We start from the raw sequence: 230,686 nt of genomic DNA, 5'->3' as shown, positions 1-230,686 counted from the left end.
GTACCCAGGTTATTTTTCCAGATTAAACCGCCGTCACTATCTAGTTCATCAGAAACACTCCACTGATAAAGGTTAGACATACCCTCGATAAAAAAGTTACCTTGTTCATCAACATTTGCCGGACCATAATAATGGGCTGTACCTGCTAAATCTTGGGCTATATCCATATTCACGTTAGCGCAGTCCAGTGATGTACTGTTAAGGGTATTGGCAACATTGATCACACCAGCTCCTTGCTGGAAGACACTATAAGCCAATTCTCCCGAGCTATTCATTGCCATCTGAGCATTCTCCACTAAACGGCATTTAACATCATCCGGTGTTAACAATGGATCTTGGTTTAGCATTAATGCAACCACACCGGAAACAACAGCGGCAGCTTGAGATGTTCCAGACATTTCAAAATAGCGACCACCATCATGGAACTCAGGATGTTCGGTTACAATTTGTGAATCTAATGCCATTAGTCCAGATAAATGTCCGCCAGGCGCCAAAATTTCTGGTTTTACAAAACTTTCAACCGTTGGCCCAGCCGAACTAAAGGTAGCCAACCTATCATCTTCAAAATAAGACTTTGAATAGCTATCTGTCATAGCACCAACAGTAATAATGTAAGGGACATTACCAGGCACACCTATCGACATAGGATCTGGCCCCTTGTTACCCGCAGAAGCAACGACTACAATACCTGCCTGCCAAGCTTTCATTACCGCTTGATTCAACGGATCATCCCAATAATAAGAGCGAACAGGTCCACTAAATGACATATTCAGTACTCTAAGGTTAATTTGATCTTTTACCTGAATAGCCCAGTCAATGCCTCGAATTACATCAGCATAAGTTGCCTTGCCTTCGCCATCAAATGCTTTAATTCCCACTAACGAAGCATTCGGCGCAACACCATAAATTTTACCGTAAGCATCATAGTCACTGTTTACCGCAATACTAGCAACATGAGTACCATGACCACTTTCTTCACCACCATAGTTGCTAAGGCTATTATTGATAGCGTCGTATGTACCCCAAAATTTGTCACGTCCGTATAGATCACTCGATAAACCTGATAACTGCTCTAATCCAGTATCAAGAAAACCGATAGTAATATTGTCACCAAAATTAGCAGCTGCATGAGCACCATCAGCGCTAATATAATCGACTACATCTGAAGTAGGCTGCCATTTACGACGCCCCCAGCCTTTACCGGATAAAGACACTTTATGGTTGCGCGTCACTTTTACATCTTGCTGGCGATTAAGCTGCGCTAATTCTTCGGCGTTCAGCTCAACAGCTAAGGCATTAATAACAGGTAAAATATGAGATGGCTTGATATTTTGTTGTGCAAAATTTTCTCTTAATACTGATAAATTTTCCGCACTAACAATATACGACTGTCTTTGTTCTTCGCTATCTGGAGTTTGATTAGATTGCTGAACACCAACAGAGATCCCTATTATCGCAAATAGCGACAATGAAATGGTGATTTTCTTCAACGGACTGAACAACATAAAGCTCCCCTTTGCTCTTTACATTTATACAACTTATTAAAAACATTAGGGCTATACTTAAAACACACCAGAATTTTGGTATTTAAAGTGGTATATTCTTGTTAATAAATAGTTACATTTTACAACGTTCGATAGCTAAACATATCGATGATAACCGTTAGCTGTCAACTATTTTTAGCGATAATGCCACACCACTTGTACTTTAACTAAACCCTAAAATTAAAATATTTAGCGTCTTAATCGGCCAAATATTCCGGTGATATTATTGATAATTAAGCACAATTATTTTAATCACCTAACTTGTATCTAAAATCGCTGCTCTTTATTGACTTAGTTTTTTTAACTAGCCCAAAATGAGTCACAATACTCATGCTATTGAGAAACATTAAGCGAATTGTTGTTATTGTTACGCTTATCCGATCTACTTTTGCAGCAATTAAATATTGCAATAACAGCTAATTTAAATTGACTTTTTCTTCAATGATAAAGCTCAACCTATTCATGAAAACAACAGGCTAAATTACTCCTACCCTTGATGGTACTTGTTTGTTTTTTATTCCCTAGCAATATCACGACATTTTTTCATACAAAAACGACAACAATTAGAAATCAATATAAATAACAAAAAGTTAAAATTTTCACGTCGTCGGAAAATAACTAAAAAGCGACATCTAGATAATCGCAAGTCACAGTAAAAACAAATGATAAAACTAAGCTAACACCGAAGTTCAAAAATAAACATCAAGACGCTCACTTAGTGATAATAAACATGACTTTTCACCTCTATCTAGTGAATGATGATGAGCATTATTCATCCGCAATCCCGTAGGTTAATACTTAAAAGCGAAAACAGCACAAAACGATAGAAATAGCGATTAAGTTATTGATAACCATTGAATGATGAAAATTTGCCATAAAAAAAAGCCCATCCTTTAAAAAAGATTAGGCTTTGTGAGTATAGCTTTGAAACCGTTACATATTCGGGTAATTAGGCCCGCCAGCTCCTTCTGGTGTCACCCAGGTAATATTTTGACTAGGATCTTTAATGTCACAGGTTTTACAGTGAATACAGTTTTGTGAGTTAATAACAAACTTCTGCCCTTCTTCACTTTCTTCTACTTCATAGACTCCAGCAGGACAATAACGCTGTGCAGGTTCAGCATATTTAGGCATATTCACCGTTAACGGGATAGTGCTATCAGCAAGTTTTAAATGACAAGGTTGCTCTTCTTCATGATTAGTATTTGATAAAAACACAGACGATAACTTATCAAAACTTAACTTATTATCTGGTTTAGGATAATTAATGACTAGGCATTCAGAAGCAAGCTTTAACTGTTCATGATCTAAAGAATCATCCTTAAAGTTAACCGGTAACTTACCGCCAAAGAAGTTTTGATCTAAGGTATTAAATACACCACCCCAGAAAGTACCAAACTTATGCATTGCCGGGCCAAAATTACGAGTATTATATAACTCGTCATATAACCACGAGTTTTGATAGTTTTCACTATAGCTAGAAAGATCGTTACCGCCTTCATCACCTGATGCAAGTGCAGAAAAAATACTTTCTGCTGCTAACATGCCAGATTTCATCGCGGTATGATTACCTTTGATCTTGGCAAAGTTAATCGTACCAGCATCACACCCCACTAAAACACCGCCTGGCATCGTCATCTTAGGTAGTGAATTAAAACCACCTTTTGCCATCGCTCGGGCACCGTAAGAAACTCGCTTACCGCCTGCTAAATACTGTGCAATTTTAGGATGATGTTTGTAACGTTGGAATTCATCAAACGGACTTAAATGTGGATTACTGTAATTTAAATCAATAATTAAGCCGACAAAGACCTGATTGTTTTCAGCATGGTATAAATAACCACCACCATTGGTGTTTTTATCGAGCGGCCAGCCAGCGGTATGAACCACTAAGCCTTCTTGATGCTTATCAGGGTCAATATCCCAGATCTCTTTAAAACCTATACCATAATGCTGCGGCGAACTGTCTTTATCCAGTGCAAATTTAGCAATAAGTTCTTTACCTAAGTGACCGCGGCAACCTTCAGCAAATACCGTATATTTAGCTTTTAGCTCCATTCCTGGTACATAAGAATCTTTCGGATTACCTTCGGTATCTAATCCCATATCACCGGTTAAAATCCCTGCAACACTACCATCTTCATTATAAAGAACTTCTTGGGCTGGAAAGCCTGGGAAAATTTCAACGCCTAATTGTTCTGCCTGTTCGGCTAACCAACGGCACATATTCCCCATGCTAGTAATGTAATTACCTTCGTTATGCATGGTTTTTGGCACGCTGAAATTTGGTAATTTAATCGCGCTCTCAGCACCATTAAATAAATAAATATCATCATTTTTTACGGCTGTTTTTAACGGTGCGCCTTTTTCCTGCCAGTCCGGAAACAACTCATTCAATGCTCTAGGCTCAAAAACCGCGCCAGATAATATATGAGCACCAACCTCAGAGCCTTTTTCAACAACGCAAACCATCAGCTCTTGTTCTTTTTCTTGTGCCAGTTGCATTAAACGGCATGCCGTAGATAATCCAGCGGGACCAGCCCCAACGATCACTACGTCAAATTCCATCGATTCGCGTTCCATAATTTCCCCCAAAATTGTTTCACTATTGAATTTCAAACGCACGTTTGATTTTCAAACACCTGTTTGATAATATCATACCTCTAGAATTTTCGTCAGTAAATACTATGCTGTAAAAGACCATTTACTGATCTAAAACATATTCGCTCATTTCCAGACAAACTTTACGTTGACGTATACGTTATCTAGCAGTAGTCTTTGAGCCAATAATGACGTCTGACCTTGGACTAAGGGTAGACTTAAAATTACAACAAGCATAATTAGAGGCAACGATGAAAGTATTAGTACCCATCAAACGTGTCATCGACTATAACGTCAAAGTTCGCGTTAAAGCTGACAACAGCAATGTTGACTTAGCGAACGTAAAAATGGCTATCAACCCATTTTGTGAAATTGCAGTAGAAGAAGCAGTCAGATTAAAAGAAGCGGGTACCGCAACAGAAGTTATCGCTGTATCTATCGGTGATAAAGCGTGTCAGGAGCAACTACGTACTGCATTAGCATTAGGTGCAGACCGTGCCATTCAAATCGATACGGATCAAAACTTAGATTCTCTGCACGTAGCAAAATTATTACAAAAAGTCGTAGAAGAAGAGCAGCCGCAGTTAGTTATTTTAGGTAAGCAATCAATTGATAGCGATAATAACCAAACCGGTCAAATGCTGGCTGCGCTAACTGGCATGCCACAAGGCACATTTGCTTCAGAAGTTAAAGTAGATGGCGATAAAGTTAACGTTACTCGTGAAGTCGACGGCGGTTTACAAACATTAGCGTTAAGTTTACCTGCAATTGTCACTACCGACTTACGTCTAAATGAACCACGCTATGCCTCATTACCTAATATCATGAAAGCTAAACGCAAACCATTAGATGTTAAAGCAGCAGCTGATTTTGGTATTGATTTATCACCTCGTTCAACGTTAATCAAGGTCACACCTCCTGCTGAGCGTCAAGCTGGCATTGTAGTAGAAACTGTAGATGAGTTAGTTGAAAAATTGAAAAATGAAGCGAAGGTGATCTCATGAGCATTTTAGTATTTGCCGAACACGACAATAACGAATTAAAAGCGGATACCCTAAAAACAGTTGCTGCAGCACAAGCGATTGGTGGTGATATTGATCTATTAGTTGCAGGCGAAAACTGCAGTGCTGTTGTAGAACAAGCAGCAAAGGTTAACGGCATCAACAAAGTATTAGTAGCAGACAATACAGCTTATCAACACCAGTTAGCCGAAAATATCAGTTTATTAGTGACAGAACTGGCGAGCGATTATGACCACATCATCGCGACTGCATTAACTACTGGTAAAAACTTTATGCCACGTGTTGCGGCATTATTAGATGTTGCGCAAATCTCAGATATTATTGCGGTTGAATCTGCTGATACTTTTGTTCGTCCTATTTATGCCGGTAACGCCATTGCTACGGTTCAAAGTTTAGACAGCAAAAAAGTGATCACTGTGCGTGCCACAGCATTTGATGCAGTAGCAACAGATGGTAATGCTGAAATTGTTAACTTGGATAAAGCAACAGATGCTGGTACATCTAGCCATGTCAGTGATGAATTAACCGTATCTGAACGCCCAGATCTTGGCGCTGCTAGCGTAGTAATATCAGGTGGCCGCGGTATGCAAAACGGTGAAAACTTCAAACTATTAGAAGGTATCGCTGATAAGCTAGGTGCTGCTATCGGTGCATCACGTGCCGCAGTAGATGCTGGTTTTGTACCAAATGATATGCAAGTAGGACAAACAGGTAAAATTGTTGCTCCTGACTTATATATTGCTGTCGGTATTTCCGGTGCTATCCAACATTTAGCCGGCATGAAAGACTCTAAGATCATCGTTGCAATTAATAAAGATGCTGAAGCTCCGATTTTCCAAGTTGCAGATTACGGTATCGTCGCAGACTTATTTGATGTCTTACCTGAGTTTGAAGCAAAACTTTAACGACAAATAAGACCAAGCGATAAAAAACCAGCCTTAAGGCTGGTTTTTTTTATTATATTATTTATTATAGCTCGGTTATCCATTGATATTGAGTGTCATTATGTCTTGGCAAAATCAACTGTCCAACCTAGTCTACTCCACTGATAAAGGTCGAATTAAAGAAGAAAAAGCTGCTAGCATTACGCCAAGTGACGGCGTTGCTAAAGTACGCCGAGAAACTAAAGGCAGAAAAGGCAAAGGGGTTATAGTGATCAGTGGTTTAGGACTAGATGCAAAAGCATTAAAAAATTTAGCCAGTAAACTGAAAAAAAGCTGTGGTACCGGCGGTAGCGTCGTAGATGAGACCATAGAAATACAAGGCGATAAGCGAGATGTTATTAAAAGTATTCTGGAAAAAGAAGGCTTTAAAGTAAAGTTTATCGGCGGTTAACAAATAATAAGAGAACTTGAATGAGCACTATCCAACCCTGTGATTTATCCATTTTACTGATCGAGCCTTCTGATACCCAAAGTAAGATCATCATCAATCAACTAAAAAGCCATGAAATAACTCAAGTCAAACTTGCTAAGAACCTTGAACAAGCCGAAGAAATTATCGCTCGTCAGCATTATGATCTTATCGCCAGTGCCATGTATTACCAAGACGGCACCGCACTAGATTTATTAAAGAAAATCAAAAACTCTGATCGTAATCAAGAGTCTGCATTTATGTTAGTTTCCAGTGAATATAAGCGAGAGAGTCTGGAAGAATTTAAACAATCCGGTGTGGTTGCTATTTTACCCAAACCTTTCACGACTGAGCACTTACACGCAGCCATTAATAATACGATCGATTTATTATCAGCAGATGAAATGGAGCTGGAGTATTTTGATGTCCATGAAATTCGCGTATTGTTAGTTGATGACAGTAGGCTAGCAAGGAATCATATCCGCCGAGTACTAAACAACCTCGGATTGCTGAAAGTGACAGAAGCAGAAGACGGCCAGCAAGCGATTAATATTTTAAATGAGCAAATGTTCGATTTAATCGTCACTGATTTTAATATGCCGGAATTAGACGGCAGAGAATTGACGAAATATGTTCGCCAACAAAGTCAGCAATCACATTTGCCCATTTTAATGGTCACCAGTGAAAGCAACGATACTCACTTAGCTAATATTGAGCAAGATGGCGTTAATGCCTTATGTGATAAGCCATTTGAACCTCAATACGTTAAGAAAATTCTCTATAAATTGCTTGAGCATTAAATTAAACCCAATATTAACTAACGGCGTATGATGTTATCACTTAATACCATACGCCCTGAGTTTCATTGCAATTTTGTTATGCGACACCTTTAGTCGCTCAGCTAACTTTCTGGTGGTTGGGTAATAGGGATATAACTGCTCAAGTAAACGACGCTCAAAGTTTGCCTGAGCACTGGCCCAATCTTCAATCTCCTGCTCATTCATCGTCGTTAATAAACCGGGATCATTACTATCAAATAATACGGTTTGCACCTGAGCCGCAGAAATTTTACTGCCTTCATTTAACGCTATTAAGCGAAAAATAACATTTTCTAACTGACGAATATTACCAGGCCAGTGAAAAGTAGTTAGTATCGTCATCGCCTCATGGCTAACGGACGGTGGTGTCAGTTTAAACTGTCTGGCCGCATTAAGAACAAAATGCTCGACCAGCAAAGTGATATCCTCGGCTCTATCTTTTAATGCGGGTAGCTCCAATCTTAAAACATTTAGCCGATAATAAAGATCTTCACGAAATTTTTGTTGTTCAATCAATTCGTTAAAGTGCTGATGACTGGCACTGATAATTTTGACATCTGCGGTAAACTCTTTTGTACCACCAACTTTACGATATTTAAAATCTTGCAAAAAGCGCAACAGTTTAGCCTGTAAATACGGCGACATTTCGGCTATTTCATCGAGAAATACACTGCCCCCCTGCGCCAATTCAAATAAACCAGGTTTACCACCTTTGCTTGCTCCGGTAAATGCGCCACTCTCGTAGCCAAATAATTCACTCTCGAGCAAGTGTTCAGGTAACGCCGCACAGTTAATAGTTAAGAATGGGGCTTCCTTACGTTCGCTTAACTGATGTAAAGCTCGCGCGATTAATTCTTTACCTGTACCGGTATCACCACAAATCAATACCGGTAAGTCTAACTCAGCAAAACGTTGCACTTGTGACAATACCAGCTTAATTTTTTTTGAGTGTCCAATAATTGATTGCAAAGCATCATGTGGAGAAGATTGCATCAAACTCAACTGACGACCGACTTTATGCATTGAACGTAAACTAACCACAGCTCCTGAAATTTTCTGCTCAGAAACCACCGGATTAATATCCGCAATAAATGGTTGATGAATAAAGTTAACCGACAAGCTAATTTCATTTAGCTGAAGCAATTGCGATAAGGGTACATCAATATAATGAGTAATCGGCTGATCCACTAATGATTGTTTGTCATTTTGTAGCAAACTATCAGCAGCAGAATTACTTGCGAGAATGATCCCTTGCTCATCTATATCTAAAATAGGATCTGGAATACGGTTTAATAACGTATGGAGATGATTTTCCCGCTGTTCAGCTGGCATCTGTACAATTTCTTCACAACCTAAAAAACCATCGATATGGCGGAGTGACTGCTCAACTTCAGCTAAAGATACATGAACTCTTTCTATATGGACAAAAGTAAAATGAGCCTCAACTTCAATACTTTTTAAGTTCCAAGACTTAGAAGCAAAGATTGCCAAAATTTCCTGACTGATACCGATACGATCAGTAGATTCTACCTTTATTTTCATGCCTGCCCTTTTGTACCAAAAAAGTTACATCGTAATAATTACATTACATCACATTTTTACTATAATTTACAATAAGTTAATTTACATTTATTTGCTTTATATTTTACTTAAAAAAATCATGTAATATTTTTATGACAACCACTAACAAATAAAACGCCAAAAAATCACATAAACAATTGAAATTAAAGGAATAAATATAATTGGAGTAAATATTGCTATAGAAGAACAATAACGATGATAATAACTATATTGAATAAAGAGAGAACAGAATGGCAGAGAGTAAGTTTATTGAAACCCAGGCGATTCATTCAGGTCGGATCAATGATGAGCAGTTTGGCTCATTAGCCACTCCATTATATCAAACATCCACTTTTATTTTTGATAGTGCTGAGCAAGGCGCACAGCGCTTTGCAGGAGAAGCAGAGGGCTTCATCTATACCCGCCTTGGCAACCCTACTACTCGTCAACTTGAAATGCGTGTCGCCGCAATGGAAGGTATGGAAGATGGTGCTGCAACCGCAACTGGCATGGCAGCAGTTTCCGGTGCATTACTCGCCAACTTAGCGGCTGGCGATCATGTTATTTCATCCAAAGCCATTTATGGTTGCTCATTTGCTCTTATTAGCCATATGCTGACTAAATTTGGCATTGAAGTGAGCTTTGTTGATATGTCAGAGCCTGAAAATATTACTAAAGCAATTAAAGAAAATACCAAAGTAGTATTTTTAGAAAGTCCTATCAACCCAAATTTAGAAGTGCTGGATCTAGAAAAAATCTTAGCCATCACTCAGCAACACCAGCTTATTTCAATTGTCGATAATACCTTTATGACACCAGTATTGCAGCAACCAGCCAAAATGGGGGCAGACATTATCATTCACAGTGCCACTAAATATTTAAACGGCCATGGTGATGTCGTTGCCGGTATTATTTGCGGCAGTAAAGAGATGATTGAGCATATTAAACTTACCGCACTTAAGGACATCGGCGGCACGATGAGTCCACATGATGCTTGGTTGATTTTACGCGGATTAAAAACATTGCATTTGCGGGTTGAACGTCACTGCCAAAATGCTCAACTTGTTGCAGAATTTTTAGAGTCACACCCGAAAGTGGCTAAAGTTTACTATCCTGGCCTGAAATCTCATAGCGGTTATCAATATATTGGTAAACAAATGAAAGCTGCTGGAGGGGTTATTGCGTTTGAATTACATACCGACTTACAAGGCGGTGCAGACTTTATCAACCGAATGAAGCTATTTTCAATTGCCGTCAGTTTAGGTGATGCAGAGTCCTTAATTCAGCATCCCGCTTCGATGACGCATTCACCTTATAGTGATGAAGAACGCCGAGCTGCCGGGATCAGTGACAGTCTGATCCGTATTTCAGCGGGCCTTGAAAATGTTAGCGACTTAATCGCTGATCTAAAACAGTCGTTAGATGCGATTGAAGATAGTGCCCAACAAGTCGCTTAATTTTACCTAAGCTTGTAAATTATAACTGCGCTAAAACTGTTTTTAGCGCAGGCATTAATTTTTCCTTTAATACTGCTAACTCCGCGTCACTATAAGGCTGCATTGGATATTCTCCCCAAATGGGCTTAGGCCAAGCCTTATCATTACTAAAACGAACAATATGATGAATATGCAATTGCGGACAAACATTGCCTAATGCCGCAACATTCATTTTATCACCATTAAACAGCTGCATTAATACTTCACTAAGCATACTAGATTCATTTAACAACTGTTGCTGCTCTGACCAATCTAGCTGGTAGGTATCCTTAATACCTTCTACCTTAGGCACTAAGACAAACCAAGGATACTGGTTATCATTCATTAGCAATAATTTAGATAACGGAAAGTCCAGTAGCTCAATACAATCCCGTTGTAGTAATTGATGTAACGTAAATGACGTACTCATTATCGTCCCTTCTTCGGTTTATTTTTTCGACCACGGCCACGTGCTTGTTTTTTAGCTTCACGCTCCGCTATTTTTTTCGCTTCTAACTCAGCAAAATAGACTTGTTCCTGCTCAATCATACTTGGCGTTTCAAACGTCAAACCACCAAGTGTTTTATCCCGGATCTCATTAATTAAAATGGCAGAAGCCTTATGAAAATCAACCTGCCCACCGCTTTTTACACAACTTCTGCGGCGACCAATGTCTTCGATTAGTTCTACTTCTCGCTCCGGCATATCAACTAAATCATAGCGCTGTTGCAAACGCATTGGATAATGTTCTAAGAGATATTCAGCGGCAAAACAGGCGATATCATCATGGTCATAAGCAGTATCCTTTACCGCGCTGGTAATAGCCAAGCGGTAGCCGCTATTTTCATTAACAATCTTAGGCCACAACATCCCCGGCGTGTCATATAAATATAAGCCATCTTCTAAACGGATCCTTTGCTGACCTTTGGTTACCGCAGGCTCATTACCTACTTTAGCTTTTGCCTTACCGACTAAGGTATTTAATAGCGTCGACTTACCAACATTGGGTATTCCCATGATCACAGCATTAATTTGTTTACCTGTTTCATCTTTATTAGGAACTAACTGTCGAATAAGGGCCGGAATAGTTTTAGCAATACTTGGATTTTCTGTAGTGAGCGCAATCGCTTTAACATTTTGCTGAGCTTGTAAATAATCTAACCAAACCTTAGTTTGTTCTGCATCAGCCAAGTCACTTTTATTAAGAATTTTAATTAACGGTTTATCTCCTCTGATCTCAGTGATCATCGGGTTTTCGCTACTAAAAGGCAGACGAGCATCGCATACTTCAATCACCACATCGATTTGCGGGAGAATTTCTTTTATTTCTTTTTGGGCTTTATGCATATGCCCAGGAAACCAGTTAATTGCCATAAAAAACACACGATTTTGTTATATCGTTAAATTTTATCAAGTTATGACGCTTTCGCCTATCAAATATCAATTTCTTTACGAAAGTGGGTCATAAACACTCGATCTATCTAGAAAAACAAGTTAAAAGTTGATTTTGTTCGTTTTTTGACCATTACTTATATTAGATCATGTAAATAACTAAACTTAACAATAATTTATATTATTATAACGATGAGAAGACGAAAGCAGCCACATATAGTTGAAAAAGATGCAGGTGTTGATATGACGCCTATGCTTGATATCGTCTTCATCTTATTAATATTTTTTATCGTCACCACTTCTTTTGTTAAAGAGAGCGGCTTTCTGGTAAAAAAATCAGAATCAAGTAAAGCCAGTAAAGCTAAATCCGATAACATCATGATCCATATCGATGAAAATAATATTATTTACTTTAATACCAAACCCGTTGATATCGAACGGCTACCAGCAAGAGTTGAATATTTTCTCGCAAATCACCCAGCCAAAAACATTATTTTCAGACCACATGAAAATACCAACTATCAAAAAGTGGTTGAAGTATTAGATGAACTCAAACAATTTGATAAGCTTAAAATCACTATGGGGTTATATAAACCTTAACGACCATGAATCTAATGCGATTGAACTTCCACACCAAGCTAAAACAGAGGTCTACGCCAATGAAACATTTGCTAGTCATCGCTGGGTTGTTAATTACTAGCCCGTCTGTTTTAGCCGATCCGCAAAATTTTCTAATCACCAGACATAAAGACTCTTCAGCGTTAAAACCTTGCGTTGATAAAATCACCAAAGCTTACCAATTGTTAAGCATTAATTTTACACTGAAAGAATATCCTGGAAGAAGAAGCCTCTATATGGCGAACTCAGGTAAAGCTGACGCTGAATTATGCCGGATCAGTCTTATTGAACGACGATACAAAAACTTACTTAGAGTTGAGCCAGCAATACATCACCTCGCTTTTCATGCTATCACCCAAAAAGGAAATAAGCACTTAGAAAAGATAGCTGACTTAAAAGGCTTACGAGTAGGCAGCATCAGGGGCATGATGGCTGCCGAATTAGTCTTTGAATATCAAAATGTTCGTTATGAAAATAAGGTAGAGCAGAGCGTAAGACTACTCGAAAATGATCTTGTAGATGTATTAGTGCTTGCCATGCCAGATATTAACCAGTTAGTGATCGATGGTCGGCTCAGTAATAAATTTATCCACCCAACCCCACTTTATCAATTTGATCTTTACCATTACATTCATGCACGACATAAAGACAAACTTGCACTATTTAATCAAACATTCCAAAAGCTAACAGATAAAAATGACTACCTTACCGATGACTAGTTAAGAATGTTAATAAATTTTAAAGAACTTTTACGCACATGAGTGCTTAAACGCCAGAAAGTAAAAAGCCCGACACTTTCGTATCGGGCTTTTGACGTACAGGATGTACTAATGTCGAGCTGCCATGGATGGCAAGGAACGACCTAAATAGAAGTCTAGCGATGACCTACTCTCACATGGGAACTCCCACACTACCATCGGCGCAGTTGCGTTTCACTTCTGAGTTCGGCATGGGATCAGGTGGTGCCACAACGCTATTGTCGCTAGACATAAACTGGCGTTAATCAAGCTCACGCTCAATTAACCAATCTTGGAAAGCTGTTTCAATCTTCTTATTCAATTCTGAGTACGTGATGCTTTGTGTCAGTCTTCATACAATCAAACCACTTGGGTGTTGTATGGTTAAGCCTCACGGGCAATTAGTATCAGTTAGCTCAAGGCCTCACAACCCTTACACACCTGACCTATCAACGTTGTAGTCTCCAACGACCCTTTAGGGAGCTTAAAGCTCCAGTGAGAACTCATCTCAAAGCCTGCTTCCCGCTTAGATGCTTTCAGCGGTTATCAGTTCCGAACGTAGCTACCGGGCAATGCCATTGGCATGACAACCCGAACACCAGTGGTTCGTCCACTCCGGTCCTCTCGTACTAGGAGCAGCCCTCTTCAATTCTCAAACGCCCACGGCAGATAGGGACCGAACTGTCTCACGACGTTCTAAACCCAGCTCGCGTACCACTTTAAATGGCGAACAGCCATACCCTTGGGACCGACTTCAGCCCCAGGATGTGATGAGCCGACATCGAGGTGCCAAACACCGCCGTCGATATGAACTCTTGGGCGGTATCAGCCTGTTATCCCCGGAGTACCTTTTATCCGTTGAGCGATGGCCCTTCCATACAGAACCACCGGATCACTATGACCTGCTTTCGCACCTGCTCGACGTGTCTGTCTCGCAGTTAAGCTGGCTTATGCCATTGCACTAACCGTACGATGTCCGACCGTACTTAGCCAACCTTCGTGCTCCTCCGTTACTCTTTGGGAGGAGACCGCCCCAGTCAAACTACCCACCAGACAGTGTCCCCAAGCCCGATAAGGGCCCTAGGTTAGAACATCACGCATACAAGGGTGGTATTTCAAGGTTGGCTCCACCACATCTAGCGACGCGGTTTCAAAGCCTCCCACCTATCCTACACATGTAGGAGCAATGTTCACTGTCAAGCTATAGTAAAGGTTCACGGGGTCTTTCCGTCTAGCCGCGGGTATACGGCATCTTAACCGCAATTTCAATTTCACTGAGTCTCGGGTGGAGACAGTGTGGCCATGATTACGCCATTCGTGCAGGTCGGAACTTACCCGACAAGGAATTTCGCTACCTTAGGACCGTTATAGTTACGGCCGCCGTTTACCGGGGCTTCGATCATGAGCTTCGCAGAGCTAACCCAATCAATTAACCTTCCGGCACCGGGCAGGCGTCACACCGTATACGTCATCTTTCGATTTTGCACAGTGCTGTGTTTTTAATAAACAGTTCCAGCCACCTGGTTACTTCGACTGTCACCAGCTTAGGGAGCAAGTCCCATCACCAGCAACAGCGTACCTTCTCCCGAAGTTACGGTACTATTTTGCCTAGTTCCTTCACCCGAGTTCTCTCAAGCGCCTTAGTATTCTCTACCTAACCACCTGTGTCGGTTTGGGGTACGGTTCCTATATATCTGATGCTTAGAAGCTTTTCCTGGAAGTATGGCATCAACAGCTTCAACTCCGTAGAGTCTCGTCTCGTGTCTCAGTCTTAAGAACCCGGATTTGCCTAAGTTCTCAACCTACACACTTTCACATGGACTACCAACGCCATGCCTGCCTAGCCTGCTCCGTCCCTCCTTCGCAATATATAGAAGTACAGAAATATTAATCTGTTTCCCATCGACTACGCGTTTCCGCCTCGCCTTAGGGGCCGACTTACCCTGCCCTGATTAACATGGGACAGGAAACCTTGGTCTTTCGGCGGGGGAGTTTTTCACTCCCCTTATCGTTACTCATGTCAGCATTCGCACTTCTGATACCTCCAGCAAGCTTTACAACTCACCTTCAACGGCTTACAGAACGCTCCCCTACCACTTAATCCTAAGATTAAATCCGCAGCTTCGGTGCATAGTTTAGCCCCGTTACATCTTCCGCGCAGACCGACTCGACTAGTGAGCTATTACGCTTTCTTTAAAGGGTGGCTGCTTCTAAGCCAACCTCCTAGCTGTCTGGGCCTTTCCACATCGTTTCCCACTTAACTATGACTTTGGGACCTTAGCTGGCGGTCTGGGTTGTTTCCCTCTTCACAACGGACGTTAGCACCCGTAGTGTGTCTCCCGCATAGTACTCATTGGTATTCGGAGTTTGCAAAGGGTTGGTAAGTCGGGATGACCCCCTAGCCTTAACAGTGCTCTACCCCCAATGGTATTCGTGCGAGGCTCTACCTAAATAGATTTCGGGGAGAACCAGCTATCTCCCGGCTTGATTAGCCTTTCACTCCGACCCACAGGTCATCACCGCATTTTTCAACATACGTGTGTTCGGTCCTCCAGTTGATGTTACTCAACCTTCAACCTGCCCATGGGTAGATCGCCGGGTTTCGGGTCTATACCCTGCAACTAAACGCGCAGTTAACACTCGCTTTCGCTACGGCTCCCCTAATCGGTTAACCTTGCTACAGAATATAAGTCGCTGACCCATTATACAAAAGGTACGCAGTCACCCGAAGGCTTCCACTGCTTGTACGTATGCGGTTTCAGGTTCTATTTCACTCCCCTCACAGGGGTTCTTTTCGCCTTTCCCTCACGGTACTGGTTCACTATCGGTCAGTTAGGAGTATTTAGCCTTGGAGGATGGTCCCCCCATGTTCAGACAAAGTTTCACGTGCTCCGTCCTACTCGTTTTCACGTTGTGTTTGCTTTCGTGTACGGGGCTATCACCCTGTATCGCCAGCCTTTCCAGACTGTTCCACTAACGCCCACACGCTTAAGGGCTAATTCCCGTTCGCTCGCCGCTACTAAGGAAATCTCGGTTGATTTCTTTTCCTCGGGGTACTTAGATGTTTCAGTTCTCCCGGTTCGCCTTCTTTGGCTATGTATTCACCAAAGAATAGTTGCTTATGCAACTGGGTTTCCCCATTCGGAAATCTGTGCCTATAACGCCTTTTATCGGCTTAACACAGCTTATCGCAGATTAACACGTCCTTCATCGCCTCTAACTGCCAAGGCATCCACCACATACGCTTAGTCACTTAACCATACAACCCCAAATAGTTTGGTACGCCAGGGTGACTAAACCCCAACAATTGTAAAGCCTGACATTTTCACGTACTCAATAGAGTATCTTGAATAAGAATTTGATAGTTTTTCAACTATCGGTTGATAATCTTCTCTTCTCAACATAGGTCGAGGAGAAAGGATTATCGGTGATAAATATTGGCGCGACACCAACATTTATCGGGATATATATCAGCTTTCCAGATTGTTAAAGAAGTAGTAATTAGCGCGCATTCGGCTAAAAACTTGGTTTAAAAAACCAAACTTAAATCATCATCAAATGATACGTTAAGTTTGGCCTTTCGTTCCTTGAAGAAGTGGTAGGTCTGGGCAGACTTGAACTGCCGACCTCACCCTTATCAGGGGTGCGCTCTAACCAGCTGAGCTACAGACCTTTAATCGTCAAAGTTCACCTTTACCTATGCTAGGTCTGGGCAGACTTGAAAAAAACAGGCCGACCTCACCGCTAATAACACGTGGCGGGGTGCGCTCTTTATTCGAGCTACAATACTAATGGTAAAAATAAGTGGTGGAGCTAAGCAGGATCGAACTGCTGACCTCCTGCGTGCAAGGCAGGCGCTCTCCCAGCTGAGCTATAGCCCCTCTTTTTACTTAATTAGTAAAGGGTTACTTCTTCTACTTTCGTTATCATACAATGTGTGTGAACACTCAACACAAGTTAATTCGTTCAAGATAAGGAGGTGATCCAACCCCAGGTTCCCCTAGGGTTACCTTGTTACGACTTCACCCCAGTCATGAAACACAAAGTGGTAATCGCCCTCCCGAAGGTTAGACTAACTACTTCTTTTGCATCCCACTCCCATGGTGTGACGGGCGGTGTGTACAAGGCCCGGGAACGTATTCACCGCAACATTCTGATTTGCGATTACTAGCGATTCCGACTTCATGGAGTCGAGTTGCAGACTCCAATCCGGACTACGACGTACTTTAAGTGATTCGCTCCACCTCGCGGTCTTGCAGCACTCTGTATACGCCATTGTAGCACGTGTGTAGCCCATCCCGTAAGGGCCATGATGACTTGACGTCGTCCCCACCTTCCTCCGGTTTATCACCGGCAGTCTCCTTAAAGTTCCCGCCATTACGCGCTGGCAAATAAGGATAGGGGTTGCGCTCGTTGCGGGACTTAACCCAACATTTCACAACACGAGCTGACGACAGCCATGCAGCACCTGTCTCAGCGTTCCCGAAGGCACTAATCTATCTCTAGAAAATTCGCTGGATGTCAAGGGATGGTAAGGTTCTTCGCGTTGCATCGAATTAAACCACATGCTCCACCGCTTGTGCGGGCCCCCGTCAATTCATTTGAGTTTTAACCTTGCGGCCGTACTCCCCAGGCGGTCAACTTAGCGCGTTAGCTACGCTACCCACGTTTCAAGAACACAGACAGCTAGTTGACATCGTTTACGGCGTGGACTACCAGGGTATCTAATCCTGTTTGCTCCCCACGCTTTCGTGCCTCAGCGTCAGTATTTGTCCAGGTGGCCGCCTTCGCCACTGATGTTCCTTCCAATCTCTACGCATTTCACCGCTACACTGGAAATTCCACCACCCTCTACAATACTCTAGTTAGCCAGTTTCAAATGCAGTTCCGAGGTTGAGCCCCGGGATTTCACATCTGACTTAACTAACCGCCTACGCACGCTTTACGCCCAGTAATTCCGATTAACGCTCGCACCCTCCGTATTACCGCGGCTGCTGGCACGGAGTTAGCCGGTGCTTCTTCTGTCGCTAACGTCACAGTGCAAAGGTATTAACCTTACACCTTTCCTCACGACTGAAAGTGCTTTACAACCCGAAGGCCTTCTTCACACACGCGGCATGGCTGCATCAGGGTTTCCCCCATTGTGCAATATTCCCCACTGCTGCCTCCCGTAGGAGTCTGGGCCGTGTCTCAGTCCCAGTGTGGCTGATCATCCTCTCAAACCAGCTAGAGATCGTCGCCATGGTAGGCCATTACCCCACCATCTAGCTAATCTCACTTGGGCTAATCTAAAGGCAAGAGGCCCGAAGGTCCCCCTCTTTGGTCCGTAGACATTATGCGGTATTAGCAGTCGTTTCCAACTGTTGTCCCCCACCTTAAGGCATATTCCCAAGCATTACTCACCCGTCCGCCGCTCGACGCCGAAGTACAAGTACTTCTCGTTTCCGCTCGACTTGCATGTGTTAAGCCTGCCGCCAGCGTTCAATCTGAGCCATGATCAAACTCTTCAATTAAAAAATCGTTTGTGAGAGACAAGCTCTCGACTCAATGAATTCTGTACAAATAAAACTTACTTACTACCCGAAGGTAATAATTGTTTTGTATGAACATCTTCACTGAGATTATTGTTGCTACCTAAGTAGCTGTCGAATCAATCTCATGTGAGTGCTCACACAAATTGCATGATAACTAATTGTTAAAGAACGTTATCTTTTCTATATAAAGAAGAGATAACTGAAGTTAAATCGCATTCGTTTAACTCCGACACTTCGATTTGGCTAGAAGCCTTGCCCGAAGCGAGATGCGCATTCTACGCAACTCAGTTTTGATGTCAACAAGTTTTTGAAAATTTCTTTAGCTTTTTCGCCGCAGCACTTTTTCTTAACTTATCTGACCCGTTTACCTATCAAATTCGATAACTAAACTTATCAAAACACTCCTCTGGGCTGTCCCTGAGAAGTGGATGCGCATTTTAGGGATTTTTGCGACCACGTCAACAGTTAATTTCACTTTTTTTGAAATAATCGTTTAAACGTTCAAATAACAAACAAATCAATCAATAAATGCTCTAGCATCCGCTAATTCACTTACTCTATGTGCTTTAATCTGCTGGTGATCATCATATTTACTGGCGACTAGAATACGATTATGAATGCCTGCAGCCTGAGCCGCCTGCATATCTGAAATTTTATCGCCAATAAAGATACTTTGCTTTAAATCGATTTTATGTTCATTACTTGCTTTAAGTATCATCCCAGGTTCAGGCTTACGGCATTGGCACGCTTGTAAATATTCACCTTTACCTTTGGTTGGATGATGTGGACAGAAATAAACATCCGTTATTACACAGTTTTTGGCACGAAACTGCTTTTTCATCCAATGTGTTAATGCTAAAAAGTCTTGCTCGCTATACCTACCACGGCCAATCCCTGATTGATTGGTAATAACAATCAATAGATAACCTTTTGCTATCGCGTCAGCACAAAGCTCGAAGATGCCATCAACAAACTCGAATGTTTCTTGCTGATAGACATAACCATGATCAATATTAATAATACCGTCACGATCTAAAAATAATGCTTTATTCATAATTTACTTAAAATCACCGTTTTAGCTAGCATAAATGAAAAAAGCGAGTAAACCTCGCTTTTTCCAACTTTCATGTTGTAATTACATGCAAAGGCCGCCATCAATTTCCACCACTCGGCCAGTGAAGAATTCATTTTCCATAATATATTTAACAGTATGGGCAATTTCATCTGCTTCGCCCAAACGTCCTACCGGTTTCATTTTTTCCAAACGGTCACGCATTTCTGGTTTCATCGCATCAGTCATCGCGGTACGAATTACGCCAGGTGCGATAGCGCCAACACGAATACCGTGTCGACCAAGTTCACGGGCCCAAGTTACTGTCATTGCCACAACGCCAGCTTTAGATGCAGCATAGTTGGTTTGTCCCATATTACCGCCACGGGCAATTGACGACATATTAATAATGACACCTTTTTTACCTGATTCAATCATATGCACCGCCGCTTCACGACCACATAAGAACACGCCGGTTAGATTAACGTCGATCACCGATTGGAACTGTTCAAGTGACATTTTTTTACTCACTTGACCATCTTTTGCTTTAACAAACATGCCATCGCGTAGAATACCGGCATTATTGATTAATCCATCGATGCCGTTAAAGTCTTGACTGATTTTTGCAAACGTCGCTTCAACCTCAGCTTCATTCGTAACATTGGCTAAATAATAATTCGCAGATGATCCTGCTTGCTCAATTAAGGCAACCGTTTCTTTTAATGATTCTTCATTTAAGTCAATTAAGGCAAGCTTTGCCCCTTCTTTGGCCAAGTTAACCGCCATCGCGCGACCAAGTCCTTGACCACCACCAGTAATGACGATTGCTTTATCTGTTAAGTTCATGCGTTATCCTATTTCATTTTTGATATCGACTCTGGGGCCGATTAATTGTTATCTATTTTAGCTAAAAAACCACGCTATTTGTGATTTTTCCACTTCACTGATTTTTTTATATTGCCAATCTGGCTTGTTATCTTTATCCACTAGCAGTGCTCGCACCCCTTCAACAAACTCACTGTGCTGACAAAAGCGTAATGACAACTTTAATTCCTGTGAGAAACAATCCACTAATGATAACTCCCGGCAACGTTTAAGCTGCTCAAAAATCACAAAAGCACTAAGCGGGCTGCCAGCCGTTAATTTCTTTCTTGCCTGTAACAGCCATTTATCTTGCGATGGGTATTCATTAATCACGTGATAACAAGACGCAAGATTGTCACTACCACTTAGCTGTTCAAACAAAGTTGAATGCTGAGTAATATTCCCTTGCCCCTTGTACGGGTAGATATTTTGTAATTCAATAAAAAACTCAGATAATAACTGATGATTATCTTGCTCATGTTCTTGCCAAGATAAGGCAGTTAATTGCGTAGCTAATAACTCAAACCCTTCTTTATCAATAGCATAATCGATCAGCTTAATATCAAGCCCATCTTGCGCATTAATAAAAACACCTGTTAGTGCTAAAAACTTTGCTATCCCTTGAGGCATTTGATTAAAAAACCAACTTGCACCAACATCCGGATAAAGGCCTATCGAAATTTCGGGCATCGCAAGTAAACTATTATCACAAGCGACTCTATGACTTGCGCCAGCCATTAAGCCAACGCCGCCGCCTAGCGTATACCCTTTTAATAAGCTAATAATTGGTTTAGTTGCTTGGTGGATCAATAAGTCTAATTGATATTCTGCGCTAAAAAAGCGTTTAGCTAGGCTGTTATCCACCTGAGACTCAGTCAGTAAAGCTAGCGTATCGTTATTTCTGATCCCTTGTATATCATGATAAATACTAACGACATCACCACCAGCACAAAATGCTTTGTCGCCAGCGCCATGTATAACAATAGCGACCACTTCAGGACGAACCAACCAGTCAGATAACTGTTCAAGCAACAACTCTATCATCTCAAGAGTTAACGCATTTAACGTCTTAGCTGAGTTAAGACAGGCAAACGCCAATATTTTATTATTAGCGGTTACCTGCTCAGTAAAGAGTACAGCTGCATTATTTACTGCGGTGGCAGAAGCTATTGATTGGTCCGACATTACTCACTATCCAGACTGACATCAATTGCCACTACCGTTCTGCCAGTAATATTACCTTCAATATAAGCATCAAAAGCGTTCGGCAAATCATCAAAAGCAATTGTGGTTGGTGCAATGAGTGCTAACTGAGTTGGTTTTAAATCATCGGCTAAACGTTGCCAACCTCGTTCACGCACCGATAACGGCATTTCAACCGAATTAATCCCCAATACGCTAACACCGCGCAAAATAAACGGCATTACCGTAGTATCTAACGAGATCCCTCCGGCTAAGCCAACAGAAGCAATATTGCCCCAAACCTTAGTGGTACGAGTGAGCCAAGCTAAAGTTTCACCACCGACATTATCCACTGCGCCGCCCCACTGAGCATTTTCTAGTGGCTTATTACCCATCTCAATTTCATGGCGATTTATAAGTCGGCTCGCGCCCAGCGATTTTAGATACTGCTCTTGTTCATTCTTACCAGTAAAAGCAATGACCTCATAACCAAGCTTACTGAGCATATTAATAGCAAAACTACCTACACCACCAGTTGCGCCGGTGACGACAATTGGACCACGTTCAGGAATTTGACCATTATCTTCCATGCGCTGAACAGCTAACGCCGCGGTATAACCCGCCGTACCTATGGCCATAGCATCATGTAAGCTAATCCCCTTAGGTAAATGCACCACTGAATCGCCTTTAACTCGGGCAAACTCACTGTAGCCGCCGTCATAAAGTTCAGATAGCTGAGCGCCGCATACTAATACTTTTTCACCCGCATTAAATCGTGAATCGGATGAGCTGACAACAACACCAGAGAGATCGATACCGCCAACGAGGGGATAAGTTCTTAAAATACGTCCTTTGCCAGTGGCTGCTAAAGCATCTTTGTAATTAATATCAGAATAAGCAACTTTGATAACTACTTCACCATCGGTCAGATCATTTAGCGTTATTTGCTCAAAGCCACTGGTGATACGCTTTTTATCACCCTCTTTAATTTGATGGATACGAAACGCTTTAAATGGCTCAGTTAATTCGATTAGCTTACTCATATTGATTCTCTTCAATTTTACCAAAAGTCAGCTCAGCGTAATGATTAAAACTTTAGCTGGCCAGGCGACTTTAGTCGCAGAAGCAAGTGCTGCTATCAGGCATAAATAGCAGCACAACATTTTACTTTACATGTTGCGGCGATATTGTCCGCCAACTTCAAATAAGGCATTAACAATCTGACCAAGCGAACTGACCTTACAAGCATTCATCATGTGCTCAAAAACATTTTCATGTCTAAGAGCCGCAGCTTGTAATGCTTTAATTTGTTCACTCGCTTGGCTGGCATTTGCCTGATGCAAATTCGCTAACATCTCAATTTGATAATTCTTCTCTTCTTCAGTAGCACGAATAACTTCTGCCGGGATCACTGTTGGTGAACCTTTTGAACTAAGGAAAGTATTGACACCAATGATTGGGTATTCCCCGGTATGCTTTAAGTTCTCGTAGTACAGGCTTTCTTCCTGAATCTTGCTACGCTGATACATGGTTTCCATCGCACCTAATACGCCACCACGTTCCGTAATACGATCAAACTCAGTTAACACCGCTTCTTCAACCAGCTCAGTTAATTCTTCAATAATAAATGAACCTTGGATTGGATTTTCATTTTTCGCTAAGCCTAATTCACGGTTAATAATCAACTGAATTGCCATGGCACGACGCACACTGTCTTCGGTTGGTGTTGTGATCGCTTCATCATACGCATTGGTATGCAATGAGTTACAGTTATCATAAATCGCATATAGTGCCTGCAAGGTGGTACGAATATCATTAAAATCAATTTCCTGGGCATGTAATGAACGGCCAGAAGTTTGGATATGATATTTCAGCATTTGCGCTCGGGCATTGGCACCATATTTATTCTTCATCGCTTTTGACCAAATACGACGAGCAACACGACCAATAACCGCATATTCAGGATCGATACCATTTGAGAAGAAGAACGATAAGTTAGGACCAAACTCGTTAATGTCCATGCCGCGACTTAAATAATATTCAACGAAAGTAAAGCCGTTTGCCAAGGTTAATGCTAACTGGGTGATTGGATTAGCCCCAGCTTCAGCAATGTGGTAACCAGAAATAGAGACAGAATAGAAGTTACGTACACCTTTATCGATAAAGTATTCTTGTACATCCCCCATTAGTCTAAGCGCAAATTCGGTCGAGAAAATACAAGTATTTTGCGCCTGATCTTCTTTTAAAATATCCGCTTGTACTGTACCGCGTACTAAAGTTAAAGTTTTTGCTTTTATCTCTTGATAGACATCCGCCGGAAGTACTTGATCACCAGTAACACCTAGCAACATCAAACCTAAGCCATCATTACCTTCAGGCAATTCACCTTGATAGGTAGGACGTTCGCAGCCCTTATCCTGATAAATTTTAGTAATTTTCGCCTGAACTTCTTTTTCTAAGCTGTTCTCTGTAATGTAACGCTCACATTGTTGATCAATAGCGGCATTTAAGAAAAAGCCGAGTAAAATTGGTGCCGGGCCATTAATGGTCATAGACACTGACGTTGCAGGGTGTGCTAAATCAAAACCTGAATACAATTTTTTCGCATCATCTAAACAACAGATAGAAACACCAGCGTTACCAATTTTACCGTAAATATCTGGGCGCAAGTGTGGATCGTTACCGTATAAGGTTACTGAATCAAACGCGGTTGATAAACGCTTGGCTGGCATGCCTTTAGAGACATAATGAAAACGACGGTTAGTACGCTCTGGGCCACCTTCGCCAGCAAACATTCGCGTTGGATCTTCCCCTTCACGCTTAAATGGGAACAAACCAGCAGTGTATGGAAATTCTCCCGGAACATTTTCTTGCAATGACCACCTTAAAATATCGCCCCAGCCTTGGTATTTAGGTAAACACACTTTAGGAATATCGAGCTGTGATAGCGACTTAGTATGCGTTTCAATCGATAATTCTTTATTACGTACCTGAAATTTAAATAGCGGATTCTTATATTTTTCTACTTTTTCCGCCCATTGTTCGATGATCAGTTTGTTTTTTGGATCTAAATCAAGCGCGGTTTGTTCAAACAAGGCTTGTAAATTTTCAGCGAGTTGCTTACCTGAATCTTCACCACTTTCTAATGCAGTATCTATCGCTTGCTGAATACCATAAAGCTTTTGTGCAACTTTAGCCTGTTGCTCGACCCATTCATCATAGCCTCGGTTATTTTCGGCGATTTCAGATAAATAACGAGTACGCTTACCAGGAATAACACTGGCTTTATCTTCCTGAGTACCTTCGATAGAAAGTATTTCGGCAACGGTTTGCTGGGTTTTATTATTAAGCTCAGTGATCACGGCATTATATAATTCAGTCATGCCTTTATCATTAAACTGCGAAGCAATCGTACCAAAAACCGGTACTTGCTCATCACCCGCTTCAAACATGCCACGGTTACGTTTGTATTGTTTTTTCACATCACGTAACGCATCTTGTGCACCACGCTTATCAAATTTATTAACCGCAATAATATCGGCGAAGTCGAGCATATCGATTTTTTCTAATTGCGTTGCTGCGCCGTATTCCGGCGTCATCACATAAAGTGAGACATCTGAATGCTCTTCAATTTCAGTATCAGACTGACCAATGCCCGATGTTTCCAAAATAATCAAATCAAAATCAGTCGCTTTTAAGATATCTAACGTGTCATTAACATAAACCGACAATGCCAGGTTTGACTGACGAGTCGCTAACGAGCGCATATAAACGCGATCGTTATTAACCGCATTCATCCGAATTCTGTCGCCAAGTAACGCACCACCTGTTTTACGCTTAGACGGATCAACAGAAACAATGGCTATTTTACTGTTTTGGGTTGCCATTAAGAAGCGACGAATGAGTTCATCCACTAACGAAGACTTACCCGCTCCACCTGTACCAGTAATACCTAGAACTGGCGTTTTACTGGTTGAGGCAATTTTACGAATCTTATCTAATGCCGCTTTATTTTCTTCTGGTGCATTCTCTGCCGCAGACACTAACCTCGCTATCGCTTGTTTGTCATTTTTCTTTAAGTTGGCAACATCGTCTTTTTTAACATTGGTACCCGTTTTAAAATCACAACGTTCAAGCATGTCATCGATCATGCCTTGTAAGCCTAATTCACGACCATCATCCGGCGAGTAAATGCGGGTAATGCCATAGTCATGCAACATTTCAATTTCAGACGGCAAAATAACACCACCACCACCACCAACAATACGAATATGTTCACAACCACGCTCTTTTAATAAGTCATACATATACTTAAAATATTCGTTGTGTCCGCCTTGATAAGAAGTCATGGCAATGGCATTGGCATCTTCTTGGATTGCGGTATTAACCACTTCTTCAACACTGCGGTCATGGCCCAAATGAATCACTTCAGCACCGCTCGATTGTAAGATGCGACGCATAATATTAATTGCTGCATCATGCCCATCAAACAATGACGCTGCGGTAACAATGCGAATTTTATTTTTTAACTGATATCTTTGTGCACTCATTTGTGACTCTCTTTCAATTGTCGGGTATCAAACCTGCTAACAACTATTGACTATAGCAACCAAGTTTTCGAATTTTTGTTTACTGACAACGCAAATAAACAGCGGTTAGCACAGTTATTAGTGGTAAATTGTCATTATTAACTTAATTAGAACATATAGGAACATGAGATAAAATTGATTTTCTTGGCTCATTGATGGACTATATTGTGATTATTAACCTATATTCGATAAATTAACTGATGAGTGAAAACAACAAGTTAACCGACAAGCAGGATATTCGCTTAATAATCCCGTTATTTTTGTTACGTAAACTCAAAGAACATACACTAACGTCAGGGCTTTATCCAATATCATTAGGTAAATACTCCCAGAGCGGCAACTACCAAATCAGCCAACAACCTGATGAGCAATATAGCTTGATTTACTGCCAGTTTGGCCAAGGCAATTTGCACTATAAAAACAAAGTCAGAACGATTAATCGTGGTGATCTTGTGCTTATTCCCCCTCATCAGATGTTTTCTTATCAAGGAAAAAGCAAGCATGGCGTATACTGGATAAACTTTACCGGAAAATTAGCCGATGATTTTGCTGAACGTTTATTAATGAAAATGGACGATGGCCTAGCACATGTCGGGATACAGAGTAATATTATTGCTGATTTCGATTACCTACTAAATTTAGGTAGCCGAGGATATACCGCCACCAATGTCATCCACGCGGTACATTTACTGCAACAAGCACTGAGTTTTTTAGCGCTGCAACTAAGAACTTCTGCATTTAACAAGGCGACTAACTTTGACCTGGAAGCGATCGAAAATTTAATGCGCAATAATTTACACCAAGAACTTAATCTTGATGTTCTGGCCCATTATAGCCAATTATCAAAATTTCATTTTGCAAAAAAATTTAAAGAACTGACCGACACTTCACCCATTCAGCATTTTATTAACTTAAAAATTCAACAAGCGTGCTTTCAACTGGATAACAGTGAACAAACCATCAAAAGTATTGCCGAAACTCTAGGTTATAATGACCCCTACTATTTTTCCCGGCTATTTAAAAAAATCGTTGGCATGTCACCCAAACAATATCGCGACTCAAGGCACCACCAGTAAGAGCTATTAACTCGGTATGTAAAAATTGAGCTACAACATAACTTAATGGCCTGTTATCTGCTGGGATTAATATTCACTACAGTGCTAGTAGATAGTTGATTAATTTGATATTAATAGAAAAGTTAAAAAGTACGGACAATCAACAGTTGGCTTTGTTCGTACCTGACAAATTTTAGCCAACTTATTAAAATGCCCTGAATGGGCACGTACTTGTAATTTTGGAGATTATATGGAAAGTATTGTTTTTACAGGAGGTACTTCAGGGTTTGGAGTAAATTGGCTCTATAGGTTGGATAGTGAAAAAAACGCAATATTCTATGTCCTCGGTCGTGACCAAGCCAAATTTTCTAATTTAGTTAGCTTTAGACCTTTTAAAAATACAGTTCATTTTATTCAGTGTGAATTGGACTCTTTCGCCTCAATACAAAAGGCGGTTGAAGAAATCAAAACAAAGACAAATCGTGTCGATTGTCTTATCAACAATGCTGGGGTGTGGTCAAATGACGATAAGCCAACATCTCAAGATGATATTGAGCTAACGTTGGCGGTGAACCAATTGGCACCTTTTATCCTGACAGGGAAACTGCTTCCCTTACTTAAGAATTCAAGTTGCGCAAATATAATCAATACCGCATCATTTCGACACAAAGATGCGAGAGTGGATTTAGACGATATTCAATTAATGGCTAACTTTAATGCAGAGCAAGCATATTGCAACAGTAAACTGTATTCAATTTTGTTCACTAAACAACTTGCCAGTTTGCTTAATAATACACAGGTGTCTGTCAATTGCTTTGACCCAGGAATTGTTGATACACCTATGTTGTCTCAAGCTTTTCCGAGTTCGCTTAACTTTATTTTCCCGATGTTTAGGCGTTTAGTCGCAAGAACACCGGATAAAGGTGCTGAAACAGGTATCTTTCTGTCAACTAAAACTCATACTACTGGCGGTTACTTTAAAGACTGCAAACTGAAAAAACCAAGTAAACAAGCTATGAGTTCTTCATTATCAGATTGGTTATGGACGGAAAGCGAAAAACTCACTGGCTTTAAGTACGCATGTGTTTAGCAATCAAGCACATAACAATTCAATAAAACCAAGCGTAAAGTATTAAAGGTTTTTTCAATACCTGCAACAACTGACTAAAGGTAAAGGTTGGTACTAATCTCGGTAAAAAAATGACTAACAAGTAGCTGCGATTAATTGCTGTTTTTTGATATTAGTTGCCTATGGGCTTTCTGACAGCAGCTTGTCATAAAGCTGTCAGGTTAATGTCAGTAGAGTGACTTAATATTGTCAGAACCGTCTCTGGTAATTATAACTATTATGGCCGTTCACTTTAAACGATAGAGTAAGGTCAAATCATGAGTAATGATGTGAAACTAAATAAAAATAAAATCCAAAAACTACGGGCGATTAAATGTTGGAGCCAAGATGAATTAGCATCTGCTAGTGGCTTAAGTGTCAGAACTATTCAACGTGTAGAAAAAAATGGCACGGCATCGCTGGAAACAACTAAAGCACTCGCGGCTGTTTTTGATCTAACTCCCAATGAATTACAAACGTCGAATAAAATTGAAAATATTACATTTAGCTTTATGTGCAAATATGCATGGCTTGTTGCTTTTGCTTTATCAAGTATTTTCTTTGGTTTATGGATCATTGATATTCTTGTACCAACATTAAAAGGTGCTGATTTTAATCAACAATATGAAATACATGGTAACTTTAGGTATCTTGATTTTGGTGGTATAAGTTTCTTTGTTGGTTTTTTATTCTTAAGCTTTAATGTTTCTTTAGAGTATTTTAGCCGAAAAAGCTTAGTTAAACACTCAGCTAGTATCAACAACTAACAAGAGACTAAGCCGTTAATAGCTTACGTTAACCAAGCATTACTTGCCTTTTAATCAAGCTGTTGCTAATTCATTGCGTTAACGCGTTTATCTCTAAAACGCGTTAACGCAAACACTCCTTGTTCATCCCACGCCTCCTAACTAGCACCAACAATGAGCAGCTTCTCTAGTGCAAAGCACAAATATTTACCACTAGAAAGTCCCTAAAAATGCCCATTGTAATAAACACTTGGTTTGACTGTTTTCTTCAAAATGTCGCATTTATTCAAGACCTAAGCATTTATTATTTATAAACTTCTTCAGACTTTTAGCAATCAGGAGACACTGTCTTGAAATTTAAATACACAATACTCTATGTTGATAATGTTAGTGAGACCCTTAGTTTTTATGAGCAAGCATTTGCACTGGAAAGGAAAATGTTGCATGAGAGCGGAGACTATGGGGAATTATTAACAGGCAGCACTACATTATCGTTTTCTTCCGTCGATCTATTAAAACAATTAGGAAAAACCCCTAGCAAACCAAATTTTCATACACCAACGTTTGAAATAGCGTTTGAAACAGATGATGTAAAAACCGCACTTTCTAAAGCGCTTAAAGCTGGAGCGCTACTTGTACAAGATGCAGAAGATATGCCTTGGGGACAGACAATTGCCTATGTTACCGACAATAATGGCTTTTTGGTTGAGATTTGTACGCCAGTGAGTAATCAGCCATAACCTGAGTCATGTAGCAGCCTGATAACATCAGGTGCATTTAATAATTGTACTGGTGTTAACCTAAACCAACGCTGGAATTCTCTATTCATATGCGATTGATCTGAAAAACCGTAGTTTTCAGCGACCTCTGCCAAACTATGTTCACGGCTTAAGCTTCTTGCCGCTTTTCTAACCCTGGCTAATTGTAACCAATAGCCAGGAGTTCTTTGCGTTTTGTTTAATAGCAGTCGTTGTAGTGTTCTGACACTAACTCCTAATTGCACTGAAACCTGTTGTACCGTCCCTTGTTCACTGGCTAACGCCCCTAAGGCTTCTTGGACCGCAGACTCAAACCTTATAAAGTCACCGATAATGCCTTTGACTTCATTAGCTTCAAGTTGTTTTGTTTCAATGTGAGCGAGAAGCTCACATTCTCTAATTCCGACACCTGGGCTTAGACGAAATCCTACAAACGAGCATTTATCTTCTACCTGAACTAACTCCGATCGATCAAATAGTGGAGATACAAACCAATCTGGCTTTTCATTTCCTAGCGTTTTTACGATTAAATCACGACATCCATCAGGAATAACAACAGCAGCTCCCCCAACGTCAATATTAGCATGCCATGTAACAACCAAATTATTGTTCATATCTTATTTCACATAACTTATTTTACGTGCTCTTTACTCTAAGTATTTGATTTAATCAGTTATAAGCAAAATAACATTCGCCAGCAATTTATCTCTTCACTCACCAACAAGCATTAATACTGGTTAATCAATCGGAAAAAGCTTTTGCTGCTCAGCGATAAAATTCAATGTTTTAACGATTTTCTTATCTAATAGCGGTTGTAATAATTGTGCAGTTTGTTCAATTAACACCAGCTCTTTATCAGTAAGCGCTATATTGGCACTAATATCGAGGTTATTGCTATCAAAGACGACAAAAACATCGTCAGATAACTCCGTTAACTCCTGCAGCTCCGTTACATCAGCTCTAGCTAATGTTAACGTCTGTTGAGTTTCAAGTGATAAGCGAATGCGCAGAATGCAATCTTCATCACCATACCAGCCAGCGGTCATAGTGCGAAAATTAAATAGCGCTTCTAATTTATTACTGAGGCCAGTAAGTGTTTGCTGTGCTGCTAGCAACTCAGAAGTGACCTCAATTGATAATGGAAGTTCGGTTGGGATCATAAAATTGTCTAATCTACTGTTAATAAACAAAACATACGGCAATCAGTGATTTGCGCAAGCATTATTTTTTGCTCAGTTCAATCAGAATAAAGTTCTGTCCGCTTACCTGCAGATTTTTGCTATCGTCAGATAACCAATGAAACAAATAGCCTCGCGCTAACGTAAACGACTGCTCTTGCACTGTAATATTAAGCTTATCTGTTACTGGATAAAGTAGTAAGCGCTCGTCAGTTTCTATGGTAATTGTTTGCTGCTCAGTAACTGTTGTCACCTGACTGACGACTTTTGCTGAATCGGTGATCACATTGAGATCAATGATTTCACCATTAATCAACTCACCAAAAGTTTGGTTGCCACCATCAAACTCTGCAATATCAAGTACGTGAGTTAACTTATCCTTACCGATAGCACGCTCACTACCCGGACTTTTGTGCTGTAAATTAATACCATTTCCGGCAATTAAAATTAATTGCCGGAAATAACCGGAAAAATCTGAAAACACACCATCTTGAGTCACTTTCGCCATGCTGATGCGCCAGTCAAAATTCGTTAAGCTGGCACCTTGATTAATAGCCAACTCAGTCGTTTCCCCTAAGCCATTCTTCCACGGTGTCGTGATAAACTTATCTGGTGATTTTATCGCGTACATAATGTTTACCCTTGTTTAAAAAATAAAAACCGCTGACAAAGCAGCGGTTTAATAACAATGAATCATACCAAGTGATTTGAATAATTACATCATTTCAAGGGCAATCGCAGTCGCTTCACCACCACCAATACATAAAGAAGCAATACCTTTTGATAAACCTTTGTTTTTCAAGGCATGGATTAATGTCACCATAATACGAGCACCACTAGCACCTAACGGATGACCTAAAGCACACGCGCCACCGTTAACATTCACTTTATCAGCATCTAATTCTAGTGCTTTCATACCAAGCATAGTCACCATGGCAAACGCTTCGTTGATCTCAAACAAATCAACATCTGCAGTCGTCCAATTAGCTTTATCCAGTACTTTTTTCATCGCACCTACGGGCGCAACAGTAAATTCCGCAGGTTTTTGTGCATGCGTTGCATGGGCAACCACTTTACAAAGCGGCGTTAAACCACGATTTTGCGCTTGTGATAATTTCATCATCACAAGTGCCGCAGCACCATCAGAAATTGAACTTGAGTTTGCCGCAGTAATCGTACCGTCTTTTTTAAATGCCGGACGCAATGAAGGAATTTTATCTGGGCGAGCATTACCGGGTTGTTCATCAATATCGACAACAACATCACCGCGGCGTGATTTTACCGTCACTGGTGCCACTTCATTAGTAAAAGCACCTGACTCAATTGCCGCATTCGCACGTGAAAGTGAACGAATTGCGTATTCATCCATCTGTTCGCGAGTAAAGCCTGTCTCATCAGCAGTGCCTTGGGCAAAACATCCCATGGCTACACCGTCGTAGGCATTTTCCAAGCCATCGGTCATCATATGGTCTAATACTTGTCCTGCCCCCATTTTAATACCAGATCGGCCACTTGGTAATAAATGTGGCGCATTGGTCATGCTTTCCATACCACCAGCAACAGCAACATCAATAGAACCCGCTACTAATGCATCATGTGCTTGCATAGCTGCTTTCATACCAGAACCGCAGACTTTATTAATGGTGGTACAAACAGTTGACAAATCCAGCTCAGCTTCTAATGCCGCCTGACGAGCAGGCGCTTGTTTTAAACCTGCAGGTAACACACAGCCCATGATCACTTCATCAACCTGATCATTGGCCAGTTTTGCTTCATCTAATGCCGCTCTAATCGCGGTCGCTCCCAAACTTGGTGCAGTTACCGCAGACAAAGCGCCCATAAAACCGCCCATAGGCGTTCTTTTTGCAGATACAATGACAATAGGATCATGAGTAGACATAAGATTCTCCAACGTAGATAACGTTTATTTTATAAATAATATATGCAGATTACCCTATATTGACGTTTACGCCAACGTTAAGTTAATCAATCATTCGTACTCGCATGTGCAGAGTGTACTAGAAAATTGCCAGTAATTGTCACTCTCGGGCATAGAGCAAGTTAGGTTAAAACAGATGATTCGTTAACCAGCGGCGCCATTTTTTGCAGTTTACGTTGCAAAGTTCTTCGATGCATCGCCAACTGCCTGGCTGTTGCCGAAATGTTGCCGTTATTATATTTAAGTACTTGCTGAATATGTTGCCATTCAACCTGCTCCGCCGATAATGGTTTTTCTTCCAGCGGCTCAAAATCCTGCTGCGCTACCTTAGTATTATTTAAAGCAGCTAATAAGGTTTGGCTGTCCACTGGCTTACTTAAATAGTCATCAGCCCCTAATTTGATTGCATCTACTGCACTGGCAATGCTGGCATAACCCGTTAGCAAAATTATCCGTGCATCCGGTAATAACTGACGCATCGGTTTGATCAGACTCAAACCACTGTCATCGTGTAACTTCATATCAAGTAAAATATAATCGGGCAGATAACGACGACAGGCTATTAACGCTTCATTGGCATGTTCGACATGCCAGCAACTAAATTGATGTTTTTCTAGGCGCCGTTTTAAGACATTGGCAAATGCACTATCATCTTCAACAATCAACAATTTCATTTATCATTCCCGTTATCTGCAACTACCGGCAAAGTCACTGTCACTAACGCTCCACCACTTTGATGATTAGTTAAACGCAATTTTCCGCCCAAACGTTCCAATGTCGCGTAACTTAAAAATACCGCCATGCCAAGGCCTTGTTGACTATCCACCGGTTTAACGCCTAGTTCGGCCAATTTAGATAAAGTAAAACCTGCACCAAAATCGTGTATCGATAACTGCCAATAACCATCCACTAATTGCCAACTTAACTCAATTTGACGGCTTAAATTGTTACGAGTCGCGCGGATAGCGTTATTGATCAAGTTGATAATCGCCGGTAATAAAGAGGCGTCCGCCTGTAAATAGGTAACGTTCTGAACGTTACTATCCTCTGACGATTCTATCAGCTGACCAATAATTTCGATATCAGGATAATTTAACGCAATATGGGCTTGAATTTGCTGTAAGAGCTCGGCACAGCTTATTTTCGACAATGTCTGCTCTTTAATATCAAAGGAAAGTTTCCTAAAGCTAGCAATGCTTTCCCGACATCGGCTTAATTGCTGCTGCATATCAATTAATAACGAATGGCCCGGCTGCTCTTCCATCAATTCATCAGCTAATAACTGAACGGTTGCTACTGGGGTTGCCAATTGGTGAGTAACCTGCGCCGAAGCGACACCAAGTGCCATCACCTGCTCTTGTTTTAATAACTCTTCCTTATATTTAGCAAGTGCTCTTTCCCTTTGACTGATGCCTCGGGCCATTTTACCCACCACCAATGCAACCACTAACGTAGAGAATAAAAAGTTAATCCACATACCGATAAAATGCCCTTGCATATTACCGTGCATCACACTCATAGGTAACTGCCACAATAACAAGCTATAACTAGTTATAGCGCCAAGTGCGACCACTAACAATTGGGTATTGCTTAACGTCACCGCGGCAATCGCTATCGGAATAAGCAATAACGAAACAAAGGCATTAGTTGCGCCACCACTAAAATATAAAAGTAACGACAGAAAAATGATATCAGCGATGCTTTGAATAAAAATCGAAAGATTATCGGTATTAACTCGAGAGCGGTAATAATACCAACAGATCAGAGTAAATAGTAATTCTGTCACGATCACCGCCACTAACGGTGTCCATGGTAGTTGGTATTGCAACACTAAATTAACAAATAAAATCAGTGACACTTGTATAATAATAGCGGCCAAACGCAAGACAAAAATCAGTTGTAACTGATTTAAACTCTTGATTAAATGCGACATAGTTTTATAACTTTCCTATACTGAATAGCCACTAATCTACCTGATTTAATAACAAAAAGTGTTGTTAGATATCAAAAAAATTGACAATAACATGGGCATCAATACTGAGAGATTCCCTAGTTCATAGAGATAAATTTAACAAAACATTAAAATTTACCGCTAAAAGTTTACGTTTACGTAAACTTCATGCTATCTTTAGAAAATAATTGCAAAGCATGAGAATTTTATGAGTACATCAACAGCAAAAACATACTCTATCGGTGAATTAGCCAAAGAATTCGACATTACCACCAGGAGCATTCGTTTTTACGAAGATCAGCAGCTCATACATCCGACCCGTAAAGGTCAGACACGAATTTATAACCAAAGAGACAAAGTTAGACTAAAGTTAATTCTACGAGGTAAACGCCTCGGCTTTTCTCTGGCAGAAACTGGCCGATTATTTGAACTTTATGATGCAGATAAGTCAAGTGCAACCCAGTTAAATACGATAATGGATTTAATCGCACAAAAGAAAACGGATTTAAATCAGCAATTAGAAGACATTCAAGCCGTGTTAATCGAGTTAACGGGGCTGGAAGCAAATTGTAAAGAAGCGCTAGCAGAAATAGAAAAATAACAACTAGCATTAACTATTTAGACAAATGATTAATAAAGGATCAGCTATGATTTCTACATTCACATCACTCAATTTTAACCTTGGCGAAACCGTTGACATGATCCGCGATCAAGTAAACGCATTTGCTCGTGACGAAATCGCACCTCGCGCCGAACAAATTGATAAAGATAATGAATTCCCAATGGATTTATGGCGCAAGTTTGGCGACATGGGTTTACTTGGTATGACAGTAGACGAGCAATATGGCGGTTCAGGTTTAGGTTACCTTGAACATATGGTGGCAATGCAGGAAATTTCACGTGCCTCAGCATCAGTCGGCTTAAGCTACGGTGCTATGTCTAACCTTTGTTTAAATCAATTAAACAAAAATGGTAGCCACGAGCAAAAACAAAAGTATCTACCTAAATTATGTACCGGTGAACATATCGGTGCCCTTGCAATGAGTGAACCAAATGCAGGCTCAGATGTTGTAAGCATGAAGCTACGTGCCGAGAAAAAAGGTGATAAGTACATTTTAAACGGTAATAAAATGTGGATCACTAACGGTCCTGACGCGCATGTTTATGTGATTTACGCAAAAACTGATGTTAATGCTGGCTCAAAAGGTATCACTGCGTTTATCGTTGAGCGTGACTTCCCTGGTTTTTCTCGTCATCAAAAATTAGACAAGCTTGGCATGCGTGGCTCAAACACCTGTGAGCTGGTATTTGAAGACTGCGAAGTACCGGCTGAAAATATATTAGGTGAAGAAGGCAAAGGTGTCCGCGTTTTAATGTCAGGTCTTGATTATGAACGTTTAGTATTAACCGGTGGCCCATTAGGCATTATGGATGCCTGTATGGACCTAGTCGTCCCTTATATCCACGACCGTAAACAATTCGGTCAATCAATCGGTGAGTTTCAATTAGTGCAAGGCAAAATCGCCGATATGTACACCCAAATGAACGCTGCAAAATCTTATGCTTATATGTGTGCTCAGGCCGCAGATCGCGGTGAAACCACTCGTAAAGACGCCGCAGGTGTTATTTTATATGCCGCTGAGTTAGCGACAAAAATGTCATTAGATGCTATCCAGTTATTAGGTGGTAATGGCTATATTAATGAGTTCCCAGCTGGTCGTTTATTGCGTGATGCTAAATTATATGAAATCGGCGCTGGTACCTCAGAAATCCGTCGAATGCTCATCGGTCGCGAATTGTTTAACGAGTCATAAGCAAATAGCGATAAATTTCCAATATAGCGGTTAATAATGCCATTCATTAACCGCTGATTTAACCGTTTAACTAGTAAGGCGAAACAACGTGGCTAAGATAATTTCTAAAATCAATCCTCGTAGCCCAGAGTTCACTGAAAATGCCGCAGCAATGCAGCTTCAGGTGGACGATTTAAAAGCGAAACTTGAACAAATCAAATTAGGCGGCGGCGAGAAAAGCCGTGACCGTCACCTGTCTCGAGGCAAACTACTACCACGGGATCGCGTCAATGCATTACTTGATCCCGGCGCACCTTTTTTAGAGTTTTCACAATTAGCAGCGTTTGATGTCTATCCCGACGATGTCCCAGCAGCAGGTATTATTACAGGTATCGGACGCGTTGGTGGTCAGGAGTGTGTTATTGTCGCCAATGATGCAACCGTAAAAGGCGGTACTTACTATCCGTTAACCGTTAAAAAACATTTACGTGCTCAGTCCATAGCTCAGGAAAATAACTTACCTTGTATTTATCTGGTGGATTCAGGTGGAGCAAATTTACCTAACCAAGACGATGTCTTTCCCGATAAAGAGCATTTCGGCCGTATCTTCTTTAATCAAGCCAATATGTCGGCACAGGCAATTCCGCAGATAGCTGTGGTCATGGGGTCTTGTACCGCAGGTGGTGCTTATGTGCCTGCAATGGCGGATGAATCAATTATCGTTAAAGAACAAGGCACTATTTTCCTTGCTGGCCCACCATTAGTAAAAGCCGCCACAGGTGAAGTGGTTAGCGCGGAAGATTTAGGCGGCGCAGATGTTCATTGTCGCACCTCAGGTGTTGCCGATCATTACGCGCAAAATGATCATCACGCGCTAGAGCTAGCAAAAACTATCGTTGCGAACTTAAATAGGGTTAAGCCAGTCGCAATGAACATCAAGCCTGTGCAAGAGCCTGCTTATGAAACCAGTGAAATTTACGGCATTATTCCTAAAGATTCTCGCCAGCCATTTGATATCCGAGAAGTAATTGCTCGTATCGTTGATGGCAGTGAATTCGACGAATTTAAAGCTTTATACGGCACGACGTTAGTATGTGGTTTCGCCCGTATCTATGGTTACCCAGTCGGTATCGTTGCTAATAACGGTATTTTGTTTGGTGAATCAGCACAAAAAGGCGCGCACTTTATTGAGCTTTGTGCACAACGCAAAATTCCATTAGTGTTTTTACAAAACATTACCGGCTTTATGGTTGGTCAGCAGTATGAAGCTGGCGGTATTGCCAAACATGGTGCCAAAATGGTCACCGCAGTAGCAACGGCACAGGTGCCTAAATTTACCATTTTAATCGGTGGCAGTTTTGGTGCGGGTAACTATGGTATGTGTGGCCGAGCCTACGATCCAAGATTCTTATTTATGTGGCCTAATGCTCGAATTTCTGTCATGGGTGGCGAACAAGCCGCTGGTGTATTAGCACAAGTTAAACGCGACCAAAAAGAAAAGCAGGGTGAAAACTGGAGCGCCGAAGCTGAAGCCGAATTTAAACAACCGATTATCGATACCTATGAGCATCAGGGCCATCCGTATTACGCCTCTGCCCGTTTATGGGATGACGGTGTCATCGATCCCGCCGATACTCGCCAGGTGCTCGGTTTAGCAATTTCAGCATCACTTAACAAGCCAATTGAAGAGACCAAATTTGGCCTCTTTAGAATGTAGGAATGGATATGACTGATAATACTACAACAGCAAAAGTTTTATGTGATATCGATCGATATGGCGTTGCAACCGTTACCCTGAATAACCCAGATAAACATAACGCCTTTGATGACGGTGTTATTGCTGAATTAAGCAAGATCTTTATGGATCTTGCCGATCGTCAAGATGTTAGCATCATGGTGCTAGCGTCTACCGGCAAAAGCTTTTCGGCTGGTGCTGACCTTGGTTGGATGAAGCGCATGGCAAGTTATAGCTATGAAGAAAATCTCAGTGATGCTAATGCGCTGGCCTGTATGCTAAAAGCACTGAACTTTATGCCGCAAACGACCATAGCGAAGGTACAAGGTGCCGCATTTGGCGGTGCCGTCGGACTTGCCAGTTGCTGTGATATTGTTATCGCTAGCAATAAAGCCAGCTTTTGCTTAAGTGAAGTGAAACTCGGATTGATCCCTGCCACTATCAGCCCTTATGTCATTAACGCTATAGGTCAAAAAGCGTGTCGTCGCTATTTTCAAACTGCCGAACGTTTCTTTTCCGATAAAGCACAACGCTTAGGACTTGTCGATGAAGTAGTTAATCCAGAAGAATTAGACGAAAGTGTCGATGCCATGGTACGCACACTATTAGCTAATAGCCCTGAGGCCGTTAAACAGGCAAAACAACTTGCTTTAGATGTTGCTTATCAAGATATCGACAATGAACTCATTAACATTACCAGTGAACGTATTGCCTCTATTCGCGTATCAGAACAAGGGCAGGAAGGCTTAAGCGCGTTTTTTGAAAAACGTACACCGAGCTGGCAGCAAAAGCCGTAATTTAAGGATCTGAAAAACTATGACTCACGCACAAAAAATGTTTAGCAAAATTCTGATCGCTAACCGCGGAGAAATTGCCTGTCGAGTAATTAACACCGCGCGTAAAATGGGAATTTTAACCGTTGCTGTTTACTCAGATGCCGATGCTAACTCTTTGCACGTTAATATGGCTGATGAAGCCATTTATTTAGGACCGTCGCCGTCACGGGAAAGCTATTTATTAGGTGAAAACGTCATTGCCGCTGCGAAAAAAACCGGTGCACAGGCAATTCATCCTGGCTATGGTTTTCTTTCAGAAAACGCAGAATTTTGCCGCTTATGTGAACAAGAAAATATTACCTTTATCGGACCACCAGTAGCGGCAATAGAAGCGATGGGCTCAAAATCTGCCGCTAAATCGATTATGGAACAAGCACAAGTGCCATTAGTACCAGGCTATCATGGTGATGACCAAACAGAAGCGGTGATCAAAAAAGCTGCCGATGATATGGGCTACCCGGTACTATTAAAAGCAACCGCCGGTGGCGGTGGTAAAGGTATGCGCCAAGTCTGGAGTGAAGCAGAATTTAGTGAAGGCTTTGCGGCGGCGAAACGGGAAGCAAAATCGTCATTTGGTGACGACACCATGTTAGTGGAAAAGTACCTCACTCAACCACGTCATGTCGAAATTCAAGTATTTTGTGATAATCACGGTAATGCCGTTTATCTTTTTGAGCGTGACTGTTCGGTGCAACGTCGTCATCAAAAAGTCATTGAAGAAGCGCCTGCCTTTAATATGAGTGCAGCGCTTCGCGCACAAATGGGTGAATCAGCTATAAAATCAGCCAAAGCCATCGGCTATCAAGGTGCTGGTACCGTTGAATTTTTACTCGATGTTGACGGTTCATTCTACTTTATGGAAATGAATACCCGTTTACAGGTTGAACACCCGGTAACAGAAATGATCTCAGGACAAGATTTAGTCGAGTGGCAATTACGAGTTGCCGCTGGTGAACGTCTGCCTAAAACTCAGGACGAATTAGCCATTAACGGTCATGCGTTTGAAGCGCGTATTTATGCCGAAGATGCAAACAATGACTTTTTACCCGCAACCGGCACCTTATCATTTTTACAACCACCAGAAGAAAGCGAGCATGTTCGTGTTGATACTGGGGTACGTCAAGGGGATGAAGTCAGCGTTTATTATGATCCAATGATCGCGAAACTGATTGTCTGGGATGAAAATCGTGAAAAAGCACTACAACGATTAACTAAAGCGCTCACGGAATACAAGATCAACGGTGTGACAACTAACATCGACTTTCTCTATAATCTAGCGACAACTCCAGCATTTATCAATCAGGATATAGATACAGGCTTCATTGAAAAGCATCATAGCGATATCTTTCATAGCAACGAGCAAACCTTAGCAGATGAATTACCCATGGCTGCACTTTATCTGGTATTGTCATTGGCAGAAAAAGCGCAAATTGCCGCTGCGAACACTACCGATCCTTACTCCCCATGGAATACCACAAATGCCTGGCGCTTAAACGAAGCTCACCTTCACCAGTTGTTCTTGTCACATAATGAGATTGAGTATCCAGTAAACGTTGAGCAAAAACGTCAAGGCACAGGTAGCTATTACCTGATCACTGTCAATCATCCACAATTTGCTGAACGGACATTAGACTGTCAGGGCCGCATAGAGGGTGATAAATTACACGTCAGTATTGATGGTCACCGCAGTCAAGCTACCATTACCCGAGATGGTGATAACATCAGCTTATACCGTCAAAACGGCGTCTTTAATTTTACTTATATCCAGCCAGATTGTGGTATCCATGACGACCATGAACAACAAGGTGGTCTCACGGCACCAATGAATGGCACTATGGTGTCAGTATTAATTAACGCCGGCGATAAAGTAGTCAAAGATCAACCGCTGATGATCTTAGAAGCAATGAAGATGGAACATACCATTAAAGCGCCAAGCGATGGCGTCGTTGAAACCCTTTATTATAAAGCAGGCGATATGGTTGATGGTGGCTGTGAATTATTAGCATTTAACACCGAAGACTAACGAGGTACGTATGAGCACTTTTCCTTCACAGGTAAAAATTGTTGAAGTTGGTCCAAGAGACGGCCTACAAAATGAAAAACAGTTAATTAGCGCTGATGATAAAATCGCATTAATTGATCAGCTTACTGACGCAGGACTCTCATATATTGAAAGTGGCAGCTTTGTCTCGCCAAAATGGGTGCCGCAAATGGCAACGTCAACAGCAGTATTAACGGGTATCGCAAGAAAGTCTGGTGTCACTTATGCTGCACTAACACCGAACATCAAAGGCTACGATGCCGCTATTGCTGCAAACGCCGATGAAGTAGCAATATTTGCTGCGGCATCGGAAGGCTTTAGCCAAAAAAATATCAATTGTTCGATAGATGAAAGCATAGAGCGCTTTGCCCCGATCATAGCTGCGGCTAAGCAAGCTAATATCAAAGTCAGAGGTTATGTCTCCTGTGTTGTCGGCTGTCCCTATGACGGAGAGATTGCCCCTGAGCAAGTTGCCAAAGTGGCAGAAAAACTTCATAACATGGGATGTTATGAAATCTCCCTCGGAGACACTATCGGTGTTGGCACAGCAGCAAGCGTACAAAAGATGTTACAGGCAGTGATGGCAAAGGTTCCTAGGGAGCATTTGGCAGTTCACTTCCACGATACCTATGGCCAAGCGTTAACCAACATTTACACTGCGTTACAAAATGGTATTAGCGTTGTTGACAGTGCAGTTGCCGGATTAGGCGGCTGCCCGTATGCTAAGGGCGCTTCCGGTAATGTCGCTACAGAAGATGTCGTGTATTTATTACATGGTCTTGGCATAACTACCGGTATAGATTTTAACAAGTTATTGAAAGCCGGTTGGTTTATCAGTGACATACTAGGCAAAGCGCCTATTTCAAAAGTTTCGAATGCGTATCGGGCGCAACACAAACCTTATATCGAGGAGTAAATAATGGCCGGATTTGACAAAGTAGTGTCAAGCTACGAAGAAGCCATGGCAGGTCTAGAAGATAACATGACCATCATTTCAGGTGGTTTTGGTTTATGTGGTATTCCAGAAAACTTGATTGCAGAAATCAAGCGCAAAGGCACTAAAGGATTAACAGTCGTGTCAAATAACTGTGGCGTTGACGACTTTGGTTTAGGTGTCTTATTACCAGATCGTCAAATTAAAAAGATTGTCGCATCATATGTCGGTGAAAATGCCGAGTTTGAACGTCAGATGATGAGTGGCGAACTAGAAGTAGAATTAACGCCGCAAGGTACATTAGCCGAAAAAATGCGTGCTGGTGGCGCTGGTATTCCAGCATTTTATACCGCCACAGGTTACGGCACTCCGGTAGCTGAAGGCAAAGAAGAACGTGAATTTAACGGTCGTCATTATATTCTAGAACCGGCAATCACTGGTGATTTTGCTATTGTCAAAGCGTGGAAAGCAGACCGTTACGGCAACTTGGTATATCGCAAAACAGCGCGTAATTTTAACCCTATGGCAGCAACTGCCGGTAAAATCACTGTGGTTGAAGTGGAAGAAATCGTTGAGCCGGGTCAACTAGATCCAGATCAGATCCATACCCCAGGTATTTACGTCGATCGACTGATTAAAGGGTCGTTTGAAAAACGCATCGAACAACGCACCGTGCGTGCCAAGTAAGGAGTAGCAAATGGCTTTATCAAGAGAACAACTTGCACAACGTGTTGCCCAAGAATTACAAGATGGTTACTACGTTAACTTAGGCATAGGTATTCCAACTTTAGTAGCTAACTACGTTCCAAAAGGAATGGAAGTAATGTTGCAATCGGAAAATGGTCTATTAGGCATGGGGGAGTTTCCAACCGAAGAAACTATTGATGCCGACCTGATCAATGCCGGTAAACAAACGGTAACCATGGCCACTGGTGCGTCAATCTTTGATTCTGCAGAATCATTCGCCATGATCCGTGGCGGCCATGTTGATTTAACCGTGCTTGGCGCATTTGAAGTCGATGTTCATGGTAATATTGCGTCATATATGATCCCAGGCAAGCTGATCAAAGGCATGGGTGGCGCTATGGATTTAGTTGCCGGTGCTGATAATATTATCGTAACAATGACCCATGCATCAAAACATGGTGAATCCAAACTATTAGCCGATTGTACACTCCCTCTTACAGGTAAAGGCTGTATCAAAAAAGTACTAACTGACTTAGCTTTTATCGAAATCAAAGACGGTAAGTTTCATCTACTTGAACGTGCTCCAGGCGTATCGGTTGAAGAAATTGTTAAACTGACCGCTGGTGAACTCGTTATTCCAGAGCATGTACCAGAAATGACATTTTAACCTTATAGTGTTAACCAAGCACAAGGGAGCATCAGCTCCCTTTTTTGTACAAAAAACTAAAATTTAACAGTCACTGATATAGCTACTCGTGATAACTAAGTGAGTAGTTCACGACTAATCATTTGTTTTATATAAAAATAATTTCACGCTATTTAATGACAAATATTGCGGAAAATGCCCCTCCTCTTGCAATTTTATACGAATTTAGTAATACTGAAGGTGACAAAGAAAGGGCAAGGCACGCGAAAACGTGCTACGCAAAACCACCGGTCTAAGGTCTTTATTGCAATATAATGGCTATGACAGCGGAGTTACCGAGTTATTAGGTACGTCCTGTGGTTTTTTCTTTTAATTAACTATTACGCATTTATAAGGTTATTAAAATGAAAAAATTATTACTAGTTTCTACGATTACTGCTTTAACATTGACGTCTGTTGTATCTGTTCCAAAAGCTCAGGCAGCCAACATAGCACAAAGTTTGTGTGAGTACGTTGCCGCTGATGATAAGAAACGCATGCGGAGATTTTTAAAAGCGAATAGACTGAAAATTCGTAGTGTTTTTGATGGTATTCAATGTAATGGTAAAAACTTGTTAGTATTTGCTGCCGATCGTGGCTCTGTAGATACAGGTTCTTTGATGATTTCAAAATTGCCAAAGAAAACTGTCTCAGACAACTTGGCACTAATGCAAAATGGATCGCAACCATTAATCGACGCTGCTAACGCTCGCGTCAGCAGTTAAATTATTTTTTAGTAGGCGTTATTTGTTTTACAAGTGAACTGTTTTACTAGCTAATAATTCTATGTCAATTTAAAAAGCCAGCATTTGCTGGCTTTTTCTTTTATGTCAAATAGTTACAAATCATTGTTTATTTTCATAAACAATTTACAATTAAAATGATAACAATAGAATTTCATAATAAATGTCACATAAAAGAAGCTATAAAAACAGTAAAAATGCCTTAGTGCTAACTGGTGGCGGTGCTCGAGCAGCGTATCAAGTTGGTGTGCTTTCAGCTATTTCAAAGTTTGCTCCAAGAAACCACCCTTTGCCCTTCCCCATCTTGTGCGGGACATCTGCCGGTGCCATTAACACTACGGCTTTAGCTTGCTACGCTTCCTGCTTTCAACTGGGGGTAAAAAAATTAGAATGGGTATGGAAAAACCTCACTACCAGTCGTATTTACCATAGCGATCCGTATCGAGTTTTTTCTCATATCTTTAAAGGGATTTTCGCCAGTTTTCAGGCCGATTATGCCAGTAAAACGCCACGCAGTTTACTCAATAACGCACCACTTCGTTTACTACTAAACGAAGTTATTGATTACCGGCGCATTGACAACAATATCAGAAAGGATTTTTTAACGGCGATATCTATCACTACTTCCAGTTACAGCAGTGGTGATTCCATCAGCTTTTTTCAATCAGAATCCTCTATCATTCCCTGGTTTAGAGCAAAACGTCGTGGTATTCCTAGCATGATCAACAGTGATCATTTACTAGCTTCAGCGTCAATTCCACTAGTGTTTCCATCGATAAAAATTCATAACGAACATTATGGTGATGGCTCTATTCATCAATTATCGCCGCTAAGCCCGGCCATTCACTTAGGTGGAGAAAAGTTATTTATTATCGGGGTCGAGCAGCCGAAAGAGCCCTTACACGCAAGAGAAAATAATCCGCATCCGCCAACGACAGCCACTATAGCCGGCCATTTACTCGACGGTATTTTTTCAGATACCTTGCAAAGTGACTTAGAACGTATGAACCGAGTCAACAATACCTTATCGCTTATTAATCAGGAAAACAAAAGGACACATGAGGGATTAAAGAATATCAACTCGTTTGTTATCAACCCCAGTCACGATTTTAATGCCATAGCCTTTGAGTACTATCATCAGCTGCCATTGGCGATTCGATTACTGCTAAGAACGATGGGGATAGCAAACGATCCTGAATCTAGTATCATCAGCTACCTGCTGTTTGATAAACAATACTGTCAGCACCTCATTAAACTCGGCTATCAGGATGCATTAGCACAAGAGCAAAGAATAAGAGAATATCTCGAATTATAAATTTATCGACCTTCTTGCAAGTAGCGTTCTACCCGTTCTACACGGCGTGGTTTACCGCGAATAACTAACGTATCCTGCGCTTGGAGCACAGTATCTAATGGCGGTTCTTCTGTTTCGCTATTATCACGTTTTAAACTCACAACCGTGACACGCCGTGCTGTTAAATTTAATGCTGCAATACTGTGGCCAACCGCAAAAGAGTCATCCGTTAATAACACCGCATTAGCAAACTCTATCCGTTCTATAGCTTCTGGGCTCATGTCAGTATGCTCCCCCTGAAAAAAACCATGTAAATGACTATAATGACTTTTCCGCTCTTTCTGCACCCGCTTAACAATTTTTGAAAAAGGGATCCCGGAAAGAGATAACACTTGAGACACTAACATTAAGCTCCCTTCAAGGCTTTCAGGTACCACTTGATTAGCACCGGCTAGCTGTAAACGTTCCAGATTATCATCGTTGCGCGTTCTCACTAAAATAGGAACATCAGGCGCTAAAGAGCGCACTTTTTGGATCACTTCAATCGACTGCTTATCTTCACCAAAAGCGATCACCACTAACTTAGCTTTAGATAACTTTGCCGCTTCCAATAACTCGGTTTTGCGAGAAGAGCCAAATAATACATTTTCTCCCGCTTCCCGCGCTTTGGTGGTTCTTAATGGATCGATATCTATCGCGACAAAATCGATTGACTCTTGTTTTAAAAAACGGCTGACTGTTTGACCAATACGGCCAAAACCACAAATAATAACATGATCATTAAGTTCATTTTGGCTCGGCAACTGCGACAGCTCATCAGTATTTTGTTGCTCTTCCTTACTAAGCCAAACTCCCCATTGACGGGCGTGCTCTACCATAAATGGTGTAATTGCCATACTAATAACACCTGCACCTAATAACAAAGAAGCAATATCAAGTGGTAAAACATTCACTTGGCTTGCCAAGGCAATTAAGACAAAACCAAACTCCCCCATTTGCGCCAACATGATTGCCGATGCCCAAGCATCTTTAGTTTGCTCTCCGGCACGTACCACCAGAAACTTGAGCACTAAGATTTTAATCAGCATAAAGCTAACTAATAATGCCAATACCAGCAATGGAGAAGAAAGTAGTAACGCAAGATTTAATTTCATGCCGACAGTGACAAAAAATAAGCCCAGTAAAATATCACGATAAGGGCGAATATCTGCTTCTAGCTGGTGTTTATACTGACTTTCCCCTAACATCATTCCAGCTAAAAACGCCCCTAATGCCATAGACAAGCCAAACCATTGGGTTAACGCCGCCGCCACTAATGTGACTAACAAGGTAGTTAAAACAAACAGTTCATCCGTTCGAACCTGAGCAACTAAATTAAATATCCTAGGTAGTACCCACTTCCCCACTGACAATAAAATGCCGACAACAAAGACACCTTTTACCAAAGCCAATAACAACTCCAGTACCATGGACGTATCACTTTGCTCCGCGAACATCGGAATAATGATCAAAAGTGGCACCACAGCAACGTCTTGAAACAGTAAAACCGCGACCGAAATTTGTCCCGACTTTCGCTTCATCGCCCCGCTTTCACTCAGCTGCCTGATAACAATTGCGGTAGAAGATAGCGCTAGAATCCCTCCTATTACGATGGCACTGGCAAAACTTTGTCCTAAAAATAACGCTATGCTCATAAAGATCAACATAGAGATCCCGACCTGCAAACTACCAACCGCAACCACTAAGTGACGCATTGCCATGAGTTTTGGTAATGAAAACTCCAACCCCAGAGTAAACAGTAAAAAAACAATGCCAAGCTCAGCAAAATGCTCATAGTCAACACTTTCATGGGTTAACGCTAAGCCATGTTCGCCAACCAACATCCCAGCGACTAAATAAGCTAAAATCGCCGGTAAATGCAGCTTTCTAAATAACCAAACAATCAATACGGCACTGGTAAGAATAGCGAGAATTTCTACGTAATCTGTCACAAAAAACCTAATAAAATTAATGAGTAAAATGGTTGCTATGATTTTAGTATATATTGCCTGCAGGTAATTTAGGAAAAAAGTTTTAACTGATCCCTATTTGACTATTGATTAGCTGACTATTTTAGTCAAAACAAACCGGCAAACACTTGCCGACAATTTTATGACATATGACATTACAATGCCGCCTCTAGCCGTTATTGTTACTGAGTTCCCCTCTATCCCATTGTAATCATAGCGATATTTTTTATAGGTACATTTTTTGCTTTGTAAATGCTGTAGTATTTTAAAAGGTGCCGCTATGCAAACATTAAATTTAGTTGAAAACACCTCTGTCGATTTCAATGCGTTTAGAGTATTTGATACTCAGGATCATCAGGATAATTATCGAAAACTTGCGTTATCCGAGCAATTACAAACCAGTCTTGAACTTAATGTACTACTTAACATCTTTGCTCTGGAAGCAGCTAAATACGTCGACTTTTCTGGCCTGTATTTTAAACAAGCTGAGATCAGCGCTGCCGCTCGAGGTAGCAAAGCGGGCAAAAAAGAGCGTCGTTACGAGCTTAAAATTAATAATCATTATGTCGGCACCTTAACTTATGCGTTAAATGCGCCGATCAGCATTAGTAATAACAAAGTTATTAAACAGCTGCATCAGGTACTGCTACACCCGTTAAATAACGCGATTAAATATCAAAAAGCAATGCAACTTGCGCTACAAGACGGTTTAACCGGATTAGGTAACCGCCGCTATTTCGACCAGCAACTTAAACGCGCCATGCACCATGCCAATCGTCAACATTCTAAAGTCGGTATGATAGTCTGCGATTTAAATAAATTTAAAACCATTAATGATACCTATGGCCACAAAATAGGTGACGACATCTTGCTTCACTTTGCCGATGCGTTACGCGCTAGTGTCCGTGATTCTGACAGCTTATTTCGCTTTGGTGGTGACGAATTTGTCGTATTGGTTGAGGATGCCAATGAAAATTCATTGTTAGTTATCGAAGAGCGTATTCATCAAGCGATTAACGCCTGTTGCTTGCTCTCTAAGTATCAGGTCAGTTGCTCATTAGGCGCCAGTTTAATGAATCGGGCTGATAGCGAACAAAGCTTTTTTGAACGTACTGATCAGTTACTGTATCAAAATAAAATCAGTGAAAACCGCACGCTAAACATTGTCTAATACCAATTGAAATGAATGTTTAATTCAGATGGGATAACCATTAAGATTTGAGCGTAACTGTTTAAGCGCAGCTTTACGCTCATTTGGTGTAGAACCGACCAATAGGCGACAAAACCTCACCGCTTGAGAAAACTTTTCTTGGCCGAGTATATCAGTGACCTGCAGAAAAAACGCTTTATCTAAATCAAAGGTTTTAGCGTAATGAATCACCGCATCGTTGATCGAAGGAAACTCAATACCGTCAAATTGAAATGGCTCACTTTCCTTGCACTTAAGATCTTCAATGTTAATTCCACCAAGGATCAAAGCCCAACCGCAAAAATTTACCCTCGCCTTAGCAATTTCAAACATCATCCAGGCACTGCGCTGAAACCCAGCAAAATTACCGCCTGCAAATTCACTATTTGCCAACTCTTGCTCAGTCCAATTAATACCGATAGCCAGATCTTTTTGATATCGTTGAAACAATAAACGTTTTACTTGCTCTCGCACCTGCCAGATCGATGTTACTTTACAGCGAGCTGCCAAATGATAACACTCAGCACAAGTATTTAACGATAATGGTGGATGAGGACAATCTAAAACAATATTACCCGGCTGAGGAAAATCCAAATGACTCGCTGCTGGCTCACCACAAAACCAGCAGCAATAACGAAATTGAAAAGGTGTTTCTATCGCTTGATACGACATTTAGGTTGTTTAGCTCTAGACTATTTTTATGTATAGGTTATTTGCGTTTCGCTTTTTTTCCCTTAGCATTGCTCTTAAGGCCTTTTTTCGCCTTTCCTTTGGCAAGTTTTAATGCTGACTTTTCTTTTTGCTTATGCTCAATCGCGATATTTTTATCACGGTTTGCCTGGTAGCGGTTTTTTTGCTCTGGCGTATCTAAACCTTGCTGACGGTGCTCCACTAACCGGCTATCAAACTCATAGCCCGGCATGACAATGCGATCAAATTTTCGTCCGATCAGTTGTTCAATATTACCAAGAAACTTTTCATCTTTCGGGCTGACCAATGAAATTGCCGTGCCGCTTTTACCCGCTCGTCCAGTTCGACCTATGCGGTGGACATAATCTTCCGCTAAAAACGGTAAATGAAAATTCACTACATAAGGTAAATCATCGATATCTAATCCACGTGCAGCAACATCAGTGGCGACTAATACCCGAACTTCACCATTAACAAATTGTGCTAACGCTTTATTTCTTGCACCCTGTGATTTATCACCATGACATAGTGCCGCCTTAATACCATCAAGCTTCAGCTCTTTTGCCAGCTGATTTGCGCTTTCCTTCGTACCAGCAAACACTAATACTTGTTGCCAGTTATTGACACCAATAAGCTCAGAGAGTAACTCTCGTTTACGCTGCTCGCTCACCCAATAAACTGACTGCTTCACTTTACCGGAAGTCGTATTTTGTTTCGCCACTTCTATGGTTTGAGGAGTATTAAGAATCTGTTTAGCTAACGTTTTCACTTTATTAGAAAAAGTCGCCGAAAACATCAGGGTTTGATGTTTATGCTTAATTGCCGCTAGTACCCGCTCAACATCAGTTAAAAATCCCATGTCGAGCATCCTATCCGCTTCATCTAACACTAAGAATTTCACTTGTGATAGATCCACATGACGCAACACTACATGCTCCAACAAGCGCCCTGGTGTTGCCACCAAAATATCCACGCCTTGTTTTAGCATTTTGGTTTGTGCTGGCATATTAACACCGCCGTAAATCACGCCTGACGTTAACGGTAAAAACTGGCTATAAGCCTGAATGTTTTCGCTAACCTGCAACGCTAGCTCTCTGGTAGGAGTTAAGATCAGTGCCTGTACCTGCCCAACTGAGCCTTTTTCAGCTAGCTGATCCAGTATTGGCAAAGTAAAGGCGGCAGTTTTTCCTGTGCCGGTTTGCGCACTGGCCAACACATCGTCACCTCGGCGAATAACTGGAATCGCCCGTTGCTGAATCGGTGTCAGATTTTTATATCCACACGCTTTTACTGCTTTTAATAAATCGGCTGATAATCCTATCGAGTCAACACTCACAACAACACCTAATACCCTGAAATAACTGAATGGCGCGGATTATAACAGCCTAAATCGATTATGCCTAAATGACTGTGAGTAATTTATTTAAAATGTCATTATTTAACATTAGCCAGTCGTTTTACTAGCATATTTATCTTTGCTCATCACTTTCATTTAACAACAAGGCATTAAACTCACGCGCACTAGCCAATTCAATCAATAAACGCTCTCTTTCCTGTTGGGCAACTTGCTGCCAAGGTATATCTTCAATGGCCCCCACTAACGCATAGAGAAAATTTAAACTGGGCGTTTTTCCATGGTATTTCTCCAATGTGATAAACACATGAATCGCACCTAATGCAGACAATTGCTGACGCGTGAAAATCCCTACCTCATTTAAACGCTTTTCAGAACTAAGTCCTAAGCCCTTTAACTGACTGAGCTCCCCCATATGCCTTACCATATCCCTTTAGTTAAATGAAACTGAGTTTGCTGCTGTTCGCTGGGCTGATAACAAGGCAGCTGCTTTGCCTTTTTCTGCTGATGATAATCTTTGCTGATACTGACCACTACGTTCGTTAATAAAAACAAAGCAGTGACATTAACCACTGTCATTAAGCCAATCGACATATCTGCCAATGCGATCACTTCTGGTAAACTAGCAACCGAGCCAAACACTAGCATCGCCAAAAAACCAAGTCGTAAAAACCAATGCCCCAACATATTATCTAAGTTTAAGTATTTTAGATTGTTATCCGCATAGGCAAAGTTTGCGACAATTGAGGTAAAAGCAAACAATAAAATGGCAAAGGTAATAAAATCCTGGCCCCAGTCTCCCACTTGATACGCCAGCGCCTGCTGCGTTAGCTGAATCCCCTGAAAGTCGCCATGGTGTCCGTCAAACAATAAGATTAAAAATGCCGTACACGAACAAATCACTATCGTATCAAAAAATACCGCCAGCATTTGCACATAGCCTTGTGATACTGGATGAGGTGGATAAGGTACCGCAGCAGCAGCCGCGTTAGGTGCACTGCCCATGCCAGCTTCATTGGAATAAAGCCCCCGCTTTACCCCTTGAATGATAGCGGCACCAACTAAGCCACTGCCCGCCTCTTTTAAACCAAAGGCTGAAGCAAAAATATCACTGATAACGGCAGGCAACAGCTCAATATTCATCGCCAGTACCACCAAACAAATAATCACATACGCCAATCCCATAAAGGGTACGGTTATTTCGGCAAAACGGGCGATATTTTTTAAACCACCAAGAATGATAACCGCAGTAAGCAACGTAATAATAATGCCTGTTACCAGAGGCTCAATTCCATATGAGCCATAAAACGCATCAGTGATAGAATTAGCCTGTACCGAACTAAAAACAAAGCCATAGCCAAAAAATAAACAGAGTGAAAAGGTAATTGCCAGTTTTTTACTTTTCAACCCTTTACTCATGTAATAGGCTGGTCCACCTCGATAATTGCCATTGGCATCTTTTTCTTTATAAAGTTGCCCGAGTGCGCTTTCTGCAAATGCTGTTGCCATTCCCACTAAAGCGATCAACCACATCCAAAACACCGCTCCGGCACCACCTAATGAAATAGCAACCGCCACCCCCATTAAGTTGCCTGTACCTACTCGTGCAGCCAAGGTGGTACATAACGCCTGAAACGATGAAATACCATGAGAATTCGTTTTACGGCTAGATTTGAGCACCGAAAACATATGGAAAAACTGGCGAAACTGCAGTCCTTTCAACCTAATGGTGAACCAGATGCCACAACCGGTGAGCAAATAAATTAAAATACTGCCCCATAAATAGCTATTGATGGTGCCTACCCAAAGTTCTATCACTTCAGCTTCCTGTTATGGATTATCCGTCAAGCATAACAAACTCTTAGTCAGAAAAAAGACTAAAGAACAATCAATTAACATTGATTAAATGATTATGCCGTATAGTCAGCGGTAAATGCGCAGGCTGTAAATAGCTGCGATACCAGTAACGATTCATCTTCTTAACCGTACCTTTAGCTGATTCAGCTTCAACACTATTGCCAACGTTAAGCGTTTGCTGACGAGCCAATTGCTGAATTAGCCATAATTTAAATTCGCTGGAATATTGCTGCTCAATGTCAGTCAATAAGCGCCGGTAACCGTCAAAAAAATCAATTTTAAGATTGGCCGCCAATGCTCGCATTTTCTCTGGGTAATGCTGAAATAAAAACAAGTGAGCCAGATAACTCCAACGATAAACACTATCACTGCCATCGGGATAAGTGGTTGCAAATATCTTAGCGAGATCAGGCCACTTTGCCGCTGGCGTATCAGCTAATAATTTAAACGCTCTCGGGTTATGTGCTTCATTAGCGATAAACTCTGCCAATCCTTCAGTCCACCACACAATATGACTGGGAAAGTGACCAAAGCCGCCATATTTGTTAAAACGCCCGTCAAGATAATGAACGTACTCGTGATTTAAATTCCAAACACTAAATTCCGGCTTTTGCCAAAACGCCTGAAAGGAATAAAACGTCGCCTGATTGTCACTGTCGCTAGGTGTGCCTTCAATATACATGCCGCCATTGTTGGTATTGATATTAAAAGTGAGCTGACCATAACGATTATAATCACTGTAATTATCAAAAATCACCACGCGTAATGAGTCATTAAAGTCGTTGGCAACCGCTTGCTGACCAGTATTCAGGCTTTGATGAAAAAAATCTTGCTGTTTAAGCAATAGCTGGCAAGCTTGCATCAGTTGCGACTGAGATAAGCTAGTGGCCCGAATAAACAAATTATCTGAGCATGTATGATTTATTGGTAATACTTGCTCGACAGCAGGAATATCACAACGTTCGACAAAAGTTTGCTGACAATCATCTAACGTACGATAGGAATTTGCTAAATAAATACCGGAAAAATTTCGCTTGGCAGCCACGGGTTGTACATCAATGTTCTCAAATAAAAAATCTTGTACGGTTTTATCAAGCGCTTGTTGCTGCGGCTCTTCCAGCAGCTGATGAAAATACGCTAAAACCCATAGACTATGATGTAACTGCCAGTTATTGTCCGTTAATTGCTTAAAGTGCGCGGTTGTTAACTCCAATAAGGTCATCTGCTCTTTACTGGCCAGTTCAAACTTGGCTAACAATGCCACTTTGAGCTCGTCATTGGCTCTCGCTTCATAAGCAATGAAACCTAAGGTTCGATAAAGCTCTAACTGACTATATTGCACCTGTTCACTTAATACTGATCTAGTGTCAGTCACATTAAGCTGCTCCAATATATTCACCACGACTTGCAGCTGCTGCGGCAATTGTTCAATTAACGGTTTTTGATAATAAAAGCGATACAAAGTAACGAGAAAATGTTCACGCAGTCGAGCCCCAGTATCCGTTTGCTGGTAAAAAACTGGCATTCTCGCTAAGCGCGCTAATAGCTTATCTAATGCTAACCAGGTTTGACTATCGACAGCTTTTCGCTCCGCATAGTAACTAAACCCCCGTATATAGATAAACAAATGATCCAATTCAGCATTCAGCTGGTCAACACTTTCTCTGTCATTAAGCGTTATCAGTGTCGATAGTCGATTAACCGCCGCTTGAAAAAGTTCAGGGCTATGGTTAAAACACTTATCCCAACCTAATTGACTATCCGCTAATATCGAATGAATGGAAGCTGATTGCTCAGCTGCTACGCAGACATCCTTTGCTTGCGACTGAGTTGCTGACAACAACTTATCCTCTACGACTGGCTTATAAACTGAACAAGATACCAAAAACAAGCCGATAAACATCCAGCAGCAAGCACGACTAATTACAGGTATATTCGTTAAATTCTTATTATTAAACATACAAAATTTATTTAGCTAATAGGAAAGCCAATAATATATTGTATACAAACACAACTCAAACCCAATCTGTTAAAAAATATTTCGCTTAAAAAAACATAATAGTCGTCTAAAAGGTCTGATAGCATTCCCATCTAGCTACCAATAAAAAAGCCAGTAAACTTAGTTACTGGCTTCTCACTAATTATTTAATAGTAGTGAGTTATAAGGCTTTATAGATATGCTCAACCGAGTCTTTGGCATCACCAAATAGCATCTGCGTATTATCTTTGAAAAACAACGGATTCTGCACCCCAGCATAACCGGTATTCATTGAGCGTTTAAAAACAATAACATTTTTCGCATGCCACACTTCCAGTACTGGCATGCCTGCAATCGGACTATTAGGATCTTCAGCCGCCGCCGGGTTAACGGTATCATTTGCCCCGATAACTAACACCACATCGGTATCAGCAAAATCATCGTTGATCTCATCCATCCCCAATACTATGTCATAAGGCACCTTAGCTTCGGCTAATAGTACATTCATATGTCCTGGTAAACGGCCAGCAACCGGATGAATCGCAAAACGGACACTAATGCCTTTATCAATTAACGCCTGAGTCATTTCATATACCGGATATTGCGCCTGCGCCACCGCCATACCATAACCTGGAGCTATAATAACCGACTTAGCATTGCTTAGCATATCAGCGACAGTTTCTGCATTAACTTCAGTATGCTCACCATAATCCTTGCTATTATCCACTACGACTTCGGTACCAAAACCACCGGCAATCACGCTGATAAATGAACGATTCATCGCCTTACACATGATATAAGATAAGATCGCCCCTGATGATCCCACTAGTGCGCCTGTAACGATTAACAAATCATTATTTAGCATAAAACCTGCTGCTGCTGCTGCCCAACCGGAATAAGAATTAAGCATAGAGACGACCACAGGCATATCGGCACCGCCAATTGAGGCCACCAAATGCCAGCCAAATACCAACGAAATAAACGTCATCAAATAAAGCGCAAAATCACCGCCACCCTGCAAGACAAAGCTCACCATTAAAATAAAACTGATAACACCCGCAGCTAAATTCATTTTATGACGATGGGGTAACATTAATGCCGCACTGTTAATTACCCCACGTAATTTTCCAAACGCGACCACAGAGCCAGTGAAAGTCACAGCGCCGATAAAGACGCCGAGAAACACTTCCACCAGATGAATATTAACCGCCATTTGCTGCTCAGCAGTAATGGTCAATATTGGCGTATGACCCATTTCAAAATAGCTGTTATACCCCACTAATACCGCAGCTAAACCAACAAAACTATGCAAAATGGCGACTAATTCCGGCATTTGCGTCATTTCGACTTTCTTTGCCAAACGCAAACCGATCAGCGAACCTATCACCATAGCCACCAGGATCACCAGCACGTTAGAGACGCGAGGATCTGCGATAGTCGCGACCAGCGCAATCGTCATGCCGACAATGCCGTACCAGTTACCGGTTTCTGCCGTTTCTTGCTTACTCAGGCCAGATAAACTGAAAATAAACAATAATGCTGAAAGAATATAAGCGGCACTAATTAAACTCGATGAAAATTCCATAATTGTACCCCTTATTTTCTGAACATTTTTAACATACGTTTAGTGACATAAAAGCCACCCACTATGTTAATGGTCGCAATTAACACCGCAATCCCCGCCAAGAATTGCACCAGAACATTATCTTGCCCGACCTGTAATAAAGCACCAACAATAATAATTCCGGAAATGGCATTGGTAACGCTCATCAGCGGCGTATGCAACGAATGACTTACGTTCCATACCACGTGGTACCCAATAACACAGGATAAAACAAATACGGTAAAATGAGATAAGAAATCCGCTGGTGCAACGCTGGCAATCCAGGAAAAAAGCAATGCCCCTGCAGCCATTAAAAAATGTTTTTTCGTTTCTTTATTGACCGGTTCAATCACTTCCGGCTGTTGTTCTTTAACAACCGGGGCTTTTGGCGCAACAGGAGCAGCACTGACTTTAATCGCTGGTGGCGGAAAAGTGATTTCGCCTTGATACACCACTGTCATATTACGAATGACCTGATCATCAAAGTCGATAGTCAATGTGCCGTCTTTTTCCTTGCACAATAACTTCATCAGGTTAACTAAATTATTAGCGTACAAACTGGATGACTGATTAGGCAGGCGCGAGACTAAATCGGTATAACCAAGGATTTTGACACCATTAACATCCACTGCTTTACCTGCTACGGTTAATTCACAATTACCGCCACCAGCAGCAGCTAAGTCAACGATAACGCTACCTGTTTTCATTGAGTTAACCATTTCTTCAGTAATCAATTTGGGCGCTGGCTTGCCTGGGATCATTGCGGTGGTGATAATAATATCGACCTCTTTTGCCTGTTCAGCAAATAGTGCCATTTCAGCATCAATAAAGGCTTTACTCATCTCCTTGGCATAACCATCACCTGAGCCAGTGTCCTCGTCTTCAAAATCAAGCGCAAGAAATTCAGCCCCCATACTCTCGATTTGCTCTTTGACTTCCGGACGGGTATCGAAGGCACGGACAATAGCCCCTAAACTTCCCGCGGTGCCAATAGCTGCAAGTCCGGCAACACCAGCGCCGATAATCATCACTTTTGCTGGTGGTAAATTACCAGCAGCAGTGATCTGTCCGGTGAGAAAACGGCCAAACGCATTGGTCGCTTCTATGACCGCACGATAACCAGCAATATTGGCCATCGAGCTTAAGGCATCCAGTGACTGCGAACGGGTCATGCGTGGCACCATTTCCATCGCTAAGGTATTAACCGATTTACTTTTTAGCAGCTCTAGCAATTCTGAAGATTGCGCAGGAGCAATAAAACTAATTAAGGTACTGTTATCATTGAGTTGAGAAGCCTCATCAAGGCTTGGGGGATTCACTTTAAAGACAATGTCACTTTGCCAGCATTTCTTCTTAGTGGCTATTTCTGCGCCAGCATCGAGATATTCCTGATCGTTAAAGCTCGATTTTATGCCAGCACCTTTTTGTACTTGTACACTAAAGCCTAGCTCAATTAATGCTTTTATTGCTGAGGGTGAACTGGCAACACGGTTTTCTCCCCGTAACGACTCCTTCGGTATTCCTATGATCATAAGTCACCTTAATTACTGTTTAATTTTTATTATACGTACAATGTTTTACCATTTATCGCATAATATTCAAACAGAAAGTCGTGTAATTAATATGATTTAATTAACAATATTGACTATAAGCTAAATAAATAAGCTTTAGCGTCAACAATAACGTTGGATACTAAAGCGTGATAAAAGCTTAGAATAGGAGCAAAGATAAATTAGAAAGGGTAACGTCTGGTTTGCGCAACTAATCAATATCGTTTAACGGCCAAGTAACAATATAATCTTCAAAAAAATCAATATCCACTTCATTATCTTTGACGATTTTTCCGCGCACCGACATACCGGCTTTGTGCATTGCGGATTTTTTCCCTTTATGTAATAACGGGTGCCAGGACGGTAAACCACGGCCTTCTTTTAACCGACGATATGTGCAACTTGGTGGCATAAAAAAAACGTCATCGAGATTATCCTGAGTCAGCTGCACACAATCTGGCACTAGCTTAGTCCGCTTTGCGTATTGAGTACATTGGCATGTTTTATCATTGAGTAAATAACAAGCAATATTACTATAGTTCATTTGCTCATCTTCCCCGATATGATCAGTCGGCATTAACTCCGTCTCATCCGTCGTATTTTCATCATCGATAAATTTATGCAAACAACACTTTGCACAGCCATCGCACAAAGACTCCCATTCACTGCGGGTCATTTGTTCTAGAGTTTTAGTTTGCCAAAAAGCTTGAGTCATCTTGCTTATTACTTAATAGGTGGAAATTTAATACGGTCAGACAAATGGCCAACCGAACTGACAAAATAATAGGATAAGTTCCAGTGCATCAACGCCTTATAGTTTTCATAGGCAAGATATACGCGTCCTTTTTCATCATCCGGAAATACTAATGCTGCTTTAATATCGACCTTAGGTAAATCGGTACCATCAGCACGTCTAACCCCTAACGCCTGCCATTGTGCTAGGGTTTTTTCTCGTTCTCCCCAAGCTTTTAACCAGCTTTTACGCCCACCGGTACGCTTAGGAATGGCTAAACTAAAATCAAATTCAGCGGGTAATTTCACCTGACGTCCCCAAGTTATTTCATCATCCCAGCCTTCTTGTTGTAAATAATTTGCCATCGAGGCAAAGACATCTGCCTGATTGTTCCAGATATCTTTTTTACCATCACCGTCACCATCCACCGCATAGGCTAAAAATGAGGTTGGCATAAACTGATTCTGTCCCATGGCTCCTGCCCAAGAACCTTTCATATTATCAATATCGATATGTCCCTGCTGTAAGATGTCAAATGCCGCCCATAACTGCTTTTTGAAAAACGCTTCCCGACGGCCTTCATATGCAAGTGTGGTTAACGCTGAAACAACGTTATAGTTACCCATGATTTTACCAAAGTTAGTTTCCAGCCCCCATAACGCGACGATAAACCTTGGTTGAACATTGTATTGTTCGGCAATTTTTCTCAGCAGTGGAAAATGTTGTTTATAAAGATCACGGGCACGGTCAACTTTCCACTTAGGAACCCGTTTGGGTAAATACGTATCTAAGGTTTCCACCACTTCAGGCTGATTTCGATCTGCCTTAACGGCACGTTGATGAAAAGTGACACGGGTAAAGTTTTGCTCAACAAATTCTGCTGGATAGCCTTTTTCAAGCGCTTCCTGACGTAATGCACTAACATAGCGTTCAAACCCTTGCTCGGACAGTTCTTTTTTCTGTGCACTATAAGCTTGACCAATAACTAGACTACCTACAAAAGCTGTTATTAAACCAAATAATTGTCGCTTATTCATAACGAAGCTTAATCCTCCCTATTAATCCATCTGTTGTTTCATTTGCTCTTTGTGAGCTTTTAACAAATCTTCCGTCGGTGGTGGCAATTGCAGATAAAACCCCTGTTCGTGCAAATTTTCTTTTACTTTATTAATGTCTGCCAATGCTAATTTATCTTTATTCGCTAAATTAACGATAGTCACCAGTTGCGGTGTACCAAACATCGCCATTAACGCTTCAGGCACCTGAGAGAATTCATCACGTTTATTGATAAACAAATAGGTTTGAGCTTTTTTTGAACTTCTATATACAGCGCACAGCATGACGGAGACCTAAAATTTTCTTTACCTTCGATCAGCAGAAATCACATTCTCTGCTGACGCTAAAAGGTTAACTAAATAGATGAATAGGCAATATAGCATGCCAGCTAAGCTAAATGTAACTAGAGCGAAGCAAAATTACTGCGAGCATGCGTTAATAATTCGTTACCGAACAATGACGCACGCCAGTTAGATAAAACATCAATAGTGTCTGCTGACTTGCCACCATTATTAAGCTGATAATGCCAAGAGAGAAACTGATTGATTTGTTTTTTTGACGCTAAGTTTTCCGGTTGTTGCTGATGTTTCTCCGCCTGCTTAGCGACAAAGTTTTTGATCTTTTTATAAGTTTGTTTATAACCAGGATATTCATCAAGCCGTTTAATTTCATCAGGGTAACTGGCTGCATCGACTTTTTCTGCCTGCTTTAACACCGCCAGCATTGCTTTGCCTTTATGACGAACATCCTGCAATTCAACGCCTTCAATCGCGGCCATCGCCGTAGTATTTTTAGGGGATTTTTGCGCTAAAGCAATCAAAGTATGATCTTTTGCAATAAAACCTATCGGCAAGTCTCGTTTTTGCGCCTGCTGGTAACGCCACTGCGCAAGAAATTTCAGATTATTTAACTGCTTCGCGTTTAAACGCCAACTCATTTTTACACTACGATAAAGCTCACTGCTGTCAATCGCGGTAAACTTTTTATCTACCATCAATTCAGTTTCTTGTTGCGCCGCTTGATACCAAGGAGTTTGCGCAAGTTCTTGTTCAAGCTTTGGAAACAATTTATATAAGTAACTAACATCTGCTCGTGCGTAGACTAACTGACTATCGGATAACGGTCGTTTGGTCCAGTCAGTACGTGAGTCTGATTTATCTAACGTCACCGCTAAATAATGTTCAACCATAGCTGCATAACCAATGGATAACCCATGCCCCAAAAATGACATCATCACTTGGGTATCAATTAAATTGACCGGACGGCAGTTTGCCTGAGTTAAAAACACTTCCAGATCTTCAGAGCAGGCATGTAATACTTTTTTAATCGCGGCATTAGTAAGCAGTTGCCAAAAAGGCGATAAATCCTTAATAGCAATAGGATCAATTAACCCAACCACCCGACCATCACACACTTGTAACAGCCCTAATCTAGGGTAAAAAGTGCGAGTACGGACAAACTCGGTATCAACTGCTAATACTTTTGCCTGCGCTAATTGTTGGCATAGAGCCACTAACCCAGCATCATCTTGTATATAGTGATTTTCCAACGGAACCTCTTTTAACCGTTAGTGACTGTTAAGATCGTCGTCTTCGGGTTGCTTGCTGATGACGATGTTGATGTTTTTTCACACTGCGACGAATGCGACGACTCTTGGCATTATCCATTGCTTTTTCATCCACTTTCACTTTGCTTTTAGTTTCTGGTGCTAACTTCACTAATTTACGATAATAGTTTACTTCTTTTAGTGATAACTCAACCCAACCCCCCAGCGGCAGCTGACGTTTAAGCTCAATATCACCGTAACGTACACGGATCAGTCGACTGACTTGCGCTTCCTGACTTTCCCATAATCGTCTGACTTCACGATTACGTCCTTCGGACAACACGACATGAAACCAATGGTTACGCCCTTCACCACCACGATAAGTAATTTTTTGAAAGCGCGCAAGGCCGTCTTCTAATTTAACCCCAGCACGTAATCTTTGCAGCATGGCTTCATCGACTTCACCAAATACCCGTACGGCATATTCCCGTTCGACTTTTTGTGAAGGATGCATTAAGCGATTAGCCAGTTCACCATCTGTGGTAAACAACAACATGCCCGAGGTATTAATATCCAAACGACCAACGGCAATCCAGCGACCGGTCTCTAATTTAGGTAGACGATCAAATACTGTTGGCCGCCCTTCCGGATCTTTACGGGTACACATTTCCCCTTCCGGTTTGTTGTACATCAGTACCCGGCACAAATCTTCTTCTTTGTTGGTCAAAATAACTGGATGACCATCAATACGAATTTGCTCCGTACCTTCAACACGGTCACCTAAATACGCCACTCTGCCATCAACACTGACTCGACCAGCACTGATGACAGTTTCCATTTCTCGGCGTGACCCTTTTCCTGCTCGGGCTAATACTTTCTGTAGTTTTTCAGACATCGGTCTTTACTCTCTTACGTCAGTAACATCACGGTAACCTAGTTGTTAACGCTTAGTTTCTGTCTCATTTGATTGAGTATCATTATGTGGCGCTATTATATCCTGCATTGCATCAGTAACGATAGCAGATTCTGACATTGGCATTAATTCCGGTAATTGTGCCAGCGATGTCAGAGAAAAATAATCTAAAAACGCATTAGTAGTGGCATACATCGCCGGTCGCCCTGGTACTTCTTTATGACCGACCACTTTAATCCATTCTCGTTCCACCAAGGTTTTAATAATATGGCTACTAACACTAACGCCTCGGATATCTTCAATCTCTCCCCGAGTGATCGGTTGCTTATATGCCACTAATGCCAAAGTTTCTAATATCGCACGAGAATATTTCACCGTTCGTTCCTGTTGAAACTCTCCGATACTTTTAGCTAGTGTACTTTTGACTTGAAAACGAAAGCCAGAAGCCACTTCAACCAACTCTATTCCTCGCGCCTGATATACCTTAGTCAATTGTTCGATCGCCTGGCGAATATCGGCGTTTGATACTGAAAAATCGACGAACAGTTTTTCTTTTAATTGTTTAACCGATAACGGCTTTGACGCCGAGAAAATAGCTGCTTCAATGAGCTGAATGAATTGTTGTTCACTCAGCTCACCTGATATGTCATGCAAAAGTTCAGTCGATGACATGAAGTGCTTCCTTCAATCTGACTCTGATCTGAGCGGGAGAATCGTCTTGTTCATTTATTATATGACTGCATTCAATGATATTTTCTTTGATCAGTTCTAATAACGCCAAAAACGTTACCACCACACCATGACGGCCTTCAGCAGGTTTAAATAATTCAACAAAATTAACAAAGCAGCCACTGGCCAATGATGACAACTGATCTATGATGTTACTCATCCGCTCACGGGTTGATAACGACTCCTTCTCGATATGGTGATGCTGATAAGCTTTCGAGCGCTTTAATACCTGTTGCAGTGCCTGCACTAAATCGGTAAGTTCAACATCCGCATAATTTAATTGGTTAACATAACCTAGTGGCAAGCCAACTTGTACGCTAATGAGATCCCGTTCCATTCGCGGCAGTTCGTCTAAATCGACCGCAGCCTGCTTGATCACTTCATATTCCTGTAAACGCCTGACCAATTCTGCCCGCGGATCATCTTCTTCCTCAACCACGTTTTGTTTCGGCAATAATAATCGAGATTTAATTTCCGCTAATATCGCCGCCATCACTAAATAATCCGCCGCCAGTTCCATATTCAGATCTTTCATTAGCTCAACATAATGCATGTACTGGGTGGTAATAGGTGCTATCGGTAGATCAAGAATGTCGAATTTTTGTTTTTTAATCAGATAGAGCAATAAATCCAGTGGTCCTTCAAAGGACTCAAGAATCACTTCAAGGGCATCAGGGGGAATAAATAAATCTTGCGGTTTTTCAACTACTGCCTCACCACGAACAAACGCCAGCGGTAACTGCTTCATTTCACCAAGTTGCTTTGTCTCAATTATCGCGCGCTTAGCCATGGTTTACTCAAACGGGGTTGCATCTCCTTCACCGACACGAATAATCTGCGCGTCTCCTTCAGAAAAGTCAATAACCGTAGTTGGATGTTCGCCTAGGTGGCCTCCATCGATGATCAAATCAACCTGATGCTCCAGTTGATCACGAATTAATTCCGGGTCGTATTCCGCCATGTCTTTTCCCGGCATAATCAAGGTGGTTGACATAATCGGTTCTGCTAATGTCTCAAGTAGGGCCTGAGCAATGACATTATTCGGCACACGGATCCCTATGGTGCGCTTTTTCGGATTCATTAACCGTTTCGGCACTTCCTTACTGGCTTTAAAAATAAAGGTATATGGTCCCGGAGTATTATTTTTTAACAAACGAAAGGCACTGTTATCGACTCGGGTATATTCAGAGAGTTCAGATAAATCCTTACAAACTAAAGTAAAATTATGATTTTTATCGATATCACGAATACGGCAAATACGTTCTAGCGCTTTTTTATCACCGATATGACAACCTAAGGCATAGCCAGAATCCGTCGGATAAACAATGACACCACCGCTGTGGATGATTTCTGACGCCTGCTTCATTAATCGTCCTTGCGGATTATCTGGATGGACATAAAAATACTGACTCATAATCTCGTTTCCTTTTCTCTAAGGGTTAGGCTGCCATTGTTGCCAAACGGGCGTCGCCTGCTCAGGCATCACTAAATTTCGTCCTAAATCACTCCATCGACTGGGATAATGAAAATCTGAACCCATTGATGCTAACAAATCATACTCTAAACAAAAGCTTAGCATTAATTGTCGTTGTTCGTTATTCATTTGGGGTAATACGATCTCTAAGCCATCACCACCAGCTGCCTTAAACTGCAGTACAAGACGTCGTAACCATTTGGTGGTCATGTCATAACGTACCGGATGTGCCATCACCGCACTGCCTCCGGCCTGATGAATCACATCCACCGCATGCTCTACCGTGCACCAGTCAGGTTTTACATAAGCACGTTTACCTTTACCGATATATTTATCAAAAGCAGATTGTAAATTGCTAACATGCCCTTGTTGTAACAATACTTTGGCAAAGTGTGCTCGGGTAATAGAACCTTGGCCCGCCAGTTGTTTTGCCTGTTGATAAACTTCGGTAAATCCCACTTTAGTCAGCTTTTCACCGATCGCAGTCGCACGATTTTCCCGCGCCAGTTGTTGTTGCTCGATCAACTGACGTAAGGCCGGATGAGTTTCGTCAATATTTAAACCGACAATATGGATTTCAAACCCTTGCCAGCTGGTAGAAATCTCAATACCATCGATTAAGGTGATAGGAAGATTTTTTTCTAAAATATAACTTCTGGCAATAGATAGCGCTGAGGTAGTGTCATGATCAGTGATCGCCAAAACATCAATTTGAAAGTTCACCGCCCGCTCTATCAGCTCTTGCGGCGACAAGCCGCCATCAGAGCAATTGGTATGACTATGAAAATCAACCCGACTATTTTCTTTTACAGTAAAATTTCCGGTTGACATCGCAGGCATAATAAGGTCTTCTATATGGAATTGTTCAGCACACTCATTTTACTTAGGTAACAAACGAAATGATACAAGTAAAACAAACTATTTCATTAATTTGGTGGTGGCATAACTCAACATAGTGGGTTGTGATAGTTTGCTGTACAAGTAAAGAAATTCCGAGAAACCCGCATAGTCTGACTAAGCGGGTTTTTTCGTTTTAACGATTAAATTTTAACAATAGCACTACTTTTTGAGCTAATTAATTTTGAGAACAATATGCTAACAACAAAGGTAAAAAGTTGGTTTATATGGTGGCTTCAGCCTATTTACGCCGGTTGACCCGATAACTATTACACAAATTTAGGAACACACAATGATCATCGTATTAAAACCACAAGCGACTGAACAAGACGCTAACGAAATATTAGATAAAATCTCCAGCCTTGGCTTAAAGCCACTCTATATGCCAGGCATTGAACGTACCGTGTTAGGCGCACTTGGCGACGAACGCGTACTGCGCCAGCTTCATTTAGACAGCTACCCTATGGTAGATGAAATAAAACCGATACTAAGCCCCTATAAACTGGTTAGCAGAGAACTACAGGCTCACGACTCCATCATTTCCATCGGCGGCGTAAAAGTTGGTGGTGGGAGCTTCACCGTGATTGCCGGCCCTTGTTCAGTAGAAAGTGAACCGCAACTATTCGGTGTCAGCGAAATGATCAAGGCACAAGGTGTTCCTTTGTTAAGAGGTGGCGCATTTAAACCCCGTACCAGCCCCTATAGTTTCCAAGGATTAGGGATTGAAGGTTTGGCCTTACTTAAAGCGGCGCGTGAAAAATTTAACTTACCTGTGGTTTCAGAGATCATTGATCCAAATGATGCTGAATTAATGCATGATTATATCGACTGTTATCAAATTGGCGCTCGCAATATGCAAAATTTCCGATTATTGGAAGCAGTCGGTAAACAAACAGATAAAGCGGTACTATTAAAGCGCGGTATGAGTGCGACTATCGAAGAGCTGTTATTAGCAGCAGAATATATAATCAACGCTGGTAACCCTAACGTCATCTTATGTGAGCGCGGCATTCGTACCTTTGAAACCGCGACGCGTAATACCCTAGATTTGAATGCAGTTGCCTATTTAAAAGAAAAGTCCCACTTACCGGTTTTTGTTGACCCGTCGCATGGCACGGGAGTTAAATCATTAATTAACCCGCTATCGAGAGCCGCAGTTGCCGTAGGCGCCGACGGCATCATAGTCGAAAGCCATTTAAATCCAAAAGAGGCATTATCTGACGGACATCAAGCATTAACCGCTGAAGATTTTGCTACCTTAATGGCTGATATTAAACCTTTTATCAGCGCCGCAGGTAAATCACTATGAGTCATCATTTTAATCACGCAGATAATACCAGCGTTGGTAGCGTTAGCACGCTGTCGAGTAAAGCGCGTTATCAGGCAGACCCGTTAACTCTGTTTAAAAAACTCTGTGGCAACCGACGCAATAATTTATTACTTGAGTCTGCCGAGATAGATAAAAAGCATCAATTAAAAAGTTTATTATTGATCGATGCCGCCGTTAAAATCGTTTGCCATGGCAATAAGGTAACGTTTACCCCATTAACCGTTAATGGTCAGGCGGCAATAAACTTTGCGGCACAGCAGCTAGCAGAGCATGCCAGCATTTCATTAACCGATCAAACACTAACGGCGACGTTTGCCGATAACACCGAAAGTTTAGATGAAAAATCACGCTTGCTGGCGACAAACCCGTTTCAAGCACTTCGGCTGTTTAAGCTGTTACGCAATGAAAATCACCATCCGTTTGCAGTGTTTTTAGCCGGTGCGTTTGCCTTTGATATGATCACCATGGCGGAGCAATTACCTGAAGTCGCTAACGGTGAAAATACTTGCCCGGATTTTGTCTATTACCTGGCGGAAACCTTAGTGGTGATCGATCATGAAAAACGTGTCAGTGAAGTGATTGCTAATGTGTTTTCCGGCCCAAACCAACAAAAATGTCACTTTGAAATTGCCCGGCGGCTATCAGCGATTAAAGCGCTGGTTGAAACGGATATCGCGCCACCACAAGTGAGAGAATTAGCAGATGCTGCTCAGATCAGCGTACAAACAGATGTCAGCGATACATCATTTTGTCATACCGTTGAACAGTTAAAAGAACATATTAAAGCTGGTGATATCTTTCAGGTTGTGCCGTCTCGTACCTTCTCTCTGCCATGTAAAGATACCTTTAATGCTTACCTTGCGCTCAGAGAAAGCAACCCTAGTCCGTACATGTTTTACTTACAGGATCAGGATTTTTGCATCTTTGGCGCATCACCTGAATCGGCAATCAAATATCAGCAAGCCAGTCGTCAGGTCGAAATTTACCCAATCGCTGGCACCCGGCCACGAGGACTCGACTGTAACGGTAACTTATCACTGGACTTAGATTGCCGAATTGAACTGGAACTGCGCCAGGATAAAAAAGAACTGGCAGAGCATATCATGCTAGTAGATCTAGCCCGCAACGATGTTGCCCGCGTCAGTCAGCCAGGAACACGCCATGTCGCCGACTTATTAAAAGTTGATCGCTATTCTCATGTAATGCATCTGGTTTCCCGCGTATGTGGCACCTTAGCAGAAGATCTCGATGCCCTGCATGCCTATCAGGCTTGTATGAATATGGGCACCTTATCTGGCGCGCCGAAAGTAAAAGCGACAGAACTAATTCGCCGCGTTGAAGGAAAACGACGTGGTAGTTACGGCGGCGCAGTCGGCTACCTAACAGGTGAAGGTGATATGGATACCTGCATCGTTATTCGTAGTGCCTTTGTCAAGAACGGCACCGCCTATATTCAAGCAGGTGCTGGCGTTGTTTATGACTCAGATCCACAAGCCGAAGCTGATGAAACCCGGCAAAAAGCTCAGGCAGTGATCAGTGCCATTATCAACGCAGCTAAGCTGGAAACCATCTCATCACAAGCAGCAAAGGAGCAGTAGGCATGAACTCAAGCAGACAGAAAACTAAAATTTTTATGCTCGATAATCTCGACTCCTTTACCTATAACCTAGTGGATGAATTTCAATGCTTAGGCTTTGCACCGACTATTTACCGTAATACCTTAAGTGCAGATTTTATTATCGAGCAAATTGAGCAATGTGATGAACCCGTATTAATCGTACTTTCTCCGGGACCTGGCACGCCAAGCCAGGCAGGTTGTTTAATGGAGTTTATCGGCAAAACTGCCGGAAAATACCCGATATTAGGGATATGCTTAGGTCATCAGGCGTTAGTAGAACACTATGGTGGCGAAGTAAATCGTGCGCCGGAAATTGTTCACGGTAAAGCATCAAATGTTGAGCACCATGCGAACCGCGCGTTTGCTAACATTCAGCAACCACTGCCAGTGGCCCGCTATCATTCATTAGTCGCGACAAAGATACCGGATTGTTTAACCTTAACCGCACAACTGACTACAGATAGCGGCCAAATATTACCTATGGCAATTGAGCACCAGGCAGATAAGGTTATCGGCTTTCAATTTCACCCAGAATCAATACTAACCACTTACGGCGCTACTTTGCTGGCACAAAGTATTGCTTGCTTAACCCAAGAAAGTGCTCAGTTTGCAAGTTCACCAAAAGGAAATAGTGATGAATAATATTTTACAAAACTTAGTAGATGGTCAATCTCTCACTCAAGCACAAGCGCAGTCATTTTTTGCCGATGTTATGCAAGGTAAAATAGCGCCCGAGTTATTAGCTTCGGTACTGACAGCACTAAAAATAAAAGGTGAAACAGCAGAAGAAATCGCCGGCGCGGCAACGGCGGTTCGTCAATACGCCACCACTTTCCCCCAACAAACAACAGGCGTAACTGATTGTGTCGGCACAGGTGGCGATGGCGCTAATACTATTAATATTTCAACCACTGCCGCTATTTTAGCCGCTGCTTGTGGCATCAAAATGGCAAAACACGGTAACCGCAGTGTTTCGAGCATGTCAGGTTCGGCTGATTTACTTGAAGCCTTTGGCGTTAACCTCAATATGTCAGCACAAACCGCTAGTGACTGTTTGGCACAAACAAATTTATGCTTTTTATACGCGCCCGCTTATCATCCTGGATTTAAATACGCCGGGCCAGTAAGAAAAGCCATGGGTATTAGAACCTTATTTAATATCCTCGGGCCATTAGTTAACCCGGCAGCACCAGAGGTGATGTTACTTGGCGTTTATATCCCAACACTTATTCCGGTAATGGCAAAAAGTTTAGTGCTCACAGGGGTTAAACGTGGCTGGGTCGTTCATGGTAGTGGTTTGGATGAAATTGCCTTACACGGTGAAACGCAGGTAATCGAAATTAACCACGGTGAATTGACGCAAAAAGTGATCTCACCGGAAGACTTTGGCCTAAAACGTTACACCTTAGCAGACATCAAAGGTGGCACACCACAAGAAAACGCCGAAATAATCCACAGTATTTTAACCGGCAATGGCGCGCCAGCCCATAACAATGCTGTGATCATTAACTGTGCCGCACTACTCTATCTGCATAATAAGGCTGATAATTTAAAGACAGCTGCGCAAATAGCCACTGAAGTATTAGCCTCAGGTCAGGCCTTAACGACTTTGCAGCAGATGGTGAAAATATCCAATAATTCAGTAACGGCAGGAGCTAACTAATATGGCCGCTGTGCAAAGAGAAAACTTAAAAGAACAAAACGTGTTAACTAAAATTGTCGCCGACAAGCGACTGGAAGTTGCAGCATTAAAAGAAAAAATGCCGTTAGCCAGTTTTATTGATCAGCTAATACCATCAACTAAAGACATGTATGCTGCATTAGATCGCAAGCAAGGGCAGCCACACGCAGGTTTTATTCTCGAATGTAAAAAAGCCTCCCCTTCTAAAGGCTTGATTCGCGAAGATTTTGATCCCAAAGCAATTTGTCAGATCTATGATAAATATGCCGCTGCGATCTCAGTATTAACGGATGAAAAATATTTTCAGGGCAATTTCGACTACCTGAAAACGGTTACTGATACCGTTACTTGCCCGGTACTCAATAAAGATTTTTTTATCGATAGCTATCAGGTCTACCTCGCCCGTTATTATGGTGCAGATGCTATCTTATTAATGTTAAGCGTACTTGATGACCCAGCATATCAAGCATTAGCACAAGTTGCCGAGCAGTATAACTTAGCGGTCCTAACCGAAGTATCAAATGAAGAAGAAGCTGAACGAGCAGTTAAACTTGGCGCTAAGCTTATTGGTATTAACAATCGAAACTTACGGGATTTAAGCACAGATATCAGCCGGACTTTTGATTTAGCGCCAACAATCCCTGATGATCGCATTATCATTTCAGAGTCAGGTATCTATACCAATCAACAAATCCGCGAACTGGCACCTGCGGTAGATGGCTTTTTAGTCGGCAGTTCGATCATGGCACAAACAGATATCGATCTAGCCTGTCGCGCATTGATTTATGGCAATAATAAGGTCTGTGGCTTAACCGCACCAGAATACGCGCAAGCCGCGATTGACGCTGGCGCACAATTTGGCGGGCTGATATTTGCGGAAAAATCCCCCCGTTTTGTCAATAAAGCGCAGGCGCTCTCTATATTAAAACAAGCGCCATCACTTCATTATGTCGGTGTCTTTGTTAATCATTCGCCGCAAGAAATTGTCGAACTTGCGCAACAATTAGGACTTTATGCAGTGCAGCTACATGGCAATGAAACACCAGCATATATCGATGCCCTAACGCTGCAGCTACCTGATGGTTGCCAGCTATGGCAAGCCGTTGCAGTGGAAGATCATCTTCCCACCTTAACAGCCAATAGCGAGCATTATGTGCTCGATGGCAAGCATGCAGGTAGTGGTCAGGCCTTTAATTGGCATGCACTGGCGGCGAGTGAACAAGATTTATCATCCTGCTTTTTAGCCGGCGGCTTAGGCGCGGAAAATATCGACAGTGCGCTTAATCAACTAACCAATCATGATTTATTCGGTTTAGATTTAAACTCGGGCGTTGAACAGCGCCCTGGGGTCAAAAGCCCGGATAAACTCACGCAAGTATTTAACAAAATTCGGAATTATTAACATGACGACAGAAAATAACACTAGCTTACCCGCCTATTTCGGCGAATTCGGCGGCATGTATGTCGGTGAATTACTGGTACCTGCGCTTGAACAACTAGAGCAGGCCTATATTGACTCTCAGCAAGATCAGAGCTTTCTATCCGAGTTTAATAACTTATTAACTCATTATGCCGGCCGTCCGACACCACTGACCTTAACCCGGAATCTAACCAATAATCCGTTGGCAAAAATTTACTTAAAACGGGAAGATCTATTACATGGTGGTGCCCATAAAACCAATCAGGTACTAGGTCAGGCCTTACTGGCAAAACGTATGGGAAAAAGCGAAATTATTGCTGAAACTGGTGCCGGTCAACACGGTGTTGCTACCGCTATTGCCTGTTCTCTCCTTGGCTTAAAATGCCGGGTTTACATGGGAGCAGTGGATTGTGCTCGCCAGCAACCAAATGTTTTTCGGATGAAACTAATGGGCGCTGAAGTTATTCCGGTCAGTGCCGGTGCCGGCACCTTAAAAGATGCCGTCAATGAGGCGCTACGCGACTGGTCAGCCAATTATGACAATGCTCATTATTTATTAGGTACCGCCGCTGGCCCTCATCCATTCCCAACGATTGTCCGTGATTTTCAAAAAATGATCGGCGAAGAAGCGAAACAGCAGTTACTGGAACAAGAGGGGCGATTACCGGATTATGTTATTGCCTGTGTCGGTGGCGGCTCGAATGCCATTGGTATGTTTAATGATTTTATCCAAGAAGAAAACGTTAAACTGATCGGCGTCGAAGCTGGCGGTAAAGGCATAGAGACTCATCAACATGGTGCAACACTCGCTGCTGGGACTAAAGGCATGCTCCACGGTAACTACACCTATATTATGCAAGACAGTTATGGGCAAATTCAGGAGTCTTACTCGGTCTCTGCCGGATTAGACTATCCTGCGGTTGGCCCACAGCACGCCTATTTAAAGGAAACCGGGCGGGCGCAATACCTACCAATTAATGACGATGAAGCATTAGAAGCTTTTCAGACATTAGCGCGCTGCGAAGGTATTATTCCGGCATTGGAATCCTCACATGCGCTGGCACAAGCACTAAAAATGGCAAAAGACGTGAGTGAAGAAACCATCTTTCTAGTCAACTTATCCGGGCGTGGTGATAAAGATCTCGCTCATGTTCACACTGTATTACACCCAGAACAAACTACTGATAATGAGGGGCAAGATTAATGACATCTATTACCAATCCAGGTCAGCGCTATCAAGCTTGCTTTGCCCGCTTAGCTGAAAACAATCAGGGCGCGTTTATTCCGTTTGTAACCATTGGCGATCCAAATGCAGCGCTTTCTTTTAAGATAATTAAAACCTTAATTGATAACGGCGCTGATGCCTTAGAGCTCGGCATTCCATTTTCTGACCCAAGTGCCGACGGAGTGACAATACAAAATGCCGGTAAACGTGCGCTTGCCTCTGGTACTAACACCGACACCTGTATTGAGATCTTAGCACAAGTACGAGCATACGCACCGGATATTCCGATTGGCTTGCTCCTATACGGTAACTTGGTATTTGCCCGCGGTATTACAAAGTTTTATCAAGATATCAGTGATGCCGGGGTAGATTCTGTACTGATTGCAGACTTGCCAATCCGGGAAAGTGAACGTTTCAGGCAAGCGGCAAAAGATGCGAATATCGCACCTATTTTTATTGCCCCCCCTAATGCTAGCACAGACACTCTGACCAAAATTTCGCAATATAGTCAGGGTTATACTTATGTGTTAAGCCGTGCAGGCGTCACCGGCGCTGATGATCCGGCTAAGGAAAATGCTGGAGCAGGCTTATCGACCGAGCATTTAATCGCACAGCTTAACTCGCATAATGCGGCTCCGGCGGTCATAGGGTTTGGAATTTCAGCACCGAGTCAGGTTAAAGCGGCATTAGCTAGCGGCGCGCAGGGCGCAATCAGTGGTTCTGCAGTGGTTAACATCATTGAACAAAACCTGAACAATGAAGCAGAAATGTTCAGTCAGCTTGGTAAATTTGTGAGCCAAATGAAAGCGGCTACTAAGCTTAATTAACAGCTATACTAATAGCAATAAAGAAATGGGGCACAACAAATGCCCCTTTTTTATTTCTCATAACTTCACTACGTTGCCGATGACTGACTAACCTCATCTCGGGTATCTAATACCGCTTTAGCAAATTTAGGATGAATAACAAAATAAACACTTAACGCACACAGTATCATGCCGAAAAAACTTGTTAGCGATAGCTGTTCGTTAAACAATAACCAGGCTTCAATCGTGGTTGCTGGCGGCACTAAATAAAAATAAGCGCTAACCTTAGCAGTATCCCCCTGCTTGACCATATACATCAGCAGCAAGATCGCAGCGACAGACAGCACTAAGACTAGCCAGATAAGACTAAAAATAAATTCACCACTCCACTGAACTTGCCGGCCACCATCGAATAACGCCATAGGGGCAAACACCAGTAAACTTGCAATATACTGCCAGCAAACTGAAGGTAACATTGCCTGTTGCTGACAAAAGCGTTTTTGATATAAGGTCCCTAAGGTAATGCCAAATAACGCAATAAAAGCGAAAGCGAGTGCCCAAAACGAGGCATCTGCTAACTGTAGACCACTGGCTACCACTAACACTAAGCCAACTAAACCGATAAATAAGGCTAGCCATTGAATACGCGCAAGCTGAGTATTAAATACCACTATCGCCAAAACACTGGTCAATAAAGGCTGTAATCCGACAATAATCGCCGCTAAACCAGCTGGTACACCATAAGCTATAGCACTATATACTCCACCCAAATAAGCACCATGGATTAATAACCCAGTGACCATGGCATGGAAAATCTGAGACTTGTTTAATCTGGATTGTTTTAATATCAGCAATAAAATGGCAAAAATCGCGATATTGGCTAAGGTTCTTAATATTAAAAAATCACCCGCAGATGCGTAAGGTAAACCCAGCTTGGTACCGATAAAACCGGTACTCCATAGCAGCACAAAGATAAATGGGATAGATTGTTTCAGCATAGCCACTCACTCATTAAGATAATTTACTTAGCCTAAAGTAATTATCTGCCAACAAATAGCTACAAAATCGCTATCGGTGATACTATACAGTTTGACTAATCAAGGGATAACTAACGCTTACGCTTACACTTCCTCTCGCGCTCTGGTCTTATTACGATATTCAACCGAGGCCATTTCGATTAACCGGCTTTTTGTTCGTTCAAATTCAAACAACAAAGTGCCATTATTATAAAGCTTATTCTGAGGCACATCTGCGGTGATCACCAGCTCTATATGTGAGTCGTAACATTCATCAATTAGGGCAATAAATCGTCGGGCCGCATCATCCATAGGTGCTAGCATCACTTCTCGCTCCCCTGTTTCGCCAGCAGAGATATTGATATTTGAGCCATTATCCTCAGTACCTCTCGCTTTGATCCTTTCATAAGCCTGACCACTCATTGCCGGTACATTGAATAATAAAATAGTATGAAATTTTTTTGCTAACTCAACATAATCAAAATGACTGCGTGGGCCCTGACATAGCTCGGAAAAATCAAAACAAATAACACGCCTTGCCGCATCATTTATTTGTGTAATGCAATTGAGCTCCCGTCCTAAAATAGTCATTTTAGTCTCACAAGCTGCGGTTGAAGATTGTGCTGGTGAATGATGTAAGCTAGGGAGATCACTCTCCAAACCAAAACACTTAAGCAAGCTAAAATGCAACGCTGCTCTCTGGTCATTCTCGTTAGGTAGTTCAAAGTAATTTTGCTCAAACGTTAATGAGCGCTTGCGATGATCTTGCTTACCATCTAAATGCAAAACATCAGTATGTTGCTCAATGGCGGCTATTGCCGGTAAAAACCGCGCTCGTTGCAGGCCATTACGATAGAGTTGATCGGGCGCGCAGTTACTGGTGCTAACCACAACTACGCCGCGCTCAAACAGGTATTGCAACAAGTTTCCTAATAGCATGGCGTCGCCAATATCAGCAACGAAAAATTCGTCAAAGCATAAAACCTGATACTGTTGACTAAACTGTTTCGCCAGATATTTTAACGGTTCAACACGGCCAGCGCACGCTTTTAATTGAGCGTGAACGTCCTGCATAAAATGATGAAAATGTTGGCGCTTGCACATTGTGTTAGGCAGGCTAGCAACGAAAACATCCATTAAAAATGTTTTACCACGTCCTACTTTCCCCCACAAATAAATGCCTTTTATCGGTGTTTTTTTGTGACTAAACCATGACTGTTTAGTCACTAGCTTTAGGTATAACTGCTCAAGTAATTCAACCGCTTGCTGTTGTGAGTTATCAAAGCTGATTTGATTGGCAGCAACCAGAGCTTGATATTGATTAACCGGAGAGTTTTCAGGCATAGATGTTACTGGTAGTGAGTGTTTTTATATTCTATCGCCAGTGAAAAATGAAAGAAATTAATTTGTCGTAAAAACATGGATAAAATCACGGTAGCTCATTTACTGACCAGCCACACCCCATTGGCAGTTATCCACTCATTTTTACTCCGATGCGGTCTCTTTAGTTAGAATATCGCCATAGTTATATAAGGACAATAATACCAAACTACACGACTAAAGGTTGCACCTCTAGTCATAACATAAACAACACCAATTGAATTAAATATTGCATAAGTCATTTTAAGGCATAAAAAAACGCGCTAAATGGCGCGTTTTTTCACAAATTGACTTAACCTGTTAGCTCTTAGCTAGCCTGAAATTTTCGCCCAAGTATCGCGTAAACCAACGGTACGGTTAAACACTAAATGGTCAGCAGTAGCTTCTTTGTTATCTAAACAAAAATAGCCCTGACGTTCAAATTGGTAAGCAAGCTCAGGCTTAGCCTGTGCTAAGGCAGGTTCTACTTTCGCGTTTTCAATCACCACTAAAGATTCAGGATTAATCACACTATGAAAGTCTTCTGCTGCTGCCGGGTTAGGCACGGTAAACAATCTGTCGTACAAACGCACGGTGGCATCTAAACTTTGCTCGGCACTGACCCAATGGATAACGCCTTTAGGCTTAGTGCCATCTTCTGGATTTTTGCCTAAGGTTTTATCATCGTACTGACAATAAACTGTAGTTATATTACCGTCAGCGTCTTTATCACAACCTGTTGCAGTTACTACATAAGCACCACGTAAACGTACCGCTTTGCCAAGCACTAAACGCTTATATTTTTTATTCGCTTCTTCTCTAAAATCTTCCACTTCAATATATAATTCTTTAGCAAATGGCACGATACGTGTACCTTGACTTTCATCACTGGGATGGTTTTTTACTGTCAATTGCTCAACCTGATCTTGCGGATAATTTTCAATCACGAGCTTAATTGGGTTAAGTACCGCCATCGCACGTGGTGCGTTGTCGTTTAAGTCTTCGCGAATACAAGCTTCTAAGACACTCATTTCTACGGTGTTATCCATCTTAGTAACACCAATGCGCTTAGCAAATTCACGCAGTGAACCTGGCGTATAACCGCGACGACGAAATGCTGCAATCGTTGGCATCCGCGGGTCGTCCCAGCCATCAACCAGCTTTTCGGTTACCAATGAGTTTAACTTACGTTTACTCATTACCGTATATTCCAGATTTAAGCGAGAAAACTCATATTGACGTGGGCGCGATTCAATCGAAATATTATCGATCACCCAATCATATAAACGGCGGTTATCCTGAAACTCCAACGTACATAATGAGTGAGTAATATTTTCAATGGCATCAGAAATACAGTGAGTAAAATCATACATTGGATAAATGCACCATTTATCACCGGTTTGATGATGATGAGCAAACTTAATGCGATAAATCACCGGATCGCGCATACACATAAAGCTCGACGCCATATCGATTTTTGCTCTTAACGCGCACTCACCTTCTTTAAACTCGCCATTTTTCATTTTTTCAAATAACGCTAAATTTTCTGCTGGTGAGGTATCACGATACGGGCTGTTTTTACCTGGCTGCTTTAACGTGCCGCGGTATTCTCGGGTTTGCTCTGCGTTTAAGAAACAAACATAAGCTAAACCTTTCTCAATTAATTCAACCGCATAACCATACAAACGGTCGAAATAATCCGATGAATAATGAATATCACCTGACCATTGGAAACCTAACCAGTGCACATCTTCTTTAATGGAATTGACGTAATCAATATCTTCCTTTTCAGGGTTAGTATCATCAAAGCGTAAATTACATAAGCCATTATAATCTTTAGCAATACCGAAATTTAAGCAAATCGATTTGGCATGGCCTATATGCAAGTAACCATTAGGCTCAGGTGGAAAACGCGTCTGCACACTGGTGTGTGTCCCACTTGCCAGATCAGCATCAATTATTTGGCGAATAAAATTAGTAGGACGGTTTTCAACTTCCGACATCCACAGAACCTCTATAAAATATATAAAATCTAAATGTAATTGCGCGGCATTATATCAAGTGTTTTTCAACGAGAATAGCTGCTAAAGCGCTTTTTATCGTGCTAAACAACAGAAATACTAGCTTTGTAACAAACCTAAGCGCTCAAACACTTCTTTATTAGGAAAACCGTCGGCAATTAATTGTTGCTCGATTTGAAATGCTCGAATCGCTTTACGGCTGTTTGGCCCCCAGATACCATCGGGTTCGCCGCTGTCAAAACCTAATGCATTCAATTTAGCTTGCAACCTCTCCAGTTGTACTCGGCTATAAGCAAGCGGTTTAGCACTAGCGAGTTTGCGAACACCTTGGCCGCCAACCAGTTTATCCGCCAAAATTCCGACCGAGAGCGCATAGTTTTTCGACAAGTTCCAATTCATAATGACATCAAAATTTTGATAAACCAAAAACGCATGCCCCTGATGGCCATTCGGCAGCACTAATTCCGCCTGAGTATCGTATTGAGGTAAAGCTTGACCATTTAATTTGGTAACTCCCATCTTAGCAAATGTCGCTAATGGGTAACGCTGATCAAATTCAATCGCGCTAAAGTCAAAATCTTCGGGTAACAACACTTCTCTACCCCAACGCTCATTGCTATGCCAGCCAATTTGATTCAGGTAGTTCGCAGCGCTGGTTAAGGCATCTTGCTCACTTTGCCAGACGTCAACTTTACCGTCCTGATCACCATCTAAAGCATATTTTCTTAACGCCGATGGCATAAATTGCATATGTCCCATAGCTCCAGCCCATGAACCTTTAAGCTGAGCGGTACTAACCACACCTTGGTCAATCAAGTGAAATAGATCGAATAATTCATCGGTAAAATATTCACTTCTACGCTGATCACAAGCAAGAGTTGCTAAGGCATTTAATACTGACATCTTCCCCTTATGGCGGCCAAACACGGTTTCTAATCCCCAAAATGACACGAGATATTGTGGCGGTATGCCATATTTTTCCTGCAACTGACTGAATAATTTTTTATGAGACTTCAGCAGTTCGCGACCTTTATTGACATGATAATGACTAACCCGTTTATTAACATATTGCGCAAAACTTTCAGCAAACTCCGGCTGTTTTTTATCTAGGGTTAAGACTCGCTTAATGGGTGTTAACTGCTCAGTGAGCGCTACAATGTTATCAGAAAAGCCCTGAGTAACCGCCTGCTCTTTAATCCTATGCTGACATTGCTGAAAATCCTGACTATCACTTGTCGCATAAGCACGGGGAGAATTACTTAATATCGAAACGGCCACACCACAAACAAGAGCTACTGCGCATTTATTCATCTAATCACTATCCTTATACCATCACCGAAATTATTCACTGCTTTCATCATATAACGAGGCGTGAAGATAACAAGTGATAATAGTTAAACAGCGGGATTAATCTGAGTGATTGCACAAGATTTACTCGACAGCAAAATACAGACGCTAAACTAAAGGTAATAAGCGGTCATACATCGCCTTAACTTGCAGATCACCAAAACTATATAACGCCATCGATTGATAAAATTCCTGAAAAACCGCTGTAAAGGTTAAATGCTGTTGACGGCGCATAATGGCTAATAATTCACGCTCAGGTAAACCTAAGCCATTAGCATCAGGCAAACGGGCGAGCTGAGCATCAACGGCAGGCTTAACAAATAAAAAATCGCTGCTAAGCTGAGCAGCGGTCGATTCCAGCTGTTGCCAGTTTTGCTGTTGATAGGCGAACCAAAGCCCGGCAAATAACTTCAGCTGCTCTTTGGTCAGCTGCTGTTTATTGTCAAAAGCAACGATTAACTGCCGCGTCGACATATGCGCAAAACTGTATTCATTGCCCTTGTTTGGTCGCACTAAATAAACAATTAATTGCGGGTTATCGATCAGTAACGAGCAGACATACCAGAAATTAACCTGACAAAATAAATCTTGTTCAAACCAGCAAACCACCTGCCGATCAGGTGCTAGTGCCAAAATCTTTTTAAATTCCGGCACTGTAGATTGCAAATATTGCTCTTTAGAACATTCAGGGTACTGTTCAATAAAAGCCGCTCTGTTTGTCATCAGCTGATCGAACGTGTCACCTTTCACATCACCATCGACCAAACATTCTCTGGCAACGATAATTTCTCCTGATAAAGACGGAGGAAAGCACTCTCGTAAAGCATCACCATTAAGAATATGAACAGTATTATCGGGAGTTATATGTGGCTGCTGAGACAATAAAAATTAAACGGATAAATTGATGTTATCAAACCATAACAAATCAACCAGCATAAATAAAAGTGAAATCTAGCGCTGGTTTACTTGTTACCCTTATCTGAGGCTATTTCAATTCAAGCGCGAACATCGACATTTTGGCCACGCTGAGGATCATTAGATTGCTGTGTTTGCTCTGCCTGTTGCTGACGAAGCTGTTCTTGACGAATGCGTTCTTGCTCAGCCTGCTGACGCTGCTGCTCAACATTTTTTGCCTGTTCTTTTAATACCTCTGCAACATTAGGTTGCCCATTACCACTGATTGAAGAAACCATACTAAGCTCCTTTAGCTCATGCTGGTAAAGCATTATTTGCCATAACCTTAGTATAAGACAAACTGTTTAATTTTTATACTGAGGCATAACTAAAGAATTTCTTCACTATCACGATAAAATTGATAATTATTACGGCCATTTTGCTTCGCTCGATACATCGCGCTATCCGCTTTGTTCAGCAATTCATCGAGCTCATTGCCATGCTCGGGATAAATAGTAATACCTATGCTGGCGGAAAGTATTGCCTGGTGTTGTTTTAGTTGAAATGGCTCAGCAATGCTGTGTTGAATTTTACTAGCAATACGAGCTACCGCATCAAGGTCATCATTTTCAGTTAAGATAATGGCAAACTCATCACCACCTAGCCGGGTAACCGTATCAGATTTTCTCACCGACTGTGATAAACGTTCCGCCACCTGTTGCAATAACAAATCACCAATTGCGTGACCTAGGTTATCATTAATTCCTTTAAAACCATCGAGATCAATAAAGAACAGGGCTATTTTTTGTCCATTTCGATTCGCCTGTTCCAGCATTTGGTTGAAACGGTCGAGAAACAAATTACGATTAGCCAAGCCGGTTAAGGCATCAAAATTTGCTTGATAATATATTTTGTCTGCGTTTTTCTTACGCTGAGTAATATCACTGAGCAAAGAAACATAAGCTTCCAGCTCACCACGCTCATCTCTGATTGCAGTGATCGATAACCATTCATAATAAATTTCACCGTCTTTACGGCGATTACATATTTCTCCCTGCCAGCTATCTTTAGCATCAAGGGTTTGTTGCATCTGTTGATAAAATGCATCGTCGTGATGACCGGAGCTTAAAATCGAGGGTTTCTTGCCTAACACTTCCTGCTGAGAAAAGCCGGTAATTTGCGTGAAGGCATCATTAACCGCCACAATAATATTGTCTGCATCTGAAATCATCACCCCTTCTGTTGCGGTTTGAAATACCGTTGACGCCAACCTAAGCTGCTTTTCATCTTCCTTTAGTTCAGTAATATTTTCCTTAATTGCGACATAATTCACGATACTGCCCTGCACATTTTTTATTGGATAAAGATGCACTCGCTCCCAAAATTTTTCACCATTTTTACTTTTAGTATAAAGTTCTCCTATCCACGTTTTTCCTCGGGCAACACTAGCAACCACTTGATGGTAAACCCTAGCATCCAGCGAATCATCGGTTAATAAGCTCGGTTGACTACCAATTAGCTCCTCTTTTGAATAACCGCAATCACGAATAAATTTTTGGTTAACATAATCGATATGACCGGATAAATCCGTCGTTGCTATCGCCACCGGACTTTGTTCAACAATCTGTGATAACTGATGACTCTTCTCTTCGATAAGGTTTTTACGCTTTAACAGGTAAAATAAGATCCCGGAAGTTACTAACATTAACGCCATGCCTATCGCTAATAACATATTGATCAAGGAAGTTTTATTCTTCGTTTTAGCCGTTTGTAAATCAACAGCCTGCTCTAGACTGGCTTGATAATGCCACAGCTCTTGCGACAGTTGTCGCTGCAATGAAATATCCTGAATAACCGAATAAAGCAACGACTTGCCCGCTAACTGAATCGGGATGGAGTAAACCTTAACCGTTTTAATATCACCACTGGCTATTTGATGGCGAAAAATAAAATAGCGCCGATTCTCCCGTTCGGCATTTTCACGCTCTACAGCCACCTGCTCTGGCGTTAACATATTGATGTCTTGGATAGTCAATGTGGTTAGCTTATTTACCGGATATCCATAAAAAGCACTTGCCGCCTCATTGGCGTAAACAATATGACCACTGTCTGGCGCTATCATCAGCATAATAGCGCTATGACGCTGAAAGACAGAGAGAAAATCACTGCTATGATTCGAAGAAAAAGAAACGAAACTGGGTAGAAGCAATACTAAAAACAAATATTTTCGAGCATTAACGACAAAGCCTTTTTTAGAGAAAAACAACCCGCTTTTCCACGCTAATGACAATATCGCCATAACCATTATTACCTTATCGACCCCAAGCCCTTATCCATCGAGTATAGCATTGACATCCTAGATGCTAGCGAAACTCGCAATTAATAATGATAACTGTAGTACCATCACCATTACATTATTTTAATGTAAATCAATAATTTATTATAGGTGCGAAATAAAGTCAGCTTGAGTTTTTTTAATACCAGCGAATCAATTCTTTTTGATCTGTCGAGCATCTAAACCACAACGGCTCAATAATATACGAAAATAACACTATTAGGCCTTACTTCATTTTTAATAACCAAATATTACTATTTGATTGTTCTATCACTGCATGTTGTAGGGATTTTTCATCATAAGATACCGAAAACAGTACCTGAGCACGCTCGCCATAGCTCATCACAGTTTGATTGGTCTCTCGCTTGATATCAAACGCCATAATATGCCGTTCATTCATATAATAAATAGTACCAGCTCTTAGTTGCCATTTTTTCCAGGAGGTTCGTGGAAAATCACCAATAATGAGCTGCTCTTCTTTAGTGGCTAGGTTTAAGCGATACAGGCCTACAGCATTAAATTTTGTTAAGTATAGGTAACCATCATTTGGATCACCTTGTGCACTATAGCCTCCACTTGTTGTCAACTGGCTAACCTGACCATTGTTTATATCTAACTGCCAAATTTGCCAATCACCACTATAGTCAGAACTAAAAATGAGCTGTTCTTGATTGGCAAAATAGACGAAATGCACATTATGATTCTCAGATAATAATTGCCGCCACAGCCTAGTTTGTTCATTAAACATGTGCAGTTCATTGTTAATACTGGCGATAAGGTAATTATCGTCTGGCGACCAGTGAAAATTGGCTAAACTTTTAACTTTTTCCTGAAATTGTGTTTTAAAGGCATTCGCGTTTTCAGGTTTGACCATGACCTGAGCTTCACCATTATCTGTTGACAAATAAGCAACTTTATTTGAACGATTAGCTAACTGTGGGTGATAGTTAACAAAATTGGTAGCAGTGATCGCCCGTTTACTATTGAGAGCATCTGAGTTGTTAATACTAAATTGATAAAGGTTGGCAACAGTTGCGCCCCTATCAAATACTATTGTACCACTACTAGCATGAGCAGAAACAGAGCCGATATCACTCAATGCCTTAATTGTACTCAGCTTTTTACTTTGAATATCATAGCGATGCACTCCTTGACTATCTGCAACAATAAGTTGGCTATTAGTAAGCCAGGAAATACTGGCGTTAGTGTTAAACGCCTGCTGGTGATATTCAACCCCTTTGCTCGCCAGATCCAAAACCTTAAGCGCTGCACTGCTGTTTTCCTGATATTCAAGTACTGCTAACTTATCCTGTGAAGGCGATAGTGCTAACCTGTAGTCGCCACGAATATTTCCACCACTATAAGCAAAGGTCAATTGTTGTAACCGACCAGTGGCTAGTTGATAGGCATGGATAGAAAACGGTGCATTTAACTGCGTCCGATAATTAAAATATATGGTATTGGAATGATTGTTATAGGCCAGCATGGTCACTGCCCGTTCAGCACAGGCTATTATCGGACTAATGATCTGCTTTTTAATATCTATGCTAACAATTTCACATTGGCGCTGATGTAGGTTATTAAATCGAGTAGCAATAATTTGGTTTTCTGCGCCAAAAATCGCAAAAACATAATAATAACTATCATATGTAAGCTGCTGCTGTGTACCATTAGCAAATTGCAACCAAATCATCGCATTGTCGTTTGGTTTTTCTCGATGAATAAAGAGTAAATCCTTACCGTTTGGTGAGAGTTGCGCTTTATTGGCTATGCCTTTTAGCGAGATTAAAGGCTGTTCCACTATATTTGCACGAACAGGAACGTGTTCCTTCTGTGAAGAAAATGGCTGTGTCACGGTAACAATAGCAAGGATAATCATTGCCAAAACTAACACTAAACTCACAATGAGTTTTCTATTAACGGAGAAATTAAATAATTTACCCGCTTTTATGGCCGCAATTGAGGGTGAATAAGTATTTAAATTTTCCTGAGTCTCATTAGTGTTTATACCTTTTTCATCACTTATTTGTTCTTGAGTGGTCGGTGTAATAGTAAATTGATAACCAACTTTGCTAATGGTTGTGATAATTTCCGGTTGAGCAGGATATTGCTCTATGACTTTCCTTAATTCACTAACGGCTCGATTTATGGCGGCGTAGCTAACAATTCTTTGTTGCCAAACTTGCTCAATCAACTGTTCTCTGGAAATAGCTGTATTAGGATTGCGACAAAAATACAATAATAATTCAAATACTCTTGGCTCTAATTCTATTTTTTGGCCATTTTTTGTCAGCATAAATAAAGAGCTGTCAACAACGAACTCTCTAAAAACAAATCTCATTACCGGTTCTATCCCCTTAATATTTATGGCATTACCAAATCATTACTATTTCATTACCTGACGGTTATTGCCTTAATGGAACAAGATTAACACTATGTTCGACAGATTTGGAAATAAAGGGGCTGCCCAATGAAAAAAATGGTAAATAATACAATGAAAACAAACCGTCAATTAACACGCTTAACTACTGCGCCATCCTTGTTGTTATCTTTAGCACTAACCGCTTGTGGTGGTGGCAGTGGCGGAGGTGGAAATGAGTCAACTCCAGTTCCTACTGTTGAAGATCCAGTTGCCTGTGCTGGGCTATCATTAGAAGGTGGCTATGAATGCTTAACAGTCAGTAATAGAGACAGTCTTTTATATCAACCTGCAGGACAAAATGCCCAAGGGGTTGCATTACTTTTGCATGGCGCACCAGGAACACCGAATAAAGTTTCGTCAATTTTTAATGCGAAAATGTTAGCCGACACATATAACCTCGTTGCGGTAAGTCCGAAGGGAAATAATACTATGTGGGGCTGGTCTAGTAATAATAGTAGCCAGAATGTTGCCAATTCAGATACCGACTATTTAACTGAACTCATCACAAAAGTAAAAGCAGATTATAATGTTAGCGCTGACAAACTTTTTATCTTTGGTTATTCTGCCGGTGGTTTTATGGCTTATAAGCTTGCCTGCGTTATGCCAGAGCAGATCACCGCTATTGTTTCGCTTGCCGGGCAATACCGAGGAGACTTGGCCAACTGCTCTACCTCAACCCCAGTAAACCTTCACCACTTTCATAGTCCAACAGATAGTGATGTGCCTTTTGACGGGCGAGGTACCGGCCATATAATATCTGTTGATGAAACCATCGATCATTGGCGAAAAAAAAATGGGTGCGCGCAGAGTACAGATACTACAGAGCAGGCCGGTGTAACTAGTACCAGCGAAAAAACCATTACGGAACGTTACAAAAGTTGTGCAAAAAGTTTAGCGCTGTCAAAAATGACCAATGTTGCTCACGAGTCTAATTATCAGGCTAAAGCGTTATTGAGCATCTATAGCTACTTGCTTGACTAAATTAACAATTAACGCTTGGTAAAACAGGGGTAATAACAAATTGTCGTTATTACCCTTGAATGCTGTTTAAAACACGAAAAATAACAAGCGACAAAGCGTGGGCAATGCCCATATTAAACTTATTGCTTTTATTGTGTGATTGATTAAAAGTTTTCGATATACAGCAGAAAAGTCACCATTGTTAGCTCGAACTTTTTTTATACCAACGAATCAATTCTTTTTGATCTGCCGGAGCATCTAAGCCACTGTTAATTAAGTCTCTTGCCTGTTCAGCCAGCAACTGTTCCGCTTTATTCTCTACCTTTTCTAGCATGGTATAAAACAACGTTAACTCATCTTGTGTTAATACTTTTTCCAATTGCTTAGAGCGTTCATCTAGCGCAGCAATAAGACGTTGATATAATTCTTTTCCTCGGTCATTTAACACTAGGTTTTTGACATTTTTCTTATATAGATCTGTTTGAGACTCAATTAAATCCAATGCTAATAGTTTTTTAACCGCCCGGCTAACGGTATAAGAATCCAGTCGTGATTGATAAGCAATATCAGCAGATTTAATTGGCATATAAGAACCAATGTTGATCAGTACCCGCATTTCTCTCGGATCAAGATCTGACAAGTTGCGAATTTTCCAATCACGATTAAGTGCTAATAGATTACTGACCACAGCAATACGAAATGGTAAATGACTGGAAAGATCGAGTGGTTTATCTATTTCTTCCGTCAATTGAAAGGCTTGACTACGTACTGACTTATTAATGGTATTACGCCTATGTAAGCAATTGTTGCCGAAACTTTATCATTTTCTGAAAATAAATAAAGAGCTAACCGTTTACCAATGCCAACAATATATTGCATATGCAATATAAATATTTTATGGTAATACCAAATGAGCCGTTCATTCTTTGGAGAAATATATGCCGTTAGTCAAACCTCTTGCCTGTGATGAAAATCCAGAAGTTACTGAATTAGCAAAGTTTTTTAATGAAACCTTAGGTTTTTGTCCTAATAGTGTTTTAACGATGCAGCGCCGCCCTGCCATCGCAACTGCCTTTATTAACCTAAATAAAGCGGTCATGGCCAATGAGGGACGAGTGACCTCAGAACAAAAGCGTTTGATTGGTTACTTAACCAGTGCTAATACGGGTTGCCGATATTGTGAAGCCCATACCATTTTAGCTGCTGAGCGCTATGGAGGTTCTGAAGCTCGCTTAGCTAACATATGGTCATTTAGAGACAGTGATTTATATACAGAAGCAGAAAAAGCAGCATTTGAATTTGCCCTGGCGGCGTCGAGTGTTCCTAATGCGGTTGACAGTGAAATAGCAGATGCACTCCATCAACACTGGGATGAAGGTGAAATAGTTGAAATTCTTGGAGTTATCGCACTCTTTGGTTATTTAAATCGCTGGAATGACTCAATGGGCACAACCATGGAAGACGGTGCCGTCAATGCCGGCGAACGTCTGCTCAACAATTCAAGCTGGAGTCGTGGTAAGCATATTTAATCTAATAAATGCGCCCTTACCGTCAAATAAGGGCGCACTGACATCGTTTTTATATGCTTGTCAATTAATAGCCACAACTCACTTTTAAATATTTCTTTTATATTTCAATAAATAACTATAAAAAATATTTTCATAATAGCCTGGTACTGGTTTTCGCTGTAAATTTATAGCTACAATGCTAATTACGCTAATTGCCGGTAGATAATTCCTTTTTCCCTAGCCAGCTTTTAAGTTACTGCCTTCTAATTTGTCTACTAACCCTCTGGGCACAACAATAAAAGGCATAACAAGTGATTAATAGTAAAACTCTCGGAAGTATTCTAATTATTGCCGGCACCACAATAGGAGCAGGTATGCTGGCACTTCCTATCGCTTCTGCAGGCTTAGGTTTTAGTGCCGCAATTGTTATTTTGTTTTTAACTTGGTCATTAATGACTTATACCGCCTTGCTCATGTTGGAAGTACACCAGCATGCAGATGAAAATGCCACTTTAAACACGCTAGCCAAATCACTGCTTGGTCGTAAAGGACAAGTCATTGCTAATTGTTCGATGATATTTTTGTTTTATGCCTTATGTGCCGCATACATTTCAGGCGGCGGCTCACAACTGCAAACCAATGTTGATCGCTGGTTTTCATTCGCACTGTCTCCCCAAGTAAGCGTCGTGATCTTCGCGCTATTATTTGGCTCTATTATTACCTTAGGTACTGGTACGGTTGATAAGGTCAATCGATTACTGTTTACGATAAAAGTGATGGTGCTTGCCACCATGTTTTTTATGCTAACACCCCATGTTCAGGGCCAGCATTTATTAGAAATGCCGATAGAAAAAGGCTTAATATTGTCAGCAATCCCTGTGGTTTTTACTTCATTTGGTTTTCATGGCTCTATCCCATCAGTAGTTAAATACGTCGGTATAGACGTTAAATTGTTACGTAAAATAATGGTTATCGGCGCAGCATTTCCGCTGATCATTTATCTATTATGGCAAGTGATCAGCCAGGGATTAATGACTCAAGAACATTTACTAGCCAGTGATGGGTTAACCGGTTTTATCGCCAGCATCAGTGCGCTATTACATGACTCAACGGTTAGTTATGCAATCACTATTTTTGCAGATTTAGCGCTGGCCACTTCGTTTTTAGGTGTGAGTTTAGGCTTATTTGATTTTTTTACCGATGCGCTCAATAAAGGGAATAATAAAAAAGATCGTTTAATTACCGCTGTAGTCACATTTTTACCTCCACTTGGCTTTGCCTTATTTTATCCACAAGGATTTATTATTGCCTTAGGTTATGCGGCAATAGCGCTGGTAATACTGGCCGTATTTTTACCCGTTGCTATGGTATGGAGACAACGCAAACAACAAGACCTAAGCGCGGACTCTTATCAGGTTAAAGGCGGCACTTTCGGTTTAGCGGGCGCCACTATCGCAGGAGTTATCGTGATTGGTGCACAATGTGCGCAAATGGTAGGCCTACTCCCTAGCGTTGGCTAATTAAGATATGCTTGAACCAGCTCGTTAATCTTTTTTAGCCATTAACGAGCTAACTATCAGCACTTAATAAAGATACAAGCTAACTCTAACTAAGGCACTGACTCGCCATTTCTCGCTTCAAATAACCGATACCAGTCTTCACGCGAATAATTTAGCAATAATGCCGCTTTAGCATCCGCGATCCGCGTTGGATTGGTTGAACCGACAATCGGCATAATGCCAACCGGATGGCACATTAACCAAGCGAGAATTACCTGCCAAGGCTGGCATTGATATTTTTCCGCTTGTTGGTTCAACTCATTTTCAATACGCTGTTCATCAGCAACGCTAAAAGTATTGCCCCAGGCAGAATAAGCAACGCCGCCTAACGGACACCAGGCAATAGGCATAATACCATGTTGCTGGCATTGATCTAACACGCCATTATTAAACACATCAACATTATGAATATTGATCTCTACCTGATTTGCCACTAGCGGCATAGGTAATACCGAACGTAATAATTCGACCTGAGAATGGCTAAAATTACTGACGCCAAACGCTTTGACCTTACCACTAGCCTTGAGTTTGGCAAAAGTTTCCGCGACCTCATGCGCGTCCATTAAAAAATCAGGACGATGCAATAAAAACATATCTAATTGCTCAATACCAAGTCGGGTAAGCGAAGCTTCAACACTGTCAAGAATATAGCGCTGGCTAAAGTCATAACGGGTCGGCGCATAATCTGTTGGACTCACCCTTGGCCGGATACCAGCTTTTGAGGTAATGATCATTTTTTCACGTAATTCAGGGGATTCTTTTAATAATTCCCCAAACAGTGACTCACATGCTCCGCCACCGTAGATATCTGCATGATCAAAATGGTTATAACCTTCGTCAATTGCCGTCCTGATCGCCAATTTGCCTTTTTGTCGATCGTCGCTGCTATTATCACCCGTAATACGCATACAGCCATAAATTAACCGTGAACTATCTAACGCAAAATGAGGATTTGAAGTATACTTCATAAGAATTCCATGAAACAAAGTTTGCTTTAAATATAACAAGCCTTTGACAAATAAGCATAATCGTTATTTATAATGGTTTGAACTAACGATAGAAGTGAAATAAAATGCAAGTTAGCTTTATTGCTGCTTTACCTTCAATCCGGCCGCCCTTTTTATTGTTGGCACCTATTTGTGTGTGCTACGGTGCCAGTATTGCCGTTTATAATAATCAGCCGATTAACCTTTCCCATTTGCTACTAATTATTATTGGCGCAGTGTCAGCATTAATTTCAGTGAATTGCCTGAATGAATATCAAGATAACGCCAGCGGTTTAGATGCCAATACCAAGCGTACGCCTTTTAGTGGCGGTAGCGGTTTATTACAGCAACAACCCGAACTTGCATCAATGGTTAATCAAATTGCTATCATCAGTTTAACCGCTAGCTTTATCATCGGCTGTTACTTTGCAATTACCATTGGCCTAACTATTGTGCCAATTGGTTTGATCGGCTCACTGATCATTTTCACGTACACCCGCTATTTAAATAAGTCTCCGTGGCTTTGTTTATTTGCCCCCGGACTCGGCATTGGCGTACTTATCGCTGGTGGCAGCTATTTTGTTTTAACTGGTGAACTCATCCATCCTTATTTAACGCTGCTGCTGCTGATCCCTTTTTTGCAAATCAACAACTTATTACTCCTTAATCAATACCCGGATATAAATGCGGATCAACAAGCAGGACGAAATCACTTTCCTATTGCTTATGGCATAAAAAAAAGTAACTTGCTATATGGCACCTCAGCTTTGTTAAGCGTTGTAGTATTGATACTCACGACCCGCTATTTACCCTTACCTAAACTGATACTACTGGCTCTTGTGCCAATGGCGTTCTCTTTTATCTCTCTTTATGGCATGTGCAAATATCAGCAAAAAATAGCAGGGCAAATCAAGTACCTGACATTTAACGTGCTCAGCGCTAACCTGACACCTATCGTTATTGCGATTATTTTATTTAACCATTCGACTCTATAAAACTTAAGATCAGCCTGTTATATTAGCCAGCATTATTATTTGCTAAATCAATTAGGTACTTGCGTGCAGCACTTTATTTGGAATGTTGACCCAGTTTTAATTTCCCTTGGTCCTCTCACTATTCATTGGTACGGAGCATTATTTGCCAGCTCTATCTTTGCTGGCCTGTACTATATGAAATGGATTTTTGCTCAAGAAAAACAAAACGTTGAGCTGTTAGATAACTTGTTAGTTTATGTCGTCGTCGGCATTATTGTCGGTGCCCGTCTCGCCCACTGTTTTTTTTACGATCCCCAATACTACTTAGCCAACCCTTTGAAAATCATCGCGATATGGGAAGGAGGCCTTGCTAGCCACGGCGGCGGTTTAGGCGCTATTATCGCTGGCTACCTGTTTAGCCGAAAATATGCAGTTAATGTTATCTGGCTGTTAGATCGCCTGGCAATTGCCACAGCATTGTTTGGTATCTTTGTTCGCAGTGCCAACTTTGTTAACGCCGAAATATTAGGTAAAGCCACCGATGTGCCCTGGGGCGTTATTTTTGCCCGTGTTGATAATGTCGTCCGTCACCCAGCACAACTTTATGAAGCTATCGCCTATTGCCTGATATTTATCAGTTTAACCATTATTTATCGCACTACTAAAGCGAAACAATATCAGGGAATGTTATTGGGATTATTCTTGATCATGACCTTCACCGCCCGTTTTATTATTGAATTTTTCAAACAACAACAAGCGGCATATCAAATAGAAGCAGCGCTCAACACCGGGCAAATGCTCAGTATTCCATTTTTCTTAGTTGGGGTAGCACTAATCGTTCGCGCATTTAAACGAACTAACCAACAATAAAAAATAAACGGCAGCAGTGACTATCACGGCTGCCATTTTCCAGCGTAACAATTAACTTGTAACTTAAACAAAAAGCTACTTCATTAGGCAATGATTACATAAGGTAAACACAACGAATGGCAAAAAAATATTATGTCGTATGGAAAGGGGCTCAAACTGGCGTATTTGATAACTGGCCACAAGTTCAACAGTTAACTGCTGGCCGCGCCGACGCGCAATATATGGGCTTTACCAGCAAAACAGAAGCAGAAGCAGCATTTGCTGAGAGCTATACAAAAGCACTAATGAAACGTTCTTTAGCTAAAGATAATGCTCAACCAAGCGGTAAAACAGTCTCGAAAGCAAGCTCATCAGCGAAAACAATAAATAATGATGCAGATATCAATATTTACTGTGATGGTGCCTGTTCACCAAATCCAGGAAAATCAGGTACAGGTATTGCCATCTATCAGGGTAAGCAATTAACTGCGCTTTGGTATGGTCTTTATCAGCCCGATGGCACCAATAATACCGCTGAGCTTAACGGTATGTTGGAAGCATTTAAATTGGCGCAACAATACGTCAATAAAGGTCAAAGCGTACAAATCCTTTCTGATTCCAAATATTCCATCGACAGTATCACTAAATGGGCAGCAGGCTGGCAGAGAAAAGGTTGGAAAAAAGCCGATGGTCAGGCGATTAAAAACCCTGAATTAGTCAAAGCCTGCTACCAGCATTATTTAGCCCTTAAAGCCAAAATCACCATCACTCATGTAAAAGGGCACGCAGATATTGAAGGTAATGAACTGGCAGATCGCATGGCGGTATATGCAAGAATGCAGCAAGAAACTCAATTTATTCAATATGAAGATAGCTTAACTATCAGTACAATTCTGGCGATGCCTTCAGGCTAATTGGCAATATTACACTTAACCATTATTCGACTAACCTAGTGTTAATATAAGGAGCGAAACGAGATGATCAGAGCGATGACCCGGGCAGACTTTGAAAATTTCTGGCCTAGTTTTCAGGCAGTTATCAAAGCACAGGAAACCTATGCTTTTGATCCAGATATGGATATTGAGCAGGCATATCAGATTTGGTGTCTCACGCCATTAAAAAGCTTTGCCTATATCGACAACGGGCAAGTACTTGGTTGCTACTACCTTAAAGCAAATGCTATGGGGCCTAGTGATCATATTTGTAACTGTGGTTATATGGTCTCAGAAGCGGCACGAGGAAAAGGCATTGCTCGGACACTCTGTCAGCATTCACAACAAATAGCCATAGAGCTCAGCTTTGAAGCTATGCAATTTAACTCGGTTATTTCCAGTAATGAAGTGGCAATCAAGCTGTGGCAAAAGCTAGGGTTTCAGATCATAGGCACCATACCTTTGGCCTATCGCCATCCTAAACTAGGTTATATTGACAGCTATATCATGCATAAACAATTAGTGGTTAACACTTAAGCTTGTTAACCACAGTTGTTTTAACGATTATTAACGGGCATTAACAGGAAGTCATTGACACTCTGATACAATTGGTGACGGTTTTGCTCTAAATGCAGCACATGAGTGCCGTTATTTATCACCACGTAGCGTTTATTTTCCGTATTAGTTAACGCGTTAAACAATTGATACGCCTGTTCATTTGAGGGATATTGATCATGTTCACCACGAATGATCAGCACCTTAGCTCGAATACTTTTTGGGTTATAAAAAGAAACCCCTTGAAAAAAATCCGCCACATCGGCATTCGGGCCCGCAGGGTATCTCACTTTCAACTCATCGCTAGCCAACGGATCGGAAGCAAGCCATTGAACTCCCCAAGTTTTAAACATTTCCTGAGCCAATAAAGGCTGATCTGCCTCCGGAGATAATGACGCTAAAGATTGAATCCTTAGCTCTGGCGTTAGTTCGCTGTAAGCTGGCACTGTATTGTTTGCGGCGCTTTTTGTAGCTTGTGCCGTGGTAATGCCGGCATACAAAACTAAATGCTCTACCTTTTCAGGATAACGCTCAGCAAAATGTGCTGCCACAGCCCCGCCCCATGAATGTCCTAAGACATCTATTTTAGCGACTTTATCCTGAGTTAAAATAAACTCTGCCGCTAAATTAACATCCTGTAAAACATCGACACCTCGTCCCAATGGCTCGGCATTTTGCTCTCCCTGGATCATCTCAGAATAACGATCAGAATCACCATAACCTAAAAAATCTAAACTATATACCTGATAGCCAAGCGAGGTTAGCTGATCAACCCATGACTTCCCTGAGATAGTAAAACCAAACGACAACTGCGATGGAAATGACGAACCGTGCAGTAGCAAGATGGTACCCCGTTTCGTTTTGGCTAAAGGGCTGGCACTGTGTAGTGCTAATTGCAAACCGTCAATGCGGCTGTTAATTTTAAACACCTGATGCTTAACGTTATCAACCTCATGATAACGAGTACTTTTTACAGCAGCTTGATTTACTGCCAATAACTTAGCCGATAACAATACGCCTAAGAACAGGATAAAACCTAGGGTTAATTTCATAAAATTTCTCTCAATAGCCTTTCAATAAAAAGTCAGTGTAGCTCTGAGAAATAAAGATGCTTCGACCCGTATCGAACTATGAATAAAAACAGGTAAAAATACTGCCCACTTCTCATGCTAACGATTTACTGCGAGTTAAATAATCGTCAAGCTATTCTTGCGATTAGATCTTCAAATAAGCAAAAGGTATATAAGCAATGGAGCAATCAAATAATGTCGCGCAGTATTTATCCTCGACAAAAACAACAAGCATTAAGCTATTCCACTTTCTAAGCTAGGTAGTTTAATTTGCTACCTATGCCCCTGCTAATATGCAAACCTTTGGTGTTAGCTTGCGCTCTGTGATAACTTTGCGCGATAGCGAAAAGTTAAGCGGCTCATTCGCTATCACGTTTTAGAAATTATCAACAAACAAGAGAACAACTTTATGAGTGACAGTTGGGATGACTATGCCGACGGCTGGGACAGCAATGACTCAGTAATTAGCTATGCAGAAAAAGCCTATGATGCGTTAACTAACACTTTAGATATTAAGGATTGCCGCATTTTAGACTTTGGCTGTGGTACAGGGCTACTGACAGAAAAAATGGCATCGCAGGCAAAATCGATCGTGGCACTGGATCCAGCCAAAAAAATGATCGCTGTGTTAGATAATAAACAGCTTAATAATGTAATTACTATTGCCGATCTGCTCAGTCCGAAACTGATTGAGACTCAACCAGTATTAAACGACAAGTTCGATATTATCGTCGCGTCATCCGCCCTGGCCTTTGTTCCAGATCACCTTGAAACAATCTCACAGCTAAAGCAGCTGTTAAAACCTGGTGGTTACCTGCTTCAGTGGGACTGGTTAAAAGAAAATGATACTGCTGGTAGTGGTTTTTCAGCACAAGAAATCCAACAAGCCTATAGCCATGCAGGATTTATTTCATGCACGACGTCAGTTCCATTTGAACTGCATGATCAAGGAAATACCATGCCGGTTGTCATGGCGCTAGGGCAAAACAGTCACAGCTAGATTTGCGCTCAGTCGCCACTAGTTATCGGGATAAACTTTTAGCAAAGGCACGTGCTTTTGCTAAATCTTCCGGCGTATCAACCCCTTCAACCGGCAAGCGATTTTGTGCAACTCCAACATGAATTTTCTCTCCCTGCCATAACACCCGGAGCTGTTCTAATGACTCGACCTGTTCCAGTTCACTAGCCGGCCAGTTAACATAATCTTTAATAAAGCCAGCACGATATGCATAAATGCCGATATGGCGCAGATAGTAATCGCCAATCTCCTGAGTGCCATTAACCGAAGAATTATTGTGCGCTAAAAAACGGGCACGATCATAAGGAATAGCCGCACGGGAAAAGTACAAGGCATAGCCATCTTTGTCACAGATCACTTTTACCGCATTAGGGTTGAACACTTCTTCAGCCTCAGTAATAGCCACGGCTAACGTCGCCATCCGCGCTTGTTGCTGATTGGTACGCTGTTGATTCGCTAAGTTCTTCGCCACCTGACTGATATTTTCAGGCGGAATAAATGGCTCATCGCCTTGAACATTGACAATGATCTGATCATCATCAAATTGATAATGATTCATCACTTCAGCAAGACGTTCAGTGCCAGAGTGATGATCCGCGCGGGTTTTACACACTTCACCACCAAAGTCACTCACTACCTGAGCGACCTGCTCATCATCTGTAGCAACTATCACTTTTTCCGCACCACTTTGCTGCGCTTTTTCCACCACCCATTGGATCATTGGCTTACCGTCAATATCTGCTAGTACCTTGCCCGGTAAACGAGATGACTGAAAACGAGCTGGGATCACTACGACAAAAGACATAATATCTATCCTACTTAACCGCGTTCATCTTCGCTAATATGACGTGCTTCACTTTCTAATAGCACCGGAATATCATCATGAATTGCGTACGCTAATCGGTCAAAATTACAAACTAATTCACTACGCTCTTTGTTATAGTGCAATTTACCTTTACATACCGGACAAGCCAGTATTTCCATCAATTTAATATCAAAAGCCATTATTTTCTCTCTTTTATTTATGCTATTAAACGCACAATATCCGTTAAGATCGTGCGTTTATCACTCGCACTAAAACTGGCATCTACCGGTAAGTACCACCAATTCTTCTGAGCAAATTCAGTACATTTCACTGCATCTTTTTCTGTCATCAACAATATTTCATTCTGCTGAGCCAGCGCTGTTAACATGGATTTATTATAAGCTTGATGATCAATAAATCCTTGCGATTTATCAAGGATAAAGCCCAGTTCGACTAAATAATTAAAAAAGCGCGCCGGATCGCCAATACCCGCCATTGCATTTACCTGAGGAAATTGCTGAATAAAATCGGCTAATACTAACTGCTCACCAGTTTTCACATTAATCAGGCGTTCCGCTGTTAATAACATATGATGTTGAGCAGTTTTGTTCGGATAAGACAATGGCTGCTCGCCATTAATGATAATGCGGTTAACGCTATTAAGTCTGTTACAGCTTTCTCTTAGCGGCCCAGCCGGTAATAACAAACCATTACCAAACTGGCGTTTGCCGTCAACCACCAACAATTCATAATCACGCTGTAAACGATAATGTTGCATGCCGTCATCACTCATGATCAGCTGACAGCCCAGTTCAATTAATTGCTTTGCTGCCGCAACCCGATCACTGGCCACTACCACAGGTACTTTAGTGCGCTGATAAATAAGTACCGGTTCATCACCTGCTTGTTCAGCACTCGTTTTTGAGTCAAGTAAATAAGGATAATAAGGTGCCTGGCCACCATAACCGCGGCTGATGACACCGACTTTAATCCCCTGCTTGGTTAGCTGTTCTACCAGAAACAACACCAGTGGTGTTTTACCATTGCCGCCAACACCAATATTACCGACAATGACTACCGGACAACTCAGCTTAACCGAGGCTTTTATCCCTAATAAAAATAATGCTTTTCGTAACGAAGATAACAACCAGAACAACAAGGATAACGGCAATAATAATGGCACCAGCAAATATTTCGCTGGATGCCGATAAAACCACACGCGCTCAATCAATCGCATAACAATACTTAACTGCCAAACTGAAAACGATGTAATTGGGCATAGGCACCATCTTGAGCCAATAATTGCTGATGCGCCCCTTGTTCAATAATATGCCCTTGCTCCATAACGATGATTTTATCGGCATTTTCAATAGTGGATAATCGATGGGCGATGACAATGGAGGTACGATTTTTTTGCAGTTCGTTAAGCGCTTCTTGAATGTGACGTTCTGATTCGGTATCTAACGCACTGGTGGCTTCATCCAAAATTAAAAATGGTGCATCACATAACAAGGCTCTGGCAATCGCCACCCGCTGACGCTGACCTCCAGAAAGTAAGGCTCCGTTATCACCTATATTAGTATCTAAACCCTGCGGTAGCTGCTCGGCAAACTCCATGACATGAGCTTTGGTTGCCGCATCGATGATCTCACGCCTAGAAGCGTTTGGTTTACCGTAAGCAATATTATTCGCCAAACTGTCATTAAACAGCACCACATGTTGCGACACATAGGCAAACTGCTTACGAAGATCTTTTAACTTATATTCTGTTATATCTTGTCCATCCACTAATACTTGCCCGGATGTTGCATCGTAAAACCGCAGTAATAATGAACTGGCCGTTGATTTACCACTACCTGAACGCCCGACCAAAGCAATAGTCTCTCCAACGCTTGCGGTAAAATTTAGATGGCTTAACGATGGTTTTTCATCTCCTGGATAGACAAAGCTGACATCTTCAAAGGTTATTTCACCATTCGCTTTAGTAATCGCAATATTACCGCTATCCCGCTCCGCCGGCTCATCCAATAACGCAAAAATACTGATCGATGCCGCCATACCTTTTTGAAATTCACTGTTAACATTCGTCAGTAACTTTAACGGCCTAAGCAACATGGTCATATAAGTTACTACGCCCATAAATACACCAGCAGTCAGGTTATCCACTACGTTATCAAGCGTTGCAATATATAAAACAAAAGCTAAAGCAAAAGAGGCGATTATTTGAATAAGCGGCACACTGGCAGATTTAGTCGCCACCATTTTCATTCGCTGCTGACGATTATGTTTGTTGATTATTTCAAAGCGCTGATTTTCCCTGTCCTGACCATCAAAAGTCAGCACCACTTTATGACCATTAAAGGTCTGTTCAGCGGCTTTAGTAACCTCTCCCATGGCATTTTGGATATTCTTACTGACTTTGCGAAAACGGCGCGAGACGACAGTGACAATTACCGCAATTACCGGCGTGATCACTAAAAAAATCGCCGAAAGTTGCCAGCTTTGCCAAAACATCAGCACCAACAACCCGATAACAAACCCACCCTGTTGCACCATAGTTAACAGTGACTTACTGGTTGCCTGCAACACTTGTTCAGTATCAAAGGTTAGCTTGGAAATCAACGTACCGGTGGAGGTTTTATCATGATAAGCCACTGGCATCGCCATCACATGTTCAAAAATACTCTGACGCAAATCAGCAACAACATTATTACCAACCCAAGCCAAGCAATAATTACTTAAAAAATGAAAAATACCGCGGATAATAAAACAGACAACAACAAATAACGGCGCCCACTTCATAAAGTCAGGATTTTTTCCAGATAACCCTTCATCAATTAGTGCCGGTAACTTAGATAAAAAGTAAACATCAATAGTTGCATAGCCCAGCATGCAGATAATGGCAAAAATACCCGCTTTTTTATAGACCTTGGCATAACCCATTAAACGGGTAAAGTTTTGCCAGGTCGTTGCTTCTGTTTGAGAATGATGTTCCGGTATCTCTGAAGATTTTGTAGAGGCTAATTCGCTCGACATCCAGCGCCCATAAATTATAAAAATGAATTAGTTAGCTATTTTAGCCTGTATTAGCGATGCAACCAAGCCATGATTTCCTTTTCTCTGTATCTTTTAATTAGCAAACCAAAATGGCCATAATTGCTGTCGATAAGGCAAAACCTTAAACTCTTGTTCATTAATCACCACTTTAACCATGCCATGCTCAGCCGTATTAAAAGTAGTGACCCCTTGTTGCTGATAGCGTTTAACGACCTCATCTGTCGGCATTTGCCAGCGATTTAAGAATCCAGCACTAAATACGGCAAACTTAGGCGCTACGGTACGAATAAAATCTGCTGATGACGAACTTTTTGAGCCATGATGCGGCACAATCAACATATCGCTGTTCAATACCCCTGAGTACGAATAATCAACTATGAGCTGACGCTCTGCCTGTAATGAGATATCACCGGTTAACAACACACTAAAGTGACCATCAGAAATTTTAATCACACAAGAATCATCATTATTGGCAACCCTGTTTTGCTTCGGCGATAACATTTCAATTGTTAAAAATTGCCAGCGAAATTTTGTTCCCTGAATACAAGATTCTGCTTGAGGATACTGATTATAGATCAGTTGATTAATCGTAAATTCACCTTGTAAATGTGTCAGGCCACCACTGTGGTCATTATCATCGTGGCTAATAATCACCAGATCTAATACTTGATAACCTTGTGATGTTAAATAGGGAGATAATACGGCTTCAGCCATAGAAAACCCGGATGGAAAACTGGCGCCACTGTCATAGACTAATGCTTGCTCGCTCGCTTCAACCACCACAGCTAAACCTTGACCGACATCCATCACATTCACTTGCCACTGCTTTTCATCATTTATCGGCAAACTTAACGCCATTAACAGCAACACCACCATTGCCTGGGCGCCGATGAAATAAACTTTAGACCAGGCAGTGGTTAAATACAGCATAGTGCCAAGTACCAATAATGCCGCCGCCAAATAAACTAAGTTCGAAACATCAATACTGGCGTACGGCAAACGACTTAACCAACTAAGCCAATGCCAGATAACTTCAATGCTGGTTACTGCTAAATCAAGTAATATTGACGATAGTTCAGTGCTAACCGGTAAAGCTAATACCGCCATTAAGCTCATTGGAATACTAGTTACACTCATCCAAGGAACCGCAAGCAAATTCGCTGGTAAGGCTGCAAGTGACAATTGATTATTTGCAAACAGGGTGAGCGGTAACATGAAAACAATTAGTCCCAGCTGTAATGCCAGTAAACGAGTAATCCAAGTACGCAGCTTTTGCCAGCAGTTTTGTTCCGTATAAATAACTGACTTAAAATAGCACTCAAACCGCCAAATCAATAAGAAGATAATACTAACGGCATAAAACGACAACCAGAAGCTGGCACTGATCAAACTCATTGGATAACACCAACTAATGACAAACAAGGTAAGCGCAAGCCAGCGTGTTAACGTCAGTTTAAGCCCCACACATTTTGCCAGCGACAATAGCACTAACATCAACAATGCCCGAACCGTCGGTAACGTAAAACCAGCCAGATAAGCGTAAAACGCCGTCAGCATTAAGGTTAAAACTAGCACTAGGTAAGTGTTATTCAGCTGAGTAAAATAAAGAGCTTGTCGCTTAGCAAGAAGCTTTGTTAACGGAAAAACTCGCACTAAACCACTGAAGACAAAATACCCAAAAGCCGCTACTAACCCCAGATGTAAACCAGAAATAGCGATTAAATGTTGCGTCGCAGTATGCGTTAATACCTGCCACTGCTGTTTTGTCAGTTGGCTACGCTCACCAAAAGTTAATGCGTAAACAACACCTGAGAGTGAATGTTTGGCAAGTAATGGCGTTAACTGATCGTAAGACCTTTGCCGCAAACTAGGAGTATCAGCCAGTAATTGATTGATTTGACGATCAAGCACATAACCAGTAGCGTGAATACCGTGGCGGCGTAACCAGGTTTGATAACTAAAACCTCCTGAATTTGCCATGCCATGTGGCGGCTTAATGCGCACCGTTAGTCGCCACTGTTGTCCTTGTTTTAACTTTTTTTGCGCTCTTGGCTGCAACTTGACAGACGTTGCTTGCTGCTCGGGCTTAGCATTTACTTTCGTACCAGTGAAACGCTGCTGCCATGCCAGCCGAATTTTCATTGGCTGTGCTAAGGTTTCATTATTAAGCTGAGTAATAATGAAATTAAAACGCTGCACCCCGTTGTTATACTGGGGAATGTTATCAACCTCCCCTTCGACGATTACCCTAGTAGAAGATGAAGAATTTAACCTTTGTTGCTGCTGTTCAAGTACTGACTGATAACTCGCTGCCGACCATAGCATCCAGGCACTACCTAACAAAACACCAGTCAACAGGCGCGTTGCTTTAAAAAAATAAATCAACAAAGCCAGTGCAATTGTCACAACAAAGTAAAATAAGCTTGGCACTATAGGTAAAAATAGTGACAATAGTGCACCAGTGAAAAATGACATTAACCACCAATCCATAGTGATTGTTTTCCTTAATTAGAACTTTATGCCAAAAAAGACCATTAAAAAATTCATGCCCGATCACCATACGATCAAATCACATAAGCATTTGCAGATCTTTGGTGAGCTTTTACATAACGGTAATTTATGGCATTTAAATCGCCGTTCGGTCGCGAAAGCCTTTGCCGTTGGTTTATTTTTTGCGTTTGTTCCGGTTCCGTTTCAAATGATTTTATCTGCGGGTATGGCAATTATAGTACATGCGAACCTGCCGCTGTCGATTGCCCTAGTATGGATCACAAACCCGTTAACCATGCCAGCTATTTTTTATTTTTGCTATTTAGTCGGGACCTGGTTACTAGGAGCACCTGAGCAAAAATTTGTCTTTGAAGCCAGCTGGCAATGGGTGGTTAACAGCCTGTCGACAATTGGACCATCGTTTTTATTAGGTTGCGGTGTGTTAGCGACCTTATTTTCAATACTGGGGTACTTTGGTATTCAGGCGTTATGGCGTTATTCTGTATCGAAAGAATGGCAAAAGCGGTCAAAGCGCTAATAAATCTGCTCTGATAATAATGTAAATTCGAAGTCTAGGCGAAGTATGATCATCAAACTTGATAATTCAAATAAAGAAATAGCAAAACAGATTTTTAATGTTTTTCAACGTTCATATAAAATTGAAGCACAACTAATAGGTACTGTAAATTTCCCCCCGCTATCAAGAAGTGTAAGAGATATAGAGCTTTCAAGCACACAGTTTTATGGTTTTATTGAGGGTGAAAGCATCGCTGCAATTTTAGAGGTTGAGCTCAAAGAACAACAGCTTGACATTAATAGCTTAACCGTTGATCCACATTATTTTAGAAAAGGTATTGCAAGTAAATTAATAAGCTTTGCTTTAGAAAAAATTAAGTATTCTGTGGCTGTTGTAGAAACTGCTGTGGTAAATTTACCCGCAATAAATTTATACAAGAAGCATGGCTTTGTTGAATTTAAAAGGTGGACACCATCTCATGGTATTGAAAAGCTTGCGATGTCAGTAGAGAGAGCTCTCTAACCAGAAAATAAACATGGCGTTAGATGTCAGACTGATTGATTCGACACTTTATTGCTCTTCGACAACAACTGCGCGACTCTGAACGGCTAATAAAATACCTCAGCTTTAACCATGCGCCTTGAAAAAGCTCAACGCCCGCTCTCTGGCACTTTTATGTTCAACAATCGCCGGCCAATAATGATGAGCTTTATCCGCCAGGTATTGATGTGGAAAATGAATATGTTTCTCAGGCACGTGTTCCAGCTCAGGTAAATAACGGCGAATAAACTCCCCTTGTGGATCAAAACGTTCACTTTGACGAATGGGATTAAAAATACGAAAATAAGGCTGGGCGTCACACCCAGTGCTCGCCGCCCATTGCCAGCCACCATTATTGGCCGCAAGATCACCATCAATCAAATGTGACATAAAAAACTGCTCGCCCCAACGCCAGTCAATTAATAAATGCTTAGTTAAAAAGCTTGCCACCACCATACGCAGGCGATTATGCATCCATCCGGTCTTGAGCAATTGCCGCATAGCAGCGTCTATCAATGGGTAACCGGTTTTACCATCACACCAAGCCTGAAACAATAGCTTATCATTATGCCATTTAAGCCCATCATAACGCCGATTAAAATTTTGCTGCATCGCCAGCTGCGGGTAATGAAACAATAAGTGCCGATAAAATTCTCGCCAAATCAATTCATTTAACCAGGAAAATACCGGGCTGTCGCTCGCAACCAATAAATCAGGATAACGCTGTAATAACAACTGCAATACGTATCTCGAACTTAACGCACCAATTGCCAGATAAGGTGACAAGCCAGATGTCCCCTTTATTGCGGGTAAGTCTCTTTGCTGATGATAGTGTGCTAATTTATTTTGAAAAAAATCGGCTAATACCTGCTGCTCGATAACATTCACTAACGGCCAGGCATTCGATACTCGATTGGCTTGCTCATCAGCTATTTCAGTATCCTCAGCTTGTCGCTGCTCCTGAGCATAATATTCAAAGCCGTTTTCACGAACATAGCTGAGCCAGGCTTTTTTAAATGGCGTAAATACTTTAAACATCTGGCCGGACTGATTAAGCAATTTGCCCTTTGGCACAATAACGTCAGACTCAAAAAATTTAAACTTAAGTCCTTGCGACAATAGTGCCTGATCGCGCTGTAGCTCATTCAGTTCAAATTCGCGGTTAGTCACTATGCACTTAATATCATGCTGACAATAATACTGACTTATATAGTCTATTTGTTGTTGGTAGCTATCAACATCTATCACCAGTAACTCAACGCCAAAATTTGCGAGTTGGCTGCGCAATAATGCTAGATGGCGACGTAAAAAGTCTATCTTGATTGCGGCCCAGTCATAACCTCGCCACACCTTTGGCATGGTAAAATAAATTGCTTTATCTTGTGGCTGAGCATGTTGTAAAAAGTAATGAAACGCTGCATTATCATGAATTCTAATATCATGATCACGAAACCATAACAGCACAGTTATCTTCCTTTAACTTCAATCATCAAATTAATAGCCATAACGTAACTTAAGTGCCTGGGGGTAAGGATTTAAATACACCTGCCGGGCAAGGTACTCTTTCGGATGTTTTAATAAGTAATGGTTGATTAAAGTGATCGGCACCATCAGCGGTAATAAGCCCTGACGATACCCCTTAATTTGTTCGGTTAATTCTTTGCGTTCTATTTTCGTTAAATGCTTAGAAAAATAACCTTGAATATGAGACAAGGTATTAGCGTGTTTTTTCCGTGTCGCTTTGGTTTTTAATGCCGTCATTAACCCCGTAATATATTGCGAAGCCATCTCTGCAACGGGTAGATCGGCACGAGCTAGTAATTGCCCTAAGCCTTTATAGGCAATTAAACTATGGCTCATCACAGTATACTTATAGCGACTATGAAAGGCCATCAGCTTATGTTTGGTTATTCCTTCAGCGACTAAGCTTTGCCAGTTGTGATAAGCAAACACCCGGGCAACAAAGTTTTCCCGTAACACCGCATCATTTAGGCGACCATTTTCTTCACAAGGTAACAAAGGTTGAGCACGCATGATTTGCTCAGCAAAAACACCGATACCATCAGCAGGTAAAGCATTCCCCTCAGGAGAATAAACTTTCACCCGTTCCATGCCACAGCTGGGGCTTTTCGCACAGAAAATATAACCACTAAACTGCGTAGCAAGTGTCGCGACTTTTTCACCATAACTGCGTAGTGCTTCTGTGACCTCATTAGTGCCATCAGGGCAAGAAACCTTGATAACATTATCCGCTTTAATTTGCCGAATAGTTGGGCGCGGGACTGGCAAGCCAACAGCAACTTCTGGGCAAAAGGTTTTAAAAGTCACATGCTGGCCTAAGTCATTAACGCAAAAATTAGAGGTTTTACTGCTGCCGTCAAAACGTACTTTTTCACCTAACAAGCAGGCACTGATGCCGATAACAATATCTTCTTTAATCGTATTCATCTTGCTCCTAGATATTTTTAGTCTGAGTTTATTAGCCCAACAATAAGCACTAACTTCACTTAATTATTATCAATGACAAATTTATCACCCTTACATCAGTTTTACTACGCTCTATTTTGCGTCATGTATTGTTATCCCCATGAAAAAATAGCAATCAATTAACAGTGTTAGAATGAACACTTTCGTTAATATTTTGTTACAAATATATTGTATACGATATATTTATGTAGTAATTTTGTTTCGTACAAATTTAAACCAATACCAATAATTTTAACTTTTTGTACGACATATTTACTAAAAACTAGAAGGTTAACATAATGATAAATAAAATATTAATGACGAGTAGCTTGCTATTGCTAAGTACCTCGATTGCGGCAGTGGAACGAGCACCGCAACAAGCTCCCATAGCTAAACAGCACATTCATGGCCTTGACCAAGCTATTGATGAACGAGCGCCAACCGCTCAAAGTCAATACCGCGCTAATGAAACTCACCATTTCAAAAAGAAACAGCCCCAATTAGCAAAGAGTAAATTTACACAATTGAATAATGTGGCAAGCAGTGCCGCTAGTTCATCATGTGATCTAAGCCTTTTTGCTACTAGCAACAGTAACACTCTGATCACTCAGCTAAAAAATCAAGGCTCAAGCTGCGTTAATGATTTATTTACTGCTAGCTCAAACATTCAACAAGCAGCGTTCACTTCAGATAATATGCTTGCAGTTGCTAACCATGTGAAAGGGTTGTCACAAAACTATAGTGGCGGCGGCGATGTTGATATTGAAGCGTTATTTTTATATTTACGTGCTGGTTTTTACGCTGAGTTTTATAATGACAACGTTAGTTTAGCGTCATGGGTTACTCCAGCCGTCAGAGATGCATTAGATGCCTTTGTTAATAATGAAAATTTTTATCAAAATAATGACGCTCACGGTAAAACGTTATCCGAAGTTATCATTACCATGGACAGCTCAGAGCAACAAGATGTTTACTTGCCGGTGGTAAAAGAGTGGTTATCACGTTGGGATCAAAGCTATGCCGATAAATGGAATATGCGCGGTGCGGTTAATGGCATTTTTACCATTTTATTTCGTGGCCAATATAACGATAACTTTAAATCTCTGATCGCTAACGATAATGAATTAGTGTCACTATTACATAGTTTCGTGATGCAACAATGGATGATAGATAGTGAAGCTGAGTTTTTAATCGCCAATGCTGCAAAAGAACTGGGTCGATTGAAAATGTATGACGGTGAGATCCAATCAACCGTTACTAGTGCCCTCACCCAAGTATTTAACTCAGACTACCAACTTTATGGTTTTGGTGACGCCGTATGGTTAGGCGCAGCAGAAACCGCGACTTATTACGGAGACTGTAGCAGTTTCGGCATCTGTGGTTATATCGATCAACTTGAAGCTCAGGCACTTTCACAAGTACATGTTTGTAGCCCGACCATTAAAATTCGCTCACAAAATTTAACAACTGTTCAGCAAACTTCAGCTTGTCAAACCATGGCAGCGGAAGAAAGCTATTTTCATAGTAAATTAGCCACTGAAAATACACCTATTCCGGGTGATAATAATATTCAACTTCAGGTTAATATTTTTAACAGCTCCAATGACTACGGCAAATATGCCGGTCATATTTTTGGTATCAATACCAACAATGGCGGCATGTATTTGGAAGGCGATCCATCGAGTGAAACTAATATCCCTAATTTTGTCGCCTATGAAGCAAGCTATGCCGAACCGGATCACTATATTTGGAATTTAGAACACGAATATGTCCATTATTTAGATGGCCGCTTCGACCTATTTGGTGATTTTTCCACACCAACTGAAGATGTCGTTTGGTGGTCAGAAGGCGTCGCTGAATATGTCTCAAAACAAGATAACAATCAAGCCGCCATTGATACCATTTTTGACGGTTCTACTTACTCCCTAGCTGAAGTATTTGCCACTAACTATGATGGTTTTGATCAAGACAGGATCTATCGCTGGGGTTACTTAGCCGTACGCTTTATGTTTGAAAATCACTTCACTGACGTTAAAGCTATGATAGCAGATACCCGTGCCGGCAATTGGAGTGCTTATAAAAATAAAATTGATACCTGGGCAGCTAATTATGGCGTTGAATTTACCACTTGGAGCCAAAACTTAAGCAACGAACCGACAGACAACATTGCCCCACAAGCGAATGCTAACGGCAGTTACCAGGGCCAAATTGATCAGCTAATTGCATTTTCAAGTGACGGCTCAACAGACACTGATGGCACTATTGAAAGCTATTTATGGGATTTTGGTGATGGCACTACCAGTACCTTAGCTAACCCTAGCCACAGTTACACACAAGCAGGTGAATACAATGTCTCTTTAAAAGTGACGGATAATCAAGGCGCACACCATAGCGATTTAACGACCGTCACTATCACAGCTACCAGCAGCAATACCTTAATCAACAAAACATGGTTAAACATTGCAGGCGACGAAGGCTCAGAAAACATCTACGCTATCAATGTCCCCGCTGGAGCAACAGGGTTACGCTTTGACACCTCAGGCGGTACAGGCGATGCTGACATGTATGTTAAATTTGGCAGCGAACCAAGCACAAATGATTACGATTGCCGTCCATGGCAAACCGGTAATACCGAAGTGTGCCTGATCGACAACGTACAAGGCGGAACATACTACGTCATGATCAGAGGCTATAACAGCTATCAAACCTACCTAATGGCAAGCTTTGACGCACCAGAAATTCCTGCGGTAGAAGATGCCTGTGCTCAGCAAGCGGCTATTTCCAGTGGGCAGTTAGTTGCAGATCAAGCGGTTTGTTTAGCTGAGAATTCGACCATTTGGCTCAGTGTCGCTGACGTGAACGGACATGACAACATAGCGATAGTCACCGCTCATGGCGACAATAACTTAGATATTGAATTTAGCAATTCTGGCTGGCCTAATGGCACAAATAATGACGGCCAATCAGCCAACCCTGGCAACAATGAGTGTATTTATTTGAGTGATTTAAGCCAATACTGGGGCTATATCAAAGTATCAGGCGATGCCAGTGGCGCTTCATTAGTGGTACGATTTGATGTTGATGGTTGTCAATAAGCACTAAGTATTAGCAACGCTATCTTTAAGCGTATTGATGAGCATACATTAAATATCAACAAAATTTTTCTCATAACGCTCAATACGCCCTAATAAAAAGCCATATTCAATCATTGAATATGGCTTTTTCATTACTAATATTTCACTATTCAGGTTATTTATATTTGACCTAAAACCTGCGCTGGTTCTACTTTTGTTGCCTGCCACGCCGGATAGATAGTCGCAACTAAGGTTAATACCAATGCCGTCATTATCGTGATAATAACGTCGACCTGTTTAACATAGGAAGGTAAGAAATCGATAAAATAGATATCACCTGATAAAAATTTAACTCCGAGCAAATGCTCAAGTGCCTGAGAAAATTCCGTTAAATTATTCGCTAAATAAACCCCTAGGCCACCACCAACGACACTGCCCAACACGCCATTAACAATCCCCTGCAACATAAAGGTGCTCATGATCAGTGACGATGAAGCGCCCATGGTTTTTAATATCGCAATATCGCCGCGTTTCTCATTAACCGCCATGATCAAGGTCGACACAATATTAAAACTCGCTACCGCTATCACTAACACTAACACGATAAACATCACCATACGCACCAGTTGAATATCGTTATATAAATGCCCCTGAGTACGAGTCCAGTTATACAGGTATAAATAATAATCTCTTAAAATATAACCCGCTTCATTGGTTATTTTCTGAATATTAAAAACATCATGCACTCGCAAACGTATGCCCTGTACTTGATCATCGTCATAACCAAATATTTCCTGACCTTTTGCTAATGAAATATAAGCCTGACTATTATCAATTTCTCCGCCAAAATTAAAAATACCACTGACAGTAAAATTGTATTTTGCTAAGGCACTGAGATTACGATTAATGTTAACTTGCTGACCTTGGCCCTGAGCTATTTTAGGGATCAACATTTGTACCGTATCACCAAGTGTCACCCCAAGCTTTTTAGCAACTCCGGCGCCAAGCACAACATGATTAGCTTGATAGAGTGAAAGCCAGGTTCCTTGGGTAAGATAGCTGGCAATACTAGACACTGATTGCTCTAACACCGGATCTACCGCCCTGACTTCAACCCCTTTTAATTGATCGCGTTTTTGCATCATCCCCTGCAATTTGATCACCGGGGCAGCAGCAACCACATCAGGATGTTGCTGCACTTTCTGGACATTCGACTGCCACTGATTGACGGGTCCACGACCTGAGATCAATTCACTGTGCGGCACAACCGACAATAAATGCTGAGCTAATGCCCGCTCAAAGCCATTCATTGCAGAAAGTACCATAATCAAAATCATCACACCTAAGGCAATCCCTATAGTTGATGATGCAGAAATAAAGGAAGCAAAACCCTTACCCTGTCGATTGCCGATATAACGGGTGGCTAAAAATACACTCACAGGTCTAAACATTAGTTGCTGTCGCCAAAGGTTTTAACTGGCCATGATCTAAACGTAACTGACGATCCATTTTCGCCGCTAATGTTAAATCATGGGTGACAATAACAAAGCTGGTATGGACCGTTTGATTAAGCTCAGTTAATAACTGATAAATTTGCTCTGCGGTATCAAAATCAAGATTACCTGTTGGTTCATCCGCAAGAACCAGCGAAGGTTTAGTCACTAGTGCTCGGGCTATTGCGACACGCTGACGCTCACCACCGGAAAGCTCTGACGGGCGATGCTTAATGCGATGAGCTAAACCAACCTGCTCCAGCATTTGCCTTGCCGCCAATTGCGCAGCTTTAGGTTTATCACCACGAATAAGTAATGGCATCGCAACATTTTCCAGCGCAGAAAACTCCATCATTAAATGATGAAACTGATAAACAAAGCCGATATGTTGATTACGAAATTCTGCTTTTTGATTATCAGATAGCTGATGAATATCCACACCATTGATCAGCACTTGCCCTTGTGTCGGTTTATCTAAACCGCCAGCCAAATGCAGAAAAGTACTTTTACCACAGCCAGAGCTACCGACGATAGCCAATAGTTCACCTTTGTTAACCGTCAGATTTAAATTATCTAATACCGGTGTTTCCAGCTTGCCCTGAAAATAAGATTTTTTTAGCTGCTTACACTGCAAACCACTATTCATTACGTAACACCTCAGCAGGTAAAGTTTTTGACGCACGATACGCCGGGTATAAGGTAGCGAGAAAACTCATTAAAATCGCAGACAAGGCAATCGTCATCACTTGTTGCCACTGTAAATCAACCGGCAAGTCTTGTACGCCATAGCCAGCGCCAAGTAAATTAATCCCTAAATTCGTCAGTAGCGGATTTAAATTCAGTGTTAAAGCAATCCCTGCAATGGCGCCGAATAACACTCCCCAAACACCATTGATCAATCCCTGACAGATAAATATTTTAACAATGCCGCCGCGGGTCATACCAAAGGTCTGCAATATCGCAATTTCCCCTTGCTTATCGATCACCACCATCACTAATGCTGAGACAATATTAAATGCGGCGACAGCAACAATTAAACTTAACATCAACCACATCATATTTTTTTCCATTTTCACCGCGGAAAACAATTTACCCTGGCTATGTTCCCACGGGGTAAAATTGAGCGTTCTTAGTGAGTCAGGTAGCTTAGAGATCACTTGTTGAGCAGCAAAAGCATCATCTAAATATAAGCGTAACTGACTAATGCCCTGACCTTTTCGCCTCAGTAACTTGGCGGCATCGCGACGATGAATGTAAGCAACACTGCTATCAACTTGAGAACCGACATTAAATAGCCCGACCAGGGTAAACATTCGCTGCATCGGGATGCGCCCCATTGGGGTATATAAACTACTGTTTGGTAACACTAAACGCACTTTATCGCCAATGTTCACATCCAGTTTTTGCGCCAGCGCTTGACCGATGATCACCGAATACGGTGACGCAAGCTGAGCAAAGTCGCCAGCCACCATGCTAGTGGTAGCAATGTTACTCGTTTCCAGCTCGGGTACTATCCCCTGTAGCAGCACTCCTTGCAGGCTGGCATTGGATAAAATAAGCCCCTCACTTTCAATAAACGGGGTAACATCGGTGACATGAGGCAAAGGCAACAGTTGTTGTTTAATCGCTTGCCAGTCATCTAGCACCTGATGATTACTATCCACAATAACGTGCGGCACTATACCTAAAATTCGCTTTTTTAATTCCCCTTCAAAGCCATTCATTACCGAAACAACAGTAATTAACGCAGCAACTCCCAATAAGATGCCACTAATAGAGAAAAAGGTAATAAATGAGACAAAACCTGAACGATTTCTGCTTCGGCTATAACGCAGACCTATAAAAAAACTAACCGGATGGAACATTAATCCCTTACATTCAATAGCAGGTGGATAAAATAGATGGCAAGAGCATACCACCCTTTAGCTTAAAGACAAATATCTCAACAGATGAAATCTATTGAACGCAATTGTTAACAGACTGTAAACTATTACAATTAAGCACAGTGTTACAAGATTCTGCCATAAGATTCATCCAAATAATGTAAGCAGATATGAATAAAAGTGGAATTTTAACTCGCTAGTCCTTAGTATCTCTCAGGTAACAAATTTTATTTATTATACTCTAGAGCAAAACCATGAAAAAAATTATAACAAGTGCGCTATGTTCATCTCTGCTATTCGTAGCAGGATGTAACGAAACAGCAACAACAGCAGAAACCACAAAAACTCAAGCACCAGAAACTAAAAAAACCATGCTGGCATCAGGCATTGAACAAGCCAATATCGATCAATCCATTCGTCCACAAGATAATTTTTATCAATATGTTAATGGCGGTTGGCTTAAAGCAAATGAGATTCCAGCTGATAAAACCTCTATCGGTTCCTTCATGGACTTACGCGATGCCGCTGATGAAAACGTCAAACTAATCATTGAAGAGTTGGCCGCAACCCCAGATTTAGTGAAAGGTAGCGATGAACAAAAAGTCGCGGATCTGTTTCGTTCATTTATGAACAAAGAAGCAAGAGATACTGCTGGCATTAAGCCAATTGAGTCACTATTAGCTCACATCAGTCAATTAAAAGATAAATCAGCAGTTGCCGACTTTTTAGGTCAGTATCAATCCAAAGGGGTTAACAGCCCATTGAATTTTTATATCGGTGTCGATGCCAAAGACTCAAGCAACTATGCCACTCATATCTGGCAAGGCGGCTTAGGTTTACCTGATCGCGACTATTATTTCAATGAAGCAGAACGTTTTGCTAACTTACGTGACGGCTATGTTAAGCACATTGCCAAAATGTTTGCCTTAGCAGGTCTGGAAAATGGCGAAGCGGCAGCGAAAACCATTATGGATTTTGAAACGAAACTAGCAGGCTTTCATTGGACCCGCGTTGAATCGCGCGACAGCAATAAACGCTATAACAAATTTGCCGTTAGTGAGTTAAATTCATTAACTGATGGTTTTGACTGGTCAGCCTATTTAGCCGCTCAGGGGGTTGATAAGCAAAAAGATATCATTATTAACCAACCAAGTTTTGTTAAAGGTTTTGGTAAAACTATCGCAGAAACATCATTGGCCGACATTAAAACGTATTTAACCTTCCATGCGTTAAGCAGCTTTGCGCCATATTTAAGCAGTGACATCGATCAAGAAAATTTTGATTTCTTCTCAAAACAGTTACGTGGTCGTAATGAGCAGCGTCCACTATGGAAGCGCGGCGTTTCTGTCGTTAACGGCAACCTAGGTGAAGTGATCGGTAAAATTTACGTATCAAAACACTTTAAACCTGAAGCAAAAGCCCGGATGAGCGAGTTAGTTGAAAACTTACGTAGCGCTTATAGCAAGAGTATTAACGACTTAGAATGGATGTCCGACGACACCAAAAAAGCGGCACAAGTCAAACTAGCAGCCTTTACTCCAAAAATTGGTTACCCGGATAAATGGCAAGATTACTCTAAGTTAGAAATTGATGCGGGTGATCTGGTGGGTAACATTATGCGCGCGCAAACGGCTGCACATCACAAAGAAGTTGCTAAGCTTGGTGGCCCTATCCAGAAATGGGAATGGGGTATGACGCCACAAACGGTAAACGCGTATTACAACCCGACAGTCAACGAGATTGTTTTCCCAGCGGCAATTTTACAACCACCTTTCTTTAATATGGCGGCTGACGATGCCGTTAACTATGGAGGCATTGGTGCAGTAATAGGTCACGAGATGGGTCACGGTTTTGATGATCAAGGCAGTAAATACGACGCCGAAGGTAACTTGAAAAACTGGTGGACTGACGCTGACTTAGCGGCGTTTAAAGAACGTACCGATGCTTTAGTTGCTCAGTATGACGCCTATCAGGTCTTTGACGATCTCAACGTTAACGGTAAATTAACCTTAGGGGAAAATATCGGTGATTTGTCTGGTTTAAGCATTGCTTATAAAGCGTATAAAGCCTCTTTAGACGGTAAAGAAGCACCAGTAATCGACGGCTTAACTGGCGATCAGCGTTTCTTTATGGGCTGGGCACAAGTATGGCGCTTTAAAAGCGTAGAAAAATCATTACGTAACCGAATTGCCACCGACCCTCATTCACCAGGTAACTTCAGAGCGATAGGCATTTTATCAAATGTGCCTGAGTTCTATAAGGCATTCGAAGTGAAAGAAGGCGATGCCATGTATATCGCACCAGAAAAACGCGTTAAGATTTGGTAACTAGCTTTTAAATATAAAGCCAAAAAAGCCTGCTATAATGCAGGCTTTTATTTTGACAACCTTTGCTCACTCTTTATCAAATCACTGTCATGGGAAAGTAGCTTTAAACACTCGTTATTACAACGAGCTTCTTCACAGTACTCAAACGAAGCATAGGCCTACTTCGGCAAAATGTCTGGATGAAAAATTCAATTGCAGCAGCGCGCGATTCCTGCATGGATGCAGGTTAGTAGAATAACGCAGGAGCAGTTAACGAGAGTCCAGAGAGGGTTCGCGTTAACCCTTTCTGGGTGTCGTCGCCACCGCGACAATATAATTTTGAAAGAACACCTAATTGTTAAGGATTTTTCATATTTAGTAATGCTTAACTAACTGGTATTGATAAAAACAACAGGCTTGTACTATCAACACCAACTATTTATAGTTTCTCGCATACAACCAAGAACTTAAGGTTAAAATCACATAAAGTCCTGTAATAAAAACCAACTGCTCCGGCTGATGAACCCATTCATAATACAAGATCAAAATGACACCAATCAGTAATCCTGCCATAGAGATCAGCGAAATTATCATCGAAGACTGAGTCTGTTGACGAATTTTAAAATTAGCAAAAGCCATAAGTAATGACACAATTAAAAAAGTGACACTGCCAAACTCCAGGATCACAGTTAAGTTACCAACTAATATCAGTATAAAAGCTAGTAAAGACATACTGATAATAGCCACCATCGGAATACGCCGACTACGTTTCGCCAGCGCTTGAGGAAAATAGCCATCATGGGCAATCACGGCCATTTGTCGTGACGCGCCAAAAATAGTGCCGCTAATAGCACTACTGGTGGCTAATAATGCCCCCAATATCACTAGATCCGTGCCCCACTGTCCGATAACATCGCCTGCTCCCGCCGCTAAAGCATATTCCTTATTATCAATCAGCTCACTAAAGGGGATCGCAACAATAGCACCAAAGGCAATCACCACATAGATCAGTACGGCAACCACTAACGCGGTATAAATAGCTCGAGGAATATTTTTTTCCGGCTGGTCCATTTCTTTCACCGCGTTAATAACCAATTGAAAACCTTCATAAGCAACAAAAGTTAGTGACGCAACGATCAATACTGCCAAGAGATTAAACTCAGATTGACTTTTCATTAACACGGGTAAGCTAGTTTGGCTGTGGTTGATCAAAACATAAGAAATAAAAGCTAAAATCAATAATTTGGAATAGACCATAAAATCTTCAATTTTCCCCATGCCCTTAACGCTCCAAAGGTTCACCAAGGTAAAAAATATGATCACCGCACCAGCCACCAGCTTTCTTACTAACTCATTATCAGCAACAGAAAAACCGCTAAGCGCATAAGAAGAAAAGGTATAGGCATACAAAGCCAAGGTACTGATATAACCAAAAATAACCCACCAGCCGATGAGTGATGCGGCAAAAGGCGAATTAGGAAAGGTGCGTTTATAAAATGAATAGGTCGCTCCTTCATCCTGATAATAGCTACCCAGTTTAACGTAAGCATAGGCGGCAAAAAATGCTAGTAAACCGCCAATAACGATAGCTAACAAGGTATAAACCCCAATAAGCGAAACCGAAATGCCGAGCACGGTAAATATACCACCACCAACCATGCCCCCTAGCGCTATGGCAACAAGTTCGATGACACCGAGTGTTTTTCCTCTTTTTCTATGACAAGAGTGGCCGTTATTGGTCAGCAAATTATTATTCATTTTTACACACTTACGCTATTAGTCTTACAAGCACAAGTACAAATATTATTCATCAAGGTATTAATTAAAATCAGTGAAAAAGCAATAATCAGCTCACAACGACAAATTCAAGATAAACAACTGATGAAACAATAAATTTCCGAATTATTCACGGAAAACACAAACAATTGTTTTAATTAATTTTGCAAAAATTACTATAATTAATTTTCTTCTGCTTGATAAGCGTATACAGTATGCAACTAATAATAACAGTATTGGAATAATAATATGACAAGTGCGCACACTACTTCGCCATCAAATATTCCTGAATTCGATAACCTATGGGGACATCCTAAGCCACTTTGGATGCTCTTTATGGCCGAATTTTGGGAACGCTTTGCCTTTTATGGCATTCGTTGGGCATTAACCCTTTACATCGTTGCACAATTTTTTAACGGTGATCCATCTGGCCAATCGTTTGCCTCTAACACCTATGGTGCTTACTTAGCCTTAGTATATGCCAGTGCCATTTTTGGCGGCTATGTCTCCGATAAAATCATCGGGGCTCAGCATTCCATCCTTACTGGCGCCCTTATTATGGGGCTTGGCCTCTTTATGATCATGCTGCCCAATCAAACCTTATTTATGGTAGGTCTGGCAACCGTGATTGTCGGTAACGGCTTATTTAAGCCTAATATTTCTAACCTAGTCGGTAAAATTTATCCGCATGGCGATCCGCGACGCGACCGTGGGTTTAGTATCTTCTATATGGGCATTAATGCCGGTGCCATGGTCTCGCCTATCATTACTCAATGGCTAGCCAGTACCTATACTGACACGCCAATGATGACGAACTACAAAATGGTGTTTGCTGCAGCTGGCGTTGGTATGCTGATCAGTTATGTCTGGTTTTATATCGGACGTAAGCAATTAAAAGGCATTGGCGCATTAGAAAAAACCCCAATAAGAACACAACGGTTATTAAAAGTGATTGTTGGCGCCGTTTTATCTATTATTCCAGTTTATATCTTAATGGCGTACGCTGGTGCCCAAGTACTGGCGTGGATTTTATTTGCTATCTTTGTTGCGCTTGCCGCGATGTTGCTAGTTGAAACGAAAAAAGAGGGCAAGGTGGCATTTGAAAAAGTGATCGCCTGTTTAATCATGTTCTTATTTAACGTGGTCTTTTTTGCCTTTTTCGAACAAGCGGGAAGTTCATTTACCTTCTTGGCGCAAAATATCGTTGATCGTACTATCACAGAGACCTTTACTTTCGAAATAGCCTGGTTCCAGTCAGTTAACTCAGTCGCTATATTAATTTTTGCGCCTATTGTTTCCGCTATCTGGTTGTTCAGCTCAAAGCGCAACTTTGAGCCTAATATTCCACAAAAATTTGCCATCGGTTTATTAGCTACAGGGTTAGGTTTCTTGGTCTTAATGTATGCCTTAGAAAGTCTGCTCAATAGCAATAACATGATCCCGTTATGGCCATTAGCAGCTTGTTATGTATTACATACCATAGGTGAACTCTGTTTATCACCGATTGGCTTATCTATGGTCAGTAAATTAATCCCAGCGTCACTAGCAGGCTTTGCCTTCGGTGGCTGGTTCTTAAGTACCGCCATAGGAAATAACTTCTCCGGTATCATTGCCGGTTCAATGAGCGGAGAAACAGGAATGACAGTTGCTTCCGCACTTTCAGGTTTTAGCTTTAGCTTCTGGCTGTTAGCGGCGGGTGGCGTGGTGTTACTTATCCTAGCGCCATTTATTAATAAACTGATGCACGGCGTTAAATAAATTACGCTTACATTAGATTAGATAATTAAAATGAAATCATCGAAGCCAGTGACTAAATTTAGCCACTGGCTTCTTTTTATTGACCAACAAATCAATAATGTTATTTAAACTAGACGTATCAATCAAAATTTTTAATTAGCGCGACAAAAATTATTACGTTTTCCTGTTTGTCGATGCCCTTTACAATGACGCTACTCCAATCAAATCTTTCATATGTTACAAGCCAATGAAAAGAAAACACACTTGGTACCTCGATGCATTAGTACTGGCGTTTTTACTGTTAAGTATCTTAATTGCCGCAGGGGCAATGGCCAACGAATTATCCGCTGACAACAAAGTAAAAACAGTGTTTAGTCGGATTGAAAGTTCACTCAAGCAACTCAAATTAGCAGGTAATTTTAATCTACACACAATAAAAGCAGTGCTGAGCACTGAATTATTACCAGAAGTGGATACGAAATTTTTTGCTTATAAGGTACTTGCTCAGCACTTAACACAATTATCCGAGCAGCAAAAAGTGCATTTTGAGCATGAATTATCATTACAGCTCATCAATAGCTACAGTCATTTACTGAGTAAGTACAACAATGAGTCACTAAGCTATAAGCAAAGTAACGTCTCTAAAAGTGGTAAATTAGCTATGGTGAATATCACCATCATTGGCATTAATAAAACTAATCAAGCAACGGTAAAATTGCGCAAGTCAGCTAGCCAAGAGTGGCTGTTTTTTGATATTGTCATCGAAGGGATCAGTTTACTCGATGCTAAATTAAAAGAAATTAACAGCAGCATTCGACAAAATGGTATTGAACAAACCCTGATTAAACTGAACGAGCTAAATATCAGTAAAGCTAATTAAATTTTTACCTCTTAATAATAAAGGAAAAACAGATATCTCTAATGCAGAATAATGCGACCCTAACAAGCCTCATTAACTTTATCGCCCCGGTATTCACTAACAAGTTTTTTCTGAGCTTACTGTTAATAACGGTATTTTTGCTGATCAAACTGTTATTAGTGAAAGCGATCAAACGAAAGTCTAAACAGGACAAACGAATAAAAATTAATATGGTTAACAACTTGTTTACCCTATTAATGATAGTGATCATCTTTAATATCTGGTCGGAAGAAATTCAAAAATTTGCAATTTCCATTGCCGCTTTTGTTGTTGCTATCGTGTTGGCAACGCGAGAGTTTATTCAATGCTTTATTGGTTTTGTTTACTTATTATCAAGCAGACCATTTCGTATTGGTGACTGGATCCAAGTTGGTCATCATTTTGGTGAAGTCCATTCCACCGACTGGGCCAAAATGACCATATTAGAAGTCGATAAAGATAGTTACCAATATACCGGAAAAACCTTGTACCTGCCTAACAGTCAGTTAATCACCTCAGTGATCAAAAACCTGAACTTTCTTAAACGTTATGCCATGCATCATTTCACTATCGTTCGGGATGATAGCGTTAATCCGTTTGAGTTTTTAGATAGCTTGTATGAAAAAGCACGGTTATATTGTGATGACTTTAAAGATGTCGCTATCCGCTATAACCAGTTGATTGAGAGTCGCCTAGAGATAAATATTGCTGGCCCTGAGCCACATATTCAAATAGCGACCTCGGAACTTGGAGATACTCAGGTATTTTTTACTATATTTTGCCCGACCGAACAGGCGCTGGAAATAGAGCAGAAACTCACAGGTGATTTTATGCGCTTATGGTTTGCTGAAAAAGCCAAAATAGCACAAGCATAAACCAACAGGCATTTAATTAAAAATAAGTGCCTGTACTTCTGTTAATTTTTCAAACTGAGGTAAAGCAAGCGTTTGCATATTTTCAATCGACAAGGCCGCGTGTAAAGGTAGTGTCGCCGCACCTTTTAAGGCAACTTGCTCAACATTAGGTGTTTTGATCACCCGCACCACTTCCCTGTCCCCATACTGAGAAACAGAAGGAATATATGGTCGCAATTGCGTAATAAATTTATTTAAAAACCATGAACTGACATCACCACCAATAATAATGGTTTGGCAATTTAATATTGTTTCTAAGCTATGAATCGCGATTCGCATCGGCTCTGCTGCTTGCTCGAACCAAGGGGTCAACTTATCTTGATTTGCCAGACAATACTGGGCTAAGTCTTCATTACTGGTAAAGTTTTTACCCAGTGCTTGCTTTAAAGAACAAAGCGAAACAAAGTCGTTTAATCGCCCTAACTCTGCCGTTTTATCATCTGTTTCTGGGGTGACAAACATTTCGCCTATTGCCCCAGTTAAGCCATTTTGTCCCAATAGTATTTTTCTGTCATAAACCACTGCAGCTTCAACGACGTCAGAAATATGCACGCAAACAAAACTGTGTAATTGCTTAGCTTCACCATAAAGCATTTGAAATGCAGCACATGCGGCTGCAGTTGTTTCGCTTGCGACCGGTAAAGCCAGTTTTTCTGCCAACTTTTGTTTAAAAGCTAAATTGTATTGATAAGTAGAGAGATCGTGGTGACGTTGAGATACAAACGACAGCCCAGCCCCTAAAATGTTTAACTCACTTAACTGGCTCTCAACCAGTAACTCTTGATAAAGCTTAGCGATTTCGGCAAGTAAATTTTCTTCATTAAGGACGCCTGAAAGATAACTATGTTCAGTCACGGCAATCTCTTGCCCTAACAGGGAAAAAATACCCGCTTCAATTTTATCATTGAAGACACGAAGCGCCAGACTATAGGTAGCTTCCGGGTTGATTGATAACATTTTAGAAGGCTTACCTACCGCTCCCTCTTTTTTCACCCCTGTCTCAATCACTAAATTTGCTGACAATAACTCTTCCACCATGTTGGTAATGGTTTGTTTAGTCAAATGGGTTGTCCGTGAAATTTCTACCCGAGAAATTGGCGCCTGGGTAACTATTTCCGACAACACTAAGCGTAAGTTTAAGGCTTTATTTTGTTTTGAATTTGAGCCTTTCAAGTGAAATCAACCTTTTAATAAATGTCTACCTTAACTATTGTACTGATTTTGTTGCCAATAAAACATAGTTAGCACTAAACAATTTTGCTTATAACTTGAACAAAAGCTAAATAAAATTAAAAACAAAATATTAAGTCAAAATGTTTGACATAATATTTTATCACTTTACTATAGAGAGCATAGGGTTATAAATTAGGACGTTATTAATGGCTGTTTTAGGTCACCTCATTACATTACAAAAACTAAAACCATACCTTTTATCTGTCTTGGTGCTGATGGTGATATGTTCACCCGCCAATGCACTTAATTTAGACAATTTACATGATGCAGAAAAGTCTGCCAACGTGGTTTTATCGGCAAAGCAAATCCAGCAGCTGAAAGCCAAAAAACTCACAGCAGCGCTAGCATGGCACGGTTCAAGTACCTGGGTAAGTGCGGTAACCAACGGTGCTAAACAAGCGTTCGAAGAGTTAGGCATTAAGGTTGTTGCTATTACTGACGCACAGTTTGATCCGGCAAAACAGGTGGCTGACTTAGAAAATATCAGTGCGATGAACCCCGACATTATTCTTTCATTATCGGTAGACAGTACCAGCACTAAAGCAACTTACGCACAAACCATCAGTAACGGCGCCAAATTGGTGCTGTTAAGTAATCCTATAGAAGGCTTTGTTCATGGTAAAGATTACGCGGGGATTGTGACCGACGACATGTTTGGTATGGGTAAAGCGGCGGCAGAACTCACCAGCGATGCATTAGAGAATAACGGCAAATTAGGCATTATTTTCCATGATGCTAACTATTTTATCACCAATAACCGAGATCAAGCCTTTAGAGAGGCAATTCAACAATATCCGCACATTAGCGTCATCAGTGAAAAAGGTTTTGTCAAAGAACATGAAACCAGTAATATTGCTGCTGCTATGGTATTACAAAACCCAGATTTACAAGCAATTTATGTTTCCTGGGATAGCGCAGCTGAAGGCGTCATTGAAGCGCTGCGCTCACTCGATCGCCCGGATATTAAAGTCATTACTCATGACTTAGGTGTCAACAATTTATTAGATATGGCGACTGATGGAAATCTATATGCAACGGTTGCTGATCGGCCGTTTGATATCGGCGCAACGATGGCGAAAATAGGTGCTGGCGCCATTTTAAATAAACCCGCGGCACCAGTTACTATCGTCCCCTTTGATAAAGTGACAAAACACAATATCGCAACCGTATGGCAACATGCATTTAAGACAAGTTTGCCAAAATTACTTAACCAAGCCTTAACACAATAAAAGGAACCAAGATGAGTGTTCAAAGCTTAACCCTAAGCCAAGTGAAACAACTGGCCATTAAAAAAGAAGCGTACATTTATTACATCTTTTTGTTTGTACTGCTATTTTTTGCTGCCCTTTTACAAGATACCGCATTTCTCACCGTATCCAACTTTATGAATATTGTGAAACAAACCGCGCCATTAACCATAATGGCGGTCGGTTTAACGTTCGCCTTAGCCGTTGGCCATATTGATTTATCTATTGGCTCAGTAGTTGCTTTAAGTGCACTGGTTGGCGCATTATTATTACAACATACCGGCATCCCGCTCGCGGTGTTAGGAGCCTTGTTGGTTGGGGTAACTGTAGGGTTAATTAACGGTTTATTAATTGAACGACTACAAGTTTCTTCCTTATTGATTACCTTAGGTACTATGGGGGTAATTACCGGTATTGCCCGTCAACTAACTAATTTAGAATCTGTGCCAATTATCAATCAAAGCTTTACCTTTATGTTCGGTGCCGGTTCGGTATTTAACATTCCGGTACTGCTTATCTGGACTCTGGTCATCAGCTTAGCAGCATATCTGGTACTAAATAAACTTTCCGCTGGCCGACATCTACTGGCGGTTGGCGGTAACCCAAACGCAGCACGCGCTATGGGTATAAAAGTAACCCGGGTACGCTTATATGCCTTACTTGCTTCTTCTACAGCAGCTGCATTAGCTGGACTATTATATGCAGGCCGCTTACACGGTGCTCGCTACACTTTGGGGGAAGCAGACTTACTTACCGTTATTGCTGCTGTTGCCATCGGAGGCACTAGTTTATTTGGCGGTCGAGCTTGTATTGTTGGTGCCATCTTAGGTTCATGGTTAATGGGTATGATCAATAACGGCCTTATTTTGTCCGGTTTCTCAACGAACGAACAGATGATCGCCCGTGGCATCATTCTTATTATTGCGGTGGCTATTGGTGTCAAGGAGTATAGAAATGGCTAGAACAGCTTTAGATCAAACAGCGTTAGAATTAACCAATATCGCCAAAAGTTTTGGCGGTGTCCACGCGCTAAAAGACGTTTCTTTTAAAATAAACAAAGGCGAAGTCGTCGGATTACTCGGCGATAACGGTGCCGGTAAGTCGACACTGGTCAAGTGTATTTCCGGCATTCATTCACCAGATAAAGGCGATATTATTGTCAATGGTGAAACCGTTAAGATCAGCTCACCAGAAGATGCCAGAGACGCTGGCATAGAAACGGTATTTCAAGATCTCGCGATGATCCCGGAATTTGATATAGTGCAAAACTTATTCCTCAATCGAGAAATAAAGCATAAAAACCCAATCTTACGCTGGCTTGGCTGGTTAGATACTAAAGCGATGACCAGACGGGCTCGCAAATCCCTCAATCGTTTAAATACGCGTATCCCTTCCTACAAAGAAAAAATTCACAACTTATCTGGTGGCCAACGCCAGGCTATTGCCATTGCACGGGCAGTAAACTGGGGCGCAGACATAGTAATCATGGATGAACCGACCGCGGCACTCGGCGTTGAACAAAGTGCGCAAGTAAACGAACTGATCAAAGTGATCAGTTCACAAGGAGTTGCAGTGCTACTCATCAGCCATAACATGCAGCATGTCAAAGACACTTGTGATCGCGCTGTTGTCCTTTATCAAGGCACATCTGTCGCCGATGTTTGCGTCAACGACGTGACGAAAGAAGATCTAGTATCATTAATCACCGGAGCCACCAGCGTAGCCGCTTAATACAATATATTAGCCTGTACTAGCAGCATGATTTTTCATGCTGCTTAGCTTTTTACACGCAAAATTTAGCTATTTAAAGGATTATCTATGAACAGTAGTCGAAAGGTTGAGCAATTAATCGCCACTTTATCTATTGAGGAAAAAGTCGGGCAGCTCTTTATTTTAGCATTTTCAGGACAAGATATTAGCTATGCCAAAGAGTTAATTAAACATTATCACGTTGGCGGCTTTTATATTACCGACGATAACGCACATTCACTGGCTGATGCCAAAAAATTATCTCATAGCTTGCAGCAACAAGCGGCATTACGCTCATGCGACGCGCCACTGATATTGGCGGTAGATCAAGAAGGTGCATGGGGAATTTTAACCCAGGAAACTGATTTAGGCCCAGGTAATTTAGCCTTAGGTAAAGCAAATAACGTCGCGCAAACCAAGCAAATGTATGCTGTATTCGCCCAGCAGATGCAGGAAATTGGCTACAACACTCTGCTTTCTCCTTGCGCTGACATCAATGCAGACCCAGATAATCCTATCATAGGCCAACGTTCATTTGGCGAAGACACAACAACGGTCAGTAACCACGTTGTTGCCGCGGTGTCAGGTGTATTAGAAACAGGAAACCTGACATGTGCAAAACATTTCCCCGGCCATGGCGACACCGCAACCGATAGCCACCGTACCCTACCTAAAGTGGATAAAACATTGGCGCAATTAAACGCGCAAGACTTGCAACCTTTTGCAGCCGCCATCGCTGCTGATGTTTCGATGATAATGACTGCGCATATTAACTATCCGTTAATCGATCCAAACTATCCGGCAACCTTATCAACAACCCTGTTAACCGATATCCTGAAAAAACAAATGGGCTTTAACGGTCTGATCATTACCGACAGTATGAACATGTGGGCAATGCGCCATTATTACACGCCAAGCGAAGCGGCAATATTATCGTTAAAAGCAGGCGCACATTTGATCATGCTCAGTGAAGAGCATTACGAGAACGAAACCACTCCTTATAAGCAAATACAGCAAGAAACTATTCAAGGGGTTATCAAAGCGGTCAAATCAGGCGAGTTACCTGAACAGCAAATTGATCAAACATTAAAACATCTACTTTGCTTTAAATATGAAAAATTAGAAACAAGACACCTAATAACACCATTAACAAAGTCGCAGTGTACTGAAATTTCAGCAAATGCGGCGAAAAGCGCAATCACAATTATTCGGAATCAACATCAATTGATACCACTTGGCAGCCAACACTTTACCTTGGCCTGTGCCGCCGATCCCAAAGGATACGACAAACTGGTCAATAGCCGAGGAATTGGCCCGAACGATCCCTATAGCGCCAGTAGCGTTGTTATCGAACAGCTTAAGCAATTAAACGCCAATGTTGAATTACTGTCATTTGAGCACTTCCTGGAATTGCTCAATGGCAAAGGTCAGCTAAATAATGCAGCTCCTCTGGTGATACTGACGGAAGATTATCCTCTGCCAGGGGAAGACTTTGACCAGCAATCACAAACCGAACGCATAAAACAAGCGCTAGAGCTTTTCGGCGATAATGTCATTGTCTTAGCACTACGTTCTGATTATCACTTGGCACAATTACCCGAACTATCAAGCTATATATGCAGTTACTCAAGCCGAAAAGAAAGCGCAAAAGCGCTCGCTTACACCCTGCTAAACGCAAATTAATAAATTTACAAAAGAAAGCTATTGACATTTAGTCAAAATGATTGATTATTAATTAGTAAAAACAATTGACATAAAATATAAAAAATTATAACCATAACATTCGCTCAGCTTAGTTTCCGTTTCGGTACATGTTGTTAAGCACCATGAGCAGATAACAATAAAGGAAAAAACCATGTCGGTAACACTACACAATCAAATTAGACACAATACCTCGCTGTTATGTGCATCATTTAGCGCTATTGCGTTAATGGGGATGAGCAACTGTGCCGTTGCAGCAGAAAAAGATAACGCTGAAAATATCGAAGTGATTGAAGTAAAAGGCATCCGCGGCAGTTTAACTGCAGCCCTTAATAACAAGCGCTTTTCTGACTCTGTCCTTGATTCAATCTCAGCCGAAGACATAGGTAAATTTCCCGATAAAAATATCGGTGATGCAATGCAGCGTATTCCTGGTGTCACTGTGGTTCGTACCTATGGCGAAGTTAATGGTGTCACTGTTCGTGGTACTGCACCTGAACACAGTATGGTGTTACTTAACGGGCAAAATGTTGCCAGTGTTGGCTGGTTTGACTTAGGTGGAATTAACCGTAGTTTTAACTTTGAAATGCTAGCTGCTGAGCAAATCTCTGGTATGGACTTATATAAATCCGTAGAAGCGGATGTTAATGAAGGGGCAATCGGTGGTACTGTTAACTTAAGAACGCGTAAACCTTTAGAACTAGAGTCAGGCACTATATTTGCCTCTGCCGAAAGTGCCTACCACGACAATGCCCAAGAATGGGACCCGGCTTATTCGGCCTTAGGTAGCTGGAAAACAGATGATGAAACTTTCGGTATATTAGTGGCTTACTCAAATGAAGAGTCAAAAGTATATCGCGAAACATTATCAAACTTTGGTACTCCAGGCAGTGCCAGTCTAACAGACGATAAAGGTGTGACCCATAGCAGCTATGGCGCGATGTCTTCAATTTTATTTGATGAAGATAGAGAACGCTCCAGTACACAGTTAACAATGCAATACCTGCCATCTGAGAATCTTGCGCTAAGTGTAAACTACAACCTGTTTGAGCTAAACAACGATCACAACAACTCAGCCCTATTTGGCATTGTTGGTTTTGGCACCCTCGATGGTGACTCGATCACACATAATGATGCAGGCGTGATCACGCGCGCAACTACTAACGGCGCGAATGGTGCTGGGCTTGCACCATTATTTAACAACACGGTATTACGTACTCCAGAAATGCAAACTGATGCACTTAATTTAACCCTAGAATATGATGCCGATAACTGGTCACTCAATATGGTCGCCGGTAGCTCGACAGCCGAGGGGCGTACCAAGCAAAGCAGTACCTGGTGGGGAGATACCGACAATACAGCCAACGCGGGTTATACCTATGATGTTGATGGTGCGCTCGAAATCATTCCAACGAATTCTGATTACATGAGCAGTCACAGTAACTTTAAAATTTTCCAGGAATTTACCTATATCAATTATATTCGTGATAACGATATTGATTATTTTCAATCGGACTTTAGTTATCAGCTCGATAGAGGGATTTTCTCCACCCTTGAAGCAGGCGTAAAGTTTCAAAATCAAACCTTCTCCTCTCGCGGAGATTATCGAGATGTTGATGTTAATCAAGCGATCGCTCAAGGGTTAACCCTTGCTGATTTTAACGGCGGTTTTGTCAGCGGACTACATAGTAAGGAAGGTCGTTCTGGCAGTTTATCTGCTTTCCCAATAGCAAACCGTGAGATATGGGCTTACGCGAAACAAAATCAAGCTACTGACACCACCACCTTAAGTCAATTTTCCATTGAAGAAGATATGACAGCGGCTTATCTTAAAGCCAATTTTCAGGGAGAAGGCTTTCGCGGCAACATAGGGCTGCGCTTTGTTGATACCGACGTTTTATCAAAAGGCAGTATTGATGGTAAGCCGTCACAAGGGAAGAAAAATTATAGTAACTTTTTACCTAGCGTCAATATTGCAGCTGACATTACCGATGAGCTGATATTTCGTTTTGCCGCCGGTTCTACCCTATCGCGTCCCGATTATGACGATATGCAAATGGCCGAAACTATTTCCGTTAGTTTTGCTACCGCCACTGTTGGTAGCCCGGATCTCGACCCATACAAAGCAGATCAATACGACATTGGTTTAGAATGGTATTTTGACAGCGCCTCGGTTGTGGGTGCCACGCTATTTATCAAAAATATCAGTGATTATATTGAAACGACTGCGGCGACTGAGTCTTATGCCGGTTGTTCAGCAACATGTTTAGTGACCCGTTCTCGTAATGTGGGTACCGCAGATGTCACAGGATTAGAACTCCAACTCCAACATGATTTTGGTAATGGCTTTGGCTTCCAAGGTAACTATACCTATACCGACAGCGAAGTAACAAATTCTGCTGGTAAAACCGTACCACTAAATGAAGTATCGAAAAATTCTTTCAATATTTCAGGTTACTTTGAAAACGATAACTTTAGCGCTCGTCTGGCCTATAACTATCGTGACGAATGGATGCGCCAATATAACGGCAGCGGTAGCGACAGTGTTAACGATGCCTACAGCCAAATAGATGCATCTCTTGTATGGCATGCGATGGAAAATGTTGATATTTCTCTGGAAGCCGTTAATTTAACCAACGAAGCGATGATTTTACGTCAGCCAGACTATGGCAATGTCATCCACAGTATCGATGAATTTGGTGCCCGTTATTACCTCGGCGCGAGTATTAAATTCTAAATATCGCACAGGAACTTAGCCTATTTGGTTTGTTTACACACGTTCCAAGTAGGAGAAGTATCGTTTTTAATAACGATTAAAAACGATTTTGAAAGGGACTTTTCCTTTCCAGAAACGTCAGGTTGATTTTCAACCTGACTATTTTTGCTCACCTCTCACTATCCCCCTCCATTATCGACATTTTAAGTTAAAACAAAACAATTAGTAAAAACAATTGACATATTATTTTTTAGCTTCTAATGTTGTTAAACCGAACAAAAAACAAACAAAGACGAATTATTAACAAACAACAATCATCTACTTGTGAGTAAAAGGATAAAAAAATGAAAAAGTTCGCGTTAACAACCGCTATTAGTTTAGCCATCGCTTGTCACGCCAATGCGGCAAATGGTGGTGTACAAGACTTTCTAGATTCAGTGAGAAATTTTGAATCAGGTATTAACCCATATTTAGCTGATTTCTATGCACAAAACCTTAACAACCCGGTATACACTTATGCCAAGGTAACAGCACCTGGCCGCTTGGTCCGAGATTGTGCAACAGGTTCTATGGTTTCTGAACCAACCACTATTAATGAGTTTTTTACCAAATTAGGTATCGATGATATTTATAACCCAGCTACACCTAATGATGCTCAAATGTTTAAACAAATGCAGTATAACTCAATGAATGCCTGGGGCTTTGTTGGCTATCAATTAGGTGAAGCGGTGTTAATTGACTCAGGCTATTATAGCCCGAATGTTGTTACAATTGATGGCGTTGAATATGACAGCTTCTACATGTTTGTTGATGATAGCACTTGGATTGGGTGTAAAACAGAAGCGTTAGCAGAAATCCCAGGGTCTGGTGGCAACAAAGTCTATGTCACTGATATTAATAAATGGCAAGGCACCTTCACCGGCCGCAATGGCGTCAATTCGTTCGCCGATTTAGTTAAACCAGAAAAACAAGAACTGGTGATGCGTGACGCGATGCGTTTTAACTATTCTGTGATCAGTGGCCTGCTCGAAGACGCCAATATGACCTGGACCCAAGCGCTCGCTAAAACTTGGCCTGGCTATGATGATGACAATAACCCAATTACCATACAAGCCACTATGTCTGGTATTTTGGCCGCAGCCCATTTACGTGGCGCCTGGGGGGTTGGTGCTTTATTAACAAAAGATCAAATTACTTGCGACGAATTAGGAACTTGTATTACCAAGTATGTCTATAAATTTGGTGGCTATAATACCATTTTTGATACCCCTGCAGACGATACAATCGAAGGCTCAAGTTACAACGAAACGATGTCAGCTGGCTGGGGCAACGATATAGTTATTACTGGTGGCGGTGTTGATATCATTGAGTTAAATGAACAAGCAAACGCTGTGACGACAATACAGGATTTCACTGTTGGTGAAGATCGGATCATTTTACGAGACTGGGCAAATAGCTCACCATTGGCTAACTTAACCGTCACTGACACCACAAACGGAGCACAATTGCAGTTTGCGAGTCAAAACGTGGTGATTAATGGCGTTACGGCCAGCCAAATATCAGCAGATACAGAGGCCGTTATCGTCAATTCCAATGTTTATGCAATTGCCTGGTCAGGCAAACAAACAGTAAACAATTTTGACCCTGCGGTGGATAAAGTAAAAGGTACCGCTGGCATAGGTTTTAAACACTTAAAAGCTTATGAAACGGATAACGCATTAGTTATTGGCGTACAAGCTGCTGATGGCGGTATTTATAGCTCAATTACGTTAACTGGTTTAACACTTGCTGATTTATCTGCCGAAATGTTTACTAATGTAACCGGTGGCTTTGATCGCTTAGGTTATATTGTGCCGCTAAGCAGTCAAAACTGGGGCTGGAATAAAGTATTAACAATCAATAACTTTAGCGTTGAAAAAACGGTTATTAGCATGCCGCTATTTAACTATAGTTTTAGCCAACTGGAGCTGACGCAAGATGGCAATAATGCGATATTAAGCTTAGTCGACGCGACATCGGGCGGAGATAATAAACAACTAATTTTATTAAATACCAATGTCAGCGAGCTCTCTGCTACTAACTTTGAGTTCGTTAACGGTAATTACTCAGATATCACTATCGATATCCCAGTCTTTTACCCAATAACCGCGACAGTCAATGGCTCTGGTGGCAGTATTTCACCAACTCCTGATAGCAACAATGTAATTAACGCAAAAGGCGGCAGCGACTATACAGTGAACTTTAATGCTGATGCTGGTTTCAAAGTTGCCTCGATAACAGTTGATGGTCAAACAGTTGCCACAGCTTCAAGCTATACTTTCCCTGGTCTAAATGCGGCACATACATTGTCCGTTACCTTTGAACCAGGTGTTAGTTGCCCTGCTCAATGGGATGCAGCAAGTGTTTACACAGGTGGTATGCAAGCAACTTATAATGGCAAAATCTACCAAGCACGTTGGTGGAGCCAAAACAACAACCCTGAAAGCGGTGCACCATGGGATTACGTTGAAGATTGCCAGTAAAATTTACCATACTTCATAAGGCGCCATTAAGGCGCCTTTTGTTTTTAATACCATTCAAGCGTAATCAGCTAAAATAACGCTTCCGCAACGACCTTATTAGCACAAACCGATAGCAAGGTATTGCGCTCAACCTTAGTCCAATAGTCACTATTTTCTGTCACAGGTTCCGATGAAACAATAATGTTTTCGCCTTCTTGATGATAAAACAACGAAGCAGGCCTGACATCAGCTAATGTTGAATAACGGGTAAACACACTTTCCTGACCATTAGTTAAGGCAAAATTAATAAAAGCATTCGTGCTAGCCCCAACTTGCCGACGATAATCACTGATTTTTTCAATGGTATTACGCATCCCCTGTACCAGTTTGCTATGGCTCGCCTGTTGATCAAAGGCTATTTCATCTAAAAACAGCGCAAACGCACATTCTGAATCTGTGTTACCTTTAATAAAATCAAATGCCTGATCAGATAATTCACTTAACAACAGACGTCGAAAGCAACTAAATTGATCTAGCCTGCCATTATGCATCCACAAATAGCGGCCATATTGAAATGGATGACAGTTACTTTGTGACACTGGCATCCCCACGGAAGCATCTCGCACATGAGCAAAAAAATGCTTAGTGGGAATTTTAGTAGCTATCTGGCTTAAATTGCGATTACTCCACGCCGGCTCGATACTGACAAACGTACCGGGCAGTTCATCACTATGGGTTGGATACCAGCCAACACCAAAGCCATCGCCGTTGAGGGGATTAACCCGCATCTTTGCCTGCTTACTTTGCCGCACTAAAGAGTTTTCGGCATTAAACAATAAATCTTCCATCAAGGTGATTTCACCGGTATAAGCAATAAATCGACACATAATAAATAGCGCCTTTAATTCTCTTGTTCTTTTTGATTAATAATGGTCAGCGCACCATCTAAATGAACATCACGCTGTGGAAACGCCACCACTATTCCATGCTCAGCAAATAGCTCATCTAGGCGAAAGCGAATATCACTACGCATCACTCGTAATCCGCCTTCGACTTTGGAATGGATCCAAAAGATCACCTCAAACGCTAACGCGTTATCACCAAAATCTTCAAAAGTCACAACCGGTTGAGGTTCCAGTAACACATCCGGTTGTTCGGTTGTTGCCTGCATGATCAAATCTGCGACTTTTCTCGCTGGCGAACCATAAGCAACGCCGATACGGACCGAAGTTCTGACTAACCGATCAACTAAGGTCCAGTTAACAACGGTATTTTCTAATAGCTTGCTATTGGGGATCAATAAATGAACACCGTCGACGCGTCGAATACGAGTGGAACGGGTATTGATTTCTTCAACCACCCCCTTAGCTTCTTCAACTTCAAGAAAATCGCCAATACGAATTGGTCGCTCCCACATCAGTATCCAGCCACTGATAAAATTATTAATGATATTTTGTGCACCAAAACCAACGCCGATAGCGACAGCACCAGATAGAAAGGCAAAAGCCGTAATCGGGACATTAAGTAAATCTAACAAGGTGAACATTATTAATGCGATAGCAATCACATAGAGTGTGCGCCGCAACAAGTGAATAATATTAGGATCTGTTTTGACACTGGTGAGCTTTTTAGTCAAAAACTTAACTAACCAGCGAGTAGATACCATACCGACAATGAGTAACATCGGCACTAACAGTAAGTTACCTAAGGTGATTGGCTGCTCAGCAACAACAACCACAGTCTGTGATAATAACTGCATAAGTTGTTCAAGATTGACTTGCATCTTCACTACCCGCTAAATACACCTTGGACGGATCCACTAAAAACCGCTTTCCCATAGCTTCTCGACCAAATAACATTAAATAACTCATATCAGAACGGTCAGTTAAGGTGATTTCAATCGGCCAGGAGTCTTTACCTAGCGTTACTATAGTTTCAATAACATAACGTTGTTCTGATACACCATTTGACGACTTCACCTTACGGATATCACTAATAGGTGCGGAGCAAGTAATAACCTTCTCAACATTATGAACATCGGGATGAAGATCAAATGACACCCAAGGCTTACCTTTTGTGGTAATTTGCTTAAGATTATCAACATGCAAAGAGGAGGTTTTAGCGCCGCTATCAATCCTTACCGTCATATTTTCAATACTTAACTCAGGTAATGCAATTGCTTCCAAACGACCAATAATCATTTTCTCTTTCATTAAACTAAGACCTTACTCAATTTTTTCTGGTAATAAATCATCTTGTACCGTTTCAATTTGTGTTGCGATATGCTGATCATCTTCTTCAAAATAGGCAATATGGAACATGGCTTCACCTTCCTGTACCAACGGAATATTTTGCCTGCCAATTAAAATACCCGCTCTGCTCGCTATCACCACATCAAGCACTTCGCCATAGGGACTGCCAATTTCCGCCAATATATCCCCTTTTTTAACCAAATCACCTAAACCGGCTGAGTGATTAACAATACCACTGGCATTTGCCCTCAACCATTGACTGCCATTGGCAATAAATGGCGCCACCGGGGATTTTTTACCCGCACTTTTCCGTTTCATCCCCAAATACTGTAAGACATTCATAATGCCTTTGATGCCAGCACGTATCGACAGTTCATCAAAACGTAATGCTTCGCCCGCTTCATACAATAACACTTTAGTATTATTGCTCACTGCCGCCTGGCGCAATGAGCCATCAATAATGTTCGAATTTAAAATCACAGGCACACCAAATACTTGTGCCAATAGCTTGGTGGTGTCATCGGCAATATCAGCTCGAATTTGTGGCAAATTAGAGCGGTGAATAGCACCAGTATGCAAGTCAATGCCATAGTCACAATGCTTCACTATTTCATTTAAAAAAATATGCGCCACCCTTCCTGCTAGCGAACCTCTCGGAGAGCCGGGAAAACAGCGATTGAGATCCCGTCGATCTGGCATATAACGACTTTGATTGACCACGCCATAAACATTCACCATAGGCACCGCAATTAATGTCCCTTTGCTCAGTTTAAAATTTTTCTGACTGATCAAACGCCTAATGATTTCGATGCCATTTAATTCATCACCGTGCACAGCTGCGCTAATAAAAATGCTCGGGCCTGGCTTTTTGCCCCGGATAATATGTACGGGCAAAGAAACATTCGCATCGGTATACAGTTTAGCTACAGGCAAATCAATTTTACGTTGTTCACCCAATGCTATTTCAAACTCACCAATACGCAATATATCTTTTATTTTCTGCGCCATTGCTAGTAACTCTTATCCATTACCACGGGTTTTATTGCTAAACGGTTTGGCATTTTTTGCAATAAAATCAAAGACCATACCGGCAACATTTTTACCGGTTGCCGTTTCAATACCTTCCAATCCGGGGGAGGAGTTAACCTCCATCACCATAGGACCATTTTGTGAGCGCAACAAATCAACCCCACAGAAATTCAATCCCATTACTTTTGCCGCATTCACTGCTGTTTCACGTTCTTCTTTAGACAGTTTTACCACTTCGGCACTACCGCCACGGTGTAAATTAGAGCGAAACTCCCCTTCCGCCCCCTGACGTTTCATTGCTGCAACAACCCGGCCACCTACTACTAAGCAACGAATATCAGCACCACCCGCTTCTTTAACAAATTCCTGCACCAGAATATTTGCTTTTAACCCCATAAACGCTTCAATAATTGCTTCTGCCGCTTTTGCCGTATCCGCAAGCACCACACCTATCCCTTGGGTGCCTTCCAATAATTTAATAACCACTGGTGCACCACCAACATTTTTAATTAAATCTTTAATATTATCCGGTTTACTGGCAAAGCCAGTGCGTGGCAAGCCAATACCTTTACGAGATAATAGCTGCAACGAGCGCAACTTATCGCGTGAGCGACTAATCGCGACAGACTCGTTAATATTAAACGTCCCCATCATTTCAAACTGTCTGGCCACTGCCGTACCATAAAAGGTCACTGAAGCCCCAATACGTGGAATAATGGCATCGTACAAAGGCAGTTGTGCACCGTGATAACGCACCGTAGGCCGACTACTAGTGATATCCATATAACAATGTAAGGTATCGATAATATCTACCTCATGCCCTTTGGCTTCCCCCGCCTCTTTTAAACGACGAGTTGAATATAAGTTAGGATTTCTCGATAAAATTGCGACTCTCATAACCTTAATACCTACGATTAATTTTAATAATAAAAAAATAAGCTAAAACTTGAACACCAGTGTATAGTCTAGTATTAAATCAATAAAACGCTATATTTTGCTTAGTTCAATCAATTTTTTTGATTAAATAGATAATTTGATACCACAATGAAAATCGAACTATTAAATACATTTTTAGAAGTCAGCCGAACGTTGCATTTTAGAATTGCCTCTGAAAACCTGTTTATCACTCAGTCTGCTGTCAGTGCCCGGATCAAACTACTGGAAGATGAGCTTGGTGTTTTACTATTTAATCGTAGTCAAAAACATCTGAAACTGACACCGGAGGGACACAGGTTAATTAAGCATGCGAATGAATTAGTGTTTATGTGGCAAAAAACCAAGCAGGATGTCGGCATAGCACAAAATGATAACTATCAATTAGTAATTGCTTCTATGATGTCAATATGGGATATCATACTACAGGACTGGTTAACTAAAATTCATCGCAACCTAGACGATATTAGCTTACTTACCAATACATACTCCCCAATAGAATTACGTAAAAGTTTATTAAGCCGGGTAACAGATCTCGCCTTTTTCTTTGAGCCGCCTTATGTTGAAGACCTGATCACGGAAAAAGTGGCAACAGTCCCTTTGCACTTAGTTGCAACAGAGCCGAATAGTCACCGTGATAAGGCGATTAGCGATAATTATATTATGGTTGATTACGGTGAAGCGGTGAACGCTCAGCACAGGCGGGAGTTTCAGGATGCCCCTGCTGCCAAGCATTATATGAGTCAGCCAAGGATCGCATTAAATTATCTGTTAGATGCAGGAGGAAGCGCCTATCTACCACGACAAATGACCTTTGAATATATCGAAAAATCAAAGCTGTTTATCGTCGAGGGAGCGCCGATTTATTCCCGGGATATCTTTGCCGCTTATCTGGCAAAAAGCCATAAACTAAAGATTATTGAACAAACCATTCAATTATTCCCTTACGTCAATTTATAAAGGTATAAAAGAGAATTAAACATAAAAGCCAATCAAACCATCTAACCCACTATAACAAATGAGTTAAATCGTTTGACTGGCAATAAAATGACAAAAGCGCTAAAACCAACGACTTAATGATTAGCAGATTGTGGCAATTTATCGAGCAGTTGATAACCATCTAACGCAAGCTCATCATTGACACATGCAAGAATGTACTTCTCCAGCTCCTTGCTAGCCACTTCATCTTCATGCGCATAGCTTTTACAGCTTTCAATTAAGCTTTGAACCAACTCAGCACTTGGTTTTTCAGGTGCTTCTTTTTCATCTTGACCATAACTGCTAAAACTAATAGTCAACAATAGTGCCGCACTTAATAGTGACTTTCTCATCTTCTTTTATTCCTCTATTTCACTTGTTAATTCCAATAATCACTCAAGGTATCGATTTCACGGTCCAAATGTCGCTTTTCTTTAAGCAGTTCTAACCTGTGTCTGGCACGACCTTTTTGTTTAGCTGTTCTTTTTATCAGCGTTTTATTTGAAGAACCATAGGCAATTTCAAAGCCAGCAATTCCGCTATCATTACCATCAGTCAAATCATCATCAATCGCTAAGTCAGTATCGTCATAGTTATCAAGATTCATTGTTTAACCCTACTAAAGTTACCTTGAATGTTCGCTCGGATAATGTGCTTAAAATTAACAAGAGAAAAGCGAAATATTTTCGCCGTTATCATCAAATTTTTTGATTAGTACTAGGTGAAATGAATATTGGCCTATACAGCGCTATATTAGGGAAGTTAGACAAAGAAATTTGCCAAATTATGATTTTCCTGACAAGTTTCCAAAGGGAAAGTTTAATGAGCAAATAGGTAATTCGATTGCTATAAAGTATGGTGAAAATGAAAGTAGCAACGAAAAGGTGAAGTAAAAATTAGAGATGAAAAAACAAGTAGCCTGAACTTTATCTGCTCTAGCAAACAAGTTCAGGCAACACAGTATAGAATTAAAACCACTTTTTCTTTTTAAATAACCAAATTTGCAGTGCAACCACTATAACCAGCAGCAAGATAAAAATAGCAAAAGCATTTTGATTTTCAGCCCCAGGAATGCCTCCAACATTAATGCCGAGTAAACCAGTTAAAAAGCCAAGCGGAAGAAAAATAGCGGCAACAATCGATAAAACATACATCCGATTATTCATATGCTCAGCCAAGGCATTATTAAGCTCTTCTTGACTGACAATCGCTCTATCTTTTATCGAATCTAAATCTTCAATAAAACGGGTTAAACTGTCCGTAGTTTCTCGCAAGTGAATTTTCTCATTTAAAGAAAACAGCGTAAATTTATCACTCAGCAACTGATTCATCGCTTCACGTTGTGGCGAAAGATAACGGCGCAGCGAAATAATCTGCCTGCGTGAATCAGCTAATTCATTTCGCGCCTCATAGCGTTTCACCACGAGAATGCTTTCTTCAATTTCCGCCACCCTGTCTTCTATTTCATAGATGGTATTGCTCATACGTGCGATTAAACGTTCAGTCAGCATAGTAACAAATTCAGTCGGTGTTTGGGGTCCCCGACCACGCTCAAACTCACTCGCTATATCTTTAGCTGATAATAACGACCTGCGCCTGGTACTGATCACGCGATTGTTATTAAACCATATACGGACCGAGACCATGTCTTCAGGGTCACTGTTTGGCGCCAAATTCACTCCGCGTAACGACACTAAAGCACCGCCATCAACACCTGTGGCTCGCGGGCGGGTTTCTTCATTTAACAACGCATTAATAACGACATCTGCAAGCTCGCTTTGGTTAATTAACCAAGCTTTTGTGCTTTGCTGGGTATAATCAAAATGCAGCCAATACGGGCGACTGGCATCTAAGCTACTCAGGCTAGCAACTCGCTCGCCGCTATCAAAATAATAGCCATATAAAAATTCTTTTTTCTCAGACATTTAAATTACAACCTCAGAGAGTTTCCTCTTGTATATTCTAGCCTACAACAGCTGAATGATAACCACACGATTTTTTTAATGTCTATCTTCTAGCATTACTCTCTTATCTTGGCTCCTGATAAAATAATGTAGCTAATGCTTGCCCAAAAAAGCTTGGCTTAAACTTAAAGCTTAATAGCCAAAAAGTTAAATTTCTAATCAAGTTAGATAGTTACGATAATTATTTTGCCTTACTACTCTTTTTGTGATTGAATGAATATTGGATAAAAACTGAAATGGACTTATTTATGGATAATCTCAAACAGAAGGAACTGGTAGCACTTCAGTTTCATGGAAAAACCTCAGAATATTTTGGCATCTGGATAGTAAACATCCTCCTTTCTATCATCACGCTAGGCATCTACTCGGCGTGGGCGAAAGTCAGAGCAAAACGATATTTTTATGGCAATACTGAACTAAATGGTCATAGATTTAATTATTTAGCAACACCGATACAAATTTTAAAAGGCAGAATTATCGCAGTAATAGTGTTTGCGCTTTATATGTTTGTTTCTTCAGCTTTCCCTGCTATTGGAGCAATTTTCGCATTAGTGTTATTCATTGCTTCTCCTTATTTAATTTGTGCAAGTTTAAGGTTTAACAGCCGCATGACCAGCTATCAAAATGTTAGATTTGATTTTGTTGGTCAGTACGGACAAGCTTTTGTGAACTTTATCGTGCTTCCTATTGCCAGCCTCTTTACCCTATATTTAGCCTTACCTTGGGTATTAAAACGGATAGACACATTTTTAGTTTCAAACATTCGTTATGGCGACAAAGCATTTAAAACAGAATTATCAACAAGTTATTACTACAAAACCTCACTCATCGTAGCAATTCTGTTTATCGCCGTGTTTGCCGTAATCTATGCGACTGGCGTACTTTCTTTGTTCGCTTCTCCTTCTGAAGCAACGCCAATGCTCTTTTTATCAATGGCGGTGCTATACATATTGGCGTTCACTCTCATTCATGCAATTTACATCGCCAGAATAAGAAACCATATCTATCAACAAACAGAGCTTGATGATATTTGCCAGTTTAATTCTCAAGTCAATGCTTTTCATTTAGTTGCACTACAAGTCACCAACCTGATCGCACTAATTTGTACCTTTGGTTTGGCATTACCTTGGGTAAATATTAGAACAACGCAGTTTTTCATTACCCGTACCGACGTCTTAGTTTATGAAAATCACGCTGACGCTATTGATAGCATTAAACAAAACGCTAGCGCATTAACTGAAGAGTTATCTGAAGTATTTGATATTGACGTAGCTCTAACGTAAATGACAAAGTACAGCACTATCAGGGGCGTTTACTATGCGCCCCGCAGCTCTAAATCACAAAACATCAAGATTGATATCGTTAATGAGCAAGCTATTGTAGCCGATGAAGTTAACGAGCAAAAAGTAGCCGTAATACCACTGTCAGAAATAACACTAACGCCTGCGCTTGGCGCTATTCCCAGAGAATTTATGCTAGAAAACGGTGCAAAAGTCATGCTCTTTGCAGAGCAGGATATTAGTCCGTTGCAACATAATATCAGGCCTATTGACGGCCTGCTCCACTATCTGGAGCAACACCGAAAAGTATGGTTAATATCACTGATATTAATTCCAATATGCTTTTATGCTCTCAGTGCTTATGCAATACCTGCTTTTGCCCAATCTGTTGTCAGCTGGCTGCCAGAAGAAGTCAAATATGAAATAGATAAACAAAGTATGTTAGTGCTTGATAAATCAATGCTTGCTCCAAGTCAACTTTCCCTCAACACCAAAGCCAGAATAAGTGAACAGTGGAATAACCTTATTCCCCAAATAAATACTCAACATCAACAATTTAAACTTTTATTTCGTAGCGGAAAATCATTTGGCGCCAATGCGTTCGGACTACCAGGTGGCACAGTGGTGATCAGTGATCAACTGGTGGATTTATTGGCGCAAACACCGGATGCAGTGTTAGCGGTGTTGCTTCATGAAATTGGACATGTTGAATACAATCACGGGCTACAGCTAGCGACAGAGTCTATCGCAACTTCACTACTGTTAACTTATTTCTTAGGCGACCTAAACGAGCTAGCAGAGTATTTTAGTGGTGCAGCACTTACTTTAATACAAAACAACTTTTCGCGTGAATTAGAACGAGCAGCAGATGATTACGCAACAACTAAACTGCTAGAACTTGGTATTTCTCCACAAGCTTTTGCCGTAGCAATGAGTAAGCTGGCAAAAAATTCTCCTGAAAAAGATGATCTTTTACTGCATTATCTCAGCTCACATCCATTAGTCGAAGAAAGAATTAGCAACGCGCTAAAGAAAAAATAACGCTAGATACAAACCTCTTGGTCGGTTACAATCAAACCTGCTAAAGAGGTAAAGATATGAGAGATGCAGATCAAACCCGCCAAAAAATATTAGAGATCAGTGCCGATGAAATCCATCAGCACGGTTTTAATGCCACCAGTTTATCTGTCATCCTAAAGCGCTGTGGTATCTCTAAAGGCGCACTCTATCATCATTTTGAAAATAAAATGGAATTGGGTTACGCGGTATTTGAAGAAATTTACACCCCGATGTTTCTCGCGACTTGGCAACCTGCAGTGGAAGTAGATGATCCAATAGAAGGACTGTGCCACTTTTTTGAAAGCATGTCTGAACAAATGACCTGTGATGAAGTGGTTTGTGGCTGTCCGCTGAATAATTTATGCCAGGAAATGGCGGGTGTTGATGAAGGCTTTCGCTTGCGCATTCTTAACATGCAACAGCAACTTAATCACTTGATAGCATTTAATCTGCAACGTGTTGCCAATCAATTAAAGGCAGATTTGGACTTTAATCAGATCGCCTATTTTATTGTCTCCTGTTTTCACGGTTCCTCCAGCTTAAGTAAAAGTGCGAAAAACAAAGATTTGTTTGACAAAGTCATCGCTGAGCTTTGCCGTTATATTCGCCAATTAAAACAATAACTACCTCTTAGCATTTTCCAGTACCGTACATTTATTATGCATTAATCGCCTAGCTAAGAGATAAATGCGATAAACAACACTTTACAAACCGAGCGGTCGGTATGTAAAATACCCACTATTATTTACTATGCATTACCGTTATCTCAATAAGGAACTAGTATGAGAATTTTCAGTTATCTATTTTTATTGTTATTAAGTACGTCAAGCTTAGCCGCCAGCAAGGCATATTCACCGTTTGAAACGATTAATCAAACTGGTGATAAACTTTTTACTCGCATTGCTGCAAGCCAACAACAACTGGAAAAATTTCCCGAGTTAATGCGCGATATTGTTGAACAAGAATTAATGCCTGTGATTGATTATCGCTATGCTTCCTACAAAATTCTTGGTAAGCAATTAAAGAAAACGAGCAAAGAACAACGAGAAAAGTTTGTTCAGGCGATGCGTCATTATTTAATCCGTACCTACGCTAATGCCTTGAATCAATACAAAGATCAGCAAGTGATCTATGAAGATGGCAAGATCAAAGCGAATGCTAAAATGACTTCGGTTAATGCCACCATAATTGACGGCAATAAGCCTGACATACATATCACTTTTCAAATGCGAAAAAACAAAAAAACCGGGCAATGGAAAGCCTATGACATGGTAGTAGAAGGTATTTCACTGTTATCGAGCAAACGTGCTGAATTTAGTAATCGCATCGCCAAATACGGTATTGATCAAGTGATCGTCGAGTTAGCAGCAATCTCAAGTTAGTTTCATTTTCCTTAGCAAACTCTTAGCCAGCAATACACGCTGGCTTTTTTTATGTACAGGATGTACGGTATGTCGAAATTGCAGGAGCATTATTTCGTGTATGTACAGGATGTACGGTATGTCGAAATTGCAGGAGCATTATTTCGTGTATGTACAGGATGTACGGTCAGTTTTTTTGTTCCAGACAAAAACTAAGTACTTACATCCATATAAGCAATGTCACAGTTGCATGGATGCAAAAGAGTGACCATATCCTTCATATCACCAAAGATCTATTCCTATCATCCAGTAACTACTCTTTCGTTGATAAGTGGAAATATTTTCACCATAACCGTTAAAGTACATCAGTTTCAATGGGAAATGTCCGGCAATATAATGAATAAATTCAAGCTGATATGATAGATGATTCAGCTCATTCCCAGACATTAGCGTTAAATTCCACTCGGTATTATCCGCCATATAATCAAACCAGTTGGCCGGATTATTATTTGCTAAGCACTGTGCTCTAGACTGGTTTGCTTCACAAGCTAAGCTATCCAACTTACGATTAATGGTTAATTGAAACGTGCGGTAGTCATAAACCTTATCACCAGGATTGTCTATGTCAGCTAGCCAGTCGATATTTTCTTCACGGCCTTCAACGAAACCTAAGCCTTGCCAGTTAAAATAGGATCTGGCTGAAAAATAAAAATCTGTTTGCACCGCAATTTTACGGCCAAATAAATCGTGGCTATGACGCTTGGTATACTTAGTACTTGCTGCTAGATAATCCCAGCCACGACTCAGGTAATCTGTCGCCATCGCTCGTGCTTCTTGTTGGTGACGGCTATCAGTTATACATTGATTTGATTCATTCTCTCGACAAATTTTATCCAATAACTCAATCACTTTACTATCGAACATCTGCTGATCATCAATCTCCTGACCATTCGATTCATGAAAATAACCCAATGAAAAATGCTGAAAGCCACTTTCCCGTGAGTCGTATTGATATTGATAAAAAATGCCCGGATTTTGCTGGCGAGAGATAACCGGGGCAGAATAACGCGAGCCAAAATAAAAATCGTATTTTCCAGTGTAAGCAAAATAAAGCGCCTGTGAGCGTTTATCTTCCTTAGTAGAGTCATCCAAATCCACCAGGCTGCCCCACAACGGATATTTAATTGACACTTTAAATTCTAAATGACTACCATCTAAATGATTTTCATCGCGGCCAACGTAACCAAAATAAGAAGACTCATAGCCGGATAGACAACGGAAAAATAAGCCTTCCTTCTGACACTTTGCTTGTCTAAATGCTTCGCTGCTTGCCAATAATTCTGACCAGAAATCTCCATTATCATTAGTTTGTTGACGTTCAGCTTCTTCACCGTAGCTGATAAAAGCAACACTCATAGCCATAACACACAACAAAAGACTGAATATATTCAGATGCTTTCCCATGCTCATTGATAACCCCTTCCCTCAATTTCTAAGGCAAGTTAATCCTATTTGCTACTAAATGCAATCCATTACCAATCTAGGTTTTGTAATAAACAACACCTAATCACTAATTTCGTCATCTTCATCCTGAGGCTCATATTCCTGTTCAACTATGGTAATTCCCTGTCTAGCCTCATAATACAAACTGGCAGGCTTGGAATAATTCGGCACATCATCATAACTAAAAACCGAATAGTATTTCGCTATATTGGCATTGGCAAAATTATCATAAGTATAGTTATCTGGGCCACCGTAAAGCTTAACACCGTCAATCGGCGATTTGGGTGGATGAAAACGATTACGGACAACAAAATTACCAACAAAACCAGCATCATCTGGATTTTTCCAACTCAATTTTATCATGCCGTTTTCAACAGTGCAGGCAAGCTCAGTTGGCGACGCAAGTGACGATTTTCTCCGTTCAATATAATGAATCACTAACTGAGGACATTGCTTGCTACCTTCACAGTACCAGTCAATATAGTCATTTTGCTCTGTTGAAGCTGCCGTAGCCCGAATGATCAAATAGCAGGGCTTGTTTTGCCGATGCAATTGTTCCAAATGCTGACGACAATAACTATCAAAAATAAAATGGTGAATATTCTTTTCTTTTAACTGCAAGTTACTGACTTCATAACCGATAAATTCCTTTTTATCTCTTTGTTTAACACTTTGATAATCAATGTCTTTTAGCTCAGCCAACTCAATGGTAAAACGAGTATCACGTGAGGTATTGAGTGCCGATTTATTTTGCATCACTAAATAGGCCTCAGTGATCACCGTTTTATCTGCATCCGCTAATTGATTGAGCATAAATGCCATCTGACCATAAATAATATTACCCTCAGTATCAAATCCTGAGCGCAGCTGATGTTCAACAATCTCATTAGGGTAAATGCTATTAAGCGCACTCGGTAATACCGTCATTTGCTGTGGTTTTTTACTGTAGATCAGTTGAAGGTTAGGACGATAATGAATACCAGCGCCAAACTTGCCATAACCAATATCAAACTGCATCATTTGCGAGTCTGCCCCTAAAGGTAGTTTTCTCGGTCCCTCTATACGCATCAGTAATTTACTAGAAGCAATCGCACTTTTTAGTAAACGACGCTCAGCAATATTAAAATCCCATTCACTCCAAATCCCTTGCGTTAACTGATCAGAGGCAATCGCCTGACCTAAGGTTTGTAATGGTGTCGCCTGATGAATCTGCTCAAAGCTGGTGATATCCGTGATTTCACTTGCATCGAGTAATGATACCGTCCACTCACCAAAGTTTTCCACTTTAGCATTGACCCGATTCATTGGATATAGCGAAAAACACGCACTGCGAATGCTAATTTCCTGAGGCAAATTACTTAAGTCAAACGCTATCACGCCATAGCAAATGCCACGTCGTTTATTCACGCCAACAAACAAGGAATTATGGCCAAAATGTTCTTTATTGTTCTCACCAGCATACTGATTAACATAGCCAATATCTGTACTTGCGGGAAATAACGCGCGGGAAAACTCATCATCAGCCAAGTGAGTTTTCACTTTAAGCTCTGGACTAAATGGCGATTTTATCTGATTAACCCGATCAACCGCCCGAATGTTGTAATAATAATTTTGCCCACTTTTTAGCTGAACATCGGTAAATTCAGTGCTACGGGTAATAGCAACTAAGGTTTCATCACAACAGGCAGATTTTAGTTGTTGAGAACGGTAAATTTCAAAATTAACTTCAACATTATCATCATATTGCCAACTCAAGGTCACACTGGTTTGTTCAATATTAACCAGGGTAAATTGCTCAGGGCGTTTTGGCGCTAATGCCGAATAACTGATGGCTTCCGACAGTGCATAAAGCACCGCTGGAATATTTTCATCAACGCTTTGTGACATGTTAATCAGATAATCCGGAATATTACGAGTACCGACTTCTACGACTGTCGCTAAAATTCCTAACGAATAATAATATTCGCGGCCACTACCATGGATCAGGTTTGCCGGCGGTTTACCGCGATGAATACCGTACTTTCTACCGGTAACCTTGCTAATTTCCCGGTTCATATTGGCACACAATAGATTGAGATCTGTACCTTCAATTTCATTCTCATGGTTAAACTTATGGGCAGGAAAAAACACATTGCCCTGAGAATGATAATCTAAAGCAACGGTAATATTTTTATGCTCGAGAACAAAATTTCGAATCGCGCGAGTTTCCGGCTCAGAAAATGCGTAAGGACCGGAATAAATATTGGAGCTGGTATCCTGATTCTGGCGAAACTTCACTGAAAAATTGCGATTTAGATCAACGCCATAGCTACCATCGTTATTATTGCGACGATTTTTACGCCAAAATGAAAAATGCTGGCGAGAGTATTCAAAGCCATCAGGGTTTAAACACGGCACCATATACAGGGTATTACGAGTTAATGCCTGCTTAAGCTTAGGATTAAAACGGTAATTGCTAATAACATATTGGATAAATTGGATCGCCAGTTCATTGCCAATCCATTCTCGGGCGTGAATGGTACCGGTATAAAGCAATGCCGGTTTATGATCGGCATATTCTACATCCAATGAAATACTCACTAAAACAATGGGTCGTCCTTCCCAGGTTTCTCCTATGCTGCGCAGGCGAATAAGCTGCGGGTGTGCCGCCATGCTTTGCTCCAAAAACGCTATGGTTTGCTGATAGGATGCATATTGTTTTTTCATAAAATTCGCCTGTATTTAGCATAGTAGTGATTATTTATTTTCAGGTAAGCTCGGTGCTATCGTTTGTTGCCAATGGCTGATAATGGCGTTGAGTTTCTTCTCTTTGAGGTTTTTAACCTGTAATAACAGCTGTGGCTGATGATTAAGTGCAGCCAATGTGCCTTTAACCCCTAAGGTATTGAGAATGCATTGATAAAGCTGCCTTCCTATGCCTTTAATTGACTGAAAAAATTCACTTAGCTGATGTTCGGTTAATTCAATAAAAGGAACCAGCGGCGATTGTGCTAATTCACTGCCTTCAGAGCCAGCTTCAACAGCTTCAAATTGCTCATCCCGATGACGCTTGCGCTGAGTTTTTGCTAATTGATAATTATCTTGTAAATTCCACTGCTCACTCGGCCATTCCTCTTCCGCGCGCAACTCGACTGGCAGCAGCTGATACACGTCTTCGTTAACATCATGCAAGGCATCAGCGCAGTCTTCACTCATCTGGCGAGCCTGTGGTCGACCGAAGCTAATATGGCGCATAGTACGTAAAAGTTGCGCATTGATCTTGCCGAGTTCTTCCCAGTTATTAAGCGGAATATACGGCTTTTTCATTTCGCCGTTTGACAACTGCCACATTAAATACTGGCCGATCCAATCACGAATATAAGGAAACGCTGCAAATGCTGTTGCACACTCTAAAATGCGAAACTTGCCATCATTGCCTAAAGCGATATCACAGGCCCAATACTCGGCATTTGATGCTTTAGAGGCGCGCACTGCAATATCCAATGCTGTTTTTGGGACATTATAATAATCGATGGCTCCTCCTTGACTGGTATTGGTTAACCATTCTCCTTCTGGCGGCCTGCGCCAAAACGCACATACCGGTTTATGACCAACTAACATCACGCGAATATCTGCCACCATAGGAATAAATTGCTGGACATACACAGGGTAATAACGTTTTTTGTTCAGTAGTGCCTGAGCCTGAAGAAAATTGTCTACTTTGTGAACGTAGTAGCCACCATAATTTGACGGGCCGTAAGACTTCTTAATGATTTTCGGATACTGGCAAACGGCTAAATATTCAAGTGCTTCATTTTTTTCATAAAACACTTTAGTCTCAGGGATCGGCAGCTGGTATTTTTGACAAAAATTAGTGACATTTTCTTTCGATTTATTAGCAAACTGGGCATCAAGCGAAGGAATAAACTTAACTTCGGGTAACGCACGAGCTATTTCACGAAATGTTTCATAAGCTGTCGCCGGGATATTACCGATCAACACTTGAATTTTTTTACGTTTCACTTCATTAATAAAACGCTGTTTATCATTGCCCCAGTGATAGACCACATGCTCAATTTTATCTGGCCAGCCTTTAAAGTTAGATTTATCAAAGAAACGCAGTACATGATCTAGATAGACAAAGCCCAAGCGCGGCAATTGTTGAGTTTTTTCCATGAGTTATTCCAGTAAGTTTCTGTAAATTAAAGATGACTAATGTTTCACTCGTCGCTCAATTAAATCGACGATTTTATCGATTTTTCGTCTGTTAAATTCAAGCCCAAGTAATTGTTGCTCAGGTGTAGCAAATGCGGGTATCCCGTTAACTTCCAGTACCACATATTGTTCCTTATCGAGATCATAAATTAGATCGACCCCAGCGATTTCTAGTCCTGTGACTGCTGCTGCCCGTAATGCTAAATCAATCGCTTCATCACAAGGTTCTCGTAATAATATGCTTCCGCCACTACTGATATTGGTTTTCCAATTATTAGTAGGTGCTTTTCGGCCATAACAAGCAATAAATTCACCATCTACGATATCAACACGATAATCCGTTAAATCGTAATTAATGTATTTTTCAACATAAAAGTACGGAATATTCGTTTGGTCTAGAAATGGAAACAGCATGTCTAATGCTCGCTCATTTTCAATTTTTACAATCCCCATCCCCCCCCAGCCATCAGTGGGCTTATAAACCAGTTTTCCGCCCCAGTCCTTGAGTGTTTTTTTCAGTTTTTTCTTATCACCGCGTTTTAACATTTTATAGTCAGTGGTAGTAATTCCCGCCTGAGTCAGCTTATGAGCGGTACGAAATTTATCTTCCGTTAAAGCAAATGCCGTATAATTATTTAAACAAGGAATAGCTTCACTAAGCGTTTGGTACAAATACATTTGATATTGGGTCTGCTTACCAGCGTTATAAGAGAAAAACGCATCCAGCTGCTCCATCGCGACTTTACGACACATGATATGACCATTACTGGCAACCGCATGGGCTAAATTAAGCTCATTAATCACCTCAATATCACGTTCGCGTAACGCGTCGATGATCTGAGTTTGGATCTCCAAACCACCACCATTTTTATACATCCACATGCCAATTGTATGATTCGCCATTACCTGTCCTTTTAACGGGTTAACTCCTCTCGCACTAAGAAGTGTTAACGGTCTAAATTTTATTCAGGTAATAGCCTAGGCATCGTATGTTACTAACATATGACGAAAAAATGCTGCCGAAAAAAATTAATAAATCTGTAGTCAAACTGACTTATTTATTCGCTGCAATACGACACAGGTAAACGGATAAGATAACAACAGGAATTGAAATGCCAGCATATAGCGAACAATCACAGCACACTGATTTTGCTGAACTCGCCCAACTAGTGAATGTTAACTCCTATACCAAAAATAAAGCAGGGGTTGATAAAGTAGCATCAATTTATTCAACTTGGATGAAAGAATTAGGTTATCAAGTTGACTGCCATCGCCGTGAACACATCGGCGATCATATTCTTTACCGCGCGCCGACAACGTCAGGCGAAAAAGTATTATTGCTCGGACATTTTGATACTGTTTTTCCACCCAATACCTTTACCACTTTTAGAGAAGACAACGAATGGGTTTACGGCCCTGGCGTTTGTGATATGAAAGGCGGCAACTATGTGGCGCTGCAAGCATTAAGATATGTCAAACACACCCAGGGTTACATCAACAATATCGATGTGCTAATGGTCAGTGATGAAGAAACCGGCAGTGATGACAGCAAGCACCTGACCGCTGAAATAGCGAAAAACTATGATCTTTGCTTAGTATTTGAAGCGGCAGGGCCACAGGATGAAATAGTGGTCGCCCGCAAAGGGGTTGCCACTTACCATATCGACATTACTGGCAAAGCCTCTCATGCCGGTAATCATTACCAAGACGGTGTTAACGCTAACCTTGCTGCCGCTCATATGATCATCGAGTTGACAACATTAACCCGTATTGGTTTCGGCACAACAGTAAATGTAGGGAAAATCAAAGGCGGTATTGGCGCAAATACTATCTCGCCATCGGCATCTCTTTCAGTAGAAGCCCGATTTACTAACAATAGTGAAAAAGAGCGCGTACTAGCGGAGATTGAGCGCATCGCCAGCACTGCCTATGTTAACGGGGTAAAATCTACTTTTAGTGGTGGTCTACAACGTGATGTCATGCAGGTAAACAATAAGCAAATCGCATTAATTCAGCAATTTGAAGAAATTATCGGTTATCCATTTAAAGTAGAAAAGCGCGGCGGCGTCAGCGATGCCAATGTAGTCTCTGGCTTAGGTATACCAACGCTAGACGGTTTTGGTCCTTTTGGTGATGGCGACCATACGGTTAATGAACGAGCTAACAAAAAAAGTTTTTATAAACGAATTGAAGATGTCGGAAAAATACTTTGTGCATACAATGGTTTGGCACATATGAATTCAGATCAAGTAGCCTGAACTAAAACCAGGTAAAACGTTTAATAAATTAACACCATAGACTACTATTAAGTGCAAGGAATAAACCAAGCAGTAGCATTCAATGACGGCACACATAGATAAGCTTGATGCACTAAATCAACATCTATCATTACACGATAAGATTATTTCTATTCATAAAACCCTAAGTGAGCGCTATCCGTTTATCGTCCGCATTGCTATTGCCATCTATGACCCAAAAACCGGCTTACTAAAAACCTTTATTCACAGCAGCGATGAACATGCACTTGAACATTATCAAGCTCACCTTGATGAGGTTCCGTCATTAAAAGCCATTATTGACAAAGGCCTCCCTCGGGTGATCAATAATTTTTTAACCTTTGAGCACAGTGACAGTGAACATACCCAGCGTATTGGTCGTCAGGGATACCTTGCAAGTTACACCTTGCCAATATTTAACAATGGCGATTTTTTTGGCTTTCTCTTTTTTAATTCCAATGAAAAAAATGTTTTTAGCGAAACGATACTGCAACAGATAGACATCTATGGCCACTTGATCGCATTAATGGTGATCAATGAAAGTAACATTATTCAAACCTTATCCGCAGCGGTAAAAACCACAGGCAATATTACTCATATTCGCGATCCTGAAACTGGCAGCCATCTCGATCGCATGTCCCGTTATAGCCGACTCATTGCCATCAAGCTCGCGGATCAATACCAGTTAAGTGACGATTTTATCGAACATCTTTTTATGTTTGCCCCTCTGCACGATATCGGCAAAATAGGCATACCAGACGAGGTATTATTAAAGCCTGGCAAGTTAAATCATAACGAAAAACAGATAATGCAAAGTCACTCAGTTAAAGGCCGTAAAATTATCGATGACCTGCTGAAAAACTTCGAATTAGAACACATTGAATATAGCTGCATGTTACGTAATATCATTGAATATCATCATGAATCGATTGATGGCAATGGCTATCCCAATGGCATCAAAGGCGAGCAGATTCCAATTGAATCTCGCATTGTCGCCGTTGCCGATGTTTTCGATGCCCTAACCAGTGTCCGCCCATATAAAAAAGCGTGGAGTAATGGCAAAGCATTTGATCTTTTAGCTGAGCTGGCTGGTCAAACTTTAGATGCCAATTGTGTTAATGCGTTGCTGGCCAGTAAAGACGAAATTGACCAAATTCAGCAACAATTTAAAGAAAATTTTTACGGTTAACTGAACGTATATTTATGCTGAAGCGCTAGATAAAGCAGATAAATAGCAATATCAAAAATAATCACCTATCTTTAACAAATACATAAACTTAATAGATAAACTTATTCACTAAGTATGAACGTTCGTTTCCTGAACATTATTCTTTTTTGCTGCATTGCCAGCCCTGCGCTGGCTGATGATGAGCTAGATGTTGCTTATTTGACTCAGGATCCTCCGAGTATAGTGTCACTGGCACAAAGTTTCGATCCGGATTCTTATGCAGTGATCACTCAAATCTTTGATTCATTATTATACTTTGATCTGGATGGTAACATCCAACCGGCTCTTGCTACTCACTGGCAACAAATCTCCAGTACCCAATGGCATTTTTTCTTAAGAAAAAATGTTCGTTTTCATAACGGTGAACCCTTTGATGCCAAAGCGGTAAAATTCACTTACGACTATATTATCAATCCTGCAAATAATACTGGCAACCATTGGATCCTGAACTCAATAAAAAAAATTTCGCTGATACCAAACAAACCGCTGGAAGTGATTATTGAAACCCATCACCCCGACAATATGCTGCTTAATCGCTTAAACATGTTTGGTGCAATATGCCCACCGAACTATATCAAAGAAAAAGGTATTAACTACTTTCTCCAACACCCCATTGGTACCGGGCCATTTAAGTTTAAACATTGGCAAAAAAATACAGAAATTTTACTAACCAAAAACCCAGACTATTGGCAAACAGGTATCCCCCATTATGATGCGGTACGCTTTAAGATCATGCCCCAACAACAATGGATGTCAGCAATACTGGCTGACGATGTCGATTTAGTGCCTAACTTTCCCGGCAATAAAACCACTGAGTTAATGCGAAAATCAAATAACGAATTACGCTTAGTGAAACGCTTGGTACTTGCTGGCTATTGGGTGCTCATTCACAACCAGGGAATATTTAGCCAACTTAATGTCAGAAAAGCACTGAATTATGCGATTAACAAAGACGATCTGGTCAGGTTTGGCGATTTTGGTAATGCCCAGCCGCTGGCATCGTTAGGAAAAAAGCATGAATTTGGTGCCAACGAGACGCTAAACCCTTACCCTTACGACCCGGATAAAGCCCGTACTTTACTGGCAAATGCCAAAGTTGCTCCTCACACACCACTAAGTATATTAGCGGCAGATATAACCACTCCTATTGCCAAAATTATTCAGGCCAATCTAGAGGACGTCGGGTTTGAGGTTTCCCTTGAAATAGTCACTCGTAGTGAATGGGCAAAAAAAGTCATTGGCCATAAAATCGCTACCGGCCAACGTTCCGGCTACGATTTAGTGATTAACCTTGTCGATAACCCTATTTTCCACCTAGGTTTTCATGCCGGATTGTTTCTCGACTCCCGCAGCCCTTGGTCACAAATTACAGATCCTGAGTTTAATCGCCTTTTTGATAACAGTATGACCACACTTGAACAATTGCCGGCTAAGACGAAACTTAAAGCGCTTGATGCATACATTCACGATAACGCCTTAATGATCTTTACCACCCAGCGGATCATTACTGTTGTTGTAAATAAAAGCACATCAATTGATCGTTACGGATTAAACGGTCATCTCGACTATGAATTACTCAGTCACGCAAAGAAAGTAACTAATGATTAAATTATTAAAAAGTAAATTACTGATCAAATTTATTATCAGAAGCGTAGTTTTGCTTTTTATTTCTGTCTTTTGTATTGAATATGTCACTTATAACAAGACCAGTGCCATGATCCAGCTGAGGATCAACGAACAACTGCAACATGAAATTAAACAACAAGCGCAAGTAATTGAACAACAAATTCATCAACTTACTTTGGATGCAAAAGTACTCGCGGAACTGCCGGCAGTAGAAGAGCTTATTCTTAATAAGCAATACGGTTTGTTGACGGAAGCACAGCGCATAGTGCCATTAATTGAAAAATTTATCGATAATCAAATGGTGAGAAACAATAACTATATTCAATTTGGTATCTGCAATAAAAACCAACAATTAGTGTTTAATTATCCCAGGGTAAATTCACAAGAAAACCTATTAGCCTGTGATGAAAATGCTGTCCCTGAATTAACACTAATTAATCATCAATCCATGATGCTAACCAGAAATTATATCAAACGTAATAACAAACCATTAGGCAGCGCATTTATCGTTTTTAATACTGAAAGGATTTTCACTGACATTAGCAATAAGCGAATACTCAATCATGGCTTCTGGGCCTTATTTGATCAAGACATGACATTATTAACCGGATTAGACGATAATAATCAACAATTTAGCAAAGTGGTTAAACAACATAACATTAATGCTGGCAACGTTGAAATGCTCACAATAGCAAGAAAAGCTGCTTACCTTTACCCATTTAAAATCAAAGCGACTAACTGGCAACTATTTGCTGTAGCCTACCAAGATGAAATGTTTAAAGACGTGATAGAACTACTTTATCTGCTTAGCTTTGTTGTTTTACTAGTGTTTATTGGCGAAGTTATCTTTCTCTCCTACTTTACTCATTCTATCGTTATTAAACCAATCAATGCATTGCTTAGCGCCACCAAGCATATTACTCAAGGCAACTATCAGCAAAAAATAGCCGTAAAACACAGTGACGAAATCGGCCTACTCACCAAAACCTTTAATACTATGACAGCAACGATTGCCGAACAAATTGCGAAACTCAATTGGGAAAAGCAGCAAAGTCATGAAAGTAAGGCATTATTACAAAGTATCATAGACAATACCCCGGACATTATTTACTTAAAAGCGATAGATCACAGGTACTTACTCGTCAATCAGGCTTATTTATCACTATTTAACATCCAGGCAGAAGATATCCTAGGTAAGTCAGATAAAGAGCTATTCCCTAAAGAGCTTGCTGATGCATTTATTGAAAATGATAATCAGGTGATTCAACACCAAAAAGCATTTCGCTTTGACGAAATGGCCGTTGATAAAAATAACACCACCCGACACTACATTTCGGTTAAGTTTCCACTGTTTGACCAGCAAGACCACCTTTACGCCACTTGCGGAATTTCAACCGATGTAACTGAAATTAAAGAAAAAGAAATTAAGTTACGAGCACTTAATCAAGAACTCAAGCTTATCTATAATATTTTTGAAACCGGTAAAGAAAGTATAGTGATCACGGATGAAAACTGGCAAATTACCGATGCAAACCGTGCACTTATTACTAACTTTGACTTTAATAAATCAGATATCTTAAACACTCCAGCATTTAACTTAATTGCCGAACATGAACAAATTCTCGAAGAAATTCAAACCAGAGTTAACGTTAACGGCTACTGGCAAGGAGAAGTTTTATTATATTCCAGCACGAAACAAGGTTACCCTCAGTTATGCTCTATTAATAAAGTTAGCGATAGCGAATTTCAAACCACCCATTACATCATGCTATTCAGTGATATCACTCAACTTAAAGAAACCCAAAAACAGCTAGAAAAACTTGCTCATTACGATAGCCTGACCGGGTTGTTCAATCGCTATCAGTTTAATATTGCCGTCCATAAAGCAATTTTTGAATCTCAGGAAAACAATGACAAGTTTGCATTATTTTTCATTGATTTAGATAACTTTAAATACATTAACGATACCATGGGCCACGAAATTGGTGATGCCTTTTTGCAGGAGGTCGCTCAACGGCTAAAAACAGTCACCCGTAGCTCAGACGTTGTCGCCCGCTTTGGTGGTGATGAATTTGTTTTATTGATGAAGAACCTTCGTGAACAAGACTATATCTCAATGCTCGCCAACAAAGTCAGAGAAGCGGTTAATTCCGCCTTTACCATCGAAAATAAAGAAATCTATGCCTCAGCAAGTATTGGTATTGCCTTATATCCACAAGATGGCACTAGTTGTAGTGAACTGCTCAAAGCTGCTGATATCGCTATGTACAGCGCCAAAGATAAAGGCAAAAATGCCTACCAGTTCTTTATGCCTGAGATGAATCAGGCCATTAAAGAAAAGCTTAATTATGAAGAGAGCTTACGTAATGCCATTGAATGTGATGAATTTGAATTTCACTATCAGGCAAAGCATACAAAAGACAACAACTCTATCATTAAAGCTGAAGGCTTATTACGTTGGCGAAAAAAAGATGGTCAGTTAGTCATGCCAGATGAATTTATTGCCATTGCCGAAGAATCAGGCTTAATCGTGCCTATCAGTTATCACATTTTCGACCATGGTTGTCGCTTTATTAATGCACTTGAACAGCAATTTAATAAGCCGGTGGAGTTATCTTTTAATTTATCAGGCCGTCAATTTAGACAACATGATCTGGCACAGAAACTTCATCAAATCACGCAGCAGCATCAGATTTCCCCCGGCAGTATTGAATTTGAGATCACTGAGAGTGTTATTATGGAAGACCCTAAATTGACACAGTCGATTTGTCAGCAGATCAAAGCAATAGGCTTTAAAATATCTCTGGATGATTTCGGTACGGGTTATTCTTCCCTTAGTTACATCCGAGATTATCCCATTGACAGTATTAAAGTCGATCGCGGCTTTATCACAGATGTTGAAACCGACGTTACGAAACAGGCGATAATTAACGCGGTCTTATCCATTGCGCAAAGTATGGGTTTAGAGGTCATCTGTGAAGGGGTTGAGACTAAAAATCAGTTGGTATTTCTTCAGCAAATGGGCGTTAATACAGTACAAGGTTACTACTTTAGTAAGCCATTAGCCGAACAGGAATTTATTTGTTATGTTAAAGAAAATTATTAAAAGATAACTGCGCTGCTATCATTATCTACCTTTACTGCTAACAGCCCTTAGGTAGCTCAGAAATATTAACAATTCTTGTCTGGAGAATATCCATTGTTAATCATATTTCCCTGCTCAATATAGTTATTAATCGCTTTAACACTCAGTCCCATTGTAGTCGAAAACTTTAATAATAACGCTTCAACCGCATTGTTTTTCTGGTAAGCAGACATTTCCAACACTTCGGCGATGTCAGCTAGGGCGATTAAACTTAAAGTGCCGGCACTGCCCTTCAACTTATGAGCAATTTCTCTCGCTTGCTGGAAGTTTACTTGCTTAAACGCTTCCGTTAACAATTGTGGGTCTTCACGATGAACCTGCAAAAATAAAGTCAGTTGCTGTTGGTAAATATCCGGGTTTTGCCAACGACTCAAGGCATCATTAACATCGATTAATGGCTTAGATTCAAGTATTGATGTTTCAGATGTTAATCTTTCCGGTATTACTGATTGTTCCATGCACTGCACCTTATCGAGATTAGCATTATCATTGCCAATACCTTGCGTTGTAGGGCTATGTTCAAGTGAAGTTTGTGATGCCTGACGAAACCTGAGAATTTCTTCAACTAACTTATTCACTTCAAATGGCTTAGAAACAAACGCGTTCATCCCCGCTTCATCCGCCGCATCTTGTTGCGATTTAAATGCCCCGGCGCTTAGTGCAATAATAGGTGTCGTATTATAGACAGGCAAAGCTCGAATCTCTTTAGTGGCCTGATAACCATCCATCACCGGCATCTGAATATCCATCAAAATGACATCAAACGGCTGGCTTCGCTGTTTAATTTGCGTCAATGCTTGCGCACCATCCTCTGCCGTTTCAACAATAGCTCCTTCACCTGCCAATATGCTCTGCGCCACTTCACGATTGATTGCACTGTCATCAACTACCAGAATTTGTACTGCAGACAAGCGATTTTTACTATTTTTCGCCAAATTGGCTGAGCTTTGTATTTGTCCCTGAACATTTTTTGCTTCGATAATGACATCATACAAGCTTGACGTGGTCACGGGTTTGGTCAGCACTAAATCCACCAATTGATCGGTATGTTCGTTATACACGGTATCACGACAGTTGGGTGCAACCAGTAAGATAATCGTGATATCAAGGTTAGCAAACTCTTGTTTTATCGCTCTGATCACTGATAAGCCATCGCACTTATGCAAATGATAATCTAGCAACAATATATCGAACGGGTCGTCCTGATTATCCCTGATCAACTGAATCGCGGTTTTAGCGGAGTCAGTATCTTCCGCGTACCAACCTAAGCTACTACAAATGTCCATCACACTGGCACGCGTTGTTGAATTATCTTCGGCAATTAACACCCGCTGATGCATCATTTCAGGCACTGAGCTTTTCTGCGGATCACTGACTTCAAACACCAGTTCAAAATAGAATTCACTACCTTTACCTGGTTCACTGGTTAAATTGAGCTCTCCCCCCATCAAGGTAACAAGCTTTTTACTGATCGCTAAACCTAAGCCTGTACCGCCAAAATGACGGGTTGTGGTAGAGTCTGCCTGAGAAAAAGCACTAAATATTTGCTTTTGCTTATCCTTTGGAATACCAACACCTGTATCACGTACAGAAAAACGTAACTTGACCTGACTATCGTCCGCTATTTTTTCGATTAATTTCACCGAAAAGGCAACTTCTCCCCGCTCAGTAAATTTAAGAGCATTACCCACCAAATTAATTAGTACCTGACCTAATCTTAATGGATCCCCCATTAAAAACTCCGCATCTTTCGGCGGCGCTGACACAATCACTTCGACTGATTTATTCCCAACCGATGACGACATAATATTAGCCAGATTATCAATAACATCAGACAGTTGAAACGGGATGTTTTCTAATGTTAAACGACTGGCTTCAATTTTTGAGAAGTCCAGTAAGTCATTGATGATCCCTAACAACGAAGTGCCTGCATGATGAATTTTCTTCACCATGGTTAAGGTTGCTTGCGGTAAATCCTGCTCTTTCAGTAAATAAGCTAAACCAAGAATGGCATTCATTGGTGTTCTGATTTCATGACTGATATTAGCAACAAACTCGCTTTTAGCATTACTCGCCGCAATCGCTTTATCCTTTGCTTGTTCTAATTCTGCGGTACGCTCTTGTACTTGATGTTCTAACGAGTTATTTAATTCAATAATTTGCGATTCAATTTGCTTTTGTTGAGTAATGTCGCGAAAAATCCCAGCAACACCTGTAACTTGGTTTTTATTTGACACAATTGGTGAAAGGTTAATCGAGACATCAATCAACTTGCCACAGTGAGTTTTTGCTTTAAAGTCAAAAGGTTCGACCACACCGCCTTGAAAAATAGCTTTCAATGTTTGCGCAGTTAAGATGCTACTTTCACTCGGTATTATCAATTCAAAAATACTTTTGCCGGTAACATAACCTTGGGTATAGCCGAAGGTATGCTCTGCTGACGTATTCCAGCTTTTAACCTTACCGCTAATATCCATCCCCACAATGGCATCATTGGAGTTTCGGATAATGGCTTCATATTCAGATTTGGCCTCCAACAGCATTAATTTTTTACGCACATAAATATCGGCCGCCAGCAAGATCAACGAAATAATAAACACGGAAAAAAGTATACTGGTATATGCCAAGGTCGTTCTTGCGGAGATCTCCTGTTCGATAGCCGATTGTTGGGCAGCAACAATTAACGTTAAAAACTCATGTGGTTCAGTATTACCTAAGAAAATGTTGTGCTCTTGATAATAGATTTTTTCATTAGCCAAGGTGGAGTATAGGGTCGCTAGTTTTGCGCTTGATGGTTGCTCTTCAGCTAACACAAAGTATTTTTGCCAACTATGCTGTTGACCTAAATCAGCAGAAAACTCCAGTTCTGGTGCTGGGCCTATGATAAATTCGCCAATGCTATTGAGTAGGTATGTCTGATAATCATTGCTTAGATTGTGCCGTAACTGCCCTAGTAAAACCTCAGCATTATAGTTAACGATCAAAATGCCGGAAAATTCTCCCTGATTATTGAAAATAGCTTTTGCGATACGAATAGTTTTAATATGAGGGTATTCAACCTTGCCATATTCCCGGTTTAAATTAATAGTGGATAGATAGAGTGCATCCGGACTCAATTGAGCACTTTCGGTGTAATACTTTTTATCACTTTTCCTTTGTAATTCGCTATCTGGTACGACTCGGATAACCCCGTATTTACGATGGACCCGAACAATTTCTCGTCCTTGCTCCGGTGCAAAAATATAGCGAATTTGTGTGATATTCGGGTCGTGTTCAATATACCCCTTAAAGATAATTTGTAAACGTGAGCGCCAAAGTTCATAGGTCGTGCCGTCATAGGGATCTATTCTGCCATTTTCATAGGCTCGAACAATCCCCTGTACCGGCGGCGTGGAATGAAGAAATCGTACTTGATGTTGCCAATTTGCTAATTGGCGAGTTAGAGCATCCTGCCTCAGTGACAAATTCTCGGCTATTTCATGTTCTAGTTCATTAAAAACATCACGACGAATGTCTGAATTCACATAAAAGGCAAACGCTACCCCGATAACCACAGTCGTTATAATTGCGTATAAAAATGGACGGCGAATGGCAAAAAACTGAGAACTCGCTTTAGTAGACATAGTACTTCCTTATACGAAAACACACGCTTTATTACCTAAGCATAGTCACCACTATCAAATAAAAACTGTATCCATACTATCCCTAGATCTCTTAACAATATAGTCGTGCTAACAAATATTGCCATCTGACATCGTTCTAGCTCTCACTGGAGGTATTGATGTTGCCGAACAAAGATAACGCTAATTTAGCATTGCTAGGAAGATACCAATGCATATAAGAAGCAAGAATATTGTTATGTAAATAGACAAATTCCCCTAAACGCTCGCTCGGATGATGGCGAGTCTGAGATAAAGGCGTTAATCTCACTTCTGCCTTTGAGTAATGAAAACTGTGACCACGAATAATATTATCACTGTTATTATTACCTGTATTATCACCAAAAGGTAAAACGACCCATTGCGATCCTATGGCTGTGAGCTTTTCTTGCATCACAGCTTTGCCCGGCAATAAGCCAAGTAGCGAGTATTGCTGACCAGCAAAATTGGTTAGTTCATCAAGTAAATAGAGCATGCCACCACACTCCGCAATTATCGGTTTATTAGTGGCAGCAAAAGCTTTGACGTCACTAATAAATGTATGATTTTCGGCTAACTGCTGAGCATATAATTCAGGATAGCCGCCAGGAATATACAAGACATCGCCGTCTGGCAAGTGGCTATCTTCCAGCGCCGAACAATAAACAAGCTCGGCTCCTGCTTGCTGTAAAAAGGCAATATTCGCAGCATAAATAAAACTAAATGCCCGATCTTTAATAATAATAACGCGCGTTCCTGCTAACGCACCTGTTATATCGGATATTTGTTCGTCTTGTTTAACAGCAAAGAACTCAACTGCGGCAGGTAATTCCGTCAGTTTAGTCGCATTAATATAACTGGCAACAAGATCGAGTTGTGCATCTATCTCACTCAGCTCCTGTGCTTGCACTAACCCTAAATGTCGCTCAGGTAAAGTGACCTCATTATCTTTAGGCAAACGTCCATAAAAAGTGATATCGGAGGCTAAGTTTTCCTGCAAAAGCTCTGCATGCCTTTCACTATTAACGCGGTTAGCAAATACACCAGCAAACGGTAATTCAGGACAAAACTTTGCTAAGCCATGGGCTAGTGCAGCAAAGGTTTGTGCCATCGCCTTGGCATCAATCACTCCAAGTACTGGAATATTAAAGTAACGGGCTAAATCAGCACTGCTTGGCGTGCCATCAAATAATCCCATCACACCTTCAATTAAAATAAGGTCAGATTCTTTTGCTGCCTGATAAAGCAATTCCTGACAGCCTCGCTCCCCCACCAGCCAGAGATCTAGCTGATAGACTAATTGACCACTGGCCTGACGTAAAATCATCGGATCAATAAAATCAGGCCCAACTTTAAAAACAGTCACTTTCTTGCCCTGATTTTTATGATAGCGGGCAAGCGCTGCTGTGATTGTAGTTTTACCTGAGCCAGAATGTGGCGCCGCAATAATAAGTGCCGGACAATTAACACCGGTACCTGGCAGATGTTCCGGTTTATTATTTAATGAAAATGCGTGTTTAGCGGATGTCATTAGTTATACCTCTGTTATCGTTCATCATTAATAACTACGCTATAACTTAGCGCTCTCCTTAGCATTAAATTTGGCAATGACCTTCTGCTGACGTAATAAACAACTGCCAACAAAGTCTATCGCGACCGCAATTACCACGTAAAAGACGGGCTTAGTAACAGCACTGGCATAATATTTTTCGACACGAGCTAGGTATTCTTGCCAGGATAAAGAAGCAAAGTTACCCGAGAAAGCGTAATAACTCCCATTAGAAATGAAAAATGCTATTGAACCGACAATAAATAAAGTAGCAGCTACTTTGATACTCGACAGGCCAGCACTAGATTGTCGCCATTGAGGCTTTGCCCAATAGCCACCGACAAACATCAAGCCATAACTAACAACCAGCGCAGGGTATGAAGGGGTTAAACAATCGCCCAAATAACCCCGAGAATAAGATGACGCTAAATCAAGCCCTATGGTGAGTAAATAGAAAAACCAAAACGCTTTCATATTTCTCAAATACATGCCAGCAATAAAGAAAATCGCGGTTGATGCACTGGGTAAATGATTAAGACTGGCAAAATGGTGGCCGCGAGTCGCTACCATTAATAACGTCAGTAACACAAACAGGGCCAAAGTGATACTAACAGGTTGGGGCAATTTAACTGATTTCATAACGATTCCGTTGTCACAATAAACAAAGTTTAACGGTGTTGGAAATCAAAGTAGATAAAGTTTGGCAGCCATGCAGCATCAAAAACTAGTTAAGCATTGTACTGGTAAAACACGGGCCTGCTGCTTAGCTTTTATCTGTCTTTGGTTCACCGCCCACCGCAGTTCTCAAACAATACCTAATAAATTAGGCATGATCAGGCCGGTCTCCGGACTTCTGTTCATCGCATTTGCAACACCTTCCCATATCCAGCTAACGACAGAATCGTTTAAATACAGTGGTTACGTTGCTGCTCACAGTTACCGTTGCGGGGGCAGTACTGGCATTTCACCAGTTTCACGTTTCATCTTTACAGTGTCGTAATGCTTTGTTCGATCAAAGTATTACGACTGCTAAGACACCTAAATCACTGCAGATATTACGTGATAACCTGCTTCGCTTCAATAGCAAAAACGCCGAAAAAACAACTCATCTAACCACAATAATTTTTAAAATCTTTCAAGGTGATATAGATTGAAGCCGAGTGCGAGTTTCGCTATGCTGCGCATCCAGTTTGTTCATCCAGACCTAGCGCCAGGAGCAATAAAATTAAATGAAGGCTAATTTATATTTAGCGCGCCACGGAGAAACCAAGTGGAACAAAGTGCAACGTTTTCAAGGACAGCTTGATAGTGAATTAACGACAAAAGGCAGACAACAAGCAAGAAATATCGCCGAACGTCTGGAAAAAAGCAACATAAGTCACATTATTTCATCTCCCCTTGGTCGTGCCATCACCAGCGCCCAAATTTGCCAAGAAATTTTAAAAATCCCACATCAAACTGAGAGTGATTTAACTGAACGACACTTAGGACACTGGCAAGGCCAACAATTAAAAAATATTCAGGCATCGCCAGATTATCAGAAAATTTTTCAGCAATTTACTCAAGCAAAGCCATTAGGCGGTGAAAGCGCTATTGATTGTGCTCAGCGTATTTCTCAGGTATTAGAACAAATTGCAAAAGCCTATCTTAACAAGAATGTATTAGTCATTTGCCACGGTGAAGCACTACGTTGCTTGCTCGCGAAACAAGGTTATCATTCCAACGCTAGTGCCTATGAATTATTTAATAACGGCGATATTATCCATTTAAGCTATCAACACCAAATCAAAAGCTTTCAGCTTCATCAACTGGCGTTGGCATCATAGATTAGGGCGGTATTGAAACAAGGAATGTCGTTATGGACGGGTTAATTACACTAAGTGAGCAGCTTTGGGCTGTCTTACCAACGTTTTCCACCAGCCTGACTATTTTGCTGGCCTTACTGTTAGACAAGCGATTAGGAGAAGCCAAACATTATCATTACCTGGTTGCTTTTGGCACACTTGCTAATGTCATTGAAGCTAAACTCAATCCAGATCACCACATAGTCGCGGCTAAGAATGTGCTACCTACTCAATTGAAAGTAAAAGTCGTTGGCCTGATTTCCTGGTGCCTGCTGGTGATGCCAATACCACTATTATATTTTTATTTGCTGTCAAACCTTAACTGGTACTGGCAACTGCTCTGTGATGCCACAATACTGTACCTGGCGCTCGGCCTTAACAGCCTGCACCAGCACGCAATGCAAATATACCGGCCACTAGCTAATAACGATATTGCCAGCGCCCGTCACTTTACCGGCTATATTGTCAGCCGAGATACCAACAAGCTATCAGAGCAGGAAATCGCGCGTGCAACAGTAGAATCCATGCTGGAAAACGGCCATGATGCGGTTATCGCCTCATTAGTTTGTTACCTGATTGGCGGAGCCCCGCTGGTGATCATCCACCGACTGGCCAATACCTTAGATGCAATGTGGGGTTATAAAACGCCGCGCTATCTACATTTTGGCTATGCCAGTGCCAAACTCGATGACTTACTTGGTTTTATTTCAGGAAAAATTTGTACTGTGCTCTATGCAATGCAAGGTAACCTTAAACAAGCGCTAAGTAACGCCTACCAGCAAGGTAATAGTTATAAAAGCCATAATGGCGGCTGGGTAATGGCCGCTGGAGCAACCGTTTTAAAACGCCAGCTTGGCGGCACGGCAAATTATCACGGCCAACAACTCAACTCGGTAACTTTAGGGCAAGGAAGGCCAGTGCAGGCTCAAGACATCAAAGCCAGTTTAACAATTGTCACCAATGCCAGTATGCTATTAGTCATTACCACCTTTATTTATCAGTTAACAATTTTAATATTTCATTATTATTAAAGCACCTATGACCTTAATTCACGGCGGCCAGCTTAACCAGATAGCAAAACAATACAATATTCCAGTAAGTGACTGGCTCGACTTATCAACCGGTATTGCACCATTAAGTTATCCAATTCCTAAGGAGATCCCGTTAGCCATTTGGCAGCAGTTGCCACAACTTAGTGAAAAATTAATCATCGCCGCCCAAGATTATTATCGCTGTCAACAACTGGTCGTTACCAATGGCAGTCAGGCCGTCATTAGTGCTTTGCCTCAGTTATATCGACTACATCAGCCTAAAGGGGAGCATGTTTATTTGCCTGAGCGCGGTTACAAAGAGCATGCCTACGCCTGGCAACAGGCAGGTTTTCAGCTAATGTATTATCAAGATGAACTACCACCACTTGCTGAGCTCACTCCACATTCGGTACTGGTAGTGATCAATCCGAATAATCCAACCGGAAAGTTTTTTACTCGGCAGGAACTGCTTAGCTATCGAAGACAAATGCAAAAACTCGATGGCTTGTTAATAGTTGATGAAGCATTTATCGATGTTATGCCTGATGAATCGCTGGCTTCACCAATAACCGATGAGCATACACTGGCATTACGCTCGTTTGGCAAATTTTTTGGCCTAGCCGGACTACGGATTGGCTTTTTAATCGCAGATAGCACTTGGTGCGATTCATTTAAACGCTGTCAGTCACCGTGGCAAGTTAACGGCCCGGCGCAATTTATCGCCGAACAGGCATTAACTGATATAAAATGGCAGGCTCAGCAAAAGCAACAATTACAACATTTAAGACAGCAACAGCAAATCGTATTAGAGAAGGTTTTTAATGGACATTTATCCGATGAAATAAAAGGCACGGACTTATTTCTGACCTTACGCTTTAAACAGCCAAGTGATGCGCCTAAATTATACCATTTATTATGTCAGCAGGGCTTATATTGTCGCCTGACTGATGAGCAGGACAGCTTAAGGTTTGGCATCGCCACCTCAGAACAAATCCCCCGTTTAACGCAGAGTTGTCAAAAAGCCAAAAAGTTACTTCTTGACTAATAAAAAATCCCGTATTAGTTATTACCACTAATACGGGATTTTCTCATTATTAATCAGAATTAGTTCTGATAACTGATGCCGAAATACACCACTCTGCCTTGTGTAAAGTAACCATCAGTATTTTGATAAGAATGCTTAAAAGCGTTATTGATTTTAGCCTGTAGCTTCACCTTATTAGATAGAGCATAATTTACACCTAAATTGACCAGTGAATAACCATCAAGCTTTACTGCCCCTCCTCCATAAGGGTAATCATAGCGTTTCCCCTTAAACTGCACTTCAGCATAAACATCCGCATTACCTAAGGTCTTATCAAATTGATAACTCAAATGATGTTTAGCGCGACGTCCCAACTGTTTACCGGTCGAGGCATCTTCTGCTTCAATATAACTGACATTAAGCTTATGCACACCGCCAAACCCCTGATAGTTAATACCTAATTCAGCACCTTGAATTTCAACATCATCAACATTAACAGGAGTTACGTAGCCTTCTTCTGTACTACCACTCCAGTCTATTAACTGCTCGATATCCGTTTGATAAAGGTTAAACACCAATGAAACACTCTCAAAATAACTACTGACACTAAATTCGTAGCTGGTTGAGGTTTCCGACACTAATTCTGGATTACCTATATAGTTCCAACCTAGTGGATAGTATAAATCATTAAATGTCGGCGCTTTAAAACCGGTTCCGGCAGAGACACTGACCTTAGTATGTTCAGTTAACTGATAACCAGCACTGGTATTATAGGTAGTCTCAGAATCAATACCTTCGACATCATCATAGCGGGTCGCTAATTCAAATGAGAATTTATCCTGATGATACATGGCATGAGCAAAGACACCGGAAACATCACGTTCGGTTCTATCATACTGCGCATCTCCTTTTAGGGTTTCCTGATAAAAATCAGCCCCAAGGTTTAAATGCCATTGCTGTGACAATTTACTGCTATTTAATAACGAATATTGCTGACGACGAGAGTCATACTGAAGCCCCTCACTTTTGCGAGTTCCGTTACCGTAACCAATACTGGAAGTACGATTTTGGCTAACACCAAATTCAGTCACATTCGCAATGCCTGACGCCAGCCAGTTTAGTTTCGCACCCAAATGCCAAACATGGTTATTTACGTCACTCTGATTAGCTCCCCCAGAATCATATTCCGTTTCTCCTTGATCGACCTGAGCAAGCCAATTTAGTGATAATGCTGAATTTACTTTTTGCTGCCCATTAACAGCGAAGGAGTCATAGCGATAACCATCTTCATCAGTTTCACTGTCATCTTTGACATCAAAACCGTCACTTTTTTCATGCGATACACTAAAGCTGGTGGCACCATCGCCATGACTTAAACCGACACTGCCATTAAACAGCTTATATCCCTGACTACCTAAGCCGGCACTAAGCTGGTGTTCACCGCCTGCCAGTTTACGGGTAAAAATTTGAATAACACCGCCGATAGCATCTGATCCCCAAAGCGCTGCCCGCGGACCTTTAACAATTTCAATGCGCTCAATCAACTCTGGCGCAATATCCTGAACATTAGTCGAACCTAAGGTTGCCGAACTAATACGCACACCATTTAGCAACACCAAAGTATGGCCGGAGTTAGCGCCGCGCATATAAACCGATGAGTTCTGACCACGACCGCCATTGGTAGACATGTCGATACCGGCAACAGATGTTAATAGATCCAGCACGGATTTTGGCTGAATGCGCTCAATATCTGCACGAGTGATCACCACCTGGCTCGCTAAAGAGTCAGCAATACTCATTGGCGAGCGAGACGCAGTTACGGTAATGGTTTCCAGTTCATCGGTAGTCGCAGTATCAGGGTTAGTAGTAGCGTTGACAGTTGCAGAGATGGTACCGACAATCGCAAGTGCCAGCACAGATTTAATAAAAGTTTTATGTTGTTTAAGATTCATATGACCTCTTTAATGATGCCCTCCGCATCATAGTGATCACCACATTTAAGCAGTGTTAGTTAAGCAAATTTAAGTGCTCGGACTTATGCAGAAAAACTGCAATTACCGTTGCGGGGGCAGTGAAGAATTCTCATCTTCTTCCCTTAAACTCGCTGTAAAATATGCCACTTAAAGAAATTCAAGCAGCACTAGCGCTTAGCCCTATAACACAAACACATTACCGATAACGACCAGCGTTAGTGATAGCAATGTAGAAATTATTATTAGTGAATAACTGAATATTCAAAGGCGTGTTAAAAAACTAATGGCGCGATTATCACCATCTAGCAAAAAATAGCAACTGTTTAATCTCATCTTAAATAAAGACGATGTTTCCAATAGCTGTTGCTCGGTAAACGAGCAAAACGCTACAAGTCCTTCCATGGAAGCTCAACACCAACATCCATACTGGTGATACATGCTCTTATTACCATAGCAACATTTTTATTTATCAATGGCCTAGCTTACTAGAAGTTAAATAAATGATAAGCTGGTATTTATAAGCTCTGAAGAAAAATCGGATCCTAAGGACAGTGACAACACAACAAGCCAATCAGCCATTACATATTAACAAGGTAATTAAAATAATAGCGTTAATCTTGCTACTGAGTCTGCTTCTGTTGTGGCTTGCCAGTCCTGTTATTATCAAAAAATTAATATCGCACTACCTGCCAGCTCCTTGGGCTATTAATGAACTAGTTATTAATTACCCCACACTCTCAGGCATAAATATTACGCAAGTAACGCTAGAAAATAACGCTGGCACCAAAGTTAAGCTCAATGAGCTGGCCATCCCTTATCGCTATCGAGAGCTTAGCTGGCAACTCGACACCCTTAAAGTCACCGTTAAGGACAGTGATAGTCGCAATGCCCTCGACAACCAGCCATTTCAACTGCCGATAACAGCTATTAATCCTCTCCCCATTAATCTCAAAATTAATCATACAGAAGTGCAAATTAATGATTTTCGCTTTAACGGAACATTCACCACCTCTCAAAACCTTATCACGCTTGACGGTCTGCTTTATGTTAAACAATCCCGCTATCCGCTTGAGGCTCGATTAACAAACATAGGCATAAATCAACCGCTCATCTTAATGGTAAAACTCGCTCAGCAAGAGTTGCAATTACACTATGACCAAGCGACTCACAGCGAGACGCCACTCAAGCTATCAATGAGTCTCGATCAGCAGATAATTCCAGCGTTAAAGCAACTTAGCAACATCAAGCTCCCTGAAATCCAAATGGCGAATGGCCAACTAATAGTAAATGCAACAATAGGCTTGCCTGAACAACCTAGAGAAATAAGCAATTGGCTCGATGCTTTGGTCAGCGCCGATGCCAGTGTGAAGTTCAGCGATATATACCTGCCAGAAAACCACATAACAATTAAAAGTAATCAACTACAGCTTAACTGGGCTGAACAGCTATTAACTCTTAACCAACAATTACCAAGCGAGATCAAAAGCACTACCAACGACATCAAATGGCAGGCAACATTGAATAACAACAAGCCACTCACACTAAATTGGCAGCAGCCAAACATCACCTTAGTGCAAAGCCCAAATATCGAGCTTAAAGGCCAAGGCCAGCACCTAAACGTGCAGCCAACTAAAATGACAATAAACACTCTCAACGATCAAGTCGTCACTGATGCAAAAATAACTGCCAAGCTAGCAGCAAATCAGTTAGTAAAAACGACGCTAACAACTGAACTCGGTGAGCTTTTATTGTCCAGTCAGTTAAATGCAATCCTAGCTGACCAGCTAATCACAGCCACTTTTAACGATTCCTTACTAGAATCAAAAAATGTGATTGTGCCGATTCAATCGTTTCAGGAAATACAAATTAAAAAACTGGTAATACAACCGCAAAACTTTATCATCAAAGTTGATACCAACCAGCCAGTTAACTCAAAGCTATTGCACTCGCTACAGCTAAAAGGCGCACTAAACTTTATCACTGATGTTGCTGAAAAACCTTTAGCAAGCCACTGCGACTGGCAATGGCAAATACCGGCATCCGCAATATCCTGTCAAACACAGCCTCATAATTCACCACCTGAAAATACTGTATTCACTAAACTGCAAAGCACTAACAATCAGGAATTAAGGTATCAAATTCAAGCGAGCGGGCTTGAGCTTAGCAAGTGGCCGGTTTCCTGGTTTTGGGCAACTGAGCAAATAACGGCAGGTAAAGCTGATATTAATATTTCCGGTCAGACGGATTTGTCATTGGCAAACGATTTTTCCTGGCAGCAATGGCTAAAAACGTTAAATCCGGATTCCACATTAAGCATCAAACAATTGGATGCGATAAGTTACCAACAGAAAATATCGCAAGCTGAGATAGATTTTCTGCACCTTACAAATGACAGACACAAAGTAAATATAAAGGTTAAACAAGTTAGCAACCCAAGCCTGCCTCCAATTGAAGATATCAGCGCCAATGTCAGCTTGAATGATGATTTGGCATCAGGTAATGCCAAATTGAGCTTTGCCTTATTTGGCGGTGAACACTTAATATCAATAGCTAATCTGGATTTAACTCAGACGAAACAGCAATTAGCATGGCAGACAAAGCAGCTGGACTTAACCAAACTAATTACTTGGCTCAATATCGATGGCTTACAGGCAAGTGGCAAATTATCAGGCGCGATCCCGTTTGAGCTAAGCCGAGATGCGCTGACGATACAAAATGCCAATTTAACGGCAACAAAATCCGGAAAAATCAGATACTTGCAACCAGGAGACAACACACCGTTTACTGAAAAGAACATTGCTTTTCAGGCGTTAGAAAACTTCCAATATCAGGAATTAACACTAACAAATGGCGAGGCTCACTTGCCGCTAAATACCGAAGGTGCATACCGTCTGCCGATGCGGATCGTCGGCCATAATCCAGCGCTTTATCATGGCAAGAGCATCGCTATCAACCCGGTAATTTCAGGCACCTTGCCGCCTAAAGCGCTCTATTACTTACTCAACCAAAAAGCCTTAACCCAAGGTATTTCTACAGCCAAAGATGATTAAGATCCGTTGTTCAGCCAATATTCAGCTGAAGCAATAAATAATTACTGCTACACTCTTAAAGCCATGAGTGGCTTAATCAGGAAAGATTATTGTTATACAGGAAAATTCTATGTTGCGACCTTTGTTATCCGTTACCTATTGCAGTTTATCCCTGCTATTAATCGCATGCAGCCCAACCGTGCAATTGCAGGCGCCAGATAAGCCAATAGAAATTAATATGAATATTACCGTCGATGTCAGAATCGCCATCGAAAAAGAATTAGATCAGGTACTCACCGAAGATTCAGGATTATTTTAGGAGCCTTATGATGCCAAACAACATCACTCAGATATTTCAATTCAAATCACTTTGGCAACTAAATGCCATTATTATGCTAGCTTTAGCGAGCTTGTTATTATCTCAACATGCCATAGCGACAGATATCGGCGCACTAAAAGCACAAAAAATAGCTGGTGAACAAAGTAATGGCTATGTAGGATTAATTAAAACCGATGCAGATACAGCAGCAAAAAACCTAGTCGATGAAATTAATGCCAAGCGCAAAAATATCTACCAAAAACTAGCAACCAAGCAGCAAGTTTCTCTGGCTGAAATAGAGAAGGTAGCCGGTGCGCACAACATTAGCAAAACGCCAAGCGGTCAATTAGTCAAAGATAAATCCGGCAACTGGGTCAGTAAATAGTCCTGTCTCGAATAAATAACGTCTATGAGGAGCAACAGCTGTTGCTCCTCATCATGCGTAATAGCAATAGTTTGCCTAATGACCATTCTCTGCATATTCTTTTAACTAAATAACAACTTCTCTTGCATCAAGATGCGGCAAAATAACCATATGCTATTTCGCATTAATCTGGCACGACGAAAATTCTTAAGACAAGGCTTTTCCTTATTAGCCAGTGCCGGAATTATCGGCTGTGGTGATAGTGCAACCACCTCGGCCACTACACCTGTAGTTATCCCGCCTGATACAGATTCAAACGATACGCCAGGAACATTAACTACCACCTCGACTCCACAACAGGTAGTGATCATCGGCGCTGGTATCTCAGGACTCATTGCAGGTTATGAATTACAGCGGGCGGGTCATTCAGTCACTATTTTAGAAGCCCGTGAGCGTGTTGGCGGACGGGTTCACACGCTAGTTTCTCCGTTTACTAATGGGCAATTTGCCGAAGCAGGTGCATCACGCATTCCTTCAACTCATAATCTCACCCTCGCCTATGCGCAGCATTTTTCCCTTGCCTTAGATCCGTTTTACCCCAGTACCAATAATTACTTTTACCTGCAAGATAATAGCGTTTCGTTAATCGACGCTGAGCAACACATTAATCAGCCGCCGTGGCCTGGTGCAGTTAATCGTAGCAATTTTTACAAAATACGTGGTGGCATGGCGAATCTGCCGTTAGCACTCTCTAACGCGTTAGCTGAGCATATTAACTATTCATCTCCTGTTGAGCTGATACAACAAACAAATGATCAAGTAACAGTCATTACCGGGCAGGATCAACAATTCATCGCAGATCGCGTACTTTGTACCGTTCCTTTGCCGGTATTAACTAAGATAAGTTTTTCTCCGCCACTATCAGAAGAAAAGCATTTAGCCAGCAATGGCGGATACGACTATACCAACTCAACCCGACTTTACAGCCAGTTCTCGCAGCGCTTTTGGCATGCGGATAATTTAAACGGCTGGGGCGATAGCAACTGGCCAGAAGAAATCTGGCAGCCAACCTGGGACAACGGTGAAAGCAGCGGCATCATTCAAAGTTATTTACGCGACGTGGCAGCAACCGAATTAGATACCATGGACGTTGAACAGCAAATTGCCAATGTTCATAGTCGCTGGCAACATGTTTTTCCTGAACTAGATTCCTACCTGCTCACCAATCATATTCATTCCTGGCAACAAGAAGTATGGACAGGTTCGGCCTATGCCTCACCAACAAATTTACAAGATTCAGCGTTAAGTGCGTATATAGGACTGGTGGAGGGACGAATTCACTTTGCTGGCGAACATGCCTCTAATTTTCACGGCTGGATCCAAGGAGCAATAGCATCCGGCATTCGCGCTGCTAATGAAATCCACAACGCGAACTAACCAAGTCCTACCCTCGGACATTTAGCACAGCATTACACTGAACTTAGCAAGATGCTGGTTTCGCTATTAAGTACACCATCAATAGTACGAACATCACGCAATACCCGGTCAAATTCTAATAAGTCCGAAGTGCAAATTTCCGCCACCAGATCCCAGGCTCCATTAGTGGTATGGAGTTTTTCAAGCTGAGGAATACCGCGTAACTTGTTAATTACCTGGGTGGTTGATTTGCCAACCACTTCGATCATCATGATGGCTTTAATCACATCCGTTTCCAGTTCACTGTGTGCTCTGACGGTAAAGCCCAAAATAGCACCCGAGCTGATTAAACGGTCTAAGCGATTTTGTACCGTGCCACGCGAGACATTAAGCAATTTTGCCAGTTTAGAGATAGAAGCCCGCGCATCACTACGCAAAATCGCCACTAACTCTTTATCAACAGCATCATGAAGATAAACTCGTTTATTCACCGTTAACGTTCCAAAATTCAAACCAAAATATCATTTTGACATAAAAACCTATCAGTTTGATAAAAATATATACATTTATTGTATTTTTTTAGCATTTTGATTAACAGCTAAACTCGCTAACATAGAGTTTAATCATTCAATTGTTTTACTTTTTATCTGTCCACCAGGATAGATAAAAGCACTTAGCATAAAGAGCGCTATATGGTACAAATCACAAACACAGCTCAACAGCAGAACTCTTCTCAGGTTGCATTTATCAGCGTCAGTCAAATGATGGAACTAGTGCGCCACATCGGAACTGAAAACTTTATCACCGGCTTAATCAGTTATCTGGAGCAAGACTTTTCACGCTGGGGATTATTCAATAAGTCTCCGAGGTTTGCAGCTCACTCCCCTGATGGTGTTATTGAACTGATGCCAACCGGAGATCTTGAGCAGTTCAGCTTTAAATACGTTAACGGACACCCTAAAAACCCAATGTCGGGATTGCAAACCGTTACCGCATTTGGCGTATTATCGAATGTTGCTACAGGTTACCCGCTACTGCTATCAGAAATGACGATATTAACCGCATTAAGAACCGCTGCGACATCAGCTATGGCAGCAAAATACTTAGCACCCAAAAATGCCTCTACCATGGCGATGATAGGTTGCGGCGCCCAATCCGAATTTCAGGTTATCGCATTTAGCACTGTACTTGGCATTAACAAAATACGTTTATATGATATTGACCCCGAAGCAGTCGCTAAATGTCAGAAGAATCTTGCAGGTAAAGATTTAGAGATTGTCGCGTGCCAATCGATAGATCAAGCATTGATCAATGCCAACATCATTACTACATGCACGGCTGATAAACGAAATGCCACCATTTTAACCAACGAACAAGTAGCAGACGGCGTACATATCAACGCCATCGGTGGTGACTGCCCAGGTAAAACAGAGCTAGAAGCAAAACTGTTAAGGCGTGCCGACATCTTTGTCGAGTACGAAGCACAAACACGAATCGAAGGTGATATTCAGCAACTTGCCGCTAACTCTCCTGTGACAGAACTTCATCGCGTTATTAATCAGCAGCAACCCGGTCGGGAAGATGAAAACCAGCTAACCATTTTTGATGGTGTCGGCTTCGCTATTGAAGACTTTTCCGCCTTAAGGTATGTCTACCAACTGGCCCACAAATATGATCTATATCGCTCACTTGAGTTGTTAGCTAACCCAAGTAACCCCAAAGATTTATATGGCTTAGCCATGATGTCAGAGTAATGGAGAAAGATTATGTTATTTTGTCCACAAGCACCATCAGCCGTTGTCATGATACGTCCACATCATTTTTTTCCTAATGAAGAAACCAAACAAGACAATCACTTTCAAACAAAGGCTCAACTTGATAAAGCAATAGTAAGCCGAAAAGCCTATCAACAGCTAACGCAAGCAAGCGAGCAGCTAACCGCCGCAGGGGTTAAAGTACATCTTTTTGAAGACCAAGGTGAGCAAACGCCGGATTCGGTATTTCCCAATAATTGGTTTTCAACCCATGCTGATGGCCGCGTTGTTATTTATCCTATGTATGCCAAAAATCGCCGCAAAGAACGCCGAAGCGATGTCATTGAATTACTGAAAACTCAGTATCATGTACAAGATATTATTGACTATTCCGCGCTAGAATCGCAGGATATTTACCTCGAAGGTACTGGCGCTATGGTATTAGACCATATCGAGAAAACCGCTTATGTTGCCCGTTCAAAACGCGTTCATTCAAAAGCCCTGTTAGAGTTTTGTCATCAATTTAATTTTCAACCTGTAGTTTTTGATGCCCAGGATAAGCACGGCGTCGCCATCTATCACACCAATGTGCTAATGTGTATCGGCCATGATTTTGTTATCGCTGGTTTTGAGATGATCAAAGATCAACAACGCCAAGCTGAGATTATTCAACGCTTCGAGCAGTCAGGAAAACGCATCATTGCCTTAAGCGAGCAACAAATCAATGCATTTTGTGGTAATGCGCTTGAATTACAAGGAAGTTCCGGGCGCATTCTGGCACTTTCAGCTACTGCTTATGCCGCACTAACAACGGCTCAGAAAACACAATTAGCACAAAGTGTCACCTTGATGCCGTTAGATGTATCAGCCATTGAAACCGCAGGAGGTTCTGTGCGTTGCATGTTAGCCGGTATTCATTTAGCCAAACGCTGAACAAAATTTGACAACTGCTAAGCAAAACATCAAGTATGTATAACAATCGAGACTCAATCAACTAGATATAACCGGCATCAAGTTCCATCAACCAAAAGGTAAGCAGATGATTAATGATATTGTAAGTTCCATTAACAACATTCTCTGGGGGCAAGGACAAATACTCATTTACTTGCTGCTGTTTGCTGGTTGCTGGTTCTCATTCAAGCTGCGCCTTATTCAGCTACGCCACTTTCGCTATATGTTTACCGTAATGAAAGGCAGTACCCAATCTAACAAATCTGGTATCAGTTCATTTCAGGCTTTGTGTACCGGGCTTTCTGCCCGGGTTGGCACCGGTAATTTAGCCGGCGTTGCCATGGCGATATCCTTAGGTGGCAGCGGTGCTATTTTCTGGATGTGGATAATTGCATTGTTAGGCATGGCGACCGGTTTTGCCGAAAGTGTGCTCGGCCAGCTCTATAAAGTACGGGATGAACACAAAGAATTTCGCGGCGGCCCTGCTTACTATATTCGCGCAGGCCTCAATAAACCTTGGCTCGCCATTTGCTTTTCGCTGGCACTGTTTCTCGGCTACGGCCTAACTTTTAGCGCAATGCAAGCCAATACTATCGCCGATGCCATAAATAATACCTTTGCTATTTCCCCGATCTATTCCGGTGCGGTTATTGTAGTGATTGCCGCCAGTATCGTTATTGGCGGTCTGCGCAGTATCGCCCGTTTTGCCGAACTGATCGTGCCTTTTATGGGGCTGGCATTTGTCGCCACCGCCATCATAATAACACTGCTCAATATTGAACTAGTACCTGATATGTTAGTAGATATCTTTACTTCAGCATTTGGTTTAAATGAAGCAGGAGCTGGCGCATTAGGCGCCGCCATTAAACATGGGGTACAACGGGGTTTATATTCAAATGAAGCCGGTGCCGGCAGTGTCCCTCATGCTGCTGCAGGTGCATCTCCATATCCTAACCACCCTGTCGCTCAGGGTTATGTTCAAATGTTAGGGGTATTTCTTGATACTATTGTGTTATGTAGCTGTACTGCCGTAGTGATTTTATTGGCTAACCTTAATATCAGCGGCGAAATGGAAGGCATAGGTATGACCCAGGATGCCATGGCGGTACATTTGGGCTCAGGCGGAAATTACTTTGTCGCCGCAGCAATTTCATTATTTGCCTTTACTTCAGTAGTTGCCAATTACGCATACGCTGAAAGTAACCTGCATTTATTTAAACTGGACAATAAACTAGGCCGCACTCTCTATACCGGCGTTTACTTAGCCATGGTGTTTTGGGGCGCAAACGCAACGTTAAAGCAAGTGTGGGGGCTTGCAGATATGGCACTAGGGCTAATGACGCTAGTGAATATTTACGCCATCACCCTGCTGACACCAACCATAGTTAACCTGACACAAGATTATTTAACAAAACTTAAACAAGGCAAGTCGATGGAGTTTTCACTGAAAGATGTGAAAATTCAGGGAAAAACTGAGCCTGGCGTCTGGTCTTAGTAAGATTAATTATTAGGAGTATTTAGAACTGGATATTGATGGATTGACTGCTTTAAGACACAATAATAAATAACAATAAGTTAACATAATTGATACTTATGGGTGCTAAATGGGTACACTCTTGCTATCAGTTCTCTGTTAAAATAATAAAAATAAGTCTAAAGCTCGATGCAATATAGCCAGGAACCGACTCATCTCAGTGGTTACCATATCCAAGTAGCCAATTTTATCGTTGACCGTTCGTTAAACAGAATAACTAACGGTCAACAAGTGCAGACTCTAGAGCCCAAAGCCATCGAATTACTTTGTTTTCTAGCATCACGTGCCAATCAAGTTACCTCAAGAGAAGAGATCCGCCTTAATGTCTGGGGAAACATCCAAGTCTCTGAGCATGCCATTAATCGTCTGATCAGCCAACTACGTAAAGCGATGGACGACAGCGTACAGCCCTATCAAATAATAGAAACTATCGCCAGACGCGGCTATCGCCTGATTGCCACGGTAAAAAGGCTTGAGAGCAGCCCTACCAGCCCAAAAAAACAAGCGCGCACGTTTTCAAATACTCCCCACCATTACTTAATGCTTATTTGTGCTTTGCTACTTGTAGTAACCGGTTATTGGGCATGGCATGGGACAAACAACAACAAGCCGTTCATCGCAAAAAGTGCCGTTGAGCCCGTTAGTGCAATGCCAGACAGTGAGTGGATGCCAAAATATGCAATGGAAGACCAATGGTTCAGTTATCTCCATCTGGATGTGAAATCAAATAAATATCAATTATTTATGCAACAATCAAGCGAAGGAAAACCTTATAAAGTTTGGTCTAGCCAAGCAGTTATCAGTGCTTATACCTGGCTTGGAGAATCAAATCATATCATTATCGCCGAGTTTGAAAATCATCAGTGCATACTAAAACAATACCAATTCGACCCAGCTAGCAAACAGCTGCTGTTTAACAAACTGATTACTGATTGCGGAACTAATCCAGTACGTCAGCTGAGCTACAGTCAATTAAACCATAGCCTTTACTGGGTATTTCATAATGGCAGAAATTTAGCTAACAGTAGTGAATTAAAGCTCGTATCGTTGGCAGCAGAGAAAACCGATAAAAGGCAACTAGCATTACCGCAACTGAGTAATATTTATGCGATAGCAGCTTCGCCGGATGGCCGTCAATTGGCTTTATTGCGACATTTTCAATGGGAGTACAGCGATATTTATCTCTATGATATCGCAGAGCAAAAACAGCATAAAATCATCTCAGGGCATAGCTTTATCCCAAGCTTAAGCTGGGCAAGAGACGGCAAACAATTACTCTATGTCAGCGGTAATCAGTTAAAATTAACCGACCTAAACTCACACAACATTCCTTTAGGCTTTAGCAGTGAAAACCAAATTAAAGAAGCGTACTTTTCTACCACAAAAGAACAACTACTTTATGTCAGCGATCAAGGCCGATATCAGCTAAGCGCCATGCCACTGCAAGCAAATGCTCAGTTAACTCCAATTTCATGGGGTTCTTCTCAAAATGAACGTAACCCCGCATACGCCAACGATGGCAAACAGCTGGCATTTATTTCAAGGCGCAGTGGTCAATATCGCATTTGGCTACGCAATGCCAAAGGTGAAAGCTACCCATTGTCAACAGCTCAGCTAAACCTAGAGCAAACCCTCATTCGCTGGTCATCAGATGACCGTTACCTACTTTTTCATAGTAACAATGCCTTATATCGTTATGATTTATTGCAAAACAAATATAAAAAGCTAACCACAGATGATATCTATGCGGATGTTGTTGCCTGGTCATATCGTCATCCTAAGCATGTTTATTTACGCAGTGATAAAGATGGTCAATTTAATATCTGGCGTTTAAACAGCGACACCCTAGCGATGTCAAAAATTACCCAAGATGGCGGATTTAGTGGTCATGAATCACGAGACGGCCGTTATTTTTATTACACCAAAGAATATCAAGACGGGCTATGGCGTATCGACTTAGATACTGAGCAACACTCGTTATTGCAAGCAGATTTTAGTAAAGAAAACTTTCTCAGCTGGTGGCTGTTTGACGATGGTATTTACTACCTGCATGGTAAACAAGGCGCTGGACTTTATTGGTGGTCATTTGCTCAGAATAGCCATAGTCAGTTATGGCCGATGCCGTCAAATTATCATGGTGGCTTTGCCATCTCCCGAGCGCTTAATCATGCTGTTTTTGCTTTAAAACCTTTAGGCCAATGGGACATTATGCAGCTAAAAGGGAAATAGATACAAATCCTAACGCATTGATTAATAAGAAATCATTAAAACATCATCAAAACCTCAGGCTAATTTGATTGAGCACTTAACGGCACTTAGTTAAGTTGTCAATCAATAAAAATAAGCATAAGTGATTTATGATGAAATTAATGCCTCCAATGAAGCAACTCTCAGCGTTCGTATTAATCGTTAGCGCATTATTCTTGCTAAACGGATGTAACGATAGCAAGAGTAAAAATACTTCTACCGTTATAACAGAACCTAAACTAACCATGCTGCAGAAATTGCAACAAATTAGCGGCGCAGAAGTCGAACAAAAGCAAAGTCCAATTGACGGTTACGATTATTATTATCTGCTACTACAACAACCTATTAACCACGACTCGCCAGCGTTAGGAACTTTCAAACAACATATCAGATTATTGCTCAAAGATAACCAACGACCGGCGGTGCTTAATACGAAAGGTTATGGCCTCCCAGGCGAGCAACAACTGCGCTTAACAGAATTAACCACAGAGCTGGATGCGAATCAAATCGAAGTAGAACACCGATATTTCAAGGGCTCTACGCCGGAAAATCCTGACTGGCAATATTTAACTATTGAACAGGCTGCTGCCGATCATAACCGGATCATTGAACTGCTTAGCCCGCTACTTGGACATAAATGGCTTGCCACTGGCAAAAGTAAAGGTGGCATGACAGCCACTTACTTAAAACGCTTTTATCCTCAGGCTGTTTCCGGAGTAGTCGCTTATGTTGCCCCGTTGTCGCTAGCGCTTTGGGACGAGCGATTTATCGACTACTCACTTTCTGTTATCAAAGAAGAATGCAGTGACAAATACAAGCAGTTTCAGCGAAAAGCCTTACTACGACTGGACGAGATACAAGAGCAAGTGCAAGATTGGGCGACAGAAAAAAACTATACCACAGAGAGTCATGGCTATGACCTGTCCGACCGCTTACAAGCAGAAATTGCTTTATCTTGGATTGAAAGAAGTTCTTATTTTCAAGACATGGAGTGCGATACCATTCCTGGTCCGGAGGACGATACTCAAGTCTATGTTGAATACCTCTATAAAGGTAGTGGATTTGTCTTTTTAGTCGATGAAGGTCTTATCGGCTGGCTGCCCTACCATATGCAGGCTGCAAAAGAACTTGGCAACTTTGCCGTTCCGTTATCACATATAGAAGATTTACTAACGTTCGACGTTACCGATTTCAAACTCAATTTATTAGGACAGCCCATGCCTGAGTTTCATCCCGAAGTGATGCAGGATATCTATGACTGGGCTCAAACTGAGGCTAGTGAATTGATCATGATCTACGGCGAACAAGACATTTTCACCGCTGGCGCCTATCCTATAACTACCGATCCTAGCCGTGACACTCAACTACATATAGAACCAGGGTTACATAATATCTCAATTACTGATTTGCCAGAAGCCGCTCAAAGTAACATTTATTCAGCAATAACAAGGTGGTTACAATAAAATTAATCTCTTGAGCTATTATTCGCTTATATAGTGTAAATTGTTTCCATACTGTAACGGTATGATTTAACTAGAGACCTCGTTAGAGATAAAATTCAATTAACTAACGAGGTTAAAATGCCAAAGAAAACATTAACAGCAGAATTTAAACGTGAGTGTGCAGCGCTAGTCGTTATTCACGATTATAAACATAAAGATGCGGCAGCAGCGATGGATGTTGGACTATCATCCATTCAACGCTGAGTAAGCCAATATAGAAAAGAATACAATGGTGTAACGCCTAAAGCTAGCGCTTTAACACCAGAGCAAACTCGTATTCAATTGTTGCTAATTTTTATCAACAATTAACTTAACCTGCTTTTTATTTATATTAATTTATTTTCTATCATTTCAATCACTTCAGTTTATTTAAGAAATTTTAAGTTCTCTTCTATGACATAATAAAGCTAAATAGTTCTCAACTTTTACGGATAAATTGGCAACTATAAAATGCGCTTTAAAAATCGAAATTTTCTGTTTATCACAGACATTTTTTCTGCAAATTTTTGTGCTGTTCTACTGATGCTATTTTCACTGTATTTTTCTTTTTCATCGCTTAAGCATTTTCCTTATCGATTTTCCATCTGGTTCTTACGGCTTGGCTATTTAGTGTCAATTACTGCGGTTCATTTACTTATTTTAAAAATAATTAACAAAAAATTTTATGCGCTAACGCAAAAATACCCTGCTGAAATGTTGCAGCGTTAGCTCACCAGTAACAATAAAAAACGGTTACCCACCGATAAATAAAACTCACTTTATGGAGAATAATTATGACAAATCGCTTGTTAGGGGCTTTTATTGCCTGCTCTTTGCTATTTGGCTGCAATAACAGTAAAGATAATATTAACAATAACGGCGGAAACGGCACCAACAACAACAGTGCAGAGCTTACTGAACAAGGTATTGATCCCTTTTGGAATAATGCCATTGTCTATTTTATGATGACAGATCGTTTTGCTAATGGTGATAAAGGCAATGACCACATTTTTGACCGAAAACAAGATGCTGCTGTGCTGCGGAATTTCATGGGCGGTGATATTAAAGGTATTACCGAAAAAATTAACGATGGCTACTTTACAGCGTTAGGGGTTGATGTTTTATGGATGACTCCCCTAAATGAGCAAGTTCATGGTTATTGGGATGAAGACTGGGGAAGAAGTTACCCATTTCATGGTTATTGGATAAAAGATTGGACCAATGTTGATGCTAATTTTGGCACAGAAAGTGAGATGAAAAACATGATTTCTACCGCGCATGCCAAGGGTATTCGTGTGTTAGCTGATGTAGTTATTAATCATACGGGGCCAGTAACAAATGTAGATGCTGCCTGGCCAAGTGATTGGGTTAGAACCGATCCAGCCTGCCAATGGCATAGCTATGAGCATAATGTAAAATGTGCATTAGCAACAAGCATCCCTGATGTACTTACCGAGTCGGAAGAAGATGTTGAGTTACCTGATTTTCTATTAGAAAAATGGCGTGCAGAAGGTCGACTTGAGCAAGAGCTTTCAGAACTTGATGACTTTTTCGAAAGAACCAAACTAAATAGAGCGCCTAAAAATTATATTGTTAAGTGGTTAACCGATTGGGTTAGAGAATATGGTATTGATGGCTTTCGAGTTGACACCGCTAAACATGTTGAAGCTGAAATATGGCAGGTGTTAAAAACGGAGGCATCCTTAGCTTTTAGTCAATGGAAAGAAAAAAATCCTTCATTAGTGATAGATGATAAAGATTTCTTTATGGTGGGGGAAGTAATGCATTTTGGCGTAGATGGTTTTAAAAATACCCCAGCAGGCACCAGAAATTATGATTATGGTGATAGGCAAGTAGATTTTTATAATTATGGTTTTGATAGCTTAATCAACATGGGCTTTGCCACCCATGCTAAAGGTACAATGGAAGATATTTTTAGCACTTACTCAAAAGAATTAAATAGTGGTGCTCTTACCGGAGTTGGTGTAATTAATTACGTTGTCTCTCATGATGACCCTGAACCTTATGATAAAGCCCGAAAAAATCCCTATGAAACAGCATTGAAGTTGATGTTAGCACCTGGCGCTGTACAAATTTATTATGGGGATGAATTAGCACGCAACTTAACTATTGAAGGAGCGACTGGGGATGCAACCTGGCGTTCTTTCATGAATTGGGACGATTTAGCAAAAAAAGAGACCCAAGCCTTGCTTACTCATTGGCAAAAATTAGGCTCTTTCCGTCATGACCACATTGCTGTTGGCGCTGGTATTCATAAAAAACATAGTGATAAACCTTATGTTTTCAGCAGAACATACCAAAGTAAAGGGAAATTAGATCAAATACTGGTTGCTTTAGATGCCAATAAAGGCATGAAAACATTGCCTGTACACCATATTTTCCCTGATGGCAGCCAAGTAAAAGACTACTACTCTAACCAATTAATAACCGTTAATAACAATGAAATTAACTTTAGTTCGCCGTTTAACATTGTTTTATTAGCTGCTGTCAGTCGTTAGTTGTTTTATTTATTTTCACCTGTCTAGGTTTTATTAAACAAGTGAATGTTTTGTTTAATAAAACTTGAATTTACCAATCACACTCAAATAGCCTCTCGTTGAAAAAGCGCTTGAGGTTATTTGGGGATCGTTAAGGTTATTAAGATGGTATTACGTTCCCTCGCTATATTATTGCATTGCTTTAGCTTGTTTTTCATTGCTCAGTTACCTGCTGAAACGTTAGCTAAAATAAGTAGTGCCCCTCAATCATTGTCAATTCCGTATTATCAACAACCAATATTACTTGATGGTCAACTTGATGAAGCGATTTGGCAAAAAGCCCAACATTTTCCGCTTAGTTACATTATTGAGCCTTTTGATAATACTAAAGCTATCGTGCAAACCCATGTATATATCTATGAGTCGGGTGAAAATTTATATGTTGGCTTTAAAGCGCATGATCCACACCCCGAACAAATAAGAGCTTATTTACGTGGTCGTGATAAAGCTTGGAATGACGATTTAGTCGGTTTTAAATTAGATACCCTTAACACCCATAAATTGGCTTATCATTTTTATGTCAATGCTAAGGGAGTACAAATTGATTCAATAGAAAGCGGCATTACGCAAAATTATAATGATAATTGGGATGCTGTTTGGCAAGCAAAAACAGCTGTCTCTGCACAAGGTTTTACCGCGGAGTTTATTATTCCGTTAAGCCAACTTAATTTTGCCAACGATACGGGAGTTAAACATTGGTCAGCAGAATTTGTCCGTTTTTATCCGCGAGAGGTTAGTTATAAAATTTCCAATGTCAGCCGAGACCGAGAAAATAATTGTACACTGTGCCAAATGCAACCAATATCAGGTTTTAAGGCGGCTAAGCAAAGTACGAATATGATTTTTGTTCCCAGCATTGTTGTCGGTCAACATAAACAAAGGAATTTATCGACACAAGAAAATTGGCACAGTGAAAACAATGTTGAGGTGGGTGGAGACTTTAGTTGGAATATCAGTTCTGACAGTTTGCTTTCAGCAACCATTAGCCCTGACTTTTCACAAATAGAATTAGATAATGCACCACTAAATATCAACAGTAATTTTTCATTATATTTACCAGAAAAACGACGATTTTTTCTAGAAAATCATAACTATTTTGATAGTTTATATAACTTGGTCTATACCCGAAATATTATATCGCCTGATTTAGGCGTTAAATATACCCAACGTAGTGGTAATAGTACCTTTGCAGCTCTAGCAAGTAATGATGAGAACACTCGCATACTAGTTCCCGGCAATCTTAATTCAACCCTTGCCGTTATTGACGAAAAAACCATAAATACCGCGTTACGCTATCGTTACGACTTTAACAATGACTCATCGTTAGGTGTCACAAATACCATAAGAGAAAGTGAAAATTATTATAATTATCTATTTTCTGTCGATGGGCGTTTTCGCTTTAGTGAAAGTACGTTTTTAGATGCCCAGTTATTATCGTCTCGTACACAATACCCGGATGAACCTGCGAACCTAGTTTGCATTGGTTGTGTTAATGAATCTAGTTTACGCGTTAAAAACAGTGAAGAGCTTGCTGATCTTGCTTGGCAATTAGCGTTTAATCATACCGAAAGAAATTGGTGGTTAAGTGCTTATCATAAACATATAGGAGAAGACTTTCGCGCCGACTTAGGTTTTGTTCGTAAAGTGGATAATAAAGAAAGTCAAATTAGGGCTGGCTATGTTTTTTATCCGCAGTTATCACTATGGAATAAATTAGAATTTTGGGCGGGAGCCGACAAAGAAACCAATATTGATAATGAACTCATTAGTGACAATATCGAAATTCAGTTAAACCTTAATGGTGTGATGCAGTCGAGAATAAGCACAGGACTAGGAAAACAAACCAAAGTCGGCTTACGCTTCGACCCAAGCATTACCAATATAACCGATAATAGCACCCAATTTGATATCGATTTTAGTTTTATTTATGGTGAAATACGGCCAATTGCTAATTTTTACATCAGTAATTTATTGCTTAAAAGTGATGCCGTTGATTATGCAAATAACCGTAAAGGAGAGAAGCTACAGTTGCTGCCAATTATACAGTGGGAGGTAAATGATGCTGTTAATGTCAGGCTTGAGCATACCTATGAAAAAATGAAAGTGTTAAACGATGAATTATACACGGCAAATTTAACGGATTTACGAGTTAATTATCAATTTAGCAGTGACAGTAAGGTTCGATTGTCTTTAATTCATAATGATGTAGTTTTCAATCCGAGTAATTATACGTTTGATATTGATAAGAAAAATAAAAGCCTAGGATCACAACTGGTGTACTCTTATCGTTTTGATGCGCTTTCGGCTTTTTACTTAGGTTTATCAAGCAACGCGGTTGATAATGATGTCATTAATGGGTTAACAACGAACCAAAAAAGTGTGTTTTTGAAGTTAAGTCATACTTTATAAAAACATTAATATTTAATGGGTTGATAGTTATTTGATCGTTAACTTAGGTATCTGCTTTTGTTTTGGCAATAATTCAAGTTAGCTAGTATTAATTAAACAACTAATTTAACTGATCCTAACTAACAATATTTGATAACATCGTATAACTATCTTATTCACATGCCGTTTTAATGAAATACCACATTGATACTTTTGTTCTTGATGCACAAGCGCGTACGTTATCTACAGATGACAACTGTCAGAACATTCGGCCTAAAACGTTAGAAGTGCTGCTATACCTGGCGAATAGAGCTGGAGATATTATCAGTAAACAGGAGCTATTGGACTGCATTTGGGACGATGTAAACGTAGATGATGGTGTTATCTTTCAGTCCATTAGGGAAATTCGTCAATTATTTGGTCACTCGGAAATTATTCTGAACTTTCCACGTAAGGGCTATCAATTCACGGCTCAATTAGCGCCGATTAATGCTATTCAGCAAGAGAAACCGACCGGTTGGGCAAGACCTTCTGTATTGAAATATTATATTGCTGCCATATTACTCATCTGTTTAATCTTAATTACGATTATGTTTTCAAACGAAGACTCTGCTGAAGTTAACTTCGATCAAAGTATTCTTGTGCTGCCGATAAAAAATAAGATTCCTTATGGAGAAAACGATTGGATCTACTTAGGGGCAATGGAGCAGCTTATTGCAAAATTAAAAGGCTTCCCTAAATCAATTTTTATCTATCAGGGAAGCTACATTCCTCATTTAATGTACACAGCAGGTTTAAAGCGAACATTTTCTTCCAATGATGTCACTAAAATATTTAACGTCTCTGGTGCTACATTAATCGTTGAAGCTGAAATTTTAGGTTATGTGTCAGACTATAAACTGGTTTATAAGTTTCATGTCGCAAATGATGTAAAGCAAGGTGTTATTCTTGATACGTCAATAAATGGTGCACTTGACACATTATCAAAAAAATTAGCCGACTTTATCAATCAGCCACTGAAAAAAAGTGAATTTACGCCAATAAATGAGTTTAACGATGCTTTATTTGCAGAGGCCATGATTAGTTATGAATCGGATTGGCATACCTCTATTAGTTTTTTTGAGAGTTACCTGTCATTGAACCCAGACTCAATTATTGCCATCATCTATTTGAGTAAATTGTACTTGTGGGATAATCAAACAGACAAGGCGGCTGCTTTACTAGATAAATCAGCTAATATTTTGATGGAAGATCCACTGGAAGTTGCAAATATTCAATTGCTTAAAGGACGAGTTTCAGCTAAAAAACAAGATTTTATACAAGCGTTACAATTTTATCAGCAAGTGACTAATATCACGGATAAACACCAAGATTGGTTCCTAAAAGCCAGTGTGGCTGAAGAACAAGGCTTAGTTTATCTTAAACAAAATAGACTGAACAAATCCCTAGAAGCTTATACAGAAGCGCTGTCTGCATATCAAATCATTCGAAGCCAAATAGGAATCAATTCCACACGACTTCATTTGGCTGAAGTGTTGTTTTTGCAAGGAAATATTGAACAGGCCAAAGAAAATTATATAAAGGCCAAGGAAAGTATCCAACGCATCAAATTAGAGTTCTTATATTCCATGTTAGCGCAGTACAAAATAACATTTGAAAATTAGCGGAAGTTCAGAGTCTCATTTAATGAGTTGTCAGATCACTATGCTTTTTCGAAAACCTTTTGGCCGAAGTCCAAACTCGTAATAGATTGCCTGCCATAATTTTTTAATACTCGCTTTCTGTTATCAAAAAAGAATGCAGTGACAAATACAAGAAGTTTCAGCGAAAAGCCCTACCATATGCAGGCTGCAAAAGAACTTGGCAACTTTGCCGTTCCGTTATCACATATAGAAGATTTACTAACGTTCGACGTTACCGATTTCAAACTCAATTTATTAGGACAGCCCATGCCTGAGTTTCATCCCGAAGTGATGCAAGATATCTATGACTGGGCTCAAACTGAGGCTAGTGAATTGATCATGATCTACGGCGAACAAGACATTTTCACCGCTGGCGCCTATCCTATAACTACCGATCCTAGCCGTGACACTCAACTACATATAGAACCAGGGTTACATAATATCTCAATTACTGATTTGCCAGAAGCCGCCCAAAGTAACATTTATTCAGCCATAACAAGGTGGTTACAATAAAATTAATAGCAACTAACTAACGTTTCGTAAAAGATTAAATCGCTGTTATTACCATAATAACAGCGATGACTTGAACTCCCACAATTCGATAACGTCATTTCGTATTAATAAAGTAGGAAAGCATGATCTTGATGTAGTTTTACTTTATTAAGAAAAAACTACATCACTAGCTAAATGATATTAACAAAGCTTATCCTTTTGCTGCATTCTTTTTGTCGAAATATATAGAAAGGGTTTTACTCAGGCGCTTGCCTCTAACTTTATCCCCGCTGGCCAGCACAGCACCATTTTCATCAATTAAATAAGCTACAGGATAACCAAACACCATATAATCTTTGATCATCGGGTGTTTACGATCATCTAAAAAGCCATGCTTCCACGGCATAGCCCAGTCGCCTTGTCGAAATTTTTTGATATCGGCAATAGAATCATCCGCAGATAAGCTTAAGATTTCAAAACCTTTGTCATTATATTTAGAGTAAGCCTGATGCAGATCAGGCATTTCTTTAATACAAGGTACACACCAGGTTGCCCAGAAATCCAATAAGTACACCTTGTTGGCAAAGCTCGCTTTATTATAGCTAGTATCAGGATCCGTAATATCTTTTATCGCAAACTCGGGCGATGGCTGCCCTATTGGCAAGCTTTTAGGTTGTAAAATTGTTTTAAAACGCTCAAAGTTTTTCACATGGGCATAATCAGCTAACAGCATTTGGTAATACTTGTCATACTGCTCGTACATTTCACCACGACGATAACTGTAGGCCAGTATCATTAATAGCTCAGCTTTCGCATCGTCATTCGGGTTATCTGACAAAAAATGCTGCACTTTTTGATCTAAGGTATCAGCCTGATTGATAATACCTTGATGATACTCAAGTTCATCACTGGTCATTCCTGCAAGGCGAAGACTCGTGGCAAAACTGACCTCAGGTAAACTCCATAGCCACGACTCACTAGCGATTTCAGCTAGCGTCTGTTGAAACAAGCTATAAGGCTGGCCGTGAATTGCCGTTGACATCGCCAGTAATAATTGAGCTTGCTCAGCATATTGAGGATCTGCCTGCCACGCTTTAATGGTTTCAAGCCCCTCAGGATACACAAATGGTGGGCGTTGAATATCAGATAAATACAAGCGCTGCTCAATCAATAAACGGTTATATTGCGCCATCAAGGTTAAATCCTTATTTTGCTTTGCCGCAAAAGAAGAACTAATTTGCTGTCCTGCCAATAAGCTTTCAGCATTGATTGCATCAATAGCTGGATTATAACGAATAACTAAATTGCCTCCTTTATGTTCGATCACTGAATAAAAATTGCCGCCATTATCATATTCAAAACTTGATGCTCTTGGATTTTCTATCGACATCTTAGCTTTTGAAATACCACGCAGTTGATATTTAACCTCGCCTGCATCTAAAGCAATTGTTGCGGCAAAACTGCCATCATCTTGCACTTCTAACGCATGGCTAGCTTGACTACCATCAGCTGTTAACAATTTAACCGCAACCGTTTCAGGCGCAGTCAGGTATGTGATCGCATCTAAGCTCAAATCAAGATTAGCATCTGAAAGCTCAGTAGCATCTAATAGCAGTTTCATCGGCATATGCCCGACACCAGCCACCATTAATAAATAACGTTGATTCTTATCTAAAATAGCCGAATATGCCCCGCTAGTATCGACATTAATCTGTTGAAAATTTTTATCTGAACCACTTACTAATGGTGTAACTTCAATAATCGCTTGCGCCATAGGCTGATGATCATAGCCAGTGATCTCGCCTGTTATTGTAATTTGACTAGTGTTTTGTTCAATAAATATGCTTTTATCAGCAGGTGAGCACGCCGATAAAAACACAAGTAGACTCATAAAAATGGTATATGGCTTTAAAGCTGATAATAACATTTAATCCCTTATTATTTTTTTTTGATAAATTGTTAATAGTGCTCGATGGTAGCAAAAAGGTAGCTTATTCCCTAGCCTAGCGAGATGAATTTTTAGTAACAAAAATTTTATCGATTTGACACTGCTTGCTTGAGGCTGTTGATTTTTATTTAATAATTATCTGAGAGATATTGCCTGATTGTTATAATAAACGCCACTTTGGCATGACACCAATAGAATACAAAGACTTTCATTTGTTAAGTAACGTTAATTAGCCATCAGCATTTAAACTGACTCCTGATTGCTCAGCTTCAAACTTAGTTTTCAAGTTATAAAGTAATTTATCTGTAATACCTAAAGACGCTGCTGCCTTAGAAACGCTATAACCTTGTTCAGTTAATAATGCTACGGCTTCTTGTTTAAATTCAGCTGTATACTTCTTATTTTTCGTTTTGTCATTTAGCACCTCAATAATTGGATTATTCCATTATTAAAGTGTCCTGTTTGATTATTGCAGATCATGCTGTTGCAATAAGGATAATTCAAACACCATATATAAAACACATCACTAGCCCTCTATCAGCTGGATCATATTGCCATCTGGATCAGTAATTATCGCATTTAGAACGCCAGAATTTGGTTCGGTAAAAGGAGCTACTCTAATAATAACATGCCTTTTTTTAAGTTCAGCTATTGTTTTATCAAGATCACTAATAACAATCCCAAATTTAAATAAGCCTATTGCTTTATAAGGTTTATCAGCGGGAGCAGAAGAAGGTACTGAGTCTTTGTGTTGTTGCAATTCAATCGTCAGCTTGTTGTTGGATAAAATTTTTCCTTTAACGACCGCATCCGGTGATTGAAAATCAGTTATTAAAGCTAAATCAAAAAGGGATTGATACCATTGTGCAGCCTTTGCTATATCAACTACTGTGATGGCAGCAAACGCTTTTTGCTGCACCTTAATTGCTGCTTGTTGCTGTTTAGCACTTGCCATAGCTGTTAACAATGCTAAACAAATAATAACACCTGTTTTTCTCATTATTTTCCCCTTATCCTGCCCTGAAATCACCTCAAACAATATATGGAAATATTATCCGGCTTCCCATGGAGAAACGTTAAAGTGTCTTTTTTTTGCGGCGATTATAATCTTCTATGACTGTGCAAATAAAGTGTTCCCCTGAGTAAGGTTACAATGTGAAAGGGCAACAAGTCGTAAAATCGTATCAATCCACTATAAAAAACGCACTTTCTTTATTAATAGATATTTGTTTACTACATTTATTGAACAAAACATAGACAATGGATGGAACTTAAAATGCGTCACCTTAAATCTATTAATTTTGCCATTGTATTTCTGACTGTTATCGCAATGGGATGTTCAGAAGTAAAAAAAGAAACATCACAAAGTGCTCGTGATAGCGATCTTAATACCGAAGAAAGCCAAGCCATTATCTTATTAAGTGGTTTGCCCACATTAGACACCAAAGATAGCATTGCTATCATTGAACTAGACCCCGAATCCCCTAAATTTGGTCATATTATTTACGAATATGCATTACCCAAATTTGACGCTCCGCTACATCACTTATATTACAGCCCAAATGGCCGACTATATGCCACAGGATTAGGTACGCAATGTAGTTTAGCTGAAATTGCCTTAGTAAGAGATGTCAACGCTACCCCTATAATTACAGGGGTAGACTGTTTAGATACAGGTGGTCAATCAGTGGGTGAAGACATCATGTGGCACAGCGTCAATGACAAACTTTATATGTTTGTGACCTTTATGGGAGGCACTGACGTTAAACAGGCAGATGCAGGGTCGGTAGGTGTTTTTGACCCACAAACAAATAAAGTCATCAAAATAATTGAAGCGCCCAAGAGCCAAGTAGGAGAAGGCAAACCTTACATCATGTATCCCCATGGTATTTCAGCCTATGGTGATCGTATGGTTGTCACCTCTACGGTTCACCCAGATCTTGCCACAGGAATAGGTAATGCCATAACAGTCATTGACTTAAATAGATTCGAGCCGATCGAAAATATCGTAATTGAAGACGCGAAACCCGTTGGCTTTCCGTCGTCTCCGGTCGAAGTGCTGTTTATTCGCCCAAGCATCGTTCAAGACGTTGAACCAGCTGTACTCGTTAATACTATGTTTGGTTTTGAAACGTGGAAAATCCCTTATGACAAACAAAGCAAAGCATTTGGTACGCCTGAAAAATTGTATGATGGCAGTAAAGAAAACACGGGAGTTCCGCTTGAATTTTACGGTAATGAAGAAGAACTCTTTATCAGCCATGCCATTCCTGGTGTTGTCAAACGCTACGATTTAAAGCAATTACCAAACTTAGTGTCTTCTGGCGAAGATATCAAAGGAGAGCTTGGCACCCACCATATGATTTTCTATAAAACGGCGTCAGGAAGAAAAGTTATAGCGCTGCAAAACAACTTATTAAATTTGGGCAATGCAGCAGATAATGACCCAACCGATATCGACTTTATCGCCAAAGTGAACGCTCATTCGATTACCGTCCACGATTTAGCAACAGGAGAGCGTTTGGGAGCGGTTAACTTTAAAGAGCGTTATCAAAAAGGTATAGATAATATTGAAGCGCTCTTTGGTTCAGGGTTTGTTCACCATCATTAGCCGCCATGGTGAGCAATAAAAAAATAATTATTGCGGCGGTATTACTCGCTGCTTTACTGTCAGCAATATTTGCTTATTATAAACATAATCAGCCAGCGCCTACTCAGCTGGCTGATATCACCTTCCCCTTTGTTTTCGGTCGCTTTCAAATACCACAAGACAACCCATTAACCCTAGAGTCAATAAAGTTAGGTAGACGACTGTTTTACGACCCTCGATTGTCTAGTAACAATAAAGTCTCGTGTGCTACTTGCCATAAACAACATCTCGCCTTTACTGATGGCTTATCGCGTTCAGTCGGTGTTTCAGGTAAACCTCTTAAATTTAACGCCATGAGTTTAAGTAACTTGTTGTGGGGTCCTCAGCATTTTTTTTGGAATGGGCGCTCTCCCTCGTTAGAAGATCAAGCATTACAACCTATTCAACATATGGATGAAATGGGCCAAGATCTAAATGAATTAATAGATGAGCTAGAACAAGATGAAACCTACCAAGTCCTTTTTAAACAGGCCTATGGCAGCATTAACAGCATTGCAATAGCAAACGCTTTAGCCAATTTTCAACGTACATTAATTTCATCAAATTCCAAATATGACCAATATTTACGTGGTGAAGTACTGTTAACCCCGCTAGAAGAGCTTGGTAGAAAACTTTTTACCGCACACCCTGATACCAAGGCAAGTTTGCGTGGCGGTAACTGCATAGATTGTCATAGTCAATTTCTCACTAGCGGCTTCAGTACGTTTTATGATGGCTTTAGTAATAATGGTTTAAACAGTGACGACGACTTACCTGCTGGCTTATTTTCAGTTACAGGTAAAGAAGAACATCGTGGGCTATTTAAAACCCCAACATTACGCAATATTGCGGTAACGGGCCCTTACATGCATGATGGTCGATTCGAGACATTAGCGGAAGTTTTACAGCACTATAACGGCGGCATTAAACGAAGCAAAACATTAAGCCCATTAATTGCTGAAGCCGATAACAGCCCCAAAGCGCAGCAAGATCACATTAGTTTAAACTTAACACCAGATGAAGAAAAAGCCATCATCGCATTTCTACACACCCTAACGGATGAAAGCTTCTTAACCAATAAACAATTTTCTAACCCATTTAATGAAGATAACGAACATGAATAACAAAATAGCTTTGTTTTTAACGATAGCAATAATTGCTTTGACGATACTCTTAGTTCGCGACCAAACAGCCACTAAGCAAGTTACCTTACGATTCAGCGCTTATATTGACGGTGTGCCACTGGTTTTACACCATCAAAGCTACCCTAACCCTGGAGGTGAAGGCACTTTCATTATTAGAGAATTACAGTTATTTATCAGTAACATAAGGTTAGTAGGCGACACAAATACCTTTATTGAACCTGAAAGCTACCACTTGGTGAGGTTTGATAATGACAATAACTTTCATCAGATAGTACTGCCTAATATAGACGCCACAGAGTATCAACAAATTGAACTAGCAATAGGCGTAGACCCACAAGCAAATAGCAGCATCACTATTGCAGGCGATCTTGACCCTAATAGCCGTATGGCGTGGAGCTGGGATGTTGGCTATAAATTCCTGTTACTCGAGGGTGTTTTATCACAGCACCAACAACAAATTCCCTTAGTATATCATATCGGTTTCGATGAAAGCTACACTCGCCTAACTTTTCCAATCAATGCGACAAGTGACAACGACAATACACTACTCAACTTTAACTTAGAGCTAAGTCATTTATTTGGCAAAGAAAGCCCTATTGATATGGCCGAGATATCAACCGTAAAATTTGACAAAGACGATGTCGCGCTAATAGCAAAAGGGTTTGAATCTCTCATCAGTTTGGAATAAGAAATTACTCACCTATAAGATGTGATTTAACAATCCAATAAACTTAGAAAATTCTTCAAGCACTTTTCTAAGTTCTATCTCATATTTTGCTGGAAGGGAGCTTCCTAACTTGTAATATCGCCGTTTATTATTATAAACGGCTCGCTGTAATCAAAAATGGGACATAATGCCCGATCAAAAAAGGGTAATCACATTGCCACCACCGCCCTTTTTAAAAAATTAACTCATTGAAATACAAGGTGATTTAAAGCGAATGTATTGACGATATGTTTACTTTAGGACAAAACAACTTTAACCAAATATTTTAACTATCCATTGAAGTCCCAATAATAGTAATGTATACATTTGTGTTATGCTCATATTTACTAGATGATTTTTTATACGACTGCATCGTCACCAATAATCTAGACACTTATCAGCCTTTCTTGGTATAGCTTTTCAACCTCTATTTATTAGCGCCAGTCAAATTAACATTATATGATTGATACCAGGTTTTAAATTCCTCGGCGGGTAATGCCCGACAGTTCAGGTAACCTTGAATAAAATCACAATTCTCTTGCGCTAAAAAGTTGCGCTGTTCTTCCTGTTCAACCCCTTCAGCGATGACTTCCATCCTCAATTTATGAGCCAGTGCGATAATACCTGAAGCAATTGCAGCCCCGTCAGCATCACTAGGCAAGTTTTTGACAAATGTACGGTCAATTTTCAAAGTATCAAATGGGAATTTGGTTAAATAACTCAGTGATGAATATCCGGTACCAAAATCATCAATGGCAAGCGATACGCCTATTTTTCGCAGTTGATTCATAGTGTTCAGGTTTTGCTCTGACTCTTCCGCCAATATGCTTTCTGTCAGCTCAAGTTGTAGACATTCGGGTTTTAATTGATGCACGGTCAAGCAATTATTAACCTGTTGTAGCAAGTCATCATGTTGTAATTGATAGATAGATATGTTGACGGCAATGAATTTGATATCGATTCCTAGTTCCTGCCATTGACGAAATTGCTGACAACTTTGATTGAGGATCCATGACCCCATGCTAAGAATAACCCCGGACTCTTCCGCCAATGGAATAAACTCACTCGGTGGTAATAAACCACGTTCCGGATGCTCCCAGCGAACCAGAGCTTCAACACCGCAAACATGACCATCGGTTAGTGAGATCTGCGGCTGATAATGCAATATCAGCTCGTTATTTTCCATAGCCAGACGTAAATCTCGCTCTAATTCCATACGCCGGGTCAGCTCTGCTTCCATGCCATATTCATAGAACTGAAAATTATCACCACCACCTGCCTTGGCTCTGTACATGGCGGTATCTGCGTGTTTCATCAGGCTGCGTATATTCTCGCCATCAGCCGGGAACAGAGAAATCCCTATGCTAACGGGTACACAAATCGGTTGCTTCATGAAATTAAACGGCTCGCGCATGGCATTACAGACTTTTTGCGCAACCCTTGCAGCCACGGTTGGCGACGGAATATTATCCAGCAATATGGTAAACTCATCCCCGCCGAGCCGTACAACTAAGTCACCGGTACGCACGCAATGGCAAAGTCGCTTGGCCACTGCCTTTAATAACATGTCACCAACATCATGGCCCTGGGTGTCATTAATTAACTTGAATTTATCGAGATCCAGGAACATCAATGCGAGTAAATGTTCTCCTTTCGTTGCCTGTTCCATCGCTTGGTTCACTTTTTCCATAAACAAGGTTCGATTCGGCAAGTTGGTTAATTGATCCTGATAGGCAAGTTTATGAATATGCTGCTCTGCCTGTGCAGTTCGAATCAAATGGACAACGCGGCGACGCATAACATGAAGATTAACAGGTTTTGGTATAAAGTCTGTCGCGCCGCATTCAAACGCTTTTTCAATCATTTTATCGTCATCAGAGGCAGTAAAAATAATGATCAAAGGTTGAGATTCACTCTCAATTGCCAAAATTAGTTTCATGGCATCGAAACCGTTCATTTCCTCCATCATTGCATCCATCAGGATAAGATCCGGCATTTTACGTTGGCACATGCTTAGTGCAATATTGCCGTCACTCGCTTCTTCTAAATAATAATTGTCATGTTCTAGCGATGCTCTTAACGTCAAACGAGTGCTACGATCATCATCAACGATCAGGATATAAGGTTGTTCCTGAGTAAAACTGATTTTACTATTCGATAACGCATCAGTGACGAGCTGCTCAAAATTAATGCTTTTCAATTCCTGAATCAGCTTGTCTTTAACCCTGCTATAGATTAGCTTTAGCTCATCATATTCGCTCAGCATATATTCCTGATCCATATCTTCCAGTTGATGCTCAATATTATGCGCAATGGCTGAAAGCTGACTCGCCCCTAAGGTTGCCGAACTGCCTTTTAATAAATGACTATAGGCTTTAATTTTTCCCATATCTTGCTGTTCAATGGCCTCTTGCAGCTGCTTCAAAGTGACCGGTGTATCCTCCAAAAATGCCTGTACCAGCTTGGCAAAGCTCACGCCTGTTTCTTCTTTCAATTGCGCCAACACATTAAAGTCGATTAACGGTTGAGGGCTGTCGATATGAGGAAGGGCTTCTTTAACAAAAACAGGGGGTTCTTCAAGCCGCTGCTTAGCCTTACCACTAGGCAGCCAATGTGCCAGCTTTTGCTCCAACGGTTTAATAAATAACGGTTTAAGCAAAAAGTCATCCATACCTATGTTAAAGCAACGCTTTTTATCATCGCTACCGGCATCAGCGGTCATCGCAATGATAGGAATATGCTGGCCAACGCCTTGCTGTGCCCTGATACGTGAAGTCGTTTCATAGCCATCCATTACCGGCATATGGCAATCCATAAAAATAAGTGCCACCTGATGTTTAGCCAACAGTTCCAATGCCTCTTTACCATGATTGGCAATAATCGGCTTATGCCCCAGTTTTTCTAACATTGCCGTAACCACGAGTTGATTAGCCCTGTTGTCTTCTACCACCATAATAGAACTGACTGTAGCCGATACATTATCAAGGTCAGCGGTTTGTTCATGTTCACCAAGGGCGACCATTTCTTTCACTTCTGCACTTGATGCAGGTAATTTTCTTTTGTTTAACTGAGCCAACATCAGATGATTGATCACTGCTCCTAACTGCTGAGGTTTTAGCCAGCTCGGCAAGTAATACAAATGATGGATGATGCAGGGGTCATCCTGTTTCCACTTTGCCGAAATTACCAACACAACGGGATCAGCAAACCTCTTTTCTTCGTTAACCTGGCGGAAAAAGCCCTTAACATCAGCTAACATCGCGGAATCAAAAATAAGTATCAAGCGATAAGGCCTACCATTGTCGCTAGCTTGGTGCAGCAAATGCGTGGCCTTACTTATATTGACTGCACTATGGACTGAATAACCTTGTTCAAGCAAGGCCTGACTCTCATTGAGATTGCTGTTGCTACCTTCCAACACTAACAGTGGTGTTTGTAGCTGTTCCAGCGTAACATTCGCTGTTGGTGGATTAATATTTTCAGTGAGCTCCAAATTCACAGTAAACCAAAAACAGCTTCCCTGCCCTAACTGACTTTCAACACCAATTTCCCCTCCCATAATACTGACCAGATGACTGGAAATCGCTAGCCCCAGTCCTGAGCCGCCATAAAGTCTTGTTGTGCTACTATCGGCCTGACTAAACGCCTGAAAAATAAGACGCTGAGCCGATTTCTCTATCCCGATACCGGTATCATATACTGCGACCTTCAATCTGATTTTGTCATCAGCCATGGTTTGCAGACTGATATCAACTAAAATGCAGCCTACGGGGGTAAATTTAGCCGCGTTACCCAGCAAATTAATGATAACCTGTCTAATACGGCCGGCATCGCCAATCAAGTGCTCAGGGATCGCCGGGTCGATACGTACACCAAAGAGCAGGTGTTTACTGTTTAACTGCAACTGCATCAGCTCGCCGATATCACTCAGTAAGCTATGCAAGTTGAAGGACTCGAAACTTAACCGCATCTTAGATGATTCAAGTTTACTAAAGTCCAGTATATCGTTGATAAGTCTTAATAAATGTTCACCAGATTCTCTAGCAATGTTGAGGTAATAATGCTTTTTGGGAGATAGATCCTCATCGTCAACCATCTCCATCATGCCTAAAATACTGTTAAGTGGCGTTCTCAGTTCATGGCTGACCGTGGCGACAAATTGACCTTTCATAGCAGCAGAAGCCAGGGCACTGTCTCTTGCTCGTTCCAGTTCCTGCTGTCGCCTATCTAGTGTGTCCATCATGGTATTGAAAGCCTGTTCCATATGTTTGATGTCTTTCGGCCCCTGCAAACTGGCTCTAACCTTGTTGCTGCCCTGCTCCGCCTGGCGCATATTGCTTGCCAGGCGCTTGAGTGGCCGGGTAACACTATTGGTAATAACAATAAGCCCGAGCAAAAGAATGATTGCCAACGAGCCTGAAGTCATCATATTGGTCAGGGTAATTTCCCGGCTGATTCGATTCAGGCTTTGTTTGCTTTGGATAAGTGCGACAAAGCCTATTAACTCAGACGAAGGGCTTTCACTGGCAAAAGGCGAAGCTTCGGACTCACTATCATTGCTTGAGTATACCGGTGCGTAAAATTCCCAACTGTGTTCATCTTCAAAATATACTGGTTCAGTGCTGGGTAAATCCATTAGTTGCTTGCTCAGTTGTAACTTTGGCGCTTGGCCTTTACTGAGCAGGGCTTTGCCATCTTTACGGTAAATGGTCACACCGATAATATCGGGAAACCCCAGCGCAGCTTGAACTTGCTCCTTCGCCAGCTCTTCACTGGCATACAGCAACGCCAATTTACTGTGTTCGGCAAAATTCTGACTGGTCTTTTTCCCTTGCTGAACAAACTGTTTTATCACGGTTTGTTGTGAACTTCGGGTCGTAACTATAGATGAAACCACAGTCAACAACAGGATGCCCACGGTAAAAGTAAGTGCCAATTGCTGGCGAAAACTCAACTTAGCTAAAAAGAATTGTGATACTTTATCGGTAATTTCCATTATCACCTCTAACTTATGGTAAAGGGTAGACCAACCCATAATGACTTAACTCCGCTTCTGACAAGTGTAGGCCGAGATGCTTGGCTGTGCGTATATTAATCGCAACTTTCACGGCAGAAAGGTATTCTATCTTCGCTTTTTGTCTAGGATCTTTTATACGTTGCATCAGCATTAGCGCTAAGTTTCTTCCCATCAACACATTGTCCGGGAACATGGAAAAAAGAGCTCCTCGCTTAACATCGGGCAGTTTATTGGAAAATACGGTTAATTCATGCTGCCAGGAAAACTCCAAAACATGATTAAAGATCGCCGCATCCATGATCTTGTGATCAGATGCCAGCCACAAGGCATCATGTTTAGGATTCAGCTTCGACAGCAGCTGACGATAAGCCAGCGCTGAATGTGCCAAATCAGCAGCCTGGTACAATTTCAATTTAATACCTAAGGTTGCCGCTGCCTCGATTGCATGGGAAACCCAATATTCTTGATTTACAGGATTGTAAACCAGGTGGATATCTTTACTTGTACCTATTAATTCAACAAAATGGCGCAACATCTTATCTGGATCTGGCAACATGACGATGCCCGAATGATCGCTACCGTTTGCCAACCGACTAATGGCGCCCTGCACCAGAGGAAAATGTTTGCCTGTGCCATTGAGCATAGCTTTAGCCATGCTCCCTAACGGTAAAAAAGCATCGACATTTTGCTCTCGTATCCAATCACCAAGTTTCTGCTTTGAACTTGTTTTATCTAATAAATACAACAAAACCTCTCCAGGAAATTCTTGTTTTATGCCTTCTATAATTTGCTCAAATATTTGGTTATATGGCGCGGAAACTTTAGGGTAAATTATCACCACTTTCTTTTGCTGAAGATAATCAGGTTCAGCAAAAACTGGCAGTACCTGACACAGTAAGCATGCCACCACAAAACGTCGAAGCATCCCCAGATAAATACCTAACTTTAGCCAATCAAGGCAGTTTTGCCTGAGTTGGCCAACAAATTTGCTCTTATCAGGTGTTTGCAAAGAAAAAACAGTGAGTATCGGCATAAATGCATTCCAACCTCATTAAAATTGACGATGAAACTGCACATAAACATTTCTACCCGCCAGAGGTAAATCATTAGGCAAGGCTGCTGCCGGACTCGCCCATTCACTGGGCTCGCGTGCGTCGGTATCCGCCACGTTGGCAATGCGCAGGTCTGCTCCCCAATCACCATTTTCACTAACATAGCTTAACGTCAGGTTGAGCAGCGTATAGTCATCAATTTCCGGGCGACTGTCGCTAGGCTCCCGCAGCCTGTCCATGACCCAATGCAACTGAGTATTAACCATGACTCCAGGCAATAACTGCCAATGACCAGCCAAATAGTATTGTTGCTGTGGCACCTGGCTGGCATCAGCTCTTCCATCATCTTTTTCATAAGAATCTTGCCAGGCATAATTAAACTCCAACTGAAAATCCGAATTAAGCTGCCAGTGGCTTTCAAATTCCAATCCCCGTCCATCTTGACTGCCAACATTTTTGGCGGATTTGGTATTACTATCAACATCGGCGGTAAACTTAATGATATCGCGCCAATCATAATGAAACAGGTTAAGGTTAAAGCTCAGTTGTTCACTGAACCTGTAGTCAAACGCAAGCTCGAAACTGGTTAATTTTTCCGGATCCAGTTCAGGATTTCCCAGCAAAATAGGATTATTAATGGCATTTGTTTCAGCAAAAGAAGGGGCCCTAAATGCCTTGCCATAGAGAAATTTTGTTGTTAATTGCCGTGTACTGGACCAGACCAAGGCTAACCTGGGATTTACGGTATGACCAAAATTTGAATAGTGATCGTATCTGATACCGCCGGTCAACTCCCAGTCATTAGTGAAACTCCAAACATCTTGAATAAAAATATAACTGTTCTTTCTGTCGCCCTCTGTCATGTAGACATAAGGCGTGTCACTCACATCTATCACCTCAGCGCCTGGCGGTAAAAATAATCCGGTGTCAGGGTCTATGCCAAAGTTTTTATGCTCCTGTACCTTATACAAATCGCTCAAGACATAGCCCACGCCGAGACGGATTTGGTGCACTTCAAAACCAGAATAATTCGCTGTGAACATAGCTCTGTAATGACGTTCAAAAGACTCAGGAGTACCGATTAAACCATCAGGAAAAACACCGCCAAAACCGATTAAGGTCAGATCACTACCTTGAGGAAATACCCGCATATAGTTTTCACTTTCAATACTGGTGTCAAAATAACTAAGCTGCGCTTGCAAATCCCAAAACGGTGTTAGCTGCGAGTTGTGATAGGTCAGATCCATATTATAGCGATCACTAGACCAACGGTTCTGTGGATCTAACGCTTCAGCGACCCCTGCACCATTGCCCCAATTTTTCCTTTGCTGTAATCCGGCCCTGAATTGCCAGTTTCCCTTGCTCAAATCAAAACGAATATCCAAGTTCTTGCGAGCTAAACTGACAGAGCCAGGAGCATGTGATGCCTGGGTTCCGCTAAGAAAATCAAGTATCGACTGTAGATCCGATTCAATAACTTCATCCTGTCCCTGGGTATTATGGTATTCCACCACCAATCCCAAGTGCCATTGCTGCCAGCTATGGCTGAACCTGCCCCAAGCATCTTTGGTGCTATAACTGCCAACACCAGCTCCCAGCTGGTTTTGCTCAATATCCTGTGCCGACAGCGTTACTATATTGATAACTCCGGCAAACGCATCTGCGCCATATAACGCCGACCCAGGTCCGCGGATCACTTCAACTCGGTTGATCGCTTTCACTGGCATACCGCCCCAAATCAGGCTGCGATCCCCATGATATAAATTGCTGATGGGAATGCCATTAATCAGCACTAACACCTGAGGGTTAAAGCTCGACTCTATGCCTCGAAATACATAAATGGAATTATACCCAAGAGCATGGCGGTTAACATGAAGACCCGGAATGCTTTCCAATACCTGATCGAGATCCGTCGCCCCCATCGCCTCGATATCTTTAGCATAAATCACAGAAGCGACGGCAGGTGCTTTGGCAATAGATTGCAAATTACCTGTAGCTATACTGATCATATCAGTATCACCATAAACCTCTAGAAAGTCCTGCTCTAGAGATTCCTGCACGACTTCAGCCCCGGCACTGAGTGTCAGGGCAAAAAAACTTAACCCAGCTATTGTTGCCCTATTTTTCATATAACCACCTGAAGTTTTTTGTTATTTACTACCGAGTACTTAGTCTTGATATTTATTCGGCTGCCACACCAAGGAAAAGAGCTAGCTGCTGGATGCTGCCCACAGTCAGTATTAAAAAAAACCGCACCATTCAAATAATGCAGGCTTGGCGTTAGACCCTGTTCAGTACTCAAATTTGCCAATTCGAATTGAACCGACATCTTGTCATCGCTTAGGTTGTTAAAAATAATTTTAGGAGAAGATAAGCATAGCGGAGAAAGCGCTAGCTCTTGACCTGGATATTGATAGCTAAATCTGGGAATAATAGACATAACAAGCATCCCTGTGTTTTAGAACAGTCAGCAAAATGCTAACCAATCCCTGATAGTCGATACTCTTAGTCTAGTAGAAAATTTAAATGCTACGAGTTGTTATACCAATGATTTAGTTTGATAAAGATCAAAAAGTTACCTAACTCTTGTGTTTCCTTTATATTGCCAATCATTACACTCTAAAGTAAATGTTCAACAAATTTTATTCTGAGAACATCATATAATAGTGTTTTCAGCCAAAACTTATACAAATAAAAAAGGGTAATAACATATCTGTTATTACCCTTTCATTAAACTTAGTCTGTTGAAATAATTAGTGATTTTCAGACACCATATTGATGGTATGTTCACTTTAGAATAAAAGTTCGCGTTGCCTTTGAAAACGTAATAATCCAATACAAAGCATCAACAAAATATATCCCATGCTTCCTCCACCACTACCGCCGCCATTACTCGAGTTTTCTTTAGTATCAACTACTGGAGCAGCTTGAACGGAAAGCGTTATTGTACCTTGAGAACTATTTTTTCCATCGCTCACTTCATAAGTAAATGAATCTGAACCTGAATAACCGTTATTTGGTGTGTATGTAAAACTACCATTAGCGGATAAACTAACCGCACCATTAGTCGCATCATTTAACAAGCTATACTGCAAGTTATCACCGTCGACATCTGTTGTAGCTAGTGACCTTGTATATGCACTATTATGGTTTACTGTTGCCGTAAGCGATTCAGCTACTGGTATATCATCTACAGACAATACCGAAACTATAATTTCCTTTTCAATATTATTACCGTAAATATCTTCCAATTTAATAATAAAACTATCTTCACCGTTATAGTTTTCATTTGGCTGATATCTCAATTCCGGTGTTACAGTAACAACACCATTTGATGCACCATCAATTATAGTGATAGTGACATCATCACCTTCTGGATCAGAAAATAGCTGAATTACAGGCAATACTTCATCTTCAGTCACTTCGAATTTATCAGTGTTCACAACAGGGGCATAGTTAAGCGCTGTACGTTGAACTGTTCCACCTGTATATGCGAGGACATTAAAAAACTGACCTTGCATACCAATACCAGTGCCATTCGTTGATAAGCCCATATTTTCATCAATCAAAATAGGCTCACTTGGTTCACTGATATCAAATAACAATGCCCCTTTGCCAAATGCAACTAAATAATTTCCCTCAACATATATTGCCTTCCCAGAGACGCCATATCGCAAAGAATTAATGTCTATTGTCGATACTCTTTTGACATCGTTTAAATCTGAGATATCAAACACAGCTATCTGCCCTAATTCAAGAGTAAATAAATAGTTACTTTTTACCGCTAAATTGCCTCGATAACTATAGCTATCTAATTCGATCGTAGTAATCTTATAAACATCTGTTAAATTTGAAGTATCATACACTTCAATATGACCAAACACCTGAACAAAAAGTTTATTATTGTGTGCTACAGGTGTATTCACCACATCCCAAATGTGAGATTCGATTACTTTCACATGAGCATATGCATTATATTGATCAAAAAAATATAAATCGTCATTAGCTAATAAAACATAACCATTAGATAGAGAAATAACTTCTCCTATTGATGAGCTTGCATATTGATTAAAAATACTAAACCAATCATTCACAAGATCATTATCGTTACCGGGTATTTTTACGTTAAAACCCTGAGCATTATCACTAACTAGCAATAAACGTTCATCATCAATAAATTCTAACCCTTTAAAAGAATTTAAATCACTTGCAGACATATTAATAAAATTTTGCTTTGTAAATTGGTAACTCAGGGTTGTTTCTTTAGGATTTGATATGTCCCAAAGACTAACTGGAGCATAAGCAGAACCAGTTGCCAATTTGCCATTTCTAACAGCAAAATCCGTTACTATGCTCGACTGTGTATAGCTATATAAAACCTTAGGATTTGAATAATCAGCAATATCTACAACCTGAAGCCCTGATTCTTTGCGTGCTATATAAAGCCTATCTCCGTCAATAACAAAGTCTTCGCTCTGCCAGAAACTATAATCATAATTATTTAGTAAATAAGGGGACTCTGGATTCTTTATATCAAAAAACGTTAACTGATAATGATCCGTGCCTATAAGTGTCTCATTCAAAATTTGGGTATACCCCGTAGGCGTGTAATTAGTCTCCAAATCTTCAAAAAGTAGTTCCAATTTATTCGCTGAGATATTTACAACCTGAATTCCTCTATATAAAGGAAACAAGTAAGCTTTAGTGCCATCAAGTTTTATATTCCAATATTGATCTTTAGCTCCAGCAAACACCATTGGTTCAATCTCACCTAAAGCACCACTCTCTGTTAACGCTGTTTTTATAAAACTAGCTTGTCCATCAGGATCAAAAATCACGGCGAGTAAATAATCTTCTGTGAAATCTAATTTATAGAAATCTCCATAAGAAGTTTGTTTATCAGTAGTGTGAGCAATTAATGTAGAAGATTTACTTACAACTTGTCCATCCGCAAATTGAAAATGCTCTATTCTCAACTCACCATCAACAACAGCGGACAGATAAAAATTATCATTATTACCTAAATGAAGCTTAGCATCTCTAAGACTTAGATTTATGTTAAAAAAATCATCAAAAACAAATTTATCATTATCAATAGAAGCAATAACCAAGCATGCACGATAACCAAGTTCAACATAAAATATTAATTTTTCATTAATTTTAGCCATATCCCGGACAGCAGGATTTGAAAAGTCATCATTGATAGTTTCAAAGTCAACTGAATCGGTTTTAATTAACTTATCCTGTTCGATTCGAAAAACATCGACATATTTTCCAAACTCACCTAGTCGAGAATTTGGCGTGGTTACTGCAACGAGGTTTTTATCAATTTTTTCGAGTAACTTATAGCCTTCAGAACCAAACGTATCTACCTCAACGATAGAGGCTGGCTTTTCAATCGCTAACGCATTAAAACCAAAAATTAAAATACTACCAATAAAAAACAATTGTAATTTATTAATAAGAGCTTTAAATAGACTCATTAAACTTCCTTTGTGACTTCCCTAAAACCAAACAAATATCCGTTAAATGCTTAAAATATTTATTAGTAATCAGTAAATAATATGAAAGAAACAAATATTACATTTTGTTAACAACATTGTCTATTGAGTGTTTAATACTTGAGGTGAGCGAATTAGGCTGTATGAATTACTGTGTTTTACTAATTACGGTATGAGGCAGTGAGTTATATTTCTACTCTTTATAATTTCTAAATGAATCCATAGAATAATTAACACTAAATATATTTAATTAAAAAGGATAATAACATACCTGCTATTACCCTTTTTTAAAATTGAATATGTTGAAAATTAGTGATTTTCAGAGACCATATTCACCGTATATTTAGGTATTTCGATCACCAGATCTTCGTCGGCGACGATTGCCTGACAGCTTAAGCGTGATTCAGGCTCTAAGCCCCAAGCTTTATCCAGCATATCATCTTCTAATTCATCACTTTCTTCTAAAGAATCAAAACCTTCGCGAATAATGACATGACAGGTAGTACAGGCGCAGACCTTCTCACAGGCATGTTCGATATCAATATCATTTTTTAAGGCAACATTTAATACACTTTCACCGGTTTCGGCGTCAAGCACAGCCCCATCAGGGCATAACTCTTCATGAGGTAATACGATAATTTTTGGCATCTTATTCTCTAATCTTACTTATTTCTTTAATTACCGGCACTACAGTTCATCAACCGTATGACCAGACAAGGCAGTGCGAATCGACGCATCCATTCTTAGTTCAGCAAATTTAGCCGTTTGCTGGTTAAGCTTCTCTATCGCCGTTTCAATTTTTTCCGGGCTATCTCCTTGGCTTGCTTGCGCTAACTCAGTAATAGCCTGTTCGATGGTTGCAATTTCCTCTGCCGGCAATAATTGGCTATCAGCCGCCAATGCCGATTGTACACCTTCAATCACCCTAGTCGCTTCCACCTGTTGCTCTTTTAACATCCGCGCTTGCATATCTTCTTTAGCATTGGACATCGACGCTTTTAACATTTCTGCTATTTCACTTTCTGCTAAACCAAATGAAGGTTTTACTTCAATGCTCGCTTCAACACCGGTGGATTTCTCCATTGCAGAAACTTCTAATAAACCATCAGCATCTACTTTAAAGGTCACTCGAATGTGCGCAGCACCTGCTGTCATGGCAGGAATGCCACGAAGTTCAAATCGAGCTAACGATCGACAATCATCAACAAGTTCACGCTCGCCTTGTAAGACATGAATTGCCATCGCGGTTTGTCCGTCTTTAAAAGTAGTAAACTCTTGTGCTTTGGCAACAGGAATGGTGGTATTACGGGTGATCACTTTTTCGACTAAGCCGCCCATAGTCTCTAAACCAAGCGATAACGGAATAACATCCAGTAATAACATATCACTGTCCGGTTTATTGCCGGCAAGAATATCCGCCTGTATCGCCGCACCTATCGCAACGACTTTATCAGGATCTATCGAGGTTAATGGTTGCTGTTTAAAATAAGCTTCTACTTCCGTGCGCACTAACGGCACTCGGGTAGAGCCGCCCACCATGACCACTTCTTTGACTTCACACACTTCAACGTCAGCATCTTTAAGCGCTCTACGACATGCACGAACCGTTTTCGTTACCAATGATTTTATTAATCCCTCAAAATCATCACGAGTGATTGTGCATTGCCAGGTGCTGTTATCTGCTAGGTACAAATTGATTTCATGGCTATCATTATTAGTCAGCGCTTCTTTAGCCCGGCAGGCTTGCTCTGTTAACTGACGTTCCATCGACGGCGTTAATGGGCGCTGCAAATTAGCCTGCGCAACTAGATGATCCACTAAGACAACATCAAAATCATCACCACCTAACGCAGAATCACCACCTGTGGCTAATACTTCAAATACCCCTTTATTCAGACGCAAAATGGAAATATCAAAAGTACCACCGCCTAAATCATAAACCGCAATCACACCTTCTTGGCCAGAGTCTAAGCCATAAGCGACGGCCGCCGCTGTTGGTTCATTTAACAAGCGCAACACATTGAGACCGGCAAGCTTTGCCGCATCTTTAGTGCTTTGACGCTGCGCATCATCAAAATACGCCGGTACAGTGATCACTACGCCTGTCAGTTCACCACCTAAGGCCTGTTGCGCTCGTTGATTAAGTGTTTTTAACACTTCTGCTGACACTTGCACCGGATTAATATCACCGCTACGAGTAACAAAGCTTGGGTGGTTTTCATCACCACAAAACTGATAAGGCAATGAATGATATTTAGATTGAATATCGCTTAAGGAGCGGCCAATTAAGCGTTTCGCAGAAACAATGGTATTTTGCGGGTCGGAAACCGCCAGCTCTTTGGCTGGGTGTCCAACGAGAACGTTGTCTGCTTGATAACTAACAATCGAAGGCAAAATATCCTGGCCATTTTCATCCGCTAAGGTTTCTGCTAAACCGCTTTTAACTGTGGCTATTAATGAGTTGGTGGTACCTAAGTCGATACCTGCTGCTAAACGATGCTCATGAGGAACGGTACTTTGACCAGGTTCTGCTATTTGTAATAACGCCATTTGGGGCTCGTTCTGTCAAAAGGTGAAAAGATTATTCGTCGAATAAAAGATCTTCTAATCGATCTAATTCTAGGTGAAGTTTTTGGTAAAACTTTAGTTTTCGCAAGATTTCACTCGCACTTTGGTTGGATGCATCAGAGTTTTCAAGTAACGCTATTTGCATCTCCTTATACAACTGTTCAAACTCAGTTTCCAGCACCTGTGAAACTTCAAAAACAGCAGCATCAATATCGTCAGCAAATTTAACTTCTTCAAGCATTTCACGCAGCTCCATTTGCCGCATTAAGAACGCATTATCACTGAAGGAAGCCTGCTCGCTTGGCATATCGACACCACGCAATTCCAACATATACTGAGCACGCTTCAAAGGCTTTTTCAACGTTTGATAAGCGTCATTAACCTGAGTGGATTTTTTCGCTGCCAGCAGTTTTTCCTGATCTGAGCCATGCGCAAAACGATCTGGATGAACATTTTTTTGAATGGATTGATAACGCTCGGTTAAGGCATCTACATCAATAGCAAATTTTTCTTCTAAACCAAAAATCTCAAAATTGTTCACAAGTTAACCTACTACCTTATTACTGTTACTACTTGCTCGATGTTGAATATCTACTTGCAAAAACTAAGTAGAGTACAACTAGGCGCTGGACTATACGTTAAAGCTTTCACCACACCCACATTCGCCTTTGGCATTTGGGTTAGTAAATTTAAAACCTTCATTCAGGCCTTCTTTAACAAAATCCAGTTCAATGCCATCAAGATAAACCAAACTTTTACCATCAATAATGATATTAACATCATCAATCGCAAATACCTGATCATCTTCATTAAGTTCATCTACAAATTCAAGTACATAGGCCAGACCAGAACAACCTGTGGTTTTAATGCCTAACCTTAAGCCTATGCCTTTACCGCGATTACTCATAAAAGATTTAACACGTTCAGAGGCCGCGGGTGTCATAGTTACACTCATTACAGACTCACCTACTCGCCCTGTTTAGTACGATAATCTTCAATAGCGGCTTTAATTGCATCTTCCGCTAAAATTGAGCAGTGAATCTTCACTGGAGGTAATGCCAATTCTTCAGCAATCGCGGTGTTTTTAATTTCACCCGCTTCATCAATTGATTTACCTTTTACCCACTCAGTGACGAGTGAACTCGAAGCAATTGCAGAACCGCAACCATAGGTTTTAAATTTTGCATCCTCAATAATACCATCATCCGATATTTTAAGTTGCAACTTCATTACATCACCACATGCTGGCGCGCCTACCATTCCTGTCGCAACTTGTGGATCATTTTTATCCATAGAGCCAACATTACGTGGGTTTTCATAATGGTCGATTACTTTTTCGCTATAAGCCATAATTTTCTCTCCTAGTATCGCACTGAGATTAGTGCGCTACCCATTCAACTGATTCTAAATCAACACCGTCTTTGAACATTTCCCAAAGCGGTGACATTTCGCGTAAGTGACCAATCGCTTTTTGAATAATATCAATGGCGTAATCAACTTCTTCTTCGGTTGTAAAACGACCAAAACTAAAGCGAATTGAGCTATGCGCCATTTCGTCATTTAATCCTAATGCGCGTAATACATACGAAGGCTCTAAACTGGCTGATGTACATGCCGAACCAGATGACACCGCTAAGTCTTTTAACGCCATAATCAATGATTCACCTTCAACAAAGTTGAAGCTTACATTAAGGTTACCAGGATAACGTTTGTCAAAATCACCGTTAACAAACACTTGTTCCATTGATTGAAGTCCTTGCCATAAACGATCACGCATTTGGGTCACATGAGCTAAATCTTGTGCCATTTCTTCTTTGGCGATGCGACAAGCCTCACCAAAACCAACTATTTGATGTGTCGGCAAGGTGCCACTACGCATACCGCGCTCATGACCACCACCGTGCATTTGCGCTTCTAAACGAATACGAGGCTTACGGCGAACATAAAGTGCGCCAATACCTTTAGGGCCATACATTTTATGCGCCGAAATTGAAATCAAATCCACTTTTAACGCTTGAGTATCTAAGTTGATTTTACCAGCACTTTGCGCAGCATCGACATGGAATACAATCTTACGGGCACGGCACATTTCACCGATTTCAGCAATGTCTTGAATCACGCCGATTTCGTTATTAACATGCATGATACTCACTAACACTGTATCGTCACGCATGGCTGCTTCAAGCTTATTTAAATCGATTAAGCCATTATCTTCCGGATCTAAATAAGTCACTTCAAAACCTTGGCGTTCTAATTCACGGCAAGTATCTAATACCGCTTTATGCTCGGTTTTACAGGTAATAATGTGCTTACCTTTTTTGCTATAGAAGTTTGCAACGCCTTTAATTGCTAAATTATCAGACTCAGTTGCTCCAGACGTGAAAACAATCTCACGCGGATCAGCATTAATTAGCTCAGCCACTTGATTACGAGCAATATCCACCGCTTCTTCAGCCTGCCAACCAAACTTATGAGAGCGAGAGGCAGGGTTGCCATAAAAGCCATCGGTGGTCATATATTGCATCATTTTTTCAGCAACACGCTTATCTACTGGTGTTGTTGCTGAATAATCGAAATAAATAGGAAGCTTCATTTGGTTAACTTTCTCCAACTAATTCACTGTACTGCGCTAACAGTCGTGGACAATATTTGTGGTTGCAATTAAGGTTTCTAACGAATGTTTAGATTCTTGACGTTGCTGTTCATCTTGTCTTTGAGAAACCAGTTTTACATTTCTTTGTTCAACAAGTTCTGACAAAGTAATGCCTTGCAAGAACTCTTCAATACGCTGGCTTAGATCCGCCCAGAGCGAATGGGTTAAGCATTGATTACCTGACTGGCAATTACCTGTTCCACCACACTTTGTTGCATTAACACTTTCATCTACCGCACCAATCACATCAGCAACCGCAATTTGAGCGGAACATCTGCCAAGGCGATATCCGCCACCGGGGCCTCGGATACTAGTAACTAAACCATGTTTGCGTAAACGGGAAAATAACTGCTCTAGATAGGATAAAGAAATACCTTGGCGTTCTGAAATATCAGCCAAAGACACTGGCCCTGTTGCCGCATGAATGGCAACATCAAGCATAGCAGTTACGGCATAACGCCCTTTTGATGTCAGTTTCATTCTTTACCCCAGTTAAATCGCCGCGCAATTTTACATAACCTTACAAAATAGTCAAATAAATACCTGACTATAATACTCAAGTATTCTATCTAGTATGACCTAAGAACTCAACTAATACTTGAGTAATTTAGTCAAGTATTAGTGATTATTTTGAATAAAATAGAATGTTAACTTATATCAGCTAATTTTTTATTGATTTAGTTCATTAAATTTCAGGATCAAAAGATTCAACATGCTCTTGACGGCGCTGAGCGGCAGCTTTTTCATCTTCAACAAATTCACCCACTCTTAATTCAGGTAAAGCTTCTTGACACACTTCGCCGCCGAGTTGATTCACTTCTTTGCATAAACTCGCCACTTTATCATCCATCAAATGCATATGATCTAATAAACGACCAATCGCTTTGGCAACTGGGTCTGGGTTATCGGCAGAAACCGCATAGGCGTCAAAACCAAATTTTTTCGCTGCCGCCTGGCGTTTCTCTTCAGCAGCATCAGTAGGTTTGGCATTAACAATACGCCCAGGTATGCCAACAGCAGTTGCATTGGCCGGTAGATCTTTCACTACAACAGAGTTAGAGCCGACTTTACCACCTTTGCCGATAATAATAGGGCCCAACACTTGCGCCCCGGCACCAATAACGACATTGTCTTCTAAGGTAGGATGACGCTTACCACCATTCCAACTAACACCACCTAAGGTGACACCATGATAAATAGTGACATCATCACCTATTTCTGCAGTTTCTCCAATGACAACCCCCATACCATGATCGATAAAAAAGCGTCGTCCTAACGTTGCACCAGGATGAATTTCTACCCCGGTTAACCAGCGGGAAAATGTTGAGAGCATTCGGGCAAGTAACTTCCAATCTGCCAGCCAAAGCTTATGACTTAACCTATGGATCCAAATCGCATGCATGCCCGGATAATTGGTGAGTACTTCAAAGGTAGTGCGCGCTGCAGGATCTCTATCAAAGACACTTTTGATATCTTCTTTGATACGGCTAAACATAATAACAATTTCCTTAAACTTTCATTTACTCTTGGCTGCGTTTGGCTGCTTTTTCCACAGAAGAAAGCATACCGCGCCACATTTTCACTTCTTTCGTATCAGGACGAGCTCGATTAATAAAACGTCGCAGCTTGGTCATAACTAAACCGGGATGACTTGGTACGATAAATCCGGTAGCTTTTAATGCCTGTTCAAAATGCTCAAACATGCGTTCTGTTTCAGCAACCACTGGATATTCATCGCTATTATCATCAGCTGATTGATACGCCTTATTTTGATGAGCTAAAAATGCCATACGCACTTCATAGCTCAGAGTTTGAACTGCCATCGCTAAATTCAATGAGCTATATTCTGGATTCGCAGGAATTTGCACATGAAAATGGCAAAGCTGCAACTCCTCGTTAGTCAAACCGCTACTTTCCCGACCAAATACTAAAGCGACCGGATAATCACTGACTTCACTGATCAGTTTTTCACCGCTCTCTCTCGGTCCAAGCATAGGCCATGGCAAAGTTCTAGAGCGGGCACTAGTGCCGATCACTAAGCCACAATCACTGATCGCCTCTTCCAATGTGGCAACCACTTTTGCGCTAGCCAATACATCAGTCGCCCCAGCCGCTAGTGCTTGGGCCTGACCATTTGGCATTTCAATCGGGTCAACCAGAATTAACTGGCTTAAGCCCATGGTTTTCATTGCTCTTGCCGCTGAACCAATATTACGACAATCAGAAGTATTGACTAAAACAATACGAACAGAATCTAACATTATTTTAAATATCTCAATTACACTGAATCACTAAGCCATTATTAACAATCTAAACGGCTAAAAAATTGGTGCAATAATACCATAGAACACTACGCTTGTGCTGAGAAAAAATCACGATTTATTTAGCTAATTCATAGTGCGATGCAATCTGTGATATGCAATTTTTTTCTATCAGGTGCTTCAAGCTAATCTTGTTATGTGACCAACATTATCCATTGCGATTAATGTTTAAACAGTGATACCTGCAAATTTATCGCTTTTCAATTAATTTTTTGTTACAATGCGCGCCGCAAATTTCCGAGTGGGGAAGTTATGCTTTGTTCTTTGACAAAATTGGTTAATTATTAAGGTGATGGTATGCATCCAATGCTAAATATTGCTGTGCGCGCTGCGCGTACTGCGGGCAACGTTATTGTACGTGCGTTTGAACAAGCAGATAAAATTGAAGTGGAATCAAAAGGGACTAACGATTTTGTAACTAATGTTGATATTGCCGCTGAACAGGCAATTGTTGACACTATCCGTAAGTCTTATCCTGAGCATTCTATCATTGGTGAAGAAACTGGTGTTTCTGATGGTAAAGATAGTGATTACCAGTGGATAATCGATCCCCTTGATGGCACAACCAATTTTGTAAAAGGCATTCCTCATTTTGCCGTTTCGATTGCATTAAAAGTTAAAGGCAAATTAGATCAAGCGGTTATCTATGATCCTATTCGTGGCGAATTATTCACGGCCAGCCGTGGTAAAGGCGCTCAACTTAACGGTTTCCGTATCCGCGTTAAGCAAAACAAAGAGTTAGCCGGCGCGGTCTTAGCTACTGGTTTTCCGTTCAAACAAAAACAGCACATGCCAGCTTATATTAATATGTTTCAGGCGTTATTTACTAAAACGTCTGATATGCGCCGAGCAGGTTCAGCAGCCTTAGACCTTGCCTATGTTGCCGCAGGCCGCGTTGATGGTTTCTTCGAAATTGGACTTAAACCTTGGGATACTGCAGCAGGTGAATTATTAGTGATTGAAGCTGGTGGTTTAGTTACTGACTTTACTGGCGGACACAATTACGTAAAATCCGGTAATATCGTCGCAACCAGTTCACGATTATTGAAAGAAATATTAAAAGATATTCGCCCTCACCTTGGCACAGCATTATCTAAGTAATGTGAAATTAGTGGATGTAGCACGAAGGCTTCATCCACTATTTAAACTTCTGTTCTTCGTTTCTTTTAAAATATTTTCCCAAGCATCTTCGATTAAAGCAATGACATCAAGCCCAGGTGATGCTCCACTACTATTACGACTTACTAAAGATTCAATCGGGATCTCTTTAAAGTGCTTTAATAGTCTAAATAATACGTCCCATAAACAATCAGTCGGATAACTTTTTCTTAATTTAGATGCGATAAACTCTATGTTATCTAAAGTCTGTCTAATTTTTTCAACTTCGGCGACTGCCGCCTGCCTATTACTAATACTGCCTTTTAAGGCATATAAGGCATTAATGTTGTATTCAATACTTTTCAATCGGCGATCTAACTGAAAATATCCAGTACTTCTGCCTTTAGGCCAAGACAAAATCTGTGGTTCCGCATGCTTTTTCTTATTTTTAATGATTCTATCTTTAAATACTGAATGACCGCTGCTTTCTTTGGTCACAAATGAAGACGTTCCATTAGCCCTGTAACTATTGCCTGACTTTGCATTAATTCGCATTAACGCCTGTTTTTGTTCTTCCATTTCTAATGCGGCTTTTTTTCTCTGCTCTTCTTCTTTTTCGAGTTCGGCCATCACTAAATAATGATCGGGGGAAGACACTTTGATCAATTGTTTACGGTTAGCCTGAACGCGTTTTTGTATGGTGGATAAGTTACAAGGTTTTACTAGAACAGAATTAATGTCGTATTTCATACAATCGGCAATTTCTTTTTGGTAAGCATTGCCGGTAAAAATAAAAATAGGAATGTCGTTCTTACAGTTATATTTTCCCTTTCTAATATTTTTCGCCAATTCTAACCCAGAGCCGTCCCTTAGCTTAATATCTAATATTGCAATATCAACGGGATTACTTTGTAATAGCGCTTCTGAGGTATAATAATCAGACGCAGTAATACAATTAAATCCTTTAAGATCCATCACGGCTTCATACACAAAGTGACACATTAACTGTATATCATCTACAGCTAAAACCTGAATATCACTCTCCATTGAAATAAGCTCCCAAGTAATAGAAATATTCTCCCGCATTTAACGATTGAAATATTTCTTTAATCCATTAATCCTATCCATCAGTTTAGAAGCTAGTACTTAAAATTCCACAAAAATTGTAGGTTTATGTCATAAATAACAATTATTACCCTACTCCCGTCAATGAACTTTTATCCGCTAAAAATTTTAATAAGCTATTCTCACTTAAAGGTTTTGCAAACCAGTAACCCTGAATTTCATCACAGCCAATCGATTGTAAAAACTCTACATGCTGCTTTTTCTCAACGCCTTCGGCAATGATAGATAAACCTAAATTTTTACTTAGATTCACGATTGTATTAACAATCGCCCTATCTTCTTCATTTTGGTGACACTCTCGAATAAATGATTGGTCTATTTTTAATTTATCAACCGGAAACTCTTTTAAATAAGATAATGAAGAATAGCCAGTGCCAAAATCATCAATCGACAGTTCCACACCTAAGTTTTTTAAATGCTGTAACAGCGAAATGGTATTACTTTCTTGATGCATAAAGACACCTTCTGTAATTTCCAGCTCGAGGTTACGTGCAGGTAACCCACTTAACTGCAATGCATTTTTGACCGTTTGTACAAACTGCGGATGAGAGAACTGTCGTGGTGAGACGTTAACAGCAACCACTATATCATTATAGCCTTGAGTGATTAAGCTTTTGGCAAAGTAACATGCTTGCTCTAAAATCCACTGACCAATAGGAACTATCAATCCTGATTTTTCAGCTAACGGGATAAAATCTGCGGGTGAGATAATTTCTTCCTGGTGCTTCCAGCGTACTAAAGTTTCAACACCGGTAATTTTTTCCGCAGTTAACGAATACTGTGGTTGAAAAACCAAGAAAATCTCATTAGCCAATACCGCTTGACGTAATTTATCAATAAGTAGCGCACTTTTTTGTACTTCATTGGCAAATTTAGGGTCAAATAAACAATAATTTTCATGTTCATTTTTGCTGGCGATAGATAATGCTATATGGGCATTTTTTAGTAAACCATCCGGCTCAACACCGTGGACTGGAGACAAAACAAAACCAAAATCACACTCAACAAAAAACTCACCATATTGAGTAACTAAGGCTTGTTCTGCCTGGGGGGAGATCCGTTTAACCAATTTTTGCAGTTGCAACGTCGATAAAGATTCACGACAAAGCACGACAAATTCATATTCACTGATATGAAAAAACTCAACACTTGTTGGTAATGTTTGGCCAACCACTTGAGCAAACTTTTGCACCAACACTGATACTACTTCACCACCGAAGGTACTCACTTTTTCATCAAAATGGCGAATAGCAATCACCCCCAATGAAAACTTCACTTCTTGCTCGACTAAACCAGTCAGTCGTTCATTTAAACGATATAGATTAGGTAATTGGGTTTCCTGACGGGTAAAAGCTAACTGATTAATTTCTTGCTCTGCCAAACGATGCTCAGTGATATCTTTAATATGAATATCATAAGCATCCAACGTTTTATGCCAATAAATACTGATTTGTAAAATGCGCCCAGCTAACGTCCGTTCTAACACTAAACTATTATTCGTCTGTTGGGCAATTTCTTGTCTTAGGGGTAAAAAATTACTAGGTAACAGTAACTGACTTTCATCAGGGTCAAAGCCAACTGTCTTTAACAGCGTGGCGCATGCTGGATTTGCATAAGTCACTTCACCTAAATTATTAACACTGATGATAGGGTTAGGATTTTGCTGTGAAAACAACGCTAAACGCGTACTTTTCGCCTGCGCCAGAATATATTGTCTTATGTACCAGGAAACCACCGCGGCAACTAAAACAATAAACACACCATAGGCCACAACAATCCAGTGAGCCACTGTCATTTGCCATAACGTTTTTTGGTGACCTTGCTCTACTGTTACTTGTGTTTGCTGCTCAATCAGTTTTAACGTCGGTAATAAATCTCGACGTAATTGCGAAATTTGCCGTAATATCGCCCGCATGTCATCCCAATTGTCCTCATCTAGCTGCATCGCCAAATAAAACTGATCAAATAAGCGAACAATCTGCTCTTGCTTAGCATCTATAATCAGAGCTTGTTCTCTAAAGGCAGGTTGTGCTTGGATCACCGTAAAATGCATAGCAAAGGTCTGCTTCACCTGCTGAGCTTCGGTTAAAAAGATTTCATCGTCTTGTGAGCGATAATATTCATAAATGATCCTTTCTTGCTCACTCAAGTCTGAGATTAATTCATTAATGCTGGTTAAAATCGGGATACGGTATTCCACCAAATCAATGGCATTATTTCTCACTTTCACCGTCGATTGATAAACAATAGCAGAAAGCACAAGACCCATTAAAATGGCAAGACCAGCAAACAATGAGGCTTTCAGTAAATAAGGTTTAACAATAGAATTCATAGAGATTTCCGTTTCCTCTCTTTCTTTAACGGACAGGCGCTGAGGCAAAAAAATTCCATCTGTGCAACTGGTTAATTGTTTTAATGGCCTTTGATAACTCAAAATTAAGATACTTAGCACATTAATGCAAATCATAACTAAGAGCAAAAGCATCTAATTACTTATACGAATGTAATGGATCGGCAGCTAAAGACATCTTAAGATTATACTCAGACATAATTTTTGAAGTAGTATCATAATGTACAATCCAAACCCTGCAAAACAAGCCTTTATCGCCGGTGAAGTTGCCTTAGTTGGCACTGGCCCTGGCGATCCAGATTTACTGACGTTGCAGGCATACCGCTTTATTCAACATGCCGATATAGTTATATATGATCGCCTGGTCAGTAAAGAGATTATGGCATTAGTACCTGTGTCGGCAGAAAAAATTTATGTCGGTAAAAAACAAGCTGAACACAGAGTGCCACAAGAAGGTATTAATCAGTTACTCGTTGAGCAGGCAAAATTACAAAAGAGAGTGGTTCGTCTAAAAGGAGGCGATCCTTTCGTGTTTGGTCGTGGCGGTGAAGAAGCACTGCACTTGCTAGCCAATCAGGTCGCATGTCATATTGTACCGGGCATGACCGCCGCATCAGCTTGTACTAGCTATGTTGCTATTCCACTGACCCACCGACAAGTTTCACAAAGCTGTACCTTTATTACCGGTCATGTCAAAGACTGCGGTGAACTCGACCTTCCTTGGCAAACCTTAAGTGATAAAAAACAAACGGTTGTTTTTTATATGGGGATCAAAAGTTTACCTATTATTACAGAACAACTTATTAGTGCCGGGCGCGCCATTAATACACCTGCAGCGCTGATTTACAAAGGTACAACACCTGAACAGCAAGTTTTTCGTGGCACGTTAGCAACACTAAGTGATTTAGTTGCTGAACACAACATCAAGCCACCGACACTGATTGTAATTGGTGATGTCGTTAAAACCTTTAGCGAAGCTAATTTAGCTAATATCGGCTATTTAACTCCTGAACAAGCCTAATACCAATATGACTTTCGCTTATTAACCCGACTTACGACGACTCACCATCGACAAGCACATGTTCAATTGTTGAATAAGTAATTGAAAGATGGTTGCTTCCTGAGGAGTAATATCACCTTTGACTTTATTTTTAATGCTACAAATTAAGCCAATAGTCTTGTCATCAATACAAACGGGGGCAGTGATCAGCTTATTGTCACTTAACATCTCTTCAATATCACGCGTCACTAAATCACGGGCCTTAGCATCTGTTAACGAATTCACCAATACCGCCTTTTTATCAAGTAAGGCTTTTCTAAAAACATTATTACTGTGAAGAATGTTAGTAGCAAAACTGTATTCTTCTTTGCTGGCAAAACAATTATATGAAAAACGACAACTTATCTGTGACTTATCCTTAGAGAGAAATAAAAAACAATTTCGATCAAAAGCTAACGTTTGCGCGATACCTATTAAGCAAGTTTGTAAAAACTCATTTATATCCTGGCTGGTCACCGCCAACTGTGTGAGATTCTGAATCACTTCCAGTTGGATCGCTTCTTTACTTAATTTTGCAGTTGTCAGTGCGGCTTCAGATGCCGCATTAAAATCCCCCAATGTGGGTATTGGTTTTAAGTAATCGATTAATACCGAAGCTCCATAAGAATTTAACAGCTTAACTGAACGTTCGCGGGTTAGTTCAATTTGATAACGCAACTTACGTTCATTAATTTTCATTAATGCAGCAATTTCTTTTAACACCCGATCAAACCTGGCAGCAGAATCCGGTGGTGTATCAATAAACTGGCTTAATTTTGTTGCTAAAAAAATCACCTGCATTTCTTTGGTTCGCACTTCAGGCTCATCAAAAGATTTCACTAATAATTCACCCAAACGCCACTTTTTAGCAAGACCAACACTAAGCTCTTCAAAGGTAACTCCTAAGAGCTCTTGACACTTCTCCTGATAATCCTTTTCTGGCAAATGAATATAATTAAGCATTTCACCATTAATTTCATCGCCTATACCCCAGAATGCAGTTTCACCGACATTATGTAACATACTGGCAAGATAGAGCTCTTCCTGTATATCATCACCGTATTCCGGCACCATCATTTTCGCCAGCTGCCCAGCATAAAAAGAGCGCGCCATCAGTTGCTTTACTCTATTATAAATAGGCACGCCAAGTTCTTCATTCTTTAATAGGCCATCGATAATTTTTGAGGTTAAACAAATATTTTTTACCGTTTGAATACCTAATACTACGGTCGCTCGAGATACGGTAGTTACGTTAGAAACACCGATACGATTACTGCTGTTGGCTACTTTAATCACACATGAAGATAACGCCTGATCATGCAATATCGCGCGGCTTAATTTAGGCAAAGAGGAAACATCATCGTTTTCAAATTTTTCTAACAAACGAGCGATAGATGTTAATGCAGGCAATTCCTGTTGAGCTATAAATTCAATCCATTGATCTTTAGTATTTAAATTTAAGCTATTCAAATGTTCACTCTTTTATTGAAAAGATTACTTAATATTTAGTCTTTTATCTTAGCTGTTACAACCTTTATCGACCAAAATGACAAATTAATTAACCTTAGCAATCTCAATTATCCAGTTAAGCAACCAATAACACCGTAAGTGTCCATAAAAAACCAGCGAAAATCGCGGCATAAGTTGCCGGGACAATTTGAGATTTAACATGATCCATTAAGTCACACCCTGTCGTCATTGAACTTAAAATGGTGGTGTCAGAAATTGGTGAGCATTGGTCACCATAGACACTGCCATTGAGCACAGTGGCGAAACATACCATCATAAAAAGCTCTGGATTTGCCAGTTGCTGCGACTGAGCAACCGCCCAGGCTAACGGCATGGCAAGCGGAAATGCTACTGCATATGTGCCCCAACTGGTGCCTGTAGAAAACGCAATGACCATAGTGATCAGTTGTAAAATCACTGGTAAAGCCCAAAATGGCAATTGCTCCCCTAATTGCGATACTAAATACAAACCGCCACCAATTTCTTTACTTAACGTGCCGATAACCACAGCTAACATCAAGATCACTGAAGCAACTACCACACCTTTTAAGCCGTTACCAAAGCCATCCATAACATCCATTAATGACATGCCTTTTGCTAACGCAATAAAAGCAGAGAGCAAAAGTGCGGCGCCAAATGCCCAATTTATTTTCGGTGCATCAAACAGCACAAATGTCATAATTGCCGTTAATACTAAAGCCGCTAAAGGTAAAATAAATTCGAGATAATGTGCCCGATAATCAGGTGGTACCATAGAGGATTTCAGCTCCTTGGCACTTAACGGTTTAGCACCTGGCGCATCTAGCTCCCCGGTTAATAAAACTCGTTCTCTTGCTTGTCGGATTTTTTTCCCTGAAAAAGTAGTGATATCTAAACTCAGCAGCAACGTACCAATGACGGCAATAATGCCATAGAAACTAAAAGGGATACTGGCAAAGAAAAACGCTATTCTATCGGCTTCAGTCGCTAAAAATGTCACACCAGGGACAAAGAGCAACGCCTGAACATAAGCCGGCCAGGCATTAAAAGCAATCACAGAAGCAATAGGTGATGCAGTCGAGTCGACAATATAGCTCATTTCCTCATGACTCACTTTCGCCTTATCAGCCAATGGTCTGACCGTTGTTCCTACCAGCACGGTACTCATCGTCCCCCCTTGAAAAAACAACACCCCCATAAACCAGGATACTAGCTTAGCCGAGCGCGGCCCCTTAACATAATGTTCTGTCATATGACGAGCAAATGCCTGAGCAGCGCCAGTTTTTGACCAGATACCTAATAGCCCCCCTAATAACCACAAGTAAAGCAGTAACAAACCTACCGCCCCTTCATTAGCCAAATTTGGAATGATCACACTATCAGTTAAATCAAACTCCCCGAGCATCAAAGCGCCGACCACTATACCGCCCAAAAGTGCAGTTACAGGTTCTCGAGTAATTAAACATAATGCGATAGTGATGAATGCTGGTAGCAAAGACCATAAACCATAATGAAATGCTGGCTTTAATAACTTTATCTGATCTTGGTGATCAACTACCCATTGTTGCTCCAGCGCAGGTTTATCAGTGACTTTGGCTAGCTGCTGCTGATTAATTGCAGACTGCTGATAAGGGGTTAGTTCACCAACTAGTAGTTCCTTGCCCTTATATCGATAAACCTTTTGCCCTTGCTGGTTATCGTAAATATTGTAGACATAGCTTTGTTCTAACCAGGTTTTATCCACCTGATAATGAATATAAAGCGCCGCACCGATACTGGCGATCAGTAAAAATAACGCCATACGATTGAGGTTGGAAAAAAGGTTAACATTAATCGGCATAAGCACTTAACATCATTAAAAAATTTTCCTTAATATCGCATTTTGTCAGGTAAAACGAAATAGTGACTCAAAAATGAAGCGATTAAGCGACAGCAATAAAAAAACATTTTAGCACCAACACCAAATACACATTTCTTTAACACTTTATTTCATTAATAATCAAATGGATAAAAAAAAACATTAGATTTTGCTACTAAAATGTTATTGAACATTTACATTTTGGTAACTAGACTGATTAGTTCTTGTTTAGACTGTAATTTCATTATGGCCTAAGACAACAAACAAAATAATTATAATAAATTAAATTATAACAATAACTTAAAAATGGGGTTCACATGTTTAAAACTAAAAGAATTCCACTAGCACTCGCCTTAGTGGGATTTTCTAGCGTCCTCAACGCAACCAATCTACCAACTAACGAGCAAAGTGGAGCCTTTGACATGGCAATAGCCGATGAGCACAAGCTTATCGAGATGCTTAAAAAGTCAGGTAAAATTTCTGCCAATGCATCATTAAATGATGCGGAAAACGCCTTACGCGGCTATTTAAAAGAAAGACAAGAGCAAGAACGAGCAAAAGCCGGCCCTGTAGACTTGTCCATTGCCGCCAAATTTAAATCTGACAAGTCACATAGCCTGACTAATTCATTACAAAACGGTAAAGGTAATAAATTAGGACAAGCGAAAAAAAATGCGCCAGCTAATATGGTATTAGAACCATATAATGGTGACAAACGTACAGCTAAAATTCTTGCTGTATTAATGGAATTCCCTGACTTCCCACATAACTCAATTCAGCCAGGTGAAACTGGCATGTACTATGAGGATTACACTGCAGATCATTACGCTGAATTATTATTCGGTGAGGAAGCTTGGGTAGCACCAAATGGCCATCACGCTAACTCAATGAAGATGTATTATGAAGCACAGTCTGGTGGCAGCTATTCAGTTGAAGGTACTGTTGCTGGCTGGTACATGGCAGAAAAACCTGCCGCTTATTATGGTAACAACGAAGATGGCGATATTCGCAGTTTAATCCGTGAAGCATTAACTGCAGCTGCAGCAGATCCTAGCGTAGATTTAAGCGACTTTGACATCGAAGATAGATTTGATCTAGATGGTGACGGCAACTATTGGGAACCGGACGGATTAGTTGACCATGTTATGGTATTCCATTCGAGTGTCGGTGAAGAAGCCGGTGGTGGTCAGTTAGGTGAAGATGCTATTTGGGCACACCGCTGGAACCTAGGTGGCGTATTTGCCGTACCTGGCACGTCAACACCAGTACCATACTGGGGCGGCGCAATGGGTGCTTACGACTATACAGTACAACCAGCAGATAGTGCAGTGGGTGTTGTTAGTCATGAATATGGTCATGATTTAGGTTTACCGGATGAGTATGATACGCAATATACCGGACGTGGAGAGCCAGTATCATCTTGGTCAATTATGTCAAGCGGTAGCTGGGCTGGCCGTTTAGGTGGCACCGAGCCTTCAGGTTTTAGTGCTTGGGCAAAAGAATTTTTACAAAACAGCATGGGCGGTAACTGGTTACACGGTGCAACAGTTAATATCGATGATATTACTTCTGAAGGCGTTACCGGTTTATTAGACCAAGCAGTCAGCAAAGGCACCAATAACGATGCGATCCGCATTAATTTGCCTGAGAAAGAAACGGTAGTAACTACCCCTACTAGTGGCGAGTATGCATATTTTAGTGGTACAGGTAATGATTTATTTAATAGCATGGCTATTTCTGTCGATCTAACAGCAGCAACGTCAGCTACAGCTAAATTTAAAGCCTGGTATGATATTGAAGCTGACTGGGATTACGCCTATGTTTATGCTTTTGATTCAGCGGATAACTTCCTAGGTTTCCTACCTGGTAACATCACCACAGATACGAACCCTAACGACCAAAACCGCGGTAATGCGATTACCGGTAGTTCAAACGGCTGGGTTGATGCTGAATTTGATTTATCAGCGTTTACTGGTGATACCATCTCATTGTATTTCGCCTATGAAACAGATGGCTATGTAGCCAATCCTGGTCTTTACATCGATGATTTTTCTGTTGAAACAGATGCTGGTACATTAGCACAAGCAAATGCCGATGACGCTAACGCAGAACCGTTTGGTTTCGATGGTTTTACTACTAATAAAGGGGTTAACTACAGCGAGCATTACTATCTAGCTGAATGGCGTACACATCAAGGTATAGATGCAGGTTTAGCCCATATTAATGTTGGTGGTGAAACTATGCCATTTAACGAAGGTTTACTACTTTGGTACGTTGATAATTCATACAGTGAGAACTGGGTTGGTATTCACCCAGGGGATGGTTTCTTAGGGGTTGTGGATGCAGATCGTCACACCAATACATGGAGTGATAAAACCGCTGCTTCAACACGTTATCAAATCCATGATGCTACCTTTAGCCTAGATAAGTCAGAAAAAATGTTCTTAGACTTGAAAGACGTCTGGGATGTTGAATTACGTGATAACTATACTAAACGTAATCCGGTATTTGACGACAGCGTGCAATTTATCAGTAATGATATTCCTGATGCAGGTCGTAATATTCCGAACTATGGCTTAAAGATCCGTGTTACCGGTCAGAGCAAAGACAAGTCTGTCGGTCGCATTATGATCTATAAATAAGTCCTAGACTTAACTCCTTATTCTTTATGCAAAAAGCGCCTAATTCTTTTAGGCGCTTTTTTATCTGATAAACGACTTAATCAACGGTCAAGCCACTTTTCTTAACTAATTCAACATCGCCAAACGCTCGTATTGCCCTTGCTCACGTTTAACATATTTATGCCATTGTTTTGCAGTTTTCTCTGACGACTTGATACCTTCTGCCGCCTTAAACGCAGCAAGCGATTCATCAAATTTTTGTAAATTAAAATAGCTCATGCCAAGCACTAAATGCATGTCACCAACCCGAGCGATGTCACCTTTTTCCAGCGCCAGCTCTGCCGAATCAATTGCTTTACTCCACTTTTCGCTATTTAAATAAACCTGCGCTAACTGTGCATCATATTTGCCATTTTCTACAATTTCTGACGCCTTTATTAATACAGGGATCGCTTTAGCATCATCTTTGGCCGCAATATAAGATTGCGCCAACATTTCCAGATGTTTTTCGCTTGCTACCACATTGCCCAGAGCAATCGCCTCATCTAACACTTTTGCCGCTTTATATGGCGCACCATGATAGCGATAGAGCTGGGCTAAACTGATAATATCCTGAGGTTTCGAGACATACCCTGCCTGCCAGGCAGTTTCCATCACCGCCATTTGCTTATCTTCTGCACCAATTTCACCATACATGCCAGCTAACTGTAACCAGTACTCTGGTTTGCTATATAAGCGTACCAGCTGCTCCATCACCTTAGTGACATTTTCAGGCTGCTTTAATTCGTAATAGCTTGCCCGTTGTAAAATTAACCAGTTTTCTTTCGGTGGTTTGTTATCTGCTTTAGCGACTTCCATTGCATTATGAATTGAGGTCAACGCCTTAGCAAAATCTTTACTTTGATAATAAACCTGAGCAAATAAAATATGCTGGTCCGCAGATAACGGTTTGCTATTAAGTGATTGCCATTTGGATAAATAACCTAAGGTTGCCTGATAATCCTGCTGCTGCATCGACAGTTGCGCGAGAGAGTATAACGTTGACAAGCGTAATGACTCAGGAATCGCCTCCTGCGCTATAACCTGCTTAAAACTGACAATCGCCTTTGGCATATCTTCAGCTCCGTAATGCATAAAACCGTAGAAATTCCATAACATCGCCTTTTCATAACTGTTTAGACTGTCGATACGCCCTTTTACTTCATCAAGCACTGCAAGCCCTGCTGCTTTGTCACCTTGATCGGCTATTTGCTGGGCGCGCGCCAACTGGGTATAAACCCGGTTGCGCATCGCAGGTACTCGTACCGATGCCTTGCTATTTTCTTCTGCCTGAGCAACAGATAACTCGGCTACCATACTCGGCGCCAGATAAATTGCTCCAGCAACAAGTACTGAAGGTAATGAACAAAGTAACTTTTTCATTTTTCACCTCTATTTTTATTTGGCAATATGCCTTTGAATTTTGGTTATTAATCTCGGGCGATCTTAATCCCTTGATAAATAAAGATGTTGCTACGGTAATAACAGCAAGCATCACCAGCATGGATGCTGGTGTTGAGCTTCCATGGAAGGACTCGCAGCGTCTTGCTTATTTGCCTAGCAACAGCTATCAAAAGCATCACTTTCTATTTCACCCAATTACTGGCCACGTTATCCATCGATCTCAAATGAGATCTTATTCTGGACACCGGCAACCTCCGTCGCGTTACCGTCAACCACCCGTGGTTTATATTTAAATTTCAACGCCGCATCGATTGCAGCTCGATCGAATAACCCTTCCGGTTTTGCCTCAATCACTATCGGATCGCGCACTGAGCCATTTTTTGTCACAATAAACTCAACGATGACATATCCTTCGATACCACGAGACTGCGCACGACGCGGATAAATCGGCGCCACTTTAACAATCGGCAAATAATCACCGTCAGCACTGTCTAAACTTAAACCGCCAGCAAGACCGGTATCTGCCTGAACATCGGCAGTAAAACTGGTGCTGATCGCATTAGTATTAGGGTTCGATTGCTGCATCTGCGGTGTTTGCATCTGCGGCGGCGGCTCTTTTGGCTTCGGCGGCTTTTGTGGCTTACGCTCTTTCTTAACTATGTTTTCTTCTTGCTTTAAGCGAATAAAATCTAAAACATTGCCCCGCGGTGGTTCACTCATGACATCATTACCGCCAGCAATTAATCGCTGCATACTCCACAATAATGCCAAGGTCACTAATGCCGCTAACGCAAATGCAATGGAGTAACGTCCAACATTATTCATCACTATCAGGCCTCTTGTGCCGCAATTGAAACATCAAACACACCGGCAGCACGTGCTGAGTCCATCACTTTGATTAGTACATCCGTCGTCGCTTTTTTATCTGCCTGGATCACTACCGTGCCTTGCGGGTTTTCTGCTTTTAGTCGTTCAATATTGGCCTGCACTGCACGAACATCAACGCGGCGCTTGTTGATCCAGATCTCACCACGGTCGCTGATGGCAACCAGAATATTTGCCCGTTCTTTTTTCACCGCTGTTGCCGCTTCCGGACGATTCACTTCAATACCCGCTTCTTTAACGAATGAAGCGGTCACGATAAAAAAGATCAGCAAAATAAAGACGACATCCAACATAGGAGTCATATTAATTTCTTCCGCTTCTTCCTGCTCTTGTAATACTTTTGCTAATTGAGAACGCATGTTCTTATCCTTTACTTATAACCGTTAATGAGCCATCGGAAGGCTGTCTTCCATTTGCTCCGTTCTGCGCTTGGTTTTACGTTGTAACCAAGTGACAATAAATACCCCGGATAATGACCCAACCATGCCTGCCATGGTCGGGATAGTCGCACGCGACACACCCGATGCCATCGAGCGGGCATTACCACTCCCCGATACCGCCATAACATCAAAGACTTCGATCATGCCGGTTACTGTGCCCAGTAAGCCTAATAATGGACATAACACTACCAGGCTCTGAATAAGGGCAACGTTATGGTTTAGCATTTCTGTGATACGAGAAACATTCGCTAATCGAATTTGCTCGGCGTACCAGGAATGCCTTTCCTCGCGCCCATACCACTTATTAATCATTTGCTTTTTGACTTGCTGATAACCTCGAAGAAAGAAGTACAAACGCTCAAAAATCAATAACCACATCAAGCAGATCACCCCGGCGATAACGGTTAATACCTGACCGCCGGTATCGAGGAACTCGCGAATGCTATTCATTAATTCGAAAAGCACAACCATGAGCTAAGCTCCTTTTTCTGTCGCTGGAGTATGTTCTTGCTCAGCACGTTCAGCGACAATGCCGGCACTTTGCTGTTGCAAGATATTGATAATGCCGCGGCTGCGAGAGTTTAATAAGGTCGAGATAAATACCATCGGAATTGCAACAACTAGACCTAATACCGTAGTAACTAAGGCTTGTGAAATACCGCCCGCCATTAATTTAGGGTCACCGGTACCGAATAAGGTAATCGCCTGGAAGGTATTAATCATCCCGGTTACCGTTCCTAATAGACCGATTAATGGTGCAACCACTGAGATGATCTTGATCATGGTTAAACGGCTGGTCAGCGTTGGCACTTCTTTTAAAATGCGCTCTGATAATTTAAGTTCCAGTGTTTCAATATCCGCATCTGCATGCTTATCTTTGATTAATAGCACGCGACCAAGCGGGTTATCTTGAGAAGCAACTTCAGATTTAAGCTGACGATTCACTTTATTGCCAATAATGAACAAGGTAATGAAACGTTCGATAGCAATTAATAAACCGATTAAGCCAATAGCTAAAATCACATAACCAACAGCACCACCTTGGTCAACACGCTCTTGGGTGTCGGGCGCCTGGATCAAGAGTCCTAAAATAGAACCTCCAGTTGGGTCTAAAGCAAATGGCACCACCTGGTTACTCACGCTATTGGTTAATTCCTGCGCACTTGAAAGATAACGACCTGAAGGCTGACGCACTAGTTCGGCAACCGAACCGGTTTCATCTATATATTCCAAGTACTTACCTTGTGAAATTAAGTTAAAACCCCCGACGCGTAACACTTGCTGCTGGCTCTTGGCACCATCGGCCGCAACCACTTCACGGCTAAACTGATGTACCTTGCCAGATTCAGTCATTTCACGTTGTAGTTCAAACCACAATTGTTCGATTTCTTCAATTGACGCTAACTTTGACGTTGAACCCATACCTTGCGCGAATTGCTCTAAAAATTTACCTCTGCCAACAATTTGCGCTGAAATCACGGAGGTTTGAAACTTACTGCGGGTATCACCTGCCACTTGCTGCAAGACACCAAATAACTCTTTTAATTCCCCCATACGCTGATTTAACGCTTCGGTTTGAAGCGCTATATCCTGCTCGTTGTTTTGAAAGTTTGCTTCAAGCTCTGTACTTAACTGTACGGCCTGATCACGCTGGGATTTTGCCTGATTCAGCATTTGTTGTTGCTGATCTTTACGCAGAGAAAACTCCGTTTCACGTTGTTTATTTTGCTCACTTTGAGCTATTTGACCTTGCTTTAACTGAGATAACAACTCATCAAGATCTGCCGCTTGCTGCGCGTTAGCAACTAAGGTCGCAGAGCTAAATAAAGCAGTACCTAAGGTAAGTACTGAGAATAATTGATTAAAAACTTTCATTGAATTTGTCCTTATTACTCTGCTGAACTATTCTGCTGAATTCTGCGCAACAGGTACGACGATAAGATCTGGGGCTAATTGTTTACGTGCAATACGTAATGCTTTATTGATGTCAGTGCGGTATTCGCTATCAAGTGGCTGCCAGGATTTAGATGTTTGATCCCACATCCCCATCGCTTTACCATCACGGGAACGGTAAACCAGGCTGACACGGCCAATACGAAGAAAATCTACATCAAGCTCTTTGCTTTCTACTTGCTGTAAACCGGTGTAAGCTTCAATAGTACGGCCATAATCTACTTCGACCTGATAGGCTTCCAACACCCGACGAAATTTTTCAGCGACTGAAACATCTGCCCTGTCTAACATGGCTTTTAAATTTTCAATACGATCGTTACGTTCTTCCGGCAGGAAAGGCACATCTAAAGCAACAAATGCAGCTAAGGTATCTATCATACGCGCCATTAATGGCGAAACCTGACGCTCAATAATGCTCACTTGCTCCATTGACTCAGCCAATTGTTGCAACTCAATTAGCTGGTTATCAATTTGTGCTTTCATTTGCTTGTTATAAACCGTTAAACCATCAATTTCTTTGTTAACTGTTTTAAACTGCTGTAATTTACTTTGGATTTGTTCATTAAGCTTATCAACACGTTGTTGTGAGTTATTTGCCATTTGGTTGATTTTTTTACCCGCATCAACCACCTGAGTTAATTCTGAATTATCAGCATTAACCCCCTGTGAAAAACCTGAAAAAGACATGGCTGCACTGCTTACAATCAAGCTTGCTTTTGCCAGTAAGGACAATTTCATAATTAAAACCTTAACGTTAATAATTGCTGCATAACAGCAGTTCATGAATCAGTAAAACGGACTCATTAATGAATTTATTTAAGAGGAATTTTAATCAGCGAATGTGACAGTTAGGTTTCACTAATATTGCATCTTTATTAAATGACGAAATAGTGACATTTTTCTTACAAATAGCAGGGGTAAAATGCCAAAAATATATGAGAGAGATATTTAATTTTGTACAGCATTTATCTATGAGCTGAGCATAGCTAGCTAATGTGACATTTTGATTTCCAATAAATGAAAATTTAACTCCTGTTAATTCGTATTCATAACTCAGGCGAAGCACAATAAATTACGGCTAAAACCTTAGTACATTGATTTATTAAGGGTTCAGCATCATAGTTAAGCAAGATGTGAGACACTTTAACAATGATCGTAATAAAGTTAACAAAAGTATTTACTGTCTGGCTGTTTATTATAAGTTTGCATATTTTTAATCACAGCTATGCACAACAACTAAATTTCGCTTCCATCAAGCTACTTAGTGAGCAACAGGTCGCGAAAATTGTGCTGCCACAAATTTATCAAAAACTTGGCAAAACGATCACTGTGACTCCATTACCGGCGAACCGAGCGCAGCAAGAAGCCAATAGTGGCGTGAAAGATGGGGAAATCTTACGAATTTTTAACTATGGCATAGAAACCCCTCATGTAATTCGCGTACCTACCCCTTATTATTATTTAACGACCGCAGCATTTACTCAGGAAAAAAACGAGATTACCGTTAAACAATTAGCAGATTTATCGCCATATCGAGTTGGTATTGTCAGGGGGGTAAAACATACCAATTATGCCACTAAAGGTTTTCCTCGGGTTTATCTAAGCAACAATAGCGAACAGTTATTTCGTCAACTGGCACAAGGTAATATCGATATCGCCTTAACTAACTACCGCAATGGCATTTACACCATTAATAAGCTTAACCTTCAGGCTATTAAAGTGTTGGATAAAGAATTAACATATGAACCTTTATACCATTACATTAATAAAAAGCATGCTGATATGGTCGAGCCAGTTAATCAAATGATCAGACAATTAACCACCAGTGGTGAACTCGAACAAATGATCAAACATGCTGAAAATCAAATTTATTAACTTAACCTGAGTTAGCCAAATCCCGTGAACAACGAAAAAGTATTTATTATTGGTTTGCCAAGAACTGGCACCACCAGTGTTTGTAGCAAACTTTTAACTCTAGGTTATCGCGTAGCCCACACAGCCTATACGCAAAACGCCTTTGATCAAGCACAGGTAATTGCTGATACGCCGATATTCTGTGACTATCCGTTATTAGATAAGTATTACCCAAACAGCAAGTTCATTTATCTAACGCGAGCAATGGAAAGCTGGCTACCATCGATAAAACAGCTGCTACAACGCATGTATATCAATATTGTCAGAAGTGATGGTGGTTTTAACCCAATCATTAAGCGCAGTTACCAGCAAGTATTCACCCCTTTTAATCAGCAAAACATCAATAGTGATGAATTTTTAGCTGCTTGCTATCAGCGCCACATTGCTGAAGTCTCTGATTATTTTTCAGTAACACCAAAGAAACTCTTTACCCTGGATGTC

At 40.9% G+C, this 230,686-nt stretch carries 184 protein-coding genes, 2 tRNA genes, 3 rRNA genes and 3 riboswitches (2 of these 192 running past the window's edge); of the genes, 84 read left to right on the top strand and 105 right to left on the bottom strand.

Going from position 1 to position 230,686, the window contains the following annotated elements; translation table 11 throughout:
* Both QQK06_RS16260 and QQK06_RS16255 read right to left on the bottom strand, forming a co-directional pair.
* A protein-coding gene (locus QQK06_RS16260; protein ID WP_284245837.1) for a S8 family peptidase crosses the window boundary here: on the bottom strand, positions 1 to 1,505 show its 5' portion. The gene continues 265 nt to the left of window position 1, outside the view; only the first 1,505 of its 1,770 coding nucleotides appear in the window; the start codon lies at positions 1,503 to 1,505; its stop codon lies off the left edge, out of view.
* 972 nt (positions 1,506 to 2,477) lie between these two features.
* Positions 2,478 to 4,127: an electron transfer flavoprotein-ubiquinone oxidoreductase gene (locus QQK06_RS16255; RefSeq protein WP_284245835.1), complete on the bottom strand. Its 1,650-nt coding sequence runs from the start codon at positions 4,125 to 4,127 to the stop codon at positions 2,478 to 2,480.
* A gap of 269 nt (positions 4,128 to 4,396) precedes the next feature.
* On the opposite strand from QQK06_RS16255, the gene QQK06_RS16250 reads away from it, so the two are divergent.
* The 4 genes from QQK06_RS16250 to QQK06_RS16235 all read left to right on the top strand — a co-directional run bounded on the left by QQK06_RS16250 (position 4,397) and on the right by QQK06_RS16235 (position 7,320).
* Positions 4,397 to 5,149 (top strand): electron transfer flavoprotein subunit beta/FixA family protein, encoded by a 753-nt coding sequence (locus QQK06_RS16250; protein ID WP_284245834.1) that lies wholly within the window; start codon positions 4,397 to 4,399, stop codon positions 5,147 to 5,149.
* A complete protein-coding gene (locus tag QQK06_RS16245) occupies positions 5,146 to 6,072 on the top strand; it encodes an electron transfer flavoprotein subunit alpha/FixB family protein (RefSeq protein WP_284245833.1) in 927 nt (308 codons plus the stop codon). The genes QQK06_RS16250 and QQK06_RS16245 overlap by 4 nt, the downstream gene beginning before the upstream one ends.
* A gap of 100 nt (positions 6,073 to 6,172) precedes the next feature.
* Positions 6,173 to 6,502 carry a translation initiation factor gene (locus QQK06_RS16240; protein WP_284245832.1) on the top strand — a complete coding sequence of 110 codons (330 nt, stop codon included), beginning with the start codon at positions 6,173 to 6,175 and terminating at the stop codon, positions 6,500 to 6,502.
* Between the two features lie 20 nt (positions 6,503 to 6,522).
* Positions 6,523 to 7,320: a response regulator gene (locus QQK06_RS16235; RefSeq protein ID WP_284245831.1), complete on the top strand. Its 798-nt coding sequence runs from the start codon at positions 6,523 to 6,525 to the stop codon at positions 7,318 to 7,320.
* 36 nt (positions 7,321 to 7,356) lie between these two features.
* Here QQK06_RS16235 and QQK06_RS16230 read toward each other — a convergent pair whose 3' ends face one another.
* Positions 7,357 to 8,880, bottom strand: a complete 1,524-nt coding sequence (locus QQK06_RS16230) for a sigma 54-interacting transcriptional regulator (protein ID WP_284245830.1) — start codon at positions 8,878 to 8,880, stop codon at positions 7,357 to 7,359.
* A gap of 269 nt (positions 8,881 to 9,149) precedes the next feature.
* On the opposite strand from QQK06_RS16230, the gene megL reads away from it, so the two are divergent.
* Positions 9,150 to 10,355 carry a methionine gamma-lyase gene (megL, locus tag QQK06_RS16225; RefSeq protein WP_284245829.1) on the top strand — a complete coding sequence of 402 codons (1,206 nt, stop codon included), beginning with the start codon at positions 9,150 to 9,152 and terminating at the stop codon, positions 10,353 to 10,355.
* Positions 10,356 to 10,374: 19 nt separating this feature from the next.
* Here the strand turns inward: megL and QQK06_RS16220 are convergent, their stop codons facing one another.
* Positions 10,375 to 10,803: an HIT domain-containing protein gene (locus QQK06_RS16220; protein ID WP_284245828.1), complete on the bottom strand. Its 429-nt coding sequence runs from the start codon at positions 10,801 to 10,803 to the stop codon at positions 10,375 to 10,377.
* A complete protein-coding gene (gene ylqF / locus QQK06_RS16215) occupies positions 10,803 to 11,747 on the bottom strand; it encodes a ribosome biogenesis GTPase YlqF (protein ID WP_284245827.1) in 945 nt (314 codons plus the stop codon). Before ylqF ends, QQK06_RS16220 begins: the two co-directional genes overlap by 1 nt.
* A 210-nt stretch (positions 11,748 to 11,957) precedes the next feature.
* Between ylqF and QQK06_RS16210 the strand changes: the two genes are divergently transcribed.
* Together QQK06_RS16210 and QQK06_RS16205 are read left to right on the top strand one after the other, a co-directional pair.
* The gene (locus QQK06_RS16210; protein ID WP_284245826.1) at positions 11,958 to 12,365 is read left to right on the top strand and encodes an ExbD/TolR family protein; all 408 of its coding nucleotides are present in this window, start codon (positions 11,958 to 11,960) and stop codon (positions 12,363 to 12,365) included.
* Between the two features lie 59 nt (positions 12,366 to 12,424).
* The gene (locus QQK06_RS16205; RefSeq protein WP_284245825.1) at positions 12,425 to 13,102 is read left to right on the top strand and encodes a type 2 periplasmic-binding domain-containing protein; all 678 of its coding nucleotides are present in this window, start codon (positions 12,425 to 12,427) and stop codon (positions 13,100 to 13,102) included.
* 153 nt (positions 13,103 to 13,255) lie between these two features.
* On the opposite strand, the gene rrf is transcribed toward QQK06_RS16205, so the two are convergent.
* The 10 genes from rrf to QQK06_RS16155 all read right to left on the bottom strand — a co-directional run bounded on the left by rrf (position 13,256) and on the right by QQK06_RS16155 (position 26,301).
* A 5S ribosomal RNA gene (rrf, locus tag QQK06_RS16200) occupies positions 13,256 to 13,370 on the bottom strand.
* Positions 13,371 to 13,500: 130 nt separating this feature from the next.
* A 23S ribosomal RNA gene (locus tag QQK06_RS16195) occupies positions 13,501 to 16,379 on the bottom strand.
* A gap of 337 nt (positions 16,380 to 16,716) precedes the next feature.
* Positions 16,717 to 16,793: transfer RNA gene (locus tag QQK06_RS16190), tRNA-Ile, on the bottom strand.
* 132 nt (positions 16,794 to 16,925) lie between these two features.
* Positions 16,926 to 17,001 (bottom strand) — tRNA-Ala (locus QQK06_RS16185).
* Between the two features lie 91 nt (positions 17,002 to 17,092).
* A 16S ribosomal RNA gene (locus tag QQK06_RS16180) occupies positions 17,093 to 18,633 on the bottom strand.
* The 16S, 23S and 5S rRNA genes sit together here with 2 tRNA genes alongside, the layout of an rRNA operon.
* Positions 18,634 to 19,171: 538 nt before the next feature.
* Positions 19,172 to 19,708 carry a D-glycero-beta-D-manno-heptose 1,7-bisphosphate 7-phosphatase gene (gene gmhB / locus QQK06_RS16175; RefSeq protein ID WP_284245824.1) on the bottom strand — a complete coding sequence of 179 codons (537 nt, stop codon included), beginning with the start codon at positions 19,706 to 19,708 and terminating at the stop codon, positions 19,172 to 19,174.
* An 81-nt stretch (positions 19,709 to 19,789) separates the two neighbouring features.
* On the bottom strand, positions 19,790 to 20,551 hold the full coding sequence (locus QQK06_RS16170; protein WP_284245823.1) for an SDR family oxidoreductase: 762 nt from the start codon (positions 20,549 to 20,551) through the stop codon (positions 19,790 to 19,792).
* A gap of 57 nt (positions 20,552 to 20,608) precedes the next feature.
* Positions 20,609 to 21,754 carry an enoyl-CoA hydratase/isomerase family protein gene (locus QQK06_RS16165; protein WP_284245822.1) on the bottom strand — a complete coding sequence of 382 codons (1,146 nt, stop codon included), beginning with the start codon at positions 21,752 to 21,754 and terminating at the stop codon, positions 20,609 to 20,611.
* Entirely contained in the window at positions 21,754 to 22,794 is a 1,041-nt protein-coding gene (locus QQK06_RS16160; protein WP_284245820.1) for an oxidoreductase, read from the bottom strand. Before QQK06_RS16160 ends, QQK06_RS16165 begins: the two co-directional genes overlap by 1 nt.
* Positions 22,795 to 22,920: 126 nt before the next feature.
* Positions 22,921 to 26,301, bottom strand: coding sequence for a methylmalonyl-CoA mutase family protein (locus QQK06_RS16155; RefSeq protein WP_284245819.1), 3,381 nt, complete (start codon positions 26,299 to 26,301; stop codon positions 22,921 to 22,923).
* 239 nt (positions 26,302 to 26,540) lie between these two features.
* Here QQK06_RS16155 and QQK06_RS16150 point away from each other — a divergent pair, with 239 nt between their 5' ends.
* From QQK06_RS16150 to QQK06_RS16135, 4 genes are all read left to right on the top strand, one after another.
* Positions 26,541 to 27,416: an AraC family transcriptional regulator gene (locus QQK06_RS16150; RefSeq protein WP_284245818.1), complete on the top strand. Its 876-nt coding sequence runs from the start codon at positions 26,541 to 26,543 to the stop codon at positions 27,414 to 27,416.
* A 229-nt stretch (positions 27,417 to 27,645) separates the two neighbouring features.
* On the top strand, positions 27,646 to 28,485 hold the full coding sequence (locus QQK06_RS16145; protein ID WP_284245817.1) for an SDR family NAD(P)-dependent oxidoreductase: 840 nt from the start codon (positions 27,646 to 27,648) through the stop codon (positions 28,483 to 28,485).
* A gap of 296 nt (positions 28,486 to 28,781) precedes the next feature.
* A complete protein-coding gene (locus QQK06_RS16140; RefSeq protein WP_284245816.1) occupies positions 28,782 to 29,270 on the top strand; it encodes a helix-turn-helix domain-containing protein in 489 nt (162 codons plus the stop codon).
* A gap of 329 nt (positions 29,271 to 29,599) precedes the next feature.
* Positions 29,600 to 29,989 (top strand): VOC family protein, encoded by a 390-nt coding sequence (locus tag QQK06_RS16135; protein ID WP_284245815.1) that lies wholly within the window; start codon positions 29,600 to 29,602, stop codon positions 29,987 to 29,989.
* Here QQK06_RS16135 and QQK06_RS16130 read toward each other — a convergent pair.
* From QQK06_RS16130 to QQK06_RS16105, 6 genes are all read right to left on the bottom strand, one after another.
* A complete protein-coding gene (locus tag QQK06_RS16130; RefSeq protein WP_284245814.1) occupies positions 29,980 to 30,621 on the bottom strand; it encodes a helix-turn-helix transcriptional regulator in 642 nt (213 codons plus the stop codon). The genes QQK06_RS16135 and QQK06_RS16130 overlap by 10 nt on opposite strands.
* 123 nt (positions 30,622 to 30,744) lie before the next feature.
* Positions 30,745 to 31,167 (bottom strand): hypothetical protein, encoded by a 423-nt coding sequence (locus QQK06_RS16125; protein WP_284245813.1) that lies wholly within the window; start codon positions 31,165 to 31,167, stop codon positions 30,745 to 30,747.
* A 61-nt stretch (positions 31,168 to 31,228) separates the two neighbouring features.
* Complete coding sequence (locus QQK06_RS16120; protein WP_284245812.1) at positions 31,229 to 31,816, bottom strand: HutD/Ves family protein; 588 nt, start codon at positions 31,814 to 31,816, stop codon at positions 31,229 to 31,231.
* A gap of 84 nt (positions 31,817 to 31,900) precedes the next feature.
* Positions 31,901 to 33,085, bottom strand: coding sequence for an acetyl-CoA C-acyltransferase (locus QQK06_RS16115; protein WP_284245810.1), 1,185 nt, complete (start codon positions 33,083 to 33,085; stop codon positions 31,901 to 31,903).
* 161 nt (positions 33,086 to 33,246) lie between these two features.
* The gene (locus QQK06_RS16110) at positions 33,247 to 33,798 is read right to left on the bottom strand and encodes a response regulator transcription factor (RefSeq protein WP_284245809.1); all 552 of its coding nucleotides are present in this window, start codon (positions 33,796 to 33,798) and stop codon (positions 33,247 to 33,249) included.
* Positions 33,795 to 35,057, bottom strand: coding sequence for a sensor histidine kinase (locus tag QQK06_RS16105; RefSeq protein ID WP_284245807.1), 1,263 nt, complete (start codon positions 35,055 to 35,057; stop codon positions 33,795 to 33,797). The genes QQK06_RS16110 and QQK06_RS16105 overlap by 4 nt, the downstream gene beginning before the upstream one ends.
* A gap of 226 nt (positions 35,058 to 35,283) precedes the next feature.
* Between QQK06_RS16105 and QQK06_RS16100 the strand changes: the two genes are divergently transcribed.
* The 10 genes from QQK06_RS16100 to QQK06_RS16055 all read left to right on the top strand — a co-directional run bounded on the left by QQK06_RS16100 (position 35,284) and on the right by QQK06_RS16055 (position 45,844).
* Positions 35,284 to 35,676 carry a MerR family transcriptional regulator gene (locus QQK06_RS16100; RefSeq protein WP_284245806.1) on the top strand — a complete coding sequence of 131 codons (393 nt, stop codon included), beginning with the start codon at positions 35,284 to 35,286 and terminating at the stop codon, positions 35,674 to 35,676.
* Positions 35,677 to 35,722: 46 nt separating this feature from the next.
* Positions 35,723 to 36,889 (top strand): isovaleryl-CoA dehydrogenase, encoded by a 1,167-nt coding sequence (locus QQK06_RS16095; RefSeq protein ID WP_284245805.1) that lies wholly within the window; start codon positions 35,723 to 35,725, stop codon positions 36,887 to 36,889.
* Positions 36,890 to 36,977: 88 nt separating this feature from the next.
* Entirely contained in the window at positions 36,978 to 38,585 is a 1,608-nt protein-coding gene (locus QQK06_RS16090; RefSeq protein ID WP_284245804.1) for a carboxyl transferase domain-containing protein, read from the top strand.
* Between the two features lie 2 nt (positions 38,586 to 38,587).
* Entirely contained in the window at positions 38,588 to 39,400 is an 813-nt protein-coding gene (locus QQK06_RS16085; RefSeq protein WP_284245803.1) for an enoyl-CoA hydratase/isomerase family protein, read from the top strand.
* Positions 39,401 to 39,437: 37 nt separating this feature from the next.
* Positions 39,438 to 41,462 carry an acetyl/propionyl/methylcrotonyl-CoA carboxylase subunit alpha gene (locus QQK06_RS16080; RefSeq protein ID WP_284246637.1) on the top strand — a complete coding sequence of 675 codons (2,025 nt, stop codon included), beginning with the start codon at positions 39,438 to 39,440 and terminating at the stop codon, positions 41,460 to 41,462.
* Positions 41,463 to 41,472: 10 nt separating this feature from the next.
* Positions 41,473 to 42,396: a hydroxymethylglutaryl-CoA lyase gene (locus QQK06_RS16075; RefSeq protein WP_284245802.1), complete on the top strand. Its 924-nt coding sequence runs from the start codon at positions 41,473 to 41,475 to the stop codon at positions 42,394 to 42,396.
* A 3-nt stretch (positions 42,397 to 42,399) separates the two neighbouring features.
* Positions 42,400 to 43,101, top strand: a complete 702-nt coding sequence (locus tag QQK06_RS16070; protein ID WP_284245801.1) for a CoA transferase subunit A — start codon at positions 42,400 to 42,402, stop codon at positions 43,099 to 43,101.
* Between the two features lie 10 nt (positions 43,102 to 43,111).
* A complete protein-coding gene (locus QQK06_RS16065) occupies positions 43,112 to 43,768 on the top strand; it encodes a 3-oxoacid CoA-transferase subunit B (protein ID WP_284245800.1) in 657 nt (218 codons plus the stop codon).
* 222 nt (positions 43,769 to 43,990) lie between these two features.
* A riboswitch (cyclic di-GMP riboswitch) is annotated at positions 43,991 to 44,087 on the top strand.
* A 64-nt stretch (positions 44,088 to 44,151) separates the two neighbouring features.
* On the top strand, positions 44,152 to 44,511 hold the full coding sequence (locus tag QQK06_RS16060; RefSeq protein WP_284245799.1) for a DUF3718 domain-containing protein: 360 nt from the start codon (positions 44,152 to 44,154) through the stop codon (positions 44,509 to 44,511).
* A gap of 181 nt (positions 44,512 to 44,692) precedes the next feature.
* Complete coding sequence (locus tag QQK06_RS16055; protein ID WP_284245798.1) at positions 44,693 to 45,844, top strand: patatin-like phospholipase family protein; 1,152 nt, start codon at positions 44,693 to 44,695, stop codon at positions 45,842 to 45,844.
* Positions 45,845 to 45,846: 2 nt separating this feature from the next.
* On the opposite strand, the gene QQK06_RS16050 is transcribed toward QQK06_RS16055, so the two are convergent.
* Positions 45,847 to 47,814: a monovalent cation:proton antiporter family protein gene (locus QQK06_RS16050; RefSeq protein WP_284245797.1), complete on the bottom strand. Its 1,968-nt coding sequence runs from the start codon at positions 47,812 to 47,814 to the stop codon at positions 45,847 to 45,849.
* A gap of 298 nt (positions 47,815 to 48,112) precedes the next feature.
* Between QQK06_RS16050 and QQK06_RS16045 the strand changes: the two genes are divergently transcribed.
* Positions 48,113 to 49,003, top strand: coding sequence for a GGDEF domain-containing protein (locus QQK06_RS16045; protein ID WP_284245796.1), 891 nt, complete (start codon positions 48,113 to 48,115; stop codon positions 49,001 to 49,003).
* A 24-nt stretch (positions 49,004 to 49,027) separates the two neighbouring features.
* On the opposite strand, the gene QQK06_RS16040 is transcribed toward QQK06_RS16045, so the two are convergent.
* From QQK06_RS16040 to rnm, 16 genes are all read right to left on the bottom strand, one after another.
* On the bottom strand, positions 49,028 to 49,693 hold the full coding sequence (locus QQK06_RS16040; RefSeq protein WP_284245795.1) for a hypothetical protein: 666 nt from the start codon (positions 49,691 to 49,693) through the stop codon (positions 49,028 to 49,030).
* A gap of 37 nt (positions 49,694 to 49,730) precedes the next feature.
* On the bottom strand, positions 49,731 to 51,047 hold the full coding sequence (locus QQK06_RS16035; RefSeq protein WP_284245793.1) for a DEAD/DEAH box helicase: 1,317 nt from the start codon (positions 51,045 to 51,047) through the stop codon (positions 49,731 to 49,733).
* Positions 51,048 to 51,180: 133 nt separating this feature from the next.
* The gene (locus tag QQK06_RS16030; protein ID WP_284245792.1) at positions 51,181 to 51,480 is read right to left on the bottom strand and encodes a TfoX/Sxy family DNA transformation protein; all 300 of its coding nucleotides are present in this window, start codon (positions 51,478 to 51,480) and stop codon (positions 51,181 to 51,183) included.
* 5 nt (positions 51,481 to 51,485) lie between these two features.
* Positions 51,486 to 52,883 carry an alanine/glycine:cation symporter family protein gene (locus tag QQK06_RS16025; RefSeq protein WP_284245791.1) on the bottom strand — a complete coding sequence of 466 codons (1,398 nt, stop codon included), beginning with the start codon at positions 52,881 to 52,883 and terminating at the stop codon, positions 51,486 to 51,488.
* Positions 52,884 to 52,953: 70 nt separating this feature from the next.
* Positions 52,954 to 54,882 carry a collagenase gene (locus QQK06_RS16020; RefSeq protein WP_284245789.1) on the bottom strand — a complete coding sequence of 643 codons (1,929 nt, stop codon included), beginning with the start codon at positions 54,880 to 54,882 and terminating at the stop codon, positions 52,954 to 52,956.
* Positions 54,883 to 55,081: 199 nt separating this feature from the next.
* Positions 55,082 to 56,485, bottom strand: coding sequence for a Re/Si-specific NAD(P)(+) transhydrogenase subunit beta (gene pntB / locus QQK06_RS16015; protein WP_284245788.1), 1,404 nt, complete (start codon positions 56,483 to 56,485; stop codon positions 55,082 to 55,084).
* Between the two features lie 11 nt (positions 56,486 to 56,496).
* Positions 56,497 to 58,035, bottom strand: a complete 1,539-nt coding sequence (locus QQK06_RS16010) for a Re/Si-specific NAD(P)(+) transhydrogenase subunit alpha (protein ID WP_284245786.1) — start codon at positions 58,033 to 58,035, stop codon at positions 56,497 to 56,499.
* 229 nt (positions 58,036 to 58,264) lie between these two features.
* The gene (locus QQK06_RS16005; RefSeq protein WP_284245785.1) at positions 58,265 to 58,768 is read right to left on the bottom strand and encodes a YcgN family cysteine cluster protein; all 504 of its coding nucleotides are present in this window, start codon (positions 58,766 to 58,768) and stop codon (positions 58,265 to 58,267) included.
* A gap of 8 nt (positions 58,769 to 58,776) precedes the next feature.
* On the bottom strand, positions 58,777 to 59,823 hold the full coding sequence (locus QQK06_RS16000) for a lytic murein transglycosylase (protein ID WP_284245784.1): 1,047 nt from the start codon (positions 59,821 to 59,823) through the stop codon (positions 58,777 to 58,779).
* 21 nt (positions 59,824 to 59,844) lie between these two features.
* Positions 59,845 to 60,126 carry a YcgL domain-containing protein gene (locus QQK06_RS15995; protein ID WP_284245782.1) on the bottom strand — a complete coding sequence of 94 codons (282 nt, stop codon included), beginning with the start codon at positions 60,124 to 60,126 and terminating at the stop codon, positions 59,845 to 59,847.
* Between the two features lie 119 nt (positions 60,127 to 60,245).
* Complete coding sequence (rnd, locus tag QQK06_RS15990) at positions 60,246 to 61,391, bottom strand: ribonuclease D (protein ID WP_284245781.1); 1,146 nt, start codon at positions 61,389 to 61,391, stop codon at positions 60,246 to 60,248.
* Positions 61,392 to 61,419: 28 nt separating this feature from the next.
* Positions 61,420 to 62,283: a 23S rRNA pseudouridine(2605) synthase RluB gene (rluB, locus tag QQK06_RS15985; RefSeq protein ID WP_284245780.1), complete on the bottom strand. Its 864-nt coding sequence runs from the start codon at positions 62,281 to 62,283 to the stop codon at positions 61,420 to 61,422.
* Between the two features lie 45 nt (positions 62,284 to 62,328).
* Positions 62,329 to 62,973, bottom strand: a complete 645-nt coding sequence (gene scpB, locus QQK06_RS15980; protein WP_284245779.1) for an SMC-Scp complex subunit ScpB — start codon at positions 62,971 to 62,973, stop codon at positions 62,329 to 62,331.
* Positions 62,960 to 63,820, bottom strand: coding sequence for a segregation and condensation protein A (locus tag QQK06_RS15975; RefSeq protein ID WP_284245778.1), 861 nt, complete (start codon positions 63,818 to 63,820; stop codon positions 62,960 to 62,962). The genes scpB and QQK06_RS15975 overlap by 14 nt, the downstream gene beginning before the upstream one ends.
* A 3-nt stretch (positions 63,821 to 63,823) precedes the next feature.
* Positions 63,824 to 64,444, bottom strand: a complete 621-nt coding sequence (locus QQK06_RS15970; RefSeq protein WP_284245777.1) for an L-threonylcarbamoyladenylate synthase — start codon at positions 64,442 to 64,444, stop codon at positions 63,824 to 63,826.
* Positions 64,445 to 64,462: 18 nt separating this feature from the next.
* The gene (gene rnm / locus QQK06_RS15965) at positions 64,463 to 65,344 is read right to left on the bottom strand and encodes an RNase RNM (protein WP_284245776.1); all 882 of its coding nucleotides are present in this window, start codon (positions 65,342 to 65,344) and stop codon (positions 64,463 to 64,465) included.
* A 349-nt stretch (positions 65,345 to 65,693) separates the two neighbouring features.
* Between rnm and aroF the strand changes: the two genes are divergently transcribed.
* Genes aroF through trpA form a run of 7 tightly spaced genes read left to right on the top strand, consistent with a single transcriptional unit; the run spans position 65,694 to position 73,502 of the window.
* Positions 65,694 to 66,710, top strand: coding sequence for a 3-deoxy-7-phosphoheptulonate synthase (gene aroF / locus QQK06_RS15960; RefSeq protein WP_284245775.1), 1,017 nt, complete (start codon positions 65,694 to 65,696; stop codon positions 66,708 to 66,710).
* Positions 66,707 to 68,329 carry an anthranilate synthase component 1 gene (locus tag QQK06_RS15955; protein WP_284245774.1) on the top strand — a complete coding sequence of 541 codons (1,623 nt, stop codon included), beginning with the start codon at positions 66,707 to 66,709 and terminating at the stop codon, positions 68,327 to 68,329. Before aroF ends, QQK06_RS15955 begins: the two co-directional genes overlap by 4 nt.
* Positions 68,330 to 68,331: 2 nt before the next feature.
* Positions 68,332 to 68,991 (top strand): aminodeoxychorismate/anthranilate synthase component II, encoded by a 660-nt coding sequence (locus QQK06_RS15950; RefSeq protein WP_284245773.1) that lies wholly within the window; start codon positions 68,332 to 68,334, stop codon positions 68,989 to 68,991.
* Positions 68,984 to 70,012 (top strand): anthranilate phosphoribosyltransferase, encoded by a 1,029-nt coding sequence (trpD, locus tag QQK06_RS15945; RefSeq protein WP_284245771.1) that lies wholly within the window; start codon positions 68,984 to 68,986, stop codon positions 70,010 to 70,012. Before QQK06_RS15950 ends, trpD begins: the two co-directional genes overlap by 8 nt.
* Position 70,013: 1 nt before the next feature.
* A complete protein-coding gene (trpCF, locus tag QQK06_RS15940) occupies positions 70,014 to 71,432 on the top strand; it encodes a bifunctional indole-3-glycerol-phosphate synthase TrpC/phosphoribosylanthranilate isomerase TrpF (protein WP_284245770.1) in 1,419 nt (472 codons plus the stop codon).
* 1 nt (position 71,433) lies between these two features.
* Entirely contained in the window at positions 71,434 to 72,654 is a 1,221-nt protein-coding gene (gene trpB, locus QQK06_RS15935) for a tryptophan synthase subunit beta (protein WP_284245769.1), read from the top strand.
* Positions 72,654 to 73,502 carry a tryptophan synthase subunit alpha gene (gene trpA / locus QQK06_RS15930; protein WP_284245767.1) on the top strand — a complete coding sequence of 283 codons (849 nt, stop codon included), beginning with the start codon at positions 72,654 to 72,656 and terminating at the stop codon, positions 73,500 to 73,502. Before trpB ends, trpA begins: the two co-directional genes overlap by 1 nt.
* A 68-nt stretch (positions 73,503 to 73,570) precedes the next feature.
* Here the strand turns inward: trpA and QQK06_RS15925 are convergent, their stop codons facing one another.
* From QQK06_RS15925 to QQK06_RS15890, 8 genes are all read right to left on the bottom strand, one after another.
* Positions 73,571 to 74,479 carry a DMT family transporter gene (locus tag QQK06_RS15925; protein WP_284245766.1) on the bottom strand — a complete coding sequence of 303 codons (909 nt, stop codon included), beginning with the start codon at positions 74,477 to 74,479 and terminating at the stop codon, positions 73,571 to 73,573.
* A gap of 123 nt (positions 74,480 to 74,602) precedes the next feature.
* Positions 74,603 to 75,841: a cell division protein ZapE gene (gene zapE, locus QQK06_RS15920; protein WP_284245765.1), complete on the bottom strand. Its 1,239-nt coding sequence runs from the start codon at positions 75,839 to 75,841 to the stop codon at positions 74,603 to 74,605.
* Between the two features lie 347 nt (positions 75,842 to 76,188).
* Positions 76,189 to 77,859, bottom strand: coding sequence for a glutamine--tRNA ligase (glnS, locus tag QQK06_RS15915; protein ID WP_284245764.1), 1,671 nt, complete (start codon positions 77,857 to 77,859; stop codon positions 76,189 to 76,191).
* A gap of 117 nt (positions 77,860 to 77,976) precedes the next feature.
* Positions 77,977 to 79,188: a lytic murein transglycosylase gene (locus QQK06_RS15910; RefSeq protein WP_284245763.1), complete on the bottom strand. Its 1,212-nt coding sequence runs from the start codon at positions 79,186 to 79,188 to the stop codon at positions 77,977 to 77,979.
* A gap of 144 nt (positions 79,189 to 79,332) precedes the next feature.
* Positions 79,333 to 80,106 (bottom strand): DUF1835 domain-containing protein, encoded by a 774-nt coding sequence (locus tag QQK06_RS15905; RefSeq protein WP_284245762.1) that lies wholly within the window; start codon positions 80,104 to 80,106, stop codon positions 79,333 to 79,335.
* Positions 80,107 to 80,219: 113 nt separating this feature from the next.
* Entirely contained in the window at positions 80,220 to 80,417 is a 198-nt protein-coding gene (locus QQK06_RS15900) for a hypothetical protein (RefSeq protein WP_284245761.1), read from the bottom strand.
* An 89-nt stretch (positions 80,418 to 80,506) separates the two neighbouring features.
* The gene (locus QQK06_RS15895; RefSeq protein ID WP_284245760.1) at positions 80,507 to 82,417 is read right to left on the bottom strand and encodes a sensor domain-containing diguanylate cyclase; all 1,911 of its coding nucleotides are present in this window, start codon (positions 82,415 to 82,417) and stop codon (positions 80,507 to 80,509) included.
* A 262-nt stretch (positions 82,418 to 82,679) separates the two neighbouring features.
* A complete protein-coding gene (locus tag QQK06_RS15890) occupies positions 82,680 to 84,794 on the bottom strand; it encodes a winged helix-turn-helix domain-containing protein (protein ID WP_284245759.1) in 2,115 nt (704 codons plus the stop codon).
* 129 nt (positions 84,795 to 84,923) lie between these two features.
* Between QQK06_RS15890 and QQK06_RS15885 the strand changes: the two genes are divergently transcribed.
* Complete coding sequence (locus QQK06_RS15885; protein ID WP_284245758.1) at positions 84,924 to 85,856, top strand: CE1 family esterase; 933 nt, start codon at positions 84,924 to 84,926, stop codon at positions 85,854 to 85,856.
* Between the two features lie 181 nt (positions 85,857 to 86,037).
* On the opposite strand, the gene QQK06_RS15880 is transcribed toward QQK06_RS15885, so the two are convergent.
* The gene (locus QQK06_RS15880) at positions 86,038 to 86,583 is read right to left on the bottom strand and encodes a MarR family winged helix-turn-helix transcriptional regulator (protein WP_284245756.1); all 546 of its coding nucleotides are present in this window, start codon (positions 86,581 to 86,583) and stop codon (positions 86,038 to 86,040) included.
* A 190-nt stretch (positions 86,584 to 86,773) separates the two neighbouring features.
* Between QQK06_RS15880 and QQK06_RS15875 the strand changes: the two genes are divergently transcribed.
* The gene (locus tag QQK06_RS15875) at positions 86,774 to 87,364 is read left to right on the top strand and encodes a carboxymuconolactone decarboxylase family protein (protein WP_284245755.1); all 591 of its coding nucleotides are present in this window, start codon (positions 86,774 to 86,776) and stop codon (positions 87,362 to 87,364) included.
* A gap of 290 nt (positions 87,365 to 87,654) precedes the next feature.
* Positions 87,655 to 88,863 carry an aromatic amino acid transport family protein gene (locus QQK06_RS15870; RefSeq protein ID WP_284245753.1) on the top strand — a complete coding sequence of 403 codons (1,209 nt, stop codon included), beginning with the start codon at positions 87,655 to 87,657 and terminating at the stop codon, positions 88,861 to 88,863.
* 89 nt (positions 88,864 to 88,952) lie between these two features.
* Here the strand turns inward: QQK06_RS15870 and QQK06_RS15865 are convergent, their stop codons facing one another.
* Positions 88,953 to 89,870 carry an aldo/keto reductase gene (locus QQK06_RS15865; protein WP_284245752.1) on the bottom strand — a complete coding sequence of 306 codons (918 nt, stop codon included), beginning with the start codon at positions 89,868 to 89,870 and terminating at the stop codon, positions 88,953 to 88,955.
* A 104-nt stretch (positions 89,871 to 89,974) separates the two neighbouring features.
* Between QQK06_RS15865 and QQK06_RS15860 the strand changes: the two genes are divergently transcribed.
* The 4 genes from QQK06_RS15860 (at position 89,975) to QQK06_RS15845 (ending at position 93,180) form a co-directional block, all read left to right on the top strand.
* Positions 89,975 to 90,883, top strand: a complete 909-nt coding sequence (locus tag QQK06_RS15860) for a prenyltransferase (protein WP_284245750.1) — start codon at positions 89,975 to 89,977, stop codon at positions 90,881 to 90,883.
* Positions 90,884 to 90,946: 63 nt separating this feature from the next.
* Positions 90,947 to 91,732 carry a prolipoprotein diacylglyceryl transferase gene (gene lgt, locus QQK06_RS15855; protein WP_284245749.1) on the top strand — a complete coding sequence of 262 codons (786 nt, stop codon included), beginning with the start codon at positions 90,947 to 90,949 and terminating at the stop codon, positions 91,730 to 91,732.
* A 116-nt stretch (positions 91,733 to 91,848) separates the two neighbouring features.
* Positions 91,849 to 92,625, top strand: coding sequence for a ribonuclease H family protein (locus QQK06_RS15850; protein ID WP_284245748.1), 777 nt, complete (start codon positions 91,849 to 91,851; stop codon positions 92,623 to 92,625).
* Between the two features lie 63 nt (positions 92,626 to 92,688).
* The gene (locus QQK06_RS15845; protein WP_284245747.1) at positions 92,689 to 93,180 is read left to right on the top strand and encodes a GNAT family N-acetyltransferase; all 492 of its coding nucleotides are present in this window, start codon (positions 92,689 to 92,691) and stop codon (positions 93,178 to 93,180) included.
* Positions 93,181 to 93,200: 20 nt separating this feature from the next.
* Here QQK06_RS15845 and QQK06_RS15840 read toward each other — a convergent pair whose 3' ends face one another.
* Entirely contained in the window at positions 93,201 to 94,250 is a 1,050-nt protein-coding gene (locus QQK06_RS15840; RefSeq protein WP_284245746.1) for an alpha/beta hydrolase, read from the bottom strand.
* Positions 94,251 to 94,677: 427 nt separating this feature from the next.
* Here QQK06_RS15840 and QQK06_RS15835 point away from each other — a divergent pair, with 427 nt between their 5' ends.
* Entirely contained in the window at positions 94,678 to 95,268 is a 591-nt protein-coding gene (locus QQK06_RS15835; protein WP_284245745.1) for a class I SAM-dependent DNA methyltransferase, read from the top strand.
* 22 nt (positions 95,269 to 95,290) lie between these two features.
* On the opposite strand, the gene kdsB is transcribed toward QQK06_RS15835, so the two are convergent.
* The 5 genes from kdsB to QQK06_RS15810 all read right to left on the bottom strand — a co-directional run bounded on the left by kdsB (position 95,291) and on the right by QQK06_RS15810 (position 101,638).
* Positions 95,291 to 96,091 (bottom strand): 3-deoxy-manno-octulosonate cytidylyltransferase, encoded by an 801-nt coding sequence (gene kdsB, locus QQK06_RS15830; protein ID WP_284245744.1) that lies wholly within the window; start codon positions 96,089 to 96,091, stop codon positions 95,291 to 95,293.
* 14 nt (positions 96,092 to 96,105) lie between these two features.
* A complete protein-coding gene (locus QQK06_RS15825) occupies positions 96,106 to 96,291 on the bottom strand; it encodes a Trm112 family protein (protein ID WP_284245743.1) in 186 nt (61 codons plus the stop codon).
* Between the two features lie 17 nt (positions 96,292 to 96,308).
* Complete coding sequence (gene lpxK, locus QQK06_RS15820) at positions 96,309 to 97,328, bottom strand: tetraacyldisaccharide 4'-kinase (protein WP_284245742.1); 1,020 nt, start codon at positions 97,326 to 97,328, stop codon at positions 96,309 to 96,311.
* An 8-nt stretch (positions 97,329 to 97,336) separates the two neighbouring features.
* A complete protein-coding gene (msbA, locus tag QQK06_RS15815; protein ID WP_284246636.1) occupies positions 97,337 to 99,034 on the bottom strand; it encodes a lipid A export permease/ATP-binding protein MsbA in 1,698 nt (565 codons plus the stop codon).
* A 186-nt stretch (positions 99,035 to 99,220) separates the two neighbouring features.
* Positions 99,221 to 101,638, bottom strand: coding sequence for a DNA internalization-related competence protein ComEC/Rec2 (locus tag QQK06_RS15810; protein WP_284245741.1), 2,418 nt, complete (start codon positions 101,636 to 101,638; stop codon positions 99,221 to 99,223).
* A gap of 28 nt (positions 101,639 to 101,666) precedes the next feature.
* On the opposite strand from QQK06_RS15810, the gene QQK06_RS15805 reads away from it, so the two are divergent.
* A complete protein-coding gene (locus QQK06_RS15805) occupies positions 101,667 to 102,176 on the top strand; it encodes a DUF2062 domain-containing protein (protein ID WP_284245740.1) in 510 nt (169 codons plus the stop codon).
* Between the two features lie 45 nt (positions 102,177 to 102,221).
* The gene (locus QQK06_RS15800) at positions 102,222 to 102,677 is read left to right on the top strand and encodes a GNAT family N-acetyltransferase (protein ID WP_284245739.1); all 456 of its coding nucleotides are present in this window, start codon (positions 102,222 to 102,224) and stop codon (positions 102,675 to 102,677) included.
* 105 nt (positions 102,678 to 102,782) lie between these two features.
* Here the strand turns inward: QQK06_RS15800 and QQK06_RS15795 are convergent, their stop codons facing one another.
* Together QQK06_RS15795 and QQK06_RS15790 are read right to left on the bottom strand one after the other, a co-directional pair.
* On the bottom strand, positions 102,783 to 104,165 hold the full coding sequence (locus QQK06_RS15795; RefSeq protein WP_431313664.1) for a cryptochrome/photolyase family protein: 1,383 nt from the start codon (positions 104,163 to 104,165) through the stop codon (positions 102,783 to 102,785).
* Positions 104,166 to 104,189: 24 nt separating this feature from the next.
* Entirely contained in the window at positions 104,190 to 105,143 is a 954-nt protein-coding gene (locus QQK06_RS15790) for a YbgA family protein (protein WP_284245737.1), read from the bottom strand.
* A 317-nt stretch (positions 105,144 to 105,460) separates the two neighbouring features.
* On the opposite strand from QQK06_RS15790, the gene QQK06_RS15785 reads away from it, so the two are divergent.
* Positions 105,461 to 108,256 (top strand): collagenase, encoded by a 2,796-nt coding sequence (locus tag QQK06_RS15785; protein WP_284245736.1) that lies wholly within the window; start codon positions 105,461 to 105,463, stop codon positions 108,254 to 108,256.
* Positions 108,257 to 108,414: 158 nt separating this feature from the next.
* On the opposite strand, the gene lolE is transcribed toward QQK06_RS15785, so the two are convergent.
* Genes lolE through QQK06_RS15770 form a run of 3 tightly spaced genes read right to left on the bottom strand, consistent with a single transcriptional unit; the run spans position 108,415 to position 111,593 of the window.
* Positions 108,415 to 109,686 carry a lipoprotein-releasing ABC transporter permease subunit LolE gene (lolE, locus tag QQK06_RS15780; protein WP_284245735.1) on the bottom strand — a complete coding sequence of 424 codons (1,272 nt, stop codon included), beginning with the start codon at positions 109,684 to 109,686 and terminating at the stop codon, positions 108,415 to 108,417.
* Positions 109,679 to 110,374, bottom strand: coding sequence for a lipoprotein-releasing ABC transporter ATP-binding protein LolD (gene lolD, locus QQK06_RS15775; protein ID WP_284245734.1), 696 nt, complete (start codon positions 110,372 to 110,374; stop codon positions 109,679 to 109,681). Before lolD ends, lolE begins: the two co-directional genes overlap by 8 nt.
* On the bottom strand, positions 110,367 to 111,593 hold the full coding sequence (locus tag QQK06_RS15770; RefSeq protein ID WP_284245733.1) for a lipoprotein-releasing ABC transporter permease subunit: 1,227 nt from the start codon (positions 111,591 to 111,593) through the stop codon (positions 110,367 to 110,369). The genes lolD and QQK06_RS15770 overlap by 8 nt, the downstream gene beginning before the upstream one ends.
* Positions 111,594 to 111,865: 272 nt before the next feature.
* Here QQK06_RS15770 and QQK06_RS15765 point away from each other — a divergent pair, with 272 nt between their 5' ends.
* On the top strand, positions 111,866 to 113,938 hold the full coding sequence (locus tag QQK06_RS15765; protein ID WP_284245729.1) for a M13 family metallopeptidase: 2,073 nt from the start codon (positions 111,866 to 111,868) through the stop codon (positions 113,936 to 113,938).
* A gap of 414 nt (positions 113,939 to 114,352) precedes the next feature.
* On the opposite strand, the gene QQK06_RS15760 is transcribed toward QQK06_RS15765, so the two are convergent.
* On the bottom strand, positions 114,353 to 115,675 hold the full coding sequence (locus tag QQK06_RS15760; RefSeq protein ID WP_284245728.1) for an APC family permease: 1,323 nt from the start codon (positions 115,673 to 115,675) through the stop codon (positions 114,353 to 114,355).
* A 267-nt stretch (positions 115,676 to 115,942) separates the two neighbouring features.
* Here QQK06_RS15760 and QQK06_RS15755 point away from each other — a divergent pair, with 267 nt between their 5' ends.
* From QQK06_RS15755 to QQK06_RS15745, 3 genes are all read left to right on the top strand, one after another.
* Positions 115,943 to 117,451: a peptide MFS transporter gene (locus QQK06_RS15755; RefSeq protein WP_284245727.1), complete on the top strand. Its 1,509-nt coding sequence runs from the start codon at positions 115,943 to 115,945 to the stop codon at positions 117,449 to 117,451.
* A 226-nt stretch (positions 117,452 to 117,677) separates the two neighbouring features.
* Positions 117,678 to 118,310 carry an MlaC/ttg2D family ABC transporter substrate-binding protein gene (locus QQK06_RS15750; RefSeq protein ID WP_284245726.1) on the top strand — a complete coding sequence of 211 codons (633 nt, stop codon included), beginning with the start codon at positions 117,678 to 117,680 and terminating at the stop codon, positions 118,308 to 118,310.
* A gap of 41 nt (positions 118,311 to 118,351) precedes the next feature.
* Positions 118,352 to 119,203 carry a mechanosensitive ion channel family protein gene (locus tag QQK06_RS15745; RefSeq protein ID WP_284245725.1) on the top strand — a complete coding sequence of 284 codons (852 nt, stop codon included), beginning with the start codon at positions 118,352 to 118,354 and terminating at the stop codon, positions 119,201 to 119,203.
* A 12-nt stretch (positions 119,204 to 119,215) separates the two neighbouring features.
* Here QQK06_RS15745 and QQK06_RS15740 read toward each other — a convergent pair whose 3' ends face one another.
* A complete protein-coding gene (locus QQK06_RS15740) occupies positions 119,216 to 120,415 on the bottom strand; it encodes an ROK family protein (protein WP_284245723.1) in 1,200 nt (399 codons plus the stop codon).
* A gap of 206 nt (positions 120,416 to 120,621) precedes the next feature.
* Between QQK06_RS15740 and QQK06_RS15735 the strand changes: the two genes are divergently transcribed.
* The 6 genes from QQK06_RS15735 (at position 120,622) to QQK06_RS15710 (ending at position 130,410) form a co-directional block, all read left to right on the top strand.
* Positions 120,622 to 121,704: a substrate-binding domain-containing protein gene (locus QQK06_RS15735; RefSeq protein ID WP_284245722.1), complete on the top strand. Its 1,083-nt coding sequence runs from the start codon at positions 120,622 to 120,624 to the stop codon at positions 121,702 to 121,704.
* An 11-nt stretch (positions 121,705 to 121,715) separates the two neighbouring features.
* A complete protein-coding gene (locus QQK06_RS15730; protein WP_284245721.1) occupies positions 121,716 to 122,684 on the top strand; it encodes an ABC transporter permease in 969 nt (322 codons plus the stop codon).
* Positions 122,677 to 123,453, top strand: coding sequence for an ATP-binding cassette domain-containing protein (locus tag QQK06_RS15725; RefSeq protein ID WP_284245720.1), 777 nt, complete (start codon positions 122,677 to 122,679; stop codon positions 123,451 to 123,453). The genes QQK06_RS15730 and QQK06_RS15725 overlap by 8 nt, the downstream gene beginning before the upstream one ends.
* Before the next feature lie 87 nt (positions 123,454 to 123,540).
* Positions 123,541 to 125,154: a glycoside hydrolase family 3 protein gene (locus QQK06_RS15720; protein WP_284245719.1), complete on the top strand. Its 1,614-nt coding sequence runs from the start codon at positions 123,541 to 123,543 to the stop codon at positions 125,152 to 125,154.
* Between the two features lie 172 nt (positions 125,155 to 125,326).
* Positions 125,327 to 127,909 carry a TonB-dependent receptor gene (locus tag QQK06_RS15715; RefSeq protein WP_284245718.1) on the top strand — a complete coding sequence of 861 codons (2,583 nt, stop codon included), beginning with the start codon at positions 125,327 to 125,329 and terminating at the stop codon, positions 127,907 to 127,909.
* Between the two features lie 323 nt (positions 127,910 to 128,232).
* Positions 128,233 to 130,410, top strand: coding sequence for a carbohydrate-binding protein (locus QQK06_RS15710; RefSeq protein ID WP_284245717.1), 2,178 nt, complete (start codon positions 128,233 to 128,235; stop codon positions 130,408 to 130,410).
* Positions 130,411 to 130,478: 68 nt separating this feature from the next.
* On the opposite strand, the gene QQK06_RS15705 is transcribed toward QQK06_RS15710, so the two are convergent.
* The 5 genes from QQK06_RS15705 to rimK are packed head-to-tail and all read right to left on the bottom strand — an operon-like array spanning position 130,479 to position 134,567.
* A complete protein-coding gene (locus tag QQK06_RS15705) occupies positions 130,479 to 131,276 on the bottom strand; it encodes a class II glutamine amidotransferase (RefSeq protein WP_284245716.1) in 798 nt (265 codons plus the stop codon).
* A 14-nt stretch (positions 131,277 to 131,290) separates the two neighbouring features.
* Positions 131,291 to 132,172, bottom strand: coding sequence for a mechanosensitive ion channel family protein (locus QQK06_RS15700; RefSeq protein WP_284245715.1), 882 nt, complete (start codon positions 132,170 to 132,172; stop codon positions 131,291 to 131,293).
* A complete protein-coding gene (locus QQK06_RS15695; protein WP_284245714.1) occupies positions 132,156 to 132,602 on the bottom strand; it encodes an ATP-dependent zinc protease family protein in 447 nt (148 codons plus the stop codon). The genes QQK06_RS15700 and QQK06_RS15695 overlap by 17 nt, the downstream gene beginning before the upstream one ends.
* A 12-nt stretch (positions 132,603 to 132,614) precedes the next feature.
* A complete protein-coding gene (locus tag QQK06_RS15690; protein ID WP_284245713.1) occupies positions 132,615 to 133,649 on the bottom strand; it encodes a succinylglutamate desuccinylase/aspartoacylase family protein in 1,035 nt (344 codons plus the stop codon).
* A gap of 12 nt (positions 133,650 to 133,661) precedes the next feature.
* Positions 133,662 to 134,567: a 30S ribosomal protein S6--L-glutamate ligase gene (rimK, locus tag QQK06_RS15685; RefSeq protein ID WP_284245712.1), complete on the bottom strand. Its 906-nt coding sequence runs from the start codon at positions 134,565 to 134,567 to the stop codon at positions 133,662 to 133,664.
* Positions 134,568 to 134,714: 147 nt separating this feature from the next.
* Here rimK and QQK06_RS15680 point away from each other — a divergent pair, with 147 nt between their 5' ends.
* Positions 134,715 to 135,563: a LysR family transcriptional regulator gene (locus QQK06_RS15680; protein ID WP_284245711.1), complete on the top strand. Its 849-nt coding sequence runs from the start codon at positions 134,715 to 134,717 to the stop codon at positions 135,561 to 135,563.
* Between the two features lie 113 nt (positions 135,564 to 135,676).
* On the opposite strand, the gene QQK06_RS15675 is transcribed toward QQK06_RS15680, so the two are convergent.
* The 3 genes from QQK06_RS15675 to QQK06_RS15665 form a co-directional block, all read right to left on the bottom strand.
* Entirely contained in the window at positions 135,677 to 135,934 is a 258-nt protein-coding gene (locus QQK06_RS15675) for a hypothetical protein (RefSeq protein WP_284245710.1), read from the bottom strand.
* A gap of 26 nt (positions 135,935 to 135,960) precedes the next feature.
* The gene (locus QQK06_RS15670; RefSeq protein WP_284245709.1) at positions 135,961 to 136,188 is read right to left on the bottom strand and encodes a hypothetical protein; all 228 of its coding nucleotides are present in this window, start codon (positions 136,186 to 136,188) and stop codon (positions 135,961 to 135,963) included.
* Between the two features lie 361 nt (positions 136,189 to 136,549).
* Positions 136,550 to 137,506 (bottom strand): zinc transporter ZntB, encoded by a 957-nt coding sequence (locus QQK06_RS15665; RefSeq protein WP_284245708.1) that lies wholly within the window; start codon positions 137,504 to 137,506, stop codon positions 136,550 to 136,552.
* 287 nt (positions 137,507 to 137,793) lie between these two features.
* Between QQK06_RS15665 and QQK06_RS15660 the strand changes: the two genes are divergently transcribed.
* The 4 genes from QQK06_RS15660 to QQK06_RS15645 all read left to right on the top strand — a co-directional run bounded on the left by QQK06_RS15660 (position 137,794) and on the right by QQK06_RS15645 (position 141,266).
* Positions 137,794 to 138,828: a YjgN family protein gene (locus QQK06_RS15660; protein ID WP_284245707.1), complete on the top strand. Its 1,035-nt coding sequence runs from the start codon at positions 137,794 to 137,796 to the stop codon at positions 138,826 to 138,828.
* A complete protein-coding gene (locus QQK06_RS15655) occupies positions 138,829 to 139,866 on the top strand; it encodes a M48 family metallopeptidase (RefSeq protein ID WP_284245706.1) in 1,038 nt (345 codons plus the stop codon).
* A gap of 56 nt (positions 139,867 to 139,922) precedes the next feature.
* On the top strand, positions 139,923 to 140,507 hold the full coding sequence (locus QQK06_RS15650; protein WP_284245705.1) for a TetR/AcrR family transcriptional regulator: 585 nt from the start codon (positions 139,923 to 139,925) through the stop codon (positions 140,505 to 140,507).
* A 159-nt stretch (positions 140,508 to 140,666) separates the two neighbouring features.
* Positions 140,667 to 141,266, top strand: coding sequence for an MlaC/ttg2D family ABC transporter substrate-binding protein (locus QQK06_RS15645; RefSeq protein ID WP_284245704.1), 600 nt, complete (start codon positions 140,667 to 140,669; stop codon positions 141,264 to 141,266).
* A gap of 261 nt (positions 141,267 to 141,527) precedes the next feature.
* Here QQK06_RS15645 and QQK06_RS15640 read toward each other — a convergent pair whose 3' ends face one another.
* From QQK06_RS15640 to QQK06_RS15625, 4 genes are all read right to left on the bottom strand, one after another.
* Positions 141,528 to 142,667, bottom strand: a complete 1,140-nt coding sequence (locus QQK06_RS15640; protein WP_284245703.1) for a phospholipase A — start codon at positions 142,665 to 142,667, stop codon at positions 141,528 to 141,530.
* A 141-nt stretch (positions 142,668 to 142,808) separates the two neighbouring features.
* Positions 142,809 to 145,454 (bottom strand): M14 family zinc carboxypeptidase, encoded by a 2,646-nt coding sequence (locus tag QQK06_RS15635; RefSeq protein ID WP_284245702.1) that lies wholly within the window; start codon positions 145,452 to 145,454, stop codon positions 142,809 to 142,811.
* A 30-nt stretch (positions 145,455 to 145,484) separates the two neighbouring features.
* A complete protein-coding gene (locus QQK06_RS15630) occupies positions 145,485 to 146,903 on the bottom strand; it encodes an ATP-grasp domain-containing protein (RefSeq protein WP_284245701.1) in 1,419 nt (472 codons plus the stop codon).
* A gap of 36 nt (positions 146,904 to 146,939) precedes the next feature.
* Positions 146,940 to 147,845, bottom strand: coding sequence for an ATP-grasp domain-containing protein (locus tag QQK06_RS15625; RefSeq protein ID WP_284245700.1), 906 nt, complete (start codon positions 147,843 to 147,845; stop codon positions 146,940 to 146,942).
* A gap of 209 nt (positions 147,846 to 148,054) precedes the next feature.
* On the opposite strand from QQK06_RS15625, the gene QQK06_RS15620 reads away from it, so the two are divergent.
* The 4 genes from QQK06_RS15620 (at position 148,055) to QQK06_RS15605 (ending at position 155,178) form a co-directional block, all read left to right on the top strand.
* Positions 148,055 to 149,200 carry a M20 family metallopeptidase gene (locus QQK06_RS15620; protein ID WP_284245699.1) on the top strand — a complete coding sequence of 382 codons (1,146 nt, stop codon included), beginning with the start codon at positions 148,055 to 148,057 and terminating at the stop codon, positions 149,198 to 149,200.
* An 82-nt stretch (positions 149,201 to 149,282) separates the two neighbouring features.
* Complete coding sequence (locus QQK06_RS15615; protein WP_284245698.1) at positions 149,283 to 150,407, top strand: HD domain-containing phosphohydrolase; 1,125 nt, start codon at positions 149,283 to 149,285, stop codon at positions 150,405 to 150,407.
* Positions 150,408 to 150,521: 114 nt separating this feature from the next.
* Positions 150,522 to 152,054, top strand: a complete 1,533-nt coding sequence (locus QQK06_RS15610; protein WP_284245697.1) for an ABC transporter substrate-binding protein — start codon at positions 150,522 to 150,524, stop codon at positions 152,052 to 152,054.
* Positions 152,047 to 155,178, top strand: coding sequence for an EAL domain-containing protein (locus QQK06_RS15605; protein ID WP_284245696.1), 3,132 nt, complete (start codon positions 152,047 to 152,049; stop codon positions 155,176 to 155,178). The genes QQK06_RS15610 and QQK06_RS15605 overlap by 8 nt, the downstream gene beginning before the upstream one ends.
* A gap of 65 nt (positions 155,179 to 155,243) precedes the next feature.
* Here the strand turns inward: QQK06_RS15605 and QQK06_RS15600 are convergent, their stop codons facing one another.
* The 3 genes from QQK06_RS15600 to QQK06_RS15590 all read right to left on the bottom strand — a co-directional run bounded on the left by QQK06_RS15600 (position 155,244) and on the right by QQK06_RS15590 (position 161,043).
* A complete protein-coding gene (locus QQK06_RS15600) occupies positions 155,244 to 158,840 on the bottom strand; it encodes a response regulator (protein ID WP_284245695.1) in 3,597 nt (1,198 codons plus the stop codon).
* A gap of 136 nt (positions 158,841 to 158,976) precedes the next feature.
* Positions 158,977 to 160,386: a cobyrinic acid a,c-diamide synthase CobB gene (locus QQK06_RS15595; protein ID WP_284245694.1), complete on the bottom strand. Its 1,410-nt coding sequence runs from the start codon at positions 160,384 to 160,386 to the stop codon at positions 158,977 to 158,979.
* 39 nt (positions 160,387 to 160,425) lie between these two features.
* Entirely contained in the window at positions 160,426 to 161,043 is a 618-nt protein-coding gene (locus QQK06_RS15590) for a hypothetical protein (protein ID WP_284245693.1), read from the bottom strand.
* A gap of 180 nt (positions 161,044 to 161,223) precedes the next feature.
* A riboswitch (cobalamin riboswitch) is annotated at positions 161,224 to 161,461 on the bottom strand.
* Positions 161,462 to 161,633: 172 nt separating this feature from the next.
* Here QQK06_RS15590 and QQK06_RS15585 point away from each other — a divergent pair.
* The 3 genes from QQK06_RS15585 to cobD are packed head-to-tail and all read left to right on the top strand — an operon-like array spanning position 161,634 to position 164,324.
* Positions 161,634 to 162,230, top strand: a complete 597-nt coding sequence (locus QQK06_RS15585) for a histidine phosphatase family protein (RefSeq protein ID WP_284245692.1) — start codon at positions 161,634 to 161,636, stop codon at positions 162,228 to 162,230.
* A 32-nt stretch (positions 162,231 to 162,262) separates the two neighbouring features.
* Entirely contained in the window at positions 162,263 to 163,279 is a 1,017-nt protein-coding gene (locus QQK06_RS15580; protein ID WP_284245691.1) for a cobalamin biosynthesis protein CobD/CbiB, read from the top strand.
* A gap of 7 nt (positions 163,280 to 163,286) precedes the next feature.
* A complete protein-coding gene (gene cobD, locus QQK06_RS15575) occupies positions 163,287 to 164,324 on the top strand; it encodes a threonine-phosphate decarboxylase CobD (RefSeq protein ID WP_284245690.1) in 1,038 nt (345 codons plus the stop codon).
* Between the two features lie 59 nt (positions 164,325 to 164,383).
* On the opposite strand, the gene QQK06_RS15570 is transcribed toward cobD, so the two are convergent.
* A complete protein-coding gene (locus QQK06_RS15570; RefSeq protein WP_284245689.1) occupies positions 164,384 to 166,255 on the bottom strand; it encodes a TonB-dependent receptor domain-containing protein in 1,872 nt (623 codons plus the stop codon).
* Between the two features lie 55 nt (positions 166,256 to 166,310).
* Positions 166,311 to 166,442, bottom strand: a riboswitch (cobalamin riboswitch).
* A 385-nt stretch (positions 166,443 to 166,827) separates the two neighbouring features.
* Here QQK06_RS15570 and QQK06_RS15565 point away from each other — a divergent pair.
* From QQK06_RS15565 to QQK06_RS15550, 4 genes are all read left to right on the top strand, one after another.
* Positions 166,828 to 169,326 (top strand): intermembrane phospholipid transport protein YdbH family protein, encoded by a 2,499-nt coding sequence (locus QQK06_RS15565; RefSeq protein WP_284245688.1) that lies wholly within the window; start codon positions 166,828 to 166,830, stop codon positions 169,324 to 169,326.
* Positions 169,327 to 169,435: 109 nt separating this feature from the next.
* The gene (locus tag QQK06_RS15560) at positions 169,436 to 169,624 is read left to right on the top strand and encodes a YnbE family lipoprotein (protein WP_284245687.1); all 189 of its coding nucleotides are present in this window, start codon (positions 169,436 to 169,438) and stop codon (positions 169,622 to 169,624) included.
* Positions 169,625 to 169,631: 7 nt separating this feature from the next.
* The gene (locus tag QQK06_RS15555) at positions 169,632 to 170,009 is read left to right on the top strand and encodes a YdbL family probable chaperone protein (RefSeq protein ID WP_284245686.1); all 378 of its coding nucleotides are present in this window, start codon (positions 169,632 to 169,634) and stop codon (positions 170,007 to 170,009) included.
* Positions 170,010 to 170,141: 132 nt separating this feature from the next.
* Complete coding sequence (locus tag QQK06_RS15550) at positions 170,142 to 171,425, top strand: flavin monoamine oxidase family protein (protein ID WP_284245685.1); 1,284 nt, start codon at positions 170,142 to 170,144, stop codon at positions 171,423 to 171,425.
* A 32-nt stretch (positions 171,426 to 171,457) separates the two neighbouring features.
* Here the strand turns inward: QQK06_RS15550 and QQK06_RS15545 are convergent, their stop codons facing one another.
* Complete coding sequence (locus tag QQK06_RS15545) at positions 171,458 to 171,895, bottom strand: Lrp/AsnC family transcriptional regulator (RefSeq protein ID WP_284245684.1); 438 nt, start codon at positions 171,893 to 171,895, stop codon at positions 171,458 to 171,460.
* Between the two features lie 201 nt (positions 171,896 to 172,096).
* Between QQK06_RS15545 and ocd the strand changes: the two genes are divergently transcribed.
* The 10 genes from ocd to QQK06_RS15495 all read left to right on the top strand — a co-directional run bounded on the left by ocd (position 172,097) and on the right by QQK06_RS15495 (position 186,512).
* Positions 172,097 to 173,158 carry an ornithine cyclodeaminase gene (gene ocd, locus QQK06_RS15540; protein WP_284245683.1) on the top strand — a complete coding sequence of 354 codons (1,062 nt, stop codon included), beginning with the start codon at positions 172,097 to 172,099 and terminating at the stop codon, positions 173,156 to 173,158.
* 12 nt (positions 173,159 to 173,170) lie between these two features.
* Complete coding sequence (gene ctlX / locus QQK06_RS15535) at positions 173,171 to 174,091, top strand: citrulline utilization hydrolase CtlX (RefSeq protein ID WP_284245682.1); 921 nt, start codon at positions 173,171 to 173,173, stop codon at positions 174,089 to 174,091.
* A gap of 106 nt (positions 174,092 to 174,197) precedes the next feature.
* The gene (locus QQK06_RS15530; protein ID WP_284245681.1) at positions 174,198 to 175,604 is read left to right on the top strand and encodes an alanine/glycine:cation symporter family protein; all 1,407 of its coding nucleotides are present in this window, start codon (positions 174,198 to 174,200) and stop codon (positions 175,602 to 175,604) included.
* 168 nt (positions 175,605 to 175,772) lie between these two features.
* Entirely contained in the window at positions 175,773 to 177,872 is a 2,100-nt protein-coding gene (locus tag QQK06_RS15525) for a winged helix-turn-helix domain-containing protein (RefSeq protein ID WP_284245680.1), read from the top strand.
* Positions 177,873 to 178,000: 128 nt separating this feature from the next.
* Positions 178,001 to 179,353 (top strand): S28 family serine protease, encoded by a 1,353-nt coding sequence (locus QQK06_RS15520; protein ID WP_284245678.1) that lies wholly within the window; start codon positions 178,001 to 178,003, stop codon positions 179,351 to 179,353.
* A 117-nt stretch (positions 179,354 to 179,470) separates the two neighbouring features.
* Positions 179,471 to 179,596, top strand: coding sequence for a hypothetical protein (locus tag QQK06_RS15515; protein WP_284245677.1), 126 nt, complete (start codon positions 179,471 to 179,473; stop codon positions 179,594 to 179,596).
* 569 nt (positions 179,597 to 180,165) lie between these two features.
* Positions 180,166 to 181,890: an alpha-amylase family glycosyl hydrolase gene (locus QQK06_RS15510; protein WP_284245676.1), complete on the top strand. Its 1,725-nt coding sequence runs from the start codon at positions 180,166 to 180,168 to the stop codon at positions 181,888 to 181,890.
* Positions 181,891 to 182,034: 144 nt separating this feature from the next.
* Positions 182,035 to 184,338: a carbohydrate binding family 9 domain-containing protein gene (locus tag QQK06_RS15505; RefSeq protein WP_284245675.1), complete on the top strand. Its 2,304-nt coding sequence runs from the start codon at positions 182,035 to 182,037 to the stop codon at positions 184,336 to 184,338.
* Between the two features lie 170 nt (positions 184,339 to 184,508).
* Positions 184,509 to 185,981 carry a winged helix-turn-helix domain-containing protein gene (locus QQK06_RS15500; RefSeq protein ID WP_284245674.1) on the top strand — a complete coding sequence of 491 codons (1,473 nt, stop codon included), beginning with the start codon at positions 184,509 to 184,511 and terminating at the stop codon, positions 185,979 to 185,981.
* Between the two features lie 138 nt (positions 185,982 to 186,119).
* Positions 186,120 to 186,512 carry a hypothetical protein gene (locus QQK06_RS15495; RefSeq protein ID WP_284245673.1) on the top strand — a complete coding sequence of 131 codons (393 nt, stop codon included), beginning with the start codon at positions 186,120 to 186,122 and terminating at the stop codon, positions 186,510 to 186,512.
* Between the two features lie 190 nt (positions 186,513 to 186,702).
* Here the strand turns inward: QQK06_RS15495 and QQK06_RS15490 are convergent, their stop codons facing one another.
* The 3 genes from QQK06_RS15490 to QQK06_RS15480 form a co-directional block, all read right to left on the bottom strand.
* On the bottom strand, positions 186,703 to 188,418 hold the full coding sequence (locus tag QQK06_RS15490) for a TlpA family protein disulfide reductase (RefSeq protein ID WP_284245672.1): 1,716 nt from the start codon (positions 188,416 to 188,418) through the stop codon (positions 186,703 to 186,705).
* Between the two features lie 250 nt (positions 188,419 to 188,668).
* Positions 188,669 to 188,863 (bottom strand): transposase, encoded by a 195-nt coding sequence (locus tag QQK06_RS15485; protein ID WP_284245671.1) that lies wholly within the window; start codon positions 188,861 to 188,863, stop codon positions 188,669 to 188,671.
* A 102-nt stretch (positions 188,864 to 188,965) separates the two neighbouring features.
* Positions 188,966 to 189,469, bottom strand: a complete 504-nt coding sequence (locus QQK06_RS15480) for a VOC family protein (RefSeq protein WP_284246635.1) — start codon at positions 189,467 to 189,469, stop codon at positions 188,966 to 188,968.
* Positions 189,470 to 189,715: 246 nt separating this feature from the next.
* On the opposite strand from QQK06_RS15480, the gene QQK06_RS15475 reads away from it, so the two are divergent.
* From QQK06_RS15475 to QQK06_RS15465, 3 genes are read left to right on the top strand one after another with little or no spacing between them, the layout of a single operon-like run.
* A complete protein-coding gene (locus tag QQK06_RS15475) occupies positions 189,716 to 191,050 on the top strand; it encodes a hypothetical protein (protein WP_284245670.1) in 1,335 nt (444 codons plus the stop codon).
* 5 nt (positions 191,051 to 191,055) lie between these two features.
* Positions 191,056 to 192,192 (top strand): cytochrome-c peroxidase, encoded by a 1,137-nt coding sequence (locus QQK06_RS15470; protein WP_284245669.1) that lies wholly within the window; start codon positions 191,056 to 191,058, stop codon positions 192,190 to 192,192.
* Positions 192,185 to 192,901, top strand: coding sequence for an MbnP family protein (locus tag QQK06_RS15465; RefSeq protein WP_284245668.1), 717 nt, complete (start codon positions 192,185 to 192,187; stop codon positions 192,899 to 192,901). The genes QQK06_RS15470 and QQK06_RS15465 overlap by 8 nt, the downstream gene beginning before the upstream one ends.
* A 445-nt stretch (positions 192,902 to 193,346) precedes the next feature.
* Here QQK06_RS15465 and QQK06_RS15460 read toward each other — a convergent pair whose 3' ends face one another.
* The 14 genes from QQK06_RS15460 to trmJ all read right to left on the bottom strand — a co-directional run bounded on the left by QQK06_RS15460 (position 193,347) and on the right by trmJ (position 211,971).
* Positions 193,347 to 197,915, bottom strand: a complete 4,569-nt coding sequence (locus tag QQK06_RS15460; protein WP_284245667.1) for an EAL domain-containing protein — start codon at positions 197,913 to 197,915, stop codon at positions 193,347 to 193,349.
* Between the two features lie 13 nt (positions 197,916 to 197,928).
* Entirely contained in the window at positions 197,929 to 198,969 is a 1,041-nt protein-coding gene (locus tag QQK06_RS15455; RefSeq protein ID WP_284245666.1) for an ABC transporter substrate-binding protein, read from the bottom strand.
* A gap of 18 nt (positions 198,970 to 198,987) precedes the next feature.
* Positions 198,988 to 201,117 (bottom strand): TonB-dependent receptor plug domain-containing protein, encoded by a 2,130-nt coding sequence (locus tag QQK06_RS15450; RefSeq protein ID WP_284245665.1) that lies wholly within the window; start codon positions 201,115 to 201,117, stop codon positions 198,988 to 198,990.
* The gene (locus tag QQK06_RS15445; protein WP_284245664.1) at positions 201,114 to 201,428 is read right to left on the bottom strand and encodes a hypothetical protein; all 315 of its coding nucleotides are present in this window, start codon (positions 201,426 to 201,428) and stop codon (positions 201,114 to 201,116) included. Before QQK06_RS15445 ends, QQK06_RS15450 begins: the two co-directional genes overlap by 4 nt.
* A 352-nt stretch (positions 201,429 to 201,780) precedes the next feature.
* Positions 201,781 to 204,471 carry an Ig-like domain-containing protein gene (locus QQK06_RS15440; protein ID WP_284245663.1) on the bottom strand — a complete coding sequence of 897 codons (2,691 nt, stop codon included), beginning with the start codon at positions 204,469 to 204,471 and terminating at the stop codon, positions 201,781 to 201,783.
* A gap of 327 nt (positions 204,472 to 204,798) precedes the next feature.
* Positions 204,799 to 205,137, bottom strand: a complete 339-nt coding sequence (gene fdx / locus QQK06_RS15435; protein ID WP_284245662.1) for an ISC system 2Fe-2S type ferredoxin — start codon at positions 205,135 to 205,137, stop codon at positions 204,799 to 204,801.
* A 39-nt stretch (positions 205,138 to 205,176) separates the two neighbouring features.
* Positions 205,177 to 207,039 (bottom strand): Fe-S protein assembly chaperone HscA, encoded by a 1,863-nt coding sequence (gene hscA / locus QQK06_RS15430; protein ID WP_284245661.1) that lies wholly within the window; start codon positions 207,037 to 207,039, stop codon positions 205,177 to 205,179.
* 31 nt (positions 207,040 to 207,070) lie between these two features.
* A complete protein-coding gene (hscB, locus tag QQK06_RS15425) occupies positions 207,071 to 207,598 on the bottom strand; it encodes a co-chaperone HscB (RefSeq protein WP_284245660.1) in 528 nt (175 codons plus the stop codon).
* Positions 207,599 to 207,688: 90 nt separating this feature from the next.
* Positions 207,689 to 208,012 carry an iron-sulfur cluster assembly protein IscA gene (iscA, locus tag QQK06_RS15420; protein WP_284245659.1) on the bottom strand — a complete coding sequence of 108 codons (324 nt, stop codon included), beginning with the start codon at positions 208,010 to 208,012 and terminating at the stop codon, positions 207,689 to 207,691.
* Between the two features lie 11 nt (positions 208,013 to 208,023).
* Positions 208,024 to 208,407: a Fe-S cluster assembly scaffold IscU gene (iscU, locus tag QQK06_RS15415; RefSeq protein ID WP_284245658.1), complete on the bottom strand. Its 384-nt coding sequence runs from the start codon at positions 208,405 to 208,407 to the stop codon at positions 208,024 to 208,026.
* A 28-nt stretch (positions 208,408 to 208,435) separates the two neighbouring features.
* Positions 208,436 to 209,650: an IscS subfamily cysteine desulfurase gene (locus tag QQK06_RS15410; RefSeq protein WP_284245657.1), complete on the bottom strand. Its 1,215-nt coding sequence runs from the start codon at positions 209,648 to 209,650 to the stop codon at positions 208,436 to 208,438.
* Between the two features lie 36 nt (positions 209,651 to 209,686).
* Complete coding sequence (gene iscR / locus QQK06_RS15405) at positions 209,687 to 210,190, bottom strand: Fe-S cluster assembly transcriptional regulator IscR (protein ID WP_284245656.1); 504 nt, start codon at positions 210,188 to 210,190, stop codon at positions 209,687 to 209,689.
* 205 nt (positions 210,191 to 210,395) lie between these two features.
* Complete coding sequence (gene cysE, locus QQK06_RS15400) at positions 210,396 to 211,205, bottom strand: serine O-acetyltransferase (RefSeq protein WP_284245655.1); 810 nt, start codon at positions 211,203 to 211,205, stop codon at positions 210,396 to 210,398.
* Positions 211,206 to 211,230: 25 nt separating this feature from the next.
* A complete protein-coding gene (gene trmJ, locus QQK06_RS15395; protein WP_284245654.1) occupies positions 211,231 to 211,971 on the bottom strand; it encodes a tRNA (cytosine(32)/uridine(32)-2'-O)-methyltransferase TrmJ in 741 nt (246 codons plus the stop codon).
* A gap of 357 nt (positions 211,972 to 212,328) precedes the next feature.
* Between trmJ and suhB the strand changes: the two genes are divergently transcribed.
* Entirely contained in the window at positions 212,329 to 213,132 is an 804-nt protein-coding gene (suhB, locus tag QQK06_RS15390; RefSeq protein ID WP_284245653.1) for an inositol-1-monophosphatase, read from the top strand.
* 30 nt (positions 213,133 to 213,162) lie between these two features.
* On the opposite strand, the gene QQK06_RS15385 is transcribed toward suhB, so the two are convergent.
* Together QQK06_RS15385 and QQK06_RS15380 are read right to left on the bottom strand one after the other, a co-directional pair.
* Positions 213,163 to 214,176 (bottom strand): response regulator, encoded by a 1,014-nt coding sequence (locus QQK06_RS15385; RefSeq protein WP_284245652.1) that lies wholly within the window; start codon positions 214,174 to 214,176, stop codon positions 213,163 to 213,165.
* 145 nt (positions 214,177 to 214,321) lie between these two features.
* The gene (locus QQK06_RS15380) at positions 214,322 to 216,586 is read right to left on the bottom strand and encodes a putative bifunctional diguanylate cyclase/phosphodiesterase (protein ID WP_284245651.1); all 2,265 of its coding nucleotides are present in this window, start codon (positions 216,584 to 216,586) and stop codon (positions 214,322 to 214,324) included.
* A gap of 238 nt (positions 216,587 to 216,824) precedes the next feature.
* On the opposite strand from QQK06_RS15380, the gene cobA reads away from it, so the two are divergent.
* Complete coding sequence (gene cobA, locus QQK06_RS15375) at positions 216,825 to 217,625, top strand: uroporphyrinogen-III C-methyltransferase (RefSeq protein WP_284245650.1); 801 nt, start codon at positions 216,825 to 216,827, stop codon at positions 217,623 to 217,625.
* 21 nt (positions 217,626 to 217,646) lie between these two features.
* On the opposite strand, the gene QQK06_RS15370 is transcribed toward cobA, so the two are convergent.
* The gene (locus tag QQK06_RS15370; protein WP_284245649.1) at positions 217,647 to 219,113 is read right to left on the bottom strand and encodes an HDOD domain-containing protein; all 1,467 of its coding nucleotides are present in this window, start codon (positions 219,111 to 219,113) and stop codon (positions 217,647 to 217,649) included.
* Between the two features lie 115 nt (positions 219,114 to 219,228).
* A complete protein-coding gene (locus QQK06_RS15365; protein WP_284245648.1) occupies positions 219,229 to 220,971 on the bottom strand; it encodes a Na+/H+ antiporter NhaC family protein in 1,743 nt (580 codons plus the stop codon).
* Between the two features lie 335 nt (positions 220,972 to 221,306).
* Between QQK06_RS15365 and QQK06_RS15360 the strand changes: the two genes are divergently transcribed.
* A complete protein-coding gene (locus tag QQK06_RS15360; protein ID WP_284245647.1) occupies positions 221,307 to 223,631 on the top strand; it encodes an immune inhibitor A domain-containing protein in 2,325 nt (774 codons plus the stop codon).
* A gap of 105 nt (positions 223,632 to 223,736) precedes the next feature.
* Here the strand turns inward: QQK06_RS15360 and QQK06_RS15355 are convergent, their stop codons facing one another.
* The 6 genes from QQK06_RS15355 to QQK06_RS15330 form a co-directional block, all read right to left on the bottom strand.
* Positions 223,737 to 225,032 carry a tetratricopeptide repeat protein gene (locus tag QQK06_RS15355; RefSeq protein ID WP_284245645.1) on the bottom strand — a complete coding sequence of 432 codons (1,296 nt, stop codon included), beginning with the start codon at positions 225,030 to 225,032 and terminating at the stop codon, positions 223,737 to 223,739.
* Positions 225,033 to 225,260: 228 nt separating this feature from the next.
* Positions 225,261 to 225,878, bottom strand: a complete 618-nt coding sequence (locus QQK06_RS15350; protein ID WP_284246634.1) for an energy transducer TonB — start codon at positions 225,876 to 225,878, stop codon at positions 225,261 to 225,263.
* Positions 225,879 to 225,883: 5 nt separating this feature from the next.
* A complete protein-coding gene (locus QQK06_RS15345) occupies positions 225,884 to 226,297 on the bottom strand; it encodes an ExbD/TolR family protein (RefSeq protein WP_284245643.1) in 414 nt (137 codons plus the stop codon).
* Between the two features lie 24 nt (positions 226,298 to 226,321).
* Positions 226,322 to 226,849 (bottom strand): MotA/TolQ/ExbB proton channel family protein, encoded by a 528-nt coding sequence (locus tag QQK06_RS15340; RefSeq protein ID WP_284245642.1) that lies wholly within the window; start codon positions 226,847 to 226,849, stop codon positions 226,322 to 226,324.
* Positions 226,850 to 226,852: 3 nt separating this feature from the next.
* Positions 226,853 to 228,253, bottom strand: coding sequence for a MotA/TolQ/ExbB proton channel family protein (locus tag QQK06_RS15335; protein WP_284245641.1), 1,401 nt, complete (start codon positions 228,251 to 228,253; stop codon positions 226,853 to 226,855).
* A gap of 27 nt (positions 228,254 to 228,280) precedes the next feature.
* Positions 228,281 to 229,069, bottom strand: a complete 789-nt coding sequence (locus QQK06_RS15330) for a DUF3450 domain-containing protein (RefSeq protein WP_284245640.1) — start codon at positions 229,067 to 229,069, stop codon at positions 228,281 to 228,283.
* 411 nt (positions 229,070 to 229,480) lie between these two features.
* Between QQK06_RS15330 and QQK06_RS15325 the strand changes: the two genes are divergently transcribed.
* Together QQK06_RS15325 and QQK06_RS15320 are read left to right on the top strand one after the other, a co-directional pair.
* The gene (locus QQK06_RS15325; protein WP_284245639.1) at positions 229,481 to 230,206 is read left to right on the top strand and encodes a substrate-binding periplasmic protein; all 726 of its coding nucleotides are present in this window, start codon (positions 229,481 to 229,483) and stop codon (positions 230,204 to 230,206) included.
* A 24-nt stretch (positions 230,207 to 230,230) separates the two neighbouring features.
* Positions 230,231 to 230,686 carry the 5' portion of a sulfotransferase family protein gene (locus tag QQK06_RS15320; RefSeq protein ID WP_284245638.1) on the top strand. 183 nt of this gene lie beyond the right edge of the window, so only the first 456 of its 639 coding nucleotides appear in the window; the start codon lies at positions 230,231 to 230,233; its stop codon lies beyond the right edge, outside the window.

Origin of the sequence: Thalassotalea insulae, from assembly GCF_030161395.1 — a bacterium.
In the GTDB taxonomy this organism is placed as follows: Bacteria; Pseudomonadota; Gammaproteobacteria; order Enterobacterales; family Alteromonadaceae; genus Thalassotalea_E; species Thalassotalea_E insulae.
Note: the sequence above shows the minus strand (reverse complement) of the source record. Positions and strands in the feature narration are given on the sequence as shown.

What these genes read in the sequence shown, in the direction of transcription:
- QQK06_RS16120 (WP_284245812.1), bottom strand. Translation starts at nt 31,816, where the DNA reads ATGTACGCGATAAAATCACCAGATAAGTTTATCACGACACCGTGGAAG.
- QQK06_RS15785 (WP_284245736.1), top strand. Translation starts at nt 105,461, where the DNA reads ATGATAAATAAAATATTAATGACGAGTAGCTTGCTATTGCTAAGTACC.
- QQK06_RS15510 (WP_284245676.1), top strand. Translation starts at nt 180,166, where the DNA reads ATGACAAATCGCTTGTTAGGGGCTTTTATTGCCTGCTCTTTGCTATTT.
- iscU (WP_284245658.1), bottom strand. Translation starts at nt 208,407, where the DNA reads ATGGCTTATAGCGAAAAAGTAATCGACCATTATGAAAACCCACGTAAT.
- QQK06_RS15805 (WP_284245740.1), top strand. Translation starts at nt 101,667, where the DNA reads ATGCCAAAAAAGACCATTAAAAAATTCATGCCCGATCACCATACGATC.
- QQK06_RS16130 (WP_284245814.1), bottom strand. Translation starts at nt 30,621, where the DNA reads ATGAACAATAATTTGGTTGTTACATGGCATGCTAATATTGACGTTGGG.
- QQK06_RS15690 (WP_284245713.1), bottom strand. Translation starts at nt 133,649, where the DNA reads ATGGCGCAGAAAATAAAAGATATATTGCGTATTGGTGAGTTTGAAATA.
- QQK06_RS16155 (WP_284245819.1), bottom strand. Translation starts at nt 26,301, where the DNA reads ATGAGTGCACAAAGATATCAGTTAAAAAATAAAATTCGCATTGTTACC.
- QQK06_RS15760 (WP_284245728.1), bottom strand. Translation starts at nt 115,675, where the DNA reads ATGAATAATAATTTGCTGACCAATAACGGCCACTCTTGTCATAGAAAA.
- QQK06_RS16005 (WP_284245785.1), bottom strand. Translation starts at nt 58,768, where the DNA reads ATGACTCAAGCTTTTTGGCAAACTAAAACTCTAGAACAAATGACCCGC.
- ctlX (WP_284245682.1), top strand. Translation starts at nt 173,171, where the DNA reads ATGTTATTTTGTCCACAAGCACCATCAGCCGTTGTCATGATACGTCCA.
- QQK06_RS16240 (WP_284245832.1), top strand. Translation starts at nt 6,173, where the DNA reads ATGTCTTGGCAAAATCAACTGTCCAACCTAGTCTACTCCACTGATAAA.
- scpB (WP_284245779.1), bottom strand. Translation starts at nt 62,973, where the DNA reads ATGTCATCGACTGAACTTTTGCATGACATATCAGGTGAGCTGAGTGAA.
- QQK06_RS15955 (WP_284245774.1), top strand. Translation starts at nt 66,707, where the DNA reads ATGAGTCATCATTTTAATCACGCAGATAATACCAGCGTTGGTAGCGTT.
- QQK06_RS15925 (WP_284245766.1), bottom strand. Translation starts at nt 74,479, where the DNA reads ATGCTGAAACAATCTATCCCATTTATCTTTGTGCTGCTATGGAGTACC.
- QQK06_RS15645 (WP_284245704.1), top strand. Translation starts at nt 140,667, where the DNA reads ATGAGAATTTTCAGTTATCTATTTTTATTGTTATTAAGTACGTCAAGC.
- QQK06_RS16250 (WP_284245834.1), top strand. Translation starts at nt 4,397, where the DNA reads ATGAAAGTATTAGTACCCATCAAACGTGTCATCGACTATAACGTCAAA.
- cysE (WP_284245655.1), bottom strand. Translation starts at nt 211,205, where the DNA reads ATGTTTAGCCGTATCAAAGAAGATATCAAAAGTGTCTTTGATAGAGAT.
- QQK06_RS15530 (WP_284245681.1), top strand. Translation starts at nt 174,198, where the DNA reads ATGATTAATGATATTGTAAGTTCCATTAACAACATTCTCTGGGGGCAA.
- aroF (WP_284245775.1), top strand. Translation starts at nt 65,694, where the DNA reads ATGATCATCGTATTAAAACCACAAGCGACTGAACAAGACGCTAACGAA.
- QQK06_RS16105 (WP_284245807.1), bottom strand. Translation starts at nt 35,057, where the DNA reads ATGTCGCATTTAATCAAGAGTTTAAATCAGTTACAACTGATTTTTGTC.
- QQK06_RS15570 (WP_284245689.1), bottom strand. Translation starts at nt 166,255, where the DNA reads ATGAATCTTAAACAACATAAAACTTTTATTAAATCTGTGCTGGCACTT.
- trpB (WP_284245769.1), top strand. Translation starts at nt 71,434, where the DNA reads ATGACGACAGAAAATAACACTAGCTTACCCGCCTATTTCGGCGAATTC.
- QQK06_RS16140 (WP_284245816.1), top strand. Translation starts at nt 28,782, where the DNA reads ATGAGTAATGATGTGAAACTAAATAAAAATAAAATCCAAAAACTACGG.
- QQK06_RS16235 (WP_284245831.1), top strand. Translation starts at nt 6,523, where the DNA reads ATGAGCACTATCCAACCCTGTGATTTATCCATTTTACTGATCGAGCCT.
- QQK06_RS15735 (WP_284245722.1), top strand. Translation starts at nt 120,622, where the DNA reads ATGGCTGTTTTAGGTCACCTCATTACATTACAAAAACTAAAACCATAC.
- QQK06_RS15950 (WP_284245773.1), top strand. Translation starts at nt 68,332, where the DNA reads ATGAACTCAAGCAGACAGAAAACTAAAATTTTTATGCTCGATAATCTC.
- QQK06_RS15380 (WP_284245651.1), bottom strand. Translation starts at nt 216,586, where the DNA reads ATGAATTCTATTGTTAAACCTTATTTACTGAAAGCCTCATTGTTTGCT.
- QQK06_RS15725 (WP_284245720.1), top strand. Translation starts at nt 122,677, where the DNA reads ATGGCTAGAACAGCTTTAGATCAAACAGCGTTAGAATTAACCAATATC.
- QQK06_RS15970 (WP_284245777.1), bottom strand. Translation starts at nt 64,444, where the DNA reads ATGAGTCAGTATTTTTATGTCCATCCAGATAATCCGCAAGGACGATTA.
- QQK06_RS15340 (WP_284245642.1), bottom strand. Translation starts at nt 226,849, where the DNA reads ATGGTTGTGCTTTTCGAATTAATGAATAGCATTCGCGAGTTCCTCGAT.
- suhB (WP_284245653.1), top strand. Translation starts at nt 212,329, where the DNA reads ATGCATCCAATGCTAAATATTGCTGTGCGCGCTGCGCGTACTGCGGGC.
- trpA (WP_284245767.1), top strand. Translation starts at nt 72,654, where the DNA reads ATGACATCTATTACCAATCCAGGTCAGCGCTATCAAGCTTGCTTTGCC.
- QQK06_RS15525 (WP_284245680.1), top strand. Translation starts at nt 175,773, where the DNA reads ATGCAATATAGCCAGGAACCGACTCATCTCAGTGGTTACCATATCCAA.
- kdsB (WP_284245744.1), bottom strand. Translation starts at nt 96,091, where the DNA reads ATGTCTTTTGTCGTAGTGATCCCAGCTCGTTTTCAGTCATCTCGTTTA.
- QQK06_RS16115 (WP_284245810.1), bottom strand. Translation starts at nt 33,085, where the DNA reads ATGTCTACTCATGATCCTATTGTCATTGTATCTGCAAAAAGAACGCCT.
- QQK06_RS15330 (WP_284245640.1), bottom strand. Translation starts at nt 229,069, where the DNA reads ATGAAATTGTCCTTACTGGCAAAAGCAAGCTTGATTGTAAGCAGTGCA.
- QQK06_RS16170 (WP_284245823.1), bottom strand. Translation starts at nt 20,551, where the DNA reads ATGAACTTAACAGATAAAGCAATCGTCATTACTGGTGGTGGTCAAGGA.
- QQK06_RS15355 (WP_284245645.1), bottom strand. Translation starts at nt 225,032, where the DNA reads ATGAAAAAGTTACTTTGTTCATTACCTTCAGTACTTGTTGCTGGAGCA.
- QQK06_RS15910 (WP_284245763.1), bottom strand. Translation starts at nt 79,188, where the DNA reads ATGAATAAATGCGCAGTAGCTCTTGTTTGTGGTGTGGCCGTTTCGATA.
- QQK06_RS15845 (WP_284245747.1), top strand. Translation starts at nt 92,689, where the DNA reads ATGATCAGAGCGATGACCCGGGCAGACTTTGAAAATTTCTGGCCTAGT.
- rnm (WP_284245776.1), bottom strand. Translation starts at nt 65,344, where the DNA reads ATGCCTGCGATGTCAACCGGAAATTTTACTGTAAAAGAAAATAGTCGG.
- trpD (WP_284245771.1), top strand. Translation starts at nt 68,984, where the DNA reads ATGAATAATATTTTACAAAACTTAGTAGATGGTCAATCTCTCACTCAA.
- QQK06_RS15500 (WP_284245674.1), top strand. Translation starts at nt 184,509, where the DNA reads ATGAAATACCACATTGATACTTTTGTTCTTGATGCACAAGCGCGTACG.
- QQK06_RS15875 (WP_284245755.1), top strand. Translation starts at nt 86,774, where the DNA reads ATGCCGTTAGTCAAACCTCTTGCCTGTGATGAAAATCCAGAAGTTACT.
- QQK06_RS15470 (WP_284245669.1), top strand. Translation starts at nt 191,056, where the DNA reads ATGGTGAGCAATAAAAAAATAATTATTGCGGCGGTATTACTCGCTGCT.
- ocd (WP_284245683.1), top strand. Translation starts at nt 172,097, where the DNA reads ATGGTACAAATCACAAACACAGCTCAACAGCAGAACTCTTCTCAGGTT.
- cobD (WP_284245690.1), top strand. Translation starts at nt 163,287, where the DNA reads ATGACCTTAATTCACGGCGGCCAGCTTAACCAGATAGCAAAACAATAC.
- QQK06_RS15625 (WP_284245700.1), bottom strand. Translation starts at nt 147,845, where the DNA reads ATGGCGAATCATACAATTGGCATGTGGATGTATAAAAATGGTGGTGGT.
- QQK06_RS16070 (WP_284245801.1), top strand. Translation starts at nt 42,400, where the DNA reads ATGGCCGGATTTGACAAAGTAGTGTCAAGCTACGAAGAAGCCATGGCA.
- ylqF (WP_284245827.1), bottom strand. Translation starts at nt 11,747, where the DNA reads ATGGCAATTAACTGGTTTCCTGGGCATATGCATAAAGCCCAAAAAGAA.
- QQK06_RS16085 (WP_284245803.1), top strand. Translation starts at nt 38,588, where the DNA reads ATGGATATGACTGATAATACTACAACAGCAAAAGTTTTATGTGATATC.
- QQK06_RS16055 (WP_284245798.1), top strand. Translation starts at nt 44,693, where the DNA reads ATGTCACATAAAAGAAGCTATAAAAACAGTAAAAATGCCTTAGTGCTA.
- QQK06_RS15700 (WP_284245715.1), bottom strand. Translation starts at nt 132,172, where the DNA reads ATGCAAGTCAATCTTGAACAACTTATGCAGTTATTATCACAGACTGTG.
- QQK06_RS15655 (WP_284245706.1), top strand. Translation starts at nt 138,829, where the DNA reads ATGACAAAGTACAGCACTATCAGGGGCGTTTACTATGCGCCCCGCAGC.
- QQK06_RS15840 (WP_284245746.1), bottom strand. Translation starts at nt 94,250, where the DNA reads ATGAAATTAACCCTAGGTTTTATCCTGTTCTTAGGCGTATTGTTATCG.
- QQK06_RS16080 (WP_284246637.1), top strand. Translation starts at nt 39,438, where the DNA reads ATGTTTAGCAAAATTCTGATCGCTAACCGCGGAGAAATTGCCTGTCGA.
- QQK06_RS16230 (WP_284245830.1), bottom strand. Translation starts at nt 8,880, where the DNA reads ATGAAAATAAAGGTAGAATCTACTGATCGTATCGGTATCAGTCAGGAA.
- QQK06_RS15665 (WP_284245708.1), bottom strand. Translation starts at nt 137,506, where the DNA reads ATGTCTGAGAAAAAAGAATTTTTATATGGCTATTATTTTGATAGCGGC.
- QQK06_RS16255 (WP_284245835.1), bottom strand. Translation starts at nt 4,127, where the DNA reads ATGGAACGCGAATCGATGGAATTTGACGTAGTGATCGTTGGGGCTGGT.
- megL (WP_284245829.1), top strand. Translation starts at nt 9,150, where the DNA reads ATGGCAGAGAGTAAGTTTATTGAAACCCAGGCGATTCATTCAGGTCGG.
- lpxK (WP_284245742.1), bottom strand. Translation starts at nt 97,328, where the DNA reads ATGCGATTGATTGAGCGCGTGTGGTTTTATCGGCATCCAGCGAAATAT.
- QQK06_RS16045 (WP_284245796.1), top strand. Translation starts at nt 48,113, where the DNA reads ATGCAAACATTAAATTTAGTTGAAAACACCTCTGTCGATTTCAATGCG.
- QQK06_RS15640 (WP_284245703.1), bottom strand. Translation starts at nt 142,667, where the DNA reads ATGGCTATGAGTGTTGCTTTTATCAGCTACGGTGAAGAAGCTGAACGT.
- fdx (WP_284245662.1), bottom strand. Translation starts at nt 205,137, where the DNA reads ATGCCAAAAATTATCGTATTACCTCATGAAGAGTTATGCCCTGATGGG.
- msbA (WP_284246636.1), bottom strand. Translation starts at nt 99,034, where the DNA reads ATGGGTTATGCCAAGGTCTATAAAAAAGCGGGTATTTTTGCCATTATC.
- QQK06_RS16030 (WP_284245792.1), bottom strand. Translation starts at nt 51,480, where the DNA reads ATGGGGGAGCTCAGTCAGTTAAAGGGCTTAGGACTTAGTTCTGAAAAG.
- QQK06_RS15560 (WP_284245687.1), top strand. Translation starts at nt 169,436, where the DNA reads ATGTTGCGACCTTTGTTATCCGTTACCTATTGCAGTTTATCCCTGCTA.
- QQK06_RS16100 (WP_284245806.1), top strand. Translation starts at nt 35,284, where the DNA reads ATGAGTACATCAACAGCAAAAACATACTCTATCGGTGAATTAGCCAAA.
- rluB (WP_284245780.1), bottom strand. Translation starts at nt 62,283, where the DNA reads ATGTCTGAAAAACTACAGAAAGTATTAGCCCGAGCAGGAAAAGGGTCA.
- QQK06_RS15460 (WP_284245667.1), bottom strand. Translation starts at nt 197,915, where the DNA reads ATGGAAATTACCGATAAAGTATCACAATTCTTTTTAGCTAAGTTGAGT.
- zapE (WP_284245765.1), bottom strand. Translation starts at nt 75,841, where the DNA reads ATGCCTGAAAACTCTCCGGTTAATCAATATCAAGCTCTGGTTGCTGCC.
- QQK06_RS15765 (WP_284245729.1), top strand. Translation starts at nt 111,866, where the DNA reads ATGAAAAAAATTATAACAAGTGCGCTATGTTCATCTCTGCTATTCGTA.
- QQK06_RS16000 (WP_284245784.1), bottom strand. Translation starts at nt 59,823, where the DNA reads ATGAATAAGCGACAATTATTTGGTTTAATAACAGCTTTTGTAGGTAGT.
- QQK06_RS16150 (WP_284245818.1), top strand. Translation starts at nt 26,541, where the DNA reads ATGAGTGAAAACAACAAGTTAACCGACAAGCAGGATATTCGCTTAATA.
- QQK06_RS15605 (WP_284245696.1), top strand. Translation starts at nt 152,047, where the DNA reads ATGATTAAATTATTAAAAAGTAAATTACTGATCAAATTTATTATCAGA.
- QQK06_RS15755 (WP_284245727.1), top strand. Translation starts at nt 115,943, where the DNA reads ATGACAAGTGCGCACACTACTTCGCCATCAAATATTCCTGAATTCGAT.
- QQK06_RS15680 (WP_284245711.1), top strand. Translation starts at nt 134,715, where the DNA reads ATGAAAATCGAACTATTAAATACATTTTTAGAAGTCAGCCGAACGTTG.
- trpCF (WP_284245770.1), top strand. Translation starts at nt 70,014, where the DNA reads ATGGCCGCTGTGCAAAGAGAAAACTTAAAAGAACAAAACGTGTTAACT.
- QQK06_RS16040 (WP_284245795.1), bottom strand. Translation starts at nt 49,693, where the DNA reads ATGTCGTATCAAGCGATAGAAACACCTTTTCAATTTCGTTATTGCTGC.
- QQK06_RS15580 (WP_284245691.1), top strand. Translation starts at nt 162,263, where the DNA reads ATGGACGGGTTAATTACACTAAGTGAGCAGCTTTGGGCTGTCTTACCA.
- QQK06_RS16010 (WP_284245786.1), bottom strand. Translation starts at nt 58,035, where the DNA reads ATGATCATAGGAATACCGAAGGAGTCGTTACGGGGAGAAAACCGTGTT.
- QQK06_RS15975 (WP_284245778.1), bottom strand. Translation starts at nt 63,820, where the DNA reads ATGGCTAAGCGCGCGATAATTGAGACAAAGCAACTTGGTGAAATGAAG.
- QQK06_RS15675 (WP_284245710.1), bottom strand. Translation starts at nt 135,934, where the DNA reads ATGAGAAAGTCACTATTAAGTGCGGCACTATTGTTGACTATTAGTTTT.
- QQK06_RS15715 (WP_284245718.1), top strand. Translation starts at nt 125,327, where the DNA reads ATGTCGGTAACACTACACAATCAAATTAGACACAATACCTCGCTGTTA.
- QQK06_RS15440 (WP_284245663.1), bottom strand. Translation starts at nt 204,471, where the DNA reads ATGAGTCTATTTAAAGCTCTTATTAATAAATTACAATTGTTTTTTATT.
- QQK06_RS15610 (WP_284245697.1), top strand. Translation starts at nt 150,522, where the DNA reads ATGAACGTTCGTTTCCTGAACATTATTCTTTTTTGCTGCATTGCCAGC.
- cobA (WP_284245650.1), top strand. Translation starts at nt 216,825, where the DNA reads ATGTACAATCCAAACCCTGCAAAACAAGCCTTTATCGCCGGTGAAGTT.
- QQK06_RS15630 (WP_284245701.1), bottom strand. Translation starts at nt 146,903, where the DNA reads ATGGAAAAAACTCAACAATTGCCGCGCTTGGGCTTTGTCTATCTAGAT.
- QQK06_RS15750 (WP_284245726.1), top strand. Translation starts at nt 117,678, where the DNA reads ATGAAAAGAAAACACACTTGGTACCTCGATGCATTAGTACTGGCGTTT.
- QQK06_RS15720 (WP_284245719.1), top strand. Translation starts at nt 123,541, where the DNA reads ATGAACAGTAGTCGAAAGGTTGAGCAATTAATCGCCACTTTATCTATT.
- pntB (WP_284245788.1), bottom strand. Translation starts at nt 56,485, where the DNA reads ATGGAATTTTCATCGAGTTTAATTAGTGCCGCTTATATTCTTTCAGCA.
- QQK06_RS16020 (WP_284245789.1), bottom strand. Translation starts at nt 54,882, where the DNA reads ATGTTTAATAATAAGAATTTAACGAATATACCTGTAATTAGTCGTGCT.
- QQK06_RS15670 (WP_284245709.1), bottom strand. Translation starts at nt 136,188, where the DNA reads ATGAATCTTGATAACTATGACGATACTGACTTAGCGATTGATGATGAT.
- QQK06_RS15895 (WP_284245760.1), bottom strand. Translation starts at nt 82,417, where the DNA reads ATGGCGATATTGTCATTAGCGTGGAAAAGCGGGTTGTTTTTCTCTAAA.
- QQK06_RS16075 (WP_284245802.1), top strand. Translation starts at nt 41,473, where the DNA reads ATGAGCACTTTTCCTTCACAGGTAAAAATTGTTGAAGTTGGTCCAAGA.
- QQK06_RS15995 (WP_284245782.1), bottom strand. Translation starts at nt 60,126, where the DNA reads ATGCTGTGCGCTGTATATAGAAGTTCAAAAAAAGCTCAAACCTATTTG.
- QQK06_RS15620 (WP_284245699.1), top strand. Translation starts at nt 148,055, where the DNA reads ATGCCAGCATATAGCGAACAATCACAGCACACTGATTTTGCTGAACTC.
- QQK06_RS15890 (WP_284245759.1), bottom strand. Translation starts at nt 84,794, where the DNA reads ATGAGATTTGTTTTTAGAGAGTTCGTTGTTGACAGCTCTTTATTTATG.
- QQK06_RS15360 (WP_284245647.1), top strand. Translation starts at nt 221,307, where the DNA reads ATGTTTAAAACTAAAAGAATTCCACTAGCACTCGCCTTAGTGGGATTT.
- QQK06_RS16095 (WP_284245805.1), top strand. Translation starts at nt 35,723, where the DNA reads ATGATTTCTACATTCACATCACTCAATTTTAACCTTGGCGAAACCGTT.
- glnS (WP_284245764.1), bottom strand. Translation starts at nt 77,859, where the DNA reads ATGTCGGAAGTTGAAAACCGTCCTACTAATTTTATTCGCCAAATAATT.
- QQK06_RS16210 (WP_284245826.1), top strand. Translation starts at nt 11,958, where the DNA reads ATGAGAAGACGAAAGCAGCCACATATAGTTGAAAAAGATGCAGGTGTT.
- lolE (WP_284245735.1), bottom strand. Translation starts at nt 109,686, where the DNA reads ATGTTTAGACCTGTGAGTGTATTTTTAGCCACCCGTTATATCGGCAAT.
- QQK06_RS15490 (WP_284245672.1), bottom strand. Translation starts at nt 188,418, where the DNA reads ATGTTATTATCAGCTTTAAAGCCATATACCATTTTTATGAGTCTACTT.
- QQK06_RS15885 (WP_284245758.1), top strand. Translation starts at nt 84,924, where the DNA reads ATGAAAAAAATGGTAAATAATACAATGAAAACAAACCGTCAATTAACA.
- QQK06_RS15615 (WP_284245698.1), top strand. Translation starts at nt 149,283, where the DNA reads ATGACGGCACACATAGATAAGCTTGATGCACTAAATCAACATCTATCA.
- QQK06_RS15450 (WP_284245665.1), bottom strand. Translation starts at nt 201,117, where the DNA reads ATGAAAAATAGGGCAACAATAGCTGGGTTAAGTTTTTTTGCCCTGACA.
- QQK06_RS15515 (WP_284245677.1), top strand. Translation starts at nt 179,471, where the DNA reads ATGCCAAAGAAAACATTAACAGCAGAATTTAAACGTGAGTGTGCAGCG.
- QQK06_RS16205 (WP_284245825.1), top strand. Translation starts at nt 12,425, where the DNA reads ATGAAACATTTGCTAGTCATCGCTGGGTTGTTAATTACTAGCCCGTCT.
- QQK06_RS15695 (WP_284245714.1), bottom strand. Translation starts at nt 132,602, where the DNA reads ATGAAAGAGAAAATGATTATTGGTCGTTTGGAAGCAATTGCATTACCT.
- hscA (WP_284245661.1), bottom strand. Translation starts at nt 207,039, where the DNA reads ATGGCGTTATTACAAATAGCAGAACCTGGTCAAAGTACCGTTCCTCAT.
- QQK06_RS15600 (WP_284245695.1), bottom strand. Translation starts at nt 158,840, where the DNA reads ATGTCTACTAAAGCGAGTTCTCAGTTTTTTGCCATTCGCCGTCCATTT.
- iscR (WP_284245656.1), bottom strand. Translation starts at nt 210,190, where the DNA reads ATGAAACTGACATCAAAAGGGCGTTATGCCGTAACTGCTATGCTTGAT.
- QQK06_RS15825 (WP_284245743.1), bottom strand. Translation starts at nt 96,291, where the DNA reads ATGGCTTTTGATATTAAATTGATGGAAATACTGGCTTGTCCGGTATGT.
- QQK06_RS15505 (WP_284245675.1), top strand. Translation starts at nt 182,035, where the DNA reads ATGGTATTACGTTCCCTCGCTATATTATTGCATTGCTTTAGCTTGTTT.
- gmhB (WP_284245824.1), bottom strand. Translation starts at nt 19,708, where the DNA reads ATGAATAAAGCATTATTTTTAGATCGTGACGGTATTATTAATATTGAT.
- QQK06_RS16145 (WP_284245817.1), top strand. Translation starts at nt 27,646, where the DNA reads ATGGAAAGTATTGTTTTTACAGGAGGTACTTCAGGGTTTGGAGTAAAT.
- QQK06_RS15555 (WP_284245686.1), top strand. Translation starts at nt 169,632, where the DNA reads ATGATGCCAAACAACATCACTCAGATATTTCAATTCAAATCACTTTGG.
- QQK06_RS15860 (WP_284245750.1), top strand. Translation starts at nt 89,975, where the DNA reads ATGCAAGTTAGCTTTATTGCTGCTTTACCTTCAATCCGGCCGCCCTTT.
- QQK06_RS15345 (WP_284245643.1), bottom strand. Translation starts at nt 226,297, where the DNA reads ATGCGTTCTCAATTAGCAAAAGTATTACAAGAGCAGGAAGAAGCGGAA.
- QQK06_RS15335 (WP_284245641.1), bottom strand. Translation starts at nt 228,253, where the DNA reads ATGAAAGTTTTTAATCAATTATTCTCAGTACTTACCTTAGGTACTGCT.
- QQK06_RS15520 (WP_284245678.1), top strand. Translation starts at nt 178,001, where the DNA reads ATGATGAAATTAATGCCTCCAATGAAGCAACTCTCAGCGTTCGTATTA.
- QQK06_RS15835 (WP_284245745.1), top strand. Translation starts at nt 94,678, where the DNA reads ATGAGTGACAGTTGGGATGACTATGCCGACGGCTGGGACAGCAATGAC.
- rimK (WP_284245712.1), bottom strand. Translation starts at nt 134,567, where the DNA reads ATGAGAGTCGCAATTTTATCGAGAAATCCTAACTTATATTCAACTCGT.
- QQK06_RS16165 (WP_284245822.1), bottom strand. Translation starts at nt 21,754, where the DNA reads ATGTCGGACCAATCAATAGCTTCTGCCACCGCAGTAAATAATGCAGCT.
- QQK06_RS15865 (WP_284245752.1), bottom strand. Translation starts at nt 89,870, where the DNA reads ATGAAGTATACTTCAAATCCTCATTTTGCGTTAGATAGTTCACGGTTA.
- QQK06_RS15475 (WP_284245670.1), top strand. Translation starts at nt 189,716, where the DNA reads ATGCGTCACCTTAAATCTATTAATTTTGCCATTGTATTTCTGACTGTT.
- QQK06_RS15455 (WP_284245666.1), bottom strand. Translation starts at nt 198,969, where the DNA reads ATGCCGATACTCACTGTTTTTTCTTTGCAAACACCTGATAAGAGCAAA.
- QQK06_RS15590 (WP_284245693.1), bottom strand. Translation starts at nt 161,043, where the DNA reads ATGAAATCAGTTAAATTGCCCCAACCTGTTAGTATCACTTTGGCCCTG.
- QQK06_RS15900 (WP_284245761.1), bottom strand. Translation starts at nt 80,417, where the DNA reads ATGGTTTCTTCAATCAGTGGTAATGGGCAACCTAATGTTGCAGAGGTA.
- iscA (WP_284245659.1), bottom strand. Translation starts at nt 208,012, where the DNA reads ATGAGTGTAACTATGACACCCGCGGCCTCTGAACGTGTTAAATCTTTT.
- QQK06_RS15810 (WP_284245741.1), bottom strand. Translation starts at nt 101,638, where the DNA reads ATGGATTGGTGGTTAATGTCATTTTTCACTGGTGCACTATTGTCACTA.
- QQK06_RS16245 (WP_284245833.1), top strand. Translation starts at nt 5,146, where the DNA reads ATGAGCATTTTAGTATTTGCCGAACACGACAATAACGAATTAAAAGCG.
- QQK06_RS15800 (WP_284245739.1), top strand. Translation starts at nt 102,222, where the DNA reads ATGATCATCAAACTTGATAATTCAAATAAAGAAATAGCAAAACAGATT.
- QQK06_RS15365 (WP_284245648.1), bottom strand. Translation starts at nt 220,971, where the DNA reads ATGCCGATTAATGTTAACCTTTTTTCCAACCTCAATCGTATGGCGTTA.
- QQK06_RS15550 (WP_284245685.1), top strand. Translation starts at nt 170,142, where the DNA reads ATGCGGCAAAATAACCATATGCTATTTCGCATTAATCTGGCACGACGA.
- QQK06_RS15325 (WP_284245639.1), top strand. Translation starts at nt 229,481, where the DNA reads ATGATCGTAATAAAGTTAACAAAAGTATTTACTGTCTGGCTGTTTATT.
- QQK06_RS16220 (WP_284245828.1), bottom strand. Translation starts at nt 10,803, where the DNA reads ATGAGTACGTCATTTACGTTACATCAATTACTACAACGGGATTGTATT.
- QQK06_RS16060 (WP_284245799.1), top strand. Translation starts at nt 44,152, where the DNA reads ATGAAAAAATTATTACTAGTTTCTACGATTACTGCTTTAACATTGACG.
- QQK06_RS15350 (WP_284246634.1), bottom strand. Translation starts at nt 225,878, where the DNA reads ATGAATAATGTTGGACGTTACTCCATTGCATTTGCGTTAGCGGCATTA.
- QQK06_RS16125 (WP_284245813.1), bottom strand. Translation starts at nt 31,167, where the DNA reads ATGATCCCAACCGAACTTCCATTATCAATTGAGGTCACTTCTGAGTTG.
- QQK06_RS15410 (WP_284245657.1), bottom strand. Translation starts at nt 209,650, where the DNA reads ATGAAGCTTCCTATTTATTTCGATTATTCAGCAACAACACCAGTAGAT.
- trmJ (WP_284245654.1), bottom strand. Translation starts at nt 211,971, where the DNA reads ATGTTAGATTCTGTTCGTATTGTTTTAGTCAATACTTCTGATTGTCGT.
- QQK06_RS15850 (WP_284245748.1), top strand. Translation starts at nt 91,849, where the DNA reads ATGGCAAAAAAATATTATGTCGTATGGAAAGGGGCTCAAACTGGCGTA.
- QQK06_RS16110 (WP_284245809.1), bottom strand. Translation starts at nt 33,798, where the DNA reads ATGAAATTGTTGATTGTTGAAGATGATAGTGCATTTGCCAATGTCTTA.
- QQK06_RS15465 (WP_284245668.1), top strand. Translation starts at nt 192,185, where the DNA reads ATGAATAACAAAATAGCTTTGTTTTTAACGATAGCAATAATTGCTTTG.
- QQK06_RS15705 (WP_284245716.1), bottom strand. Translation starts at nt 131,276, where the DNA reads ATGTGTCGATTTATTGCTTATACCGGTGAAATCACCTTGATGGAAGAT.
- QQK06_RS15730 (WP_284245721.1), top strand. Translation starts at nt 121,716, where the DNA reads ATGAGTGTTCAAAGCTTAACCCTAAGCCAAGTGAAACAACTGGCCATT.
- QQK06_RS15650 (WP_284245705.1), top strand. Translation starts at nt 139,923, where the DNA reads ATGAGAGATGCAGATCAAACCCGCCAAAAAATATTAGAGATCAGTGCC.
- QQK06_RS16160 (WP_284245820.1), bottom strand. Translation starts at nt 22,794, where the DNA reads ATGAGTAAGCTAATCGAATTAACTGAGCCATTTAAAGCGTTTCGTATC.
- lolD (WP_284245734.1), bottom strand. Translation starts at nt 110,374, where the DNA reads ATGAATAGTGGTTTGCAGTGTAAGCAGCTAAAAAAATCTTATTTTCAG.
- QQK06_RS15745 (WP_284245725.1), top strand. Translation starts at nt 118,352, where the DNA reads ATGCAGAATAATGCGACCCTAACAAGCCTCATTAACTTTATCGCCCCG.
- QQK06_RS15660 (WP_284245707.1), top strand. Translation starts at nt 137,794, where the DNA reads ATGGATAATCTCAAACAGAAGGAACTGGTAGCACTTCAGTTTCATGGA.
- QQK06_RS15445 (WP_284245664.1), bottom strand. Translation starts at nt 201,428, where the DNA reads ATGTCTATTATTCCCAGATTTAGCTATCAATATCCAGGTCAAGAGCTA.
- QQK06_RS15585 (WP_284245692.1), top strand. Translation starts at nt 161,634, where the DNA reads ATGAAGGCTAATTTATATTTAGCGCGCCACGGAGAAACCAAGTGGAAC.
- QQK06_RS15790 (WP_284245737.1), bottom strand. Translation starts at nt 105,143, where the DNA reads ATGAATACGATTAAAGAAGATATTGTTATCGGCATCAGTGCCTGCTTG.
- QQK06_RS16065 (WP_284245800.1), top strand. Translation starts at nt 43,112, where the DNA reads ATGGCTTTATCAAGAGAACAACTTGCACAACGTGTTGCCCAAGAATTA.
- QQK06_RS15635 (WP_284245702.1), bottom strand. Translation starts at nt 145,454, where the DNA reads ATGAAAAAACAATATGCATCCTATCAGCAAACCATAGCGTTTTTGGAG.
- QQK06_RS15770 (WP_284245733.1), bottom strand. Translation starts at nt 111,593, where the DNA reads ATGTTCCATCCGGTTAGTTTTTTTATAGGTCTGCGTTATAGCCGAAGC.
- QQK06_RS15385 (WP_284245652.1), bottom strand. Translation starts at nt 214,176, where the DNA reads ATGGAGAGTGATATTCAGGTTTTAGCTGTAGATGATATACAGTTAATG.
- QQK06_RS15595 (WP_284245694.1), bottom strand. Translation starts at nt 160,386, where the DNA reads ATGACATCCGCTAAACACGCATTTTCATTAAATAATAAACCGGAACAT.
- QQK06_RS15710 (WP_284245717.1), top strand. Translation starts at nt 128,233, where the DNA reads ATGAAAAAGTTCGCGTTAACAACCGCTATTAGTTTAGCCATCGCTTGT.